This is a genomic window from Streptomyces sp. AK010, from assembly GCF_014207295.1.
Taxonomy (GTDB): Bacteria; Actinomycetota; Actinomycetes; order Streptomycetales; family Streptomycetaceae; genus Streptomyces; species Streptomyces massasporeus.
Genome location: NZ_JACHCX010000016.1, coordinates 1 through 204584, shown reverse-complemented (window position 1 = coordinate 204584; position 204584 = coordinate 1). Strand labels below are relative to the sequence as shown.

At 72.5% G+C, this 204584-nt stretch carries 199 protein-coding genes, 14 pseudogenes and 1 riboswitch; of the genes and pseudogenes, 118 read left to right on the top strand and 95 right to left on the bottom strand.

Features of this window, described 5'->3' with window-relative positions:
• Positions 1–461 precede the first annotated feature (461 nt).
• The 4 genes and pseudogenes from HDC93_RS38795 to HDC93_RS27930 form a co-directional block, all read left to right on the top strand.
• Positions 462–674, top strand: a pseudogene (locus HDC93_RS38795) (transposase); the annotation flags it as partial.
• 346 nt (positions 675–1020) lie between these two features.
• The gene (locus tag HDC93_RS38790) at positions 1021–1512 is read left to right on the top strand and encodes an IS110 family transposase (protein WP_311774636.1); all 492 of its coding nucleotides are present in this window, start codon (positions 1021–1023) and stop codon (positions 1510–1512) included.
• Positions 1513–1558: 46 nt separating this feature from the next.
• A complete protein-coding gene (locus tag HDC93_RS39790; protein WP_221517256.1) occupies positions 1559–1747 on the top strand; it encodes a DDE-type integrase/transposase/recombinase in 189 nt (62 codons plus the stop codon).
• Positions 1748–1816: 69 nt separating this feature from the next.
• A protein-coding gene (locus HDC93_RS27930; protein ID WP_398986707.1) for an IS3 family transposase occupies positions 1817–3009 on the top strand; the annotation gives its coding sequence in 2 pieces (ribosomal slippage) (positions 1817–2081 and positions 2081–3009; 1194 coding nt in all).
• Positions 3010–3162: 153 nt separating this feature from the next.
• Here HDC93_RS27930 and HDC93_RS27925 read toward each other — a convergent pair.
• From HDC93_RS27925 to HDC93_RS27915, 3 genes are all read right to left on the bottom strand, one after another.
• Entirely contained in the window at positions 3163–3576 is a 414-nt protein-coding gene (locus HDC93_RS27925) for a hypothetical protein (RefSeq protein ID WP_185013597.1), read from the bottom strand.
• Positions 3577–3710: 134 nt separating this feature from the next.
• Positions 3711–5234: a recombinase family protein gene (locus tag HDC93_RS27920; RefSeq protein WP_260419794.1), complete on the bottom strand. Its 1524-nt coding sequence runs from the start codon at positions 5232–5234 to the stop codon at positions 3711–3713.
• Positions 5235–5318: 84 nt separating this feature from the next.
• A complete protein-coding gene (locus tag HDC93_RS27915; protein WP_185013593.1) occupies positions 5319–5741 on the bottom strand; it encodes a YjbQ family protein in 423 nt (140 codons plus the stop codon).
• A 122-nt stretch (positions 5742–5863) separates the two neighbouring features.
• Between HDC93_RS27915 and HDC93_RS39785 the strand changes: the two genes are divergently transcribed.
• From HDC93_RS39785 to HDC93_RS27900, 4 genes and pseudogenes are all read left to right on the top strand, one after another.
• Positions 5864–5947, top strand: coding sequence for a putative leader peptide (locus tag HDC93_RS39785; RefSeq protein WP_350234457.1), 84 nt, complete (start codon positions 5864–5866; stop codon positions 5945–5947).
• Positions 5948–6154: 207 nt separating this feature from the next.
• Positions 6155–6787 (top strand): annotated as a pseudogene (locus HDC93_RS27910) (ABC transporter substrate-binding protein); the annotation flags it as partial.
• A gap of 140 nt (positions 6788–6927) precedes the next feature.
• Positions 6928–7319 (top strand): annotated as a pseudogene (locus HDC93_RS38785) (serine hydrolase domain-containing protein); the annotation flags it as partial.
• Between the two features lie 118 nt (positions 7320–7437).
• On the top strand, positions 7438–8514 hold the full coding sequence (locus HDC93_RS27900) for an NAD(P)-binding domain-containing protein (protein ID WP_185013591.1): 1077 nt from the start codon (positions 7438–7440) through the stop codon (positions 8512–8514).
• 24 nt (positions 8515–8538) lie between these two features.
• On the opposite strand, the gene mltG is transcribed toward HDC93_RS27900, so the two are convergent.
• Positions 8539–9387 carry an endolytic transglycosylase MltG gene (mltG, locus tag HDC93_RS27895; RefSeq protein WP_185013589.1) on the bottom strand — a complete coding sequence of 283 codons (849 nt, stop codon included), beginning with the start codon at positions 9385–9387 and terminating at the stop codon, positions 8539–8541.
• Positions 9388–9430: 43 nt separating this feature from the next.
• The gene (locus HDC93_RS27890) at positions 9431–11233 is read right to left on the bottom strand and encodes an ABC transporter ATP-binding protein (protein ID WP_185013587.1); all 1803 of its coding nucleotides are present in this window, start codon (positions 11231–11233) and stop codon (positions 9431–9433) included.
• A gap of 85 nt (positions 11234–11318) precedes the next feature.
• Here HDC93_RS27890 and HDC93_RS27885 point away from each other — a divergent pair, with 85 nt between their 5' ends.
• Positions 11319–11768, top strand: coding sequence for a MarR family winged helix-turn-helix transcriptional regulator (locus HDC93_RS27885; RefSeq protein ID WP_185013586.1), 450 nt, complete (start codon positions 11319–11321; stop codon positions 11766–11768).
• Positions 11769–11844: 76 nt separating this feature from the next.
• On the opposite strand, the gene HDC93_RS27880 is transcribed toward HDC93_RS27885, so the two are convergent.
• From HDC93_RS27880 to HDC93_RS27870, 3 genes and pseudogenes are all read right to left on the bottom strand, one after another.
• Entirely contained in the window at positions 11845–13338 is a 1494-nt protein-coding gene (locus HDC93_RS27880) for a cation:dicarboxylate symporter family transporter (RefSeq protein WP_185013585.1), read from the bottom strand.
• Between the two features lie 176 nt (positions 13339–13514).
• Positions 13515–13766: pseudogene (locus tag HDC93_RS27875) on the bottom strand (peptide-N4-asparagine amidase); the annotation flags it as partial.
• A gap of 519 nt (positions 13767–14285) precedes the next feature.
• Entirely contained in the window at positions 14286–15017 is a 732-nt protein-coding gene (locus HDC93_RS27870; protein WP_185013584.1) for a L,D-transpeptidase family protein, read from the bottom strand.
• A 473-nt stretch (positions 15018–15490) separates the two neighbouring features.
• On the opposite strand from HDC93_RS27870, the gene HDC93_RS27865 reads away from it, so the two are divergent.
• The 4 genes from HDC93_RS27865 to HDC93_RS27850 all read left to right on the top strand — a co-directional run bounded on the left by HDC93_RS27865 (position 15491) and on the right by HDC93_RS27850 (position 20040).
• Positions 15491–17296, top strand: a complete 1806-nt coding sequence (locus HDC93_RS27865; RefSeq protein WP_185013582.1) for an ABC transporter ATP-binding protein — start codon at positions 15491–15493, stop codon at positions 17294–17296.
• Positions 17293–19074 carry an ABC transporter ATP-binding protein gene (locus HDC93_RS27860; RefSeq protein WP_185013581.1) on the top strand — a complete coding sequence of 594 codons (1782 nt, stop codon included), beginning with the start codon at positions 17293–17295 and terminating at the stop codon, positions 19072–19074. Before HDC93_RS27865 ends, HDC93_RS27860 begins: the two co-directional genes overlap by 4 nt.
• A 214-nt stretch (positions 19075–19288) precedes the next feature.
• Positions 19289–19759: a DUF5709 domain-containing protein gene (locus HDC93_RS27855; RefSeq protein WP_185013579.1), complete on the top strand. Its 471-nt coding sequence runs from the start codon at positions 19289–19291 to the stop codon at positions 19757–19759.
• A 35-nt stretch (positions 19760–19794) separates the two neighbouring features.
• A complete protein-coding gene (locus HDC93_RS27850) occupies positions 19795–20040 on the top strand; it encodes a type B 50S ribosomal protein L31 (protein ID WP_097215271.1) in 246 nt (81 codons plus the stop codon).
• 119 nt (positions 20041–20159) lie between these two features.
• On the opposite strand, the gene HDC93_RS27845 is transcribed toward HDC93_RS27850, so the two are convergent.
• Positions 20160–20954, bottom strand: a complete 795-nt coding sequence (locus HDC93_RS27845) for a metal-dependent hydrolase (RefSeq protein WP_185013578.1) — start codon at positions 20952–20954, stop codon at positions 20160–20162.
• Positions 20955–21098: 144 nt separating this feature from the next.
• Between HDC93_RS27845 and HDC93_RS27840 the strand changes: the two genes are divergently transcribed.
• The 3 genes from HDC93_RS27840 to HDC93_RS27830 all read left to right on the top strand — a co-directional run bounded on the left by HDC93_RS27840 (position 21099) and on the right by HDC93_RS27830 (position 25548).
• Positions 21099–23612 carry an RNA helicase gene (locus HDC93_RS27840; RefSeq protein WP_185013576.1) on the top strand — a complete coding sequence of 838 codons (2514 nt, stop codon included), beginning with the start codon at positions 21099–21101 and terminating at the stop codon, positions 23610–23612.
• A gap of 37 nt (positions 23613–23649) precedes the next feature.
• Complete coding sequence (locus HDC93_RS27835; RefSeq protein WP_185013574.1) at positions 23650–24522, top strand: acyl-CoA thioesterase II; 873 nt, start codon at positions 23650–23652, stop codon at positions 24520–24522.
• A gap of 72 nt (positions 24523–24594) precedes the next feature.
• Positions 24595–25548 (top strand): DMT family transporter, encoded by a 954-nt coding sequence (locus HDC93_RS27830; RefSeq protein WP_260419793.1) that lies wholly within the window; start codon positions 24595–24597, stop codon positions 25546–25548.
• 387 nt (positions 25549–25935) lie between these two features.
• Here the strand turns inward: HDC93_RS27830 and HDC93_RS27825 are convergent, their stop codons facing one another.
• The 3 genes from HDC93_RS27825 to HDC93_RS27815 all read right to left on the bottom strand — a co-directional run bounded on the left by HDC93_RS27825 (position 25936) and on the right by HDC93_RS27815 (position 27728).
• A complete protein-coding gene (locus HDC93_RS27825; protein ID WP_398986692.1) occupies positions 25936–26370 on the bottom strand; it encodes a hypothetical protein in 435 nt (144 codons plus the stop codon).
• On the bottom strand, positions 26367–27188 hold the full coding sequence (locus tag HDC93_RS27820) for a DUF6397 family protein (protein ID WP_185013573.1): 822 nt from the start codon (positions 27186–27188) through the stop codon (positions 26367–26369). The genes HDC93_RS27825 and HDC93_RS27820 overlap by 4 nt, the downstream gene beginning before the upstream one ends.
• Positions 27189–27314: 126 nt before the next feature.
• Positions 27315–27728 (bottom strand): roadblock/LC7 domain-containing protein, encoded by a 414-nt coding sequence (locus HDC93_RS27815; RefSeq protein WP_185013571.1) that lies wholly within the window; start codon positions 27726–27728, stop codon positions 27315–27317.
• 104 nt (positions 27729–27832) lie between these two features.
• On the opposite strand from HDC93_RS27815, the gene HDC93_RS27810 reads away from it, so the two are divergent.
• Positions 27833–28261, top strand: a complete 429-nt coding sequence (locus HDC93_RS27810) for a PPOX class F420-dependent oxidoreductase (protein ID WP_185013570.1) — start codon at positions 27833–27835, stop codon at positions 28259–28261.
• Positions 28262–28304: 43 nt separating this feature from the next.
• Here the strand turns inward: HDC93_RS27810 and HDC93_RS27805 are convergent, their stop codons facing one another.
• The 5 genes from HDC93_RS27805 to HDC93_RS27785 form a co-directional block, all read right to left on the bottom strand.
• Entirely contained in the window at positions 28305–28910 is a 606-nt protein-coding gene (locus HDC93_RS27805; RefSeq protein WP_031107029.1) for an ATP/GTP-binding protein, read from the bottom strand.
• Between the two features lie 177 nt (positions 28911–29087).
• The gene (locus HDC93_RS27800) at positions 29088–29498 is read right to left on the bottom strand and encodes a DUF742 domain-containing protein (RefSeq protein WP_185013568.1); all 411 of its coding nucleotides are present in this window, start codon (positions 29496–29498) and stop codon (positions 29088–29090) included.
• Between the two features lie 22 nt (positions 29499–29520).
• Positions 29521–29958: a roadblock/LC7 domain-containing protein gene (locus HDC93_RS27795; protein ID WP_185013566.1), complete on the bottom strand. Its 438-nt coding sequence runs from the start codon at positions 29956–29958 to the stop codon at positions 29521–29523.
• Entirely contained in the window at positions 29955–32549 is a 2595-nt protein-coding gene (locus HDC93_RS27790; RefSeq protein WP_185013565.1) for a nitrate- and nitrite sensing domain-containing protein, read from the bottom strand. Before HDC93_RS27790 ends, HDC93_RS27795 begins: the two co-directional genes overlap by 4 nt.
• 104 nt (positions 32550–32653) lie before the next feature.
• Positions 32654–33427, bottom strand: coding sequence for an MHYT domain-containing protein (locus HDC93_RS27785; RefSeq protein WP_185013564.1), 774 nt, complete (start codon positions 33425–33427; stop codon positions 32654–32656).
• A 192-nt stretch (positions 33428–33619) separates the two neighbouring features.
• Here HDC93_RS27785 and HDC93_RS27780 point away from each other — a divergent pair, with 192 nt between their 5' ends.
• Positions 33620–34219 carry a class I SAM-dependent methyltransferase gene (locus HDC93_RS27780; RefSeq protein WP_185013562.1) on the top strand — a complete coding sequence of 200 codons (600 nt, stop codon included), beginning with the start codon at positions 33620–33622 and terminating at the stop codon, positions 34217–34219.
• A 9-nt stretch (positions 34220–34228) separates the two neighbouring features.
• Here HDC93_RS27780 and HDC93_RS27775 read toward each other — a convergent pair whose 3' ends face one another.
• On the bottom strand, positions 34229–35128 hold the full coding sequence (locus HDC93_RS27775) for an oxygenase MpaB family protein (protein WP_185013561.1): 900 nt from the start codon (positions 35126–35128) through the stop codon (positions 34229–34231).
• Positions 35129–35230: 102 nt separating this feature from the next.
• Here HDC93_RS27775 and HDC93_RS27770 point away from each other — a divergent pair, with 102 nt between their 5' ends.
• Positions 35231–35527 carry a hypothetical protein gene (locus tag HDC93_RS27770; RefSeq protein ID WP_185013560.1) on the top strand — a complete coding sequence of 99 codons (297 nt, stop codon included), beginning with the start codon at positions 35231–35233 and terminating at the stop codon, positions 35525–35527.
• A gap of 137 nt (positions 35528–35664) precedes the next feature.
• Positions 35665–36537 carry a hypothetical protein gene (locus HDC93_RS27765; RefSeq protein ID WP_185013559.1) on the top strand — a complete coding sequence of 291 codons (873 nt, stop codon included), beginning with the start codon at positions 35665–35667 and terminating at the stop codon, positions 36535–36537.
• Positions 36538–36814: 277 nt separating this feature from the next.
• Here HDC93_RS27765 and HDC93_RS27760 read toward each other — a convergent pair whose 3' ends face one another.
• The gene (locus HDC93_RS27760) at positions 36815–36997 is read right to left on the bottom strand and encodes a hypothetical protein (RefSeq protein ID WP_185013557.1); all 183 of its coding nucleotides are present in this window, start codon (positions 36995–36997) and stop codon (positions 36815–36817) included.
• Between the two features lie 278 nt (positions 36998–37275).
• Here HDC93_RS27760 and HDC93_RS27755 point away from each other — a divergent pair, with 278 nt between their 5' ends.
• Together HDC93_RS27755 and HDC93_RS27750 are read left to right on the top strand one after the other, a co-directional pair.
• On the top strand, positions 37276–40101 hold the full coding sequence (locus tag HDC93_RS27755; protein WP_260419792.1) for a DEAD/DEAH box helicase: 2826 nt from the start codon (positions 37276–37278) through the stop codon (positions 40099–40101).
• A complete protein-coding gene (locus tag HDC93_RS27750; RefSeq protein ID WP_185013554.1) occupies positions 40098–41375 on the top strand; it encodes an SWF or SNF family helicase in 1278 nt (425 codons plus the stop codon). Before HDC93_RS27755 ends, HDC93_RS27750 begins: the two co-directional genes overlap by 4 nt.
• Positions 41376–41458: 83 nt before the next feature.
• Here the strand turns inward: HDC93_RS27750 and HDC93_RS27745 are convergent, their stop codons facing one another.
• Together HDC93_RS27745 and xylA are read right to left on the bottom strand one after the other, a co-directional pair.
• Positions 41459–41797, bottom strand: a complete 339-nt coding sequence (locus tag HDC93_RS27745) for a hypothetical protein (RefSeq protein ID WP_185013552.1) — start codon at positions 41795–41797, stop codon at positions 41459–41461.
• A 208-nt stretch (positions 41798–42005) separates the two neighbouring features.
• On the bottom strand, positions 42006–43172 hold the full coding sequence (gene xylA / locus HDC93_RS27740) for a xylose isomerase (protein WP_185013551.1): 1167 nt from the start codon (positions 43170–43172) through the stop codon (positions 42006–42008).
• A gap of 141 nt (positions 43173–43313) precedes the next feature.
• On the opposite strand from xylA, the gene xylB reads away from it, so the two are divergent.
• From xylB to HDC93_RS27710, 6 genes are all read left to right on the top strand, one after another.
• On the top strand, positions 43314–44759 hold the full coding sequence (xylB, locus tag HDC93_RS27735; protein WP_185013549.1) for a xylulokinase: 1446 nt from the start codon (positions 43314–43316) through the stop codon (positions 44757–44759).
• 15 nt (positions 44760–44774) lie between these two features.
• Positions 44775–45983, top strand: a complete 1209-nt coding sequence (locus HDC93_RS27730; protein WP_185013548.1) for an ROK family transcriptional regulator — start codon at positions 44775–44777, stop codon at positions 45981–45983.
• A 225-nt stretch (positions 45984–46208) separates the two neighbouring features.
• Positions 46209–46808: an N-acetylmuramoyl-L-alanine amidase gene (locus HDC93_RS27725; RefSeq protein ID WP_185013547.1), complete on the top strand. Its 600-nt coding sequence runs from the start codon at positions 46209–46211 to the stop codon at positions 46806–46808.
• 93 nt (positions 46809–46901) lie between these two features.
• Positions 46902–47300 (top strand): luciferase family protein, encoded by a 399-nt coding sequence (locus tag HDC93_RS27720; protein WP_185013545.1) that lies wholly within the window; start codon positions 46902–46904, stop codon positions 47298–47300.
• 3 nt (positions 47301–47303) lie between these two features.
• Complete coding sequence (locus HDC93_RS27715; RefSeq protein ID WP_185013543.1) at positions 47304–48476, top strand: NUDIX domain-containing protein; 1173 nt, start codon at positions 47304–47306, stop codon at positions 48474–48476.
• A 129-nt stretch (positions 48477–48605) separates the two neighbouring features.
• Positions 48606–49862 (top strand): phosphodiester glycosidase family protein, encoded by a 1257-nt coding sequence (locus tag HDC93_RS27710; RefSeq protein WP_185013541.1) that lies wholly within the window; start codon positions 48606–48608, stop codon positions 49860–49862.
• On the opposite strand, the gene HDC93_RS27705 is transcribed toward HDC93_RS27710, so the two are convergent.
• From HDC93_RS27705 to HDC93_RS27680, 6 genes are all read right to left on the bottom strand, one after another.
• Positions 49843–50037: a hypothetical protein gene (locus HDC93_RS27705; RefSeq protein WP_185013539.1), complete on the bottom strand. Its 195-nt coding sequence runs from the start codon at positions 50035–50037 to the stop codon at positions 49843–49845. The two genes, HDC93_RS27710 and HDC93_RS27705, sit on opposite strands and share 20 nt — an antisense overlap.
• A 287-nt stretch (positions 50038–50324) precedes the next feature.
• Positions 50325–51209: a phosphatidylinositol-specific phospholipase C/glycerophosphodiester phosphodiesterase family protein gene (locus HDC93_RS27700; RefSeq protein WP_185013537.1), complete on the bottom strand. Its 885-nt coding sequence runs from the start codon at positions 51207–51209 to the stop codon at positions 50325–50327.
• Between the two features lie 393 nt (positions 51210–51602).
• Positions 51603–52676 (bottom strand): acyl-CoA dehydrogenase family protein, encoded by a 1074-nt coding sequence (locus HDC93_RS27695; protein WP_185013535.1) that lies wholly within the window; start codon positions 52674–52676, stop codon positions 51603–51605.
• Positions 52673–53890: an acyl-CoA dehydrogenase family protein gene (locus tag HDC93_RS27690; RefSeq protein ID WP_185013534.1), complete on the bottom strand. Its 1218-nt coding sequence runs from the start codon at positions 53888–53890 to the stop codon at positions 52673–52675. Before HDC93_RS27690 ends, HDC93_RS27695 begins: the two co-directional genes overlap by 4 nt.
• Positions 53887–54852: an NADPH:quinone oxidoreductase family protein gene (locus tag HDC93_RS27685; protein ID WP_185013532.1), complete on the bottom strand. Its 966-nt coding sequence runs from the start codon at positions 54850–54852 to the stop codon at positions 53887–53889. The genes HDC93_RS27690 and HDC93_RS27685 overlap by 4 nt, the downstream gene beginning before the upstream one ends.
• A 117-nt stretch (positions 54853–54969) precedes the next feature.
• The gene (locus HDC93_RS27680; protein ID WP_185013530.1) at positions 54970–55542 is read right to left on the bottom strand and encodes a helix-turn-helix domain-containing protein; all 573 of its coding nucleotides are present in this window, start codon (positions 55540–55542) and stop codon (positions 54970–54972) included.
• Positions 55543–55619: 77 nt separating this feature from the next.
• On the opposite strand from HDC93_RS27680, the gene HDC93_RS27675 reads away from it, so the two are divergent.
• The 5 genes from HDC93_RS27675 (at position 55620) to HDC93_RS27655 (ending at position 60440) form a co-directional block, all read left to right on the top strand.
• A complete protein-coding gene (locus tag HDC93_RS27675; RefSeq protein ID WP_185013528.1) occupies positions 55620–56693 on the top strand; it encodes an NAD(P)/FAD-dependent oxidoreductase in 1074 nt (357 codons plus the stop codon).
• Between the two features lie 29 nt (positions 56694–56722).
• Complete coding sequence (locus tag HDC93_RS27670; protein ID WP_185013527.1) at positions 56723–58261, top strand: ATP-dependent DNA ligase; 1539 nt, start codon at positions 56723–56725, stop codon at positions 58259–58261.
• On the top strand, positions 58258–58716 hold the full coding sequence (locus HDC93_RS27665; protein WP_185013526.1) for an NUDIX domain-containing protein: 459 nt from the start codon (positions 58258–58260) through the stop codon (positions 58714–58716). The genes HDC93_RS27670 and HDC93_RS27665 overlap by 4 nt, the downstream gene beginning before the upstream one ends.
• A gap of 76 nt (positions 58717–58792) precedes the next feature.
• The gene (locus HDC93_RS27660) at positions 58793–60178 is read left to right on the top strand and encodes an NADP-dependent succinic semialdehyde dehydrogenase (protein WP_185013525.1); all 1386 of its coding nucleotides are present in this window, start codon (positions 58793–58795) and stop codon (positions 60176–60178) included.
• Positions 60179–60203: 25 nt separating this feature from the next.
• Entirely contained in the window at positions 60204–60440 is a 237-nt protein-coding gene (locus tag HDC93_RS27655; protein ID WP_030835344.1) for a DUF6213 family protein, read from the top strand.
• Here HDC93_RS27655 and HDC93_RS27650 read toward each other — a convergent pair whose 3' ends face one another.
• Positions 60441–61106: a transcriptional regulator gene (locus HDC93_RS27650; protein WP_185013524.1), complete on the bottom strand. Its 666-nt coding sequence runs from the start codon at positions 61104–61106 to the stop codon at positions 60441–60443.
• A gap of 174 nt (positions 61107–61280) precedes the next feature.
• On the opposite strand from HDC93_RS27650, the pseudogene HDC93_RS27645 reads away from it, so the two are divergent.
• Positions 61281–62150, top strand: a pseudogene (locus tag HDC93_RS27645) (type III polyketide synthase); the annotation flags it as partial.
• On the opposite strand, the gene HDC93_RS27640 reads toward HDC93_RS27645, so the two are convergent.
• Complete coding sequence (locus HDC93_RS27640) at positions 62151–63377, bottom strand: acyl-CoA dehydrogenase family protein (RefSeq protein WP_185013523.1); 1227 nt, start codon at positions 63375–63377, stop codon at positions 62151–62153.
• Positions 63378–63549: 172 nt separating this feature from the next.
• Here HDC93_RS27640 and HDC93_RS27635 point away from each other — a divergent pair, with 172 nt between their 5' ends.
• Complete coding sequence (locus HDC93_RS27635) at positions 63550–64194, top strand: TetR family transcriptional regulator (RefSeq protein ID WP_053674268.1); 645 nt, start codon at positions 63550–63552, stop codon at positions 64192–64194.
• 120 nt (positions 64195–64314) lie between these two features.
• Here the strand turns inward: HDC93_RS27635 and def are convergent, their stop codons facing one another.
• Complete coding sequence (def, locus tag HDC93_RS27630) at positions 64315–64854, bottom strand: peptide deformylase (protein ID WP_185013522.1); 540 nt, start codon at positions 64852–64854, stop codon at positions 64315–64317.
• Between the two features lie 158 nt (positions 64855–65012).
• Between def and HDC93_RS27625 the strand changes: the two genes are divergently transcribed.
• From HDC93_RS27625 to HDC93_RS27605, 5 genes are all read left to right on the top strand, one after another.
• A complete protein-coding gene (locus tag HDC93_RS27625; RefSeq protein WP_185013520.1) occupies positions 65013–66251 on the top strand; it encodes a MurT ligase domain-containing protein in 1239 nt (412 codons plus the stop codon).
• A gap of 24 nt (positions 66252–66275) precedes the next feature.
• Entirely contained in the window at positions 66276–67004 is a 729-nt protein-coding gene (locus HDC93_RS27620) for a type 1 glutamine amidotransferase (RefSeq protein WP_185013518.1), read from the top strand.
• 203 nt (positions 67005–67207) lie between these two features.
• Positions 67208–68233, top strand: a complete 1026-nt coding sequence (locus HDC93_RS27615) for a 6-phosphofructokinase (RefSeq protein ID WP_185013517.1) — start codon at positions 67208–67210, stop codon at positions 68231–68233.
• A 124-nt stretch (positions 68234–68357) separates the two neighbouring features.
• Positions 68358–69308: a cytochrome c oxidase assembly protein gene (locus HDC93_RS27610; RefSeq protein ID WP_185013515.1), complete on the top strand. Its 951-nt coding sequence runs from the start codon at positions 68358–68360 to the stop codon at positions 69306–69308.
• A 79-nt stretch (positions 69309–69387) separates the two neighbouring features.
• A complete protein-coding gene (locus HDC93_RS27605; protein ID WP_030835374.1) occupies positions 69388–69567 on the top strand; it encodes a hypothetical protein in 180 nt (59 codons plus the stop codon).
• A gap of 58 nt (positions 69568–69625) precedes the next feature.
• Here the strand turns inward: HDC93_RS27605 and HDC93_RS27600 are convergent, their stop codons facing one another.
• Genes HDC93_RS27600 through HDC93_RS27585 form a run of 4 tightly spaced genes read right to left on the bottom strand, consistent with a single transcriptional unit; the run spans position 69626 to position 73677 of the window.
• Positions 69626–70840, bottom strand: coding sequence for a sensor histidine kinase (locus HDC93_RS27600; protein ID WP_185013513.1), 1215 nt, complete (start codon positions 70838–70840; stop codon positions 69626–69628).
• The gene (locus HDC93_RS27595; RefSeq protein WP_185013512.1) at positions 70837–72552 is read right to left on the bottom strand and encodes a cation acetate symporter; all 1716 of its coding nucleotides are present in this window, start codon (positions 72550–72552) and stop codon (positions 70837–70839) included. Before HDC93_RS27595 ends, HDC93_RS27600 begins: the two co-directional genes overlap by 4 nt.
• Before the next feature lie 10 nt (positions 72553–72562).
• Positions 72563–72925: a hypothetical protein gene (locus HDC93_RS27590; RefSeq protein ID WP_185013613.1), complete on the bottom strand. Its 363-nt coding sequence runs from the start codon at positions 72923–72925 to the stop codon at positions 72563–72565.
• Positions 72926–72927: 2 nt separating this feature from the next.
• On the bottom strand, positions 72928–73677 hold the full coding sequence (locus HDC93_RS27585) for a LytTR family DNA-binding domain-containing protein (RefSeq protein ID WP_185013510.1): 750 nt from the start codon (positions 73675–73677) through the stop codon (positions 72928–72930).
• Between the two features lie 120 nt (positions 73678–73797).
• Between HDC93_RS27585 and HDC93_RS27580 the strand changes: the two genes are divergently transcribed.
• The 5 genes from HDC93_RS27580 (at position 73798) to HDC93_RS27560 (ending at position 80542) form a co-directional block, all read left to right on the top strand.
• A complete protein-coding gene (locus HDC93_RS27580; protein ID WP_185013508.1) occupies positions 73798–74292 on the top strand; it encodes an Lrp/AsnC family transcriptional regulator in 495 nt (164 codons plus the stop codon).
• A gap of 147 nt (positions 74293–74439) precedes the next feature.
• Complete coding sequence (gene ddaH, locus HDC93_RS27575) at positions 74440–75261, top strand: dimethylargininase (protein WP_185013507.1); 822 nt, start codon at positions 74440–74442, stop codon at positions 75259–75261.
• Positions 75258–76511 (top strand): ornithine--oxo-acid transaminase, encoded by a 1254-nt coding sequence (rocD, locus tag HDC93_RS27570; protein ID WP_260419791.1) that lies wholly within the window; start codon positions 75258–75260, stop codon positions 76509–76511. Before ddaH ends, rocD begins: the two co-directional genes overlap by 4 nt.
• A 266-nt stretch (positions 76512–76777) precedes the next feature.
• Positions 76778–79237: a SpoIIE family protein phosphatase gene (locus tag HDC93_RS27565; protein ID WP_185013505.1), complete on the top strand. Its 2460-nt coding sequence runs from the start codon at positions 76778–76780 to the stop codon at positions 79235–79237.
• A gap of 66 nt (positions 79238–79303) precedes the next feature.
• Entirely contained in the window at positions 79304–80542 is a 1239-nt protein-coding gene (locus HDC93_RS27560; RefSeq protein WP_185013504.1) for a PP2C family protein-serine/threonine phosphatase, read from the top strand.
• On the opposite strand, the gene HDC93_RS27555 is transcribed toward HDC93_RS27560, so the two are convergent.
• Positions 80543–80998 carry an RpiB/LacA/LacB family sugar-phosphate isomerase gene (locus HDC93_RS27555; protein ID WP_185013502.1) on the bottom strand — a complete coding sequence of 152 codons (456 nt, stop codon included), beginning with the start codon at positions 80996–80998 and terminating at the stop codon, positions 80543–80545.
• 352 nt (positions 80999–81350) lie between these two features.
• On the opposite strand from HDC93_RS27555, the gene HDC93_RS27550 reads away from it, so the two are divergent.
• On the top strand, positions 81351–82070 hold the full coding sequence (locus tag HDC93_RS27550; RefSeq protein ID WP_185013501.1) for a 1-acyl-sn-glycerol-3-phosphate acyltransferase: 720 nt from the start codon (positions 81351–81353) through the stop codon (positions 82068–82070).
• 58 nt (positions 82071–82128) lie between these two features.
• Positions 82129–83163 (top strand): NAD(P)-dependent oxidoreductase, encoded by a 1035-nt coding sequence (locus HDC93_RS27545; protein ID WP_185013500.1) that lies wholly within the window; start codon positions 82129–82131, stop codon positions 83161–83163.
• A 54-nt stretch (positions 83164–83217) separates the two neighbouring features.
• On the opposite strand, the gene HDC93_RS27540 is transcribed toward HDC93_RS27545, so the two are convergent.
• From HDC93_RS27540 to HDC93_RS39780, 8 genes are all read right to left on the bottom strand, one after another.
• Positions 83218–84819, bottom strand: coding sequence for an alpha/beta hydrolase (locus HDC93_RS27540; protein ID WP_185013499.1), 1602 nt, complete (start codon positions 84817–84819; stop codon positions 83218–83220).
• A gap of 130 nt (positions 84820–84949) precedes the next feature.
• Positions 84950–85723 (bottom strand): urease accessory protein UreD, encoded by a 774-nt coding sequence (locus HDC93_RS27535; RefSeq protein WP_311774633.1) that lies wholly within the window; start codon positions 85721–85723, stop codon positions 84950–84952.
• Complete coding sequence (gene ureG, locus HDC93_RS27530) at positions 85720–86397, bottom strand: urease accessory protein UreG (RefSeq protein WP_185013497.1); 678 nt, start codon at positions 86395–86397, stop codon at positions 85720–85722. Before ureG ends, HDC93_RS27535 begins: the two co-directional genes overlap by 4 nt.
• Before the next feature lie 170 nt (positions 86398–86567).
• Positions 86568–87242: an urease accessory protein UreF gene (locus HDC93_RS27525; protein WP_185013496.1), complete on the bottom strand. Its 675-nt coding sequence runs from the start codon at positions 87240–87242 to the stop codon at positions 86568–86570.
• 10 nt (positions 87243–87252) lie between these two features.
• Positions 87253–88974: an urease subunit alpha gene (locus tag HDC93_RS27520; RefSeq protein ID WP_185013495.1), complete on the bottom strand. Its 1722-nt coding sequence runs from the start codon at positions 88972–88974 to the stop codon at positions 87253–87255.
• Complete coding sequence (locus tag HDC93_RS27515; RefSeq protein ID WP_185013494.1) at positions 88967–89278, bottom strand: urease subunit beta; 312 nt, start codon at positions 89276–89278, stop codon at positions 88967–88969. Before HDC93_RS27515 ends, HDC93_RS27520 begins: the two co-directional genes overlap by 8 nt.
• 12 nt (positions 89279–89290) lie before the next feature.
• Positions 89291–89593, bottom strand: coding sequence for an urease subunit gamma (locus tag HDC93_RS27510; RefSeq protein WP_185013493.1), 303 nt, complete (start codon positions 89591–89593; stop codon positions 89291–89293).
• A gap of 113 nt (positions 89594–89706) precedes the next feature.
• The gene (locus HDC93_RS39780) at positions 89707–90003 is read right to left on the bottom strand and encodes a hypothetical protein (RefSeq protein ID WP_398986651.1); all 297 of its coding nucleotides are present in this window, start codon (positions 90001–90003) and stop codon (positions 89707–89709) included.
• An 82-nt stretch (positions 90004–90085) separates the two neighbouring features.
• Between HDC93_RS39780 and HDC93_RS27500 the strand changes: the two genes are divergently transcribed.
• The 5 genes and pseudogenes from HDC93_RS27500 to HDC93_RS37875 all read left to right on the top strand — a co-directional run bounded on the left by HDC93_RS27500 (position 90086) and on the right by HDC93_RS37875 (position 92951).
• Positions 90086–90712, top strand: coding sequence for an ATP-dependent Clp protease proteolytic subunit (locus HDC93_RS27500; protein WP_398986648.1), 627 nt, complete (start codon positions 90086–90088; stop codon positions 90710–90712).
• Between the two features lie 6 nt (positions 90713–90718).
• Positions 90719–91027 carry a hypothetical protein gene (locus HDC93_RS27495; protein WP_031108881.1) on the top strand — a complete coding sequence of 103 codons (309 nt, stop codon included), beginning with the start codon at positions 90719–90721 and terminating at the stop codon, positions 91025–91027.
• Positions 91028–91363: 336 nt separating this feature from the next.
• Positions 91364–91576, top strand: a riboswitch (cyclic di-AMP (ydaO/yuaA leader).
• A 3-nt stretch (positions 91577–91579) separates the two neighbouring features.
• Positions 91580–92053, top strand: coding sequence for a C40 family peptidase (locus HDC93_RS27490; protein WP_185013491.1), 474 nt, complete (start codon positions 91580–91582; stop codon positions 92051–92053).
• A 74-nt stretch (positions 92054–92127) separates the two neighbouring features.
• Positions 92128–92214, top strand: a pseudogene (locus HDC93_RS39775) (hypothetical protein); the annotation flags it as partial.
• 29 nt (positions 92215–92243) lie between these two features.
• Entirely contained in the window at positions 92244–92951 is a 708-nt protein-coding gene (locus HDC93_RS37875; protein WP_398986644.1) for a DUF6328 family protein, read from the top strand.
• Here the strand turns inward: HDC93_RS37875 and HDC93_RS27485 are convergent.
• A complete protein-coding gene (locus HDC93_RS27485; RefSeq protein ID WP_185013490.1) occupies positions 92948–93406 on the bottom strand; it encodes an ATP-binding protein in 459 nt (152 codons plus the stop codon). The two genes, HDC93_RS37875 and HDC93_RS27485, sit on opposite strands and share 4 nt — an antisense overlap.
• A 213-nt stretch (positions 93407–93619) precedes the next feature.
• Here HDC93_RS27485 and HDC93_RS27480 point away from each other — a divergent pair, with 213 nt between their 5' ends.
• Both HDC93_RS27480 and HDC93_RS27475 read left to right on the top strand, forming a co-directional pair.
• Positions 93620–94480: a helix-turn-helix transcriptional regulator gene (locus HDC93_RS27480; protein WP_185013489.1), complete on the top strand. Its 861-nt coding sequence runs from the start codon at positions 93620–93622 to the stop codon at positions 94478–94480.
• Positions 94481–94489: 9 nt separating this feature from the next.
• Entirely contained in the window at positions 94490–94720 is a 231-nt protein-coding gene (locus tag HDC93_RS27475; protein ID WP_185013488.1) for a DUF397 domain-containing protein, read from the top strand.
• A gap of 110 nt (positions 94721–94830) precedes the next feature.
• Here HDC93_RS27475 and HDC93_RS27470 read toward each other — a convergent pair whose 3' ends face one another.
• On the bottom strand, positions 94831–95958 hold the full coding sequence (locus HDC93_RS27470; protein WP_185013487.1) for an 8-amino-7-oxononanoate synthase: 1128 nt from the start codon (positions 95956–95958) through the stop codon (positions 94831–94833).
• Positions 95959–96108: 150 nt separating this feature from the next.
• On the opposite strand from HDC93_RS27470, the gene bioB reads away from it, so the two are divergent.
• The 6 genes from bioB (at position 96109) to HDC93_RS27440 (ending at position 101215) form a co-directional block, all read left to right on the top strand.
• Positions 96109–97284 carry a biotin synthase BioB gene (gene bioB / locus HDC93_RS27465; protein ID WP_185013486.1) on the top strand — a complete coding sequence of 392 codons (1176 nt, stop codon included), beginning with the start codon at positions 96109–96111 and terminating at the stop codon, positions 97282–97284.
• The gene (locus HDC93_RS27460) at positions 97277–98611 is read left to right on the top strand and encodes an adenosylmethionine--8-amino-7-oxononanoate transaminase (protein WP_185013485.1); all 1335 of its coding nucleotides are present in this window, start codon (positions 97277–97279) and stop codon (positions 98609–98611) included. The genes bioB and HDC93_RS27460 overlap by 8 nt, the downstream gene beginning before the upstream one ends.
• A gap of 1 nt (position 98612) precedes the next feature.
• Positions 98613–99338, top strand: a complete 726-nt coding sequence (bioD, locus tag HDC93_RS27455; RefSeq protein WP_185013484.1) for a dethiobiotin synthase — start codon at positions 98613–98615, stop codon at positions 99336–99338.
• 60 nt (positions 99339–99398) lie between these two features.
• Positions 99399–100322 (top strand): class A beta-lactamase, encoded by a 924-nt coding sequence (bla, locus tag HDC93_RS27450; RefSeq protein ID WP_185013483.1) that lies wholly within the window; start codon positions 99399–99401, stop codon positions 100320–100322.
• 1 nt (position 100323) lies between these two features.
• Positions 100324–100464 (top strand): hypothetical protein, encoded by a 141-nt coding sequence (locus HDC93_RS27445; protein WP_185013482.1) that lies wholly within the window; start codon positions 100324–100326, stop codon positions 100462–100464.
• Between the two features lie 76 nt (positions 100465–100540).
• Positions 100541–101215, top strand: a complete 675-nt coding sequence (locus HDC93_RS27440) for a class I SAM-dependent methyltransferase (RefSeq protein WP_185013481.1) — start codon at positions 100541–100543, stop codon at positions 101213–101215.
• 12 nt (positions 101216–101227) lie between these two features.
• Here HDC93_RS27440 and HDC93_RS27435 read toward each other — a convergent pair whose 3' ends face one another.
• Positions 101228–101602 carry a fic family toxin-antitoxin system, toxin component gene (locus HDC93_RS27435; protein WP_185013610.1) on the bottom strand — a complete coding sequence of 125 codons (375 nt, stop codon included), beginning with the start codon at positions 101600–101602 and terminating at the stop codon, positions 101228–101230.
• 4 nt (positions 101603–101606) lie between these two features.
• Positions 101607–101882: a toxin-antitoxin system HicB family antitoxin gene (locus tag HDC93_RS27430; protein ID WP_185013480.1), complete on the bottom strand. Its 276-nt coding sequence runs from the start codon at positions 101880–101882 to the stop codon at positions 101607–101609.
• A 135-nt stretch (positions 101883–102017) separates the two neighbouring features.
• Here HDC93_RS27430 and HDC93_RS27425 point away from each other — a divergent pair, with 135 nt between their 5' ends.
• The 3 genes from HDC93_RS27425 to HDC93_RS27415 are packed head-to-tail and all read left to right on the top strand — an operon-like array spanning position 102018 to position 105886.
• A complete protein-coding gene (locus HDC93_RS27425; RefSeq protein WP_185013479.1) occupies positions 102018–102833 on the top strand; it encodes an ABC transporter ATP-binding protein in 816 nt (271 codons plus the stop codon).
• A gap of 4 nt (positions 102834–102837) precedes the next feature.
• Positions 102838–105405: an FtsX-like permease family protein gene (locus tag HDC93_RS27420; protein WP_185013478.1), complete on the top strand. Its 2568-nt coding sequence runs from the start codon at positions 102838–102840 to the stop codon at positions 105403–105405.
• A gap of 55 nt (positions 105406–105460) precedes the next feature.
• Positions 105461–105886 carry a GNAT family N-acetyltransferase gene (locus HDC93_RS27415; protein ID WP_185013477.1) on the top strand — a complete coding sequence of 142 codons (426 nt, stop codon included), beginning with the start codon at positions 105461–105463 and terminating at the stop codon, positions 105884–105886.
• On the opposite strand, the pseudogene HDC93_RS27410 reads toward HDC93_RS27415, so the two are convergent.
• Positions 105835–106128 (bottom strand): annotated as a pseudogene (locus HDC93_RS27410) (TetR-like C-terminal domain-containing protein); the annotation flags it as partial. The gene HDC93_RS27415 and the pseudogene HDC93_RS27410 overlap by 52 nt on opposite strands.
• Here HDC93_RS27410 and HDC93_RS38775 point away from each other — a divergent pair.
• From HDC93_RS38775 to mug, 6 genes and pseudogenes are all read left to right on the top strand, one after another.
• Positions 106128–106229: pseudogene (locus HDC93_RS38775) on the top strand (MBL fold metallo-hydrolase); the annotation flags it as partial. The pseudogenes HDC93_RS27410 and HDC93_RS38775 sit on opposite strands and share 1 nt — an antisense overlap.
• Before the next feature lie 166 nt (positions 106230–106395).
• Positions 106396–107736, top strand: coding sequence for a hemolysin family protein (locus HDC93_RS27405; RefSeq protein ID WP_185013476.1), 1341 nt, complete (start codon positions 106396–106398; stop codon positions 107734–107736).
• Positions 107733–108746: a hemolysin family protein gene (locus HDC93_RS27400; RefSeq protein ID WP_185013475.1), complete on the top strand. Its 1014-nt coding sequence runs from the start codon at positions 107733–107735 to the stop codon at positions 108744–108746. Before HDC93_RS27405 ends, HDC93_RS27400 begins: the two co-directional genes overlap by 4 nt.
• Before the next feature lie 213 nt (positions 108747–108959).
• Positions 108960–109739: an SGNH/GDSL hydrolase family protein gene (locus HDC93_RS27395; RefSeq protein ID WP_185013474.1), complete on the top strand. Its 780-nt coding sequence runs from the start codon at positions 108960–108962 to the stop codon at positions 109737–109739.
• Between the two features lie 92 nt (positions 109740–109831).
• Positions 109832–111274: an adenylosuccinate lyase gene (purB, locus tag HDC93_RS27390; RefSeq protein ID WP_185013473.1), complete on the top strand. Its 1443-nt coding sequence runs from the start codon at positions 109832–109834 to the stop codon at positions 111272–111274.
• Positions 111275–111287: 13 nt separating this feature from the next.
• Positions 111288–111833: a G/U mismatch-specific DNA glycosylase gene (gene mug, locus HDC93_RS27385; protein ID WP_185013472.1), complete on the top strand. Its 546-nt coding sequence runs from the start codon at positions 111288–111290 to the stop codon at positions 111831–111833.
• A 4-nt stretch (positions 111834–111837) separates the two neighbouring features.
• On the opposite strand, the gene HDC93_RS27380 is transcribed toward mug, so the two are convergent.
• On the bottom strand, positions 111838–112269 hold the full coding sequence (locus HDC93_RS27380; protein WP_185013471.1) for a hypothetical protein: 432 nt from the start codon (positions 112267–112269) through the stop codon (positions 111838–111840).
• 55 nt (positions 112270–112324) lie between these two features.
• Positions 112325–112513, bottom strand: a complete 189-nt coding sequence (locus HDC93_RS39770; RefSeq protein WP_398770997.1) for a hypothetical protein — start codon at positions 112511–112513, stop codon at positions 112325–112327.
• On the opposite strand from HDC93_RS39770, the gene HDC93_RS27370 reads away from it, so the two are divergent.
• Both HDC93_RS27370 and HDC93_RS27365 read left to right on the top strand, forming a co-directional pair.
• Positions 112488–112937 carry a response regulator transcription factor gene (locus tag HDC93_RS27370; protein ID WP_398986628.1) on the top strand — a complete coding sequence of 150 codons (450 nt, stop codon included), beginning with the start codon at positions 112488–112490 and terminating at the stop codon, positions 112935–112937. The genes HDC93_RS39770 and HDC93_RS27370 overlap by 26 nt on opposite strands.
• 89 nt (positions 112938–113026) lie before the next feature.
• Positions 113027–114175 (top strand): ROK family transcriptional regulator, encoded by a 1149-nt coding sequence (locus HDC93_RS27365; RefSeq protein WP_185013470.1) that lies wholly within the window; start codon positions 113027–113029, stop codon positions 114173–114175.
• 31 nt (positions 114176–114206) lie between these two features.
• Here HDC93_RS27365 and HDC93_RS27360 read toward each other — a convergent pair whose 3' ends face one another.
• Together HDC93_RS27360 and HDC93_RS27355 are read right to left on the bottom strand one after the other, a co-directional pair.
• Complete coding sequence (locus HDC93_RS27360; protein WP_185013469.1) at positions 114207–114968, bottom strand: GntR family transcriptional regulator; 762 nt, start codon at positions 114966–114968, stop codon at positions 114207–114209.
• A 167-nt stretch (positions 114969–115135) separates the two neighbouring features.
• Positions 115136–116020 carry an RNA polymerase sigma-70 factor gene (locus HDC93_RS27355; RefSeq protein ID WP_185013468.1) on the bottom strand — a complete coding sequence of 295 codons (885 nt, stop codon included), beginning with the start codon at positions 116018–116020 and terminating at the stop codon, positions 115136–115138.
• Between the two features lie 109 nt (positions 116021–116129).
• On the opposite strand from HDC93_RS27355, the gene HDC93_RS27350 reads away from it, so the two are divergent.
• The 5 genes from HDC93_RS27350 to HDC93_RS27330 all read left to right on the top strand — a co-directional run bounded on the left by HDC93_RS27350 (position 116130) and on the right by HDC93_RS27330 (position 122282).
• The gene (locus HDC93_RS27350; protein WP_185013608.1) at positions 116130–116783 is read left to right on the top strand and encodes an NADPH-dependent F420 reductase; all 654 of its coding nucleotides are present in this window, start codon (positions 116130–116132) and stop codon (positions 116781–116783) included.
• Between the two features lie 107 nt (positions 116784–116890).
• The gene (locus HDC93_RS27345) at positions 116891–117721 is read left to right on the top strand and encodes an alpha/beta fold hydrolase (protein ID WP_185013467.1); all 831 of its coding nucleotides are present in this window, start codon (positions 116891–116893) and stop codon (positions 117719–117721) included.
• Positions 117722–117787: 66 nt separating this feature from the next.
• On the top strand, positions 117788–119227 hold the full coding sequence (locus HDC93_RS27340; protein ID WP_185013466.1) for a PLP-dependent aminotransferase family protein: 1440 nt from the start codon (positions 117788–117790) through the stop codon (positions 119225–119227).
• A 127-nt stretch (positions 119228–119354) separates the two neighbouring features.
• On the top strand, positions 119355–120917 hold the full coding sequence (locus HDC93_RS27335) for an alkaline phosphatase (RefSeq protein ID WP_185013465.1): 1563 nt from the start codon (positions 119355–119357) through the stop codon (positions 120915–120917).
• Positions 120918–121025: 108 nt separating this feature from the next.
• Positions 121026–122282, top strand: a complete 1257-nt coding sequence (locus HDC93_RS27330) for a GNAT family N-acetyltransferase (RefSeq protein WP_185013464.1) — start codon at positions 121026–121028, stop codon at positions 122280–122282.
• Between the two features lie 9 nt (positions 122283–122291).
• Here the strand turns inward: HDC93_RS27330 and HDC93_RS27325 are convergent, their stop codons facing one another.
• On the bottom strand, positions 122292–123509 hold the full coding sequence (locus HDC93_RS27325) for a PLP-dependent aspartate aminotransferase family protein (protein ID WP_185013606.1): 1218 nt from the start codon (positions 123507–123509) through the stop codon (positions 122292–122294).
• Between the two features lie 67 nt (positions 123510–123576).
• Between HDC93_RS27325 and HDC93_RS27320 the strand changes: the two genes are divergently transcribed.
• Together HDC93_RS27320 and HDC93_RS27315 are read left to right on the top strand one after the other, a co-directional pair.
• Positions 123577–124068, top strand: coding sequence for an Lrp/AsnC family transcriptional regulator (locus tag HDC93_RS27320; RefSeq protein ID WP_030835643.1), 492 nt, complete (start codon positions 123577–123579; stop codon positions 124066–124068).
• Positions 124069–124099: 31 nt separating this feature from the next.
• A complete protein-coding gene (locus HDC93_RS27315; RefSeq protein ID WP_185013463.1) occupies positions 124100–125791 on the top strand; it encodes a DUF885 domain-containing protein in 1692 nt (563 codons plus the stop codon).
• A 101-nt stretch (positions 125792–125892) separates the two neighbouring features.
• Here HDC93_RS27315 and HDC93_RS27310 read toward each other — a convergent pair whose 3' ends face one another.
• The gene (locus HDC93_RS27310; protein ID WP_185013462.1) at positions 125893–126411 is read right to left on the bottom strand and encodes an immunity 21 family protein; all 519 of its coding nucleotides are present in this window, start codon (positions 126409–126411) and stop codon (positions 125893–125895) included.
• 45 nt (positions 126412–126456) lie between these two features.
• Positions 126457–126930, bottom strand: a complete 474-nt coding sequence (locus HDC93_RS27305; RefSeq protein WP_185013461.1) for a rhodanese-like domain-containing protein — start codon at positions 126928–126930, stop codon at positions 126457–126459.
• Positions 126931–127023: 93 nt separating this feature from the next.
• Here HDC93_RS27305 and HDC93_RS27300 point away from each other — a divergent pair, with 93 nt between their 5' ends.
• A complete protein-coding gene (locus tag HDC93_RS27300; protein WP_142165198.1) occupies positions 127024–127470 on the top strand; it encodes an Lrp/AsnC family transcriptional regulator in 447 nt (148 codons plus the stop codon).
• Positions 127471–127472: 2 nt separating this feature from the next.
• Here HDC93_RS27300 and HDC93_RS27295 read toward each other — a convergent pair whose 3' ends face one another.
• The 3 genes from HDC93_RS27295 to asnB all read right to left on the bottom strand — a co-directional run bounded on the left by HDC93_RS27295 (position 127473) and on the right by asnB (position 133684).
• Complete coding sequence (locus tag HDC93_RS27295; RefSeq protein WP_185013460.1) at positions 127473–130469, bottom strand: AAA family ATPase; 2997 nt, start codon at positions 130467–130469, stop codon at positions 127473–127475.
• Positions 130466–131629 (bottom strand): exonuclease SbcCD subunit D, encoded by a 1164-nt coding sequence (locus HDC93_RS27290; RefSeq protein WP_185013459.1) that lies wholly within the window; start codon positions 131627–131629, stop codon positions 130466–130468. The genes HDC93_RS27295 and HDC93_RS27290 overlap by 4 nt, the downstream gene beginning before the upstream one ends.
• 183 nt (positions 131630–131812) lie before the next feature.
• On the bottom strand, positions 131813–133684 hold the full coding sequence (asnB, locus tag HDC93_RS27285; RefSeq protein WP_185013458.1) for an asparagine synthase (glutamine-hydrolyzing): 1872 nt from the start codon (positions 133682–133684) through the stop codon (positions 131813–131815).
• A 742-nt stretch (positions 133685–134426) separates the two neighbouring features.
• On the opposite strand from asnB, the gene HDC93_RS27280 reads away from it, so the two are divergent.
• The 10 genes from HDC93_RS27280 to HDC93_RS27235 all read left to right on the top strand — a co-directional run bounded on the left by HDC93_RS27280 (position 134427) and on the right by HDC93_RS27235 (position 145670).
• Complete coding sequence (locus HDC93_RS27280; protein ID WP_311774631.1) at positions 134427–135557, top strand: phenylacetate--CoA ligase family protein; 1131 nt, start codon at positions 134427–134429, stop codon at positions 135555–135557.
• Entirely contained in the window at positions 135554–137377 is a 1824-nt protein-coding gene (locus tag HDC93_RS27275; protein WP_185013456.1) for a prenyltransferase/squalene oxidase repeat-containing protein, read from the top strand. Before HDC93_RS27280 ends, HDC93_RS27275 begins: the two co-directional genes overlap by 4 nt.
• 20 nt (positions 137378–137397) lie before the next feature.
• Positions 137398–137826 (top strand): hypothetical protein, encoded by a 429-nt coding sequence (locus HDC93_RS27270; RefSeq protein ID WP_185013455.1) that lies wholly within the window; start codon positions 137398–137400, stop codon positions 137824–137826.
• 175 nt (positions 137827–138001) lie between these two features.
• Entirely contained in the window at positions 138002–138301 is a 300-nt protein-coding gene (locus tag HDC93_RS27265; RefSeq protein ID WP_185013454.1) for an acyl carrier protein, read from the top strand.
• 2 nt (positions 138302–138303) lie between these two features.
• Complete coding sequence (locus tag HDC93_RS27260) at positions 138304–139356, top strand: acyl--CoA ligase (RefSeq protein WP_185013453.1); 1053 nt, start codon at positions 138304–138306, stop codon at positions 139354–139356.
• Entirely contained in the window at positions 139349–140746 is a 1398-nt protein-coding gene (locus HDC93_RS27255) for an amidase (protein ID WP_185013452.1), read from the top strand. Before HDC93_RS27260 ends, HDC93_RS27255 begins: the two co-directional genes overlap by 8 nt.
• Positions 140747–140779: 33 nt before the next feature.
• Positions 140780–142480, top strand: coding sequence for an aromatic amino acid ammonia-lyase (locus HDC93_RS27250; RefSeq protein ID WP_185013451.1), 1701 nt, complete (start codon positions 140780–140782; stop codon positions 142478–142480).
• Between the two features lie 42 nt (positions 142481–142522).
• Entirely contained in the window at positions 142523–143710 is a 1188-nt protein-coding gene (locus HDC93_RS27245; protein WP_185013450.1) for a 3-deoxy-7-phosphoheptulonate synthase, read from the top strand.
• A 100-nt stretch (positions 143711–143810) separates the two neighbouring features.
• Positions 143811–144803, top strand: coding sequence for an aldo/keto reductase family protein (locus tag HDC93_RS27240; protein WP_185013449.1), 993 nt, complete (start codon positions 143811–143813; stop codon positions 144801–144803).
• 51 nt (positions 144804–144854) lie between these two features.
• The gene (locus tag HDC93_RS27235) at positions 144855–145670 is read left to right on the top strand and encodes an SDR family oxidoreductase (protein WP_311774630.1); all 816 of its coding nucleotides are present in this window, start codon (positions 144855–144857) and stop codon (positions 145668–145670) included.
• 64 nt (positions 145671–145734) lie between these two features.
• Here the strand turns inward: HDC93_RS27235 and HDC93_RS27230 are convergent, their stop codons facing one another.
• Entirely contained in the window at positions 145735–146337 is a 603-nt protein-coding gene (locus HDC93_RS27230) for a MarR family winged helix-turn-helix transcriptional regulator (RefSeq protein WP_185013448.1), read from the bottom strand.
• A gap of 71 nt (positions 146338–146408) precedes the next feature.
• Between HDC93_RS27230 and HDC93_RS27225 the strand changes: the two genes are divergently transcribed.
• The gene (locus tag HDC93_RS27225; RefSeq protein ID WP_260419790.1) at positions 146409–147950 is read left to right on the top strand and encodes an MFS transporter; all 1542 of its coding nucleotides are present in this window, start codon (positions 146409–146411) and stop codon (positions 147948–147950) included.
• A 111-nt stretch (positions 147951–148061) separates the two neighbouring features.
• Here HDC93_RS27225 and HDC93_RS27220 read toward each other — a convergent pair whose 3' ends face one another.
• From HDC93_RS27220 to HDC93_RS27195, 6 genes are all read right to left on the bottom strand, one after another.
• On the bottom strand, positions 148062–148688 hold the full coding sequence (locus HDC93_RS27220; RefSeq protein WP_185013447.1) for a YigZ family protein: 627 nt from the start codon (positions 148686–148688) through the stop codon (positions 148062–148064).
• Between the two features lie 27 nt (positions 148689–148715).
• Positions 148716–149258, bottom strand: a complete 543-nt coding sequence (locus HDC93_RS27215; protein ID WP_185013446.1) for a histidine phosphatase family protein — start codon at positions 149256–149258, stop codon at positions 148716–148718.
• Entirely contained in the window at positions 149255–149971 is a 717-nt protein-coding gene (locus HDC93_RS27210) for a hypothetical protein (protein WP_185013445.1), read from the bottom strand. The genes HDC93_RS27215 and HDC93_RS27210 overlap by 4 nt, the downstream gene beginning before the upstream one ends.
• A 102-nt stretch (positions 149972–150073) precedes the next feature.
• The gene (locus HDC93_RS27205; RefSeq protein WP_260419789.1) at positions 150074–150907 is read right to left on the bottom strand and encodes an ABC transporter ATP-binding protein; all 834 of its coding nucleotides are present in this window, start codon (positions 150905–150907) and stop codon (positions 150074–150076) included.
• Positions 150904–151956 carry an iron chelate uptake ABC transporter family permease subunit gene (locus HDC93_RS27200; protein WP_185013444.1) on the bottom strand — a complete coding sequence of 351 codons (1053 nt, stop codon included), beginning with the start codon at positions 151954–151956 and terminating at the stop codon, positions 150904–150906. Before HDC93_RS27200 ends, HDC93_RS27205 begins: the two co-directional genes overlap by 4 nt.
• Positions 151953–152972, bottom strand: a complete 1020-nt coding sequence (locus HDC93_RS27195; protein WP_185013443.1) for an ABC transporter substrate-binding protein — start codon at positions 152970–152972, stop codon at positions 151953–151955. The genes HDC93_RS27200 and HDC93_RS27195 overlap by 4 nt, the downstream gene beginning before the upstream one ends.
• On the opposite strand from HDC93_RS27195, the pseudogene HDC93_RS27190 reads away from it, so the two are divergent.
• A pseudogene (locus tag HDC93_RS27190) lies at positions 152952–153240 on the top strand (FAD-dependent monooxygenase); the annotation flags it as partial. The gene HDC93_RS27195 and the pseudogene HDC93_RS27190 sit on opposite strands and share 21 nt — an antisense overlap.
• Positions 153241–153251: 11 nt before the next feature.
• Here HDC93_RS27190 and HDC93_RS27185 read toward each other — a convergent pair.
• Positions 153252–153611, bottom strand: coding sequence for a metalloregulator ArsR/SmtB family transcription factor (locus HDC93_RS27185; RefSeq protein ID WP_185013442.1), 360 nt, complete (start codon positions 153609–153611; stop codon positions 153252–153254).
• A 318-nt stretch (positions 153612–153929) separates the two neighbouring features.
• On the opposite strand from HDC93_RS27185, the gene HDC93_RS27180 reads away from it, so the two are divergent.
• Positions 153930–154898, top strand: coding sequence for a cation diffusion facilitator family transporter (locus HDC93_RS27180; RefSeq protein WP_260419798.1), 969 nt, complete (start codon positions 153930–153932; stop codon positions 154896–154898).
• Between the two features lie 60 nt (positions 154899–154958).
• Here the strand turns inward: HDC93_RS27180 and HDC93_RS27175 are convergent, their stop codons facing one another.
• A complete protein-coding gene (locus HDC93_RS27175; RefSeq protein WP_185013440.1) occupies positions 154959–155516 on the bottom strand; it encodes a YbaK/EbsC family protein in 558 nt (185 codons plus the stop codon).
• Between the two features lie 43 nt (positions 155517–155559).
• Positions 155560–156132, bottom strand: coding sequence for an XRE family transcriptional regulator (locus HDC93_RS27170; RefSeq protein ID WP_185013439.1), 573 nt, complete (start codon positions 156130–156132; stop codon positions 155560–155562).
• Positions 156133–156229: 97 nt separating this feature from the next.
• On the opposite strand from HDC93_RS27170, the pseudogene HDC93_RS27165 reads away from it, so the two are divergent.
• Positions 156230–157088 (top strand): annotated as a pseudogene (locus tag HDC93_RS27165) (EamA family transporter).
• A gap of 163 nt (positions 157089–157251) precedes the next feature.
• On the opposite strand, the gene HDC93_RS27160 reads toward HDC93_RS27165, so the two are convergent.
• Positions 157252–158049 (bottom strand): acyltransferase, encoded by a 798-nt coding sequence (locus HDC93_RS27160; protein WP_185013438.1) that lies wholly within the window; start codon positions 158047–158049, stop codon positions 157252–157254.
• A 112-nt stretch (positions 158050–158161) separates the two neighbouring features.
• Between HDC93_RS27160 and HDC93_RS27155 the strand changes: the two genes are divergently transcribed.
• A complete protein-coding gene (locus HDC93_RS27155) occupies positions 158162–158689 on the top strand; it encodes a gamma carbonic anhydrase family protein (protein ID WP_031107055.1) in 528 nt (175 codons plus the stop codon).
• A 12-nt stretch (positions 158690–158701) separates the two neighbouring features.
• On the opposite strand, the gene HDC93_RS27150 is transcribed toward HDC93_RS27155, so the two are convergent.
• The 3 genes from HDC93_RS27150 to HDC93_RS27140 all read right to left on the bottom strand — a co-directional run bounded on the left by HDC93_RS27150 (position 158702) and on the right by HDC93_RS27140 (position 163896).
• Positions 158702–159343: a DedA family protein gene (locus HDC93_RS27150; RefSeq protein WP_185013437.1), complete on the bottom strand. Its 642-nt coding sequence runs from the start codon at positions 159341–159343 to the stop codon at positions 158702–158704.
• Positions 159344–159425: 82 nt separating this feature from the next.
• The gene (locus tag HDC93_RS27145) at positions 159426–161810 is read right to left on the bottom strand and encodes a phosphoketolase (RefSeq protein WP_185013436.1); all 2385 of its coding nucleotides are present in this window, start codon (positions 161808–161810) and stop codon (positions 159426–159428) included.
• Positions 161811–162030: 220 nt separating this feature from the next.
• Positions 162031–163896 (bottom strand): RICIN domain-containing protein, encoded by a 1866-nt coding sequence (locus tag HDC93_RS27140; RefSeq protein ID WP_185013435.1) that lies wholly within the window; start codon positions 163894–163896, stop codon positions 162031–162033.
• 351 nt (positions 163897–164247) lie between these two features.
• Between HDC93_RS27140 and galU the strand changes: the two genes are divergently transcribed.
• A complete protein-coding gene (galU, locus tag HDC93_RS27135) occupies positions 164248–165195 on the top strand; it encodes a UTP--glucose-1-phosphate uridylyltransferase GalU (protein ID WP_185013434.1) in 948 nt (315 codons plus the stop codon).
• A gap of 164 nt (positions 165196–165359) precedes the next feature.
• Here galU and HDC93_RS27130 read toward each other — a convergent pair whose 3' ends face one another.
• Complete coding sequence (locus HDC93_RS27130; RefSeq protein ID WP_031107979.1) at positions 165360–165797, bottom strand: DUF4442 domain-containing protein; 438 nt, start codon at positions 165795–165797, stop codon at positions 165360–165362.
• Positions 165798–165971: 174 nt separating this feature from the next.
• Here HDC93_RS27130 and HDC93_RS27125 point away from each other — a divergent pair, with 174 nt between their 5' ends.
• Together HDC93_RS27125 and HDC93_RS27120 are read left to right on the top strand one after the other, a co-directional pair.
• A complete protein-coding gene (locus HDC93_RS27125; RefSeq protein WP_185013433.1) occupies positions 165972–166982 on the top strand; it encodes a hypothetical protein in 1011 nt (336 codons plus the stop codon).
• A 151-nt stretch (positions 166983–167133) separates the two neighbouring features.
• A pseudogene (locus HDC93_RS27120) lies at positions 167134–167580 on the top strand (MFS transporter); the annotation flags it as partial.
• Here the strand turns inward: HDC93_RS27120 and HDC93_RS27115 are convergent.
• Together HDC93_RS27115 and tuf are read right to left on the bottom strand one after the other, a co-directional pair.
• Positions 167542–168387 (bottom strand): spermidine synthase, encoded by an 846-nt coding sequence (locus HDC93_RS27115; protein ID WP_185013432.1) that lies wholly within the window; start codon positions 168385–168387, stop codon positions 167542–167544. The pseudogene HDC93_RS27120 and the gene HDC93_RS27115 sit on opposite strands and share 39 nt — an antisense overlap.
• A 112-nt stretch (positions 168388–168499) precedes the next feature.
• Positions 168500–169669: an elongation factor Tu gene (gene tuf, locus HDC93_RS27110; protein ID WP_185013431.1), complete on the bottom strand. Its 1170-nt coding sequence runs from the start codon at positions 169667–169669 to the stop codon at positions 168500–168502.
• Positions 169670–170009: 340 nt separating this feature from the next.
• On the opposite strand from tuf, the gene HDC93_RS27105 reads away from it, so the two are divergent.
• Entirely contained in the window at positions 170010–170801 is a 792-nt protein-coding gene (locus tag HDC93_RS27105; protein WP_185013430.1) for a TVP38/TMEM64 family protein, read from the top strand.
• Between the two features lie 22 nt (positions 170802–170823).
• On the opposite strand, the gene HDC93_RS27100 is transcribed toward HDC93_RS27105, so the two are convergent.
• Entirely contained in the window at positions 170824–171993 is a 1170-nt protein-coding gene (locus tag HDC93_RS27100; protein WP_185013429.1) for a thiolase family protein, read from the bottom strand.
• Between the two features lie 93 nt (positions 171994–172086).
• Between HDC93_RS27100 and HDC93_RS27095 the strand changes: the two genes are divergently transcribed.
• The 3 genes from HDC93_RS27095 (at position 172087) to HDC93_RS27085 (ending at position 173975) form a co-directional block, all read left to right on the top strand.
• Positions 172087–172557, top strand: coding sequence for a helix-turn-helix domain-containing protein (locus HDC93_RS27095; protein WP_185013428.1), 471 nt, complete (start codon positions 172087–172089; stop codon positions 172555–172557).
• 159 nt (positions 172558–172716) lie between these two features.
• Complete coding sequence (locus tag HDC93_RS27090; RefSeq protein ID WP_185013427.1) at positions 172717–173592, top strand: undecaprenyl-diphosphate phosphatase; 876 nt, start codon at positions 172717–172719, stop codon at positions 173590–173592.
• A 149-nt stretch (positions 173593–173741) separates the two neighbouring features.
• Positions 173742–173975, top strand: a complete 234-nt coding sequence (locus HDC93_RS27085; protein ID WP_260419788.1) for a hypothetical protein — start codon at positions 173742–173744, stop codon at positions 173973–173975.
• 85 nt (positions 173976–174060) lie between these two features.
• On the opposite strand, the gene HDC93_RS27080 is transcribed toward HDC93_RS27085, so the two are convergent.
• Entirely contained in the window at positions 174061–174627 is a 567-nt protein-coding gene (locus HDC93_RS27080) for a Uma2 family endonuclease (protein WP_260419787.1), read from the bottom strand.
• 227 nt (positions 174628–174854) lie between these two features.
• Between HDC93_RS27080 and HDC93_RS38770 the strand changes: the two genes are divergently transcribed.
• Entirely contained in the window at positions 174855–174983 is a 129-nt protein-coding gene (locus HDC93_RS38770; RefSeq protein WP_260419786.1) for a hypothetical protein, read from the top strand.
• 243 nt (positions 174984–175226) lie between these two features.
• Positions 175227–175406, top strand: coding sequence for a hypothetical protein (locus HDC93_RS27070; protein WP_030835735.1), 180 nt, complete (start codon positions 175227–175229; stop codon positions 175404–175406).
• Between the two features lie 41 nt (positions 175407–175447).
• Here the strand turns inward: HDC93_RS27070 and HDC93_RS27065 are convergent, their stop codons facing one another.
• Positions 175448–176050: a DUF4291 domain-containing protein gene (locus HDC93_RS27065; RefSeq protein WP_185013425.1), complete on the bottom strand. Its 603-nt coding sequence runs from the start codon at positions 176048–176050 to the stop codon at positions 175448–175450.
• A gap of 96 nt (positions 176051–176146) precedes the next feature.
• Here HDC93_RS27065 and HDC93_RS27060 point away from each other — a divergent pair, with 96 nt between their 5' ends.
• Together HDC93_RS27060 and lnt are read left to right on the top strand one after the other, a co-directional pair.
• Positions 176147–176617: a nuclear transport factor 2 family protein gene (locus HDC93_RS27060; protein ID WP_185013424.1), complete on the top strand. Its 471-nt coding sequence runs from the start codon at positions 176147–176149 to the stop codon at positions 176615–176617.
• A gap of 128 nt (positions 176618–176745) precedes the next feature.
• Positions 176746–178311: an apolipoprotein N-acyltransferase gene (gene lnt / locus HDC93_RS27055; RefSeq protein ID WP_185013423.1), complete on the top strand. Its 1566-nt coding sequence runs from the start codon at positions 176746–176748 to the stop codon at positions 178309–178311.
• Here lnt and HDC93_RS27050 read toward each other — a convergent pair.
• Positions 178235–179140 (bottom strand): Gfo/Idh/MocA family oxidoreductase, encoded by a 906-nt coding sequence (locus HDC93_RS27050; RefSeq protein WP_311774635.1) that lies wholly within the window; start codon positions 179138–179140, stop codon positions 178235–178237. The two genes, lnt and HDC93_RS27050, sit on opposite strands and share 77 nt — an antisense overlap.
• Before the next feature lie 459 nt (positions 179141–179599).
• Between HDC93_RS27050 and HDC93_RS27045 the strand changes: the two are divergent.
• The 3 genes and pseudogenes from HDC93_RS27045 to HDC93_RS27035 all read left to right on the top strand — a co-directional run bounded on the left by HDC93_RS27045 (position 179600) and on the right by HDC93_RS27035 (position 181381).
• Positions 179600–180179: pseudogene (locus tag HDC93_RS27045) on the top strand (TetR/AcrR family transcriptional regulator).
• A 43-nt stretch (positions 180180–180222) separates the two neighbouring features.
• Positions 180223–180735: a DinB family protein gene (locus HDC93_RS27040; protein ID WP_185013421.1), complete on the top strand. Its 513-nt coding sequence runs from the start codon at positions 180223–180225 to the stop codon at positions 180733–180735.
• A gap of 124 nt (positions 180736–180859) precedes the next feature.
• Positions 180860–181381, top strand: a complete 522-nt coding sequence (locus HDC93_RS27035) for a hypothetical protein (RefSeq protein ID WP_185013420.1) — start codon at positions 180860–180862, stop codon at positions 181379–181381.
• A gap of 18 nt (positions 181382–181399) precedes the next feature.
• Here HDC93_RS27035 and HDC93_RS27030 read toward each other — a convergent pair whose 3' ends face one another.
• From HDC93_RS27030 to fabG, 5 genes are all read right to left on the bottom strand, one after another.
• Complete coding sequence (locus tag HDC93_RS27030; protein WP_185013419.1) at positions 181400–181900, bottom strand: hypothetical protein; 501 nt, start codon at positions 181898–181900, stop codon at positions 181400–181402.
• A 121-nt stretch (positions 181901–182021) separates the two neighbouring features.
• A complete protein-coding gene (gene ung / locus HDC93_RS27025) occupies positions 182022–182705 on the bottom strand; it encodes a uracil-DNA glycosylase (protein WP_185013418.1) in 684 nt (227 codons plus the stop codon).
• A gap of 93 nt (positions 182706–182798) precedes the next feature.
• Positions 182799–184385, bottom strand: coding sequence for an ABC transporter substrate-binding protein (locus tag HDC93_RS27020; protein ID WP_185013417.1), 1587 nt, complete (start codon positions 184383–184385; stop codon positions 182799–182801).
• Between the two features lie 198 nt (positions 184386–184583).
• On the bottom strand, positions 184584–185342 hold the full coding sequence (locus tag HDC93_RS27015) for an SDR family oxidoreductase (RefSeq protein WP_097215410.1): 759 nt from the start codon (positions 185340–185342) through the stop codon (positions 184584–184586).
• 12 nt (positions 185343–185354) lie between these two features.
• Entirely contained in the window at positions 185355–186116 is a 762-nt protein-coding gene (gene fabG / locus HDC93_RS27010) for a 3-oxoacyl-ACP reductase FabG (protein WP_097215411.1), read from the bottom strand.
• 231 nt (positions 186117–186347) lie between these two features.
• Here fabG and HDC93_RS27005 point away from each other — a divergent pair, with 231 nt between their 5' ends.
• Positions 186348–186815, top strand: a complete 468-nt coding sequence (locus HDC93_RS27005; RefSeq protein WP_185013416.1) for an excalibur calcium-binding protein — start codon at positions 186348–186350, stop codon at positions 186813–186815.
• A gap of 76 nt (positions 186816–186891) precedes the next feature.
• On the opposite strand, the gene HDC93_RS27000 is transcribed toward HDC93_RS27005, so the two are convergent.
• Both HDC93_RS27000 and HDC93_RS26995 read right to left on the bottom strand, forming a co-directional pair.
• Positions 186892–187305 (bottom strand): DUF3037 domain-containing protein, encoded by a 414-nt coding sequence (locus tag HDC93_RS27000; RefSeq protein ID WP_185013415.1) that lies wholly within the window; start codon positions 187303–187305, stop codon positions 186892–186894.
• Positions 187302–188057: a HipA family kinase gene (locus HDC93_RS26995; RefSeq protein WP_185013414.1), complete on the bottom strand. Its 756-nt coding sequence runs from the start codon at positions 188055–188057 to the stop codon at positions 187302–187304. The genes HDC93_RS27000 and HDC93_RS26995 overlap by 4 nt, the downstream gene beginning before the upstream one ends.
• Positions 188058–188255: 198 nt before the next feature.
• Here HDC93_RS26995 and HDC93_RS26990 point away from each other — a divergent pair, with 198 nt between their 5' ends.
• Positions 188256–188744 carry a Rieske (2Fe-2S) protein gene (locus HDC93_RS26990; protein WP_185013413.1) on the top strand — a complete coding sequence of 163 codons (489 nt, stop codon included), beginning with the start codon at positions 188256–188258 and terminating at the stop codon, positions 188742–188744.
• Here HDC93_RS26990 and HDC93_RS26985 read toward each other — a convergent pair.
• The gene (locus HDC93_RS26985; protein ID WP_185013412.1) at positions 188731–189381 is read right to left on the bottom strand and encodes a cysteine hydrolase; all 651 of its coding nucleotides are present in this window, start codon (positions 189379–189381) and stop codon (positions 188731–188733) included. The genes HDC93_RS26990 and HDC93_RS26985 overlap by 14 nt on opposite strands.
• A 134-nt stretch (positions 189382–189515) precedes the next feature.
• Here HDC93_RS26985 and HDC93_RS26980 point away from each other — a divergent pair, with 134 nt between their 5' ends.
• Positions 189516–189986, top strand: a complete 471-nt coding sequence (locus HDC93_RS26980; RefSeq protein ID WP_030835784.1) for a pyridoxamine 5'-phosphate oxidase family protein — start codon at positions 189516–189518, stop codon at positions 189984–189986.
• A gap of 565 nt (positions 189987–190551) precedes the next feature.
• Here the strand turns inward: HDC93_RS26980 and HDC93_RS26975 are convergent.
• On the bottom strand, positions 190552–191454 hold the full coding sequence (locus HDC93_RS26975) for a LysR family transcriptional regulator (RefSeq protein ID WP_185013411.1): 903 nt from the start codon (positions 191452–191454) through the stop codon (positions 190552–190554).
• 75 nt (positions 191455–191529) lie between these two features.
• Here HDC93_RS26975 and HDC93_RS26970 point away from each other — a divergent pair, with 75 nt between their 5' ends.
• The gene (locus HDC93_RS26970; protein ID WP_185013410.1) at positions 191530–192483 is read left to right on the top strand and encodes a DMT family transporter; all 954 of its coding nucleotides are present in this window, start codon (positions 191530–191532) and stop codon (positions 192481–192483) included.
• 78 nt (positions 192484–192561) lie between these two features.
• On the opposite strand, the gene HDC93_RS26965 is transcribed toward HDC93_RS26970, so the two are convergent.
• Positions 192562–193893 carry an aminotransferase class I/II-fold pyridoxal phosphate-dependent enzyme gene (locus tag HDC93_RS26965; RefSeq protein WP_185013409.1) on the bottom strand — a complete coding sequence of 444 codons (1332 nt, stop codon included), beginning with the start codon at positions 193891–193893 and terminating at the stop codon, positions 192562–192564.
• A 35-nt stretch (positions 193894–193928) separates the two neighbouring features.
• On the opposite strand from HDC93_RS26965, the gene HDC93_RS26960 reads away from it, so the two are divergent.
• From HDC93_RS26960 to HDC93_RS26950, 3 genes and pseudogenes are all read left to right on the top strand, one after another.
• On the top strand, positions 193929–194615 hold the full coding sequence (locus HDC93_RS26960; RefSeq protein WP_185013408.1) for a pyridoxamine 5'-phosphate oxidase family protein: 687 nt from the start codon (positions 193929–193931) through the stop codon (positions 194613–194615).
• Positions 194615–194925 (top strand): annotated as a pseudogene (locus HDC93_RS26955) (FMN-binding negative transcriptional regulator); the annotation flags it as partial. The gene HDC93_RS26960 and the pseudogene HDC93_RS26955, both read left to right, overlap by 1 nt.
• Before the next feature lie 167 nt (positions 194926–195092).
• Positions 195093–195410 (top strand): annotated as a pseudogene (locus HDC93_RS26950) (FMN-binding negative transcriptional regulator); the annotation flags it as partial.
• A gap of 102 nt (positions 195411–195512) precedes the next feature.
• On the opposite strand, the gene HDC93_RS26945 reads toward HDC93_RS26950, so the two are convergent.
• The 3 genes from HDC93_RS26945 to HDC93_RS26935 all read right to left on the bottom strand — a co-directional run bounded on the left by HDC93_RS26945 (position 195513) and on the right by HDC93_RS26935 (position 198325).
• A complete protein-coding gene (locus tag HDC93_RS26945) occupies positions 195513–196463 on the bottom strand; it encodes a DMT family transporter (RefSeq protein ID WP_185013407.1) in 951 nt (316 codons plus the stop codon).
• A 223-nt stretch (positions 196464–196686) separates the two neighbouring features.
• Positions 196687–197691 (bottom strand): DMT family transporter, encoded by a 1005-nt coding sequence (locus HDC93_RS26940; RefSeq protein ID WP_185013599.1) that lies wholly within the window; start codon positions 197689–197691, stop codon positions 196687–196689.
• An 85-nt stretch (positions 197692–197776) separates the two neighbouring features.
• Positions 197777–198325 (bottom strand): Clp protease N-terminal domain-containing protein, encoded by a 549-nt coding sequence (locus tag HDC93_RS26935; protein WP_311774629.1) that lies wholly within the window; start codon positions 198323–198325, stop codon positions 197777–197779.
• A gap of 223 nt (positions 198326–198548) precedes the next feature.
• Here HDC93_RS26935 and HDC93_RS26930 point away from each other — a divergent pair, with 223 nt between their 5' ends.
• Positions 198549–198977, top strand: a complete 429-nt coding sequence (locus HDC93_RS26930) for an SRPBCC family protein (RefSeq protein WP_185013405.1) — start codon at positions 198549–198551, stop codon at positions 198975–198977.
• 91 nt (positions 198978–199068) lie between these two features.
• Here HDC93_RS26930 and HDC93_RS26925 read toward each other — a convergent pair whose 3' ends face one another.
• Positions 199069–199704, bottom strand: a complete 636-nt coding sequence (locus HDC93_RS26925; RefSeq protein WP_185013404.1) for a PadR family transcriptional regulator — start codon at positions 199702–199704, stop codon at positions 199069–199071.
• Positions 199705–199869: 165 nt separating this feature from the next.
• Between HDC93_RS26925 and HDC93_RS26920 the strand changes: the two genes are divergently transcribed.
• Complete coding sequence (locus HDC93_RS26920; RefSeq protein ID WP_185013403.1) at positions 199870–200688, top strand: PhzF family phenazine biosynthesis protein; 819 nt, start codon at positions 199870–199872, stop codon at positions 200686–200688.
• Positions 200689–200738: 50 nt separating this feature from the next.
• Here HDC93_RS26920 and HDC93_RS26915 read toward each other — a convergent pair whose 3' ends face one another.
• On the bottom strand, positions 200739–201539 hold the full coding sequence (locus tag HDC93_RS26915; protein ID WP_185013598.1) for a CPBP family intramembrane glutamic endopeptidase: 801 nt from the start codon (positions 201537–201539) through the stop codon (positions 200739–200741).
• A 68-nt stretch (positions 201540–201607) separates the two neighbouring features.
• Positions 201608–203125 carry a glutamate-cysteine ligase family protein gene (locus HDC93_RS26910; protein WP_185013402.1) on the bottom strand — a complete coding sequence of 506 codons (1518 nt, stop codon included), beginning with the start codon at positions 203123–203125 and terminating at the stop codon, positions 201608–201610.
• Between the two features lie 545 nt (positions 203126–203670).
• Between HDC93_RS26910 and HDC93_RS26905 the strand changes: the two genes are divergently transcribed.
• On the top strand, positions 203671–204255 hold the full coding sequence (locus HDC93_RS26905) for a hypothetical protein (protein ID WP_185013401.1): 585 nt from the start codon (positions 203671–203673) through the stop codon (positions 204253–204255).
• The last annotated feature ends 329 nt before the right edge of the window (positions 204256–204584 follow it).

Below are 204584 nucleotides of genomic sequence, written 5' to 3'. Positions count from 1 at the left end.
GGCACTTTCGCACCCTGCAAGCCCCTGCAGCCCTATGACCTGCACGTTCAGCCCGGCCGGACCTCTAGACCCCCCGAATTACGTCGAACCCGGGCTGGTGGGGTGCTGTCCGGGCAGACGTCGGTTGCGCTTGGTATCCACGAGTCCGGGGAAAAGTATGACGCTGGGGCTTGAGGGATTGTCGACTGCTGCTGCGAGCGCGAATCTCAGACTCTTTGGATCAGTAGGCCCCTTCCGGGCGGCACGTTGATCGGTGCTGTCGCGGAGGAGGCCGGGATGCAGGTGCTGTTCGAGCGGTGCGCCGGACTGGACGTGCACCGGGACACGGTGGTGGCGACGGTCCGTTCTCCGGGGCAGCGGCTGGGCTCGCGGGCGGCGGAGACCCGGACGTTCAGGACCTCCATGCGGGCGCTGGCCGAGCTGGGTGACTGGCTGGCCTGCGAAGAGGTGGAGCTGTCGGTATGGAGGCGACCGGGGTGTACTGGAAGCCCGTCTTCGCCTCTTTGGAGGGGCGGTTCACCTGCTGGCTGGTCAACGCGGCGCATCTGCGCAACGTGCCCGGCCGCAAGACCGATGTCGGCGACTCGGTGTGGATCGCCCGGATCCTTGAGTGCGGGCTGGTGCGCCCGTCCTTCGTGCCGGTGCAGGTGTTTCGTGAGCTGCGGGATCTGACCCGGGCGCGGACGGCGGTGTCCCAGGAGCGGGTCCGGGTGATCCAGCGGCTGGAGAAGGTGCAGCAGGGCGCCGGGATCAAGCTGACCTCGGTGGCCTCGCAGGTGTGGTCGAAGACCTCGCGGGCGGTGCTGGAGGCATTGCTGGACGGGGTGACCTCGCCGGTGGAGCTGGCCGCGTTGGCCAAGGGACGGCTCCGCTCGAAACGCGAAGCCCTGGAGGAGGCCCTCGAGCACCGCTTCCGCGTCGAGCAGCATGGTGTCATCGTGCGTGGTCTCCTTGCCCAAATCGACGGGCTGGAGCAGCGGCTCGTCGCCTATGACGCGCTGATCTCCGCACGGCGCGGTCCTGGAACTGATCCAGACCATCCCCGGGGTCGGGACGAAGGTCGCCCAGGTGCTGGTCGCCGAGATCGGTCTGGACATGTCGGCCTTCCCCACCTCGGCCCACCTCGCCTCTTGGGCGGGGGTGTGTCCGGGCAATCATGCTTCGGGCGGCAAGCGGAAGGGCGGCCGCAGCCGGCCCGGCCCGAAGTGGTTGAAGGTCGTACTCACCGAGGCGGCGTGGGGCGCGGTGAAGGCCAAGGGCACCTACCTGTCCGCGCATCACATGCAGATCAAGGGCCGGGCCGGTGGCTACAAGGCGCTCGGTGCGACCCGACACGACATCGTCGTCGCCTACTGGCACATCGTCCACGATCATGTGCCCTACCGGGAGTTGGGCCCGGACTGGGCCACCCGCCGGTTCAGTCCCGCTCGGCGCGCCAAACGCCTGACCGCCCAGCTCGAAACACTCGGCTTCGAGGTCAGCATCGAACCCGCCCCGACGCAACCCGCCTGACCCGGACCCGGGACCAGCACGGCCTCCCCACGAGGCCGAAGCGACGCTGCCCACAGGACCCCGGATCTGGTATCACGCCTACGTCATCATCGACATCTTCAGCCGCTACATCGTCGGCCACACCGTCGAGGCGGCCGAATCGGCCCAGCGGGCCGAGGAGTTGATACGCGAGACCATCGTCCGCAACCAGATCGTGCCCGAGACCGTGCACGCGGACCGCGGCACCTCGATGTGAGCTGCACCCCGTTTCATGGAGTCCCTGAAGCCAGGCTTATAATCCTGGTCAGAAGGAGAACCACGAGCTGTGCCAGCACCACGTAAGTATCCGGACGAGCTCCGCGAGCGGGCCGTCCGAGAGGTCCGCACCGCCGGCCGCCCGGTCGCGCATGTCGCCCGGGACCTCGGCATCCACAAAGAAGCCCTGCGGCAGTGGGTGCGCCAGGCCGAGGCTGACACCGGCGAACGCGACGACCGGCTGACCACCGCCGAACGCGACGAGCTGAAGCAACTCCGCAAAGAGAACGCGGAGTTGAAGCGGGCGAACGAGATCCTGAAAGCCGCCAGCGTGTTTTTTGCCCAGGAGATCGACCGTCCCCGGACGAGGCCGAGCAAGTGATCGACCACCTGCGCGAACGCGGCCTCGGGGTCGATCCCGTCTGCCGGGTGCTGGACCTGTCGCCGTCGACGTACTTCGCCCGCAAGAAGCGTCCGAAGTCCGCCCGCCGGCTCCGCGACGAGCAGCTCATGCCGCTGATCGAGGAGATCCACGCGGAGTCCGGGGCCACCTATGGGGCCCGGCGGATCACCCGCGCCCTGCGGCGCAAGGGCATCGACGTGGCCCGGTGCACCATCGAGCGGCTGATGCGTGAGCTGGGCATCGAGGGCGTCATCCGCGGTCAGCGGCGCCGCACCACGGTGCCCGAGCCGTCGGCGCCCCGCCCGCCGGACCTGGTCGACCGCGATTTCACCGCCTCGCGCCCGGACCAGTTGTGGGTGGCGGACATGACGTATGTCCGCACCTGGTCGGGCTGGGCGTACGTGGCGTTCGTCCTGGACGTGTACTCGCGGATGACCGTCGGCTGGCAGGTCGCGAACCACATGCGGACCGAACTCCCAATGGACGCACTGGAGATGGCCCTGTGGAGACGGAGGATCAAGAAGGACTCCGGCCTCATTCACCACAGCGACCGCGGGTCGCAATACGTATCAATTCGGTACACCGACCGGCTCGCCGACATCGGCGCCTCGGCGTCGGTCGGATCCGTCGCGGACAGCTATGACAACGCGATGGCCGAGGCCCTGAACGGCACATTCAAGGCCGAGCTGATCGAGATGCAGGGCCCCTGGAAGGACGCCGACCAGGTCGAGCGGGCCATCTTCCGGTGGGTCACGTGGTACAACGAAGAACGCCTGCACTCCGCGCTCGACTACGTACCGCCCGCCGAGTACGAGGAAGCCTTCTGGCAGAGCCGGGAGCAAACCCCGCAGTCCGCCTGAAACAAGATCACCGGACTCTACGAAACTCGGGGCAGCTCACCATCTGCACTGGTCCAGCAGTTCGCTCGACCTTGTGAGTCACCGATTCCAACGATTCGTAGAACTGCCATGCCGACGACCGAAACGAGAACTCACCCAGACCCGGAGCTGCCGCTAGGCAGAAGACCAGACGAGCATCAGGCCTTGGTCCGGCCCCAGACCGCGCGGCCTCCCTGCGTTCAAAGGGGTCAACGGGGCACCCGCATCGTCCAGCATCGGGTGAAGGTACCTCAAACCGTCGCAGGCGTGGACGAGGCCCCGTTCGTTTTCCAGAGCAAGCCGAGGCCTCACATTGGCCACACCGGCGACAATCACCGCGATGCCTTCTGCGTGGAGCTTCCGGGCATAGAGGTCACCTCCGGAAGCTGCACACACTACTTCTCCCTGATACAGCTCGGAAACGCGCTCCGCGGCCTCCTCGCTCTTGGTGGTCAAAAGCCAGGAGCGACGTCCTGCCGGTCGCCCGGTCCTCCACTCCTCCGCCGTGATCTGACCGACGAGTTTTTCACGCCCGTGCATCTGGGCCATGCCAGAACTCCCACTCTCGGAATTTCGAGGATCCCAGGGTCCACAAGTTCTGGAGTTTGGCTGCGCCGGTCTTCTCATGTAGCGCGAGGCCCACGAAAGCCCTCGCATCACATGCGATGAAGGCCCGCCAGACTTCATGCGACGCCCGCTGGATCCCGTTCAGGTCCATGCACTACGCCTGCCACCCATCGCACCGGTGCTGTCTTCGGGTAGAGAGTGACCCGGACACCGAAGTCCATGAGGATCTCCTTACGGGCCTGGACATCCAACGCTTTGGTCCAGCGGTCCTGCACGGTCTCTCCCGTCGGCCGCCGGACCATACCCGGCAGGCGTTCCGGCTCCAGTTCAAGTTCGGCCAGTTCTTGTCCCATCGCCGCATACTTCTCCCGGAACCACGCGGCGTCATCTGGCGCGTCATAGAGCCCGGCCTCGCGGTCAGCGCGCAGACGCTCCCGGCTGGCCCGGAGTTCGGCCATGCGTTCCGCCACGCCGTTCCCCTCGTCGTAGGCCGTCTCGAAGATCATTCCGTCGCCGAACCTCTGCAGGAACCACTCCTCGACATACGCGTCCAGCAACTGCATCCGTACCAGCGGCGCAGGCTGACAGTCCTTAGCGCTCCGCCATCCCTTGTTCCGGACAGTGCACACGTATCGAGGCGGCTGATCGTGGGAGGTCTGCGTGTACAGCCGGTTGTGGCACTGGCCGCACTGCGCCAGCTCCGTGAGCATGTAATCCCGGTTTGTGCGACGGCCGATCCAGGGCGTCCGCCGGGGAGCCAGCGCCTTCTTCAATGCCTCGTGAGTCGGTCGGTCCCACAAGCCCTCGCAGAGCCGCACGGGGTTTCCGTCTCGCCCGATCACCGGTTTACCCTGGTGCATCAAGTAGCCCAAGGCCGCCTCAGACAGAAGGATGTTCTTCAGACTTGTCGGCTGCCAGGGACGACCGCCTGCCGGCTTGCCGTACATGACGGCCAAGTGGTCAGCGGGTGAGGGCTCTCCGGCCCGGCTCAGGCGAGCTGCCTCACTGCTGGGTGTGACGTTCTCGGGATCAGCCAGGATGCGACGGGCGACAGTACGGATGACAGTCGAGGCGTGCGGATGCAGGACGACGTGATCGATCTTGCCGCCCATGACGGTCCGCACGTACTGGAACCCGTAGGAAGGCTTCCCCTTCGGGCGTCCCGCTGCCCGCGTCTTCTCCGTAGCGCTGCGGTTTCGGCGCTGGATGGCCCGCAGTTCCATCTGCGCGCCCCAGGCCTCCATGGTGAAGCGGTTCTCGTCAACCTGGTCATCCAGATCCCACGGACCGTCATGCCCGTAGGTGACGAGCAGCTTCCCCTCGTCACGCATTTTGTAGCCGGTGTTCAGGCAGTCCACGACGTTGCGGCCGAGCCGGTCCACTGCTGCGGCCACCAACCCGTCGTACGGACCTCTCTCATCGCGGAGCCACGGGCCCAGTTTCGGCCGGGTCATCGGGTCGGTGGCGCCCGACACCTCCCAATCGTCGGCCCAGCCGATGATGTGGCCCCCGACAGACGCGGCGGCGGTCAGCACGTCCTCGCGTTGCCGCTCCGGCGACGACGTGGCGAGTTTCATCCGCGACAGCCGTCGCGCGCCGAGCAGGCACTTCCCGCATCCGTCGTAGGGGCGTTCGATCATGTTCAGGTCCGTACCACGCAAGACTTCTCCGTTTCGAACACGCAAGGTACGGAGATTTGGCGGCCGCGCCCAGGACGATCTTGCTCAGCCCAGGAAGCTCAGTCGAACCTGACGGTTGACATTGTCTCTATTGGTGTCCACCAGGCACACCGACTGCCAGGTGCCGAGCTCCAGCCGCCCGCCCACCACCGGCAGGGTCGCGTGGGGCGGCACGAGGGCGGGCAGGACGTGGTCGCGGCCGTGGCCGGGGCTGCCGTGCCGGTGCTGCCAGCGGTCGTCGGCGGGCAGCAGGGTGTGCAGCGCGGCCAGGAGGTCGTCATCGCTGCCGGCACCGGTCTCCAGAACGGCGATGCCGGCCGTGGCGTGCGGGACGAAGACGTTGAGGAGGCCGTCGCCGCCGCCCGCCACCTCGCGCAGGAAGGACTCGCAGTCACCGGTGATGTCGAGGACCTTCTCCGCGGCACCGGTGCTGACGTCGAGAACTCGGGTGGTGAAGACATCTGACATGCCCCCATCCTGACGCACACGCCGGACTCCTCCGAGGCACGCCGGGCCGGGTGGCGATACGGACGTCCCACTGATCGAGACGCCGTTGACCGTGCGCATGCCAGCTGGCTAGGTTCGGCTGCATGTCGCGTTCAGCCCTGCTCACCACGCGCGGTCACATCGACCTGCTGCGGGTGGCTTCCGCCGCGTGTCGCCGCGGCTGCTGACGCCCTTCCTCCCCCATCTCGAGGCTTCCCCGCCTTCGTTCCGCCTGCCCGGCGATCGCTCCGAATCGGTCCCGATCCGCTTCTGACTCGCCTCTGATTCGCGTCTGATCGCGTCGGCACGGCGGTGGCGAGGCATGCCTCCCCGGCCCGCACTCTCCCCCTGTGGAGCCCCCATGAGCATCAGCCATGCCCCACCCGTGTCCGAAGAACCCCGAGCGGCTGAAGGGCCGTTCGGTCGCCGTCGCCCAGGGGTCCTCCGCCCACTTCCAACTGGTCGCGTCCCTGAAGAAGGCCGGGCTGAAGCTGAGCGACGTCAAGGTCAAGTACCTCCAGCCGGCCGACGCGCTCGCCGCGTTCACCTCCGGCAAGGTCGACGCGTGGGCGGTGTGGGACCCGTACACCTCCCAGATCCTCCGGGGCGGGCAGGGGCGGGTACTGACCGACGGCGACGGCGTGACCAACGGGCACACCTTCCAGGTCGCGGCCCCGGCCACGCTGAAGGACAAGAAGAAGTCGGCCGCCCTCAAGGACTATCTGGAGCGGCTGCGGCGCGCCTACACCTGGGTGTACGACCACCAGGAGGAGTGGGCGAAGGTCTGGGCCGAGGACACCGGGCTCCCCGAGGACGTGGCGCTGGCGGCGGTGAAGCGCACCTACACGACCCGGATCGCGGTCGCCGTCGACAAGCCGCTGATCGCCTCCGAGCAGGAGATCGCCGACACCTTCACGTCGTTGAAGCTCATCCCGCGCAAGGTGGACTTCGCCGAGTTCACCGACACCCGGTTCAACGGCGACCTGCCCCCGTCGACGACCCCGGCGCGCCCTTCCACCGGGTCGTGAGGCTGCGGCAGGGCCCTCGCTGACGGGCGGGGGCCTCGCTGACGGGCGGGGGGCCTCGCGCGTCACGGCCTGGTGACGACCGAGCCGTCATAGACGTTGTCGGTGTCGGGGGTCGCGACCGCGGTGATCGCCCGGGCGACGACCTGCTGGACGCCCCGGAGCGGTACTTCAACCCCCGCGAGGTCCTCACCTAGGGTTCCGGCACGCGAACACCTTCGGGCCGGGCGCGGACTTCCAGTACTCCAACAGCAGTCTCGTCCTGCTGGGCCTGGTGATCGAGAAGGTCACCGGGCGCAAGCTCGCCGACGTCCTGCACGAGCGGGTGCTCCGCCCGGCCGGTCTGCGCCACACCCTCTTCCCGCAGGACGACGAGTCCCCCGAGCCGCACCCGCGCGGCTACACCGACCAGACGCTCAGCGGCGAGGTCGAGGACGTCACCGACTGGAACCCCAGCTGGGCCTGGGCGGCCGGAGCGATGATCTCGGACCTGCCCGACCTGCGCCGCTGGGCGAAGGTCGTCGCCACCCGCACCGGTGGCGGGGACCGCCCTGCGGCTCGGGCGGGGCGGAGTCCACTCGTTCGGATCCACGCCCTCCGCCGGGAAGATCCACCGTGGGAAGATCCACGACCCCGCCCCGGTTAGTAGAAGTGTGAACAACACGGGCGAGGTCGAGGTAGTCGTCATCGGCGCTGGTCAGGCCGGTCTGGCAGGCGCCTATCACCTGCGGCGGTCCGGTTACGAGCCGGGCCGCGACTTCCTGGTGCTGGACCACTCCCCCGGCCCCGGGGGCGCCTGGCAGTTCCGCTGGCCGTCGCTGACGTACGGCAAGGTGCACGGGATGCACGCCCTGCCGGGCATGGAGCTCACGGACGCGGACCCGGAGCGACCGTCCGCCGAGGTGATCCACGAGTACTTCGACCGCTACGAGCGCACCTTCGACCTGCGGGTCAGGCGCCCGGTGGATGTACGGGCCGTGCGCGAGGGGGCCGGCGGGCGGCTGCTCGTGGAGACCTCGGAGGGTGTGTGGTCGACCCGGGCGCTGATCAACGCGACCGGCACCTGGGACCGGCCGTTCTGGCCGCGCTACCCGGGCCAGGAGACCTTCCGGGGAAGGCAGGTGCACACCGCGCAGTACCCCGGGCCCGAGGAGTTCGCCGGGCAGCGGGTCGTGGTCGTGGGCGGCGGCGCCTCGGGCACCCAGCACCTGCTGGAGATCGCCTCGTACGCGGCGGCCACCACCTGGGTGACGCGGCGCCCGCCGGTCTTCCGCGAGGGCCCCTTCGACGAGGACGCCGGCCGGACGGCGGTGGCGCTCGTCGAGGAACGGGTGCGGCAGGGGCTGCCGCCCCGCAGTGTCGTCTCGGTCACCGGGCTGCCGCTCAACGACGCGATCCGGCAGGGCATCGAGGACGGGGTGCTCGACCGGCAGCCGATGTTCGACCGGATCACGCCCACGGGAGTGGACTGGCAGGACGGCCGCCACATCGACGCCGACGTCATCCTCTGGGCCACCGGTTTCCGCGCCGCCATCGACCACCTCGCGCCACTGCGGCTGCGCGCCCCGGGCGGCGGCATCCGCATGGAAGGCACGCACGCGGCCGCGGACCCCCGGATCCATCTGGTCGGCTACGGACCGTCGGCCAGCACCATCGGAGCCAATCGCGCCGGCCGCGCGGCTGTGCGGGACATCCGGCGGTTGCTGGAGCGGGAGCCGGCCGCGGCGTGACACGGGGCCGGGCCCACCAGGGCCTCACCCGGCCGCCGGCGCCCCGCTCCTCTTCTTCGCCTGCGCGTTGAACTCCGCGACGTTGCGCTGGTGTTCCTGGTAGTCCGCGGTGAAGCGGGTGTCGCCCGGGCGGACCGTGACGAAGTACAGCCAGTTGCCCGGGGGCGGATTGATGGCCGCGCGCATCGCCTCCTCGCCGGGGTTGGCGATGGGCGTGGGCGGCAGGCCCATGCGCTGGTACGAGTTGTAGGGGCTCTCGATCCGGGTGTCGCTCTCCGTCGTACGCAGGGTGGAGCGGTTGAGGGCGTAGTTGATGGTGGAGTCCATCTGCAGCGGCATGCCGCGCTCGAGGCGGTTGAAGATCACCCGGGCCACCTTGCCCATGTCGGCCCTGGTGGCCGCCTCCGCCTGGACGATGCTCGCGATGGTGACGGCCTGGTACACGTTCATGGCGTTGCGCTGCGCCCCGGCGGCGATGGGCGCGCCGTTGAACTTGTCGTTCGCGGTGTCGACCATCAGCGCGAGGAGCTTGTCCGGCGTGACCTTCTCCTGGAGCGGATAGGTGGCCGGGAAGAGGTAGCCCTCCGGATTGCCCTCGGCGTCGTTCGGCAGTTTCAGGGCGGCCTTGTCCAGGGACTTCTTCGTGCTGCCTGCGGGCAGGGCGAGGGCCTTGTCGACGGCCGTGTACACCTGGCTCGCGCGCCATCCCTCGGGGATCGCCAGGGTCGTGGGGCGGCTCTCCTCCTCGGTCCCCAGGGTCAGCAGCGGCACCGCCACGGCGGTACCGACCACGACGGCTCCGGTCGCGACGAGGGCGATGCGGCCCCTGCGCGTCAGTCGAATCGTGCTCCGTGGCGGAGTGTTCTTCTGCATGCGGGCACGGTAACCCGCATATCGCCACAAACCCGGCATATTTTCAGCTTGTCGGTTCCAGTTGAGCGTCCCGGCGTACCAGCGCCGCGTACCGGCCGCCCTCCTCCAGGAGCTCCTCGTGCGTGCCGCGTTCGACCGCGCGGCCCGAGTCGAGGACCACGATCTGGTCGGCGGCGCGCACGGTGGACAGCCGGTGGGCGATGGTGAGGGTGGTGCGGTTGGCCGACAGGGCGTCGATGGCGTCCTGGACGGCGGCCTCGGTCCGGGTGTCCAGCGCGCTGGTGGCCTCGTCGAGGATGAGCACCGGCGGGTCGCGCAGGATGGTGCGGGCGATGGCCAGGCGCTGCTTCTCCCCGCCGGAGAAACGGTGGCCGCGCTCGCCGACGACGGTGTCGTAACCGTCGGGCAGGGCCGCGATGTGGTCGTGGATCTGGGCGGCCTTCGCCGCCTGGTGCAGTTCCTCGTCGGTGGCGTCGGGCTTGGCGAAGCGCAGGTTCTCGGCGACCGAGGCGTGGAAGAGGTACGTCTCCTGCGAGACGACGCCGACCGCGCGCGCCAGGGTGTCGAAGTCCAGGTCGCGGACGTCTGTCCCGTCGAGGGTGACGCGGCCGCCGGTGACGTCGTAGAGACGGGGCACCAGATAGCCCAGCGTGGACTTGCCGGCGCCGGTGGAGCCGACGAGGGCGAGGCTGCTGCCCGCCGGGACGGTGAGGTCGATGCCGTCGAGGACCGGGCCGCCCTTGTCGTCGTAGCCGAAGGAGACATTCTCGAAGCGGACCTCGCCCTTGATCCGGTCGAGTCGCACCGGGTCGGGACGCTCGGTGATGTCGATCGGCAGGTCGAGGTACTCGAAGATGCGCTGGAAGAGGGCGAGCGAGGTCTGGATCTGCACACCGGTCGACAGCAGGCTCACGGCCGGACGGAAGAGGCCCTGCTGGAGCGAGACGAAGGCGACGATCGTGCCGATGGAGACCTCCGGGCCACCCAGTTGGAGGGCCATGCCGGCGGTCCAGTAGATGACGGCGGGCAGGGCCGCCATGACGATCGTGATGACGGCCATGCGCCACCGGCCTGCCATGTTCGAACGCACCTCCAGATCGACGAGCTCCTCGGACTCGTCGGAGAAGGACTTCGTCAGCGAGTCGGAGCGGCCCATCGTGCGGCCCAGCAGGATGCCGCTGACGGAGAGCGACTCGGTGACGGTGGCGGCCATGGCGGCCATCTGCTTCTGGCGCTGGGTGGTGATCTTGCGGCGTTCGTTGCCGACGCGGCGGCTGATCCACACGAACACCGGCAGCAACAGCAGGGAGACGACCGTCAGGCGCCAGTCGAGGGCGATCATCGCGACGATGGTGGCGACCACGCTGGTGACGTTGGAGACCAGGGAGGTCGCGGTGGAGGTGACGGTGGCCTGCATGCCGCCGATGTCGTTGGCGATGCGGGACTGCACCTCGCCCGTGCGGGTGCGCGTGAAGAAGGCGAGGGACATGCGCTGGAGCCGGCCGTAGACGGCGGTGCGCAGGTCGTGCATGACGCGCTGGCCGACGGTCGTGGAGATCAGGGTCTGGAGGACTCCGAAGACGCTGGTCAGGACGGCGCTGAGGATCATGCCCAGGGCGAGGAGGCTGAGCAGGCCCGTGCGCCCCTCGGGGATCGCGACGTCGAGGATCTCCTTCAGCAGGAAGGGCGTGGCGACCGAGACCAGCGACGCGGCACCGACCAGCAGGCCGACGATCGCGAGGCGGCCCCGGTAGGGGCGGAAGAGGCCGAGGATGCGGCGGACCTGCCGGGGCTGCTCCTTCGAGTCGGCCGGCGGGGTCCAGGGGGCTTCACGGTCGGGATGCATGGGCTCCTACGAGGGATGCGGCGGATCGGATCACGCTCATTGTTACCTATGCTCACAATGAACTGCATCCTGATATTGTTCCCGCATGACCACGCCCGACGCCGACGGCCTGCTCGCCGAGCAGTTGCTGCGGCTCACCCGCCGGGTGCACCGCATCCAGAAACGCCATCTGGAGCACCGCAACCTCGGCATCACTCCGGCCCAGTCCCGGCTGTTGCGCACGCTGGCGCACTGGGGCTCGCCGCCGCGCATGGCCGACCTGGCCGAGCGCCTCGAGGTGGTGCCGCGGGCCGTGACGACGCTGGTCGACGGTCTGGAGGCGAGCGGCAAGGTGCGGCGGGTCCCGGACCCGGCGAACCGGCGGGTGATCCGCATCGAGCTCACGGACGACGGCCGGGGCGCGCTGCGCGAGCTGCGGGCGGCGCGCAGATCGGCCGCGGAGGAGATCCTCGCGCCGCTGACGGGGGATCAGCGGGAGGCGCTCGGCGGGTTGTTGAACACCTTGATCGACGGAACGCCGACGGGGCCATGCTGACGGACCGGGACGCGACAGCGGGCCGCGGCCTCCGCTCGTCCTGACGGAGCGGAGGCCGCGGCCCACTCGATTCCTGTCAACCGGCCTCGGGAGCGGGTTCCTTGAGCTCCTTGAGATCCTTGGGCTCCTTGAGATCGTTGGGCTTCTGGGCCGGTATGCCGGGCGCCTGCGCCTCGGTGCCGGTCTCAGCGCCGAGGCCCTTCTCGGCACCGGCGCCCTTCTCGGCGCCGAGGGCCTTCTCAGCGCCCACGTCCTTCTCGCCGTCGTCCGGCGTGGAGGTGTCCTCCCCGGCGAGCACCTTCTTCGCCCGGTCCGCGTCCAGGGCCCCCTCCCAGCGGGACACCGCGAAGACGGCGACGCAGTTGCCGAGCAGGTTCGTGACGACGCGCATCGAGTCCATGATGCGGTCCACGCCGAGCAGCAGCGCGACCGCACCGGCCGGGATCGCTCCCAGGGACGAGGCGGTCGCGGACAGGGCGAGGAACGCCGAACCGGGGATGCCCGCCATGCCCTTGCTGGTCAGCATCAGCACCAGGACGACGGTGATCTGCTGGCCGAGGTTCAGATCCACACCCACCGCCTGGGCGATGAACAGCGTGCCGATGGACAGGTAGAGCGAGGCGCCGTCGAGGTTGAAGGAGTAGCCGGTGGGAAGCACCAGCCCCACGGCGTCGTCGCGGGCGCCGGCCCGGCGCAGCTTCTGCATCACACGCGGCATGACCGACTCGGTGGACGCCGTGCCGAGCGCGAGCAGCATCTCCTCGCGGATGTACCGCAGGAACTTCCAGAGACTGAGGCCGGTCACCAGCTTCAGCGCGACGGCCAGCAGCACGATGAACAGCGCCGCGGCCACGTAGCAGAGCACGATGAGTTTGGCGTACGTCCGGATCACGCCCAGGCCGTAGTTGCCGACCAGGTGGGCCATCGCGCCGAACACCGCGAGCGGGGCCAGCCGCATGATGAAGCCGACGACCGCGAAGATGATGTCCTGGGCCTGCTCGATCGCGGGGAGGACCTTCGGCACCCTGGTGTGCCCGAGGTGCAGCAGAGCGGCGCCCACCAGGCAGGCCAGGATGAGGACTTGGAGCAGCTCGTTCTCTGCGAAGGCTCCGACGAAGCTCTGTGGCAGCGCGTTCAGGACGAACTCGGTCGTCGTGGGCAGATGACCTCCGCCCGTGGTCTCCTCCACCGCCGCGGCGTCGAGCGAGGAGGGGTCGACGTTCATGCCCTTGCCCGGGCCGACGACGTTGGCGGCGACGAGGCCGATGACCAGGGCGGCCGTCGAGGCGATCTCGAACCAGATGAGGGCCTTGACCCCGATCCGGCCGAACGCCTTCAGGTCACCGGCCTTGGCGATGCCGACGACGACCACGCAGAACACCAGTGGCGAGATCACCGTCTTGATGAGCCGGGTGAAACCGTCGCCGAGCGGCTGGAGAGCCGTGGCCGTGTCCGGCCACAGCTTTCCGACGACGATTCCGAGGACGAGCGCGCAGGTAACCTGCGCGAAAAGCGAGGTACGTAGAGTGCCTGCGACGCGTCGCGGGAGGGACGGTACGGACGGGGGCACGAAGCCTCCTAGGGGGGACGGGGCGCACAAAAGCCGGAGGGGACTTCTGTGATGCGGAAAGCGGCTTCCGTTTCCGAACACTCTGGAGGCCGCCTTGATCGCACACAAGACCACAACGTTTCAGCCAGGTAAAAGCGTCATAAGTGACACACGTCACACGCACCCCACCGCTCACCTCAGCACCGGCTGCGGTCCTCCGTGAGCACCCCCTGCACGGTGGTCGGGGTCCGGTCGTGGCAACCGCGTGAGCCGTACAGCCGGTAGCGCTCACTCGTGGTGCCGACCGCGTGGTGCTGGTCGCGCGGCACGTTCGCCGTGTACGTCGCATCGCCCGTGGAGGAGTCGTCGAGCCGCGACCACGCGGTGCGTCGCCCGCCGTGCGTGCCGACGACCGTGGCGCGGTCGCCGAGGGTCAGCACGGTGCGCTCCTTCGACATCAAACCCATCACCTACGACCTCACCCCTTCGCCGGGATCCTCAACGACGGCCGCCCGCACCGCGTCGAGGTCTTGGTCGTCGGCGTACCCGAGGGGCAGACCGGCTGGAGCACACCCGTGAACGTCCTCGTCTGGCTGGTACCGGTACTCCTCGCAGCCGCCGCCGGAGCCGGTCGCGTACACCTCGGCGACTTCACTGGCTGCGGGGTCGACGTCCGGAGGATCTCGACCCCGCCGACGCGGAGGTAGCCGAGCCGGTCGTACTACGGCATCGCCGCCCCGTTCCCGACGGTGTGGACCGTAGGCTGGTCCAACCCGTTCCTCTGGCACGTGATCCCGGGCCCGCGCGTCGGGGACGCCGGCCGCCGGGGCCGGGACGTCCGCCGCCCCGGCGGGTCCGGTGCCGAGGAGGGTGCTTGCCAGGAGGGTCGCTCCGGCAAGCATGGACATGCCGATCCGCCTCTTCATGGACGGTGTTCTACGGGGAGTCGGCCACCCGCGCAATGAGGACTATGCCGCCAGGTCCGCCCTGTCCCCCATCACCACCACGGGACGCTGTCGCGGGTCGAGCGTGCGCAGGAGATACCTCATCGCCCGCTCGGGCACGCTGACACAGGCCGACGTGCCGCTGCCGTGGTCCATGTGCAGCCAGATCCCGCCACCCTTCTTCTCACCCTCGGGGCGGGTCTGGTCGTTCGGCGGGGTGCCCTTGACGCGGTTGTAGTCGATGGCGATGACGTAGTCGAAGTCGTGCCAGTGCGACTTGGCCCACCAGCGCGGGGCGGCGAAGGCCGCGGAGCGGGTGTACGGCAGTCCGGAGCCCGGGTCCGGCAGCACGCCGCCCGCGTCGCTGAGGGTGAACACGCCCACGGGGCTGCGGTCGTCGTCCTCGTGGTGGTCGGTGGTCCAGCCCTTCTTGCCGTTGTGCCCGGCCCAGCCGCGCTCACGCTGCCAGGTCGAGCCGTGCTTCGTGTACAGGACGACCGTGGAGTCGGCGGAGTCCTTCCCGTCGCCGTAGACCGCGACGACCTGGCGGGAGCCGGACGGGATCCGCCGATGGAGCCGGCCGCCGACGCCGGGGACGCTCGTCGGGGCGGCCGTGGCCGCAGGGGTGCCTGCCGCCCGGCCCGCGGCTCGTGTCGCCCCACTGCCTTCCGCGCCGCCGCAGGCGGACAGAGCGGTCAGGAATGAGGCGAGGACCGCCGTCGCGGTCACGGCTCGTCGTACGCCACCACTGTGCATCGGTCCATGGTCGCACCGCGTTCCGGGCGGCGGGCCGAGGCCCGGAGAGTCGGTGCGCGAGGGGTGTCGGCCCGGCGCCGCCCGACGGCGTCCGGCTGTCGGCCGAGCGCCCGGAGGGCGGCCGAATTCCGCCGGCCGAGCGCCCGGAGGACGGCCGGATTCCGCAGGTCTCGGCCGAGCGCCCGGAGGACGGCCTGTTCCGCAGGTTGTGTCGACCGTGCGCCCGGAGGACGGCCGAATTCCGCCGGTCGTCGGCCGAGCCGCCCGGAGGACGGCCTGTTCCGCCGGTTGTGTCGACCGTGGGCCTGGAGGACGCCTGTTCCGCCGGTTGCCGGCCGGTGGCGCACGGCGGACGGCCGGTTCCGTTCGGTGGGCGGAAAACCTGTTGCCCGCCACCTCGCGACAGGGCGAACCTGTCACGGTTTGCTGCCTTCGGCCGGCCTCCACCCCCTGACACGAGCCACTGGGACGTCATGCAGATTCAAGACCTTCCGTACCCCGACCCAGGCGTGCCGGACGCGCGTTCGGGGCCCCGATTCCTGTGGTGGCTCTTCCGCAATCAGCTGGGCGGTCAGCTCAAGTCGCTGGCCTGGGGACTGCTGCACTTCGCCTCCGTCGCCGCTCTGCCGTTCTGCGTCGGGGTCGCCGTGCAGGCCGTCGTCGACCGCTCCGGCACCGGGCTCGCCCTGGCGGGCGGCCTGCTGGCGCTGGCCTGCGTCGGCAACGCGGTCGGCGACACCTTCCTGCACCGCACCGCGATCACCAACTGGATCACGGCGGCCGCCCGCGTCCAGCAACTGCTCGCCCGCAAGGCCGCCCATCTGGGCTCGGCGCTGACGCGGCGCGTCGCGGCCGGTGAAGTGGTGGCGGTCTCGACCGGCGACGTCGAGAAGATCGGCTGGTTCGTCGAGGCCCTGTCCCGCTTCACCGCGGCTCTGGTCACGATCGTGCTGGTCTGCGTGGGCCTGCTCCTCTACCAGCCGGCGCTCGGCGTGGTCGTCGCCGTCGGTCTGCCCGCGCTGGCGCTCGCCGTGCTGCCGTTGCTGCCCCGCGCCACCCGGCGTGCCGACACCCAGCGCGAGAAGGCCGGACGCGCCACGGAACTCGCCTCGGACACCGTCGCCGGCCTGCGCGTGCTGCGCGGCATCGGCGGCGAGGAACTGTTCCTCGACCGCTACCGCAGCGCCTCCCAGGAGGTACGCCACGCGGCCGTGCGCAGCGCCCGGATGTGGTCCCTGATCTCCGCCATCCAGGTCCTGCTGCCGGGACTGCTGCTCATCGCGGTCGTCTGGTACGGCGTGGGGCTGGCGCGCGAGGGCCGGATCACCGTCGGCGAACTGGTCACCGTCTACAGCTCGGTCATGGTCCTCACCTACCCGCTGCGGCACTTCGAGGAGATCGCCATGGCGTACTCCTTCTCCCGGCCCTCCGCCAAGCGGGCCGCGGGAGTGCTGTCACTGCAACGGCCCACCGACACCGCCGGATCGCGCGCGGCCGACGTCCCCTCCGGCGACCTGTACGACCCGCAGACCGGGCTGCTCGTGCCCGCCGGCCGTCTCACGGCGGTGGTGTGCGGCGATCCGGACGCGGCGGGTCTGCTGGCGGAACGGCTGGGCGGGCACGCGTCCCAGGAGGGCACCTCGGTACTGCTGGGCGGAGTGCCGCTCGACGAACTGCCGTTGGACAGCGCCCGTACGGCCGTCCTCGTCCAGGACAAGGACCCGGTGCTGCTGTCCGGCACGCTGCGCGAGCTGCTCGACGTGCCCGCGTCGGGCGTCGTCCGGCCGGAAGCGGCGCTGGCGGCCGCGCAGTGCGACGACGTGCTGGCGGCGCTGGTGCAGGGCTCACTGGACGCCACCGACCCCATGGACGCCCGGATCACCGAGCGCGGCCGGTCCCTGTCCGGCGGTCAGCGCCAGCGGCTCGCGCTCGCCCGGTCGCTGATCACGGACCCGGAGGCGCTCGTCCTGGACGAGCCGACCTCGGCCGTCGACTCGCACACCGAGGCGCGGATCGCGCAGGGCGTGCGGGAGTTGCGCGCCGGGCGCACGACCGTGGTGTTCACCTCCTCGCCGCTGCTGCTGGACCGCGCCGACCGGGTCGTGTTCCTGCACGACGGCGAGGCCGTGGCGGTCGGCGCCCACCGCGAACTGGTGCGTACCGAGCCCCGCTACCGGGCGGTGGTCACCCGCGAGACGGACGACGAGGCCACGCTGGACGGCTCCGTCGCCGTGAACGACGTCCTGCAGGAACTGGAAGAGATCGAGGAGAAGGCATGATCGGCGTCGCGCCACCGGCGTACGACCCGGCGGCCCCGACGACGGCGAACACCCTGCCGGTCGGCGCCCCCGAGACCGTCCGCACCTACGTGACCGAACTGCTGCGCCGGCACCGGCGGGCGTTCCTGCTGCTGGTCGCCGTCAACACCGCCGCCGTGATCGCCTCGATGGCCGGTCCCTGGCTGCTGGGCGGACTGGTGGAGCGGGTGTCCGACGGGGCGCGGGACCTGCGGCTGGAACTCACCGCCGGGCTCTTCGTGGCCGCGCTGGCCGTCCAGGCCGTGTTCGTCCGTCAGGTACGGCTGCGCGGCGCGATGCTGGGCGAGCGGATGCTGGCCGATCTACGCGAGGACTTCCTCGTCCGGTCGGTCCGGCTGCCGCCCGGGGTGCTGGAGCGGGCCGGGACCGGCGACCTGTTGTCGCGCATCACGACGGACATCGACCGCCTCGGCAACGCCATGCGCGAGGCCGTGCCCCAGCTGTCGATCGGCGTGGTGTGGGTGTTCCTGCTGATGGGCGGCCTCGTGATCACGGCGCCGCCGTTGGCGCTCGCCGTGCTGCTGGCCCTGCCGCTGCTGGTCGTCGGCTGCCGCTGGTACTTCCGGCGGGCGCCCTCCGCCTACCGTTCCGAGGCCGCCGGGTACGCCGCCGTCGCCGCCGCGCTCGCCGAGACAGTGGACGCCGGGCACACCGTCGAGGCCCACCGCCTGGGCGAACGCCGCGTCGGGCTGTCCGAGCAGCGGATCCGGGAGTGGACGGCCTGGGAGCGGTACACGCTCTGGCTGCGGTCGGTGCTCTTCCCGGTCATCAACACCACCCACGTGACCGTGCTCGCCTCGGTCCTGATGATCGGCGGTGTGTTCGCCCTCCACGGGTGGATCGACGTCGGCCAGCTGACCACCGGCGCGCTGATCGCCCAGATGCTGGTCGACCCGGTGGGCATGATCCTGCGCTGGTACGACGAGCTGCAGGTGGCCCAGGTGTCGCTGGCCCGGCTCGTCGGGGTCCGGGACATCGAGCCGGACGCCGGGGATCCGTCGGTGGCCCCCGAGGGACGCCACGTGCACGCCGACCGGGTGCACTTCGGCTACCTGGAGGGCGTGGACGTCCTGCGCAAGGTGTCCCTGGAGGTCTCCCCCGGCACCCGGCTGGCCCTGGTCGGCCCCTCGGGTGCGGGCAAGTCCACGCTGGGCCGGCTGCTCGCCGGGATCTACGCGCCCCGGGACGGCCGGATCACCCTGGGCAGCGCCGAGCTGTCCCGGATGCCCGCCGAACGCGTCCGCTCCCATGTGGCCCTGGTCAACCAGGAGCACCACGTCTTCGTGGGCTCCCTGCGCGACAACCTGCGGCTCGCGCGGACCGGTGCCGTCGATGCCGAGCTGTGGGCGGCGCTGGGCGCGGTCGACGCGGACGGCTGGGCCCGTGCACTGCAGGAGGGCCTGGACACCGAGGTCGGCTCGGGCGGGCTGGCGCTCACCCCGGCCCAGGCCCAGCAGATCGCGCTGGCCCGCCTGGTGCTGGCCGACCCGCACACGCTGGTCCTGGACGAGGCGACGTCCCTGCTCGACCCGCGCGCCGCCCGCAATCTGGAACGGTCCCTGGCCCGGGTCCTGGACGGCCGCACCGTCGTCGCCATCGCCCACCGACTGCACACGGCCCACGACGCGGACGTCATCGCCGTCGTCGAAAGCGGCCGCATCAGCGAGCTGGGCAGCCATGAGCAGCTGGTCGCGGCGGACGGGGCGTATGCGGCGCTGTGGAGGTCGTGGCACGGCTGAGCACCTCGTCGTACGACACGGCCGCCCGCCTCCCGGAGGGGCGGCCGTGTCTTTGGCGTTGCGGGGTCCCGAGCCGGGGTGGAAGGCTGGAATCAGGCACCGGCTCGGGGAACGCCCGGGAAGCAGTGGCTCGGGCGGCGTCTGTGCTCCGTGCGGCGGCGGCCCGGAGCGGGTCCCGTGACAACGGGCTCGTCCCCACCCCCTGGAGGTAGTCGTGAACAGCTCCGACGGCTGGGGAGACGACGTCTACCAGCCGGACCAAGACGAGCAGAGGGAGGACACGGGGCTGCTCGACGCCGAGGACACCCTGGAGAACGACGGCGTCGACGATCCCCTGGACCGGGGCTGGTCCCCTCCCGAACGGCCCTGGGCCGTCGAGCACCTCGGCGTGACGGCCGCCGAGCGGCAGCGGGGCGAGACGCTGGACCAGCGGCTCTCCGAGGAACTGCCGGACCCCGCCGTCCCGGACGGTGACGGCCTCGGGGACTGCGCGGGCTCCGACGGGGAACTCCTGGACAACGAGGTCGGCGCCGCGCGCTCCGGCCGGCTCGTGGCACCCGACGAGGGCGCCCACGAGGACGAGGAGGAGGCGCTGGTCGCCATGGACGTGGGCATCGACGGCGCCGCGGCGTCGGCCGAGGAGGCCGCGGTGCACATCGTCGACGAGGACACCCTGTCCGGCTGATCGCAAGCCCGTCCCGAGCCGTTCGAGGAGCATCCATGCAGCAGGACAAGCACCCCGACTACCACTCCGTCGTCTTCCGCGACCGCGCCGCCGGGTACGCGTTCCTCACCCGTTCCACAGCGACCAGCGACCAGACCATCGAATGGGACGACGGCGAGACCTACCCGGTCGTGGACGTGGAGATCTCCTCCGAGAGCCACCCCTTCTACACGGGCAAGGCCCGCACAGTGGACTCCGAGGGGCGGGTCGCCGCGTTCGAGCGGCGCTACGGCGGCGGATGAGTCCTGCGGCGGGGCGGGGCTGGGGCGGCTGCGCTCCTGGGGGCCTGCGCTCCTGGGGGCCTGCGGGGCAAGGCTCCTGAGGCGGCTGAGTTCCTGGTAGCGGCGGAGCTCCGCGGGGGTCAGATGAAGTTGAGCGCCGCCGCGCAGCCCACCCCGCCCAGCAGCATGAACACCGGCATCAGCACCTTGAGCTCGACCCAGCTGCCCGCCCGGAACCGCATGGCCTTGGGCGGCCCGATCGGGTACCAGCGCTTACGCCCGACCGGGATGGGCCACAGGATCGGGCAGCCGGACACGGTCAGCGCGTCCCCGATGTCGTGCACGATCGCGCCCAGCACCACCGGCAGACCCAGCCACAGGTACTCCTGCCCCGGCGCCGTGAACAGCCAGTCCGCGCCGTTGCCCGGCTTGTCCAGGACCCCCGCCAGGATCCACGCGGTGGTCGCGGCCAGCAGCCACACCAGGACATCGCTGCTGGAGCCGCGTGCCGCCCGCCACAGCAGGCCCTCGATGGCCAGGACCAGGTGCACGAAGAGGACCGCGAGCACGCCCCAGCGGTCACTGGTGATCGCCACGACCGAGGTGCCCGCACCGATCAGGACCGCCCACAGCCAGGTGTGCGTCAGCGTGCGGTGCCCGCCGGAGCGGCGCGGGTCGCCCTGCTTCCTGGTGGCCTTGTAGACGGCGTACGACAGCTTGTCGACGATCTCGCACAGCCAGCGCGACAGCGGTCCGAAGGACCGGGAGATGGTGGCCGCCTTGTGGTCGAGATCCGGGGCGAGAGCGGCTCCGGCGCAGATCAGAGCGCCGACGAGGAGGACCGGCCAGGGCATCGGGTGCCCGGCCGCCGCGGCGGCCGCGCCGACGCCCAGCCAGGCGGCGGCTCCCGACAGTGAGTGTGCTGGTCCCATCATGGCGCTGCCCGCCCCATTCCTCGTGTGCCGCTGTCCAGTTGACCGGGCGCGCTGACGTCCCGTCGGCGCCCCAGCGTAGCGTTCGTGATCTTCGGGCCCGCAGCCGATTCCCGCATCGGGCATCGGGCCAGGCAAGATGGGGGCGTGACCCTCATCGATCAGCTGCCGCGGACCCCCGACCCCGATGCCTTGTACGAAGCCTTCGAGTCGTGGGCCGGCGAGCGGGGTCTCACGCTCTACCCCCACCAGGAGGAGGCGCTGATCGAGGTGGTCTCCGGCGCGAACGTGATCGTGTCGACGCCCACCGGCTCCGGAAAGAGCATGATCGCGGCCGGTGCGCACTTCGCCGCGCTGGCCCGGGACGAGGTCACCTTCTACACCGCCCCGATCAAGGCGCTGGTGTCGGAGAAGTTCTTCGAGCTGTGCAAGATCTTCGGCACCGAGAACGTCGGCATGCTCACCGGCGACGCGTCCGTCAACGCCGACGCCCCCGTCATCTGCTGCACCGCCGAGGTGCTCGCGTCGATCGCTCTCCGCGACGGCAGGCACGCCGACGTCGGCCAGGTGGTGATGGACGAGTTCCACTTCTACGCCGAGGGCGACCGCGGCTGGGCCTGGCAGATCCCCATCCTGGAGCTGCCGCAGGCACAGTTCGTGCTGATGTCGGCGACGCTCGGCGACGTCTCCTTCTTCGAGAAGGACCTCACCCGCCGCACGGGCCGCCCGACCGCGGTGGTCCGCTCGGCGACCCGCCCGGTGCCGCTGTCCTACGCGTACCGGTACACCCCTCTCACCGAGACGCTCACCGATCTGCTCTCCGCCCGGCAGGCGCCCGTCTACATCGTGCACTTCACCCAGGCGCAGGCCGTGGAGCGGGCGCAGGCGCTGATGAGCATCAACATGTGCTCGAAGGAGGAGAAGGATCAGATCGCCGATCTGATCGGCAACTTCCGCTTCACCACCAAGTTCGGCCGCAACCTCTCCCGTTACGTCCGGCACGGCATCGGAGTGCACCACGCCGGCATGCTGCCCAAGTACCGCCGCCTGGTGGAGAAGCTCGCGCAGGCCGGTCTGCTGAAGGTCATCTGCGGCACGGACACGCTCGGCGTCGGTGTCAACGTCCCCATCCGCACCGTGCTGTTCACGGCCCTCACCAAGTACGACGGCACCCGGGTACGCACCCTGCGGGCCCGGGAGTTCCACCAGATCGCCGGCCGGGCCGGGCGGGCCGGCTACGACACGGAGGGCTTCGTCGTCGCGCAGGCGCCCGAGCACGTCGTCGAGAACGAAAAGGCCCTCGCCAAGGCGGGCGACGACCCGAAGAAGCGCCGCAAGGTCGTCCGCAAGAAGGCCCCGGAGGGCTTCGTCGCGTGGTCGGAGCAGACCTTCGAGAAGCTCATCGGCTCCGAACCGGAACCGCTGACTTCCCGGTTCCGGGTCACGCACACCATGCTGCTGTCGGTGATCGCCCGCCCCGGCAACGCCTTCGAAGCGATGCGCCGCATGCTGGAGGACAACCACGAGCCGCGCAAGCAGCAGTTGCGGCACATCCGCCGGGCCATCGCGATCTACCGTTCGCTGCTGGACGGCGGCATCGTCGAGAAGCTCGACCAGCCGGACGCCGAGGGGCGCGTCGTCCGTCTCACGGTCGATCTCCAGCAGGACTTCGCCCTCAACCAGCCGCTGTCCACGTTCGCGCTCGCCGCGTTCGAACTGCTCGACCCCGAGTCGCCGTCGTACGCGCTCGACATGGTGTCCGTGGTGGAGTCGACGCTGGACGACCCGCGGCAGATCCTCGCCGCCCAGCAGAACAAGGCGCGCGGCGAGGCCGTGGCCCAGATGAAGGCGGACGGGGTCGAGTACGAGGAGCGCATGGAGCGGCTCCAGGACATCACCTACCCCAAGCCCCTGGAGGAGCTGCTCTTCCGCGCGTACAACACGTACCGCAAGAGCCACCCCTGGGTCGGCGACCATCCGCTGTCGCCGAAGTCGGTCATCCGCGACATGTACGAACGGGCGATGTCCTTCACCGAGTTGGTGTCCCACTACGAGCTGGCCCGCACCGAGGGCATCGTGCTGCGCTACCTCGCCAGCGCCTACAAGGCCCTCGATCACACCGTCCCCGACGACCTCAAGTCCGAGGACCTCCAGGACCTGATCGCCTGGCTGGGCGAGATGGTGCGACAGGTCGACTCCAGCCTGCTGGACGAGTGGGAGCAGCTGGCCAACCCGGCGGAGATGACCGCCGAGGAGGCCCAGGAGAAGGCCGACGAGGTCAAGCCGGTCACCGCCAACGCGCGCGCCTTCCGTGTCCTGGTCCGCAACGCCATGTTCCGCCGGGTGGAACTGGCCGCCCTCGACCAGGTCGGTGAGCTGGGCGAGATGGACGGGGAGTCCGGCTGGGACGCCGACGCGTGGGGCGAGGCGATGGACAAGTACTGGGACGAGTACGAGGATCTCGGCACCGGACCCGACGCCCGCGGCCCCAAGCTGCTGCTCATCGAGGAGGAGCCGGAGAACGCCCTGTGGCGGGTCCGGCAGATCTTCCACGACCCGAACGGCGACCACGACTGGGGCATCAGCGCGGAGGTCGACCTCACGGCCTCGGACGCGGAGGGCCGCGCGATCGTCCGCGTGACCGACGTCGGCCAGCTGTGACGGGCCGGGCAGCAGCGAGCACAGGAGAATCCCACCCATGACGACGAACCCGGCCGAGAGCCTCGTCGACCTGCTCGACCTGGAGCAGATCGAGGTCAACATCTTCCGCGGCCGCAGCCCGCAGGAGTCCCTGCAGCGGGTCTTCGGCGGGCAGGTGGCGGGGCAGGCGCTGGTCGCCGCCGGGCGCACCACGGAGGGCGACCGCCCGGTGCACTCGCTGCACGCGTACTTCCTGCGCCCCGGCCGGCCGGGCGTGCCGATCGTCTACCAGGTCGAGCATGTGCGCGACGGGCGGTCGTTCACCACCCGCCGCGTCACGGCCGTGCAGCAGGGCCGCACGATCTTCAACCTCACCGCCTCCTTCCACAAGCCGGAGGAGGGCAGCTTCGAGCACCAGCTGCCACCGGCCCGCGAGGTCCCGGACCCGGAGTCACTGCCCACCGTCACCGACGAGATCCGGGAGCACCTGGGCGCGCTGCCCGAGCAGCTGGAGCGGATGGCCCGGCGCCAGCCCTTCGACATCCGCTACGTGGACCGGCTGCGCTGGACCGCCGAGGAGGTCGAGGACGCCGAGCCGCGCAGCGCCGTGTGGATGCGCGCGGTCGGGCCGCTCGGCGACGACCCGCTCGTGCACACCTGCGCCCTCACCTACGCCAGCGACATGACCCTCCTGGACGCCGTCCGCATCCCGGTCGAGCCGCTGTGGGGCCCGCGCGGCTTCGACCTTGCGTCGCTGGACCACGCGATGTGGTTCCACCGTCCGTTCCGCGCGGACGACTGGCTCCTCTACGACCAGGAGTCGCCGATCGCGGTCGGGGGCCGCGGTCTGGCCCGGGGGCGGATCTACGACCGTGAGGGCCGGCTGGTCGTGTCCGTGGTGCAGGAGGGGCTCTTCCGGAAGCTGGGCTGACCCGGCCCTTCGCCGGTCGCAACCCCGCGCGCGCCGGGGTTCCGATCGCGCCCCCGAACGGATCCGGCGACCATGGCAGGAGCAGGCACCGCCGACGTCACACGCCCGCCGATCCGGGAGGTGGCCACGCTGCACACCGTGCTCCCCGTCGTGTTCGCGATCTGCGCCGCCTTCAGCAACGCCGTCGCGACCGTGCTGCAACGCAAGGCCGCACTCACCGTGCCCGCCTCCCAAGGGTTGCGGGCCGGGCTGATCGCCGATCTGCTGCGCCGGCCGGTGTGGCTGGCCGGGATCCTCGCGGTGATCGGCGCCGCCGTCTGCCAGGCGCTGGCGCTGGCCACCGGCCCGCTGACGATCGTGCAGCCGCTGTTCGTGCTGGAGCTGCCGCTCACCCTCATCGTCGCGTCGCTGCTGATGCACCGGCGGCTGCCAGGCGCCGGCTGGCTGGCGGTGACGGTGGTGGTGGTCGGTCTCGCGGTCGCGCTCGCCGCCGCCTCCCCCGCCGGCAACCGTACCCATGTGGCGCTGGACCGCTGGATTCCCGCGCTCGCCGTGTGCGCGGGGGCGGTCGTCGCCCTCGCCGTCGCGGCCCTCCGGCGCCCGCAGGGCCGGGCCCGGGCGGCCTGCCTGGGCGCCGCGACGGCGATCAGCTACGCGGTGACCGCGGCGCTGATGAAGGCCGCCATGCACATCCTCGACGAGCAGGGCCTCGTGGGCTTCCTCACCGCCTGGCAGACCTACGCCTTCGCCGCCACAGGCGTGTGCGCGCTGTTCCTGCTGGAGAACGCCATGCAGGCCGGTCCGCTGGTCGCCTCGCAGCCCGCCCTAACCCTGGGCGACGCCCTGGTGAGCCTCGCGCTGGGCATCACCCTGTACGAGGAGACCATCCGCTCCGGGTGGTGGCTCCTGCCGCAGCTGTTCGGCGTCGCGCTGATCGCCGCGGGGGTGCTCGCGCTGGCGCGGATTCCGTTCACGCAGTCGCTGGTGGCTCCGGACGAGGAGCGCGAGACCGCGGCGGCACCCTGAGCGAAGCAGGTCGATGATGGGACGCCTCAGCGAGCGGGGGGCGATCGTCACCGGGGCCGGAGGCATCGGAAGCGCGGTGGCTCGCGCTCGCTCGGCCGAGGGGCCTCCGTCGTGATCGCCGACATCCGGGACGCCGAGGGAACGGACGTCGCCGCCGACCTCGGCGGCCGGGCCGCCGTCGCTGCGACGAGGACCGCGGCTGCCCTGTCCGGCCGCCCATACTGTCTCGCCCTGCCCTGCCCGGCGCTGCTTTGCCCAGGTCATCCGTCAGGCCGGCACTGCGGGCACCACACCGTGCCCCGTCAGCCCATCCGGGACCTGCGCAGGCCGGTGCCGCAGCGCGGGCACCGCGGGTCCCGGCCGTCCCGGTGGCCGGTGAGCCAGGAGTCACGCGGTGGCACGCAGCCGGCGCTGACGGACGAGCGCAAGGTGCGGCGCATGGCGTCGTACAGCCGGCGGCGGTCCTCCCGGCTCAGGTCGCGCGCCCCTGCGATCGGGACGCAGCCGGGCCCGCCACCGGATCTCGTCGGCGAGCAGATTGCCGAGGCCGGCGAGAACGGACTGGTCGGTCAGGGCTGTCTTGAGATGCCCGCGGCGCGACGACAGCACCTCCTCGAACTGCGCACGGTCCACCTCCAGTGCGTCGGGCCCCTGCCGCCGCAGCAGCCCCTCGACGTCGGACTCGTCGTGTGCCAGCCAGAGTCCCTGCAGTTTGCGCTGGTCACGGAAGCGCAACTGGCGGCCGCCGCCCAAAGTGAACAGGACGCGGTCATGCGCTTCGACCGGGTCCTCGGCATGCCCGCAGACCAGACGCCCGGTCATACCGAAGTGCAGGGCGAGGGTGGGGCCGCCGGTGCGGGAGCCGCCACGGGGTGGTGCCGTCGAGCCGTTTCCATCGTGTGCGCCAGGTCCGCGCGGAACCAGGCCACTTCGTCCGGCTCGCTCGCCGTCATCAGTGTCTCGGCCAGCTCGGAGGTGGGGGAACCGGGGGTGCCCTGGGCCGGGAGCCAGGGCTGGCAGCGGGCCAGGCGGGTGCGCTCGCGGGGATCCCGCACGACGTCCGCCACATCGGCCGGATCCAAGAGGCAGGCGACCGCCGCCGCTCGTGCCCAGGGGTCGTCCCCCGCCTGGCGTGTCAGGAATCCGACGTGCCGCCCCCGCCAGTTGCGGGGCCGCCGGTCCGTTCCGGCCTTCATTCCTTCCCGGATCTCCATGGGTGTGCGGCGGGCGGTCAGCAGCCGGGCGTGGCTCCCCTCGGCCGCGAACTGCCGTAGCTCCTCGGCCAGATACAGCCAGACGACCGTCCGGTAGCGGTTCAGGTAGAACTTGACCGGGATCAGCAGGCCGTAGCGCGCGAGGCTCGTGAACCTGGTGGGCGTCACGTCCATGAGCTCGGCGCCCGCTGTGGTGCCGACGGTCGCGACGCGTCCGCGCAGCGCGTCCGGGAAGCCCTCCCCGGAGCGCAGGCGGTCGAGCTCGGCCAAGGCCACGCGCAGGCCCCCGCCCCCTTCGTCGGGCATGGCCCGGATGAGCCCCAGGTTCACCGCGAGGTCGAAGTCGCCTCGCTTGAGGCCCAGTTCGCGGGCGGCCCGGCTCGGGGCGCAGGTAAGGCGGTCGGACGTCGTGCCGGTGCGTGACATGGTCGGTCTCCCCCGTGGAGTCGGCGGCTCACGCCGTGTGCGGTCGCCGTGCAAAAAACCGTAGCCGCTGCGGCGAATCTCGTGGCGAGCCTGTGGATAACTCCGCGGAGGTGACGAACGTGCAGGTCAGAGGTCTGTGATCGGTTTTGGCTCGGGCTGGCGCGCATCCACGTCGAGGTGCTCCCCGACCCGGTTGACCAGCAGTGTCATCTCGTAGGCGATCCGGCCTATGTCGGCCTCCGCGGCGCTGAGGACGCAGAGACAGCTGCCCGTTCCGGCCGCGGTGACGAAGAGCACCGCGTCATCGAACTCGATCATCGTCTGGCGTACGCTGCCCGCGCCGAAATGCCGGCCGGAGCCCTTGGCCAGGCTGTGCAGCCCGGACGACACGGCCGCGAGGTGCTCCGCGTCCTCGCGGCGCAGTCCGGTGCTCGCGCCGGTCACCAGGCCGTCGTTGGACAGCACCAGTGCGTGCCGCACCTCGTGGACTCGCTCGGTCAGGTCGTCCAGCAGCCAGTCGAGTCCCTGGTTCTGCACCATCTTCCGTTCTCCCCGTTTTCTCCCCGTGCGATTCCCCTCCTGGCCGGAGGATCTCCATCTCAGCCTTCCCCACGACCGCTGCCGGGGCAAGGAGGATGGGAGCCATGGCAGAGAAGATGACCGACGCGCAATGGCGGGAGTTCGTCTCCGACGGCACCCGCACCGCAAAGCTCTCCACTGTCCGGGCCGACGGCAGCCCGCACGTGGCTCCGATCTGGTTCCTGCTGGACGGGGACGAGGTGGTGTTCAACACCGGCAAGAAGACCGTGAAGGGGCGCAACATCGTCCGGGACGGCCGGATCGCCCTGTGTGTGGACGACGACCGGCCGCCGTACTCCTTCGTGGTGCTGCAGGGGCGCGCACGTGTCTCGGAAGACCTGGACGAGGTGCGGCACTGGGCCACCCGGATCGGCGCCCGGTACATGGGCGAAGAGCGCGCCGAAGAGTTCGGCGCGCGCAACGGCGTCCCCGGCGAACTCCTCGTCCGTGTCACCGTCGACAGGGTGCTGGCGGAGCGGGACATCGCGGACTGACCGCGGGGAAGGCCCTGTCGGACTCCGGCAAAGCCCGTCCCCGTCAGCCGACCGAGTCGAGCAGCCGGGCGGTGTGCATCCGCCCGGCGTACTCGACGAGCCGGATCAGCACCTCCTTTCCCGAATCGCGGTCGCGGGCGTCGCACAGCACCACGGGCGTGCCCCTGTCGAGGTCGAGGGCGCGCGAGACGTCCGGGGCGCCGTGCCGTCGGGCGCCCGCGAAGCAGTTGACGGCCACGACGAACGGGATGCGCCGGTGCTCGAAGTAGTCGACCGCGGGGAAGCAGTCCTCCAGGCGACGGGTGTCCGCGAGGACGACCGCGCCGAGCGCTCCCTGCGACAACTCGTCCCACAGGAACCAGAACCGGTCTTGGCCCGGCGTGCCGAACAGGTACAGGGAGAGGCCGGAGCGGATGGTGATGCGTCCGAAGTCCATGGCGACGGTCGTGGTGGTCTTGTGGTCCACGCCGTCGGTGTCGTCCACCGACTGGCCCGCTTCGCTGAGGAGTTCCTCGGTGCGCAGTGGCCGGATCTCGCTGACGGCGCCCACCAGCGTGGTCTTGCCCACGCCGAATCCGCCGGCGACCAGGATCTTCAGCGCCAGTGCGGCGGTGTCGCCGCCCGAGGCGTCGGAGTGCTCGGAGACCATTGATCACTTCTCTCGGGAGTGCCGGGTGTCGGGCAGGCGTAAGTGGTGTGGGTGTCGTGGGCGGTGTGGGTGTCGTGGGCGGTGTGGGTGTCGTGGGCGGTGTGGGTGTCGTGGGCGGTGTGGGGCTGGATGCCGACAGACGGGTGACCAGCCGGTGCGGTGGCGTGGCATGGCGGGCTACAGCGCTCTCAGGCCCTCGATCACCTCGCGCAGGATGCGTTCGTCGGGCAGTTGCGCCGGTGGTACGGGGCGGCTGACGGTGACGCAGCCGAGTTCCAGGAGGTCGCCGAGGAGGACCCTCACCACGCCCACGGGCAGGTCCGCCCCGGCGGCGAGTTCGGCGACCGACTGGGTCTCGGGTCGGCACAGGTCGAGGAGGTTGCGGTGTTCCGGGCCGAGCGGGGCGTCGTCCACGCCCGGTGCGCCCGGGTCCAGCGTGACCAGGGCGATCAGGTCGAACCGTACGCCGCTGGGGCCGGGCCGGGTGCGTCCGCCCGTCATGGCGTAGGGGCGGACGAGCGGGCCGGCCTCGTTGTCGTACCACTGGCTGCCCTGCTCGTGCGGGGCGTCCGTCATGTCCTCGGTCATCTGCGCGGACCGTTCTCCCGGTTCATCCGGCTGCGGGTGGCTGCGCGGCCACCCGGGGTGCCGTGCCGAGGTGCTCGCCGACGCGTTTGACCAGACGGGCCGTCTCGTAGGCCACGAGGCCGATGTCGGCGGTGACGGCGGTGAGGAGGGCGAGGCAGGAGCCGTCGCCCGCGGCGGCCACGAACAGGAAGGCCTCGTCCATCTCCACCATGGTCTGGCGGACCCCTCCGGCTCCGAAGTGCCGACCCGCGCCCTTGGCGAGGCTGTTGAAGCCCGAGGCGACCGCGGCGAGGTGCTCGGCGTCCTCTCGGCGCAGTCCGGTCGACGCGCCCACGGCGAGGCCGTCGTTGGACAGCACCACGGCGTGCCGGATGTCGCTCACACGGAGCACCAGATCGTCCAGCAGCCAGTCGAGTTCGCCGGAGCGCCGGGCGGACTGGGTGCTCGGGTCCTGGATCATGCGGGGTCTCCTTCGCTGCTGTGGCTTCCGGTCGCGGGGCCGGGAGTGGTGCCGCGGCCGGGTCGCCTGCCGCCGCCGCGCGCCCAGCCGTCGCGGTAGGCGGCCATGCGGTCCCGGACGAGTTCGGGGGTGCGCTCGTCGTCCCGGGGAGCGGGCGCCGACGGCTGCTCCTCGGGACGCTTTTCACGCAGTTGAGGAGCGAGGCTTGCCTGCCGCACGCGGCGCGGAAGGTCGTCGGAGTCTTGAGGCGGCTGCGGTGGGCGGTGCAGTCGCAAGGTGGCGACCCCTGGGGGTGGGGTCTGGCTCGGGGTCTCCAGGTGGCGCGGACTGTCCGCGTGACGCGAGGTCTCCGCATGGCGCGAGGTCTCCGCGTGATGCGAGGACTCGGGCTCCGCGGCGGCCGGCACGGGCGCCACGAGGGCACGCCGGTCGGCCTGGGCCGGGACGGCGTCCTGGAGGAAGGTGTCGTCGGGCACGCGCGCGTAGGCGCGTTCGTCCGGATGCCGCGCGGGGTCCGCCGCCTCCGGGGATCTTTCGGCCGCCCCGGTGTGGAGCAGGGCGGTGGGCAGCAGGACGACCGCGGTGGTACCGCCGTACGGGGATGTCCGCAGGTGGACCTTGACGTCGTGCCGGGCGGCGAGCCTGCTGACCACGAAGAGGCCGAGCCTGTCGCTGTCGAACAGGTCGAGCGCCTCGGACTGGGCGATGCGGCGGTTGGCCTCGGCGAGGGTCTCCTTGCCCATGCCGAGGCCGCGGTCCTCGACCTCGACGGCGTAGCCGTTGCCGACGGGTTCGCCGGTGACGCGCACGCGCGTGTGGGGCGGGGAGAACTGGGCGGCGTTCTCGATGATCTCGGCCAGCAGGTGCGTGAGGTCGGCGACGGCCGCGCCGACGACGGCCGCCTCGGGGAGCTGCCGCACCTCCACGCGCGCGTAGTCCTCCACTTCGGAGACGGCCGCGCGGACCACGTTCGTCAGGGACACCGGCATGCGCCAGGCGCGGCCGGGGGCGGCCCCGGAGAGGATGATCAGGCTCTCGGCGTGGCGCCGCATGCGGGTGGTGAGGTGGTCGAGACGGAAGAGGTCGCTCAGCTCGTTCGGATCGTCGGAGCGGCGTTCCATGCTGTCGAGGAGGGCCAGTTGGCGGTGGACGAGGATCTGACTGCGGCGGGCGAGGTTGACGAAGACGCCGGAGATGCCGCTGGCGAGCTCGGCGCGTTCCACCGCGGCCCGCAGCGCGGCGCGGTGCACGGTGGTGAGGGCCTCGGCGACCTGCCCGGTCTCGTCCTCGGCGGGCGCTTTCGGTGGGGCCTCGGCGCGGATGTCGATCTCTTCGCCCGCCCGTAGTTTCCGCATGGCGTCGGGGAGTTTGCGGCGGGCGATCTCCAGGGCGCTGTTGCGCAGGCTGACCAGTTCCACCACGAGGCCGCGTCCGATGCGTACGGAGATGACGAGCGAGGCGGCTACGGCGGCGAGGCCGAGCAGGACGGCGGCGCCGGCCGGGGTGAGCAGTCCCCGGGTGAACGGGTCGGCCCGCTCCGCGACTCCGCGTGCCGCGTCGTCCTCGATGGTGCGCATGCCGTTCTGCACCCGCTCGTACGGCGTGTTCCAGGTGCTCTCGGGTGCCGCTTCGACCGCCTTCGCGCCCGGCCCGCGGGCCAGCACCCCGTCCTCGACCTCGCCGAGGCCGGTGTAGGCGCCGCCGGCGGCGAGGGCGTCCCATGCGAAGCGTTCGGTGCCGCTCAGGTCCGCGACGGCCGACTCGGTGAGCGTGCGGCGCAGATCGACGGCGCCGGTGAAGAGCCGGAGCCGCTCCCCCGTCAGAGTGCCGTCCAGGCGGGCGCTCGCCAGCACCGCGTCCTCCTGGGCCAGCGCCTCGCCCGCAAGGGCGAATTCGAGCAGCACGCGCGCGTCGGATCCGAGGTCGGCGTCCCGGATGCCGGTGAGTGCCCCTCCGACCTCGAACGCGGCCGAGATGGTCCCGGTGTAGCGGTCGTACGTCTCGGCCCAGCCCGCGTGCCCGTCCCGCACGGCGGTGCGCAGCGGCCGCAGTTGCTCGGCGCCGGAGACGAACGCCTCCAGCCGCTGGGCGACTCCGGCGGGCAGTTCCCCGGTGTCGGCGACGGTGGTGCCGTTGCCGAGGCGTAGTTTCGCGACGGCCCGGTCGGTGCGCCGGGCGAGTTCGTCCAGTTCGCCGGGGCGGACGGCGGACGGGTCGGTGGCGTGGCGTACGGCGGCCGCCCGTTCGGCCTGGAGGGCGGCGACGGCCGCGGAGACGGGGGCGCGGACCGTGGCGTCGACGCGTTGGACCTGGCGGAGCCGGGAGACGTCCTGGGCGGTGGTGACCGTGGCGTAGGCCCACAGGGCCAGGAGGGAGACGACCGGCACCATCAGCAGGCAGATGATCTTGGCGCGCACGGTGCGGGGGCGTATGTGCCAGCGCTCCGCGCGCGTGGGCGCCACCTCCGGCGCGGCGTCCGAGGGTGTGTCGGGGCCTTCGTCGGCCGGTGGTCCGGCGTGCGCTCGGCGGCCGCGCACGGGAGAGGGCGGCGCGTCGGCGCCGGCCGTGGGGGTCCTACGGGGTGTTCGCATGGACTCCTCGCTCGGGAGTGGTTCGGGGCGTACGGGCCGAGGCCCTGGCCGGAGCGGCCCTCGTGGCTTACCGGCCCTGCGAGGCACGGCCGGCGTCTGCCCGGCTAGGGGGCGACGCTCTGGACCGGCCGCTGGGCCGAGGCGGACGCCGCACGCTCCCCCGCTGTCGGCGAGAGCGCGACGAAGGCCGAGGTCAGGAAGAGATAGGAGCCGAGGCCGACGGCGAGGGGGAAGATGAACTGCATCGCCGTCGCCCCCGGCAGGGCCTCCCCGGAGGGCGTCACGCGCACACCCACCGCGAACATGCCGGTGTAGTGCATGCTGCTGACGGCCGCGCCCATGATCAGGGAGGCGATGGTGACCGCCACGGGCGACTTGATGTTGAGGGCCGCCCACAGGGCGGCCGTCGCGGCGACGACGGCGATCAGGACGGAGAGTCCGACGAGCAGCGGGTCGTAGGTCACGTCGCCGTGCAACCGGACGGCCGCCATGCCCAGGTAGTGCATGCTCGCGACGCCGAGGCCGGTGGTGAGCCCGCCGACGAGCAGGGCCCTGCCGCGGTCCTTGCCGTAGCCGACGGCGAAGACGCCGGCGCACACGACGACCATGGCGACGAGGAGACTCAGGAGGGTGAGCGGCACGTCGTAGCGGATGTCGGTGCCGGTGACGCCGAACCCCAGCATGGCCACGAAGTGCATGGTCCAGATGCCGGTGCCGATCGCCGAGGCCGCGGTGACGAGCCAGTTGCGGCGCGAGCGCCCGGTGGTGGCGAGCGCGCGGACGGTGCAGCGCAGACCGAGCGCGGCGCCTATGCAGGCCATCACGTACGACAGTGCGGGGGTCAGCCACCCCAGGGCTGCGTGGTCCAGGTGTCCCATGGCCCCGGGACGCTAGACCCGGCAGGGGCGCGCGAAGAGGGCGCAGTTCGAAAGGTGTTGGAATATGACCCAAGGGTGTACCGGAGCGATCGGGTCACGCTCGAACGTGTGCGCCGAGACGTCCTTCGTGCCTGTGCGGCGTCATCCGTGGCGGTGAGGCGTCATCCGTACCGGTGAGGAATCATGCGGTACATGAGCGACGAGCAGACGCGTGTTCAGGAGTTCTTCACAGCCCGCGCCGCCGACTGGGACAGCCGGTTCCCGGACGACGGCCCTGCCTATGCGGCCGCGGTCGCCGAGCTCGGGCTGCGGACGGGCGACCGGGTGCTCGACGCGGGGTGCGGCACCGGCCGCGCCCTGCCGCCGCTGCGAGCCGCGGTGGGGGCCTCCGGGGTGGTCCTCGGGGCCGATCTGACCCCGGCCATGCTGCGGGAGGCCGTACGGGCCGGACGGGACCATGACGGGCAGCTGCTCCTCGCGGATGTCGCCGCGCTGCCCCTGCGCTCGCGGTCGCTGGACGCCGTGTTCGGGGCGGGCCTCATCTCGCACCTCGAAAACCCGGCCGAGAACCTGCGGGAGCTGGCGCGCGTGGTGCGCCCGGGCGGGGTGCTGGCGCTGTTCCACCCGATCGGCAGGGCGGCTCTCGCGGCTCGCCACGGTCGCCCGCTCACCCCGGAGGACCTGCGCGCCGAGCCCAGCCTCCGCCCTCTGCTGGCCGGTTCCGGGTGGCGCCTGACGTCGTACGTCGACGAGGACTCCCGTTTCCTCGCGCTCGCCGTGCGCGAGGACTGAGCCGCCGCGTCACCCGGCCTCGGCGTCCGGCGCCCCGTGCCGCACGGGACAGCCCCGCAGGCCCGGTACCGGGCGGGTGCCCAGGTCGGCGATCCGGTAGCCGTACGGGTAGCCCTTGATCTCCCGGTTCTGGCGGGCGAAGTGCGGGGCGCGCCGGGGCGGCAGCAGGCGGACGGCACGGCCCCGGAGCCGGACGGCGCGACGCACCCACGCGCGCGTGGCGGCACTCGGCGGGGTGTAGCGGAAGGCGCGCAGCAGCGAGTCGTCGAGCAGCGCGAGGGTCGTGGTGCGCAGCAGGGGCGCGAGCGGGCCGGGGTACCAGGAGGCCATCAGGTCGAGTGTGGCGTCCGAGACGCGCCGGGCGTCGGCGTCCCAGGCGAAGTGGGCGGCCTCGTAGGAGTCGAGGCAGGTCTCGAACTCCTCGTAGGTCTCGGGGATGTCCTTGATGCCCATGTGCCGGCCCAGGGTGCGGTAGTGGACGACACTGGCGACGGTCTCGTGGCGTGACATCCTGCGCCAGCCGTAGGCGTCGATCCACCGTTTCGGCATCACGACGAACGTGCAGAGCACGTAGCGCATGTCGTCGTCGCTGATGTCGTAGCTGCGGTGCATCTGGTTGATGCGGCGGATCGCGGTCCGGCCCTGGTCGCTGCCGAAGCCGTGCTCGACGATGGCGTCCAGGAGCAGCGAGGTGTCGTCGTAGCGCTTCTGCGCCCGGTCCGTGAGCTCCGCGGTGCGCGCGAGCAGCCGGGCGATGCCGGGGACGGCGTACGTGCGGTACAGGGCCAGCTCCAGGGCGCGCGTGAAGTCCCAGGGGAACTCGTACGCCACGCTGAGCCGGTAGATCTCTGTAGCCTCCTCGTACGGGTCCATACTCCGGATCTGTTCGAGCCGCGAATAGCGCTTCACCGTGCTGTCCCCCTTCTGCCACAGCTTCCCCAACTCTACGTTGGTGAGCAGGAGATGGATGACCGGGCACAGCAGGAGCGCGGGGGGGGGAAGGTGGTCGGTATGTGGGGCAGGTTCCGCAATGCCGGGGGAAGGGTCGCGGATGCCATGCGCACGGAACCGAAGGCCGACGGGGACAAGCGTCCGCACAACCTCTTCGAGGCCGCGGCGACCTACGTGACGGCCGGCGCGCAGCACGACCAGGAGCGGGCCTACGAGGCGGCCGGCTGGGTGTCGCCGGAGGCGCTGTCGTTCGGCGTGAACGAGCTGGCCTGCCGGGCCGTGGTCGCACTGGCCCGGGAGCGCGGTGAGTCGCCGGAGACCGTGGCGCGCGAGCTGCTGGGGCTGCCGGCGGCATGATGCGCCGGCGGGGCGGACGGCCGGTTCGCCCCGTCCGCCGGAAAACTGCAGCTCGGCCTGCACATGCGAGGCCGTGACAAGGGGCTTCCTGGCGCACTAGGGTGCGCGCCGGTGGACGAACCGATGGGGAGGCTGGGATGGCCGGGACGGACGAGGAAGCCGTCGCCGCCGCGGACGATGCGCTCTATGTGCTCACGGCGGTGCTGCTGACGCCGGCGAAGTTCCCGAGTGTGCTGGGCGACGACTACCCCGAGGCATGCGCGGCGCTCGGTCTCGCGCCGCTCGCGGACGGGTACGGGCTGGTGCTCGGGCAGGACGGCGAGGGCGCCCGGTGGACGGTGGCCATCGACGACGTCTCCCTGGTGGCCGTCGCCATCGCGTCCTGGGACTGCGGCATGGAGTACGAGCTGTCGCCCGACGAGCGCACGGTCGTCGCGGCCCTGCCCGGCTGGCCCCTCGCGGTCGCCGTCGCGGCCCCTGGGGTGCCCGCGCCGCACGACCCGGGTCCGGAGGCGGACGACCGGCCACCGCTGGCTCCGCCGGACACCGGCGTCTGGGGGCCGGCCCAGCGGCGCCTGGGCGCGGACGAGATCGCGCTCCAGTGGGCGGTGTGGCGGGAGCAGGTCGACGACACGGAGTTCCCGACGCCCGCGCCCTTGGGAGCGTCCGGTGACAAGGGCGGGCCGGACGGCGAGCAGGAGCACGAGCCGGACGGGAGCGGGGAGAACGGGCGGAAGGGGGGCCGCAGCGGCATCCGGCGCGTCCTCGCGGAGGCCCGCACGTACCTCGACTCGCCACCGCCGCTGGGCCGGGTGCGGTCGTCCTTCGCGTCGGGTGACGCCCGGACCCTGCGGGCCGACGGTCCGGGCTGGTCGCTCGTCGCCAGGACCGACGACATCGCCTTCGTGCTGCTCGACGAGGAACCCGGCGAGGTCCTGCCAGTGGGCCGGGGGCCGGAGCTGCCGGCTCTCCTCGACGCGCTGGACAAGATCGCCGTACGGCCGAACTGAGCCGGTCGGGCCGGGCTGAGCCGATTCAGCCGGGCCTGGCCGACACGGCCGGACCGACCCGGTACAGCCGGACCGACCCGGTACAGCCGGACCGACCCGGTACAGCCGGACCGACCCGGTACAGCCGGACCGACCCGGTACAGCCGGACCGATGGGTACCTGGACCGATCCGCTACGGCCGGGTCGGCCCGGCACGGCCACCTCGAGTCGCTCAGCCACCTCGAGGCGGTTCGGCCCGGCCGCCGCCGTACACGTGAGGCCGCGCCGCTTCAGCGCCTCAGCGGCCGAGCTCCTTGCGTGTGGTGCGGCGCAGCCTGCGCCGCTGGGATGGATCCAGCGTGAGGTACGCGGCGGCCGGGACCCCCAGGATGATCAGGAGCGCTGCCCACCAGGGCAGCCAGATCAGCAGGATGAGCCCGACCGCCACACCGCCCGCGGCGATCTTGGCGTTCTTCGACATGACTGTCGCCTCCTTCGCGGCCACTGCCGCTCTCTGTCTCGAAAACGGACCCACCTTCACGGCGGTTCCGGACCGCGACCCTGAGACATCCCTGAGGTGCGACCCCGACGCACCCCTGAGACCTCCATGGTGACCCAGCTCACAGCTCAGCCATACCCATGTGCACCGGAAGTGCTGTACTCTCGGCGACTCCGCCCTCACTAGTCAAATTTGAGGAATCAGCCATAGCCGAGCATCCGTCTCTCCCGGCACCCTCCTCCGACCTCTCCGACCTGGCCATGTGCCGCTCCGTGTTCCTGCCCGGCGACCCCGCGCGCAACGGCAGTGTCGCCTTCTGGCGGCCCGACGGCGTCGCCCCTCCGGTCGTGGCCGCCGCGTCCGTCACCGACCTGACCGTCCTACTGCCCCGTGACGGCGGGATCGAGGCGGCCCGGGTCCCCGCCGTCCTGCTCCCGGTGCGCTCGGGCCTGCCGGTCCTCACGCGTGCGCGGGCCGTCGGGCAGGGGCACCGGTCCACCGTCTTCTGGGGCGCGGCCGCCCTGCACGCCCTGCACCTCGTGGCGCGCGGACTGCTGCTGCCCGGACTGTCCCCCGGCGACCACGACGCCTGGCGCATCGGCCCGCTGCGCGCCCAGGACATCGAGGCCGTACGCCGCCTGGCCGCGGCGATGCCGCCCGAGGCGCACGCCACGCCCCTGGAAGGCACCGGGCCGCTGCTGCTGCCCGACCCGGAACAGCTCCTGCGCGCCTTCCTCGACGCGGTCGCCGACACCCTGCCCCGCTCCCCCGCGGCGCCCCTGGTGACGGGCGGCCCCGCCTACGCCGGGCCGGAACCGGTGCGACTGCCCGAGCAGCGCGCCTGGGCCGCCGATGTCGCGGCGGGCCACGACGCGGGCGTGCGGCTGTCGCTGCGGATCGAGGCGGACGGTCTGACGAACGCGGCGGACTGGGCGGAGGAGGCGGACGAGGCGGACGTGAGGTTCCGGGCCGTGCTGCAGGTGCACAGCGTCAGCGATCCGGCGCTCGTCGCGGACGCCGCGGACGTCTGGGCCGGCGCCGCGGGCGAGGCCTTCGGTCCGCGCGCGCGGATGGACGCGCTGCTGGCGCTGCGCAGGGCGGCCCGGGCCTGGGCCCCGCTGACGCCACTGCTGTCGGCTGCCGTGCCGGACGCGGCCGAGCTCGCCGACGAGGAGGTCACCGACCTTCTCGGCGCGGGTGCCCGCGCGCTGGGGACGGCCGGGGTCTACGTGCATTGGCCGAAGGGGCTGTCCCGTGAGCTCAGCACGCACGCGGAGGTGGGGCCTTCCGACGGCGAGTCGGAGTCCGGCAGGGAACGCGCCGCCCTGCCGTCGTTCCTGTCCGCCGACGCGCTGCTCGCCTTCACATGGTCGTTCTCCGTGGGTGACAGGCGGCTGGACCGTGATGAGCTGGACCGTCTCGCCGAAGCGAAGCGCCCGCTGGTGCGGCTGCGCGACCAGTGGGTCCTGATCGACCCCCGGGAGGCGCACCTGGCCCGCTCCGGGCAGGACCGCAAGGTCACACCGGTGGACGCCCTCGGGGCGGCCCTGACGGGCTGGGCGGAGGTGGAGGGCCGCCGGGTCGAGGTGCGGCCGACCGGCTGGCTGGCGACGCTGCGGGAGCGGCTCGCGGACCCCGAGGCGCAGCAGCCCGTGGAGCAGCCTGCCGCCCTTGCCGCCACCCTGCGGGACTACCAGCGGCGGGGTCTGAACTGGCTCGCGGGTATGACGTCCCTCGGCCTGGGCTGCTGCCTCGCCGACGACATGGGGCTGGGCAAGACGATCACGCTGATCGCCCTCCACCTGCACCGGCAGTCCGACGCCGGGTCCGCCGGACCGACCCTGGTGGTCTGCCCGACGTCCCTGATGGGCAATTGGCAGCGGGAGATCGAACGGTTTGCGCCCGGTACACCGGTGCGCCGCTTCCACGGTGCGCGGCGCGGCCTGGACGGGCTGGCCGACGGGGAGATCGTGCTCACCACGTACGGCACGATGCGCCTGGACGCGCCCCGGCTGGCCGACGTGCCGTGGGGCATGCTCGTGGCGGACGAGGCCCAGCACGTGAAGAACCCGTACTCGTCCACCGCCCGGGAGTTGCGTTCCATCGGTGCACGCGCGCGTGTGGCGCTCACCGGCACCCCGGTGGAGAACAACCTGTCGGAGCTGTGGGCGATCCTCGACTGGACGACTCCGGGGCTGCTGGGCCGGCTCGGCACGTTCCGCCTGCGGTACGCGGAGGCCGTCGAGGGCGGTCAGGACCCGGCCGCGGCCGACCGGCTGGCCCGTCTCGTACGGCCCTTCCTGCTACGCCGCCGCAAGTCGGACCCCGGCATCGCGCCCGAGCTGCCGCCGAAGACGGAGACCGATCACGCGGTGTCGCTCACCCGGGAGCAGGCCGCGCTGTACGAAGCCGTCGTGCGCGAGGCCCTCGCGGAGATCTCCGGCGCCGGCAGCATGGCCCGGCGGGGTCTGATCGTGAAGCTGCTGACCGGCCTCAAGCAGATCTGCAACCACCCGGCGCAGTACCTCAAGGAGGAGCGGCCGGTGATCTCCGGGCGGTCCGGGAAGCTGGAGCTGCTGGAGGAGTTGCTCGACACGATCCTCGCCGAGGGGGCGGGCGTGCTGGTGTTCACCCAGTACGTGCAGATGGCCCGCCTCCTCGAACGGCACCTGGCAGCCCGCGGCACGCCCTCGCAGTTCCTGCACGGAGGGACACCCGTCGCCGAGCGTGAGGCCATGGTGCGCCGCTTCCAGGACGGCGAGGTGCCGGTGTTCCTGCTGTCGCTGAAGGCCGCGGGCACCGGGCTGAATCTGACCCGTGCCGAGCACGTCGTGCACTACGACCGCTGGTGGAACCCGGCCGTCGAGGCTCAGGCCACCGACCGCGCGTACCGCATCGGCCAGCTGCGGCCCGTGCAGGTGCACCGGATCATCGCGGAGGGAACGATAGAGGACCGCATCGCCGAACTGCTGCTGCGCAAGCGGAAACTGGCGGACTCGGTCCTGAGCGCCGGTGAGGCGGCACTCACGGAGCTGACGGACGCGGAACTGGCGGATCTGGTCGCACTGCGAGGGGGCCTGCGATGACTCGGCACGTTGACGGCGACATGGAACGCACCTTCGCGGCGCTGCCGCCCGCGCGCGGGAAGGGCTTCGCGCAGACCTGGTGGGGCCAGGCCTGGCTGACGGCCCTGGAGGGCACGGCGCTGGACTCGGCGCAGCTGAAGGCGGGCCGCCGGCTGGCCCGCGCGGGTGCGGTCGGGGCGGTGTCGGTGCGCCCCGGGCGGCTCACGGCCGTCGTGCTGGACCGCGACCGTACGGCGCACCGGGCCGACGTCCTGCTGGAGGAGCTCTCGCCCGAGCAGTGGGACCGCTTTCTGGACATGACGGTGGAGCGGGCCGGTCATGTGGCGGCGCTGCTGGACCGGGAGATGCCGCCGCACCTGGTCGAGGACGCGGCGGACGCGGGCGTGGAACTGCTGCCGGGCCTGGGCGACCTGGAACCGGAGTGCGACTGCGAGGCATGGGACCACTGCGGGCACACGGCGGCGCTCTGCTACCAGGTGGCCCGGCTGCTCGATCAGGACCCGTTCGTGCTGCTGATGATGCGGGGTCGCGCCGAGGGTTCGGTGCTGGACGATCTCCAGAGCCGCAGTGGTGCGTCCGCGGCGGAGGCCTCGGCCCCCGAAGGTGTGGACGCCGCAGAGGCCTACGCGGCCGGTGGCATCCTGCCCCCGCTGCCGCCCCTGCCCGGGCTCCCCGTCGAGCCGGGCGTGCCGCCGTCCCTCGGCACCGAGACGCCACCGGCATCCGGCATCGACCCGGCCGCGCTGGAGTTCCTGGCCGCGCAGACCGCCGTACGGGCCCACGGCCTGCTCCGAGGAGCACTCCAGGCGGGGCCCCAGGTGGAGTTGACGTCGGGTCAGGACGCGGTACGGCTGGCCGCGGGTGGTCCCGGCCCGGAGATGACCGACCGGCTCGCCGCCGGGTCGGGACGCGGCAGGGAGGGGCTGGCGACGGCCGTGCACGCCTGGCGTCACGGCGGTACGGAGGCGCTGTCCGTCCTGGACGAGGAGTGGCAGCCGCAGGACGAGACGCTCGCACGGGCGCGTGCCGCCCTGGACTCGGCCTGGGAGACCGGTGAGCGGCCGGAGTTGCGTGCCCGGGCCAACCGCTGGACGGTCGACGGCGCGCCGGTCCAGCTGCGCCTCGGGCGGGACGGCCGCTGGTGGCCCTACCGCAAGGAGCGCGGCCGCTGGCAGCCCGCCGGAGGCGCCGCCCAGGATCCGGCGACGGCCCTGGCCTCGGTGACGGCTCCAGCGCCGGCGGACCTGGCCCCCGAGGAAGGGAACTCCCTCTGACGATGGAGCGGCCCGTACCGGGTGAGGAGACGGACAGGGCGGTGTTCGTCGCCCAGCCGGCCCGCGACTTCGAGGCGCAGGTGTCAGGGCACCAGCTCGCCGGGGTCGAGGGAGGGCAGAAGTGATTCGAGGTCGCTGGGCAGGCCGCTCGGCAGCTTGGTCGGGAAGCCCGACGGCAGCCGGGTCGGCAGCTCGCTCGGCAGCCTCGTGGGGAGCTGGGTGGGGATGCGGAAGGACGGGCCGGGAGTGGCGCTCGTGCTCTCGCCGGACGGCTCCTTGTCCGACGAGTCGCCCCTGTCCGAGGCCATCAGCACCACGAGGGACACGGCGGCGACGGCCACGAACACGACGAGCGGGAGGAACAGCGGGTTCCGGCGCCGGGGAGGCCCGGGCGGGTGCGGCGGTACGGGCGGCATGGCCATACCGACCAGAGTCGCCGCGCACCCCTCGGGCCGGGAGGGGCGCACGGAAGCTGATACGGACTCATGGCGTGGACCGCATGATTCCGGAGCGTGACGGGCCCGTCGGCGCGGCCGGAGGGGCCGGCCGACGGGCCGCACGGACCGCCGGCGCGGCCGAGGCCCTCTTCCTCGCCGGCGCCCCGGGCTCCGCCGCTCAGTGCGCGCGGACTCAGCCCCGCGCCCCCAGCAGATGGTCCATCGCCAGCTGGTCCAGGTGCTCGAAGGCCATGCCGCGCGCGGCAGCCGCCTCCACGTCGAACGCCTCGAACGCCGTCCGGTCGGTGAGCAGCGCCTGGAGGCCGTCCGCGGCGGTGGGCTGGGCCAGCTCGTCCAGCCGGGCCGCGCGCAGGGCCTCCTGGACCTCCGGGTCGGCGCGGAAGGCGGCGGCGCGCTCCCTGAGGATGAGGTAGTTGCGCATGCAGCCGGCCGCCGAGGCCCACACGCCGTCGAGGTCCTCGGTCCGCGGCGGCTTGAAGTCGAAGTGCCGTGGACCGGTGTATCCGGCCGACTCCAGCAGGTCGACCAGCCAGAACGCGGCACGCAGGTCACCGGCGCCGAAGCGCAGGTCCTGGTCGTACTTGATGCCGGACTGGCCGTTGAGGTCGATGTGGAACAGCTTGCCCGCCCACAGCGCCTGCGCGATGCCGTGCGGGAAGTTCAGGCCGGCCATCTGCTCGTGCCCGACCTCGGGGTTGACGCCGTACAGCTCCGGCCGCTCCAGGCGCTCGATGAACGCCAGGGCGTGGCCCACGGTCGGCAGCAGGATGTCGCCGCGCGGCTCGTTCGGCTTGGGCTCGATCGCGAAGCGCAGGTCGTAGCCCTGGGAGGTGACGTACTCGCCGAGCAGGTCGAAGGCCTCCTTCATCCGGTCCAGGGCCGCGCGGACGTCCTTGGCCGCGCCCGACTCGGCACCCTCACGGCCGCCCCAGGCCACGTACACCTGGGCGCCGAGCTCGGCGGCGAGGTCGATGTTGCGGATGGTCTTGCGCAGGGCGTAGCGGCGCACGTCGCGGTCGTTGGCGGTGAACGCGCCGTCCTTGAAGACGGGGTGGGTGAAGAGGTTGGTGGTGGCCATCGGGACCTTCATGCCCGTGGCGTCCAGCGCCTGACGGAAGCGCTTGATGTGCGCCTCGCGCTCGGTGTCGTTCGAGCCGAACGGGATCAGGTCGTCGTCGTGGAAGGTCACGCCGTGGGCGCCCAGCCCGGCCAGGCGCTGCACCGTCTCGACGGGGTCCAGGGCACGCCGCGTGGCGTCGCCGAAGGGATCCCGTCCCTGCCAGCCGACGGTCCACAGGCCGAAGGTGAACCTGTCCTCGGGGGTGGGCTGGTAGCTCATGCCGCGGCTCCTTGCTCGCTGAGGCCTCGCTGAGGCTATTTCGTCATGCCGATTTACAAATTAGTATGCAGGCACCTCTCTGGGAAGAGACAAGGTGGCTCCGAACGGAGACACGTGCCGCGCGCAGTAGGGAGAAGCCCGATGTCAGCAGCCGAGGGTCCGCTCGTCGTCGGTGTGGATTCGTCCACCCAGTCCACCAAGGCCCTGGTCGTCGACGCGTCCACCGGCCGGGTGGTCGCGAGCGGCCAGGCGCCGCACACGGTCTCCTCGGGGTCCGGGCGGGAGACCGACCCGCGCCAGTGGTGGGACGCGCTGTGCGAGGCCCTGCACCAGTGCGGTGAGGCGGCGCACGAGGCCGCCGCGGTGTCGGTCGGCGGGCAGCAGCACGGTCTCGTCACGCTGGACGGCCTGGGCGAGCCGGTGCGGCCCGCCCTGCTGTGGAACGACGTGCGCTCGGCGCCGCAGGCCCGCCGGCTGACGGAGGAGCTGGGCGGAGCGAAGTTCTGGGCCGAGCGCACCGGAAGCGTGCCCGCCGCCTCGTTCACGGTCACCAAGTGGGCCTGGCTGGCCGAGCACGAGCCGGAGGCGGTGCGCGCCACGAAGGCCGTGCGCCTCCCCCACGACTACCTCACCGAGCGGCTCACCGGGCAGGGCACGACCGACCGCGGCGACGTCTCCGGGACCGGCTGGTGGGCGTCCGGGACGGAGGCGTACGACGAGGGGATCCTGGCGCACGTAGGACTCGACCCGGCCCTGCTGCCCCGCGTGGTCCGGCCCGGCGAGGTCGCGGGCACGGTGCGCGACGGCCACGACCTGCCGTTCTCCCGGGGCACTCTGGTCGCGCCCGGCACGGGTGACAACGCCGCCGCCGCGCTGGGCCTCGGGGCGCGGCCGGGTGTGCCGGTGATGAGCCTCGGCACCTCGGGCACGGTGTACGCCGTGTCCCGGCACCGGCCCGCCGACCCGAGCGGCACCGTGGCGGGTTTCGCCGACGCCCGTGGCGACTGGCTGCCGCTGGCCTGCACCCTGAACTGCACGCTCGCCGTCGACCGTGTCGCGGCGCTGCTGGGCCTGGACCGCGAGTCCGTGGAGCCCGGCACGGCGGTGACCTTGCTGCCCTACCTGGACGGCGAACGCACCCCGAACCTGCCGAACGCCTCGGGCCTGCTGCACGGCCTGCGCCACGACACGACCGGCGGCCAGCTCCTCCAGGCCGCCTACGACGGTGCCGTGCACTCCCTGCTCGGCGCGCTCGACCTCGTCCTCGACGAGGACGCGGACCGTTCCGAACCCCTACTGCTGATCGGCGGCGGAGCCCGGGGCACGGCCTGGCAGCAGACCGTGCGGAGGCTCTCCGGACGTCCCGTGCAGGTGCCCGAGGCCAGGGAACTGGTCGCGCTCGGCGCCGCCGCGCAGGCGGCCGGGCTGCTGACCGGGGAGGATCCGGCGGCTGTCGCGCGGCGCTGGGACACGGCGGCCGGGCCGGTGCTCGACGCCGTCGAGCGGGACGAGGAGACGCTGGCCAGGATCGCCGGGGTACTCTCCGACGCGGCTCCGCTGCTGGAGCGGCCCACGAACACCCACTGAGGACTGGCGCCAGGCATGACCGCACCGCTGCACGAGGCCCGTCCCGCCGGACCGGGACGCGCCCTGCCCGACACCCAGCAGGGCATGCGCCGCCGCAACCTCGCCCGGGTCCTGCACACCGTCCGCGACGGGGGTCCGCTGTCCAGGGCCGCCGTCGCCTCACGGATCGGTCTGACCCGGGCGGCGGTCTCGACACTCGTCGACGAGCTCATCCGCTCGGGGCTCCTCGAAGAACTGGGGCCCGAGCGGCCCGGCCGGGTGGGACGGCCCGGTTCCGCGCTCGCCGTCAGCGGTCGCGGCCCGGCCGGGATCGGCGCGGAGGTCGGCGTCGACCACCTCGCGGTCTGCGCCGTCGACCTGCGCGGCGCGACCCGGTCGCGGGCGCTACGGCAGGGAGCCAACCGCGGCCGCTCCCCCGGGCCCGTGCTCGCGGAGCTCACCGAGCTGATCCGGCAGGTCGTCGCCGAGGCGGACGATGAGGGCCTGTGGCCGGCCGGACTCGCGGTCGCCGTGCCGGGCCTGGTGGCGCGCGACGCCCGGACCGTCGTGCGCGCCCCCAACCTCGGCTGGCACGACACGGACCTCGGCTCACTGCTGCCGGCGGACCTCCCGCTGACGGTGGACAACGAGGCCAACTTCGGCGCCCTGGCCGAACTCTGGCTGGGTGACGGCACACCCCGCGACTTCCTGCACGTCTCGGCGGAGATCGGTATCGGTGCCGCGGTCGTCGTGGACGGCGGGCTGCTGCGCGGAACCCGCGGTTTCGCGGGCGAGTTGGGGCACGTGCCGGTCCAGCCGGACGGTCCGGAGTGCGCCTGCGGCGGGCGGGGCTGTCTGGAGCAGTACGCGGGTGAGGAGGCGGTGCTGCGTGCGGCCGGTCTGGAACCCGGTGAGGACCGGGTCGGGCTGCTCGCGGGGCGCGCAGCAGAGGGCGACGAGTCGGTACGGCGAGCCCTGCGCGACGCGGGTACGGCGCTCGGTGTGGCCCTGACGGGGGCGGTCAATCTGCTCGACCCTCAGAGTGTGGTCCTGGGCGGGGAACTGTCCGGCCTCGCTCCCTGGCTGCTGCCCTCACTGCGGGACGAACTGGCGCGGCGCACGGCGGGGCCGGCCTGCCCCGTGTCCGTGTCCGGGCTGGGCCCTCAGGGACCTCTGCTGGGGGCCGCGCACTCGGTGGTCCGGGCGGTGCTGGACGATCCCGCGGCCGTCGCCGGACAGGCCTGAGACGGGCCGTCGACCCCGTTCGCCGGCCTGTCCGGGCTCTTCCAATCACCCGACCGGGTGAGATAGTTGTCCACATCCGAGAGCCCGTCCACCGATTCGCACCGCATCCTCCCGACCGACCGGCAGGCGCCGTAACTTGATCACGGCGGGCCGCGACCGCAACGGCCGCAGCTCCGCGCAGTTGAGCAAGAGACCCCTCCCGTCGAGCCCGGAAGGCACACACCCATGCAACGGACCACCCCTCTCCCCAGCAGGCGAGGCATCCTCGCGAGCGCCGCCCTCACCGCTCTCCCGGCGGCCCTGCTGCACAGCACTCGGGCGGACGCCGGGCCCCAGACCGTCGACCACCCCGGAGCGGCATGGCGGCCGGCGAGCCGCGGCAACTACACGCCGTCGAACCGGCCTCGTGCCCATCCACTGCACTACGTGGTCCTCCACGTGGCGCAGACGACCTACTCCGGCACCCTGAACGTCTTCCGGAACCCGGAGAAGAAGGTGTCCGCGCACTACGTGGTGCGCTCCTCCGACGGACGCGTGGCGCAGTGCGTGCGCGAGGCCGACATCGCCTGGCACGCGGGGAACTGGGACTACAACACCCGCAGCATCGGCATCGAGCACGAAGGCTGGGTGGACCGGCCCGGGTACTTCACCGACGTCATGTACGAGCGGTCGGCCCGGCTCACCGCCGCGATCTGCGAGAGGTACGGCATCCCGAGGAACCGCGCGCACATCATCGGCCATCACGAGGTACCGGGCAGCGACCACACCGACCCGGGCCGGCACTGGGACTGGAAGCGCTATCTCAGACTCGTCAAGTCCGCCTGAACACCTGGTCAATACCCCGCGATCCACCTCACGTCCCGGTTACAAATCGCTCAACCCCTGGTTGCGGGCCGGTGAGCAGGCGACGATGGGGTCATGACTCTGGCCCAGCGCGCCATGGAGCGCCTGCAGGCCTGGCCCGACCTGATGGCGGGCCCGGCGAGTTGCGGTACCGGACGGGCACTCCGTTCCGTCCGTGACGAGATCGTCCACTTCCACTCCGCACGGGACGTGGACCTCCACCTCACCCGCCGGGCCATCCAGCGCTTCCACTACGACCTCGCCGGTTCGAGTGCCATCCATCTGCTGCCCGGATCATGCTGGGTGACGGTCCACCTCGACTGCGAGGCGGACGTCGACCTGCTGCTGAGCCTGGTGAGCATCGCCCTCAAGGCCCATCAGACCCCGCCCGCCGACGACGGCGAGCCGCGGCTCGCCGGGTGCAACTTCCACCGGGTCACGGTGCTGCCGCGTGACGCCGTGGCGGGCGGCTGAGCCTTGGCGGACGAACCGGAGGCGGTCAACGCCCAGGCCTGGGACGCGTACGGGGCGCACCATGTGCGACGGGGCACGGTGTTGTCCGAGGCGGCCCGGATCGACTGGGGATTCGAGGGCGGCGGGCCGGGCAGCGAGGCGCTCGGGGAGCTGACCGGCCGGCGGGTGCTGGACCTCGGCTGCGGCCCGGCCCGGCACGCGGCCCATCTGGTCCGGGACCACCGTGCGCTGGTGGACGCGGTCGACGCCTCGGCCGGGCAGTACGAGCGGGCCCGCGCCCGCTACGGCTCGCTGCCCGGGCTGCGGCTGGTTCTGGGCGACGCGGTGGACCATCTGCGCTCGGCCGAGCCGTACGACGTCGTCTACTCCGTCAACGGCGTCCCGTACATCGATCCGCACCGGCTGCTGCCCGCTCTCACCGGGGCGCTGCGGCCGGGCGGCAGGCTCTGCTTCACGGTCCTGCACACGAACAGTCGTGGTGACGGGCCGTCGGACCGGGTGGTCGCCCGGCCCGAGATCCTGCGGCTGGCGGGCGGCGGTGAGGTCACCGTCCGCATGTGGATTCTCACCCCGGAGCTCTGGACGGCGTTGCTCACCGAATCCGGGCTGCGTGTGGAGGGGATCGACGTCCTCGACGCCCCGGAGGAAGGCAACCAGGCCTCCTACCGGCTCTTCCGGGTGACCCGGCCGGTCCGGGTCACCTCCCGGCCGCGCGTCGGCAAGCCGCCGCCCGCGCACGCCGCGCTCGGGGTGGGTGCCATCCTGTACGGGCCTCGCGGACTGCTGTTGGGCCGGCACCGGCGCGGGACGTGGGAGCTGCCCGGCGGGACGGTGGAACCCGGGGAGTCGTTGCAGGAGACGGTCGTGCGCGAGCTCGGCGAGGAGACGGGGATCGCGGCCCGGCCCGAGGACGTCCGGCTGCTCGGGACGCTGCTGGACGACGCGGGCGGTGTCGTCCGCATGACCGTGGCCGCCCGAGTCACCTCCTGGCGGGGCGAGCCGTCGGACCAGCCCGGGGAGAGCGTGGGCCGCTGGCGCTGGTTCGCCCTGGACCGGCTGCCGGAGCAGCTGTTCGTGTGCAGCGCACAGGCCCTCACCGCCTGGCGGCCCGGCCTGCCGATCGACCACACGCCCGCGCACCACACGCCGTACGCCACCGGCACGGGCGACAGCTGAAGCACCCGGAGGGGTGCTTCCTTTTCAGCCGTTCCCGCGTAGTCCGCGTTCAGCCACCCTGCCGGACCCCCGCGGTCTGGTGCACTGCCCCTGAGGATCCCGACAGTTGACGAGGCATCAGGGGGCACGGTGGCAGGTCGTCGCAGGCGATGGGGAGCAGGCAGAGCGGCACTGGCGTGTGTCACGGCGTTCGCCGCACTGACCGGTGCGGCCCTGGCGGGGGCGGCTCCGGCCGGCGCCGTCCAGAAGGGCGGACGCGTAGCGCCGGGGGTGACGTACGAGGAGTTCGACATCGAGGCGGCCCAGGGGGTGACGCACGCACATCTGCTGAGGGTCGACCTCGGCAATCCGCGAGTACGGGTCGATCTGCTGTACCCGGGGGCCGTGGCCTCACGCGCGCAGGTCTCGGCGATGGCGAACACCCAGGGCGCGGTCGCCGGCGTCAACGGTGACTTCTTCAACATCAGCGAGACGCAGCACCCGGGCGTCGAGGCGACCGGAGCGAGCGTGGGTCCGGCGATCGCGGCCGGGCGGACGCTCAAGGCGGCGGTCCCGAAGGGCCAGCGTTTCGGGCCGGCGCTGCCGCCCGGCACCACCACCGAGGACGTCTTCGGCGTCGGCACCGACGGGCGGGCGCGACTGGACCGGCTCGCACTCGCCGGTTCGGTCCGTACGGCCGAGGCGCAGCTGCCTCTGGGCGGGCTCAACCAGTACGCGCTGCCGGTGGGTTCCGTCGGCGCGTTCACCTCCCAGTGGGGCAGCATCTCCCGGGTGCGTGCCACATGCGGCACGGACACGGACCGGGCCGCTCCGTGCAGCACGGACACCTACGAGGTGACGGTCCGCGACGGCAAGGTCGTCTCCGCCGCCGACGCCCCGGGCAGCGGTCCCATCGCCGCGGGGACGACCGTGCTGGTCGGCCGGGAGGCGGGCGCCCAGCAGCTGCGCAAGTTCTCCACCGGTGAATCGGTCGAGGTCGAGCACAGCCTCGTGGCGGCCACGGGCGGCGTCGCGTACCGGCTCGCCCTCGGCGGCTACCCGGTGCTGTCGGGAGGGCAGCCGCTGCCGGGGCTCGACGACACGACGTCGGCCGTCCGTACGGCCGTGGGGATCGCCGACGGCGGACGGCGCGTGCTGCTGCTCGCACTGGACGGCGCCGCCGCCTACCGCAGCGGTCTGACGATCGCCGAAGTCGCCCGTGCCATGCGGAAGCTGGGCTCGGAGGACGCCTTCAGCCTGGACGGCGGCGGGTCGTCGACCCTGGTCGCGCGGAAGGCGGGCGCGAGCACCGTCTCCGTACGCAACCACCCCAGCGGCGGCGCCGAACGTCTCGTGCCGAACGGCATCGGCGTGTTCTCGGGGCGACTCAGGGACGCAGACCGCTGACGATGTCCGCCGTCGCCGTGAGGCCGCTGTGGATGGTGGGGGCGATGCTGGTGCTGGCCAGGTAGAAGCCGAGCAGCAGACAGACCAGCGCATGGGAGACCTTCAGCCCGCCGTTGCGGAGGAAGATCACCGCAAGGATCACGAGCAGCAGCACCACAGAGATGGAAATGGCCATCGTCAACTCCTCCGCCACGCCGCCATGTCCGGTTCACGGCGTTCGGGCGCAAGTGTGGCGTAGCGGAGGGTTCGTCCGGGCGGCTGACCTGTCCGCCGAACGTGTGGTGTTCTTCTGTGCGCCTAAGGGGTCCTTTCACTATGCCCGTCCGGGTCGCGCGGTCTGGCACCGCACCTCGCCGCGTTGCCGAAAAGCCCTAGTAGCTCCGCTACGAGGGCTTCCCGGCGCCTTGCGACGCACGGCACCAGACCACGCGCCCTGATCGGACGCTCATAGTGAAAGGACCCCTAAGCCGTCCGGCGGGCGTCGAGGAACGCCTCCAGTCCCGCGAGGTCGTCGGTGTTGAGGTGGTCGACGCCCGCGGCGAGCAGTTCGGCCCAGAGCGCGTCGCGGGCGGGTCCGGCCAGGTCCGGGGTCGCCCAGAAGCGCACCTTCTGCCCGCGGTGGTGGGCGGCCTTCATGATGTTCCGCAGCTTCTGCCGCTCGGCGTCCGGGAAGGCGCCGACGCCCTGCCAGGTGAAGTTGAGTGCCCAGTTGTCGCTGATCAGCGGGATGAAGGAGGCCGGCGCCGGGCCGCCGAGGTCGGCGAGGCGGCCGTCGTAGAAGGCGCGCCGGACGGTCTGGGCCTCCATGGGGGCGCGGGCCGCGCGGTCACCCGAGATCACGGCGGTGACCGGCCCGCGGTGCACGCGACCGCGGGCGTAGGCGGTGAACAGGTGGCGGTAGCGCCGGAGATGGCGGTCGAGTTCGAGGTAGGTCGAGGAGCCCTCGGTCTTGATGTCGATGAGCAGTTGCAGCGAACCGCGGTACCCCCGGTACACCGAGCCGCGGTGGGCGCGCACGCGGGCGGCGAGCGGATCGAGGTAGAGGGACTCGAGGGTGCGGGTCGGGTCGAGGTCCTCCGGGTCGTGGGCGACGAGGAGTTGGCCGTCGACGAGGTAGATGTCGGCCTCGACGCTGCCGAAGCGGTGGTCGAGGGCGTCGAGCAGCGGGCGCGGGTGCTCGTAGTCGTTGTGGGAGTGGGCGCGCCACAACGGGCGGCGCCCGGGCGTGTGTTCGCCCGCCGCCGCGGGGGCGGCGGGGAGGGCGATCGAGCCCGCGAGGGCTCCGCCGAGGGTGGTGAGGGCCGTGCGACGGGTGGTGAGGGCCGTGCGACGGGTGGTGAGGGCCATGTTCTGCCTCCCTTGAGGTGCCGTACGGGAACCCTGTGAGTATGGGTCCCGGCAGGCCCAAGGAGCAGGCCCGCGCATGGAGTTGGCCGGGCTGCCGCCACGCGTTCACTTCGAGGGAGGGGCGCGCGAGAGAACCCGCCCCTCGTGGCCGAGACGCGCGAAAGAACCCCGCCCCCCGTGGCCGAGACGCACACGCGGGGTCTCACGCCCCGCGCCGCACCCCGCGCCTCGTCGGGCGGCTCCCGGTCCTGAAAGAACCCCTCCCCTCGTGGCCGAGGCGCACGAGAGCCCCTCCCCCCCGTGGCCGAGACGCACGGAAGGGCCCGCCCCTGGGGGACGGGCCCTTCCGTGCGCTTCCCGGGTGGATTCTTCCCGGCGTCGAGGAGACGGACCTCAGGGAGCCTGGAGGTCGACCAGTGCGGCCAGTGCCTCGCGGTGGGCTCCCGGCGTGCCGTAGGCGATCGAGTCGGCCTTGGCGCGCTTGAGGTACAGATGCGCGGGGTGCTCCCACGTCATGCCGATGCCACCGTGCAGTTGAACGGCCTCCTCGGCGGCGTGCACGGCCACGGGCGCCGCGTAGGCCTGGGCGACGGTGACGGCCACGTCCACGTCCTCGCCGTTCGACAGCGCGTCGGCGGCGTTGCGGGCGGCCGCGCGGGTGTTGACGACCTCCAGCCACAGCTGGGCCAGCCGGTGCTTGATCGACTGGAAGCCGCCGACGGGCCGGTTGAACTGCTTGCGTTCCTTCAGGTAGCGGACCGTCTCCGTCAGCGTCCACTCGGCCAGCCCGAGCTGCTCGGAGGCGAGCAGCCCGGCGCCGGCGCGCAGGGCTCGGCGTACGGCGGGTTCGGCGTCGCCCAGCAGCCGGCCCGGCACTCCGTCGAGGGTGACGGTCGCGAGCGGCCGCGTCAGGTCCAGGGAGGTCCGGGGCGTGACGGTCGCGGCGGTGGCGTCGACCGCGTACAGACCGCCGTCGTCGGCCGGCACGAGCAGCACGTGCGCGACGGCGGCGTCCGCGATACCGGTGAGTTCGCCGTGCAGCAGCCCGTCCTCGTGCCGGACGACCCGGTAGGCGGCGCCCGGCGCGACGTTCAGGGCGACCGCGAGGGCGCCGATCGTCGTGCCGGCCGCGAGGTCGCGCAGCAGGTCGTCGGTGCCGCAGGCCAGCAGCGCCTCGGTGGCGACGATCGCGCTCGTCAGATACGGCACGGGCGCGACCGCGCGGCCCAGCTCCTCCAGCACCACGGCGGCTTCGCGGTGCGTGGCGCCCTGGCCGTCGAGTTCCTCGGGCACCAGCAGGCCGGCGAGGCCCATGCCCTCGGTGAGGGCCTTCCACAGGGCCAGGTGGTGGGGGCTGTCCGACTCGGTGCGGGCGATGACGCCGGGTGCGTCGCAGTGGTCGTCGAGCAGGTCGCGGACCGCGGCGCGCAGCGCGTCTTCCTCTTCCGAGTACAACAGGTCGCTCATCGGGCGAGGTCCTTCCAGGCGACGTCCTTGTCGGTGCGCGGCTCGGCGGGCAGGCCGAGGACCCGCTCGGCGACGATGTTCAGCAGGACCTCGCTGGTCCCGCCCTCGATGCTGTTGCCCTTGGAGCGCAGGTAGCGGTAGCCGGCGTCGCGGCCGGTGAAGTCGACCAGCTCGGGGCGCCGCATGGCCCAGTCGTCGTACAGCAGGCCCTCCTCGCCGAGGAGTTCCACCTCCAGGCCGCTGATCTCCTGGTTGAGGCGGGCGAAGGCCAGCTTCATGCCGGCGCCCTCGGGGCCGGGCTGGCCCGCGACGAGCTGCTGGCGCAGCCGCTCCGCGGTGAGGCGGGAGACCTCGGACTCCACCCACAGCTTCAGCAGCCGCTGGTGCAGATCGTGGGTGCGCAGCTCGGGCCGCTCGCGCCAGGTCTTCGAGATCGGGCCGATCATGCCGCCCTCGCGGGGCAGCCTCATGCCGCCGATGGCCACGCGCTCGTTGTTCAGCGTGGTCTGCGCGACCTTCCAGCCCTCGCCGACGGCGCCGAGGCGCCGCGCGTCCGGGATGCGGACGTCGGTGAGGAACACCTCGTTGAACTCGGCCTCGCCGGTGATCTGCCGCAGCGGCCGCACCTCGACACCCGGGTCGGTCATGTCGCAGACGAAGTACGTGATGCCCCGGTGCTTGGCCACGTCCGGGTCGGTGCGGGCGATGAGGATCGCCCAGCGGGCTACGTGGGCGCTGGACGTCCATACCTTCTGCCCGTTGACGACCCAGTCTCCCCCACTCTCGCCTTCGCTCGAGCGGGAGGGGCCCCCATCCTCGCGCACGGCCCGGGTGCCCAGCGCGGCGAGGTCGGACCCGGCTCCCGGCTCGCTGAAGAGCTGGCACCAGACCTCCTCGCCGGTCCACAGGGGCCTGAGGAAGCGCCGCTTCTGCTCCTCGGTGCCGTAGTGAAGAATCGTCGGCGCGGCCATCCCGAGGCCGATACCGATGCGCCGCGGGTCGTTGTCGGGCGCCCCGGCGGCCTCCAGCTCGGCGTCCACGGCGGCTTGGAGGGAGCGGGGAGCGCCGAGCCCGCCGAGGCCCTCCGGGTAGTGCACCCAGGCGAGTCCGGCGTCGAAGCGGGCCCGCAGGAAGTCCAGTCGGTCGGTGGAGGCCGGCGGGTGGGCGGCCAGCAACTCCTTGGTGCGGTTGCGCAGTTCCTCGGCGTCGGTCATGCCGCCTCCTCCAGGACGACCGCGATGCGGCCGGTGGTCAGGCCGTCCGCCACCTTCTGCAAGGCGGCGGCCGCTCCGCCGAGCGGTACGCGCTCGCTCACCAGGGGCTTGATCGCGCCCCGGGAGGCCAGCTCGGTGAGCTGCTCGTGGCAGTGCTGGACCAGCTTGGGGTTCTTGGTGTTGTACAGGCCCCAGTGCAGGCCGAGGATCGAGTAGTTCTTCACCAGGGCGTGGTTCAGGCCCGGGCTGGGGATCGTGCCGCTGGCGAAGCCGACGACCACGATGCGCCCCTCGAAGGCGACGGCCTTGGCGGACTGGGTGTAGGCCTCGCCGCCGACCGGGTCGTAGATCACGTCGGCGCCCCGGCCGCCGGTGGCCTCCTTGACGGCGGCGACGACGTCCTCGGAACGCCTGTCGATCACGACGTCGCAGCCCAGCTCCCGGGCGACGGCCGCCTTCCCGGAGCCGCCGACGACACCGATGACGGTGGCGCCGGCGGCCTTCCCGAGCTGCACGGCCGCGCTGCCGACCCCTCCAGCGGCAGCGTGGACGAGCAGGGTCTCGCCGGCCTCCAGACCGGCCCGGCGGTGCAGACCGAACCAGCCGGTCTGGTAGCCGATGTGCAGGGCCGCGGCCTCGGCGTCGTCGAGGGCGTCCGGCGCGGGCAGGAGCGCGGCGGCGTCCGCGACGGCGTACTCGGCGAAGCCGCCGTGGGGCAGCGCCGGGTTGGCGATCACCCGGCGGCCGTCCTCGGTCTCGCCGCAGATCTCCACGCCCGGGGTGAACGGCAGCGGCGGCCTGACCTGGTACTGGCCGCGGCACAGCAGGGCGTCCGGGAAGTTGATGTTGGCCGCCCGTACCTTCAGCAGGACCTGGCCGTCACCGGGCGTGGGCTGCTGAACGTCCTCGAGCCGCATCACCTCGCCCGGCTCGCCGTTCTCGTGCACTTGCCATGCCTGCATGCGGGGCCTCCACGGGGGACTGCTTCGTCTGACCGGGGTCGCTTCGCATACTAAGCGGTCGCTTGCCCATCAGGGAACAGTCTCCGGGCAAAGTCACGCGCAGAGGGTCCCCGTACGTCACGCGCCCTTCGGCCGGGCCCGCACATGCATCCGCTCACCCTGCGGTCCGAACAGGCTGAGGAACTCCACGGGCCCCTCCCCCGTCGACCCGAACCAGTGGGGCACCCGGGTGTCGAACTCGGCCGCCTCCCCCGCCGTGAGCACCACGTCGTGCTCGCCCAACACCAGGCGCAGCTTCCCGGACAGCACGTACAGCCACTCGTAGCCCTCGTGCGTGCGCGGATCCGGCTCCTGCCTGCGCTTGGGTTCGAGGACCTTGTAGGCCTGCAGGCCGCCGGGCTGGCGGGTGAGGGGCCAGTGGGTGCGGCCGCCCATGACGATCGGCTTCGATCGCACGCGCGGATCGCCGGCGGGCGGGGTGCCGACCAGTTCGTCCAGCGCCACCTGGTGGGCGCGCGCGATGGGCAGCAGCAGTTCCAGACTGGGTTTACGCAGGCCGGACTCCAGCCGCGAGAGGGTGCTGACGGAGATGCCGGTGGTCTCGGAGAGCGCCGCCAAAGTCACCTCCCGCTCCTTGCGCATCTGCCGCAGCCGGGGGCCCACGCCCGCGAGTACCTCGTCCGTCGTCATGGTCGTATTGCAGGTTCGGCAAAGTTGTTTGTCAATCCCGCAGGGCCGGAGCGACGCTCGGCAGCGGAGGTGGTCACATGACCGAGAACTACGCAGTGGTCGTCATCGGCGGGGGTGCGGCGGGTCTGTCCGCGGCGCTGGTGCTGGGGCGGGCCCGGCACCGCACGCTGGTGGTCGACGCGGGCGAGCCGCGCAACGCGCCCGCCGCGCACATGCAGGGCTACCTGACGCGGGACGGCATGCCACCCACCGAGTTCCTGGCGCTCGGCCGGGCGGAGATCGCGCGCTACGGCGTGGAGCTCGCGCGGGACAGGGTGGTGGAAGTGACGCGGGCCGAGAACCTCGGCGGGGTGCGGGGGAAGAACTTCACCGAGGTGCAGGGCAGGGCCTTCACCGAGGCTCAGGGCGAGGACCCCACCAGGGCGCCGAGCGAGGACCCCACCGGGGCGCCGAGCGAGGGATTCGCCGGGACGCCGGGCGAGGAATTCACCGTGGTGCTGGCCGGCGGCCGGACCGTACAGGCCCGGCGGCTGGTCGTCGCGACCGGGCTGAAGGACGAGCTGCCCGCCGTCGCCGGGGTCGCCGAGCGGTTCGGCCGGGACGTGCTGCACTGCCCGTTCTGTCACGGCTGGGAGGTGCGCGACCAGCCGTTCGGGGTGCTGGCGTCGAGCCCGGCGAGTGTGCACCAGGCGCTGATGGTGTCCCAGTGGTCGAAGGACGTGCGGTTCTTCCTGCACACGGTGGCCGAGGAGGAGCTGTCCGACGAGGATCTGCGCCGGCTCGCCGCGGCCGGGGTGGAGGTGGTGCCCGGCGAGGTCGCGGGGCTGGTGGTCGAGGACGACCGGCTCACCGGCATCCGGCTCGCGGACGGTACGGAGCACGCGCGCTCGGTGCTGTTCCTCGCGCCCCGGGCCGTTCCGCAGACCGGCCTGCTGGAAGGGCTCGGCGCCGAGCTGCACGACACGCCGTTCGGCGCGTACCCGGTGGTCGACGCGACCGGCCTGACGACCGTGCCGGGCGTGTGGGCCGCGGGCAACGCGATCGGCTTCGCCGAGCAGGTCGTGCACGCGGCCAGCGGCGGATACCGGGCGGCGTCGGCGATCGTCGGGGATCTGCTGATGACCGACCTCGACGCGGCCGCCCAGGTGTAGAGGCATCGCCTCCGGTGCACCATGGCTGCATGCTGCTGCACCGGCTGGCCCGAGTGTCCCAGGAGGTCGCCGCCACTTCGGCGCGGTCCCGCAAGACGGCCCTGCTCGCGGAGCTCTTCCGGGACGCGGAGGCCGACGACGTGCCGATCGTCATCCCGTATCTGGCAGGACGGCTGCCGCAAGGGCGGATCGGCGTCGGCTGGAAGGTGCTGAGCCGCCCGGTCGAGCCGGCGGCGGAGCCGGGCCTGACCGTGCGGGACGTGGACGCCCGGCTGGCCGAGCTCGCCAAGGTGTCGGGCCCCGGCTCCCAGGCGGAACGGGCCCGGCTGGTCGGGGAGTTGATGGGCGCCGCCACCGAGGACGAGCAGCGGTTCCTGCTCGGGCTGCTCACCGGCGAGGTGCGGCAGGGCGCCCTGGACGCCGTGGCGGTGGAAGGTCTCGCCCAGGCGACCGGGGCGCCGCCCGCGGACGTACGGCGGGCCGTGATGCTCGCGGGCTCTCTCCAGACGGTCGCGCAGGCCCTGCTCGCGGACGGCCCCGCCGCTCTCGACCGGTTCCGTCTCACCGTCGGCCGTCCGGTCTGGCCGATGCTCGCGCACAGCGCCTCCTCGGTGGGCGAGGCGGTGGACAAGCTCGGCGCCTGCGCGGTCGAGGAGAAGCTGGACGGCATCCGCGTCCAGCTGCACCGGGACGGCGACACCGTGCGGCTCTACACCCGCACCCTCGACGACATCACCGACCGGCTGCCCGAAGTGACGGCCGCCGCGCTCCGGTTGCGGGGCGAGCGGTTCATCCTGGACGGCGAGGTGATCTCCCTCGGCGAGGCCGGGCGCCCCCGCTCGTTCCAGGAGACCGCCGGCCGCGTCGGCTCGCGCACGGACGTGGCGACCGCCGCCCGCGCGGTGCCGGTCTCCCCCGTCTTCTTCGACGCGCTGTCCGTCGACGGCCACGACCTGCTCGACCTGCCCTTCGCCGAGCGGCACGCCGAGCTGGCCCGGCTGGTGCCGGAGCCGATGCGGGTGCGGCGCACCCTGGTGTCCGGGCCGGACGACACGCCCGCCGCGGAGGCGTTCCTCGCAGAGACTCTGAAACGCGGCCACGAGGGCGTCGTCGCCAAGGCGCTCGACGCCCCCTACAGCGCGGGCCGGCGCGGGGCCTCCTGGCTGAAGGTCAAGCCCGTCCACACCCTCGACCTGGTCGTCCTGGCCGCCGAATGGGGCCACGGCCGCCGCACCGGCAAGCTCTCCAACCTCCACCTCGGCGCCCGCACCGCCGACGGCGGCCTCGCCATGCTCGGCAAGACGTTCAAGGGCATGACCGACGCGATGCTTTCCTGGCAGACCGAACGCCTCCAGCAGCTCGCCGTCGAGACCGACGACCACGTGGTGCGAGTCCGCCCCGAACTCGTCGTCGAGATCGCCTACGACGGGCTGCAGCGCTCCACCCGCTATCCGGCCGGCGTCACCCTCCGCTTCGCCCGCGTCGTCCGCTACCGGGAGGACAAGCGCCCCGAGGACGCCGACACGGTCGAGACGCTGCTCGCCGCGCACCCGGAGGTGACGCCGTGAAGCGCAGCGCCGGCCTGCTGCTCTTCCACCCCGGCGACGACGGCCTCGAGGTGCTGCTCGGCCACATGGGCGGCCCGTTCTTCGCCCGGCGCGACGCCGGGGCGTGGACCGTGATCAAGGGCGAGTACGAGCCGGACGAGCCCGCCTGGGGTGCCGCCCGCCGCGAGTTCCAGGAGGAGCTGGGGCTGCCCCCGCCCGACGGTGACGCCATCGACCTCGGCGAGGTCCGGCAGACAGGCGGCAAGGTCGTCACGGCCTGGGCGATCCGGGCGGACCTCGACCCGGCGACCATCACGCCCGGCACCTTCCGGATGGAGTGGCCGCCGAAGTCCGGACGGCTCCAGGAGTTCCCCGAGCTGGACCGGGTGGCCTGGTTCGGCCTCGACCGGGCCCGTTCGGTGATCGTCAAGGCCCAGACGGCGTTTCTCGACCGGCTGGCGGAGCACTCGCCCTGAGGAGACGCTCCCGCGTTGCGGTCCCCTCCGCCGCGCGGGAAGGTCGAGACACAGCCCGCTCCGAGGGAGGTCAGCCATGCCCATCGCAACGGTGAACCCGGCGAACGGCGAGACGCTCAAGACGTACGAGGCCATGGACGAGCAGGAGATCGAGCGCCGGCTCCAGCTCGCGGAGGCCACGTTCCGCACGTACCGGACGACGGCCTTCGACGAGCGCGCCCGGCTGCTGCACCGGGCCGCCGACCTCCTCGAAGAGGACCAGCAGGACATCGCCCGCGTGATGACCACCGAGATGGGCAAGCCGATCCAGCAGGCCCGGGCCGAGGCGGCGAAGTGCGCCAAGGCGATGCGCTGGTACGCCGACCACGCCGAGGAACTCCTCGCCGACGAGGAACCCGCCGACTCCGACGTGAAGGACTCCGGCGCCTCACGCGTCCGGGTCCGCTACCGGCCGATCGGTCCGGTGCTCGCGGTGATGCCGTGGAACTTCCCGCTGTGGCAGGTGATCCGCTTCGCCGCGCCCGCGCTGATGGCGGGCAACGTGGGCCTGCTCAAGCACGCCTCGAACGTCCCGCAGACCGCCCTCTACCTGGAGGACCTCTTCCACCGGGCGGGCTTCACCGAGGGCACCTTCCAAACCCTGCTGATCGGCTCCGGGGCGGTCGACGAGATCCTGCGCGACGAGCGGGTCAAGGCCGCCACGCTCACCGGCAGCGAGCCGGCGGGCCGCGCCGTCGCCTCCACCGCCGGAGAGATGATCAAGAAGACGGTGCTGGAGCTGGGCGGCAGCGACCCGTTCGTCGTCATGCCCTCCGCCGACATCGACCGGGCCGCCAAGGTCGCGGTGACCGCGCGGGTGCAGAACAACGGGCAGTCCTGCATCGCCGCGAAGCGGTTCATCGTGCACACGGACGTCTATGACGCCTTCGCCGAGCGGTTCGCCGCGGGCATGAAGGCGCTGAAGGTCGGCGACCCCATGGCCGACGACACCGAGGTCGGCCCGCTCGCCAGCGAGCAGGGGCTGCGCGACGTGGAGGAACTCGTCGACGACGCGGTACGCAGTGGAGCGCGGGTGCTGTGCGGTGGCGAGCGGCCGGACGGCCCCGGCTGGTACTACACGCCGTCGGTCCTCGCCGGCATCACCCGCGAGATGCGGATCCACCGGGAGGAGGCGTTCGGGCCGGTCGCGACGCTGTATCGGGCGGCCGACCTGGACGAGGCCGTGCTGATCGCGAACGACTCTCCGTTCGGGCTGAGTTCGAACGTCTGGACGCGGGACGAGGAGGAGGTCGACCGGTTCGTACGGGACCTGGAGGCCGGCGGGGTGTTCTTCAACGGCATGACCGCGTCCCATCCGGCGTTCCCGTTCGGCGGTGTGAAGCGGTCCGGGTACGGGCGTGAGCTGTCCGGGCACGGAATCCGCGAGTTCTGCAACATCACCACTGTTTGGCATGGTGCGTGAGTGTTGCGGGGCTACGATCCCGTCTGTGAACCGCGAAGTGACTTTGCCTCTGATCGTCGACGACCGCGGGACCTTGCAGGTGTCTGCGGCGGATGTCAGCAAGCTCTTGCGGACGGTGGGGGGTCGGTGGGTGCGGCTCGTGGAGGGCGGGGAGTCCGGGCTGGACGAGGACACGGTGGCCGAGCTGGCCATCGAGCTGGCGAAACTGGCCGATCGCATCGATGTGGCGTGCATCGCCCACAGCAGTGGGACCGCGACGTAGTCAGGGCATTGGAGTCAACGCGTTCCAGAACATCGCCTCGTAGGTCTGCAGGAGGCGGCCGTACGTGTGTGCCCGCTCTTCGTCGAGGCGTCCGGTGTCCAGGGCCTCCTGCACCGCCGCCACCGCCAGCCGGTCCAGCTCCGGTGCCGGCTGCGCGAAGAAGTCGAAGAAGGCGCAGGCCTCGTCGGTGAAGCCGTACCGCTCCCGCAGCGCGGTCGCGATCGTCGCGCAATAGCCGCCCCACGCCGAGAAGTTGGCCGTCAGCGCCAGGACCACGTCCGCCGGTGAGGCGTTCAGGGCCAGCCAGGCCACATATGCGGGGTAGGCCTGGCAGCCGGGCAAGGGCGCGTACGACGCCTCCCCCGGCTCGTCCACGCCGCAGGCTCGGGTGAACGCCGTCAGTCGCTCACCCGCCAGTGCCTCGCCCTCGGCCAGCGCGGTGAAGTAGGCCGCGGCCCGCGGGTCGGTCGCTTCGCCGCGCGCCGCCAGGAACTCGAACGCCCCGCGGTCCGCGGGAATCACCCAGGTCTGTTCCAGGGCGAGCGCGGCGAGGGTGGTGAGGGGAGCCGTGCCGTCGGCGATCCGGGGGACCAGCGCATTGGCCTGCGGATCGGGGGCGAGGGTGGCGGTGGTCGTCTCCAGCAGAGCCCGGGCCGGGTGCGTCATCGCGTCCTCCGTCGTCGCAGTGTCGGGACGAGCCTGGCACGGCATTGCTGATACGGAGTAGTTCGGCGCGAAGTCGGCGAACGGGCGGGTGATCGTGGGTGGACCACCCTTGAGGTGAACTACCTTCTGACCGGGGCCGAAGGGCCTTCCACGAGGCGAAAGCAGGCACCGTTCATGGCGACTTTGTGCAGACCCTCGGTGTCCGTTCCAGAGCACGTGATCACGATGGAGGAGATGCTGGAGCTGGCGCGTGAGCGCCATGCCGGCCACCCCCAACTGCCGCTGGCCCTCCGGTTGATAGAGAACACCGGTGTGCGCACGCGGCACATCGTGCAGCCCATCGAGGAAACGCTGAAGCACCCCGGGTTCGAGGACCGCAACAAGCTCTACGAGGCCGAGGCGAAGGCCCGGGTGCCGGCGGTCGTGCAGCGGGCGCTGGACGACGCGGAGCTGCTCACCGCCGAGGTGGACCTGATCATCTACGTGTCGTGCACGGGCTTCATGATGCCCTCGCTCACGGCTTGGCTGATCAACGAGATCGGCTTCGATCCGACCACCCGTCAGCTGCCGGTGGCCCAGCTGGGTTGCGCGGTCGGCGGCGCGGCGATCAACCGCGCCCACGACTTCTGCACGGCGTACCCCGAGGCCAACGTGCTGATCGTGGCCTGCGAGTTCTGCTCGCTGTGCTACCAGCCGACCGACATCGGCGTCGGCTCGCTGCTGTCGAACGGCCTGTTCGGTGACGGCATCGCCGCCGCCGTGGTCCGAGGCCGGGGCAGCGAGGGCATCCGCCTGGAACGCAACGGTTCGTACCTGATCCCCAAGACCGACGACTGGATCATGTACGACGTGAAGGCGACGGGCTTCCACTTCCTGCTGGACAAGCGGGTCCCCTCGACCATGGAGCCGCTCGCGCCGGCGCTGAAGGACCTGGCGGGTGACCACGGCTGGGACGCCTCCGGTCTGGACTTCTACATCGTCCACGCGGGTGGGCCCCGCATCCTCGACGACCTCAGCACCTTCCCGCACGTCGACCCGCATGCCTTAGCGGATCGGCACACCGGCGAGGGTGCGGGCGATGACCAGGCGCTGGATCTCGCTCGTGCCCTCGAAGATGGTGTAGATGGCCGCGTCGCGGTGCATCCGCTCGACGGGGTACTCCCGGGTGTAGCCGTTGCCGCCGAGTATCTGGATCGCCTGGCCCGTGACCTTCTTGGCCGTCTCGCTCGCGAACAGCTTGGACATCGAGCCTTCGGCCGCCGTGAACGGCTTGCCGTTGACCGCCATCCAGGACGCGCGCCACACCAGCAGCCGGGCCGCGTCGATCTGCGTCCGCATGTCGGCGAGCTCGAAGGCGACACCCTGGTTGTCGATGATCGGCCGGCCGAACTGCTCACGCGTCTTCGCGTAGTCGAGGGCGACCTCGTACGCGGCACGGGCGGTACCGACGGCCATCGCGCCGACAGCCGGGCGCGAGGCCTCGAACGTGGCCATCGCCGCGTTCTTCACCCGCTCGCCGCCCGCCTTGGCCCGCTCCCGGGCCCGGGCCAGCCGCTCGTCCAGCTTCTCCTTGCCGCCGAGGAGGCAGGAGCCGGGAACGCGCACGTTGTCGAGGATGACCTCGGCGGTGTGGGAGGCGCGGATGCCGTGCTTCTTGAACTTCTGCCCCTGGGCCAGGCCCGGCGTCCCGGGCGGGACGATGAAGGAGGCGTGCCCCTTGGAGCCGAGGTCGGCGTCGACGACCGCGACGACGACGTGGACGTTGGCGATGCCACCGTTGGTCGCCCAGGTCTTGGTGCCGTTGAGCACCCACTCGTCCTTGGCCTCGTCGTACACGGCCCGGGTGCGCATGGAGGCCACGTCGGAGCCTGCGTCGGGCTCGGAGGAGCAGAACGCGGCGACCTTGACGTCGCCCGCGTCGCCGTACATCTGGGGGATCCAGGTGCCGATCTGCTCCTCGGTGCCGTTGGCGAGGACGCCCACGGCGGCGAGGCCGGTGCCGACGATCGACAGGGCGATGCCCGCGTCGCCCCAGAACAGCTCCTCCATCGCCATGGGGATGCCGAGGCCGGTCGGGTCGAAGTACTGCTGGGCGTAGAAGTCCAGGGAGTAGATGCCGACCTTGGCGGCTTCCTGGATGACCGGCCAGGGAGTCTCCTCACGCTCGTCCCATTCGGCGGCCGCGGGGCGGATCACATCGGCCGCGAAGCCGTGCAGCCAGTCCCGGACCTCCTTCTGTTCGTCGTTGAGCTCCATGGTGAACTCGGCCATGTCGTCCCCTCCAGCGGCACACGTGCATGTTACTTGCGGTAACAGCAGTCTGTTACCGGCGGGTAGTCGAAGTCAACTCCTACCGACCGGTCGGCACCCGTTCGGTGTCCTGGGCATGCTTCAGTGTTAGTTTGCGCAGGCGTCATCGAAACAGCACGGGTGGGGAGAGATCATGGACACCACGCAGCGGACCGATCAGCAACGGTCCGCCGACCGCCGCCGGCGTGAGCTGCTGGAGGCCGCCGACCGAGTGGTGCTGCGCGACGGCCCGCAGGCCTCGATGAACGCGATCGCGGCGGAAGCCGGCATCACCAAGCCGATTCTGTACCGGCACTTCGGTGACAAGGGCGGACTTTACGCGGCCCTTGCCATGCGGCACACCGACGCGCTGCTGGACTCGCTGCGGGCGGCGCTGGACGCGCCGGCGGACCGACGGGAGCGGGTCGAGGCGACGTTGGACACGTACCTCACGGCGATCGAGCTGCGGCCCCAGGTGTACCGGTTCCTGATGCACCCCGCGGAGGGGGGCCAGCCCGGGGACGCGGGGTTCGATGTCGGCAAGCACAGCGCGCCGTTGCTGCGGCGGATGGGCGAGGAGCTGGCGCAGGTCATCGAGGAGCGGCTGGATCTCGGGCCCGGCGGGCAGCAGCTGGCGCGGGTGTGGGGGCACGGGATCGTCGGCATGATGCATGCGGCCGGGGACTGGTGGCTGGGGGAACGGCCTTGCTCTCGTGCTGAGCTGGTGCGGAGTCTGGCTGATCTGCTGTGGGGGCGGCTTGCGGCGGCCGGGGACCGGGTGGGGGGGCCGGGGTTCTGAGCGTCGCGGTTCGGCTGACCGCCGGTGGGGGTTGTTCGCGCAGTTCCCCGCGCCCTTGAGGCGTTGCCGCCCGGGCGCGGCAAGAGCCCGGGCGCCCCGGCCCCCCTGAGGCGATGGCGCTCAGGCGTTCCAAGAGGCCCGGGCCACTTGTCGCATCAGTCTGCGATGGCGCCAGCCGCTCAGGTGGTCCGCGTAGATCAGGCCCTCCAAGTGGTCGCACTCGTGCTGGAGGCAGCGGGCGAAGAAGCCCGTGCCGTGGATTGTGACGGGGTCGCCGGTCATCGTGAAGCCCTCGACGACCGCGTGGTCGTGGCGTTCCGTGCCCGCTTCCAGGCCCGGCAGGGACAGGCAGCCCTCCGGGCCCCGGATCACCACGCCGTCCTTTTCGGCCAGGCGGGGGTTGATCACATGGCCCACGTGGCGGACGTCCTCGTCGTCGGGGCAGTCGTAGACGAAGACCCGCAAGGCCTCGCCGACCTGGTTGGCGGCGAGGCCGACACCCTGGGCCGCGTACATGGTCGCGTACAAGTCCTCGACGAGCCGGGCCAGTTCGGGGCCGAAGTCGGTTACCTCCGCGCAGGGGGTGTGCAGGACCGGATCGCCGTGCAGGGTGAGGGGTCTCACGCGGCCGTGGGCGCCGGGGATGGAGCTCTGTCGCATGGCGGCAAGAGTAAGGTCCTGTCGGTCCGCGTCTCCCACACGAGTTCGCCACAGTGCCGCGGTTCGGGAGTGCGAATGGATCTCGATAGGCTGAGGTCCACACCACGTGGCCGTCAGGCTTCAAGGCGCGGCGCGTACGCAAGGAGGATCGAGAACTGATGGCAGGCAACTCGGACCCGCTCTCGCCGCGGGCCAAGCTGGCCGTGACCGCGGGCAAGGCGGTCGCGGCGGCATCACGCGCCGCAGGGCGCGGCAGCGGTTCGGTGATCGGCGGCCGGGTCGCGCTGAAACTCGACCCCGACCTCCTCGCCCGGCTCGCCCAGAACCTGGACGTGATCCTGGTCTCCGCGACGAACGGCAAGACCACCACCACCCGGCTCATCGCCGAGGCACTGCGCGCGGCGGGCCCCGTCGTCTCCAACGCGCTCGGCGCCAACATGCCGGCCGGCATCACCTCGGCCCTCGCCGGCAGCTCAGACGCCCGCTACGGCGTCGTCGAGGTCGACGAGAAGTACCTCGCAGGCGTCGCCCGGGACACCGCCCCGAAGTGCATCGCCCTGCTCAACCTCTCGCGCGACCAGCTCGACCGGGCCGCAGAGACGCGCATGCTCGCCGAGAACTGGCGGGAGGGGCTCGCGGGTTCCAAGGCCGTGGTCGTGGCCAACTGCGACGACCCGCTGGTGGTGTGGGCGGCATCGTCCTCCCCCAATGTGATCTGGGTCGCAGCCGGGCAGATGTGGAAGGACGACGCCTGGTCCTGCCCGTCGTGCGGTGGCGTCATGCAGCGCCCGGGCGACGACTGGTTCTGCGGCGAGTGCGGCTTCCGCCGTCCCATGCCGAGCTGGGCGCTCTCGGGCGACCACGTCCTCGACCCGCACGGCTCGGCCTGGCCGATCCACCTCCAGCTGCCCGGCCGCGCCAACAAGGCCAACGCCGCCTCCTCGGCCGCCGTCGCCGCCGTGTTCGGGGTGCCGCCGCAGGTCGCGCTGGAGCGCATGTACCAGGTGCAGGCAGTGGCCGGGCGTTACGACATCGTCCAGTTCCAGGGCCGTGACCTGCGACTCCTGCTCGCGAAGAACCCGGCCGGCTGGCTGGAGACGTTCTCCCTGATCGACCCGCCGCCCACGCCGGTCATCCTCTCCGTGAACGCGCGCGGCGCCGACGGCACCGACACCTCCTGGCTGTGGGACGTGGACTACACGCGCCTGACCGGCCACCCGATCTGCGTCGTCGGCGACCGGCGACTGGACCTGGCGGTGCGCCTGGAGGTCGCCGACCAGCACTTCCAGGTCTACGAGAACCTCGACCAGGCCGTGGCGGCGTGCCCGCCAGGGCGTATCGAGGTCATCGCCAACTACACGGCGTTCCAGGACCTGCGCCGGCGCGTCGGCAACTGAGCACGAGACGTCAGGGGACTTTTTGTGAGCGACAACCAACTGCGGGTCGTCTGGATCTATCCCGACCTGCTCAGCACCTACGGCGACCAGGGCAACGTCCTCGTCGTGGAGCGCCGGGCGCGGCAGCGCCGCCTGGACGTGGCCCGGCTGGACGTGCGCAGCGACCAGCCGATCCCGACCTCCGGCGACATCTACCTGATCGGCGGCGGCGAGGACCGGCCGCAGCGGCTCGCCGCCGAGCGGCTGCGCCGGGACGGCGGACTGCAGCGGGCCGTGGAGAACGGCGCCATCGTGTTCTCCGTGTGCGCCGGCTACCAGATCCTCGGCCACGAGTTCATCAACGACCTCGGCCAGCGCGAGCCCGGCCTCGGTCTGCTGGACGTGGTGTCGACGCGCGGCGAGGGCGCGCGGTGCGTCGGTGACGTGCTGGGCGACATCGACTCCCGCCTCGGCCTGCCCCCGCTGACCGGCTTCGAGAACCACCAGGGCGTCACCCACCTCGGCCCCACCGCCCGCCCGCTCGCCCAGGTGCGCTTCGGCAACGGCAACGGCACGGGCGACGGCACGGAGGGCGCGTACAACGACACCGTCTTCGGCACGTACATGCACGGGCCGGTGCTCGCGCGCAACCCGCTGATCGCCGACCTGCTGCTGAAGCTGGCCCTCGACGTCAACGCGCTGCCGCCGACCGACGACCAGTGGTATGAGGCCCTTCGCAACGAGCGCATCGCGGCTGCTCAGCAGCCTGCCTGAGCGCGTCCGGGCAGCGTGCGGGGAGAACGCGTCAACCTGCTGGTCAACAGCCCGTCTGTCGGCCCATCCGCACAGGTGAGCGGGGTCGTCCAGCAGGCGGACGCGTGCTTCGGTCCGGCCCCTCGATGCCGCTAGGGTGGCGGGGATTCCAGCCGGACAACGTGGTCCGGTCCCCGGCCCACGTTGAGAAGGTAATTCGGGCTATGCGCATTGGTGTCCTCACGTCCGGCGGCGACTGCCCCGGCCTGAACGCCGTCATCCGGTCCGTCGTGCACCGTGCCGTCGTCGACCACGGCGACGAGGTCATCGGCTTCCGGGACGGCTGGAAGGGCCTCCTGGAGTGCGACTACCTCAAGCTCGACCTCGACGCGGTGGGTGGCATCCTCGCCCGCGGCGGCACGATTCTCGGGTCCTCCCGGGTCCAGCCCTCCCATCTGCGGGACGGCGTGGAGCGGGCGAAGGGCCATGTCGAGGAGCTCGGCCTCGACGCGATCATCCCCATCGGCGGCGAGGGCACGCTCAAGGCCGCCCGGCTGATGTCGGACAGCGGTCTGCCCGTCGTGGGCGTGCCGAAGACGATCGACAACGACATCGCGGTCACGGACGTCACCTTCGGCTTCGACACGGCCGTGGGTGTGGCGACCGAGGCCCTGGACCGGCTGAAGACCACCGCCGAGTCCCACCAGCGGGTCCTGGTCGTCGAGGTCATGGGCCGGCACACCGGCTGGATCGCGCTGCACTCCGGAATGGCCGCCGGCGCGCACGCCATCGTGGTGCCCGAGCGGCCCTTCGACACAGAGGAGCTGACCCGTCGGGTCGGCGAGCGGTTCGAGGCGGGCAAGCGCTTCGCGATCGTGGTGGCGGCGGAGGGGGCCAAGCCCCGCGCCGGGAGCATGGAGTTCGACGAGGGCGGCAAGGACATCTACGGGCACGAGCGGTTCGCCGGGATCGCCCGGCAGCTGTCCGTGGAGCTGGAGGGACGGCTGGGGAAGGAAGCCCGGCCGGTGATCCTCGGGCATGTGCAGCGGGGCGGTACGCCGACCGCCTACGACCGGGTGCTGGCCACGCGGTTCGGGTGGCATGCGGTGGAGGCCGTGCACCGGGGTGAGTTCGGGCAGATGACCGCGCTGCGGGGCACCGACATAGTGATGGTGTCGTTGGCCGAGGCCGTGAAGACGCTGAAGACCGTGCCGGATGAGCGGTACGACGAGGCGGAGACCGTACTCTGAGGCCGAGTTCCCGCGCCCCTGAGGGACGACGGACCCGCCCCCGGTCGTCACCACGACCGGGGGCGGTCCTACTCTTGTGGGCGGACAACTTGCTGCACACCCCCACGAAACAGGAGCCGGCGGAATGGATCACAGCGGGCACGGCATGACCATGGATCTGCCGCCGTTCACGCTGGGGCGAGGGCTGGAGTGGTCCACGGACCCGTTCTTTCTCGTCGCCTGCCTGGCCGGGCTCGCGCTGTACGGGTGGGGTGTCGTGCGGCTCGTCCGACGCGGGGACAAGTGGCCCGTGGGGCGGACGGTCGCCTTCACCATCGGCGTGCTGAGCATCGTGCTCATGATGTGCACCCGGCTGAACGACTACGGCATGGTCATGTTCAGCGTGCACATGGTGCAGCACATGGTCATCAGCATGGTGTCGCCCATCCTCCTCCTGCTCGGCGCGCCGATCACCCTGGCGCTGCGGGCGCTGCCGCCGGCCGGGCGGGGTCACAAGGGGCCGCGTGAGCTGCTGCTGATGTTCCTGCACAGCCGGTACATGCGGATCGTCACGCACCCGGCGTTCACGATCCCGCTGTTCATCGCGAGCCTGTACGGGCTGTACTTCACGCCCCTCTTCGACACCCTGATGGGCTCCGGGGCGGGCCACATCGCGATGATGGTGCACTTCCTCGCCGTCGGCCTGGTGTTCTTCTGGCCGATCATGGGCGTGGACCCGGGCCCGCACCGCCCGGGCTACCTGATGCGGATGCTGGAGCTGTTCGCGGGCATGCCGTTCCACGCGTTCTTCGGGATCGCGCTGATGATGGCGTCCGAGCCGATGGTCCAGACGTTCAAGAACCCGCCCGGCTCGCTGGGCATCGAGGCGCTGTCCGATCAGAACGCGGCGGGCGGCATCGCCTGGGCGTTCAGCGAGATCCCCTCCGTGCTGGTGCTGGTGGCCCTGCTGTTCCAGTGGTACGCCTCGGACCAGCGGCAGGCCAAGCGCACGGACCGGGCCGCCGACCGCGACGGGGACAAGGAACTGGAGGCGTACAACGCCTATCTCGCCTCGCTGAACACACAGGGGCGCTGAAGACCTCTTCGGTACGGGCCGTGCGCGCCGGGCGTCCGCCGGGCACCATGGAGGAACCGAGCCCGAGGAGGGTGTTGCGATGCCCGGTTCCACGAACGGTTCCAACTCCACGAAGACCATGGGAGCGCTCACGCTGGGCGGGCTGGTCGTGGTGACTGCCTACACGGTGGCGCTCGGCAGCAACGGCTGGCTGTGGTTCGGCTGGGTCGTGCTGGGTCTGATCACGCTGGGACTGGTGGTCACCACGCGCAGCACCTGAGGGCTCGCCGCCCGGTCGGCCGGTGGGGCTCACTCCCCGGCCTCGCCGGTGGGGCGGATCACTCCCTGGTCAGCCGCCCCGCCGAGTGCACGCCCGGCTGGTACTTCGGTAGCCGGACGGTGATCTTCATGCCGGCTCCCGCGGCGGTCTCGATGACCAGCCCGTGGTCGTCGCCGTACACCTGGCGGAGCCGGTCGTCGACGTTGGAGAGGCCGATGCCGCCCGAGGGGCTGGCCTCGCGGGCGAGGATGCGGCGGAGCAGGCCGGGGTCCATGCCGGCGCCGTCGTCCTCGATGACGACGAGGGCCTCGGCGCCCGCGTCCTGGGCGGTGATCTGGATGTGGCACTTGCCGGAGGGCACGGCCTTGCCCTCCAGACCGTGTTTGACGGCGTTCTCGACGAGCGGCTGCAGGCACAGGAACGGCAGGGTCACCGGCAGCACCTCCGGCGCTATCTGGAGGGTCACGGACAGGCGGTCGCCGAAGCGTGCCCGCACGAGCGCCAGGTAGTGGTCGATGGCGTGCAGTTCCTCGGCGAGGGTGGTGAAGTCGCCGTGCCGGCGGAACGAGTAGCGGGTGAAGTCGGCGAATTCGAGGAGCAGCTCGCGGGCGCGCTCGGGGTCGGTGCGGACGAACGAGGCGATCACCGCGAGCGAGTTGAAGATGAAGTGCGGGGAGATCTGGGCCCGCAGCGCCTTGATCTCGGCCTCGATGAGGCGGGTGCGGGACTGGTCGAGATCGGCCAGTTCCAGCTGGACCGAGACCCAGCGGGCGACCTCTCCGGCGGCACGGACGAGCACCGCCGACTCGCGGGGCGCGCAGGCGACGAGGGCGCCGTGCACCCGGTCGTCGACGGTGAGCGGGGCGACGACCGCCCAGCGCACCGAGCAGTCGAGGCTGTCGCAGGTGAGCCGGAAGGCCTCGCCGCGGCCGGTCTCCAGGGAGTCCGCGAGGCGTTCCATGATCTCGGTGCGGTGGTGGGCGCCGTCGCCGTCCCAGACCAGGACCTGCCGCAGGTCGGTGAGGCAGAGGGCGTCCGTGCCGAGCAGGGAGCGCAGTTTGCGGGCGGACTTGCGGGCGGTCTCCTCCGTCAGGCCGGACCGCAGCGGGGGCGCGGCGAGGGAGGCCGTGTGCAGGGTCTCGAAGGTGGCGTGCTCGACGGGGGTGCCGAGGCCGGCGAGGCTCTTGGCCCGGGCGGTGCGGCGGCCGAGCCAGACGCCCAGGGCGAGCACCGGGAGGATGGCGACGCACACGCCCGCCAGGAACCCGCTCATGCCGGCACCTCCGTGCGCAGTTCCTCGGGCAGGTGGAACCGGGCCAGGACCGCCGCGGTGCCGGGCGGGACCCGGCCGGGGGTGGCCAGGGACACCAGGATCATGGTGAGGAAGCCCAGCGGCACCGACCACAGCGCGGGCCAGGCGAGCAGGGCGTGCAGGGCGGCGCCCTCGCCCGGGTAGCCGGCCATGGTCGCGGCGACGGCGAGCAGGGCGGAGCCGCCGCCGACGAGCATCCCGGCGGCGGCTCCGGGCGGGGTCAGCCGCCGCCACCAGATGCCGAGGACGAGCAGCGGGCAGAACGAGGACGCCGAGACGGCGAAGGCGAGCCCGACGGCGTCGGCGACCGGCAGTCCGCCGACCAGGACGCTGGCCGCGAGGGGCACGGCCATGGCGAGGACCGTCCCGAGCCGGAAGTGCCGTACGCCCCGGGAGGGCAGGACGTCCTGGGTGAGGACGCCCGCGACCGCCATGGTCAGGCCGGAGGCCGTGGACAGGAACGCGGCGAAGGCGCCGCCCGCGACCAGTGCGCCCAGCAGGTCGCCGCCCACTCCCCCGATCATGCGGTCGGGCAGCAGGAGGACGGCGGCGTCCGGATCGCCGGTGAGGGTGAGTTCGGGGGCGTAGAGGCGGCCGAGTGCCCCGTAGAGGGGTGGCAGGAGGTAGAAGGCGCCGATCAGGCCGAGGACCGCGACGGTGGTGCGGCGGGCGGCGACGCCGTGCGGGCTGGTGTAGAAGCGGACCACGACGTGCGGCAGGCCCATGGTGCCGAGGAACGTGGCGAGGACCAGGCCGTACGTGGCGTACAGCGGGCGTTCCTCGCCGCTCTCGGCCTGGGACGGGGAGAGGTCGCCGCCGCCGCTGCGCTCGGCCCTGGGGACGGGGGCGCCCGCGGGGAAGGTGAGGCGGGTGCCGCTGTCGATGCGATGGGTGCCGGCGGCAAGCTCCAGGCGGGTGCCGGTGTGCGTCCGGCCGTCGACGGTGCCGGTGACCGTGACGGTCAGGGGCCGGTCGAGGGTGAGGTCGACGGTGTCATCGACGCGGACGGCGCGCTGCTCGCGGAAGGTGGCCGGTTCGTCGAAGGCGTGCCGGGGTGCTCCGTCGCTCTGCCAGGTGAGGACCAGGAACAGGGCGGGGACGAGCAGGGCGGTGAGCTTCAGCCAGTACTGGAAGGCCTGTACGAAGGTGATGCTGCGCATGCCGCCGGCGGCGACGGTGGCGGTGACGACGACGGCGACGATCACTCCGCCGAGCCAGTCGGGCGCCCCGGTCAGCACGGTCAGGGTCAGTCCGGCGCCCTGGAGCTGGGGCAGCAGGTAGAGCCAGCCGACCCCGACGACGAAGGCACCGGCCAGCCGCCGCACGGCCTGGGAGGCGAGGCGGGCCTCGGCGAAGTCGGGGAGAGTGTAGGCGCCGGAGCGGCGCAGCGGGGCGGCGACGAAGAGCAGCAGGACCAGGTAGCCGGCGGTGTAGCCGACCGGGTACCAGAGCATGTCGGGGCCCTGGACGAGGACGAGTCCGGCTATGCCCAGGAAGGAGGCGGCGGAGAGGTACTCGCCGCTGATGGCGGCGGCGTTGAGGCGGGGGCCGACGGTGCGGGAGGCGACGTAGAAGTCGGAGGTGGTGCGGGAGATGCGCAGGCCGAAGGCGCCGACGAGGACCGTCGCGACGACGACGAGGGCGACGGCCGGGATGGCGTAGCTGGAGTTCATCGGTGGGGCTTCAGCGGTCTTCCACGAGGCGTATGAAGTCGCGCTCGTTGCGCTCGGCGCGGCGGACGTACCAGCGGGCGAGCAGGACGAGGGGGGCGTAGAGGCCGAAGCCGAGGACGGCCCATTCCAGGCGGCGGGCGTCGGGCATCGCCGCGAACAGCAGCGGGAGCGGTCCGACGAGCAGGCCGAGGATGGCGAACACCGTGAGAGCGGCGCGCAGTTGGGTGCGCATCAGGGAGCGGACGTAGGTGTGGCCGAGGGTGGTCTGCTCGTCGATCTCGGTGCGCGGGCGGTAGTAGCCGGAGGAGGCCCGGCCGCTCTGCCGGGGCGGGCCGGTGACGACGACGCGGCGTTCGGTGTGGTCCGGGGGCACGGTCACGGCCTCCTCATCAGCAGGTCACGCAGTTCGCGGGTGTGGCGCCGGCTGACCTGGAGCTCCTCGGAGCCGACGAGGACGCTGACGGTCCCCGCGTCGAGGCGGAGTTCGCCGATGTGGCGCAGGGCGACGAGGTGGCGGCGGTGGATGCGGACGAAGCCGCGGGTGCGCCAGCGCTCCTCCAGGGTGGACAGCGGAATGCGGACCAGGTGGCTGCCCTTGACGGTGTGCAGGCGGGCGTAGTCGCCCTGCGCCTCGACATGGGTGATGTCCTCGACCGCGACGAAGCGGGTCACGCCGCCGAGTTCGACGGGGAGGTGGTCCGGGTCGGGTTCGTGCACGGGGATGCGCGGGGCGGCGCCGCGCAGTTCCGCGGCCCGGCGGACGGCCTCGGCGAGGCGTTCCTTGCGGACCGGTTTGAGGACGTAGTCGATGGCCTTGAGGTCGAAGGCCTGCACGGCGAAGTCCTCGTGGGCGGTGACGAACACGACGAGCGGCGGCCGGGCGAAGCCGGTGAGGAGCCGGGCGAGGTCGAGGCCGTCGAGGCCGGGCATCTGGATGTCGAGGAAGACGACGTCGATGGCTTCGGGCCCGCCGGGGCCGGACTCCAGGGCGCGGTTCATGCGGCGCAGCGCCTCGGTGGCGTCGCCGGCGCCCTCCGCGCTGCCGATGCGGGGGTCGGCGTGCAGGAGGTAGAGCAGTTCCTCCAGGGAGGGGCGTTCGTCGTCGACAGCCAGGGCGCGCAGCATGACCCGGAGTGTAGGGGTGATCCGTACGTCTGGACATGTGCCGGGTGTGGACGTATCCGCTGGACACGGTGCCCGCGCCGGGCGGGCGCGGGCGGGGGTGCCGGTGGATACAGTGCCCGCATGAGCAGCAGGTCCATGGCGTTCGACGAGCTCGACCGGAAGATCATCACGGCGTTGATGGCGAACGCGAGGACATCGTTCGCGGAGATCGGCACGGCGATCGGGCTGTCGGCCACGGCGGTCAAGCGGCGGGTCGACCGGTTGCGCGAGACCGGTGTGATCACCGGGTTCTCGGCGACGGTGAAGCCGTCGGCGCTGGGCTGGCGCACGGAGGCCTACGTCGAGGTGTACTGCGAGGGCGCGGCCCCGCCGCGGCGGCTGGCGGAGGTCGTGCGCGACTACCCGGAGATCGCGGCGGCTATGACGGTGACGGGCGGCGCGGACGCGTTGCTGCACGTGCGGGCGCGGGACGTGGAGCACTTCGAGGAGGTGCTGGAGCGGATCCGGCAGGAGCCCTTCATCCGGAAGACGATCAGCGTGATGGTGCTGTCCCATCTGCTGCCGGAGAGTCCGGAGGCCGGGGCGAGTCAGCCGGCTCCGGAGGGGGGCGCGTAGGGCGCAGCAGACGTGCGCCGAGCGGCCGCAGGACGCAGCGTTCCTGCGTGAACGCGCAATCTTTGTTTCTTGTCGGGCACCACCGTCAGTTCCTACCGTTGTGTCAACCCCCAGTCACACACCGTGAGGAAGCGGAGGGACCCCTCTGTGCCCGATTCCCGTGTGCCGCGCCGGCGGCGCTACCTCGTCTGCGAACCCAGACATTTCGCCGTGCAGTACGCGATCAACCCGTGGATGCATCCCGACGAACCCGTCGACGTCCTCCGCGCCCTGGACCAGTGGCAGGCGCTGGTCGACACCTACCGTGTCCACGGCCATACCGTGGACAGTGTGAAACCAGTCCCCGGCCTGCCCGACATGGTGTTCGCCGCGAACGCGGCGGTCGTCGTTGACGGCCGTGTCTTCGGCTCGCTCTTCCACGCGCCCCAGCGCCGTCCCGAGTCCGTGCCCTTCGAGGCGTGGTTCAAGGCGGAGGGCTACGAGGTGTATCACCCCGAGTCGGTGTGCGAGGGCGAGGGCGACCTGGTCCTGGCCGGCCGCTGGATCCTGGCCGGGACGGGCTTCCGTACGACCCGGGAGGCCCACAGCGAGGTGCAGGAGTACTTCGGGACGCCGGTGATCAGCCTGACGCTGGTGGATCCGTACTTCTATCACCTGGACACGGCGCTGTTCGTCCTCGACGAGCACAACATCGCCTACTACCCCGAGGCGTTCTCGCCGGGCAGTCGTGAGGTGCTGGCCCGGCTGTACCCGGACGCGGTGCTCGCCACCCGCGAGGACGCGATGGCGTTCGGGCTCAACTCTGTCTCCGACGGGCGCCACGTGTTCATCTCACCGGGAGCGACGGCCCTGGCCGGGCAGCTTTCCGACCGAGGCTATGTCCCCGTCCCCGTCGACCTGTCCGAATTCCAGAAGGCCGGTGGCGGCATCAAGTGCTGCACCCAGGAGATCCGGGAGATCCGCTCATGACCGCACCCGTCCGCACCGAGGACTCGCAGGGGGACCGTGGCTCGCGGGAGACCCGCGGCTCGCAGGAGCTGATCCGCGCGGAGGAGCCGGTCCTCGCGCACAACTACCACCCGCTGCCGGTGGTCGTCGCCCGCGCCGAGGGCACCTGGGTGGAGGACGTGGAGGGGCGGCGCTACCTCGACATGCTCGCCGGGTACTCGGCCCTCAACTTCGGTCACCGGCACCCTGCGCTGATCGAGGCGGCCCATCGTCAGCTCGACCGGCTGACCCTCACCTCGCGTGCCTTCCACAACGACCGGCTCGCCGAGTTCGCGGAGCGGCTGGCCGCGCTGACCGGCATGGACATGGTTCTGCCCATGAACACCGGCGCGGAGGCGGTGGAGAGCGGCGTGAAGGTGGCCCGCAAGTGGGCCTACGACGTGAAGGGCGTGCCGGCCGACCGGGCGACGATCGTGGTCGCGGCGGACAACTTCCACGGGCGCACGACGACGATCGTCAGCTTCTCCACGGACGAGACGGCCCGGGCGGGCTTCGGGCCGTTCACGCCCGGTTTCCGGGTGGTGCCGTACAACGACCTGGCCGCGATGGAGGCGGCGGTCGACGAGACGACGGCTGCGGTGCTGATCGAGCCGATCCAGGGCGAGGCGGGGGTGATCATTCCCGACGACGGCTACCTGGCCGGCGTGCGGGAGCTGACCCGCCGCAAGGGCTGTCTGTTCATCGCGGACGAGATCCAGTCCGGGCTCGGCCGCACGGGCCGCACGCTGGCGGTCGAACACGAGCCGGTGGTGCCGGACGTGCTGCTGCTGGGCAAGGCGCTGGGCGGGGGCATCGTGCCGGTGTCGGCGGTGGTCGGCCGCCGGGAGGTGCTCGGCGTGCTGCACCCGGGTGAGCACGGCTCGACCTTCGGCGGCAATCCGCTGGCCGCCGCGGTCGGTACGGCGGTGGTGGAACTGCTGGAGACGGGCGAGTTCCAGCGCCGGGCGACCGAGCTGGGCGTGATCCTGCGCGACGGCCTGACGGGGCTGGTCGGCAAGGGCGTCGTCGGGTTCCGCTCGCGCGGCCTGTGGGCGGGCGTCGACATCGACCCCGCGCTCGGCACCGGCCGCGAGATCAGCGAACGCCTCATGCGGGAGGGAGTCCTGGCGAAGGACACCCACGGCTCCACGATCCGCCTGGCCCCACCGCTCACCATCACGAGCGAGGAACTGACGGGGGCGCTCGCGGCGCTGGAGAAGGCGCTGGGGTAGAGGGGGCGCCCGGGATACGGGGACAGGGGCGGAGGGCTCGACACGGGCCGGCCGCCCCTGCCCCACGCGGCCCTCCCGGGTCCTGGACCAGGAAGGGCCGCCGGGCCCGTCGAGTCTCCCCCTTCAACTTCCGGCTCGGAAACGGAACGGTGCCTCAAGCGCCTCCCTCGCCCCGACCGGCCGTCCACAAGCCGCCCCTCGATGCCAGAAGGGTGAAGATTGGGGCAAGAGGTGGTAGACCACTCTCAGCGACAGAGAGGTCGGCCGTGGGCGCAGACGAGGTGTACGGCGTTGCCCGGCAGCGGTTCGACGTGGCCGACGCGGCGCCCCTGTTGCTCGATCCACAGGGCGTGGTGACGGGCTGGACCAGCGGTGCCCGGCGGCTGCTCGCGTACCCGGCGTCCGAGGCGGTCGGCAGGAAGCTGGCCGACCTGCTGGCCGCCGAGGACGCGGAGCGCGTGCCGGACCTGGTCGAGCGCTGCCGCAGGGACGGCGGCTGGACGGGGCTGCTCACGGCCCGCCGCCGGGACGGGCATCCCGTGAAGGTCGCGGCGCGGATCACCTCGGCCGAGGAGGCGCACGGCGGCTCGCGCTGGCTGATGCTCCTGTCGGAGCTGGCGGACGCCCCCGGCTGGGACATGAGCCGCACGGTCCTGGAGCAGATGGCGGCGGGCGCCCCGGTCGGTATCGCCATCGTGGACACGGACCTGCGCTTCGTGTGGTCGAACGCCGCCCTGGAACAGTTCGGCGGCGGCCCGGCGGCACGACGGCTCGGACTGCGCTTCGCGGACGTCCAGCCCGGCATGGACGGGCAGGCGGTCGAGGCACAAATGCGGCACGTGCTGGAGACCGGCGAGACGGTGGTCGGCTACGAGCACGTGGGCCACGTGCGCTCGGCCCCGTTGCGCGAGACGGCGCACATGCTGTCGTTCACCCGGCTCGAGGACGACCGGGGCCATCCGATCGGCGTGTACTACACGGTCGTGGACATGACCGACCGGCACCGTGCGCGGCAGCGGCTGGCGCTGCTCGACCGGGCCGGTGAGTGCATCGGCCGCAGCCTGGACCTCACGCGCACCGCGCAGGAACTCGCGGACGTGGCCGTGCCGGGGCTGGCCGACTTCGTCACCGTGGACCTGCTGGAGTCGGTGCTGCGGGGCGCCGAGCCGGCCCCCGGCCCGCTCGCGGACTCAAAGGAGCCGGTGGAGCTGCGCCGTGCCGGCTACCGGTCCGTGCAGGACCTCGCTGAAGCCGTCATCGAGATCGGCGAGGTGGTGGCCTTCCGGGCCGGAACGCCGCCCTTCCGCTGTCTGGCCACGGGCCGGTCCTGGCACGCGGATCGGCTCGACCCGCTGACCCGGGACTGGACCACGGAAGACACCCCGAGCGGCCGCCGGGCCACGTTCCTGGAGCTGGGGCTGCACAGCGTGATGACCGTGCCCATCCGTTCGCGCGGCATCACCCTGGGCATCACGACGTTCTACCGGCGCCACGACCGGGAGTTCTTCGACGAGGAGGACCTGCGGCTGGCGGAGGATCTCGTCGCCCGCGCGGCCGTCTGCGTGGACAACGCCCGCCGCTACACCCGTGAGCGGGACGCCGCGCTCGTCCTGCAGCGCAGTCTGCTCCCCCACCGGCTGCCCGAGCAGGACGCCGTCGAGGTGGCGGCCTGCTACCGGCCGGCCGACGAGCTGACCGGTCTCGGCGGCGACTGGTACGACCTCATCCCGCTGTCCGGGGCGCGCGTCGCGCTGGTCGTGGGCGAGGTGCCCGGTCACGGCATCGACGCCGCGGCGGCCATGGGACAGCTGCGGACCGCCGTACGGACCCTGGCGGCTCTGGATCTGCCGCCCGAGGAGGTGCTGGCGCACCTCGACGACCTGGTGGCGCGGTCGGCGCGGGAGGAGGGTGCGGATACCGGGACGGCGGGCTCCGCGGGCACGCCGGGCGTGGGCTCCGGGTGCCTGTACGTCGTCTACGACCCGGTCGACGGCGGGTGTTCGATGGCCGCGGCGGGCCATCCGGCCCCGGCCGTGGTGATGCCCGACCGCTCGGTCGTGTTCGTCGACCTGCCGCAGGGGCCGCCGCTCGGCGTGGGCGGCCCGCCGTTCGAGGCGGCCGAGCTGCCCCTGGAAGAGGGCAGCACGCTCGCGCTGCACACCGACGGCCTGCTGGCCCGGGGCGAGACCTGGGCCGTCGACGCGGGCCGGGAGCGGCTGCGCCGGGCGCTGGAGCGGTCGGGCCCGCTCGAGTCGTACTGCAGGGCCGTGGTCGACGCGCTGGTCCCGGCCCGCCCCTATGACGACGTGGCCCTGCTGATGGCCCGGACGAAACGTCTCGGCAGCGGGCAGGTCGCGGCCTGGGAGCTGCCCTCGGACCCGGCCGTGGTCGCCGAAGCCCGCCGCACGGCCACCCGGCAGCTTGCGCGCTGGGGCCTGGACGAGCTGGCCTTCACCACGGAGCTGGTGGTGAGCGAGCTGGTCACCAACGCCATGCGGTACGCCACCGGGTCCATCCGGCTCCGGCTGATCCGGGAGCGCGCCCTGGTCTGCGAGGTGTTCGACGACGGCGCCACCGCTCCTCATCTGCGCCATCCCCGTACGACGGACGAGGGCGGGCGCGGGCTCCTGCTGGTCTCCCAGCTCACGCAGCGGTGGGGCACACGCTTCGTGCCCGAGGGGAAGGTCATCTGGGCCGAGCAGGCCCTGACGGAGCTCCCGGAATGAAGCCGGTTGAGGTTCGCCTATACCGTGCGAAACTGGTGTAATCCCGGCAGCGGTGAGGCGGCGGCCATGGCGGAGACTGCGATCGACTACGGTGCGGTGTTCCGGGCCCTGCCCGGCATGGTGGCGCTCCTGACACCCGAGCTCGTGTACGCGGACGTCAACGAGGAGTTCGTCCGCGTCTCCGGCCGCTCGCGCGAGCAGCTCATCGGCAAGTACCTGTTCGACGTCTTCCCGGACAACCCGAACGACCCGGCCGCGACGGGCATGCGCAATCTGGAGGCCTCGCTGTACCGCGTCCTGGTCACCAGGGAGCGCGACACCATGGCCCTGCAGCGCTACGACGTCGAGGACCCGGAGCGGCCCGGTGAGTGGTCGAAGCGGTACTGGAGCCCGGTGAACGCGCCGCTGCTCGGCTCGGACGGCAAGGTCGTGCTGATCCTGCACCGCGTGGAGGAGGTCACGGAGCTGATCCGGGCCCGGGGCGGTTCTCCGGGGGGCCGGAACAGCCGGGCCCGGGTGCTGGAGGCCGAGCTGTACACCCGCGCCCGTGAGCTGCAGGAGCTCAACGAGCGGCTGCGCCAGGCGCACTCCCGGGAGCGGGAGGTGGCGCTGGCGTTGCAGGAGGCGATGCTGCCCGCGCCGCGGCAGGTCCGCAATCACCCGGCCGCCGTCCGGTACCGGCCCGCCGTCGGGGCGCTCAACGTGTGCGGCGACTGGTACGACCTGGTCGACCTGGTGGGCGGCGACCGGATCGGCGTCTCGGTCGGCGACGTGGTGGGGCACGGGCTGGAGGCGGCCGGGGTGATGGGCCAGTTGCGCAGTGCGCTCAGCGCGGCCTCCCGGGTGGCCGAGGGGCCGGCCCAGGCCCTGGACGTGCTGGGACGCTACGCCCACGTGATCGACGGAGCCGAGTCGGCGACCGCCGTGACGACCTTCATCGACTGCGACCGTCACGTCATCACGTACAGCAGCGCCGGCCATCCCCCACCCGTGCTCGTCCACGCCGACGGGCGCACGGAGTTCCTCGACCAGGCCACGGACACGCCGCTGGACGCCCGACCGGACCCGATCCCGCGGCCCCAGGCCGAGACCACGTTCACGCCGGGCGCCACGCTCGTGCTGTACACCGACGGTCTGATCGAACGGCGTCGCGAGGACATCGACAAGGGTCTGGAACGGCTCGCCGACGCCCTGCGCGACCATCGGGACCAGGATCCCGAGACCCTCGCCGACACCGTCCTGCTGGAGTTGCTGCCACCCGGCGGCTCCACCGACGACACCGCGCTGATCATCGTGCGGCTGTGACTACATGCGGGTCTTTCCGTGGTCGAGCAGCCGGACGCGGTCGACGTTCTGCCGGTCCTCGGCGTCCGTGCTGGGCGCACCGGCGAACCACGCGTCGAGGATCTCCGTCAGCAGCGGCTCCGACGTCAGCCGCAGACTGAGCGCGAGCACGTTGGCGTCGTTCCAGCGGCGCGCCCCGTCGGCCGTGTAGGCGTCCGTGCACAGGGCGGCCCGCACACCGGGCACCTTGTTCGCGGCGATCGAGGCACCCGTGCCGGTCCAGCAGCACACCACCGCCTGATCGGCCGTGCCGTCGGCGACCTCGCGGGCCGCGGCCTCGGAGCACACCGCCCACTGCGGGTCGCCGTCCGGGCGCAGCGCGCCGTGCGGGCGCACCTCGTGCCCCCGCTCGCGCAGGGCGGCAACGAGGGAGCGGGCGACCGGTTCGTCCATGTCGGAGGAGACAGAGATCCGCATGCCTGGCAGGTTACTCGTCGCCGCGGCCGGGGCCACCGCCCACAGCAGCCGTCCGCCGGCAAGAACCACCGGCCCGCCACGCACCCCCGCTATCGCGCCACGCCCCCCGTTCGGCTTGCCCGTCACCCGGGTGGCGCAGCACGCTGGTCGCGTGGTCCTCCCCAGCCGCATGCGCACCACCGGACGCCGACGCCTGACTGACCCTCAGCCGTTTGGCGAAGGATCTGTGCGGTCCGCCCGCACGAGGTGCCCGGTGGCCGCACCTGCACCTAGACTGGCACCCCACGACATGCCGGTTGACCTGCTGGAACGCGGCGGTTGAGTCCACCGCGAGAGTCGAGGAGCGCCCGCTTTGTTCTACTACCTGTTGAAATACGTACTGCTGGGCCCGCTGCTGAGACTGGTCTTCCGGCCTCGGATCGAGGGCCTGGAGCACGTTCCCTCGGAGGGCGCCGCCATCGTCGCCGGGAACCACCTGTCGTTCTCGGACCACTTCCTGATGCCCGCGATCCTCAAACGGCGCATCACCTTCCTCGCGAAGGCCGAGTACTTCACGGGCCCGGGCCTCAAGGGCCGCCTGACGGCGTTCTTCTTCCGCAGCGCGGGGCAGATCCCGGTCGACCGCTCCGGCAAGGACGCGGGCCAGGCCGCGATCCGCGAGGGCCTCGGCGTGCTGAGCAAGGACGAGTTGCTCGGCATCTACCCCGAGGGCACCCGCTCGCACGACGGCCGGCTCTACAAGGGCAAGGTGGGCGTGGCGGTGATGGCCCTCAAGGCCGGCGTCCCGGTGATCCCCTGCGCGATGATCGGCACCTTCGAGGCCCAGCCGCCCGGCAAGCTCATCCCCAACATCCACCCCGTCGTGATCCGCTTCGGCAAGCCCCTGGATTTCTCCCGCTACGAGGGCATGGAGAACGAGAAGGCCATCCTGCGCGCCATCACCGATGAGATCATGTACGCCATCCTCTCCCTGTCGGAGCAGGAGTACGTGGACCGGTACGCGGCCGTGGTGAAGGCCGAGGAGGCCGCCGCCCCCAAGGAGCGGAAGTTCCGGCGCATGCCCCTCGGTTGAGCTCTGCTGTCGGCAGAGTCAGGTTCCCCGGCCGCCCCCGGCGATCTACGGTCGCGGCATGAGACGTGCTGTGGTGATCGGGGCGGGCGGGCAGATCGGGAGGCCGGCGGTGGAGGCGCTGGCGCGGGACGGCTGGGAGGTGACGGCCGCCTCGCGCGGCGGCGCCCGGCACGAGAACTGGCCCGGCGGGGTGCGGACACGGCGGCTGGACCGCGACGACGACGCGGCGCTCGGCGCGCTCATCGGTGACGGCTGCGACCTCGTGGTCGACATGGTCGCCTACGGGGCCCGGCACGCACGGCAGTTGACGGGCCTGGCCGACCGGATCGGCGCGGCCGTGGTGGTGTCGTCCGTGTCGGTGTACGAGGACGGCAAGGGCCGCGGCTTCGACACCATGGGCGAGCCGGACGGACTCCCGCAGTACCCCGTACCGATCGCGGAGGACCAGGTCACGGTCCCGCCGGGGGACGCCACGTACAGCACCCGCAAGACGGCCCTGGAGCGTGAACTGCGCGCGGTGGGCGACCGGTTGCCCACCACCGTGCTGCGCCCGGGCGCGATCCACGGGCCGTACAGCCCGCTCCCCCGCGAGCTGTACTTCGTCAAACGCAACCTCGACGGCCGGCGCAGGCGGGTGCTCGCCTTCCGGGGCGAGAGCCTCTTCCACACGTCGGCGGCACGCAACATCGCCGAACTGATCCGGCTGGCCGCGGCCCGGCCGGGCTCCCGGGTGCTCAACGCCTGCGATCCGCTGCCACCGGCCGTGTCTAAGATCGGGGCCGCCGTGGACGCGGTCATGGGGGTGGAGACGCAGACCGTTCTGCTCGACGGCCCGGCGCGGGGGTCCGTGGGCGGTTCCCCCTGGTCGGTGGAGCTGCCGGTGGTGTGTGACATGTCGGCCGCGGAACGGGAGCCGGGGTACCGGCCGGTCGTGTCCTACCCGGAGAGCCTGCCGGAGACGGTCGAGTGGCTCGTCCGCCGGCTGTCCGGCCAGGACTGGCGGGAGGCGTTCCCCACCCTCGCCCGCGCCTACCCGGACCTCTTCGACTACGCGGCGGAGGACGCCTGGTTCGCGGCCCGGCCGGCATGGTGAAGGGGCGGCCGGGATCCCGGCCGCCCCTTCACCACCGAACCGAGTCGGTGACGACTACGGCTTCGGCGTGGCGTGCGGCGCGCAGGTCACGTCGGCGCCGTCCAGCTTGCCGGTGAGCAGGTAGCTGTCCACGCGGGGGTTGATGCACGGGTTGACCAGGCCGGTGACGCCGTGGGAGCCCGCGTCCTTCTCCGTGATCAGGCGGGAGCCCTTGAACCGCTTGTGCAGCTCCACGGCGCCCTCGTACGGGGTGGCCGCGTCCCGCTCGGACTGGACGATGAGCACGCCGGGCAGGCCCTTGCCGGTCTTGACGTCGACCGGCGTCTGCTGCTTGGCCGGCCAGGTGGCGCACGGCAGGTTCATCCAGGCGTTGGCCCAGGTCATGAAGGGGTGGTCCTTGTGGAGCCGCGTGTTGTCGCGGTCCCACTTGCGCCAGCTGGTCGGCCACTTGGCGTCGGCGCACTCCACGGCCGTGTAGACGGCGTTGCCGTTCTCCGAGGAGGCGTTGCCGGCCGTGTCGGACAGGTCGGGGGCGGCGGCGTCGACAAGCGCCTGGGTGTCGCCGGCGGCGTACTTGCTGAAGACCGAGGCGGTCGACGCCCAGGCGGAGTCGTAGTACGGGGCGCTCTGGAAGAAGGAGATGAGCTCGGCCGGGCCGACGACCCCGCCGAGGGGGTTCTCCTTCGCGGTGGCGCGCAGCTCCAGCCACTTCGCCTGGACGGCGGCGCGGGTGGTGCCGAGGTGGTAGGTCGCGTCGTTCGCGGCGACCCAGTCCTGCCAGTCCTTCCAGCGGCCCTCGAACGCGACGTCCTGGTCCAGGTTGGCCTGGTACCAGATCTTGTCGCGGGAGGGGTTGACGACGCTGTCGACGACCATGCGGCGCACGTGGCCCGGGAAGAGCGTGCCGTAGACGGCGCCCAGGTAGGTGCCGTAGGAGACGCCGAGGAAGTTGAGCTTCTTCTCGCCGAGGGCGGCGCGGATGACGTCGAGGTCGCGCGCGGTGTTCGGCGTGGTCATGTGCGGCAGCATCGCGCCGCTGCGCTCCTGGCAGCCCTCGGCGTACTCGCGGGCCAGCTTGCGCTGGGCGAGCTTGTCGGCCTCGGAGTCGGGCACCGGGTCGGCCTTGGGCGCCTTGACGAACTCCTGCGGGTCGACGCAGGAGATGGGCGTCGACTTGCCGACGCCGCGCGGGTCGAAGCCCACGAAGTCATAGGCCTTGGCCGTGTTGGCCCAGACGGCGTTCTTGTTGGTGACCCGGGTCGGGAAGCGCAGCCCGGAGCCGCCGGGGCCGCCGGGGTTGTAGACGAGCGCGCCCTGCCGCTCGGCCTTGGTGCCCGTGTTGCCGATGCGGTCGACGGCGAGCTTGATCTGCTTGCCGTAGGGCTTGGCGTAGTCGAGCGGCACGGTGACGTATCCGCACTGGATCGGCTTGGCCAGGTTCCAGTCGGCGGGGCAGTCCTGCCAGTCGATGCCGGCCTTCGCGGCCCGGGCGGCGGCGATCGCGGCGCCGCGGGCCTCGCGGTCCTGGCCGTGACCGCTGCCCGCGCTCGCGCTCGCGGTGGGCGCCGCGACGGCGCCGGCTATCAGCGTGGCCGTGACGAGCGCGCCGGCCGCACCGAGCGCCGCCACCCGCTTCTTCGGTCTAGAACCCCTCAAGGGGGACCTCCCCGTACCTCGTTGCGAACAGTACGGAGGATCCTTCCTGTTGTGAGGTCCCTGACAACAGGGCCGGACACCCTTCTTTGCCAATCCGATAAACGGAGAGGCCGTGCTGCTCTACGGACGCCTACGTCCGCGGGAGCGACGCGAACGCCTCGTCGAGCAGTCGCCGCAGTCTGAGGGCGTCCGGCGCCACCGCGGTCACCAGCGCGGCGGGTCCGGCGAGCGGTACGACCGAGGCCCCCTCCCCCAGCACCGTCGCGGCCACCGGCTCGACGGCGAACTCCGGGCGGACGACGACCAGTTGCCCGACAGCCCGATGCCCCGCCAGGACGGCGGGCCCGTCCCAGCCGCCCGGCGCACCGAGCCCGCAGGCCAGTTCCTGGTCGAGCACGGCCTGCCCGGCGACCCGCACGGTCAGACGGCTCGTGAGGCGCCCCGGTTCCTCACCGACGCGTCCGAGCACCTGCTCCTCGCGCAGCACGAGCCGGGCGGCGGGCGCGAGCTCGACGCGGGTGGTGACGTACAGGTCGCTGCCCTGAGCTGAGATCAACTGCTCCGGCAGCCAGTGCAGTTCGCCGTGATCGGCGACGTCGAGCCGGACGTCGTAGCGGGCCTCGCCCTTCGCCTGCCCGGGCAGCGCGATGGTGGCGGCGGCCGACCCGACGGACAGCCGCGCCTCCTCCTCCACCCGCCCCTCCACGGTGAAGTGGTCACCGCCGAGCGGCCCGCTCATCGCGCCGACCAGCATGACCCGAGCCTCGGAGCCGGTGGCCCGGGTGCGCCGCAGGGCCAGGGGTCCGTCGCTGTCCAGCACGGGCAGCGAGGTCCCGCCGCGCCCGTCGTCCCGGGCGACGATCCGCGCGAGGGACCGCACCCCGGCCCCGGTACGCACGTTCACGCGGTCCACGCGGCGAGCTGCGCACGCACCCATGCGGCGACGTCCGCCACCCCGGCCTCGCTCCGCAACGACTGGAAGACGACCGGCAGTTCGGCGCGCTGCGCCTTGGCGTCGGCGGCCATCCGGGCGAGGTCGGAGCCGACGTACGGGGCGAGGTCGGTCTTGTTGACGACGAGCAGGTCGGCGGTGGTCACGCCCGGTCCGCCCTTGCGCGGGATGTCGTCGCCCCCGGCGACGTCGATCACGAAGATCTGCGCGTCGACGAGCCCCTTGGAGAAGGTCGCGGTGAGATTGTCCCCGCCGGACTCCACGAGCACCAGGTCCAGCGGCCCGACCGCGTCCTCCAGGTCCTCCACCGCTTCCAGGTTCGCGGAGATGTCGTCGCGGATCGCGGTGTGCGGGCAGGCGCCCGTCTCCACGGCGGTGATCCGCTCGGGCGGCAGCACGGCCTCGCGGAGCAGGAACTCGGCGTCCTCGCGCGTGTAGATGTCGTTGGTGACGACGGCGAGCGCCAGCTCGTCCCGGAGCGCCCGGCAGAGCGCGGCGACGGTGGCGGTCTTCCCGGATCCGACGGGGCCGCCGAGTCCGATGCGGAGCGCCCTAAGGGTGCCGTCGGGACGGTGGGCGTCCGCGCTGAGGGCGGTGGGGGTGTCGTGGGCGTGATCGAGGTGCATGTGCGGCTCCTGGTGGGACGGGCCCGGGTTCGCGGGCGATGCGGGATGGCGGGTTCCGGCGTCGGGGGGCGGGTGAGTGGGAGGCTGGGCGCGCTCACGCGGCGGAGCGGCACATCGAGCACAGCCCCGCGCCCCTGGGCGGTCGGTCTGCGCGGCGTTTCTCGAAGCAGCTACGAGGCGAACAGGCGTACCGGCCACGCCGCGTGCACCTCCGCCCCGATCTCCAGCAGCGGTGCCGACCCCGCCGGCAGGGCGTCGAACCCGTCGTCGACCACCTTCCGGGCCGCCTCCACCGCCCGGTCCGCGACCCGGTCCACCTCCGGGGCCAGCCGGGCCAGCACCCGCGTCGCGTCGAAGGGGTCCAGACTCAGCAACCGCACGGTCGCCGACGCGGGTCCGCTCACGCTCTCGTACGCCGCGCAGTACGCTGCGTCCACCGGCCCCAGCCCCGCCGCCCGGGCCGCCAGCCCGAGCACCACCGGCTGATGCGCCCCCTTGGGGAACTCCCTTCCGAGCGCGTCCAGTTCGGCGGACGGCCAGGTCGCCCGGGCGGCCCGCAGCAGTTGCCGTCCCAGCTTCCGCGCGGCGACGCGCAGCGCGGGCGACGGCGTGCGCGCGTCCGCGGCACGGTCCAGCGCGACGGGGTCGATCCCGAGCGCCGCGGCCGCGGACAGTCCCGCCGCCGTCAGCCCCGCCGTGTGCAACCGCCCCCGGCAGAACTCCCCCAGGCTCGCCGCCCCACTGATCCGACCGGCCTTGACCGCCGCCTCGGCACCGCCGGAGTGCGCGTGCCCCCCGGCGGGAAACCGCCCGTCGGCCAGGACGAGAAGCGCTGCACGCGACATCAGACCACCCTCAGAACAGGAAGTACCGCTGGGCCATGGGGAGTTCGGCCGCGGGCGCCGCCTCGACCAGTTCCCCGTCGATGTGCACGGCGAAGCTGTCGGGATCGACCCGCACCTCCGGCCGGGCGTCGTTCTCTCGCATGTCGGCCTTGGTGACACCGCGGGTCGACTCGATCGCCGCGAACCGCTTGCCGAGCCCCAGCCGTTCCGGCAACCCGGCTTCGACGGCCAAGGGGGCGACGAAGTTGAGGGAATTGGAGGCCGGCGCCCGCCCGATCGCCCCGTACATGGGGCGCGGCAGGATCGGCTGCGGGGTGGGGATCGAGGCGTTCGCGTCGCCCATCTGCGCGTAGGCGATCTGCCCGCCCTTGATGACGAGCTGCGGCTTGACGCCGAAGAACGCCGGTTCCCACAGCACCAGGTCGGCCAGCTTGCCGCTCTCCACCGATCCGATCTCCCGGGCCAGCCCCTGGGCGAGCGCGGGGTTGATCGTGTACTTGGCGACATAGCGACGTACGCGGCGGTTGTCGGCGCGTCCGTCCCCGGGCAGGGCGCCCCGCCGCCGCTTCATCACATGGGCGGTCTGCCAGGTGCGCATGACGACCTCACCGACACGCCCCATGGCCTGGGAGTCGGAGGAGATGATCGAGATCGCGCCCAGGTCGTGCAGCACGTCCTCCGCGCCGATCGTGGAGGGGCGGATCCGGGACTCGGCGAAGGCCAGGTCCTCCGGCACCGCCGGGTTGAGGTGGTGGCAGACCATCAGCATGTCGAGGTGTTCCTCGGCGGTGTTGACGGTGAACGGCCTGGTCGGGTTGGTGGAGCTGGGCAGCACGTACGACTCGGAGACCACCGTCATGATGTCCGGCGCGTGCCCGCCGCCCGCACCCTCGGTGTGGTACGCGTGGATGCCCCGGCCGGCGATGGCGGCCAGGGTGTCGCCCACGAATCCGGCCTCGTTGAGGGTGTCGGAGTGGATGGCGACCTGGATGCCGGTCTGTTCGGCGACGGTCAGCGAGGCGTCGATGACGGCCGGGGTGGAGCCCCAGTCCTCGTGCAGCTTCAGGCCGAGGGCGCCGCCGCGGATCTGGGACAGCATCGCCTCGTGGGAGACGGTGTTGCCCTTGCCGAGCAGGCCGATGTTGAGCGGGAAGGCCTCCATCGCCTCCAGCATCCGGGCGAGGTGCCAGGGTCCGGGGGTCACGGTGGTGGCCTTGGAGCCCTCCGCGGGGCCCGTGCCGCCGCCGACGAGGGTCGTGATGCCGCAGGAGAGGGCCTCGTCGGCGATCTGCGGGCAGATGAAGTGGACGTGCGCGTCGATCGCGCCCGCCGTGAGGATCCGCCCGTTGCCGGCGATGATCTCGGTCTCCGGGCCGATGACCAGGTCCGGGTGGACGCCGTCCATGGTGTCGGGGTTGCCGGCCTTGCCGATGCCGGTGATCCGGCCGTCGCGGATGCCGACGTCGGCCTTGACGATCCCCCAGTGGTCGATGATCACCGCACCGGTGATCACGGTGTCCGGCGTGCCCTCCGCGCGGGTGGCCCGCGCCTGACCCATGGACTCACGGATGACCTTGCCACCGCCGAAGACGGCCTCGTCACCGGCGAGACCGGGGCCGCCGGAGCGGTCCTCCTCGATCTCGACCAGCAGGTCGGTGTCGGCGAGGCGGATCCGGTCACCGGTCGTCGGGCCGAACAGGTCGGCGTACGCGGCACGCGAGATCTCAGGCATCGAGGGCACCTCCGGTCTCCCCGCGCAGGCCGGGCACCACACGGGCGCCGGCCAGCGGCACGAGTTCGACGTCGACGGGGATCCCGGGCTCGAAGCGCACGGCCGTGCCGGCGGCGACGTTGAGCCGCCTGCCGCGCGCCGCGGCGCGGTCGAACTCCAGGCCGGGGTTGGCCTCGGCGAAGTGGTAGTGGGAGCCGACCTGGACGGGCCGGTCGGCGGCGTTGAGGACGGTGAGGCGGACGACGCCACGGCCCTCGTTGTAGGCAATCGGCCCGTCGGCGAAGAGGATCTCTCCGGGAATCACGGCGGCTCCCCGTCAGACGATCGGGTCGTGGACGGTGACGAGCTTGGTACCGTCCGGGAAGGTGGCTTCGACCTGCACGTCGTGGATCATCTCCGGGATGCCCACCATGACGTCGTCCCTGGTCAGGAGTTTGCGTCCGGAGGACATGAGTTCGGCGACGGTGCGACCGTCCCGGGCGCCCTCGAGGAGGTGCGAGGTGATGAGCGCGACCGCCTCGGGGTGGTTGAGCTTGAGCCCGCGGGCCCGGCGCTTCTCGGCCACGTCGGCCGCCACGTGGATCAGCAGCCGTTCTTGCTCGTGCGGGGTCAGTTGCACGTCCCACCTCACAGTCGTCGCTCCGGGCCGTGCGGGGCCCGGTTGCCGCGGCCACGGGGCAAAGTGCCAGGTGGCGTGGATCGGCAGGCTAATTGGACTGCGTTTCGGGCACGTTAACCGAGCTGTGATCCACCCGGGTCCCCGCCGCGCATGCTCATCAGGGCCCGCAGACCGTCCCGGAGCACCTCGACCGGGGCGGGGCCGAAGAGGGACCGCAGGGACTGCTGGGCGATGAACCCGAGCACGGAGGCGATCATCGTGCGGGCCACGTGGTCCGGCGCGACGTCCGCCCGCATCATGCCGGCCTCCTGATAGCCCTCGACGATCCTCCCCCGGGCCGCGCGGACCGAGCCGTAGCCCTCCCCCAGGACAACCGCGAGCTCCTCGTTGCGCAGGGTCTCGCCCCACACCTGGACGACGACCCGCGGAAAGGCGGGCCGGCCGTCGACGACCAGGGACGCGCGGGCGGCGAGCGTCCTTCCGAGGACCGGGGTGACGAGTTCGTCCGGCGGCAGGGCGGACTCTGCCGCGCCGCCTCCCCGAAGGCCTCGCGGACGGAACCGAGCGTTACGGCGGCGCCGAGGTCTCGTCCACCGGTGCCCCGAGGAGGACGAGACCTCGGCGAACGACGTGATGGCCCAGTTCATGCACCTGGAGCACCAGGCCCCGGAGCGCGACATCTCGCTCTACATCAACTCCCCCGGCGGCACCTTCCACGCGATGACGGCGCTCTACGACACGATGCGGTACCTCTCCTGCGACGTGGAGACCATCTGCCTGGGCCAGGCCGGTGCCGCGGCCTCGGTGCTGCTGGCGGCGGGCACGCCCGGCAAGCGATTCGCGCTGCCCGACGCCCGCCTGGTGATCCATCAGCCCGCCCTGCCCGAGCCGGTCCGGGGGCAGGCCAGTGATCTGGCCATCCAGGCCGACGAGTTGACGCGCATCCGGAGCCGAATGGAGGAGATGCTCGCGCTGCACACGGGCCGCACCCGGGAGCAGGTGAGCGCGGACATCGAGCGGGACAAGATCCTCACCGCCCAGGAGGCGGTGGAGTACGGCCTGATCGACGGGATCATCCCCGGCCGCAAGGCCACCCTGGCCCCGCCGACCGGTCGGTGAGGCCAGGTGCTCCCGCCCGAACTGCCGCCCCTGCCCGCCCTGACGCGCGCCGAGGCGGAACTGATCGACCGTTACCTCGAGGTCGTCGACCTGCTCGGCCGTATCAACCCGGCCCAGGACGGCGACACCTACCGCGGACTGCGCGCCGCCCAGGCCCTGGTCGGCAAGGCGACCGCGCTGCGTGACGCGCTGGCCCTGATGCACCGGCGGGGCGAGACGGAACTGCACGCCGGCACCCTGGCCCGGGCCCTGCGGGTGCTGGACGGCGAGCGGCGCACCGCCCGGCTCACCCTGCCTCCGGAGTCCGTCAGTTGACGTGGAACCGTCGGTCCGGACGCACGCGCCGTCCGCGATGCGTCCGGAGCTGAGTTGAAACGGACCAAAAGACGTACCTCTGTTCGGAGTAGGCGGGAGACGAGTTTCGGGACCGTTCCGGTTGCGCAACGCGCGTAGCCGGCGGACGCAATGGGGCATTCCATCCCTGGTCCGGAGCTCCGCGAACCCGTGGACAGCGGCTCGAACGCACACGTGTCCACCCGAACGGGTGAGTGGTGAGTAACAACACAAATCCCCGGTTCCGTTGGGAAATCCGGACACGCATGCGCCAAGATCCCTGTTTGACGACAAGCCCCCGCCGCTGTGGCGGGGCGATCCGGGCGGACGCCGAGTCCTGCCGCCGCCCGGATGACCGGTCGACAGGAGTGGATCGGCAGGAGTGGAGGACCCGAGCACGACGGGTCGCCGGGACGGTCACGCCATGACCGGAGCCGAGCAGCCCTTGGGGTGAAGCCGCGTCAGCGGCCGGGCAACTTTGTCAGCCCGAATCCGACAGGTCATCCTTCACAGGCGGCTGACGAAGGGTTGCGCATGACTGCGCTCAATCGTGTCCCGTCGCTCATGGCCCGGGCCGGCACGGCCTCGGCGCTCACCATCGCCGCGGTGGGCGGCTCCATCGTGGCGCCCGGCTTCGCATCCGAGGCGGCGGCGGCCACACCGGCGACCAAGGCGCTCCAGATCGCGGCCTCCAAGAAGGGTGCTCCCTACAGGTACGGGGCCACCGGTCCGCACCGGTTCGACTGCTCCGGGCTCACGCTCTACTCGTTCAAGAAAGCCGGCAAGAAGCTTCCCCGCACGGCTGCCCAGCAGTACAACAAGACGCACCACATCTCCGCCAAGAACCGCAAGGCGGGCGACCTGGTGTTCTTCCACTCGGGCAGCAACGTGTACCACGTCGGTATCTACGCGGGTAAGAACAAGCTCTGGCACTCCCCGAAGAGCGGGGACGTGGTGCGACTGCAGAAGATCTGGACCAAGAGTGTCTGGTACGGACGCGTGAAGTGATCCGCCCGGCGTGCGGCGGCGTCCTTGACGCGCCGCCGCACGCCGGAGCGTGACACGGGCTCATCTGGACACCTGTGACCCCATGGCCGAGCACCGCCCCTGCACCGCGCGCAACGAGACGCCGGCTACAACGCGCCGACCGCACCTTCGTCGAGCTGCTCCAGGAACTCCGCGTCACCCAGACGGGTGTGTGCAGTTCCTCTTCGCCTTCCTGCTGTCGCCGGCCTTCACCTCGCGCTTCGAGGACCTCGGCACGGTCCAGCGCATCACCTACGTCGTCGCACTGCTGCTGGCCGTCCTCGCCGCCGCTCTCTTCACCGCTTCGGCCGCGCTGACCGCTCCCTCTTCCAGCAGGGCGTCAAGCCCCGCATCGTGCAGGTCTCCTCGCGCCTGGCCACCATCGGCCCTGTGCGTGCTGGTGTTCGCGTTCAGCGGTTCCGTGCTGCTGGTGGCCGGCGTGACCACGGGCCGGACCGGCGGTGCCGCCGCGGGCGCCGCGGCTTTCCTGGTCTGCGTCGGCCTGTGGGGCTGCTCCCGCGGCTGGTGCGGCGGGCGGGGCTGCGTGCGGAGGCGGACGGCACCGGAAGGACCACCGAGGAGGAAACGGCCGGGGGCGACGTCGGGATCTCCGCACCGCTGTGGCACACCGTCGGTCAGCCGTCAGGGCTCCGAGGGGCGGCGGCGCACCGGGAGGCGTCGGCACGGCACCGGTGACGGCTGCGGGCTCCGACGGGGCGCGAGGCGCGGAGCGGGCGTCATGGCCGCGGGGGTGGCCCGGATGTGGGTCGCGCGGGCCGGGGTGCGCGGAGGGCACCCGCTGGACATGCCTTTCGGGTCCTGCTCTGGGCCGGCAGGGCTCCTGCCGCGGGTGAACAGGGTTCCTGCGGTGTGTGCCTAGAGCTCCTGCTGCACCACGGTCGTCACCGGCTGGGCCGGGACGACCCAGGGGAGTTCGATCGAGATGGTCTTGCCGCCCTCGCGAGTGGGGCGGATACGGAGTCTGCCGCCGCATTCCGCGGTCAGCCAGCGAATGATGACCAGGCCGCGGCCGTTGTCCTGCTGGACGGCGGCCGGCAGGCGTCTGGGGAACCGCGGATGGCTGTCCGTGACCCCGATCCGCAGGTGCTCGTCACGGTCCAGTGCGACATCCACGGTGAACGTGGGTGACTGACCGAAGGTGTGCTGGACGGCGTTGGTGGCGAGTTCGGAGATGATGAGCCGGACGGTGTCGGACACTTCCGTGTCCGCCGGCAGCCCCCACTCCGCCAGCGTTCCCACCACATAGGCACGCGCTGCGGAGACCGAGGCGGGATCGCTCGGCAGAGTGACGGATGCTTCCAGATGGTCTGCCATGGCGACCTCGTCCCTTTCCCACGGGACCACAGCCCGACACGGAGCGGATGGTTCGAGTACGGTCCCGGACTGGTGCTTCGTCGCCAGACTGCCACCAGAACACCCCTGAAGGACGGCGATCCACCAAGATATGCATATATCTGTCGCTCAAAGCGGTGAACTCTGCGACGCGAGACCGTATTTGGGTGGCTCGGAAGGAGTAAGGAGGAGCCCATGCAGCACGGTCCCGCGGTGCGCCGCCGGAAACTGGGCGCCGAACTGCGTGCGCTGCGCACCTCTGCGGGGCTCACGAGCGGTGAGGCGGCCCGGCTGGTGGGCTGGCACCAGTCCAAGGTCAGCCGGATCGAGACGGGCACGAGCGGGGTGAAACCCGCCGATGTGCGGTTACTTCTCGATGCCTACGGTGTGGCGGACTCCCAACTTCGCGAACTGCTCATGATGTTGGCGGGGTCCGACGAGAGCGGCGGCCGGCACCACTGGTGGCACGCCTACCGCGGGGTACTGCCGCCGACCTACCGGGACTTCATCAGCCTGGAGTCGCAGGCCGGCGCGATGCGCACGCTGGAGACCAGCGTCGTCCCGGGCCTGCTCCAGACGCCCGAGTACGCGCGGGCGGTGACCAGGGCCGCGGTGGAGGGACTTCCGGAGGACCGGCTCGACACGCTGGTCGAGGTGCGGCTGGCCAGGCAGGACGTGCTGCGCGCGGCTCCCCCGCTGAAACTCAGTGCCGTCCTGGACGAGGCGGTGCTGCGGCGCGAGGTGGGCGGACCCGGGGTCATGGCCCGCCAGCTGGCACGACTGGTCGAGGCTGCCCGGCTGCCCCAAGTGCGCCTGCAAGTGCTGCCGTTCAATGCCGGGGCGCACATCGGCGTCACCGGCCCTTTCGTAATCTTCTCATTTTCGAGCACTTCTGATCTGGATGTGGTTGTTCTCGACCACTTGACGAGTAGCCTCTACCTCGAACGGAAAGAAGACCTCCAGGCCTACACGGAGGCCTTCAACGCCCTTCAGATCCACGCCCTTTCGCCCGAGGACTCGTTGGATTTCATCGCCGGGACAGCCGCCGGCGCGTAAGGAGGCACCATGCGTGCACTGCCTCGTCACGTCCCCTCAAGCATCGAACTGCACGGTGTGCGGTGGCTGCGCAGCAGCTACAGCACCGGCGCGAACAACTGCGTCGAGACCGCGTGTCCGGATGCCCCGCCCTGGGCCGGACTGCTCGCCGTGCGCGACTCCAAGGCCCCGGCCGGACCCGCGCTGCTCTTCTCACCGAGGAGCTGGGCAACGTTCACGGCCGCGGTCGACCGCATCTGATCGTTTCTGATCAGTTCGCCATCGTCAGTCCGTCGTCGTTCAGTCCGTCGTCGTTCAGTCCGTCATCGTTCAGTCCGTCATCGTGCGACGCACGGCCGTGTCACGCCGACTCATGGCCGCGTCTCGCCGATCAGCCGTACAGCGCGTTCGATCTGCTGAGTGGTCAGGTCCGCGCGTGCGGTCAGCCTGAGCCGTGAGATGCCGTCCGGCACGGAAGGGGGCCGGAAGCACCCCACGGCCAGGCCCGCCGCGCGGCACTGCGCCGCCCAGCGCACGGCGTCCTCGGGAGAGGGCGCCCGCACCGAGACCACCGCGGCGTCCGGACGCACCGCTTCCAGACCCGCGGCGGTCAGGCGTGCGTGCAGTTCGCCCGCCACCGCCCGGGCCCGCTCAGCCCGCTCCGGCTCCCGGCGCAGCAGCCGCAGGGCCGACAGGGCCGCACCGGCCGCCGCCGGGGCGAGTCCCGTGTCGAAGATGAACGTCCGAGCGGCGTTGACCAGGTGCTCGACGACCCTGGCCGGGCCGAGGACTGCTCCGCCCTGGCTGCCGAGCGACTTGGACAGCGTGACCGTCGCGACGACGTCGTCCGCGCCCGCGAGCCCCACCGCCTGCGGGGCGCCGCGGCCTCCGTCGCCGAGAACGCCCAGCCCGTGGGCGTCGTCGACGACCAGCCCCGCGCCGTGCTCCCGGCAGGCCTCGGCCAGGGCGGCGAGGGGGGCCGCGTCGCCGTCGACCGAGAAGACCGTGTCGGACACGGCGATGGCCGTGCCCTCGTGGGTGGCCAGCGCCTTGCGCGCGGCGTCCGGCTCGGCGTGCGCCACGACCTGGGTGGTACCGCGGGCGAGCCGGCAGCCGTCGATGAGCGAGGCGTGGTTGCCCGCGTCGGAGACGATCAGAGAGCCGTGCGGGGCCAGCGCGGTGACCGCCGCGAGGTTGGCGGCGTACCCGGAGGAGAAGACGAGAGCCGCCTCGAAACCGCAGAAATCGGCCAGTTCCCGTTCGAGTTCGGCATGCAGTTCGGTCGTGCCGGTCACAAGCCGGGAGCCGGTCGCGCCGCCGCCCCAGGTCCGCGCGGCCCGGGCAGCGCCCTCGGTGACCTCGGGGTGGCGGGCCAGCCCGAGGTAGTCGTTGCTCGCCAGGTCCAGGAGCGGCGAATCGGCCGGACGGGGGCGCAGAGTCCGTACGAGTCCGGCGCGGGCGCGCAGCTCCGCCTGCTCGTCGATCCAGCCGAACGCCATGGGTGGTCCTCCGGGGAATTTGTAGGCAGTGCACAGACACTAGCGGGACCACCAGCAGGTCAGTGTGTGGCAATACCCACACCTCGAAGCGACTCTGTTGTGCGAACTCTCCTTTGCCCCGGGCACCTCCTTAGGACAGGATCGGCTTCCATGGACCTGCTGAACACGCTGGTGGACAAGGGGCTTCGGCGCGAGCTGCCGACCCGCGACGAGGCTCTGGCCGTCCTTGCGACGTCCGACGACGACCTGCTCGATGTGGTGGCCGCGGCCGGAAGGGTGCGCCGGCACTGGTTCGGACGGCGGGTGAAACTGAACTATCTGGTCAACCTCAAGTCCGGCCTGTGCCCCGAGGACTGCTCGTACTGTTCGCAGCGGCTCGGCTCGACGGCCGGGATCCTGAAGTACACCTGGCTGAAGCCCGACCAGGCGTCCGACGCGGCGGCGGCCGGTGTGGCCGGAGGGGCCAAGCGGGTGTGCCTGGTGGCGAGCGGGCGCGGCCCGACCGACCGGGACGTGGACCGGGTCTCCGAGACGATTCGGACGATCAAGGACAACAACGAGGGCGTCGAGGTCTGCGCCTGCCTGGGGCTGCTCTCCGACGGCCAGGCCGAGCGGCTGCGCGAGGCGGGCGCCGACGCCTACAACCACAACCTCAACACGTCCGAGGCGACGTACGGGGAGATCACCACCACGCACACCTACGAGGACCGGGTCGACACCGTGCAGAAGGCGCACGCGGCCGGTCTGTCCGCCTGCTCCGGGCTGATCGCCGGCATGGGCGAGACGGACGAGGACCTGGTGGACGTCGTCTTCTCCCTGCGTGAGCTGGACCCGGACTCGGTTCCGGTCAACTTCCTGATCCCGTTCGAGGGCACCCCCCTCGGCAAGGAGTGGAACCTGACCCCGCAGCGGTGCCTCAGGATCCTGGCGATGACGCGGTTCGTCTGCCCGGACGTCGAGGTGCGGATCGCGGGCGGGCGCGAGGTCCATCTGCGCACGATGCAGCCGCTCGCGCTGCACCTGGCCAACTCGATCTTCCTCGGCGACTACCTCACCAGTGAGGGCCAGGCCGGCAAGGCCGACCTGGAGATGATCGCGGACGCGGGCTTCGAGGTGGAGGGCACCGGCCAGGTGACGCTGCCGGAGCACCGGGCCGCCGGAGGCTGCCACGACGGTGGCGGCGTCTGCGGTTCCGGGGGTGACGGAGCCTGCGGCTCGGACGCCGCGCCGGAGGCCTCCGAGCCCCGTACGGCCGCCGATGCCCGTACCGATCTGGTCTCCGTTCGCCGCCGGGGCGCCGGAACGGACCTCGCGCCCAATGCCTGAGCTGACGGTGCCCGAGCTGCTGGAGCTCGACCGGCGGCATGTGTGGCATCCGTACGGTCCGATGCCCGGACGGCAGGAACCGCTCGTCGTGGAGTCGGCGAGCGGGGTACGGCTGCGGCTCGCCGACGGCTCGGGGGTGCCGGGCGGCTCGGGAGTCGCGGACGGTCCGGGCGGGCCGGACGGTCCGCTAGAGCTGGTCGACGGGATGTCGTCCTGGTGGTCGGCGATCCACGGCTACAACCACCCGGTGCTCAACGAGGCCGCGCGCGGCCAGTTGGAGCGGATGAGCCATGTGATGTTCGGCGGGCTCACCCACGAGCCCGCCGTACGCCTGGCGAAGCTCCTTGTCGACATGTCGCCCGAGGGCCTGGAGCATGTCTTCCTCGCCGACTCCGGTTCGGTGTCGGTCGAGGTCGCGGTCAAGATGTGCCTGCAGTACTGGCGTTCGCTGGGCCGGCGCGGCAAGCAGCGGCTGCTGACCTGGCGCGGTGGCTACCACGGCGACACCTGGCAGCCCATGTCGGTGTGCGACCCGAAGGGCGGGATGCACGACCTGTGGACCGGGGTGCTGCAGCGTCAGGTGTTCGCCGACCCGCCCCCGGCGGAGTACGACGAGGCGTACGCCGAGCAGTTGCGGTCGCTGATCGAGCGGCACGCCGATGAGCTGGCCGCGGTCATCGTCGAACCGGTGGTGCAGGGCGCGGGCGGGATGCGGTTCCACTCCCCCGCGTATCTGCGGGTGCTGCGCGAGGCGTGCGACGCGCACGACGTGCTGCTGGTGTTCGACGAGATCGCCACCGGGTTCGGCCGTACGGGTGCGATGTTCGCGGCGGAGCACGCGGCTGTGACACCGGACGTGATGTGCCTGGGCAAGGCGCTGACCGGCGGCTACATGACGATGGCGGCGACCCTGTGCACCGCGCGGGTGGCGGACGGCATCTCGCAGGGCGAGGTACCGGTGCTCGCGCACGGCCCGACGTTCATGGGCAATCCGCTGGCGGCGGCGGTGGCCTGCGCCTCGATCGAGCTGCTGCTCGGTCAGGACTGGCTCGCCGAGGTGAAGCGGATCGAGGCGGGGCTGCGGGACGGGCTCTCGGCTGCCTCGGACCTGCCGGGCGTGAGGGACGTGCGGGTGCTCGGCGCCATCGGCGTGGTGCAACTGGACCACGCGGTGGACATGGAGGCGGCGACGGCGGCGGCCGTGCGCGAGGGCGTGTGGCTGCGGCCGTTCCGCGATCTGATCTACACCATGCCGCCGTACGTGACGGGCGAGGAGGACCTGGCCCGGATCGCGCGGGCCGTGTGCGCGGCCGCGCGGGAGGGATGACATGCCGGTACTGGTGATCACGGGCACGGGCACGGAGGTCGGAAAGACGGTCGTGACCGCCGCCGTGGCAGCGACGGCGGTCGCCGCCGGCCGCTCCGTGGCCGTGCTGAAGGCCGCGCAGACGGGCGTCGGGCCGGACGAGCCCGGGGACGCCGCCGAGGTGGCACGCCTCGCGGGCCCGGTGACGACGGCCGAACTCGCCCGGTTTCCCGAGCCGTTGGCGCCGGCCACGGCGGCGCGCCGGGCCGGGCGGACCCCGGTCCATCCGCACGAGGTCGCGGAGGCCGCCGCCAAGCTGGCCACCGAGCACGACCTGGTGCTGGTCGAAGGAGCCGGTGGCCTGCTCGTCCGGTTCGACGCGGCCGGTGGCACCCTCGCCGACGCGGCCCGGCTGCTGTCGGCGCCGGTGCTGGTCGTGACCCCTGCGGGGCTCGGCACCCTGAACACGACGGAGCTGACGGCGCGTGAACTGCGGGCCCGGGGGCTGGACCTGGCCGGGATCGTGATCGGCAGCTGGCCCGCGGCGCCCGATCTCGCCGCGCGCTGCAATCTCGCGGATCTGCCGGAGGTGGCCGAAGCCCCCCTGCTGGGCTCGGTTCCGGCCGGCTCGGGCGCCCTCTCCCCCGCCGCTTTCCAGGCGGGGGCGCCGCACTGGCTGGCGCCCCGACTGGACGGCTCGTGGGACGCGGAGGCGTTCCGGATCCGGGAGGCACCCGAGGCGTTCTGAGGGACCGGGACGCTCGCGGTGAAACCGAGGCTGGGCGTGATTGCGTGGTGAACTTCGTACGTGATCACCTCCGAAGGGACCATCTTGTACTCGAACGGATCACGCCCGTCCCGCCGTACGGCCCTCGTGCTGGGCACGGCCGTCGCTCTCTCACTGGGCGGCGGCACGGCCCACGCCCTGTCCGGCACCGGCGGCGTCACCGCGCGGCTGCGGGAACTGGAGCAGGAGCACACCGCCCGGCTGGGCGTGTACGGCCGCAACCTGCGCACCGGCCGGACGGTGGTGTACCGGGCCGACGAACGCTTCCCGATGGCCTCGGTGTTCAAGACGCTCGCCGCCGCGGCCGTCCTGCGCGACCTCGACCGCGACGGCGAGTTCCTGGCCCGGCGTATCCAGTACACCCAGGAGTACGTCACCAAGTCGGGCTACTCCCCCATCACCAAGGACCACGTCGCGACCGGCATGACCGTCGGCGAACTGTGCGACGCCACCATCCGCTTCAGCGACAACACCGCGGGCAACCTGCTCCTGAAGGAGCTGGGCGGGCCGACCGCCGTCACGCGCTTCGCCCGCTCGGTCGGTGACCGGGTCACCCGGCTCGACCGCTGGGAGCCCGAGCTCAACTCCGCGGAGCCGTGGCGCGTGACCGACACGACGACTGCGCGCGCCATCGGCCTGACCTACGCCCGGCTCGTGCTCGGCACCGCGCTGGAGCCCCGGGACCGGGCTCGGCTCACGGACTGGCTGCTGCGCAACACCACCAGCACCGAGAAGTTCCGCAAGGCCCTGCCCGCCGACTGGCTGATCGCCGACAAGACCGGCGGCGGACGCTACGGCGGCAACAACGACGTCGGCATCACATGGCCGCCGGACGGCCCGCCGATCGTGATGTCCGTCCTGACCACCCAGCCGGAGGAGGACGCCCCGGCCGACAATCCGCTGGTGGCCGGCGCTGCCGCCCTGCTGGCGGCGGAACTCGCCTAGCGTGGCCGCCGGCGGCAGGTCGTCGTGGGACCCCTGGCTGGTGACCGGCGCGCTCGGCGCCGCCGGTCTGCTCGCCCTGTCGGCACGGGAGGAGACCGGGAGCGACCACCTTCCCGTGCTGGGCCGGGTAATCCTTCGGTAGCGGACAGGGGTGCGACGGGCCCGTCCGGGGGACAATCGCTCTGAGGCGCAAGGCCAGCCTCGTCTGGGAGGTCCCCATGCCGCTCCGCTCCGGCAAGGTGCCACGGGACGCCGTGCACCATCCGCTGTTCGCCCGCTGCTACGCCCGGGTCAGTGTCGCCGCCGAGACCCGGATGGGCATGGGCCGGATCCGCGGGAGACTGCTCGACGGGCTGTCGGGGCGGGTGATCGAGATCGGCGCGGGCAACGGGCTGAACTTCGCGCACTACCCGCGTGCCGTCGCGGAGGTCGTGGCGATCGAACCGGAGCGGCGGCTGCGGCACCTGGCCGTGGCGGCCGCGCTGCGCGCCGAGGTGCCGGTGGACGTGGTGCCGGGAGCGGCCGAGGCGCTGCCGGTCAAGAGCGAGGGCTTCGACGCGGCCGTGGTGTCGCTGGTGCTGTGCAGTGTGCGGGACGTGCCCCGGGCGCTCGGGGAGCTGCGGCGGGTGCTCCGGCCGGGCGGCGAGGTGCGCTTCTTCGAACACGGCCGGGGCGGTGGCCGGGCGATGACCTTCACTCAGCACGCCCTGGACCGGACGGTGTGGCCGGTGCTGAGCGGGGGCTGCCACGTGGCACGGGAGCCGGTGCGGGCCCTGCGGGACGCCGGGTTCGAACTCGGCCCCTACCGGCAGGTCCTGATGCCCGAGGAGGGGCCGCGGCTGCCCAGCTCGTACTGCGTGCTGGGCACGGCGTGGCGTCCGGTCAGCGGGTAGTGCGGCCGGTGGTCACAGGCTCCACTGGCGCAGCTCCTGCTCGATGTCCCGTACGGACGCCTCACCGTTCTTGACCAGCCGGGCTAGGTCGCGGACCTGCTCGGGCGAGGTGATGACCTTGACACCGCTGGCGACGAGATAGGCGTAGGCCACGGCGGAGGCGAACAGGGCGTTGGAGCGCTCCAGCGCGGGCACGTGGAGCAGGAGCTGGAGCAGCGCGGCGGCGCGGGCGTGCGGGCTGTCGTAGACGGGGACGTCGAATATGGCGGCCTGGTGGCGGGCGACGGCGGCGACGAGGGCTCCCCAGTCGGTGACCTGGGGGTCTCCGGGGGTGTGGTGCTCGGCGAGCATCAGCAGCCAGGCGAGGTCGATGTCGAGGTTGTTCAACGGTTCAGCGGCGACCTTCGCGCGTGCCCTCACGGCCCTTCCCCACTCTCGGCTTCGCTCGAGCGGGGGCACCCCCATCGAACTCCTCGGCGAAGACGGACTCGTACTGCTTCATGAAGTCGGCGGCGGCCTCCACGAAGGTGTGGCCGACCTCGCCGGTGTCCTGTCTGACCAGTTCCTCGATGTAGCGGTTGACGCTCATGCCGCGGGAGAGGGCGCGTTCGCGGGCGGCGCGGGCGGTGCCCTCGTCGACGCGCACGTTCAGCTGGGTCTTCGCCATACCTCGAAGCTAGCGCGAGGGTGCTAGCACCGGCAAGGGCGGTGTCCGACCCGCGGAGGATACCGAGTGTGGGCCGGGTCACATTACCCTCGTGCAGGGCCAGGAGGTCCTGACGTCCACCCAGAGGAGGCGGCCTTGTCCACACCTGCTGCGGAGCACGCTCCCGGCCTCGCGCCGGCCGACGGGATCGCGGCCCGCGCCCGCGGTCTCACCAAGGCGTACGGCTCGGGCGAGACGGCCGTGCTCGCACTCGACTCGGTGGACGTGGACGTCGTCCGGGGCCGGTTCACCGCCGTGATGGGCCCGTCGGGCTCCGGGAAGTCCACCCTGATGCACTGTCTGGCGGGGCTCGACACCGTTTCGGCCGGTCAGGTGTGGCTCGGCGACACCGAGATCACGGGGCTGAGGGAGCGCGAGCTGACACGGCTGCGCCGCGACCGGATCGGGTTCATGTTCCAGTCGTTCAACCTCATCCCGACCCTGAACGCGCTGGAGAACATCACCCTGCCGATGGACATCGCGGGCAGGAAACCGGACGAGAAGTGGCTGGACCAGGTGATCGACACCCTGGGCCTGCGGGACCGGCTCGGGCACCGGCCGTCGCAGCTGTCCGGCGGGCAGCAGCAGCGCGTGGCCTGCGCGCGGGCGCTGGCCTCCCGGCCCGAGCTGATCTTCGCGGACGAGCCGACCGGCAACCTCGACTCGCGGGCCGGCCTGGAGGTGCTCGGCTTCCTGCGCGAGGCGGTCGACCAACTGGGGCAGACCGTCGTCATGGTCACCCACGACCCCGGCGCCGCCGCCCACGCGGACCTGGTGCTCTTCCTCGGGGACGGCCAGATCGTCGACGAGATGCAGCGCCCCACGGCGGAGGCGGTCCTGGAGCGGATGAAGCGGTTCGACGTGATCCGCACCCGGTACGAAAACGCCCCCGCGTCCCCCGAGGAGAACTGAGCCCGTGCTCAAGGCGACCCTGCGGAGCTTCCTGGCGCACAAGGGGCGGCTGCTGCTCTCCGCGCTCGCCGTCCTGCTGTCCGTCGCGTTCGTCACGGGGAGCCTGATCTTCTCGGACACCGTCAGCCGTACGTTCGACCGGCTGTTCGCCTCCACCGCGGCCGATGTCACGGTCAGCCCGAAGGAGGACCTCGACGAGGCGGTGCCCTCCGGCCGGACGGCCACCCTGCCGGCCGCGCTCGCCGAACGGGTCCGGCAGGTCGACGGGGTCGCGGCGGCCCGCGCGGACGTCAAGGTGAACGGCCTCACGGTCGTCGACGAGGACAACCGGCCGGTGGGCCCGACCGCCGGGGCACCGACGCTCGGCTACGCCTGGAACCCGAGCGAGCGCAGCCCGGTCGAGCTGACCTCGGGCCACGCCCCGCGCGGCCCCGCCCAGGCGCTGCTCGACTCCGAGACCGCCGACCGCAGGAACGTGCGCATCGGCGACCCCCTCACCGTCATCGCGCCCCCCGGGTCGTTCAAGGTGCGGGTCGTCGGCATCGTCACGTTCACGACGACGAACCCCGGTTCCGCGCTGTTCTACTTCGACACGCCGACGGCTCAGACGAAGCTGCTGGGCCGGCCGGGGACGGCGACCGGCATCTCGGTCGACGCGGCGGCGGGCGTCGGCGACGCTCAGCTCAAGCAGCGCGTGGCCGCCGCGCTCGGCGCGCACACCTACGACTTCAGGACGGCCGGCGAACAGGCCAAGTCGGACGTCGAGCAACTGGGCGGGTTCCTCGACGTCATCAAGTACGTGATGCTCGGCTTCGCCGGGATCGCCGTGCTGGTCGGCGTGTTCCTGATCGTCAACACCTTCTCCATGCTCATCGCCCAGCGCACCCGCGAACTCGGTCTGCTGCGCGCCCTCGGTGCCGACCGGCGCCAGGTCCGCGGCTCGGTGCTCACCGAGGCCCTGCTGCTCGGCCTGGTCGGCTCCACGCTGGGACTCGCCGCGGGCATCGGGCTCGCGGCCGGGCTGATCGGTCTGATGGGCCTGCTCGGCATGAACATCGACGCCGACGAGATGGAGATCGGCTGGGTGACCCCGGTGGCGGCGTACGTCGTCGGACTCGGTGTCACCTTCGTCGCCGCCTATCTCCCGGCGCGGCGGGCCGCGAGTGTCTCGCCGATGGCCGCGCTCTCGGACGCCGAGGTCGCCGGGGTGGGCCGGCCGCTGCGGATGCGCGCGGTGGCGGGCGGGATCGTCGGGGCGGCCGGTGCGGCGGCGCTCGCGGGGTGCGCGGTGTCGCGGCAGACCTCGTCGGCGGCGTCCCTGCTGGGCCTCGGCGTGGTGCTCACCCTGATCGCGACCGTGGTCGCCGGACCGCTGCTGGTGCGTCCGGTGATCCGGGTGCTGGGCGCGGCCTTCCCGGCGCTGTTCGGGTCGATCGGGCGGATGAGCCAGCGCAACGCCCTGCGCAATCCCCGCCGTACCGGAGCCACGGCTGCGGCCCTGATGGTGGGGATCGCCCTGGTGGGCGGGATGTCGGTGGCGAGCGAGTCGATGACGGCGTCGTTCGACCGGCAGATCGACACGACGCTGGGCGCCGACTTCGTGATCCAGAACGCCAACTTCCAGCCGTTCCCGCAGGAGGTCACCGGCAAGGTGCGCGGCACCGACGGGGTGGGCCTGGTCGTGCGCGGGCGGTTCACCCCGGTCGCGGTGCGGCTCCCGGACGGCGACCGCGTGGAGACCACCGCCGCGGGCTACGGTCCGCGGCTCGACGACGTCGCCAACATCACCTACGTGCAAGGGGACTCCGCGTCCGCGCTCGCGCCCGGGCGGCTCGCCATGGACCGGGACTTCGCACGCGACCACGGCGTGCGGGCGGGCAGCACCCTCCCGGTGGAGTTCCCGGGCGGACGCTCGGCCGAGCTGACGGTCGGCGCGCTCACCGACCAGGACTCCGCCGAGGGATTCGGCACCCAGGGCGGGCTGTTCTTCGGGCTGGGCACCCTGGAGCGGTACGCGCCGGGCGGGCAGGATTCCGCGCTTTACGTCAACGCCGCCGCCGGCACGGGTGACGACGAGCTGCGCGCGAACCTGGAGGAGACGCTGGAACCGTACCCGCAGGTGCGGGTGCGGGACCTGGCCGACTACAAACGGCTGGTCCACGACCAGATCGCCGTCCTGCTGTACCTCGTGTACGCGCTGCTCGGGCTGGCGATCATCATCGCGGTGCTGGGCGTGGTCAACACCCTCGCGCTGTCGGTGGTCGAACGCACCCGGGAGATCGGCCTGTTGCGGGCGATCGGGCTGGCCCGGCGTCAGCTGCGGCGGATGATCCGGCTGGAGTCGGTGGTGATCGCGGTGTTCGGCGCGGTCCTCGGGCTGGTGCTGGGGCTGGTGTGGGGGGTGTGCATGCAGCAGGTGCTGGCGCTCCAGGGCATGACGGCGCTGGCGATCCCATGGGTCACGATCGTGCTGGTGGTGGTCGGCTCGGCGGTGGTCGGGGTCGTGGCGGCGCTGTTGCCGGCGTTGCGTGCCTCCCGGATGAACGTACTGGCGGCCATCGCGCAGGAGTGACGTCCGTATGGTGAAACGGTCTGACGGGGCTCGACGCGGGTGATGTGATCCTGGGATGACCGACGTGCGCATCCGGCCCGCGACGCCCGAGGACCTCGACGCCGTGCCGGCCTTCTGGAAGGTGGCCGCCGAGGGCACGAGCATCAGCGACGACCGCGGTGGTGTGGAGCGGCTCGTCGCCCGTGATCCCGAGGCGCTGATCCTCGCCGAGAGCGGCGGCGACCTGGTGGGCACGGTGATCGCCGGGTTCGACGGCTGGCGCTGCCATCTGTACCGGCTGGCCGTGCACCCGGACCGCCGCCGCCAGGGCATCGCGTCCGCGCTGCTCGGCGCCGCGGAGGAGCGGTTCGTACGGCTCGGGGGGCGCCGCGCGGACGCGATGGTGCTCACCCGCAACGAGATCGCGCACGGGGCGTGGGACGCCGCCGGTTACGAGCCCGAGGAGCAGTGGCGGCGCTGGGTCAAGCCTTTGACCGACTGAGCCCGTGCCGGGGGCGTGGACGCCGGCACTGCCCGCGACCGCTTCTGGACGCCGCGCAGGACTCCGGCCACGAGCCGCCGGGCGTAGGCGGCGTCGAGGCCGTCCGGGCGGAACAGGATGCGGTACATCATGGGCGCGACGACCCGGTCGATGACCGACTCGGCGTCGGGGGTCCGCTCCCCGCGCCGGGTCGCGCGGGTGAGGATGACGTCGATCTGCTCGGCGGCGTAGGCAGAACGTCGGCACGGACACCCTCCTCCTGGGCACTCACTTCGCACCGCCCACCGCGGGGCGGGTCGTCACTCACGGGGGCGCCTACCGGCTCTCGCCCGCCGGTGCCTGACCGGCCACGCCCGGGCGACTTTGAGGGCTTTGCCCATCCTTTACCCTTGATTGGCCACTCGGTCCTGCATGAAAGGTTGTGAGCGTCCGCCCATGGGCGAGCGTCCCCGTGCGCGACACCGCGCGTTCCGCCCCGTCCTGGAGAACCATGGAACGGGGGTGAACCGATGACCGAAGTGCTCCTCCTCCTGGCGGCGATCCTGCTCTCGCTCGCCTGCGGCGCCTTCGTGGCGGCCGAGTTCTCCCTCACCACGGTCGAGCGCGCCGAGCTGGAGCGGGCCGTCGAGCGCGGTGAGCGCGGTGCACAGGGCGCGCTGAAGGCCGTACGGAGTCTGACGTTCCAGCTCTCCGGTGCGCAGCTCGGCATCACCGTCACGAACCTGGTGGTCGGCATGCTCGCCGAGCCGTCGATCGCCGCCATGATCGCCGGGCCGCTGGAGGATCTCGGCATCTCGCGCTCGGCGTCGCACAGCATCGCGCTGGTGATCGGCACCGCCTTGTCCACGGTGTTCCTGATGGTCGTCGGCGAGCTGGTGCCGAAGAACTGGGCGATCTCCTCGCCGCTGGCCGTCGCCAAGACCGTGGGCAACGCGCAGCGATGGTTCAGTGCGGCGTTCCGGCCGTTCATCCGGCACCTCAACAACACGGCGAACCGGGTCGTGCGGCGGATCGGCGTCGAGCCCGCCGAGGAGCTCGCCTCGGCGCGCGGGCCCCAGGAGCTGGCGGCCCTCGCCCGGCACTCCGCGAAGGAGGGCGTCCTGGAGCCCGACACCGCCGAGCTGTTCGTGCGGACCCTGAACCTCGCCGACCTGACCGCGGAGAACGTGATGACGCCCCGGGTGCAGGTCGTCGCGCTGGAGGTGCAGGCGACCCTGGAGGACGTCGCGAACGCGACCCGGGCGACCGGCCTGTCCCGGTTCCCCGTCTACCGCGGGACGCTCGACTCGGTCGTCGGAACGGCCCACGTCAAGGACGTGCTGGCGGTGCCGGCCGAGCGCCGCACGCGGATCTACGTCTCCGAGCTGATGCGCGAACCGCTGCTGGTCCCGGAGACGCTCACCGTCGACCGGCTCCTGGACCGGCTCTCCGGCAAACGCACGATGGCCGTCGTGATCGACGAGTACGGCGGCACGGCGGGCGTGGCCACGCTGGAGGACATCGTCGAGGAGGTCGTCGGCGAGGTGCGCGACGAGCACGATCCGCACGAGACCCCGGACCTGGCCTCGGCCGGCACGGACGAGTCCGGGCACGCGCTGTACTCGGCCGACGGCTCCGCCCGCGTGGACCACCTGGAACGCGTCGGGCTGCGCGCTCCGGAGGGGCCCTACGAGACGCTCGCCGGACTGGTGGCCACGGTGCTCGGCCGGATACCGGCCGCCGGGGACACCCTCGAGATCGCCGGCTGGCACCTGGAGGTCCTGGACGCGACGGGGCGCAGGGCCGCCCGTGTCCGGCTGCGTGCCCCACTCGACGACCACGGGACCGACGAGAAGGGGGTGGAGCTGTGACCGCCGTCCAGCTGCTGATCGGACTGGCGACGCTCGTCGTCAACGCCTTCTTCGTCGGCGCCGAGTTCGCGCTGATCTCGGTGCGCCGCAGCCAGATCGAGCCCTACGCCGACCAGGGTGACCGGCGCGCGAAGAGTGTGCTGTGGGGCCTGGAGCACGTGTCCGCGCTGATGGCCGCCGCACAGCTCGGCATCACGCTGTGCACGCTGGTGCTGGGCGTGGTGGCCGAGCCGGCGATCGCGCATCTGCTGGAGCCGGTGTTCCACGCGGTGGGCGTGCCCGCGGGCGCGGGGCACGCGGTGTCCTTCGTGATCGCGCTGTCCCTCGCGACCTATCTGCACATGCTGCTCGGCGAGATGGTGCCGAAGAACATCGCGCTCGCCGAGCCGGTGCGCAGCGCGCTGGCGCTCGGGCCGCCCCTGGTGGCGCTGTCCCGGGCGCTGCGCCCGGTGATCTTCACGGTGAACGCGTTCGCGAACGCCCTGCTGAAGCTGCTGCGGGTCGAGGCCCGGGAGGAGGTCGCCGCCTCCTACTCGGACGCGGAGATAGCGCAGATCGTGAAGGACTCCAGCGAGGCCGGCCTGATCGACGACCGGGCCCAGGAGCGGCTGCGGGACGCGCTGGAGCTGGGCCGCCGCCCGGTGCGGGACGTGGTGATGCCGCTGGAGGACGTGGTGTACGCGAGCGTCGGCATCACGCCGGAGGAGCTGGAGCGGCTGTCGGCGGAGTCCGGGTTCTCGCGTTTCCCGGTGGTGGACGAGGGGCGGAGGATCGTGGGCTACCTGCACGTGAAGGACGCCCTGGACGCCGTCGGGCGGGACACGCCGTTCCGGCTGCGGGACATGCGCCCCATCGCACGCGTGCGGGAGCACACGCCACTGGACGACGTCCTCACGGCCATGCGAGGCAGCCGCACACACCTCGCGGCCGTCCTCGGGGCGGACGGGCGGATGGCCGGGCTGGTGACCATGGAGGACGTACTGCGGGAGCTGTTCGGGCAGCGGACGTGAGACGCGGGGCGGGGCGGCGAGGCCGGCGTGCGGGATGTCCGAGGGTGGTCCGTGGGGACCGGCGTGCGGGATGTCCGGGGGGGGGCCGTGACGGTCGGCGTGCGGGATGTCCGGGTGGTGGTCCGTGAGGGCCGGCGTGCGGGATCTCGGGGCGGGAGTCCATGGAGGCCGACCGACTGATGGGTATGTGCACGGGATACCATTTCCGTCGCCATGCAGACGAACCCTACCTACAGCAGCCTGGTCGCCCTCGGCGACTCCTTCACCGAGGGCATGTCGGACCTGATGCCCGACGGCACCTACCGGGGCTGGGCCGACCTCCTCGCCGCGCGGATGGCGGCCCGGACGCCCGGCTTCCGGTACGCCAACCTGGCCGTGCGCGGCAAGCTGATCCAGCAGATCGTCGACGAGCAGGTCGACGTCGCGGCAGCCATGGGTGCCGACGTGATCACCCTGGTCGGCGGGCTCAACGACACGCTGCGGCCCAAGTGCGACATGGGCCGGGTCCGCGGGCTCCTGGAGGAGGCCGTGGAGAAGCTGGCCCCCGCCTGCCGGCAGCTCGTCCTGATGCGCAGCCCGGGCCGCCAGGGCCCCGTCCTGCAGCGGTTCCGGCCTCGCATGGAGGAGCTGTTCGCCTGCGTCGACGAGCTGGCCGACCGGCACGGCGCGATCGTCGTCGACCTGTACGGCGCGCCGTCCCTGAGCGACCCGCGGATGTGGGACGTGGACCGGCTGCACCTGACGGCCGAGGGCCACCGCCGGGTCGCGGAGGCGGTGTGGCAGACGCTGGGCCACGACCCCGAGGACGCCGAGTGGCACACGCCGATGCCGGCGACACTGCCGCCGGGCTGGGTCCTGCGACGGGTCGCGGACGCCCGGTTCGCCCGGCAGCACCTGCTGCCGTGGATAGGCCGCCGTCTGACGGGCCGCTCCTCGGGCGACGGACTGCCCCCGAAGAGGCCCGAGCTGCTGCCGTACGAGGACCGGGCGTAGCCCCAGGTGGAGAGGGCCCCGGTGCTCTCGTAGGTTCCGACAAGGACACCCGCGGCGCTGGCCTGCACGAATCGCCAGTAGAATCCGTGCACGTGACTTCCGCTCCCGCCAAGCCCCGCATCCCGAACGTCCTCGCCGGACGCTACGCCTCCACCGAGCTCGCCACGCTCTGGTCGCCCGAGCAGAAGGTGAAGCTGGAGCGCCGGCTCTGGCTCGCCGTGCTGCGGGCCCAGAAGGACCTCGGGATCGAGGTGCCGGACGCGGCGCTCGCCGACTACGAGCGTGTCCTCGACACCGTCGACCTGGCCTCGATCGCCGAGCGCGAGAAGGTCACGCGGCACGACGTGAAGGCGCGGATCGAGGAGTTCAACGACCTCGCCGGGCACGAGCACGTGCACAAGGGCATGACCTCCCGCGACCTCACCGAGAACGTCGAGCAGCTCCAGATCCGCCTCTCGCTGGAGCTGGTGCGCGACCGCACGGTCGCCGTCCTGGCCCGGCTCGGCAAGCTGTCCGGCGAGTACGGTGAGCTGGTCATGGCCGGCCGCTCCCACAACGTCGCCGCGCAGGCCACCACCCTCGGCAAGCGCTTCGCCACCGCCACCGACGAACTGCTCGTCGCGTACGGCCGGGTCGAGGAGCTGCTGGGCCGCTACCCGCTGCGCGGCATCAAGGGCCCGGTCGGCACCGCGCAGGACATGCTGGACCTGCTGGGCGGGGACGCCGGGAAGCTCGCGGACCTGGAGCAGCGGATCGCCACGCACCTGGGCTTCTCCCAGGCGTTCACCTCGGTCGGCCAGGTCTACCCGCGCTCACTGGACTACGAGGTCGTCACCGCGCTGGTGCAGCTGGCGGCGGCCCCGTCGTCGCTGGCCAAGACGATCCGGCTGATGGCCGGGCACGAGCTGGTCACCGAGGGCTTCAAGCCCGGCCAGGTCGGCTCCTCGGCGATGCCGCACAAAATGAACACCCGCTCCTGCGAGCGCGTCAACGGCCTGATGGTGATCCTGCGCGGCTACGCCTCGATGACCGGCGAGCTGGCGGGCGACCAGTGGAACGAGGGCGACGTGTCCTGCTCGGTGGTGCGCCGGGTCGCCCTGCCTGACGCGTTCTTCGCCCTGGACGGTCTGCTCGAGACGTTCCTGACGGTGCTCGACGAGTTCGGCGCGTTCCCGGCGGTCGTCGCCCGTGAGCTGGACCGCTACCTGCCGTTCCTCGCCACCACCAAGGTCCTCATGGGCGCCGTGCGCGCGGGCGTCGGCCGGGAGCTCGCGCACGAGGCGATCAAGGAGAACGCCGTCGCCTCCGCACTCGCCATGCGCGAGCAGGGCGCCGAGCGCAACGAGCTGCTCGACAAGCTGGCCGCCGACGCGCGCATCCCGCTGGACCGGGACCAGCTGGACGCGCTGATGGCCGACAAGCTGTCCTTCACCGGTGCCGCGGGCGACCAGGTCGCCGCCGTCGTCGCCCGGGTCGAGGAGATCGTGAAGCAGCACCCCCAGGCCGCTGGCTACACGCCCGGCGCGATCCTCTGACGCGCCTTCCCTGATGGCGCGATTCACGCCCGAGGAGCTGGAGGCCGCCCGCGACCGCGTCGTGCCCGACGTGGTCGCGGAGGGTCTGCACGTCCTGTTCTGCGGCATCAACCCGGGCCTGATGACCGCCGCGACGGGCCATCACTTCGCCCGCCCGGGCAACCGCTTCTGGCCGGTGCTGCACCGGTCCGGTTTCACGCCGCGGCTGCTGAAGCCGTCCGAGCAGCGGGAGTTGCCGTCGTACGGGCTCGGCATCACCAACGTCGTGGCGCGGGCCTCCGCGCGGGCCGACGAGCTGAGCGCCGAGGAGTACCGGGAGGGCGGGCGGCTGCTCGCGGCGAAGGTGCAAGGGCTGCGGCCGCGTTGGCTGGCCGTGGTGGGGGTGACCGCGTACCGCGCTGCCTTCGACGACCGCAAGGCGCAGGTGGGGCCGCAGGCGCGGACGATCGGGGACACGCGCGTGTGGGTGCTGCCGAATCCGAGCGGGCTGAACGCGCACTGGACGCTCGACACGATGGCCGAGGAGTTCGGACGGCTGCGGGAAGCCGCCGGAAGCTGACCGCCTACGGGGGGTCCGTCTCCGTGACCAGGGCCAGCAGTTGGACCTCCCGCGAGGGGTCCCGGTCCGCGACCGCCACGGCGACCCAGCGGCCCGTGCCCTCCACCTGCCACAGGTGCGCGACGCCCGCCCGCGCGCTCAACTCCGCCCATGGCACGGGGACCTCCTCCCGCTCGGTGCGCAACAGGACGGTCCGCAGGTTGTACGGAAGGGTGTCGCCCCAGCGGGAGGCGAGGAGCTCGTAGACGGCGTCGCGGTCCTTCTCGAACTGGTCGATCGTCACCGCCCTGGCCGCCGGGTCGTCGTCGGTCGCGGCCTCTAACACCGCGATGTGGTGACCGGGCCCCGAGGCACCGACGTCCGACGGGCCGTGCTCCGCCGGAAAGGGGCGGTAGCACAGCTCGTCGATGAGGGCGATGTGCTGTGCGATGTTCATGGGTCCAGTAAACCCGCCGCCACTGACACTTGGCGGGGCATCGACCGGCTCGCCCTCACGCGTCCCTGCGGCGCACGCTCCAGGCTCCCGCGAGCAGGGCGGCGGCCGTCCACAGCGCGGTCACCGCGAGCCCCGACCACGGCCCGAGCGTGCCGTCGTACGTCTCCCGGAGGACCAACTGCCCGGCCTTGTCGGGCAGGAAGTCGGCGACGGTGCCCGTGGCGTCGCCGATCACGAACGACACGACGAGGATGAACGGCACCAGCAGGGAGAGGGTGGCCACGCCGCTGCGGAGCAGGGCCGCGACACCCGCGGCGAACAGGGCCGTCAGCATGAGGTACACGCCGCACGCGGTGCGGCTGATCGCGGAGGGCGAGTCACTGCTGTTCCCGGCATGGGTGCGCCAGCTCGCCGCCGAGTACGGCGACACCGGCGGGAACCGTGCGGCCCGGGCCGTGCTGGAGCGGGCCCAGCTGACCGAACGCGAGGCCGAGGTGCTGCGGCTGATGGCGCGGGGCCTGTCGAACGCGGAGATCGCCGCCCGGCTCGTCGTCGGAACCGAGACGGTGAAGTCGCATGTCAGCGCGGTGCTGTCGAAGCTGGGGGCGCGGGACCGCACCCAGGCGGTGATCGCGGCCTACGAGTCGGGCTTCGTGGCGCCGGGCTGATCACCGAGGTCCGGTGCCCGCCCCTCGCCGGGGTGTGCCCTGCCGAAGTACGATCCGGCCAACACGCGCACGACCTGGGAGGACGGACGGTGGGGCGGCTGACCGGCGGGGATCCCTCGCTGCTGCGAAGGATCAACTCCGCGGTGGTGCTGCACGCGCTGCGCGCCGCGGACTGCGCGACGCTGACCGAGATCACCCGGGTGACGGGGCTGTCCCGGCCGACCGTGGAGGGCGTCGTCGAAGGGCTCATCGAGGCCGGGCTCGTCGTCGAGCAGGCCGCCGAGGAGGGCGCCGCCCGACGGCAGGGGCGTCCGGCGCGGCGGTTCCGGTTCCGGGCGGAGGCCGGGCATCTGCTCGGGCTGGAGATCGGGGCGCACCGGGTGTCCGCGCTGCTGTCCGACCTGGACGGCCGTGTGATCGGCGCCCAGGCCAAGGAAGTGCCGGAGACGGCGGGGGCCGACGAGCGGCTGGAGCGGCTGCGCGGGGCCGTCGCCGAGCTGCTGCGGCGGGCCGGGGTCGCGCGCGGCTCGCTGCGGGCCGTGGGTGTGGCGACGCCCGGGATCGTCGAGGCCGACGGCACGGTCCGGCTGGGCACGGCGCTGCCGGGGTGGACGGGTCTGCGGCTGGGCGAGCGGCTTGGCCGGTCGTTCAAGTGCCCGGTCCTGGTGGAGAACGACGCCAACGCCGCGGCCGTCGCCGAGCACTGGAAGGGCTCGGCCACCGAGTCGGACGACGTGGTGTTCGTGCTGGCGGGGCTCAGCCCGGGGGCCGGTTCCCTGATCGGGGGCCGGCTGCACCGGGGCTACGGCGGGGCGGCCGGCGAGATCGGCGCGCTGCATCTGCTGGGCCGGGGGGTGACGCCCGAGACGCTCCTGTCCACCACGGACGAACCTCTCCACCCGCTCGACGAGCAGGCCGTCGCCGGGGTCTTCGCGCAGGCCCGCGAGGGCGACCAGCGGGCCCGCGCGGCCGTCGAACGCTTCATCCAGCGCCTGGTCCACGACGTGGCGGCCCTGGTCCTCGCCCTGGACCCCGAGCTGGTCGTCATCGGCGGCTGGGCGGCGGGCCTGGACGGTGTCCTGGCCCCCCTCCGCGAGGAACTCGCCCGCTACTGCCTGCGCCCCCCGGCGGTGACCCTCTCCGCCCTGGGAGACGCGGCCGTGGCAACCGGTGCCCTGCGCCTGGCCCTGGACCATGTGGAGGAGCAGCTGTTCGCGGTGGAACAACGCCCCCTTTAGCGGCGCGGGGCTGCCCCCCGGTATCGAACGGTCAGGACGCCTTCTGCCGAGGCCCGGCGTGAATCTCCACGCCACCCGAGTCACCGAAGGTCAACCGGCACGTGTCAGCCCGGTACGTCGCCACCGACAACGCGGACGTACGCCCCCCGGCCACGAACCGAGTGGTCACCACCAGCACGGGCGCCCCCGGCAGCCGGTCCAGCTCCTTCGCCTCCTCGGCCCCGGCGGAACCGAGCTCCACCGCGCTCTCCTGCCGCTCCAGCGCCGGCCGCTGCAGCTCCCGCAGCACCGCACGCGCGCGTGCCGCTCCGGACGGCGCGTCGATGCCGGAGAGCTCGGGCACCGAGGGCTGCGGAATGTACAGCAGTTCCGCGGCGACCGGCCGGCCGTGCGAGACGCGGGAGCGCCGCACGATGTGCACGGGTTCCTCGCGGCCGGTCTCCAGCGCGTCGGCGACGGCCGCCGGAGGCACGGCCGTGGTGCAGTCGACGGGCTGCCAGTCGTCCTCGGGGCCGCCCGGCCAGGTGTGCGGGCCGGTGCCGAGGGAGACGCCCATGCGGGGCGGCGCGACGGTCGTACCGACACCGCGGCGGCGCTGCAGCCTGCCTTCGAGTTCGAGCTGCTCCAGCGCCTGGCGCAGCGTGGCGCGGGCGACGCCGAAGCGTGCCGCCAGGTCGCGCTCGTTGGGCAGGATCTCGCCCACCGCGAACTCCGAGTCGAGCGCTTCACTGAGCACCGTCTTGAGATGCCAGTACTTCGGTTCCTGCACCGATTCCAGCTGCGTGGTCCCCACCCTGTCCTCCGCAATCGCCGTGGTCGGCGGCGTTTTAGCGCCCTTGTTTATTAAAGGTTGTTGCACTTCTCTGCGACCATAGGGCGGCCCTGATCCTTGGTCAAGACCAATGGCCGGGAACGTTCACGGCCCTGTACGAGGGGCCGCTGACCGGCTCGGCGGCGTGTCTAGCCGGCGGCCAGCGACCGCAGCTTGTCGGGGTTGCGGATGATGTAGACCGCCTGCACGCGGCCGTCGGCCACGTCGAGCTGGAAGACGGAGTCGGGCTTGCCGCCGGACAGGATCAGCGCGGCCGGGCCGCCGTTGAGCTCCAGGAACCGCACGGACAGGCCCGGGAGGCTCTTCTGTGCGACGCCGACGAGGAAGCGGCCCACCTTGTCGGCGCTCTGCAGGACCCGCAGCGGCGCCTGCGACTTGCCGCCGCTGTCGCCGACGAGCCGGACCTCCGGGGCGAGCAGCGCCATCAGACCTTCGAGGTCGCCGTCGGCCGCGGCGGCGAGGAACCGCTCGGTGAAGTCGCGGCGCTGGGCGGGGTCGACCTCGTAGCGGGGGCGCCGCTCCTCGACGTGCTTGCGGGCCCGCCCGGCCAGCTGACGCACCGCCGGTTCGCCGCGGTCGAGCATGGCGGCGATGTCGGCGTAGGGGAAGGCGAAGGCCTCGCGCAGCACGAACACGGCCCGCTCCAGCGGTGACAGCGACTCCAGCACGACGAGGACGGCGACGGAGACGGAGTCGGCGAGCACGGCCCGCTCAGCGGTGTCGGGCACGGTGTCGCCGAAGTCGGTGACGTACGGCTCGGGCAGCCAGGGTCCGACGTACGTCTCGCCGCGTGCCTTGATCTGGCGCAGGCGGTCGATGGCGAGCCGGGTGGTGATCCGCACGAGGTAGCCGCGCGGTTCGCGCACGTCCGCGCGGGGTGCGCCGGACCAGCGCAGCCAGGCTTCCTGGACCATGTCCTCCGCGTCGGCGACGCGGCCCAGCATGCGGTACGCGACACCCAGCAGGACGGGACGGTGGGTTTCGAAGACGTCGGTCGCGGTCTCGGTGGTCACGGCTCCATCCCAGCCCACCGATGGTGCCCTGTCCAGGCGGAACCACCCCTTCCCGGACAGAATGGCCGACAGGACGCCGGTGATCGGCGGCACGGCTGCGGAGGTGGCGATGCGGTACGCGGTGCTGGGCACGGGGCAGGTCGGGCGCACGCTCGGCGGACGGCTGGTGGAGCTGGGTCACGAGGTGCGGCTCGGCTCGCGCACACGGGACAACACGGCCGCCGTGCAGTGGGCCGCTTCAGTCGGCCCGAGCGCGGGCGCGGGGACGTTCGCCGAGGCGGCGGAGTTCGGTGAGGTCGTGGTGAACGCGGTCGGCGGGCGGGTGGCGCTCGCCGCGCTGGAGGCGGCCGGGGCGGAGAACGTCGACGGGAAGGTCGTCGTGGACGTGTCCAACCCGCTGGCCTTCGAGGAGGGCGAGCTGCGGCTGTCCCCGGTCGGCTCGGACAGTGTGGGCGAGCAGATCCAGCGGGCGTTTCCGCACGCGCGCGTGGTGAAGTCGCTCAACACGGTCAACTGCCGGGTGATGGTGGATCCGGCCAGTGTGCCGGGCGAGCACAACGTCTTCGTCTGCGGGGACGACCCGGGCGCCAGGGAGCAGGTGACGGCGCTGCTCGGGGAGTTCGGCTGGCCCGCGGAGCGCGTCCTCGACCTGGGCGGCATCCGGGCGGCTCGCGCCGTGGAGATGTGGCTGCCCCTGTGGGTCGGCCTGTTCCAGAAGTTCGGGCACGCCGAGTTCAACCTGGAGGTGCGGCGGGCCCGTTGAGCGGTCCGGCGCCGTGAAGCCGGCGCCCCCATGGGGCTACCCGCGGGTAGCAATTGCTGACAAGCTGTCTACGGCGTCCGTCAGCGAGTACAGCCGAGGAGCACCCCATGTCCGCCACCGTCTCCTTCAAAGTCGCCTCCGCGCAGGGCGAGCAGAGCGTGACCCTGTCCTACACACGCCGGGGCAGCGGTGAACCGCTGCTCCTGCTGCACGGCATCGGCCACCACCGGCAGGCGTGGGAACCGGTGATCCCCGCGCTCGCGGCCGAACGCGACGTGATCGCCGTGGACCTGCCCGGTTGCGGCGATTCACCGGCGCTCCCGGACGGCATGGCGCACGACCTGCCGACGATGAGCACGGTCCTGAAGGCGCTCTTCGGGGCGCTGGAGATCGAACGGCCGCACGTGGCGGGCAACTCGCTCGGCGGCCTGCTGGCGCTGGACCTGGCGCGGGCCCGGCTCGTCCGCTCGGTGACCGCCCTGTCCCCCGCCGGGTTCTGGAACGAGGCCGAGCGCCGCTACGCCTTCACCGTGCTGTCGACGATGCGGCAGATCGCCCGCCGCCTGCCGCCGCCGGTGGTCGAGCGGCTGGCCCGGCCGGCCCTCGGCCGAACCCTGCTGACCAGCACCATCTACGCCCGCCCGGGCCGCCGCTCACCCGAGGCCGTGGTAGCGGAGACGCTCGCGCTGGCGAACGCCCAGGGCTTCTCCGAGACACTGCGCTCCGGGCGGACCGTGCAGTTCACCGACGACATCGTGGGCACGCCGGTCACCGTGGCGTGGGGCAGCCGGGACCGGCTGCTCATCCCCCGCCAGGGCGTGCGCGCCAAGGGCGTGATCCCGCAGGCCAGGCTGGTGCGGCTGCCCGGCTGCGGCCACGTCCCGATGAACGACGACCCGGCGCTGGTGGCCCGGGTGGTCCTCGACGGCAGCCGCTGACCCGCCCCGGGTACGGCGAGCCTCAGCGGTCTCCCCTGCCTTGGGAACCCTCTAAGGTCTCCCCTCATGGGACCAGTGCAGCGGGATCCGGGCGACGGTACGGCGTCCGCCGCCTGGGAGCTGCTGCTCCCCGCCGTCTCGGCTCCGGCACGCACGCGTGGCCGGTCCCTGCGGGCGGCACTGCGCGAGGCGGTCCGCTCGGGCCGGCTCGCGCCGGGCACGCGGCTGCCGTCGAGCCGGGACCTCGCGGCGGACCTGGGGGTCTCGCGCGGGCTGGTGACGGAGGCGTACGAGCAGTTGACGGCCGAGGGGTATCTGCGCAGCGGCCGGGGCGCCGGGACCTGGGTGGGCGCGGCCGTCCGGGCCGCGCGGCCGCGGGCGCACGACCTGGCTCCGCGCGTCCCCGGCGCCCGCGCGGACTTCGTGCCCGGGACGCCGGACCTGGCCCTGTTCCCGCGTGCGGCGTGGGCCGCCGCGCAGCGCGGCGTGCTGACGGACCTCCCGCACCAGGAGCTGGGCTACCCCGATCCGCGCGGGCTGCCGAGGCTGCGCACCGCGCTGGCCGAACTGCTCGCCCGGCGGCGGGGCGTGGTCGCCGACCCGGAGCGGATCGTGGTCGTCTCCGGGGTGGCCCAGGCGACGGCGCTGCTCGGTTTCGCGCTGCACGCGCGCGGGGTGCGCACCGTCGGTGTGGAGGACCCGGGCAGTCCCCAGCACGAAGCGCTGTACGCCTCGGCCGGCGTCACCGCCGTGGCGCTGCCGCTGGACGACGAGGGGGTCGCCCTGGAGCCGCTGCGGTCCTCGGGCGTGCGGGCTGTGGTGACGACTCCGGCCCACCAGTTCCCCACCGGCCTCGCCTACTCGGCCCGGCGGCGAGCGGAACTGCTGAACTGGGCGCGGTCGGTGGACGGCATCGTCCTGGAGGACGACTACGACGGCGACTTCCGTTACGACCGTGCTCCCGTCGGCGCGCTCCAGGGCCTCGACCCGGACCACGTGGCGTACACGGGCTCGGTCAGCAAGTCCCTCGCGCCGGGCCTGCGGCTGGGCTGGCTGCTGGTGCCGGACTCCTGGACGGAGGAGGTCGTCGAACGCAAGCGCACGATGGATCTCGGCCACCCGGCCCTCGACCAGGCCCTGTTCGCCCGGTTCCTGGAGCGCGGCGACTACGACCGCCAGTTGCGCCGCTGCCAGCGCGCCTACCGCGACCGGCGCGACGCGCTGGTCGCCGCCCTGGACGCGCACTTCCCCGGATCGGAGGTGTCCGGGATCGCCGCAGGCCTGCACGTGATCGCCACACTGCCGCAGGAGTACGGGCCCGAGGCGCGGTTCCTCGCGCGGGCGGCGGAGGCGGGGGTCGCGGTGCGCCCGCTCTCGGCCTACGCCCACGCGCCGGCCGGGCCCGAGGGGGACAAGGAGATCCGGCTCGTCCTGGGCTACGCCCATGTGCCGCCCGCCCGGATCGCCGAGGGCGTGCGTCTGATGGCCGAGGCGGCGACCGGGTGAGCCGACCGGTTCGAGCGTTCCCTCACCCTGCGGTCAGTTGTTCACTTGGGGTTCGTGTGGGCGCTGCGGCGTGCCAGTAGTTGTGGCTCTGCACACTTGGCCGGATCCCGTCCCTGGAGGCGCATCCATGTCCCACCGTCCGTTGCCCGGGCGCCGTAGCGTCCTGCGTGGCTCCCTCGCCGCGTCGGCGGCCCTGTCCCTGCCCACCGCTCTCGGAGCGGCGCCCGCCTTCGCCCGCTCCGGGCGCCCGACGGCGGGGTGGGGTGTGCAGGCGGGTGACGTGACCTGCGACTCCGGGCTGGTGTGGGTGCGCTCCGACCGGCCGGCCCGGATGATCGTCGAGACGTCGGCGACCGAGTCGTTCCGCAACCCCCGCAGATGGCACGGGCCGCTGCTGGGCCCCGGCACCGACTTCACCGGCACGACCCGGCTGCACGGCCTGCCGTCCGGCGAGCAGATCCACTACCGCGTGCTGCTCGCCGACCCGGACGACCCGCGCCGCGCCGGCGAGCCGGTCACGGGCACCTTCCGCACCGCATCCGCCAAGCGCCGTGACGGCGTGCGGTTCGTCTGGTCCGGCGACCTGGCCGGGCAGGGCTGGGGCATCAACCCGGAGCTCGGCGGCTACCGCATCTACGACGCGATGGGCGCCCTCGACCCCGACTTCTTCCTCTGCAGCGGCGACAACATCTACGCCGACGGCCCGATCACCGGCACCGTGGCCCTGCCCGACGGCCGGACCTGGCGGAACATCACCACCGAGGAGAAGGCGAAGGTCGCCGAGACGCTCGCGGAGTTCCGCGGCAACTTCCGCTACAACCTCCTGGACGAGAATCTGCGGGCCTTCAACGCGCGGGTCCCGTCCATCGTCCAGTGGGACGACCACGAGGTCCTCAACAACTGGTACCCGGGCGAGATCATCACCGACACCCGGTACACCGAGAAGAACGTCGACGTGCTCGCCGCCCGCGCCCGCAGGGCCTTCTCCGAGTACTTCCCGATCTCCACGCTGCGCCGCCCCGACGGCCGGGTCTACCGCGCGCAGCACCACGGCCCGCTGCTGGACGTGTTCGTCCTGGACATGCGCACCTACCGCAACGCCAACTCGCCGGGCGACCAGCCGGTCGACCCGCAGGGAATCCTCGGCCGGGAGCAGCTGGAGTGGCTCAAGCGCGAGCTGTCCCGCTCCCGGGCGGTGTGGAAGGTGATCGCCGCCGACATGCCGGTCGGCCTCGTCGTCCCGGACGCGCCGAACATCGAGGCCGTCGCGCAGGGCGACCCCGGCAAGCCGCTCGGGCGCGAGCTGCAGATCGCCGAACTGCTGCGGTTCGTCAAGCACCGCCGGATCACGGGCACGGTGTGGCTCACCGCCGATGTGCACCACACCTCGGCGCAGCACTACCAGCCGTCCAAGGCCGCCTTCACCGACTTCGAGCCGTTCTGGGAGTTCGTCTCGGGTCCGCTCAACGCCGGTGCCTTCCCCGCGAGCGCGCTCGACGCCACCTTCGGCCCGGACCGCGTGTTCGTGAAGGCGCCGACGACCGCCAACGTCTCCCCCGCCGGCGGTTACCAGTTCTTCGGCGAGGTCGACATCGACGGCCACAGCGGGGAGCTGACGGTGCGTCTGCGGGAGCAGGACGGCGCCGTGCTGTTCACCCAGACCCTCCAGCCGGGCCTGGTCGGCCAGTAGCACGCAGCGCAACGTTTGAAGCGTTGACAAAGAGGGCAAAAGGCCCCCTTTACCCGCCGGTCACAATGCGTTCGCGATCACGCAACACCGTTCCGTCACAGTGGGTGCATGACGCGAGACGTAGCTCGAGTGACGCACCCTGACGACAACTGCCGCCCCGCCACCTCGTGGCAGCGGGCCACGGCGGCGTTCCACGCCTGGCGGACACGTCGCCAGGAACACGCACCGCCGACGAGTGATACCGGGTCCCCGGCACCGGAGCCGGTGCCGGGGGCGAACACCCTGTGGCGGATGCGGACCACGGTTCAGGACGAACCGGGGTCCCTGGCCGCGCTGTGCGGTGCCCTGGCCGGGCGGCGCGTCGACATCCTGAGCCTGCAGACGCACCCGCTGGCCACGGGCACGGTCGACGAGTTCCTGCTGCGGGGCCCGGCCGGTCTGCCGGCGTCCGAGGTCACCACGGCCGTCGAGTCGGCCGGTGGCACCGACACCTGGATCGAGCGGGCCGACGCCCACGACCTGGTGGACGCGCCGACCCGGGTCCTCGGACTCGCCGCCCGCACGGCCCTGGACGCGGCGGAACTGCCGCTGGCCCTGAGGCAGTTGCTCGGCCGGTGCACGATCCGGTCCCGTCCCGCTCCGGCCGGCGGCGGCCGGGCCACGGAAGGCGTTCCCGTGGAGGGCGCCCTCGACGACACCGTGATGCGGCTGCGCGGCCCGGAAGGCGGCGTGATCACCGTCGAGCGGCCGTATCTGCCCTTCACCCCCACCGAGTTCGCCCGGGCCAGGGCCCTGGTGGAACTCGACGCCCGGCTCGGACCGCGTCTGCCGCACGGCCGGGACGTGCTCACGCTCGCCGAGGGCAGCGACATCACCGTGCGGCGGGCCGACACCCGTGACCTCGAAGCGGCCAGGGCGATGCACGAGCGCTGCTCTGCGAGCACGCTGAGGCTGCGCTATCACGGGCCCGTCGGTGACGCCGACCGCTACCTCAACCACCTGCTCAGTCCGCGCTACGGCCGCACCCTCGCCGTGCAGACGGCCTCCGGGCGGGTCGTCGGGCTCGGTCACCTCCTGTGGGACGGGGACGAGACGGAGGTCGCGCTGCTCGTCGAGGACGCGTGGCAGCGGCGGGGTGTCGGGGCGCAGTTGCTGTCGCGGCTCGTGGCCATGGCCGTCGAGGCGGGGTGCTCCAGTGTGTACGCCGTGACACAGGCGTCCAACACGGGGATGGTCGCCGCCATGCGGGGGCTGGGGCTGCCTCTCGACTACCAGGTCGAGGAGGGGACGCTGGTGATCACGGCGCGGCTGGGTGAGGCGATCGCGACGAGTGCGGAGGAACTGGGGAGCGCCTCCGCGTCCTAGGGGCGTTCGTCAGTGGGCGGGCACGGGTTCGGCGTGGCTTGTCGCGCAGTTCCCCGCGCCCCTTCCGGGGCGCCCCAGCGACCGGTCGAGATCCGACCAGAGGTCCTCCACGTCCTCCAGCCCCACCGACATGCGCAGGAGCCGGTCGCTCACGCCGGCTCCCCTGCGGTCGTCCGCGTCGACGATGCGGTGGCTGATGGAGGCCGGGTGCTGGATGAGGGAGTCCACGCTGCCGAGGCTCACCGCCGGGGTGATCAGGCGGACCGCGCCGATCACCTCGTGCGGGTCGCCGTACACCTCGAAGGCGACCATCGCGCCGCCTGTGCGCGGGTAGTGGACGCGGGCGACGCGCGGGTCGGCGGCGAGGCGGCGGACGAGTTCGGCCGCCGTGGCGGAGGCCGCCCGGACCCGGACGGGAAGGGTGGACAGGCCGCGCAGCAGCAGGTAGCCGGCCAGCGGGTGCAGAACGCCGCCCGTGGCGAAGCGCACCTGCCGCAGCCGGCCCGCGAACTCCTCGTCGCAGGCGACCACGCCCGCGAGGACGTCGCCGTGCCCGCCGAGGTACTTGGTGGCGCTGTGCAGGATAAGCCGGGCCCCGTGCTCGGCGGGGCGCTGGAGGACCGGCGTGGCGAAGGTGTTGTCGACGAGCAGCGGCACCGAGCCGCAGGCGTGCGCGAGGGCCCGCAGGTCGACCTCGGCGAGCGTGGGGTTGGCCGGGGACTCGACCAGGACGAGTCCGGTGTCCGGGCGCAGGGCGTCGGCGACACCGGCCGGGTCGGTCCAGGTCACCTCCGAGCCCAGCAGCCCGGCCGTCAGCAGGTGGTCGCTGCAGCCGTACAGGGGGCGTACGGCGACGACATGCCGCAGGCCCACGGAGCCGCGCACGAGCAGGACGGCGCTGAGCGCGGCCATGCCGCTCGCGAACGCCACGGCCGCCTCGGTGCCCTCCAGGCGGGCCAGGGCGGTCTCGAAGCGGGCGACGGTCGGGTTGCCCAGCCTTCCGTAGACGGGCGGGCCGTCCGGCTCCGCGCCGGTGGTGGCGAACGCGTCGATCCGGGCCGCCTCGCCGCGGCTGTCGTACGACGGGTAGGTGGTGGACAGGTCGATGGGCGGGGCGTGCAGACCCTGCCGGGCGAGGTCGTCCCGCCCGGCGTGCACGGCCTCGGTGGCGAGGGCTCGCGGTGCGGGGCGTATGTCGTCGTGGGCGCGCGTGCTCGTTGTGTCCATGTCCATGGTGGGCAAGGGTGAACATCGGCCGGGCTGCCGGGTGCGGCTCCCGTGCTACGTTCGGCCGATGGCTGAATCTGTCGTACTCGATCCGGTGGATCTCCATCTGTTGCGGCTGTTGCAGAACGACGCCCGGGCGACCTACCGGGATCTGGCCGCGCAGGTCGGGGTGGCGCCGTCGACGTGTCTGGACCGGGTCACGCGGCTGCGCCGGTCGGGCGTCATCCTCGGGCACCGGCTGGAGCTGGATCCGGCCAAGCTGGGACGGGGACTGGAAGCCCTGCTGTCGGTGCAGGTCAGGCCGCACCGCCGGGAGCTGGTGGGACCGTTCGTGGAGCGGATCCGGGTCCTGCCGGAGTCGCGGACGGTCTTCCACCTGACCGGTCCCGACGACTATCTGGTCCATGTCGCCGTCGCCGACATGGCCGACCTGCAGCGGCTGGTGCTGGACGAGTTCACGTCGCAGCGGGAGGTGGCACGGGTGGAGACCCGGCTGATCTTCCAGCAGTGGGAGTGCGGGCCGCTGCTGCCGCCTTCGCCCTCGGCTCAATCGGCGTGACGTGCGTGGTCCGTCGTACGAGGATGGCGGCATGTCTGAGATCAAGAGCCCGCTGCCCCGAGAGGTCGCCGACGCCTACGTCGACGAGCTCGTCGCCCTCGACCCGATCACCGGCACGTTCCTCGGCGACAAGGAGAGTTCGAGCAGGCTGCCCGACACCTCGCCCGCCGGGCAGGAGGCGCTCGCGGAGCTGGCGCGGCGGACGCTGGCCCGGCTGGACGAGGCCGAGCGGCTGCCCGGCGCGGACAGCGACATCGAACGCCGGTGCGCGCGGCTGCTGCGCGAGCGGCTGGGCGCCGAACTCGCGGTGCACGAGGCCGACGAGAGCCTTCGTTCCGTCAGCAACCTGAGCTCCATCGCGCACGCGGTGCGGCAGGTGTTCACCGTGACGCCCGCGCAGACGGAGCAGGACTGGGCGGCGATCGCCGAGCGGCTGCGCGGCGTCCCGGCCGCGCTGGAGGGCTACCGGGAGTCCCTGGCGCTCGGTCTGGAGCGGAAGCTGTACGCCGGTCCCCGCGCCACCGCCACCTTCGTGACGCAGCTCGGTGAGTGGGCCGACGCGGACGGCGAGGGGCACGGCTGGTTCGAGCAGTACGCGGCGGCCGGCCCCGAGGCCCTGCGGTCCGAGCTGGACACCGCCGCCCGCTCGGCCACCGAGGCGGTCGTGCGGCTGCGCGACTGGATGCGGGACGTGTACGCGCCGACGATCGAGGGCGCGCCGGACGTGGTGGGCCGGGAGCGGTACGCGCGCTGGGTGCGCTACTTCAACGGCACGGACCTCGACCTGGACGAGGCGTACGCCTACGGCTGGTCCGAGTACCACCGGCTGCTCGGCGAGATGAAGAGCGAGGCCGAGAAGATCCTTCCGGGCGCCGGCACGCCGTGGGAGGCGCTGGCCCACCTCGACGCGCAGGGCACGCACATCGAGGGCGTCGACGAGGTCCGCGACTGGCTGCAGAGCCTCATGGACGAGGCGATGGACGCGCTCGACGGCACCCACTTCGACCTGGCCGAGCGGGTGCGCCGGGTGGAGTCGCGCATCGCCCCTCCGGGCAGCGCCGCGGCCCCCTACTACACGCCGCCGTCGGACGACTTCTCCCGGCCGGGCTGCACCTGGCTGCCGACCATGGGCGAGACGCGCTTCCCGGTCTACGACCTGGTGTCGACCTGGTACCACGAGGGCGTGCCCGGCCATCACCTCCAGCTGGCCCAGTGGAAGCACGTGGCGCAGGACCTCTCCCGCTACCAGGCGAGCGTCGGCATGGTGAGCGCCAACGCCGAGGGCTGGGCGCTGTACGCGGAGCGGCTGATGGACGAACTGGGCTTCCTGACCGACCCGGAGCGCCGGCTCGGCTATCTGGACGCCCAGATGATGCGCGCGGTGCGCGTCATCATCGACATCGGCATGCACCTGGAGCTGACGATCCCGGGCGACTCGCCCTTCCACCCCGGCGAGCGCTGGACGGCCGAGCTGGCGCAGGAGTTCTTCGGCTCGCACAGCAGCCGGCCGGCGGACTTCGTGGAGAGCGAGCTGACCCGCTACCTGTCCATGCCGGGTCAGGCCATCGGCTACAAGCTCGGCGAGCGGGCCTGGCTGCTGGGCCGTGAGAACGCCCGCGCCCGCCACGGCGACGCCTTCGACCCGAAGGCCTGGCACATGGCCGCGCTGTCCCAGGGGTCGCTCGGTCTGGACGACCTGGTGGACGAACTGTCGCAGTTGTAGGCGCGTCCGTGGGGCCGCGCTGTCGCGGACCCCGGGTGTAGGCGCGTCGGCTGGGCGTCGCCTGCGCGGAGCCAGCGTGTAGCCGCGACGGCGGGGCGTCGCTACCGCGGCGCCAACAGGCGCAGTTCGATCAGGTCCAGCCAGGTCTCCGGGCCCGGCTGGACCCTCGCCGCGCGGACCGCGTATCTGCCGGGTTCCAGGGCCACCCGGACCTGGTCGGTGTCCGCGAGGCCCGTCCCGGGCCAGGCCGCGTCGAAGAGGCGGACGGGCCCGGGCACCTTCCAGGTCGTCTCCGGTCCCCACTCCGCCGTGGCGGTCGCCGGCGGGACGCTCGCCGGCAGTTCGTGCTCGGAGTCGCCGGCGCACCACCGGACGAACATGCCCCGGTCGGGCAGGTAGGCGGTCGAGGCGGGCTCGTCGCCCAGGACCAGGGCGGTGGAGTCGCCGACCGGGATGAGGCCGACGTGGCCGGTCACCTCGCAGGCCCGGTCGTAGTCCGAGGCCGTCTCCTCGCCGTCGGCACCCGCCCAGAACGGCAGGACGGTCTCCGGCACCGCTATCAGCGGTCCGCCGCCCGACTCCACCCATTCCACTGCGCCCGGCTCCGCGTATCGCACCATGGCGCAAGAACCTACAGGGTCAACTCGCGGCAAAGGATCGGGGGTTCAGCAGCCGCAGTCGCCGGCGTCCACGGGCGCCGTCAAGGGGTCCGGGGCCCTGCGCTCGCGCCCCTGCCAGGTCTCGAGGGCCAAGCCCTCGCGCACCCAGTACTCAAAACCGCCGAGCATCTCCTTGACCCCGTAGCCGAGTTCGGCGAGGGCCAGGGCGGCGCGGGCGGCGCCGTTGCAGCCGGGACCCCAGCAGTACGTGACGACCGGCACCGACCGGTCGAGGAGCCGCCCGGCCTGCCCGGGGACGAGCGCGGTCGGCAGATGGAGCGCGCCGGGGATGTGGCCCTGGTCCCACGCCTCGGTGGAGCGGGAGTCGACGAGGACGAAGCCGGGGTCACCGCCGGCGTCGAGTGCTGCGGCCACGTCGGACACGTCGGTGTGGAAGGCGAGACCCGCGCGGAAGTGGGCGGCGGCCTCGGCCGGAGCGGCGGGGGCCACGCGCAGGACGGGGTTCACGGTGGTGGTCATGCGGCAAAACTATGGCCGCCGGTGCCGTCTTTGAAGTGACGATCCCCGGCGCTCTGCTTGATCCGCCGGGGATTCCCCTGCTATCCCTCGGGCATGACCGAGTATTCCCCGGACGCCACCGACTGGCGCATTCTGGACGTCCTCCAGCGGGAGGGCCGGGCCAGTTTCGCCGAGCTGGCCCGCGCCGTCTCCATGTCCGCGAGCGCGGTCACCGACCGGGTGCGCCGCATGGAGGAGGCCGGGGTCATCCGCGGCTACGCGGCGGTGGTGGACCCCGAGCGGCTGGGCCTGCCAATCCTGGCGTTCGTGCGCCTGAGGTATCCGAACGGCAACTACAAGCCCTTCCACGACCTGGTCGCCGTCACGCCCGAGATCCTGGAGGCGCACCACGTCACGGGGGACGACTGCTTCGTCATCAAGGTCACGGCCCGCTCGATGCGCCACCTGGAGGAGGTGTCCGGGAAGATCGGGGCACTGGGCTCGGTGACCACGAGCGTGGTGTACTCCTCGCCCCTCCCCGGGCGTCCCCTGGGGCGCTGACGTCAGCCGGTGCCGCGCTGGCGCAGTGTCGAGCCGGACCGGCCCTTGACCACTTCGAGCTGGGCGTGGATCCGCCGCCGCAGGTCGGCGACGTGGCTGACGATGCCGACGCTCCGGTCGCGTTCGCGCAGGGAGTCGAGGACGTCGAGGACCTCGTCGAGGGTCTGGTCGTCGAGGCTGCCGAAGCCCTCGTCGATGAAGAGGGTGTCCAGCCGCACCCCGCCCGCCTCGTCCGTGACGACGTCCGCGAGGCCGAGGGCCAGGGCGAGCGAGGCGAAGAACGTCTCGCCGCCGGACAAGGTCGCGGTGTCACGTTCGCGGCCGGTCCAGGCGTCGACGACATGCAGTCCGAGTCCGCTGCGGCCGCGTCCGGTGCGGTCGTCGGAGTGGACGAGGGTGTAGCGGCCGGAGGACATGCGGCGCAGCCGGACGGTCGCGGCGGCGGCGACCTGCTCCAGCCGGGCCGCCAGGACGTACGACTCCAGGCGCATGCGGCGTTCGTTGTCAGCCGAGGTGCCCGCGGCGAGGCCGGCCATGCGGGCGACGCGGTCGTACTCCTCGCGCAGCGGCGCCAGCCGGCGCACGGAAGCGGTCGCCCGGGCGGAGAGCCGGTCGAGTTCGGCGCAGCGCCGGCCGACGGCGTCGTGGGCGGAGGCGGCGTCGCGCAGCCGCCGGGCCGCCTCGTCGGCGGCCCGCTGGGCCGATTCCAGGTCGGCCTGCGGCTCGCGGGCCGCCGCGGCCGTGTCGGCCTCGGCGAGAACGGCCCGTACGGCGGCGTCCTCGTGCTGCCAGGCGTCCAGACGGCGTTGCAGTTCGCGGTGGGCGGCGTTGTCGAGGAGGGCGGCGGCCGCGGCCTGCGGGGTCTCGAAGCCGGCGCGGAAGGCGGCGTCGGCGAGCCGGGCGTCGGCGTCCTTGAGCCGCTGGGCGGTGTCCTCGGCGACGCGGGCGGTGTCGGCGGCGTCCGTGAGCAACGCGGTGCGCCGCTCCAGCTGTGCGGCCCGCGCGGCGACGCTGTCCAGGGAGCCGCGCGCCCGGTCCAGCTCCGTTTCCAGCAAAGCCCGTTCATGGTCCAGTCGCTCCCGGTGACCGGCCCGGGAGGCGGTCCGCACGGCGGTCTCCTGCCGGGCGGCGAGGCGCCGTTCGTGCTCCTGCCCGGCCTGCCGCAGCCGTTCCTGCGCGGCGTGCAGCTCGGCCGCGGCACTGCGGGCCTGCGCATACCGCTCCTCCAACTCCGCTGCTTCCCGCGCGAGTTGTTCGGTGGGGCTGTCACCGGCCTCCGCGGTGGCCGCGGCGAGGGCCTCCCGTACGACGGCGAGACGCCGTTCGTCCTCGGCGCGCTGCTCGTCGGCGCGCTGGTAGGCGGTGAGGGCGTGCTCCTCCGCCTCGCGGTCGACGTGCCCGGCCACCTTGCGGGCTGGGTCGGGGTGTTCGGTGGCGCCGCAGACGGCGCAGGGCGCGCCGTCGGTGAGGTGTGCGGCCAGTTCGGCGGCGATGCCGTTCAGGCGCTGTTCCTTGAGGTCGAGCCAGTGCTGCTTGGCCCGCAAAGTCTCGTCCTGCGCGGTGCGGACCCGTTGCACCGCCCGGTCCGTGTCCTGGGCGAGCTGGTCGCGCATGCGGGCCGCGCGGAGCCGCTGCTGTGCGGGCTCGCGCCGCTCGGCGAGCTGCTCGGCGAAGGCGGCGGCCTGCTGCGCGGTGTCGACCCGGCTGTGGAGTGCGGTGCGCCTCTCCTCCCAGCCGTCGAGCCAGGCCTCCGCCTCGTGCAGGAGGTCCGCGTCGGCGCGCTCCTGGCGGTCCAGGCCGGCGCGCTCGTCGAGGAGTTCGGCCAGGCGCCGTTCGGCCCGGCGGGCCGAGTCGAGCCCGCCCAGCTCCTCGGCGGCCCGGCGTGCGGCGGCGGCCAGACCGGCCGCGCCCGCGTCGGCGAAGGTGTCCGGGAGCAGGGCACGCGCGCGTGCCTCGGCGGCGGCCGCCCGGCGGTGTTCGGCTTCGGAGGACTCCCGCAGGTCCAGGGCGGGCGCGACCGCTTCGGCCTTGCGGGCCCGCTCCATGAGCGCCAGGGCCTCCCGGTGGGCCTCGGCTCCCTGCTCCAGACGCGCCGCCCGCTCCCGCGCCTGGGCGAACCGCCGTTGGAGCCGGACGAGTTCGCGTACGTCGTCCAGGGCGCGGCCGGCGGCGGCCTGCGCGGACTCGGCGGCGGTGAGCGTGCAGGCGGCGACGGTGAGCTGCTCGCGGGCGGTGCTGCGGGCGACGGCGGCCGCGTTCAGTACGGCCTCGGCGAGTCCCGGTTCGCCCGGGGCCAGCTCGGGCAGCTCCATGGCGTCGCCCGCGGCCTGCTGCATGCGGTGGGCGTCGGCCAGCAGCTCCGCGTCCCCGTCCCGCACCTGGGTCTCGGTGGTGCGGCGCCGCTCGGCGAGGCGCTTCTCGACGTCGGCGAAGCGGCGGGTGTCGAACAGGCGGCCCAGCAGTTTGCCGCGGGCCTCGGCGTCGGCGCGCAGGAACCGGGCGAAGTCGCCTTGCGGCAGCAGCACGACCTGGCAGAACTGCTCCCGGCTCATACCGAGCAGCTGGGTGATCTCCTCGCCGATCTCCTGGTGGGAGCGGCTGAGGTCCTTCCAGGTCCCGGCCGGCGCGTGGTACTCGCGCAGCCATGTCTGGGCCTTGTCCAGTGTGGTGCCGGTGCCGCGCTTCTTGGGGCGCTCCCTGGGCGGCTGGCGGGTGACCTCCAGGCGGCGTCCGGCGACGGTGAGGTCGAGGGTGACCTCGGTGCGGGTCGCGGATGCGGCGTGGTCGCTGCGCAGGGCCGTGCCCTGTCCGCCGCCCTGCCGGGCGCCCGGCACCGAGCCGTAGAGGGCGTAGCAGACGGCGTCGAGGACGGATGTCTTGCCCGCGCCGGTGGGGCCGTGCAGCAGGAACAGCCCGGCCGTCGACAGGTCGTCGAAGTCGACGGTCTGGCTGCCTCCGAAGGGACCGAAGGCGGTGAGGGTGAGCCGGTGCAGCCTCACCGGGCCACCTCCCGTACGGTCTCGTCGGCCCGGACCGCGTCGAACGCGTCCCGCAGCACGCCCTGTTCGTGCGGGTCGGGTGCGGCGCCGCGGACATGGGCGACGAAGTCCTCGGCGATCTGCTGGTCGCTGCGGCCGGTGAGGCGCCGGGCGTACGACACCTCGGACTCGGCGTCGTCGCGGTCGGGGTCGAAGACGAGGCTGAGGGTGTGCGGGAAGCGCTCGGTGAGCCGGGCCATCGGGTCGGCCGGGCGGAGGGGGTCGGTCAGGGTCGCCTCGACCCACGCCTCCTCGTGCCGGGCCAGGTCCGGGTCGGCGAGCAGGTCCTCCAGGGTGCCCCGGATCCGGGCCAGGGGGCGGGGCACCGGGCAGTCGACGCGCTCGGCGTCGACGGAGCCGTCCGCGGCCAGGTCGACCAGCCACATGCTCTTGCGGTGGGCGGCCTCGGAGAAGGAGTAGGGCAGCGGGGAGCCGGAGTAGCGGACGCGGTCGGTGAGGGTCTGGCAGCCGTGCAGGTGCCCGAGCGCCACGTAGTCGACGCCGTCGAACACCCCGGCCGGCACCGCGGCGACACCGCCGACGGTGATGTCCCGCTCGCTGTCGCTGGGTTCGCCGCCGGTGACGAAGGCGTGGGCGAGGACGACGGAGCGGGTGCCGGGGGCACGGGCGGCGAGGTCGGCGCGGACCCGGTCCATGGCGGCGGCGAGCACGGCCTCGTGCCCGGCCTTCTCCACTGCGAACTCGTCCTTCACCAGGGCCGGTTCGAGATAGGGCAGCCCGTAGAAGGCGACGTCACCGTCGCCGTCGGCGAGCACCACCGGGGTGCCGGACGCGGACGGCTCGGTCCGCAGGTGGATGCCGGCCCGCCCGATCAGCCCGGCCCCGACGCCGAGCCGGCGGGCCGAGTCGTGGTTCCCGGAGATCATCACCGTGGGCACGCCGAGAGCGGCGAGGCGGTGCAGGGCGTCGTCGAACAGCTCGACCGCGGCGAGCGGCGGCACGGCGCGGTCGTAGACGTCTCCCGACACGACCACCGCGTCCACGGCGCGCTCCCGCACGGTGGTGACGAGGTGACCGATGAACTCGGCCTGGGCGCCGAGCATGTTCACCCGGTGGAAGGCGCGGCCGAGGTGCCAGTCGGAGGTGTGCAGCAGCCTCAAGACGCCGCTCCGACCTGCATGTCTCCCCCTGCTGTCCGCTTCGGCCGCCGCGAGCCGGTCCGGCTCGCCGTCAGACCCACCACGCTAACGCGTGTGGGCACCTGGTCCACCACGAACCCCGGAGCGCCACGCCCCTCCGGGGGCAATTCTGGGGAAATGTCCACAACTGCGCTGTGAAGCAGGTCATTCCGGCGCGATGCCGTACTCCCGCATCCACCGGTCGAGATAGAGAGCGGTCTCCAGTCCGTTGCGGCGCAGCTGCGTGTCGAAGTGGCCCTGCGGGTGTTCGAGCAGCCGGGCGAGTTCGCGGGCGTCGACGACGTCGAAGGCGGGCGAGGACCGGTCGGCGAGCAGCGTCTGGGTCCGGGCGCGCAGGTCCTTCTCGTAGAGCTGGTCGGCGGTGGTCGGGTAGGGGCTCTTGCGGCGCTCCAGCACGGAGCGGGGGACGATGTCGCGGGTGGCCCGCTTGAGCAGGCCTTTGGGGTCGCCACCGGGTGTCTTGAGGCCCCAGGGCGTGTTGTGCACGTACTCGACCAGCCGGTGGTCGCAGAAGGGCACCCGCACCTCCAGCCCGGCGGCCATGCTGAGCCGGTCCTTGCGGTCGAGCAGGGCGGGCAGCCAGCGGGTGAGGTGAAGGTGGCCGATCTCCCGCATGCGGCGTTCGGACGGGGAGTCGCCGGGCAGGTGCTCGACCTCGCGGAGGGCCTGCGCGTAGCGGTCCGCGCGGTACTCCTCGAAGCGCGTGGCCGCCCGGAAGGCCGGGGCGAGCAGCTCCGGGGTGATCAGCTGCATCCGGCTGAGCCAGGGGAACCGCGCCGCGCGGACGGCCGCCGGGTCGTGGAACCAGGCGTATCCGCCGAACACCTCGTCGGCCGACTCCCCCGACAGGGCGACCGTGGAGTGCTCGCGTATCCCGCGGAACAGCAGGTGCAGCGAGGTGTCGACATCGCCGAAGGTGTACGGCAGGTCGTGGGCGCGCAGGACCGCGTCACGGTGGGCGTCCCGGGTGAGCTCCCCGGCGGAGAGTTCGATGAGCCGGTGGTCGGTGCCGATGTGCCGGGCGGCTTCCAGGGCGTAGGGCGAGTCGCGTTCGGGCCGGAAGTCGCTGGCCCTGAAGTCGGCTTCGCTGCCGGTGAAGTCCACGGCGAAGGAGCGCACCGGGGGTTCACCGGCCCGGGCCTGCACCCGGGCGGCCAGGGCGGTGAGGACGGTGGAGTCCAGTCCGCCGGAGAGCAGGGTGCACAGCGGCACGTCGGTGACCATCTGGCGGGTGACCGTGTCCTCCAGCAGGGCCCGCACGGTGCCGGCCGTGGCCTCGGCGTCGTCCTCGTGCGGGTGCCGCCCGAGGCTCCAGTACCGGTCGGTCCGCAGCCCGTGGCGGTCGTAGACCGCGACGCAGCCCGGTGGGACCTCCTCGATGTCCCGGTACGGCGTGACGCCCGGCGTCTTCGCCAGGCCGAGGAGGTCGGCGAGGCCCTGGCTGTCGATCCGGGCCCGGAAGCCGGGGTGGGCCAGGATCGCCTTGGGTTCGGAGCCGAACAGGACACCGCTCGCGAGCCGCGCCACGTAGAGGGGCTTGATGCCGAGGCGGTCGCGGACCAGGAGGAGGCGCTGGTCGCGCTCGTCCCACAGGGCGAAGGCGAACATGCCGTTGAGGCGCCTGACGAAGTCCTGGCCCCACTGGAGATAGGCGTGCAGGACGACCTCGGTGTCCGAGCGGGTACGGAAGGTGTGGCCGAATCCGCGGAGTTCCTCGCGGAGTTCGCGGAAGTTGTAGACCTCGCCGCTGTAACTGAGCACGACGGCGGGCCGCTCGCCCTCCCCGGGCCCGGCGGAGGTGGCCGCATCCGGGCGCATGGGGGCGCTCATGGGCTGCCTGCCGCCGTCGAGGTCGATGATCGCCAGCCGGCGGTGACCGAGGACCGCGTGCGCACCGGCGTGGATCCCGGCGGCGTCCGGGCCGCGGCAGGCCATGGTCCGCACCATGGGTTCGACGCCGTCCACCTCCCGGGTGAGATCGAGACCGACGTCGGCCCAGCCTGCGATTCCGCACATGAAAAGGCTCCAAGCGAAGGGGTGAGGGGGACGGACGGATGTGTCCGGATGAAAGGTGGGGGTGTTACCGGTAATTCGGCGCGGAGACAGGGGATCCAGCAGGTCGGGAAACCCGCTGTTCGCACGCGCTTGACCGCGACTTCAAAACACTTCTGGTTCCGCGTTGATCGACCGCGTGCGCACTCCGCACGCCCGGTCCGAGGCCTTGGGAAGCCCCGCCGGCACTGCCCGAGACTAGGGCGGAAAAGCAACTCGGGCAACGTACCGATCAGTAGGCGCTTTCCCTCGGTGCGGAGGTCGTCGATTTTCGGTCGCACATGGCCAGTTGAGGATCCCGGGGCCGGTTGCATGGCCGACCTTTAGTGCTATACGTTCGCTGTGGGTCGGGCTCCTGGTCCCTCCGGCACGCCCTGAACTGAGGCTTCCCGACCCCCGCAGGGCAACCCGTCGAGCCACCGACGCCACGGGCGCGCACAGCCCTCCCGCTTCCCGGTTGTGCGTAAGCGATCAGCGATAAACGAGCGAGGTGCGTGTGATACTGCACACCGACAAACGCCAGGCATTACTCCGTGAGGCACAGACCGAGATACGGGAAAATCACGGACGCGTCCCGGACGCGGACTTCTACACGAGAAAACTGTCAGCGGCCTGGGAACGCGCACGCGGAAGCGAGGCCTACGGTCCGAATGAAGACCGGGGCGACATCGGCGAGTTCTCCCTCGACCGTTTTCTGGATCTCCCCGTGACACCCCGTGAGTCGCTGAAGGCGCAGCCCCTGCGCTATGCGGCCGCCACCCCCACCGAGGCCTCGAAGTACTACGAGACCACCGGCACGACCGGGCAGCCCACGCCCACCCCGCGCCTGGCCGAGGACACCATCTGGAACACCGTCTCGGTGGCCGAGGCGTGGCGTCCGCTGCTCGGAGCCGACGAGCGCGTGGTGATCCTGCTGCCGTCCGACATCGTCCCTGTGGCCGATCTGATCTCCGGGGTCTGCGAGTACCTGGACCTCGCCCACGTCCGGGCCTATCCGTTCGCCACCGGCATCTCCGGCTGGGACCGGCTGGAGTCGATGTGGCGGACCTTCCGCCCCACCACGGTCTTCGTCGCCCCCGGCGTCGCCCTGCAGTTCACCCGGCTGCTGGCGCAACGCGGGGAGCTCGGCGACCTCAGCTCCTCGGTGGACCGGCTGATGCTGCTCGGCGAGGTCAACACCGCGCCCTTCCGCGACCGGCTGGGCCGGTGGTGGAACGCACAGGCATACGACGCCAGTTACGGCAGCACGGAGACCGGCACGCTCGCCGCGGCCTGCCCGCGCGGCGGCCAGCATCTGCTGCCCGCCGCCACCTACTTCGAACTCGCCACGCCCGACGGGGTCGTCCCGCTGCACGACCGGGGCGAGCACCGGGAGGGACGGCTCGTCGTCACCCCGCTCAACGCCCACGCCAGGCCCCTCCTCCGGCTCGACACCGGCGACGAGGTCTCCATCGAAACCGACTGCCCGTGCGGCAGCGCCGCACCCCGGATCACCGTCCACGGCCGCTCCGCCGACGCCCTGCGGGTGCGCGGCGCCCCGCTGTCGGTACGTGCCGTCGAGGAGGTCGTCTACGGCGTCACCGACGCCACCGGCTATCTGCTGGAGGTGGACGGCGAGGCCGGCTACGCCCGGCTGCTCCTGGAACGCGGGGTCGGCGCGGGGCGCGACGGCGAGCCCGAGGAGCGCCGACGCGTCCAGGACCGGTCCGAGGAAGTGCTCGGACTGCGCTGGGACGACGTGGTGCACGTCAACTCCCTGCCCGCCAACACCAAGAGCGGCGCATCGCAGAAGAGCTGGAAGCGGTCCAACGTCCGGGAAGTGGAGGTCGCCCGATGACCACCACCGCGACGACCGCTCCGCGCGCTCCGCAGGGCACCGGCGTGTCCGGCGGCGAACCCGACCTGTGGTGCACCTACGCCGCCGTGCGGACCCTGGCCTGGCTGGAGCGCACCGACAGCGTCACCGACGCGGACGGCACGGCCGCCTATCTCACCGGCCGGCGCAACGCCGACGGCGGCTACGCCTGGAGCCGGGGCATGCTCTCCGACGCCTGGGCCACCTTCTACTGCACCCAGGGACTGCGCGACCTCGGCCGCCCGGTTCCCGGCCTGGACGCCACGTCCCGCTGGCTGGACAGCACCTGGTCCGGCGACGCCTACGCGATGCTGCCGGGGCAGGCCCCCGACGTGTGGGCCACCCATTTCTCCACCCGCTCGGCCGCGGAACTGTGCGGCGGCCGGGTGCCCGACCCGGATCGCCTGCTGGACTGGCTGAGCCGGCTCCAGTGCGCCGACGGAGGGCTGAGCTGGTCCCCCGAGGACGCACGCCGCGGCAAGGCCGACGTACGGGCCTGCTACTACGGGGTGATGGCCTGGCGCGCCGCCACCGGGCAGGCCTTTGATGCGACATCGCCCTGGGACGTCCCGGCGCTCACCGACTGGCTGCGCGCCCGGCAGGCCACGAGCGGCGGCTTCCACTTCGCCCCCGCCGCTCAGGTGCCGTGCCTGTGGGCCACCTACCGGGCCGTCGGCGCCCTTGGAGCCCTCGGCGAGACGCCGCGTGACCCGGACGCCTGCCGGGACTGGGTCATGGGCCTGCGCGGCCCCACCGGCGCCTTCGTCCGCTGGGAGGGTTACGACGTCGAGGACGTGTGGGCGTCCTTCTGCGCGGTGGGCACCCTGAAGGCGCTCGGCGCACCGCTCGCCCCCGTCGCCGACGCCGTCACCGCCCGCATCTGCGAGCTGGGCTGCGCGGGCGGCGGGTACACCTACCGGGAGCCGCCGGCCGCCGCGGACGCCCTGAGCACCGCCGCCGCCGTGCTCTCGGCAGACCCGGGATCTCCGCGGCCGGAAGGGGTGCGCTGGCTGGAGGGCTGCCAACTGCCCAACGAAGGCGGCGTGATGTACATGCCGGGCCGGGGCAGCGAGGTGCGCTGCACGCTGTGGGCGCTGGCGGCCGGGGCGTTCGCCGAGGATCCGGCGGCCCGGAGGCGGATCGCCGGCTGGCTGGCCGGACTGCAGAACGCCGACGGCGGGTTCGGCTACTGGGAGGGCCGCGGGTCCGACATGGTGTCCACCGCCGCGGCCGTGGAGACGGCGGCCCTCCTCGGCGGACCGGACGGGCTCGGCCTGGACCTCCAGGGCGTCCGGGCCTTCATCGACTCCTGTCGCGTGTCGCCCGACTCGCACGATGCGCACGGTGCGCGGCTCTCGGGTGTCTCGGACGCGTCGCGGGGGGAGCCGTACGCGCACGGCAACGTGCCGGGCGGCGAGCCGGGGCTGCGCCCGGCGCTCCAGGCCCAGCGGGTCCGCATGCTCCTCGGCCCCGGCTTCGCCGAGCCCGCTGAAGCGAGCGAGGCCGTCCGCGCCCTGCTCGCCCGCCATCGCGTCCGCGGCGGCGGCTACGCGGGCGAGGGGCACCGGGTCCCCGACCTGCTGTCCACCTACGAGGCCGTGCTGGCCGCCGACCGGGCCGGACTCGGGCTCGACACCGCGCACCTGCGCGCGTTCACCGACCGGGTGCGCGACGCCGGAGGCACCGCCTGGAGCCCCCTCGCCCCCGGCAGCGGAGGCCCGCTCGCCGACTGCCTCGGCACCCTGCTCGCCCGGCGCCTGACGGCCGGCCCCGGTGTGCTGCCGGCGCTCGCCCTGTCCTGAACCGCCGAACCGGAGGCCTTGTGCCCACGATCACCATCCGTACCCCCGAACTCCCCGTCCCCCGGCGCCGGGCCGTCGCCCTGCGTGTCACCCGCTGGCTCACCGCCCAGGGTGTCCAGGCCGGTCACGTCGTCGTGCGCTTCGAGCCCACTGAGGAGAGCACCGTCTTCTCCGGCGGCATGCCCGTCGAGGCGCTGCCGCACGAGACGCCGGACGCCACCGGCGTGCACCACGCGTCGGTGACCTGCTGTGTGGGCCCCGACCGCGACGACGCCTTCCGCGACGGACTCGCCCGCTGCGTCACCGAGGCACTCGGCGCGGACGCCACGACTCCGTTCTGCTACCTGGAGTTCCGTCCCACCTCGCCCTCCGACGTCTACCTCGGCGCCGGCGAAGGGCTGCGCCGGGCCGACGGCACCGCCGTGCGCCCCGCGCCTGCCGCCGTCTGACCGGCGTCTCACCGCCGTCTGACCGCCGTCTGACCGGCGTCTGACCGGCGCCCAGGCCGATGCCTGGCGTGCAGCGTCCCCGCCGCGGTCCCGCTTCCCCCTGATCGCCATCGCCACAACCTGATCCACCACAACTCGATCCACCGCAACCTGATCCACCGCAAGGAGTACGACCATGACCACGACCGTCCCCTCCCCCGAGCAGATCCACGACCGCACCCGGTCCGTCCTCGCCGCCCGCATCGGCGACGCCTTCGCCGCCGTACCCTCCGACGCCGACCTCCAGCAGGCACTCGGTGAGCGCTACGACAGCCTCACCGCCATGGAGTGCATTTCGGCCGTCGAGAGCGAGTTCGGCATCGAGGTGGACTTCGTCGCGGACGACGTCCGCCACTGGTTCTCCAGCGTCGAGCGGATGGTGCGCTTCACCCACGAACGCCTGGAGGACACGGTTGCCCTCGGCCTGAGGAGCTGACCGTGCCGGACGTCGCCTTCGCCACCTCCGGCAGCACCGGCCCGCCGGTGACCTGGCTGCGCACCGAGGCGCAGCTGCGCACCGAGGCGGCCCTGGTCCGCGAGGAGGTACTGGGCCCCGCCCGGTTCGGCCGCATCGTGTCCTACGCACCCCCCGAGCACCTCTACGGCCGGCTCTACAGCCGCGAACTGCCCCGCATCGAGGGCGTCCCGGTGACCGGTCTGTGGGACCAGCCGCTCGCCCTGCCGCCGCTCGACGACGGCGTGCCCACCCTGCTGGTCTGCCTGCCCGCCACCTGGCAGCTGCTCGCCCGGCACCTGCCCGCCCTGGCGCGGCACGGCCGGGTGACCGCCCTGCACAGCACCGGCCCCACCACCCCTGCGGCCCATCAGGTCACCTCACACCTCACCGGCACCGGCTTCCGGGCGTTCGAGCTGCTCGGCTCCACCGAGACCGGCGCCGTCGCCCACCGCCCCGTCGCCGCCGGGCAGCACGACGCCCTCCCCTGGACCCTGCTGCCCGACGTGGAGGTCCTGCACGACGTGGAGCCGCCACCCGGCGCGGCCACGGACGGCGATCCCACGGGCTGCGACGGCGCGGCCCGGCGGCTGCGGGTCGCCGGCCCGCGGCTGGCCCGCCGGGACGGCGCCGAAACTCCTCCGGACGACTGGGAGTTGCCCGACCTCGTCGCGCCGGTGGGCCCGCGCACCTTCCATCACCTGGGGCGGGCGTCCCGGCTGATCAAGGTGAACGGGCTGCGCTGCGACCTGGCCCGCGTGGAGGAGCTGGCCCGCGCCCGCTGCCCCGGCGTCGACCTGGTCTGCGCCCCCGTCGGCGACCCGGTGCGCGGAGAGCACTACGAGATGTTCTACGCCGGACCCCGGCCGGCCGACCCCGCGGACCTGCGCCGGATGCTGGGCCGGCTCCCCTCCGGCCTGCCCGCGCCGCGCGCCGTGCACCGCGTCGCCCGCATCCCCCGCAGCGCCACCGGCAAGGTCCTCACCGCCGAGCTCACCGCCGCCCGACCCCCCGCCGAGGAGCCCGAGCATGTCTGACACCCCCACAGCCCAGGACGCGATCACCGCCTATGCGCGGCAGGCGCGTTGGACGACCCCGGCGTCGCGGCCCTCGGTCCCCGGCACCCCGGTACGGATGTCGTTGCCGGAGAGGGTGACGGCCCGCTCCCGATGCACCCTGACCGCCGAGGAGTGGCGCACCGCCGAGGCCGCCTGGTCCGACGAGGCCGATGCCCGCTACCGCGCCTGTGTCCAGCGCGCCCCGCTCGGCCCGGACGCCCCGCCGGTGCGCGTCGGTGTTAAGGACACCGTGGACGTGGCCGGCTTCCCCACCCGGCTCGGACTGCGCGGCCACCGCCACCACGCCCGCCTCTCGACCCCCGCGATCTCCGCCCTGCCGCCCGAACTCGCCTCCGTGACGGCCAAGGTGGTCACCACCGAGCTGAACATCGGGGTCGGGTCGGAGTGCGTCAACCCCTACGTCCCGCACATCGACCCCGGCGGCTCCAGCACCGGCACGGCCGTGTCGGTGGCCGCCGGCATCTGCGACCTCGCCCTCGGCACGGACGTCCTCGGCTCGGTGCGCTGGCCCGCCGGCCAGTGCGGGACGGTGGGCCTGCGGATGACCCACCGCAGCTCGCTGCTGGAGGGTGTCTTCCCGCTGTCCCCGCCCATGGACGCACTGGGCTGGGCCGCCCGCAGCGCCGCGGACCTGGCCTACCTGTGGCCGCTCCTCGGACTCGACCGGCTCGGCGCCCAGCGCCCGCCCGGTGAGGGCCCGTACCGGATCGGAGTCGTGGCCAACACCGAGGGGCCCGAGGGCACGTGCGGTCCCGTCATGCGCGGGGCGCTGGAAACGGCCTGCGGGCACCTCGAAGCGAGCGGCCACCTGCTCGACGCCGTGCGCGTCGACGACCTGTGGGCGCTGCGCGGACCCGCCTGGGAGCTGTGCGCGCGCCAGGCGTGGGACGCGTACCAGGTGTGGCGGCCCTGGGTGCCCGCCGACCTGCACGAGACCACTCGCGGTGCGCTGGAGGTCGGGGCGAAGGTCCAGGACGACCGCTACGCCTGGATCCTGGAGCGCCTGGCGCACACCCGCGCCACGGTCGAGGGCGACTTCGACGCCGCGGGCGTGGACGCCTGGCTGCTGCCCCTGGACCCGGCCGCGCCGCCGGACCTCGCGACCGCCGGCGCCCGGGTGTCGACCATCCCGGCCCCGCAGGACCCCGACTACGACGTGCGCGTGGCCTACACCCCGCTCGCCAGTTTCGCCGGCCTGCCCGCGCTCACCATGCCGGTCGCCCGGGACGAGCGCGGGGCACCGCTGTGCGTGCAGCTCATCGCGCGCCGCGACCACGAACCGCTGCTGATCCGGCTGGCCGCGCTGCTGGAGGAGGCGGTCGGGCCGCTCGGCCTCCGGCCGAGCTGAAGCGACCGCCCGCCCGGACGACGGAAGGCAGCCATGCCCCTCCCCCACCCCTCCTCCGACCCCCGGTCGCCCGACACACTGGTAAGTGACCTGCTGGACCGCAGCACCGAACCCCTGGAACCGACCGCGGTCGACCAGGCCCGGATGGCGGCGGCCCACCGCGCCCTGACCGGCCTCGACGGCTCCCGACGCGTCTACGGGGTCACCCACGGCTTCGGACCGCTGGTGGACCATCCCGCCGACCCGGACCCGGCCCGTCAGGGGCTCGGCCTGATCTCCCATCTGGCGACCGGGCAGGGCGAACCACTGCCGCCGGAGGTCACCCGCACCATGGTCTGGCTCCGGCTGCGCGGCATGACCCTGGGGCACTCCGCCGTCGCCCCGAAGACCTGGCAGCGACTCACCGACCTGCTGAACGCCGGTTTCGTCCCGGTGGTACCCAGCGAGGGCAGCCTCAGCGCGAGCGGCGACCTCGTCCCCCTGGCCCACGCGGCGCTGGCGTTCGCGGCGGCCGGGTCGGGCGACGACGGTGGGGCCGCCGATGAGGCCGGCAGCGCCGACGACACCACCTCCCCGGCCTGGAGCCCGGCCCCCCGGCCTCCCCGGGCCGGGACCGCGGCCCTCGAGTCTCCCCGCCCCCCGACCCCGCCCCTGGACTCTCCCGCCCCTCAAGCCTGGTGCCGCGACGCCGGAGGCGCGTGGCGGCGGGCGGACGCCTCGGCCGTGCTGGAGGGACTGGGCCTGCCTCCCGTCATCTGGGACGCGCGGTCCGCGCTCGCCTTCGTCAACGGCAGCAGCGCCTGTCTGGCCCGCGCCCTGCACACCCACCGGGAGCTCGGCGCGCTCACCCGGGCCGCCGCGGCCCTCACCGGCCGGACCGCCGCGCTGCTCGGTGCCTCGGGCGAGCCCTACGAGGACGCGCTCCAACGGGTGCGCAACCAGCCCGGGCAGCGGACGGTCGCCTCGTGGATCCGGGCCGAACGCACCGCCTCGGGCGCCACGCCCGACCCGGCGCCCGGCCCGGACCGCCCGCTCCAGGAGCGCTACTCCCTGCGGTGCGCCCCCCAGGTGCTGGGCGCCGTCCTGGACCAGCTGGACCTCCAGGGCTCGGTCCTGGCCGACGAGGCGGAGGGGTGCAGCGACAACCCCGTGCTCGTCGACGGCGACCTGCTGCACGGCGGCAACTTCCACGCCGCCCCCGTGGCCTTCGCCTCGGAGACGCACGCCTCCTGCGCGCACCAGGTGGCCTACCTGATGGAGCGCCAGCTCGCCCTGGTGCTGGACCCGGCGGCCAACGGCGGACTGCCCCCGCTGCTGACGCCCCGGCCCGGCGCCGGGAGCGGCTTCGCCGGGGTGCAGATCGCGGCGAGCTCCCATCTGGGCCGGCTGCGCCAGCTGGGCCATCCGGCGTCGTTCACCGCCGTGCCGACCAATCTCCACAACCAGGACCAGGTGCCGCTCGCCCTCAACAGCGCCAACACCGTGGCCCAGATGACCGAACGGGCCTGGTGGATCCTCGGCTCGCTGCTTCTCGCGGTGAACCAGCTCGCCCATCTGACCGGACACCGGGACGGCGAGGAGGCACGGCTGTGGCGGGAGCTGCGGGAGGAGTTCCCGCCCCTGGACCGGGACCGTCCGCTGGCCGGGGAGATCACCCGGGCGGCCGCGCTGGCCCGGGCCCGCCACCTGCCTCTCCCCACCACCGACCCGGACGCCACGACCGCGGCGGTGTGACGCCGTGCCTCTCCCCCACGACCAGCCCACGGAGGAAGAACCATGACCGCCACGCGCCTGCTGCTGCCGGCCCGCGCCCAGCAGCAGCCCGAATGGGCCTCGCTCGACGAACTCAAGGACGTCCTGCTCTCCCTGGAACGCAAACCTCCCCTGGTGGACGCCACCGCCTGCGCCGACCTCGCGACCGAGCTCGGGCGGGCCGCCCGCGGTGAGGCCTTCGTGCTGCAGGCCGGGGAGTGCGCCGAGCGGTTCGCCGACGCCACCCCCGACGCCGTGCTCGCCAAGGCGGACGAACTGCACGCCCTGGCCGACGAGTTCACCGCGGCCGGCGGCCCGCCCACGGTCCGGATGGGCCGGATCGCCGGGCAGTACGCCAAACCGCGCTCGAACCCGACCGAGACCCTGCCCGACGGCACCGAACTGCCCGTCTACCGCGGCGACGCGGTCAACGCCCCCGAGCCCACCGCGGCGGCCCGTACCGCCCTCCCGTCCCGGCTGCTGCTGGCGTACCGGCACGCCGGCACCACGCTGAGCACCCTGCTGGAACGGGACCTGGGCCTGGTCGGCCGGGCCGCGCCCCAGCGCACGTACGCCGGGCACGAGGCGCTGCTCCTGGAGTACGAGCAGGCACTGGTCCGCCCGGGCACGGACGGCAGGGGCTACGGCTCCTCCGGCCACTTCCTGTGGATCGGTGACCGTACCCGCCAACCGGATCACCAGCACGTGCAGTTCGCCGCCTCGATCGCCAACCCGGTGGGCGTCAAGATCGGCCCCTCGGCCTCCCCCGAGGACGTCCGCACGCTGGTGCGGATGCTCGACGCCCGGCGGCGCCCCGGCCGGCTCTCCCTGATCGTGCGCATGGGCCGGGACCGGATCGTCCCGAAGCTGACGTCCGTACTGCGGGCGCTCGGCGACGAGGCGTCCGACGTGGCGTGGATCTGCGATCCCATGCACGGCAACACCCGGGTCAACGGCGCCGGGCAGAAGAGCCGCGCCGTCGAGGACGTCACCCGGGAGATCGAGGGTTTCGTGACAGCCTTGCACGCCCACGGGCTGCACCCCGCCGGTCTGATGCTGGAGACCGCCCACCACCCGGTCACCGAGTGCGTCGGCTCGGCGGCGGAGCTGGCCTCGGCCACGCCGCTGCCCCGCTACGAGTCGGCCTGCGACCCGCGGCTGAGCCCGCGCCAGGCCCGTGAGGTCGTCGCCTTCACGGCGGCCCTGCTGTGAGCCGGCCGGCCGGACCCGCCCGGGCGCCCCCTGCGTCGGCCGCCCCGGACCACCGGTACGAACCGGACTCAGAACCAGAGAAGGAAGAGGCGACACACCCATGGAGTTCCGCCGGCTCGGCAACAGCGGCCTCGTGATCAGCGAGCTCGCGTTCGGCAACTGGATCACCCACGGTGCCCAGATCGACGAGGAGACGGCCCAGGCCTGCGTCCGGGCCGCGCTCGACGCGGGCATCACCACCTTCGACACCGCCGATGTGTACTCCGAGACCCGCGCCGAGACCGTGCTGGGCAAGGCGCTCGCCGGTCAGCGACGTGAGGGCCTCGTGCTCTCCACCAAGGTCTGCCACCCGGTGGGCCCCGGCCCCAACGACCGCGGCCTGTCCCGCAAGCACGTCGTCGAGGGCTGCGAGGCGTCGCTGCGCCGCCTCGGCACCGACTACGTCGACGTCTACTACGCGCACCGCTACGACCCCGCGGTACCGCTCGAAGAGACCATGCTGGCCTTCGCGGACCTGGTCCGCTCCGGCAAGGTGCTCTACGTCGGGGTGAGCGAGTGGACCGCCGAGCAGATCAGCCGCGCCGCCGCTCTCGCCCGGGAGCTGCGCGTCCCGCTGGTCGCGAGCCAGCCGCAGTACTCCATGCTGTGGCGGGTCATCGAGTCGCAGGTGGTGCCCGCGTGCGAGCGGGAGGGTCTGGGCCAGGTCGTCTGGTCGCCTCTCGCGCAGGGCATCCTCAGCGGCAAGTACCGTCCCGGCGCCGCCGCGCCGTCGGATTCACGGGCGGGCGGCGACGCGGGCAAGGGCTTCGTCGACATGCTGGTCGGCCACTGGATGAACGACGAGGGCGCTCTGCGGGCCGTCCAGGAGCTGGGCCCGGTCGCAGCGGACCTGGGTCTGACGATGAGCCAGCTCGCCCTCGCCTGGGTCCTGCAGAACCCCTCCGTCTCGGCGGCGATCATCGGCGCGAGCCGTCCGGAGCAGGTCAAGGAGAACGTCGCGGCCTCGGGCGTGCGCCTGGAGCAGGACGTGCTGGACCGCATCGACGGGATCCTCGGGGAGTACGTGGTGCGGGACCCGGCGCGGACGGGCTGATCCCCGCGGCCGGGGAGGGGTGTCAGGAAAGACGAGAGGAGCGGGGACCGAGTGGCTGACACGGACGTCATGGACGGCGTACGGGAGGTGGGCCGGTCGCGGGCGGAACGCAGGGCGGTGATCGTGACCGGCGGGAGCCGGGGCCTCGGCCGGGCGACCACGCTCCGGCTCGCCGCGCAGGGCTGCGACATCGCCGTGTGCGGCCGGGACGCCGACTCGCTGAAGGCGGTGGCCGGGGAGGTGCGGGCCCTGCACGGGCGCGTCCTGCGCACCGAGCGGCTGGACGTGCTCGACGAGGACGCCCTCGCGGCGTTCGTACGGGACTCCGCCGCCGAACTCGGCCGGGTGGACGGCCTGGTGACCGTGGCGGGCGGTGCGCACGGCACGGACCTGCGTGCCACGGAACCGTCCGACTGGGACCGGACGTGCCGCCTGAACGTCACCCATCCGGCGATCGCCCTGCGCGAGGCCGCCGGACCGCTGGCCGAGACCGGGGGCAGCGCCGTACTGGTCTCCTCCGTCTCCGGCTGGAAGCCCGCACCGCCGGCTCAGTACGCGGCGGCCAAGGCCGCGCAGATCCACCTGGCCGCCTCCCTGGCCCGCGAGCTCGGGCCCCGGGGCGTCCGGGTCAACTGCGTCTCGCCCGGCTCGATGCTGATCGAGGGCAAGGGCTGGGCGAGGCTGCGGGACGAGGACCCGGAGGCCTACCACCGGTTCGAGCGGGAGTTCCCCGGCGGCCGGCTGGTCGATCCGCGGGATGTCGCCGAGGTGATCGCCTTCCTGCTCTCGGACGCGGCGCGGGCGGTCAACGGCGCGAACATCCCCGTGGACGGCGGACAGAACGCACCGAGCGCCCACGGCTACTGAGCCGCTCCGGCGGCGCCCCAGGGGCACGAGGGCCGTCGGGCCCGTGACGGCCGGAGCGAGTGGATCAGCCCTGCTCCGGGTGGCCGAGGCCCTCGTGCCCCACGTGGGAGACGCCCCGCACGTTGAGCTGTTCCTGCACGTCGCCGAGCAGCTCACGCAGCAGTTCGGCGAGCGCCTCCTGCCGCTCCGCGCCCAGGCCTTCGAGGAGCTCGGCCTCGCGCGCGAGCACCCGGTCCACCGTGCGCTCGACCAACTCGTGCCCGGCCGTGGTCAGTTCCACCAGCACCGCGCGGCTGCGGCCGGGGGCGGGGCGGCGGGTGACCAGGTGCTCGCGTTCGGCGCGTGCGACCCGCTGCGAGATGGCACCCGCGGTGACCAGGGAGTGCCCGGCGAGGTCCCGGGTGCTCATCGTGTAGGGAGGCCCGCTGCGGCGCAGCACGCTCAGCAGGTCCAGGGTGGCCGGGTCGACCCCCGCCTCGGCCAGGACGCGTCGGCGGTCGTCGCCGAAGTGCTTGGCGAGCTGCCAGATCCTCGTGACCACGCCGATGGAGTCCACCGGGGTCTGGGGGCGCTCGCGGCTCCACGCGGCCGCGATGGCGTCCGCGGGGTCGTCTCCTGTCGGGCTCGCGGCGGCCGGCCGGCGATCGCTTCGTTCCGGCGTCCTCATGGGGATTCCCTTCCACCTGCTACATTTAGATCTGAATTTAGCGCTAAACGTATGCGACGACGAGTGGTGATATGCGCACTGTGACACGGAATGCGAGTCCGAAGGCCACGGCCGGGGCCTCCACCACCGGCCCTCCTCGAGCCACCGGACGGGACTGGGCGGGACTCACCGTGGTCCTGCTGGCGATGTTCATGAGCCAGATCGACATGTTCATCGTGAACGTCGCCGCTCCGGGGATCCAGGCGGACCTGAACGCCGGGTTCGGCCAGCTCCAGTTCGTGATCGACGGGTACGTGATCGCTTACGCAGCGGGCATGGTAACCGGCGGCCGTCTGGGCGACCGGATCGGCCGCAAGCGCACCTTCCAGTACGGCGTGGCCGCCTTCACTCTGACGTCCCTGCTGTGCGCGCTCGCGCCCGGCCCGGGCACGCTCATCGCGGCGCGGGTGCTGCAGGGCCTGTCGGCCGCGGTGATGACGCCGCAGGTGCTCTCCCTCATCCGGGCCGTCTTCGTGCACGAGCGCGACCGCGCCCGGGCCGTCGGTGCCTACGGCGCCTCCATCGGCGCGGGCGTCATCGCCGGCCTCGTGGGCGGCGGCCTGCTGCTGGACCTGGACGTGGCGGGTCTGGGCTGGCGCATGATCTTCCTGATCAACGTGCCGATCGGCGCGGCGATCCTGTGCGCGGCCGTGCCCGCCGTCAGCGAGAGCCGCAGCGCGGACCGGCCGCGCCTGGACATCGCCGGGGCGGCCTTCACCGCCGTGCTGCTGCCGCTCGTCCTGATCCCGCTGATCCTCGGCGGTGAGCACGGCTGGCCCTGGTGGACGTACCCGTGCTTCGTCCTCGGCGCCGTCGGCACCCTGGCGTTCCTGCGCTGGGAGCGCCGGACGGAGGCCGCCGGGAACGACCCGCTGCTGCCGGCCCGGCTGCTGCGGGCCAAGGGGTTCCCGCTGAGCATGGGCACGGTGCTGATGTTCTTCTCGGGCAACGCCGGGCTGTTCCTGGTGCTCACCTATCACCTCCAGTCGGGCCTGAGGCAGAGCCCGCTGGCCGCGAGCCTGGTCTTCGTGCCGCTCGGCCTCGGGTTCATCGTCGCCTCGGCCGCGTGCCGCAGGCTCGCCGCCCGGTTCGGTATCGGGGTGTCGGTGGCGGGCGGCCTGGTCATGGCGGCCGGTCTCGTCGCCGTGCCCGCCGTCACCGGCCTCGACGGCTCGGACCAGGCGGTCGCGCTCGCCGCCGTGATGGGCGTGTCCGGGCTGGGGCAGGGCCTGGTCGTCGCGCCCCTGGTGGACACCGTTCTCACCCGGGTCCACCCGGACGACGCGGGCGCCGGGTCCGGTGTGCTCAACACCGTCACCCAGGCGGGGATGGCCTTCGGGGTAGCTGTCATCGGGGCCCTGTACCGCGGCTTTCTGGGTACCAATCCCCAGTCGCCGGGCCCGGACACGGACCTGGCCGACTTCGCGGCGGCCTTCGACCGCACCGCGTACGTCCTCGCGGCCCTCGCCGTCGGCACGGCGCTGCTCGGGTTCCGGCTGGGCCGCGTCCCGGCGGGGGCGGCGGTCGAGGACGGGGAGGGAGCCGAGGGCCGGACCGGAGCCGGTCCCCGCTGACCTCGGCGGGCCGACCGCCCGCTGACCTCGGCGGGCCGACCGCCCGCTGGCCTCGGCGGGCCGACCGGACCCCGCGCGTGCCGCGCCGCCGTGTGCGAGGCGGGGCCGCCGTCAGGCGTCCCCGTACGCCTCCCCGCCCGCCTCGAAGCGGGCCGTGCCGGCGGTGGCGTCGGCGAGCCAGGAGCGGAAGGCGGGCACATCGGCGTCCGGGAGGGCGATCTCGAGGGTGACGGCCTCCCCGTAGCGCACGTCCCGGACTTCGCGCCCGCCGGTGCGCAGGTCGTTCTCGAGCTTGCCGGCGCGCTGGTGGTCGACGGTGACCGTAGCCAGCCGGTACCTGCGGCGGGTGCGGGTGCCGAGGGTGTCCAGGGCCTCGCCGACCGCTCCGCCGTACGCCCGGATGAGCCCGCCGGCGCCGAGTTTGACCCCGCCGAAGTAGCGGGTGACGACGGCGACGACGTACCGCATGTCGCGGCGCAGCAGCATCTGGAGCATGGGGACGCCGGCGGTGCCGCCGGGTTCGCCGTCGTCGCTCGCCTTCTGGACGGAGGCGTCGGCGCCGATGACGTAGGCCCAGCAGTTGTGGGAGGCGTCGGCGTGCTCCTTGCGGACGGCGGCGATGAAGTCCTGGGCCTCCTGCTCGGTGGCCGCCGGGGCGAGGGCGCACAGGAAGCGTGAGCGGTTGACCTCGGTCTCGTGCACGCCGGCGCCGGCGACCGTGCGGTATTCGTCGGGCATCCGGCCAGCCTATGCGCGGGCCCGGGGCTACTTCTTCGCGCCCCGGGGCACGGTCACGGAGGTGAGCAGCGCGGTGCCGGGGGCGAGGTCCCGCCAGGCCGTGCCGCGCCAGGACAGCACGGCGATCGCCGACGTGGGGAACTTCGTGCGGACCTGCTCCAGGGTGTCGTCGAGGCCGTCACCGGCGAGGGCCAGGACCAGGTCCTCCAGGCCCGGGTTGTGCCCGATCAGCAGCAGCGTCTCCACCGCGGCGGGTACCTCGTGCACCACGGCCAGCAGGCCGGAGGGTCCGGCGGCGTACAGCCGCCGGTCGTGCCGGACCGGCGGCGGAGTGCCCCACTCGGCGGCGGCGAGGTCCCAGGTCCGCCGGGCGCGGACGGCGGTGGAGCACAGCGCCAGGTCCGGCAGGAGGTCGGCGTCGGCCAGGGCCCGCCCGGCCGCGGGGGCGTCCCGGCGGCCGCGCGGGGCGAGGGGGCGTTCGTGGTCGACGACGTCCAGGGGCCAGGCGGACTTGGCGTGCCGCAGCACGATCAGGCGGCGCAGCGGGCCCGCTCCGGAGCGTTCGATCATGACGGGGATCCCAGGTCGCGGGTGAGGTCGAGGCCGAGGAGCCGGTCGGCGTAGGCGTAGGTCTCGAAGCGGGCGCCGTCCGCCAGTTCCGGCTCGGTCTCGACCTGGCGCAGGACGTCCAGCACCCGTGGCACGTCCAGGTCGTCGTCCCAGGCGCCACGCAGCCGGCCCCGTACGTCGTCGGGGACCGGCCGCGAGGGCTGCCGCGCCCAGCGGGCGACCGCGCCGCGCCAGCGGGCGAGGGTGGCGTGGGCGTCGTCGAGTCCGGCCGCCTCCAGCCGGACGGGGGTGCCGTGGTGCCGGCCTATCAGGGCGAGGCGCAGGACGGCGGGGTCACAGGGGTGCGGCGGACCCGGCTCCGCGGGCGCGACGGCGATCCGCACTCCGTCGGGTGCCGCCCCGTCCTCGGTGGTGACGTGGACGACCTGGGACTCGCCCAGACCGGCACCGACGTCGGGGCTGTCCTCGAAGGGGCGGACGCCGAGCGTCGCGGCGTGCGCGCGCAGCTCCGCCTGCCGGTGGCCGCCGGTCAGCAGCGCCCACACCGGCGTGCCGCCGAGCTCCAGGGTCCGCACCAGAAGGTCCCCGACGAGCAGGACCCGCAGGTTCGTCGTGTCGGAGCCGGGTGCGTGCACCTCGACACGGGTCAGGCCCCGGCGGGCCGGGGCGGCGTCGACCGGCTCACGGGTTCGGGCGTCGATGATGCGCAGCACGAGGCGAGCGTAGGCGGGTGGGCGGGCACACGCAGGCAGGTTCGGCGTTTTCCGGCCGCCGTGGCGCGATCGCCCCGCCCATGGCGTGTCCGTCCGCTCCCGTCAGGCCAGCGTGCCCAGGAACCGCACATGAGGCCGCCCCTCGGGCCCTTCGCGGCTGACGGCGGCCCGCACGCCGTAGACGTCGGCGACGAGCTCGGCCGTGAGGACGTCGCCCGGAGTGCCCGCTGCCACGACCCGCCCCGCGGACAGCACGACGACCCGATCGCAGTACATCGCCGCGAGGTTGAGGTCGTGCAGGGCGACGACGGTGGTGACCGGCAGGCCCGTGACCAGCGTGAGCAGGTCGAGCTGGTGGTGGATGTCGAGGTGGTTGGTTGGCTCGTCGAGGAGGAGTTCCCGGGGCTCCTGGGCGAGCGCGCGGGCGATCTGCACCCGCTGGCGTTCGCCGCCCGAGAGGGTGTGCCACAGCTGCCGGGCCCGGCCGTCGAGGCCGGTGCGCTCCAGGGCGGCACGCACCGCCCGTTCGTCGTCCGCGGAGGCGGGCGTCCAGGCCCGGCGGTGCGGGACGCGGCCCAGCCGTACGACGTCCCCGACCGTCAACTCGACCTGGGTGTCGCACTGTTGCTCGACCACGGCGAGGCGCCGGGCGACCGTGCGGCGGGGCAGGTCGCCCAGCGGTGTGCCGTCGAGGGTGACCACTCCGGAGGTCGGCGTGAGCAGCCCGGCCAGCAGCCGCAGCAGCGTGGACTTGCCGGAGCCGTTGGGGCCGAGGACGCCGACCGTGGAGCCGGTCTCGGGCGCGAGGGCGACGCCGTCCAGGATGAGACGCCCGTCGGCGCGGCGGCCGACCCGCTCGGCCCGCAGCCCCGCCGCCGATGCCCCTGCGCCGCTCACCGCGCCCGGTGCCGCCACCGATGTCTCCGCGTCGCTCATCGCGCCCTCCTCGTCCGGTACAGCACCGCCACGAACGCGGGCACCCCGATCAGCGACGTCACGACCCCCACCGGGACCTCCTGCGGATCGAGGACGGTCCGGGCCAGGGTGTCCACCCACACGAGGAACACCGCTCCCGCGAGGGCGGTGACCGGCAGCAGCCGCGCGTGCCCGGGGCCGGTCAGGGCCCGGGCGGCGTGCGGCAGGACCAGTCCGACGAAGCCGATCGCACCGGCCGAGCTGACCAGCGCGGCCGTGAGCAGGGCCGTGACGCACAGCAGCACCAGGCGGGTCCGGGCGAGGGACACCCCGAGCGCGGCCGCCGCGTCCTGCCCGAAGGCGAAGGCGTCGAGGGTACGGGCGTAGGAGAGGCAGACCACCAGGGCCACGGCCAGTACGGCCAGGCACAGCCACACGTCGGTCCAGCCGGCGCCGCCGAGCGAGCCGAGGAGCCAGAACAGCACGCCCCGGGTCGTCTCGGCGTCCGCGGAGGTCATCACGACGAAGGACGTGAGGGCGGAGAAGAGCTGCATGGCGGCGACGCCCGCGAGGACGACCCGGTCGGTGGTGCCGCCGAGGGTGTGGCTGAGCAGCAGCACCAGCGCGAACGACAGCAGGGCGCCGAGGAACGCGCCCGCGGACACCGATATGGCCCCGCCGCCCACGCCGAGCACGACCACGAGGACCGCTCCGGTGGAGGAGCCCGAGGACACCCCGAGCACGAAGGGGTCGGCCAGCGGGTTGCGCAGCAGGGACTGCATCACCGCCCCGCACACGGCGAGTCCGGCCCCGCACACGGCCGCGAGCAGGGTGCGCGGCAGCCGCAGCTGCCAGACGATCCCGTCCCGGATCGGCGTCAGCCCTGAGCTGCCGAGGCCGAGATGGGCGGCCACGACGGACCACACGTCGCCGACGCGGATGTCGGCGGGGCCGACGGTGATGGCCGCGGCGAGGGAGGCGACGAGCGCGACGCTCCCGGCCGCGCCCAGCGCGAGTCCTGCCCGGCGCCGGGGCCTGGTCCCGGCGGCCGGCAGCCCCTGGGCGGTCACTTCACCAGCCCGAACCGGCGCAGCCCGGCGGCCACCTGCTCCACACCCTCGACGGTGCGGATGGTCGGGTTCATGGCCTGTCCGCTGAGCAGCACGTACCGCTTGTGCCGGACGGCGTCCATGTTCCTGGTGACGGGGTTGGACTCCAGGAAGGCGATCTTCTTCGTGGCGGACTCGGCGGTCTGGGACTTGCGGGTCAGGTCGCCGATGACGAGGACGTCGGGGTCTCGGTCGGCGACGGTCTCCCAGTTGACCTGCGGCCACTCCTGGTGCGTGTCGTCGAAGACGTTCTTCGCGCCCAGGGCCCGGGTGATGATGCCGGGCGCCCCACAACAGCCCGCCAGGTAGGGCGACTCGGAGTTCGCGAACCAGTAGAGGAGGGTGACGCCGGAGGCGTCGATGCCGGCCGTGGCCTTCTTCATGCGCTGTCGGAGTGAGGCCACGAGGGCGTCGCCACGCTTCTTCACCCCGAACACGGTCGCGAGGTCCCGGACTTCGCCGTAGACGGTGTCGATGGCCAGGGCCTTGTCGCGGGCGCCGTCGCCGCCGCCCGAGTTGTCCTTGCCGGCGCAGTCGGACGGGGAGACGTAGGTGGGGACGCCGAGCTTCGCGAACTGCTCGCGGGTGGCGACGCCGCCCTTGCCGAGGGTGGAGACGAAGGACGCGGCGACGAAGTCGGGCTCGGTGTCCAGGACACGTTCGAAGGACGGGTTGTTCTCGGCGAGGCGCGGCACCGTCGCGTCGGCCTTCTCCAGCCCCTTCATCACGGGGTCGGTCCAGGTGGCCGTGCCCGCGAGGCGGTCGGCGAGGCCCAGGGCGAGCAGGATCTCGGTGGTGCCCTGGTTGAGGGACACCGCGTGCTGCGGCGGGGCGGCGACGCGGACCTTCTGCCCGCAGTTGGTGAGGGTGACGGCGGCCTTGGCGTCGGTGGACGCGGTGTCGTCGCCGCAGCCGGTCAGGAGCAGGGAGCCGGCCGCGAGCAGGGCGGCGGCACGGGCGTGAACCTCGCCCTGCACGACGCCTTCCTGCTCGGCGACGCCCTGGTCGCGCGGCTCACCACCGGTGACGACAGCGGCCTCGACAGCTACGCGCAGGCGTGCCTGCGGCGCGTGTGGGACTACCAGGAGTTCTTGCAGTGGCTGTCCGAGGTGTACCACGGCACGGCGGCGGGCGACCCGTTCCGCGCGGGCACCGCGCTCGCCCGGCTGCGCCGTCTGTTCACCACGCCCACGGCGGCCGCCGCCTTCCGCCGAGCAGTACCTCGGGACGGCGGCGCGCTACTGAGCGAGCCGCGCTCAGTCGTGCGGGGGCCGGTCGCTGAGCCGGTGGTCGGCCACGTTCAGTGCCTCGTCGACGAGCCTGCGCAGATGACCGTCGCGCAGTGAGTAGATCACCCGGCGGCCCTCCTTGCGCGTGTCCACCAGGCCCGCGAGGCGCAGTCGCGCCAGGTGCTGGCTGACGGCCGGCCGGGCCGCCCCGCACGCCTCCGTGAGCGTCGTGACGTCGGCCTCTCCCCCGGTCAGCGCATGCAGCAGGGCGAGCCGGGTCCGGTCCCCGAGCAGGGCCAGCAGTTCGGCGGCGAGCGCGAACTGTTCCTCGCCGGGACTGCGCGGATGCTCATCATGCGCAGATGACAGGTGCATGCGTGCGCTCATACGCACATAATGGCCCCACGGCACGGGTACGTCCACTCTCGCGCGCACCGGAAGGGGATCCACGTGAGCGACCGGCACGAGCAGTCCCACCCTCATGAGCACCACGGGCACGATCACGGGAACCGGCACGATCACGGGAACGCGCCGGGGCACGAGCACCGGCACGGCCACGGGCGCTCACCCGGCCACGAGCACCTCCACGACCACAGGCACTCGCCCGGCCACGAGCACCTCCACGACCACAGGCACTCACCCGCCCACGAGCACCGCCACGGCCCGGGGCACGACCACGACCACCGGCACGGTCTGCGCCACCGGATGGCCCACCTCCTCGCCCCGCACTCCCACGAGACGGCCGACAAGGTCGACTCCGCCCTGGAGTCCTCGGCCCGCGGGGTGCGGGCCCTCTGGGTCTCGCTCGTCGTCCTCGGCGTGACGGCGCTGGCCCAGGCGGTCGTGGTGGTGGTCTCCGGGTCGGTGGCGCTGCTCGGCGACACGGTGCACAACACCGCGGACGCGCTGACCGCCGTCCCGCTCGGGATCGCCTTCGTGCTGGGCCGGCGCGCGGCCACGCGCCGCTTCACCTACGGCTACGGGCGGGCCGAGGACCTGGCCGGGCTCGTGATCGTGCTGACGATCGCCGCGTCCGCGGCCTTCGCGGGCTGGACGGCCGTGGACCGGCTGATGGATCCGCGCCCGGTCCAGCACGTCCCGGCGGTTGCCGTGGCCGCCCTAGTCGGCTTCGCCGGCAACGAGTGGGTAGCGCGCTACCGCATCCGTGTCGGCCGCTCGATCGGCTCGGCCGCACTGGTCGCCGACGGGCTGCACGCCCGCACCGACGGCTTCACCTCGCTGGCCGTGCTGCTGGGCGCCGCAGGCTCGGCCCTGGGATGGCACCTGGCCGACCCCGTCGTCGGGCTGGCGATCACCGCGGCGATCGCGCTGGTGCTGCGGGACGCGGCCAGGGAGGTGTTCCGCCGGGTGATGGACGCCGTCGACCCGGCCCTGGTGGACCGCGCCGAGCGGGCCCTGACCGAGGTGTCCGGGGTGCGCGGGGTGGGTGAGCTGCGGCTGCGCTGGATCGGCCACCGGCTGCGCGCCGAGGTGGCGGTCGTGGTGGACGGCGGCGCGACGGTGCGCGAGGCCCATCGCATCGCCGTGGACGCCGAGCACGCGCTGCTGCACGCGGTACCCCGGCTGACCGCGGCCCTGGTGCACGCCGACCCCGAGCCGGCCCCGGGCGAGAGCGACCCCCATCTGCCGCTGGCCCACCACATCGCGGCGTAGGCCGGAAGACCCCGAAGCCGCCGCCGGATCCACCGCCGGCCGGTTCGTCGCGGCGTCGGGTCAGGAGACCCCGAGCCCCTCCAGCACCACGGCGTGCGGCAGTTCGGCGAAGGCCTTGCCCGGGACCAGCGGTTTGCCGCGCCGCCGCCCGCTGCCGACCAGCACGTACGGCAGGTCGACGACGGCCGCGTCCACCAGGAGGGGCCAGCCGTCCGGCAGCCCGAGCGGGGTGATGCCGCCGTACTCCATGCCGGTCTCGCCGGTCGCCGTGTCCATCGAGGCGAAGGAGGCCTTGCGGGCACCGAGCCGACGGCGCACGACCCCGTTCATGTCGACCCGGGTGGTGGACAGCACGACGCATGCGGCGAGCGTGGACTCACCGCCCCGCTTGCCCGAGACCACCACGCAGTTCGCCGACCGTTCCAGCAGATCCTGCCCGTAGTGCTCCACGAAGGTGGCGGTGTCGGCCCGCTCCGGGTCGGTGTCGACGTAGACGATCTGCTCGGCGGGGACGCTGCCCCGCCAGTGGCGTACGGCGTCGGCGACAGGGCCGGTGAGTTCGTCGAGGCAGGCGGGGGCCGGCCGGGCGTCGTCGAAGTGTCCGATGGGTGCGCGCATGGCCGCACGCCAACAACAGCGGCCCGGCGGCGGTCCGGGCGTCTCAGGTCACGGGCGGCACCGAGACGGCCATGACCATCTCCATGGGCGCGTCGCCGGTGTTGCCGTAGGTGTGCGGGACGTTGGCCTCGAAGTGGACGCTGGCGCCGGCGGTCACGCGGTGCTCGACGCCGTCGACGGTGAGGGTGAGTTCGCCCGCCGTGACGTGGAGCAGTTCGGTCGTGCCGGCGGGGTGCGGGTCCGACGGGCTGCTCTCACCGGGCATGAGCCGCCAGTCCCACATCTCCAGCGGGCCGGGCGCCTCGGTGCCCGCGAGGAGCCGGTTATAGCTGCCGGCGTCGGTGTGCCAGAGCCGTACGGCCTGGTCGGCCGGGATGACGCGCACGTTCGGGCCCTGCTCGTAGTCGAGCAGGGTCGTGATGCTGACGCCGAGCGCGTCGCCGATCTTGACGACGGTGCCGAGGCTGGGGTTCGTGCGTGCCTGCTCGATCTGGATCAGCATGCCGCGGCTGACGCCCGCCCGGGCCGCGAGCACGTCCAGAGTGAAGCCGCGCACCGCGCGCCAGTGCTTGACGCTCCGCGCCAGGGACTGGGTCAGCAGGTCGAGGTCCGACACATTCCGTCCAATATTCTGTACGCCACAGTGCAACGTGCTGCACTATGGTGAGGTTCACCTGATCGTTCACTGAACTGTACTGCGAGGTATCCGTCCCATGACAGCGCTCTTCGTCCTGGCCACCAGCCTGCTGTGGGGGCTGGCCGACCTCGGCGGCGGTCTGCTGACCCGGCGCACGCCCGCGCTCACGGTGGTGGTGGTCTCGCAGTCGATCGCGGTCGTGGTGCTCGGCGCGGTCGTGGTGGCGACCGGCGGCTGGAGCGAGGCGGGGCCGCAGCTGTGGTTCGCCGTGGCGGCCGGGCTGGTCGGTCCGGTGGCGATGCTCGCCTTCTACAAGGCGCTCGCGCTGGGCCCCATGGGCGTGGTCTCGCCGCTGGGGTCGATCGGCGTGGCGGTGCCGGTCGGGGTGGGTCTGATGCTGGGCGAGCGCCCCGGCCTGCTGCAGTTCACCGGCATCCTGGTGGCCGTCGCGGGTGTGTGCCTCGCCGGCGGTCCCCAGTTCCGCGGCGCTCCCGTCCAGCGGCAGGCCATCGTCCTGACCCTGCTCGCGGCGTTCGGCTTCGGCGCGGTGATGGCCCTGATCGCCGAGGCGTCGACGACGCTGACCGGCCTGTTCCTCGCCCTGTTCGTGCAGCGGGTGACGAACGTCGCCGCGGGCGGGCTTCGCGCTGTTCGTGTCGGTGCGGCGCGGGGCGCCCGCCCTTCCGGCGGACGGCTTCCCCTGGCGCACCCTGCCCGCCCTCGCCTTCGTCGGCCTCGCGGACGTCGCCGCCAACGGCACGTACTCGATCGCGGCACAGCACGGCCCGGTGACGGTCGCGGCCGTGCTGGCCTCCCTGTACCCGGTGGTGACGGCCGCGGCGGCACGGGGCTTCCTGCGCGAACGGCTGCGGGCGGTGCAGGCCGCGGGCGCGGGCCTGGCCCTGGTGGGGACGGTCCTGCTGGCGTCGGGCTGAACACGGCCGCGGCTCCGAGGGTGTTGTGACACCGGGTTGAACCCGCTGCGGCCGCGAGGTCTCGTGGCGGCGGGCGAGCGCTGTTGCGGCGCAGAGGTCTGGTGTCGTCGGGCGAACCCGCCTGCGGCTGCGACGTCTCGTGGCATCGGGCGAACCCGGTGGTTCAGGCCCCCGGCTCCAGCTCCGCGAGTCCCGTCGCCGTCTCCTCGTCCAGCTCCGCCAGCCGGGCCGCCGCCTCCTCGTCCAGGTCCGACAGGGCACGGAGCTGCTCGGGGGTGACGCCCTCCGGTATCGGCACCGGCGCCGGGGTGCGCAGCGGCGGCTGCCAGCCCTCGGCGGCGGTCCAACGCCGTACGACCCGGGCGGGCGCGCCCGCGACCACGGCGTGGTCGGGCACCGTGCCCCGTACGACCGCACCCGCCGCCACCACCACGTTCCGCCCGATCCGGGCGCCCGGCAGGATCACCGCTCCCGTGCCGATCCAGCAGCCGGGCCCGATCTCCACGGGCTCCATCCGCGGCCACTGCTTGCCGATCGGCTCGTGCGGATCGTCGTAGGAGTGGTTCGTGGACGTGACGTAGACGTACGGGCCGAAGTAGCAGTCGCTGCCGATCGTGACCGTCGTGTCGGCGATGACGTGGCTGCCGCGGCCCAGGACGACGCCGTCGCCGAGGCGCAGGATCGGGTCCGGGCCGAGGTCGAGGTCGGGCATCAGGCCCGCGGTGAGGGTGACCTGCTCGCCGATGATGCAGTGGGAGCCGAGATGGATCCAGGGCTCACCGAAGACCGTGCCGAGCGGGAAGGCGAGTCTGGTACCTGTTCCCATCGCGCCGAAGCGGTACCGGCCGGGGTGCTCTGCGGTGACGGAGGCCGTCCGCTGCAACCAGGCCCAGCCCGCGTGGACGGCGCGCTGCGTGAGGCTCCGCCGCCAGGATGAGAACGTGTTCTTGCGCTTCGGCACGAGCTCACGGTACTCAGCGGTAGCTCCGCCCGCGGCGCCGGCGGCCTGTGATCTTCACCCCACCGGGTGGCGTACGGTGTGCGCGTTGTCTACGACGTTTGGGGAGGCGGACATGGCACAGCGGGCGATGATCACCGGGATCGGCGGCAGAGAGCCGGAGATCGACGCGACGGCGTTCGTGGCGCCGACGGCGTCGGTGATCGGGGGCGTGACGCTGGGGGCGGGGGCGAGCGTCTGGTACGGAGCCGTGGTGCGCGGCGACGTCGAGACGATCTCGGTCGGGGCGAGCAGCAACGTCCAGGACAACTGCACGCTCCACGCCGACCCGGGATTCCCGGTGAACGTCGGGGAGCGGGTGAGCATCGGGCACAACGCCGTGGTGCACGGGGCGACGGTCGAGGACGACTGTCTGATCGGGATGGGCGCGACCGTGTTGAACGGGGCGGTGATCGGGGCGGGCTCACTCGTCGCCGCGCAGGCGCTGGTGCCGCAGGGGATGGTCGTGCCGCCCGGGTCACTGGTGGCGGGGGTTCCCGCGAAGGTGCGGCGGGAGCTGTCGGAGGAGGAGCGGCAGGGCGTCACCCTCAACGGCACGATGTACGCCGAGTTGGCGAAGGCGCATCGCGAGGTACACGCGTAGCGGGAGGGCGCCCTACTCCGCGGCGGCCACGGGCTGGGCCTGCTGGGTCTCCTGTGCCTTCTTCGCCTTGCGCTTGATCACCAGCATGGACGTGAGGCCCACCAGGACCGCCGCCACCAGACCCAGCCACGAGAAGCGCTTCAGCCAGGACTCCGCGACGATGCCGACGTAGTAGATGACCGCGGTCGTGCCGCCCGCCCAGACGATGCCGCCGAGGATGTTGGCGATGAGGAACTTCCAGTACGGCATGCGCAGCACGCCGGCGAGGGGGCCCGCGAAGATCCGGAGCAGGGCGACGAACCGGCCGAAGAAGACGGCCCACATGCCCCACTTCTCGAACGAGCGCTCGGCGGTGGCGATGTGGCCCTCGCTGAAGTGCTTGGGGAACCTGTTGCCCAGCCGGGCCAGCAGGGGCCGTCCGCCCTTGCGGCCGATGGCGTAGCCGATCGAGTCGCCGATGATGGCGCCGGCGGTGGCGCTGGCGCCGAGGACGACGGGGTCGATCTCGCCGTGCTGGGACGCCAGCAGGGCGGAGGAGACGAGGATGATCTCGCCCGGCAGCGGGATGCCCAGGCTCTCCAGGCCGATGACCAGCCCCACCAGTGCGTATACGGCGACGGCGGGTACGGTTTCGAGCCACTCCTGGACGTGCAACGCCGGTTCCTTTCCCTGGGCTTCCTGCGAGCTTCCCTGCGTGCACGGGAAGCCTACCGGCTCCTAGGACGTCCCCTGCGGCTCAGGCGTTCCAGCTCCACTCGGCGACTTCCGGCAGGTCGGTTCCGTGCTCGCGGATCCAGGCGTGGTGGCGGGTGCGGGCGTCGGCCATCCGCTGGCGTACGGCCGTGGCGCGGACCGCGAGGCCGGGGACGCGGTCGATGACGTCCATGACCAGGCGGTAGCGGTCGAGGTCGTTGCGGACGACCATGTCGAACGGCGTGGTCGTGGTGCCGGCCTCCTTGTAGCCCCGCACGTGCAGGTTCTGGTGGCCGGTGCGGCGGTAGGCCAGGCGGTGGATCAGCCAGGGATAGCCGTGGTACGCGAAGATCACCGGCTTGTCGGTGGTGAACAGACCGTCGTACTCGAAGTCGCTCATGCCGTGCGGGTGCTCCTCCTGGGGCAGCAGCCGGGCGAGGTCGACGACGTTCACGACCCGGACGGACAGCTCGGGCAGGTACCGGCGGAGCAGGTGCGCGGCGGCCAGGGTCTCCTGGGTCGGGACGTCACCGGCGCAGGCCAGTACGACGTCGGGCTCGGCGCCGTCCTCGGTGCCCGCCCACTCCCAGATGCCCGCACCGCGGGCGCAGTGAACCCGGGCCTCGTCCATCGACAGCCAGTCGAAGCAGGGCTGCTTCCCGGCGACGATCACGTTCACGTGGTCGCGACTGCGCAGGGCGTGGTCCGCGACGGACAGCAGGGTGTTGGCGTCCGGCGGGAGGTAGACCCGGACGACCTCGGGGCTCTTGTTGAGGACGTGGTCGACGAAGCCGGGGTCCTGGTGGGAGAAGCCGTTGTGGTCCTGCCGCCACACATGCGAGGTCAGCAGGTAGTTGAGGGAGGCGATGGGGGCCCGCCAGGGCAGCCTGCGCGAGGTGCGCAGCCACTTGATGTGCTGGTTGACCATGGAGTCGACGATGTGCACGAACGCCTCGTAGCAGGAGAACAGCCCGTGCCGGCCGGTGAGGAGGTAGCCCTCCAGCCAGCCCTGGCAGAGGTGTTCGGAGAGGATCTCCATCACCCGCCCGTGCCGGTCGAGGTGCTCGTCCACGGGCAGGGTCCCGGCCTGCCATGCCTTGCCGCTGGCGGCGTAGACGGCCTGGAGCCGGTTGGAGGCGGTCTCGTCCGGGCCGACGAGGCGGAAGTCACGGCGGTCGGCGGTGTCGCGCATGACCCGGGCGAGGAGGTCGCCGAGGACCCGGGTCGGCTCGTGCATGGTCGTGCCGGGTTTGTCGACGGGGACGGCGAACTCGTCCAGGGGCGGGACCGGCAGGTCGCGGACGAGCAGTCCGCCGTTGGCGTGCGGGGTGGCGCCGAGGCGCCTGGTGCCGTCGGGGACGCAGGCGAGGACGTCCGCGACCGGGCGACCCTCGGCGTCGAACAGCTCCTCGGGGCGGTAGGAGCGCAGCCAGGACTCCAGCTGCCGCAGGTGGTCGGGGTTGTCGCGGACGCCGGACAGCGGCACCTGGTGGGCGCGCCAGGTGCCCTCGACCGGTTCGCCGTCGACCTCGGCCGGGCCGGTCCAGCCCTTGGGGGTGCGCAGCACGATCACCGGCCAGTGCGGGCGCTCGGTCACGCCGTCCTCGCGGGCGGCGCGCTGTGCGGCGGCGATGCGGTCGAGCGCGGTGTCCATGGCCTCGGCCATGGCGCGGTGGACGGTGGCCGGATCGTCGCCGGCGACGTGGATCGGCTCGTGGCCGTAGCCGCGCAGCAGCGCGTCGAGCTCCTCCTCGGGGAGGCGGGACAGCACGGTCGGGTTGGCGATCTTGTAGCCGTTGAGGTGCAGGATCGGCAGGACGGCGCCGTCGTGGACGGGGTCGAGGAACTTGTTGGCGTGCCAGGACCCGGCGAGCGGGCCGGTCTCCGCCTCGCCGTCGCCGATCACGCAGGTCACCAGCAGGTCCGGGTTGTCGAGTGCGGCGCCGTAGGCGTGGGCGAGGGAGTAGCCGAGTTCGCCGCCCTCGTGGATCGAGCCGGGCACCTCCGGGGCGACATGGCTGGGCACGCCGCCGGGGAAGGAGAACTGGCGCATGAGCAGTTCCATGCCCTGCGCGTCCCGCGAGGCGTCCGGGTACTTCTCGCTGTAGCTGCCCTCCAGCCAGGAGTTGGCGAGGACCGACGGCCCGCCGTGGCCCGGGCCCCAGATGCACAGGGCGTCGAGCTCGCGTGCCCTGATCACCCGGTTGAGGTGGGTGTGGACGAGGTTCAGCCCGGGTGAGGTGCCCCAGTGGCCCAGCAGCCGCGGCTTGATGTGCTCGGGCCGCAGCGGCTCGGTGAGCAGGGGGTTCGCCAGCAGGTAGATCTGACCGGCCGCCAGGTAGTTGGCGGCCCGCCAGTGGGCGTCCAGCGTGCGCAGTTCCTCGTCGGTCGGCGCGGTCCTGCTGTCCCGGCGCGGGGCCTCGGGCATGAGTGACTCCCTGGGTTCTGCGGGCGGACTCAGGAGGAGTACCAGTTTGTTCCGGTTCGATGCCAGGCGCCTCTCGGCCACACATCGCTGCCCGTGCGGTCCCGGCCGGCCGCCCGCGCGTGCGGTCCCGGCCGCAGATCCCGTGACGACGGGGTCGCCCACCCGGGCGACCCCGTAATTGTTCTAATCCGTCTACTCCGTCTACTCCGTCTACTCCGTTCTACGGCAGTGCGACGGAGTGCACCGCCGTCACGGCGTCGGCCGGCCGTGTGCCGGAGTGCACCGTCCTCACGTCGTCGGCCACGGTCGCGGTCGCCGGACCGAGGACGTCGGGGCCGGGCACCGTGGCCGCTCCGTAGGCGCCGGGCTCGGCGTCCTCGCAGCAGCCGACCTGCGCGAACCTCGTCTCGTAGCGCTCCTGGGGCAGATCCCGGGACCCGGTGTCCGACGGCCCGGGCGGGGCGTCGTCGTGCGGTCGCCGCGTGCGCTGTCCACGGCTCTCGCGCGGGGTGTCCTCGGCCCGCTTCTCCCGGGACTCCCCCGGGCCTCCCGGCGCGGCGGCCGGTTCCAGAGCCCAGCGTTGCGCCTCGGACCCGTCCCGGCCGGTGACGATCACGTCCCGGCCCTTGCCGGGGGCGACGGCCAGACCCTTGCCGCCACGGGGCAGGAGTTCGCCGCGCACGGTCAGGTCGTAGCGGACGACTCCGGCGCGCACGAGGCAGCCGGCCAGGACGACCGAGCCCCCGGCCGTGTCCGAGTCCAGGCACAGGGTGGGGTCGGCGGCGCTGCGCAGGACCCCGTCGTCCTGGTACGACCACAGCTGGGACCCGCCCGCAGAGCAGGCGGCCAGCACGATGCGGGCGTCCGCCCGGATCCGCCCGCCCAGGACGTCGAGGCACCGAGTGTCGTCGAGGTTGCGCAGTCGCCCCCGGGCCACTTCGGCCGGGCTGCCGACGGAGTCCGCCGACGGGGAGACGGCGGACGAGGACCGTGTGGAGTCCGGTTCCACGGACGAGGGGCCCGCGCTGTCGGTGTCGACGGAGTGGCCGCTGACCGCGCCCCAGGTGGCCTGCGGGTCGGCGGTGCCGCTCTCCTCCGTCCAGCCCCGGGCGGCGAGCAGGGTCGCGAGCAGCACGAGGGAGGTCACCCCGATCGCGGCGGCCAGCGCCTTGGTGTGCCGCCTCGGCGGCCCGGGCCGGCCGGTCGCCGGCAGGTCACGGGGCCGGTGGCGGTGGCGTCCGCCGACGGGCAGGGCGCGCCGGCCCTCGTCGCGGCCCGGCCGTGATTCCAGGTAGCGGCGGGCGCCCCAGCCGAGCACCGTCTCGACGAGCAGGTCTTCGAGACCGCCCTCGAAATGACTGAGTTGTTCGGCGGCGTTACGGCAGTAGCGGCAGACCATGAGATGCCGCTGCACGTCCGGCAGCAACGCCCCGCCGCGACGCATGGGAACGTCCAACAGGCGGTTGTAGTAGCGGCATTCCTGCGTCGGTGCGAGTTCCCGGTGCGCGCGTACGCACCCGGTCCGGAATTGCTCGCGCGCCTGATCCAGGGCGGCCGACGCGGTGGCGGCGTCCACCCCGAGCAGACCGGCCGGTACGGATATGGTCTCGGCCTCGACCTCCGTGTGCCAGAGCAGGCATTGGGAAGCCCCCGGAAGGCCCCGGAAAGCGCGCTCCGCGAGGCGCCGCCTTTCGGCTGTCCCCGGTCGGGCGGCACGCAGCCCCCGGGCGCCGACGGTTTTGCGGAGTTCCGGCAGCACGGTGGAAATGCCGTCGTCGGCGGCCCACTCCCCGACCGTCTCCCGGACGGCGGTGAGCAGCCGCGGACGCAGGGCGCCGCCGCCCGGCCGGGCCAGTTCCCTGCGGAAGGCGGCGGCCGCCGCCATGGACGCGGAGTCCTCCGAGGCCGCGAGGCAGATCACGGCGTACTCGTAGACCGCGCGCCAGTGCCGCGCCAGCAACAGCGCGACGGCGCGCGGCCCTTCGGCGGGTTCGCCGACCCTGGCGAGAAGATTGCGATCGGACTCCGCGGGACCCGCTCCGGGTCGTGGCGGGTACGGCGGGCGTGGGGGGTAGGGGGATTGCACGGAACCATTTCCTTCCAGCCGCGGAACGGCATGCGAATTGCGCGTCCGTCGGAAAGCAGGTGGGTGATTGGTGCATACCTATGCCGCGTCAGCTGCGGACTCGGCTGTGAGGCGGCTCACTTTCGCACATGCGACTGACAGGCAACAAGGAGTTCGGATGACCCAGGTTCAAAACGAGGGGAATTCAGATATGTTACCGGCGGTATCCGCACCGGCTTTCGAGAGGGCGGCCGCCGAGGGCGGCAAGTTGTGTGCACACAAAGGCGGTTGGTCCACGAAATCTCCAACTCCACAGCGTGCTCCCATGCGGCTCTCGGCCCGCTCTCAGCTCCGCGCGCCAGCATGAGCCGCATGATCGCCCCCCACCCTTCCACCCCGGCCGCCCCGGCCCGCAGCGTCCGCAAAGCGGTCGTCCCGGCCGCCGGTCTCGGCACCCGCTTCCTGCCCGCCACGAAGGCGACGCCCAAGGAGATGCTGCCGGTCGTCGACAAGCCCGCCATCCAGTACGTCGTCGAGGAGGCGGCAGCGGCGGGGCTCGACGACCTCCTGATGATCACCGGCCGGCACAAGCGGGCCATCGAGGACCACTTCGACCACGCCTTCGAACTGGAACAGACCCTCGCGGCCAAGGGCGACACCGTACGGCTGGACGCGGTGCGCGACCCGGCGCGGCTGGCGAGCATCCACCACATCCGCCAGGGCGACCCGCTCGGCCTCGGCCACGCCGTCCTCTGCGCCCGCCGCCACGTCGGCGACCAGCCCTTCGCGGTCCTCCTGGGCGACGACCTGATCGACCCGCGCGAGAGCCTGCTGCGCCGGATGCTCGACGTCCGCGACCGCCGACTGGGCAGCGTTATCGCCCTGATGGAGGTCCCGCCGGAGCAGATCCACCTCTACGGCTGCGCCGCCGTCGAACCGACCGGCGAGGAGGACGTCGTCCGTGTCACCGGCCTGGTGGAGAAGCCGGCCCGGGAGCACGCGCCGAGCCGCTACGCCGTCATCGGCCGCTATGTCCTCGACCCTGCCGTCTTCCCCGTACTGGAGCGCATCCCGCCGGGCCGGGGCGGCGAGATCCAGCTGACGGACGCCCTGCAGGAGCTGGCCGCGAGCGGCACGGTGCACGGGGTCGTCTTCAAGGGCCTGCGCTACGACACCGGCGACAAGGCCGACTATCTGCGCACCGTCGTCAGGCTGGCGTGCGAACGGCCCGACCTGGGGCCTGAGTTCGTCGCGTGGCTCAGGGAGTTCCTCGGGAAGCTGGACGGAGCGCGCCCCGGGCACCGGGACGTGGCGGCCTGACATGCGAAAGCCCCGGCACCCGGCCGGGGTTACGCACACGCGGCCCTCTGATCAGCCGTCGGGCCGCAGAGTACGGGCGGCCACCTCTCCGGCCGTCGGGTCGCAGAGCATGGGCGGCCACCTCTCCGGCCGTCGGGCCGGTCGGATCCCACGCGAGGGCCTGATCAGCCGTTCGGCCGCAGGGTCCACACCACGGTCATCTCGCCGGTCACGGCACCGTCGGCCCGCTGGATGGCGATGGTCACCGGGAACTCGGGGCGCTCACCGGCGTCCAGCTGCGCGACGACCTCGGTGGCCGGGCGGCCCAGGGTGGCCGTGGCGGTGACGGCGCCCATCGCCAGCTTCTTGTAGGAGATCTCGGCGCTGACGGCGAGCGGTACGGCGCGCGAGAGCTGGTCCCCGAACGCGGCCAGCACGATCGCCCCGCTGGCGGACTCGCCGAGCGTGAACATCGCACCGGCATGCGGGCCGCCCACGTGGTTGTGGTACTCGCCCTGGTCGGGCAGCGACACCACGGCCCGCTCCGGCGAGGTCTCGAGGAACTCGAGGTTCAGGGTGCGGGCCATGGGCACCGTGGCGGCGAGCATCTCGCCGATGGACATCTGGTCTGCGCTCATGGCCGCATGTTACTCATGAGTAGAGACGGCTGGCCAGGCAGGTGTGACGACCGCCGCATCGGCCCTCACGACATCCACACCACCCTGTCCCCGGGCTGCTACGTCTCCGTCCACGGGCAGTGACCGAAACGTGTCGGAGCGCGGCTAGGGTGGCTGCCCATGTGGCCAGGACAGCAGCCGCCCGGGGGCGAGCAGAACCCGCAAGCGAACAACCCGTACCAGCAGCCGGGGTACCAGCAGCCGAATCCGTACCAGCAGCCTGGGTACCAGCAGCAGCCCAACCCGTATGGGCAGCAGCAGTGGGGCACCCCCGCGCCGGCCGGCGCACCGCAGTCCCCGCAGGGCGGGGGCGGCGGCGGCCGGACGAAGCTGGTCGCGATCATCGCCGCCACGGCGGTGGTCGTGGCGGCCGGTGTCACCGGCTTCCTGGTGCTGGGCGGCGACAAGGACGACACGGCGGACGGCGGCAAGAACGACAAGGGCGGCACGACGTCGTCGAGCCCGTCGGCCGAGGAGCCCAGCGCCCCCGCCACGGGCGACAACCCCCGCGGCGGCGAGGACGCCAAGCCCACGGTCAAGGGCTGGAAGGTCGTCATCAACCCCAAGTGGGGCACGGCCTTCGACGTCCCGGCCGACTGGGAGGTGGCATCCCCCACGTCGTCCGTCTTCTTCGAGGACGAGAAGTCCGACGACGGCAAGCCGCTGATCACCATGTCGGCACCGGCGTTCTACAAGTCCAAGTGGTGCACGAGCGACGACAACAAGGACGGCAGGACCGAGACCGAGTCCCTGGCCGGGGCGGGCACCAAGGGCGCCGACGGAGCCAAGGACACGAACGAGGTCGCGGTCAACCAGGTGGCCTGGTGGGTGTACGGCGGCTACACCCAGCCGGACAAGAAGAGCGTCAAGACCGACGACAAGGGCAAGCCGTACACCACCGCCTCGGGCGTGAAGGGCAGCGTCGCCTGGGCGCACTCGGAGAACACGCCGGACACGGGCAAGTGCGCGAGCGACGGCAAGGCGATCACGTTCGGCTTCAAGAACTCCGCCGGTGACTTCGTCGCCTGGAGCTTCTTCGGCGCCAAGGGCGTCAAGGGCGAGGTGCCCGAGAAGACCGTCATGAAGATCCTCAGCACGGTCCGGCTGCACGGCGAGCCGACCGGCGGCTGATCCGGAAAGCGGAACGGGCCCGCCCCTGTCGAGGGGCGGGCCCGGCTCTGTGGAGCGTCGTGACGGGCGTCAGCCCTTCGGGTACTCGCGGTGGACCCAGCGGCCCGAGATGGGTCCTCTCCACGCGGCGGCTGCCGATGCAGACCCAGGGAAGCCCCGCCGTCTCCTCCTCGCCGGGACCCTCTGCGTGTTCCCCCTGGCCCTGCCCTCCGCCGCGCTCGCCGTGCCGGTGCCGATCGGTGTCCTGTTCGGGGTGATGTTCGTCGCCGGCGCGACGGTGGAGGTGTTCGGCGTCTCCTGGATGACGGCACTGCACCAGGAGATCCCCGAGCACAAGCTCTCCCGCGTCTCGGCGTACGACTGGTTCGGCTCCGTCGCACTGGTCCCTCTCGCCACGGCCGCGGCCGGCCCGGCGGAGGATGCCTTCGGCCGCACGGCGGCCCTGTGGGGCTGCGCGGGCCTGGTCGTCCTGGTCACGGCGGCCGTGCTGTGCGTACCGGACGTCCGCAATCTGCGCCGCCGGACCGCACCGGTGGCCCGGGGCGGCAGCGAGCGCGCGTCAGCCGATGCCGAACGCCCCGTCGGGGGGCTCGGGTGACGGCACGGCGTCCTCGTCCCGCACCGCCCGCGCGCCCCCGATGAACTCCCGCAGCCCGTTGCCGTGTTCGACCCGGGCCGGGAAGACGTCGGCGGCGGTGAGCCGGGCCAGGGCGGCGATGTCGATCGGCTGATGCCCGGCGACGAGCACGGCGTTCCCGAACCGCCGCCCCCGCAGCACCCCCGGCTCGGCGATCAGCACCAGTTCCGCGAAGGCGGTGGCGAGCGTGGCGAGTTGCGACCGCAGGAAGGCGAAGGGCGCGGCGTCGGGGAGATTCGCGAGATACACCCCGCTCCCCCGCAGCACCCGCGCGGCCTCACGGACGTAGGCGACGGAGGTGAGGTGCGCCGGCACCCGCGACCCGCTGAAGACGTCCGCGAGGAGAACGTCCGCCGAGTCCTCGGGAGCGTGCTCCAGCCAGACCCGGGCGTCCGCCGCGTGCAGGGCGATGTCCGAGCCCTCCGGCAACGGCAGATGCTCGGACACCAGCTCCAGCAGCCCCCGGTCGGCCTCGACGACGTCCTGCCGCGAGCCCGGCCGGGTCACGGCCACGTACCGGGGCAAGGTGAGCGCCCCTCCCCCGAGATGCACCACGTCCAGCGCCCGCCCCGGCTCGGCCACGACATCCAGCACATGCCCGAGCCGCCGTGTGTACTCGAACTCCAGGTGCGCGGGCTCGTCGAGATCGACGTAGGACTGCGGCGCCCCGTCGACGGTGAGCAGCCAGGCCCGTTCCCGGTCGACGTCGGGCATCAGCTTGGCAAACCCGTGGTCGACGGACCGGGCGACGGGTACAGGCTCGTTCACCCCTGCATTGTGCCTGTGCGGCAACGCCCGCAAGGGGCGCGGGACTGGTCCGACATGCGGCTCCGCCGCGTGGGCGCGACCAGCCCCGCACGGCCCGCAGTTCCCCTCGACCTCAACCCACCACGGTCACGGTCCCCGCCCCCACAGTCCTGCCACCCTCACGGATGGCGAACCCGAGGCCTGGCTCCAACGGCACGTCCCGCCCCAGTTCCACGGTCATGGCGACGGTGTCGCCGGGCCGGGCCACCGCCACCTCACCGAGGTCGACCACCCCGACCACATCCGCGGTCCGGATGTAGAACTGCGGCCGGTACCCGGAGGAGACGGGCGTCGTCCGCCCGCCCTCACGGGCCGACAGGACGTACACCCGCGCCGAGAAGAGCCGCCGCGGCTTCACACTCCCCGGCGCCGCGACCACATGCCCCCGCCGCACGGCGTCCCGCGGCACCCCGCGCAACAGCAACGCCACGTTGTCCCCGGCCTGCGCCTCCTCCATCGGCTTCCCGAAGGTCTCCAGGCCCGTGACCACCGACTCGACGAAGGCCCCGAGCACCTCGACCCGGTCGCCGACGCGCACCACACCCCGCTCGACCGCCCCGGTCACCACGGTCCCCCGCCCGGTGATGGTCAGCACGTTCTCCACCGGCAGCAGGAACGGCGCGTCCAGATACCGCTCCGGCATCGGCACATACGTGTCCACCGCGTCGAGCAGCGCCTCGACCGACGCCGTCCAGCGCGGGTCCCCCTCCAGCGCCTTCAGACCAGAGACGCGTACGACGGGTACGGAGTCGCCGCCGTAGCCGTGCGCGGTGAGCAGGTCGCGGACCTCCAGCTCGACCAGGTCGGTCAGCTCCCCGTCGCCCGCGTCGGCCTTGTTGAGGGCGACCACGACGTGGTCGACGCCCACCTGCCGGGCGAGCAGGACGTGTTCGGCGGTCTGCGGCATGATCCCGTCGAGCGCGGAGACGACGAGGATCGCTCCGTCGAGCTGGGCGGCGCCGGTGACCATGTTCTTGACGTAGTCTGCATGGCCCGGCATGTCGACGTGCGCGTAGTGCCGGGTGTCGGTCTCGTACTCCACGTGCGCGATGTTGATGGTGATGCCGCGCGCCGCCTCCTCGGGCGCGCGGTCGATCCGGTCGAACGGCACGAACGCGCCGCTGCCGCGGTCGGCGAGGACCTTGGTGATGGCGGCGGTCAGCGTGGTCTTGCCGTGGTCGACATGACCCATCGTGCCGATGTTGAGATGCGGTTTCGTGCGGACATAAGCCGTTTTGGACATGGCTGTACCTCGAAGCGTCTGGTCAGCGAAGAAGAAGTGGGACCCCGAGGACCTGCCCGACCCTCCCCTTGCGGGGTCCGCCGGACGAACCGGAGAGGGTCAGCTTCGGGCGCCGTCCATGACGGCCGTGAGATCGACGACGGCAGCCTTCGGGGCATCCGTGACCACGGATGCTGCGAGGGTGAAGGCGTGCCGGAACATGTCGTCGATCATTGCCGACGCCTTACCGCACGTCGAATGGTTTTCGGTTGCCCGCGCACGGGGTTGGGCACCGCCGGCTGTGACGCTCGTGAGACGAACCATACGGCGATCACACACATGTGTCGGTTAGTGTCACCGGATGCTCGATGCCACCACCCGCTCTGGGGGCACCGCCACGGCCTCTCCCCGGGCCACCGCCGCGGAGCTCGCCGTGGCCGTTTCCCCGGCAACGACCGTCTCGCCCGCCGTACCGACCCATTTCGCCGCTCGCTGCACGAGAGTTCTGCTCTCCCCCTGGTCGCGGCTGTCCCTGCTCGTCGTGCTGCTCGCCGCCGGCGCCTGCGGGGTGCTGCTGTTCGAGCCTCAGCGGCTGCTGACGGAGGGCTGGCCGCCCCAGCTCAGTGGCGCCGCTGCGGCGGCGGTGTTCACGGTGGCCTACGGCGTGTGCACCGTGGCGTTCGTGCCGAGGCCGCTGCTGAACCTGGCGGCCGGCGCCCTGTTCGGTTCACAGCTCGGACTCGGCGTGGCCCTGACGGGCACGGTGCTCGGCGCCGGGATCGCCTTCTGCCTGGGCCGGGCGCTGGGCCAGGAAGCCCTGCGGCCCCTGCTGCGAGGGCGCTGGCTGAAGGCCGCGGACGGCCAGCTCAGCCGGCACGGCTTCCGGTCGATGCTGATGGTGCGCCTGTTCCCGGGTGTGCCGTTCTGGGCCGCGAACTACTGCGCTTCCGTCTCCCGTATGGGCCTGCTGCCGTTCCTGCTGGCCACGGGCCTCGGCTCGATCCCGAACACCGCCGCCTACGCCGTCGCGGGCGCCCGTGCCTCCACCCCGACCTCTCCCGTCTTCCTGATCGCCATGGCGTGCATCGCCCTGCCCGCGCTGGGGGGCGTGGTGGTGGCCTGGCGCAAGCGGCACCAGTTGCGCCGCCTCTGACGCGCCGTCACGCCCGGCCGGGTCAGACCCGTTCCAGGACCATGGCGTTGGCGAGTCCGCCCGCCTCGCACATGGTCTGGAGCGCGTACCGGGCGCCCCGTTCCCGCATCGCGTGCACCAGCGTCGTCGTGAGCCGGGTGCCGCTCGCGCCGAGGGGATGCCCGAGCGCGATGGCCCCGCCGTGGACGTTGACCCGGGCCAGGTCGGCGCCCGTCTCCTGCCGCCAGGCCAGTACGACGCTGGAGAAGGCCTCGTTGACCTCGAACAGGTCGATGTCGTCGAGGGTCAGCGAGGCCCTGCGCAGCACCTTCTCGGTCGCCGGGATCACGCCCGTAAGCATCAGCAGCGGGTCGGAGCCGGTGACGGCGAAGCTGTGCAGCCGGGCGAGCGGGCGCAGTCCGAGCCGGGCCGCGGTCTCGCTCGACGTGATGAGCACCGCCGAGGCCCCGTCGTTGATCGGGCTGGCGTTGCCCGCCGTGACGTTCCACTCGATCTGCGGGAAGCGCTCGGCGAAGCCGGGGTCGTGGTAGGCGGGCTTGAGACCGGCGAGGATCTCGGGGGTGGTGCCGGGCCGTACGCACTCATCGCGCGTGACGCCCTCCAGCGGCGCGACCTCGGCGTCGAAGAGCCCGCCCTCCCAGGCCGCCGCGGCCTTCTGGTGGGAGGAGACCGCGAAGGCGTCCAGCTGCTCGCGGCCGATCGACCACTTCGCGGCGATCAGCTCGGCGCTCACACCCTGCGGAACGAGCCCCTCCGGGTAGCGCCCGGCGACCCCGGGTCCGAAGGGGTCCTTGTCCGCCGGCACGTTCGACCACATCGGCACCCGGCTCATCGACTCGACCCCGCACGCCACGACCAGGTCGTAGGCGCCCGAGAGCACCCCCTGCGCCGCGAAGTGCACGGCCTGCTGGGACGAGCCGCACTGGCGGTCCACGGTGGTCGCCGGCACCGACTCCGGGAAGCCCGCGGAGAGCACGGCGTAGCGGGTGGTGTTCATGGCCTGCTCGCCGACCTGGTCCACGGTGCCGCCGATGACGTCGTCGATGAGCGCCGGGTCGACCCCGGAGCGCTCGACGAGGGTGCGCAGGGTGTGGGCGAGGAGCTCCACGGGATGGACGTGTGCGAGGGCGCCGTTCGGCTTGCCCTTGCCGATCGGGGTGCGTACGGCTTCGACGATGACTGCGTCACGCATGTGAGGGCCTCCACGACTACCGGTGAGTAGGAAATCCGAACTCACCGTAGCCCGCAGAGTTGGAAATTCCAACCCTCTTCTAGACTGAGCGCCATGGCCGCCAGCAAAGACCCGCGTCCCTGCTCCATCGCCGACACCCTCGCGCTCGTCGGCGAGAAGTACTCCCTGCTCGTGCTGCGGGAGGTGTGCCTGGGCAACGGCCGGTTCGACCAGCTGGTGCGCAACATCGGCGCCCCGCGCGACATCCTGGCCACCCGGCTGCGCCGGCTCGTCGACGCCGGGATCCTGGCCAGGCACCTCTACAGCGAGCGCCCGCAGCGCTTCGAGTACCGGCCGACCCCGGCGGGTCTGGAGCTGGAGCCGGTGCTGATGACCCTCATGGCGTGGGGCGACCGCCATCTCCGGGCGGACGGCGACCGGCCGATGGTCCTGGAGCACTCCTGCGGCCGTCCCCTCGCCCCGGCCGTCACCTGCCGGGCCTGCGGCGGAGAGGTGCGCCACGAGGACCTCACGGCCCGCCCCCAGGCACCGGGCTGGACGGTGACCGGACCCACCGCCGCCTGATCGCCCTGGTCAACGGCGGCTTCCAAACCCCTGTGTCCTGGCGGCCTTCCGGGGACGCTACGCTTCCCCCTCGGCGCACATGATCCCCCGTTCCTGGCAGCGGCGGCCCGGTGCGCCCGTCGTCCGTTCCCACGATCGGCACTTGGACTCCGCTACCTCATGTCTTGGTTCGAATCACTCATCCTCGGACTCGTCCAGGGGCTGACCGAGTTCCTCCCCGTCTCCTCCAGCGCCCACCTGCGGCTGACGGCTGCCTTCTCGGGCTGGGAGGACCCGGGCGCGGCCTTCACGGCGATCACGCAGATCGGCACCGAGGCAGCCGTGCTGATCTACTTCCGCAAGGACATCGGGCGGATCATCTCGGCGTGGACGCGCTCACTGACGAACAAGGCGCTGCGCAGCGACCCGGACGCCCGGATGGGCTGGCTGGTCATCGTCGGCTCGATCCCGATCGGTGTGCTCGGCGTGACGCTGAAGGACCAGATCGAGGGGCCGTTCCGCGATCTGCGGATCACCGCGACGATGCTGATCGGCATGGGCATCGTCCTGGGCGTCGCCGACCGGCTCGCGGCCCGCGACGAGAGCGGCGGCAAGCACCGCGCGCCCAAGCAGCGCAAGGCCCTGGAGGACCTGGGCGTCCGGGACGGCCTGATCTACGGCGTCTGCCAGGCCATGGCGCTCGTCCCGGGCGTCTCCCGCTCCGGCGCCACCATCAGCGGCGGCCTGTTCATGGGCTACAAGCGCGAGGCCGCGGCCCGCTACTCCTTCCTGCTCGCCATCCCCGCGGTGCTCGCCTCGGGCGTGTTCGAGCTGAAGGACGCCACGGAGGGCGGTCATGTGTCGTGGGGTCCGACGATCTTCGCGACGATCATCGCCTTCGGCGTCGGGTACGCGGTGATCGCATGGTTCATGAAGTTCATCTCGACCAAGAGCTTCATGCCCTTCGTCTACTACCGCATCGCCCTCGGCATCGTCATCATTGTGCTGGTCAGCATGGGTGTGCTGAGCCCGCACGCGGCCGAGTCGGCGGGGTGAACCAGGGCCGCAAGTAGCGCTATCAGGACGTGTGCGTCCGCAAAGTGGGGGATGACACGGAAGGGCCCGCACGGCAGTGCGGGCCCTTCCGTCCAGAGGGTGGAGCGGGTCAGCGGAGGTTCATGCCCGGCCCAGGTGATCGGGGCCGCATGCAGGCGTCCGCGCCCGTGCTGGACACGCTCGCCAGGGTGCTCCACCTCGACGACGACGAACGCGGCTACCTCTTCCAGCCCGCCGGCAAGATCACCACCCGCACCCGCAGCCGGGGCCGGCAGAGGGTCCAGCCGCAGCTGCAACGCGTGACCTGCCCGAGGGCCGGCTGCCGCCGCCCCGGTAGCGCGGCGGCCGGGTGCCCGACCCGGATCGCCTGCTGGACTGGCTGAGCCGGCTAACGCGCCGGGGCACGAGCACCGGCACGGCCACGGGGGCCGGGGAACCGTGCAGGATCAAGGCCGGGAAAAAATGGCTTCAGCGGATCTTCTTGAAGTCGGTGCGCACTGTCACCGCAACTCCCGCGAGGGAAAATTCGATCTCCTCACCGAACTGGTAGGGCACCGCCGAGGTGTACTCGTCGCCCTTCGGCGCCTGGTAGAGCACACACTCCCCGGTCAACACATCGACGATCAGATACGTGGGAATCCCGCGCGCCGCATACTGGTTGAGCTTGCGCCCATAGTCCTGCCCGACCGTCGAGCGGGACACGCTCTCGGCCACGAAGTGAACATGCTTCTGGTCGACGAAGGCATCACCCGGACCAAGCGCACCTGCGTCGACCACCAACACATCGGGCTCGGGCGTGTAACCGTCCCGCTCCGGCAGTACGCCCTTGTCCCGCGTGACGTGCAGACCGGACTCCCCTCCCAACTGCTCCGCCAACTGCAACCGGATCGAATCATCCGCCTCGCTGTGCGCCTCCGTCACCGGCGACATATACAGGCGCCCCTGGTCGAACAGCAGCTTGACCGCCTTGGGCAGCTTCATCGAGCTGCGCACCTGGCGCAGCCACTGCGCATACTCCGGATACATCGCGGTCATCGCGCCTCCCTGCTCATCCCGAGACACCGCCATCGTACGGGCCGGGCACCACGAACCAAGCGGATGTTGACATAGGGCTCCGGGGCACGCTGGGAGTCACGGCCAACCGGTCGTCGCCCCAAGCGCCCATCTCCCCGACCAGCTTCTCGCCGTATGTGTCCACGCCGACACCTGCTGGAAACGCACCGGGTCACAGCTACCTGGTTGTGTTCACCTCCTGGCACCAGATGAAGCCCGAGGACATCGACCGAATCAACCGGCTGCACCACGCCAAGGTGACGATGCTGTTCACGTACTCAGGCATCGACAACAAGGACATCGAGCCGTACCCGTCAGACGTGGAGCGGAGTCGCTGAAGCTCATGAGTGCACCGCGGGAGCGTCAGTACCGCTGTTCTCTGGCGGCGTGGCCGGGAAGCACCAGCCACGTCGACGGCTCCCCTCTCTCGTCCGGTCGTCGGCGCCCGCACGCGGCCGAGTCGGCGGGGTGACGCGGGGCCGGATCCCGGGCCGTGTGACCCCGCTCTCGTGACCAACCGCATAGCGATCGGGTAGCCGTCCGGTAGCGCTCTGTCAGTGGCTGCCCCTAGGCTTGTCCGCATGTCCCCCGATTTCGTGACCCCTGGTTCCGTGCGGTCCGCTGCCGAGGTCAACGACGAGATCCGTGCGCTGTGGCAGCGCACGGGCGGCACCCTGTCGGCCGAGGAGCGCGCGGAGTACGAGCTGCTCGTCGTCGAGTGGGCGGCCGCGATCCGTGGTGGCGTCGTCAGGGCGGCCTGAGCCGCCCCCGTGGTCGCCTTTCCGCCCCGTCCCTTCCCTCTCTAGGCGCGCAGCCGCGCCAGCACCTCGTCGTCGAGGTCCAGGGGCCGCTCCTCGGGCAACAGCCCAGCGGCCGACTCCAGTTGACCCGCCCGCACCAGCCCGTGGATCTCCGTGGCGAGCGGCGTGACGTCCTCGATCCCCACGATCCACTCGTCCGCGTAGCGCGCGGCGGCCTCCCCGGCGAGCCCCAGCTGAAGCGACCGGTGCGGCAGAGGGTCGAGGTGCAGGTTCCGTTCCGGATCCCACTGCACCCGCGCGGGCGCCTGCCCCGACTGCCGCTTCCAGGAGGCCTGGTCGCCGTGCAGGGCGGGGACGTGATGGGACAGGCAGGCGTTGCGCAGCGCCCAGAGGAAGCCCTCGCGGTCGATCTCGATCGCCAGGACGGTCTCCTGGCCCTCCTTGGAGCCCCAGCCGCAGCGGTACATCATCCACAGGAACGACGGCTTGATCCATGTCATGCGCTCCCGCTTCCACGCGGCCGGGAAGCGGCCATGGCGGGCGGCGGGGCCGCCGATCTCCGGCCGGTAGGCCTGGTAGACGGTGATCGTGGACCCGGTGTGGCGGGCGCGCACCTGGAACTTCGGTTCGTGTCGTTCGTTCACGAAGGCCAGACTGGGCCCGGCCGCCGGTCGGCGGCCACCGAATATCGCTCACGCACACCTCTTGGCCCGGCCCCCGCCATGCCCAACACTGATCCGATGACGCAGCGCGTGGAGCTCGCCACCGTGAGAGACCAGCTGGCCGTGGACGGGCTGATCACCGACTACGCGGTGGCGGTCGACGACGGCGACTGGGAGGCGTACCGACAACTGTTCGCCCCTCGCGGGCGGGCGGACTACCGCTCGGCCGGCGGCATCGAGGGAGAAGCCCGGGCGGTCGCCGCGTGGCTCGCGGAGAGCCTGCGGCGGTTCCCGATGCGGCAGCACCTGATCGTCAACCGGCGGGTGCGCTTCGGGATCTGGGAGCAGGACACCGGCGACACCGCCGAGGTCCAGGCCGACTACGTCAATCCCATGGCCACCGCCGGGCCCGCCCCGGACTTCGTGTGCGGCGGCCGGTACGCCTTCGCGGCCCTGCGCACGGACGACGGCTGGCGGCTGAGCGAGGTGGTCGTACGGGAGAAGTGGCGGCGCCTTCCCGAGCCGGAGAGCGCACCTGTGGCCACCTGACGGGGCGCGGGTGAAGCGGCGGCGCCTTCCCGAGCCGGAGAAAGCGGCTGTGGTCAACTGACGGGCGTCCTGTGTCCTAGATCCTCCGCAGGGCGCACACTGGAGGCACCCGCGGGTAGGAGGCGCCTATGAAGACGCTCGGCCACTGGCTCGCCTCCCCCTGGCGCCGCTCGGCCGCCGCGGCGGTCGCGGGCGCCCTCCCCGTCCTCGCCTTCCCCGCGCCGTCGCTGTGGTGGTGCGCGTACGCCGCCCTGGTCCCCTGGATCCTGCTGCTGCGCACCGCGCCGACCGGGAAGCGGGCCGCTCTCGACGGCTGGTGCGGCGGCCTCGGCTTCATGCTGGCCATGCACCACTGGCTGCTGCCCAGCCTGCACGTGTTCACGATCGTCCTCGCCGCCCTCCTCGGCGCCCTGTGGGCCCCGTGGGGCTGGCTGGTGCGCCGTCTCCTCGGCGGCCTCCCCTCCCCCGGTCGGGTCGCGGTGGCGCTCGTGGTGCTGCCGTCGGGCTGGCTGGCCGTCGAGCTGGTCCGCTCCTGGCAGGGGCTCGGCGGCCCCTGGGGCATGCTCGGCAGCAGCCAGTGGCAGGCGGCGCCCGCGCTGCGCCTTGCCTCGGTCGGCGGGGTGTGGCTGCTCAGCTACCTGCTCGTGGCCGTCAACGTCGCGGTCGCCGTCCTGGTCGCGGTCCGCCGGGCCCGGGTGCCCGCCGTGGCCGGTCTGGTCATAACGGCCGCCGCCACCTCGGCCGCCTGGGCCTTCTCGCCCCGCCCCGCCGTCGACGGCCAGGTCAGGATCGCCGTCGTGCAGCCGGGCGTCATCGTCGGCCCGGACGCCCGGTTCGCCCGCGAGGAGCAGCTCACCCGCCGGCTCGCCGGGCAGGACGTCGACCTGATCGTCTGGGGCGAGAGCAGCGTCGGCTTCGACCTCGGGGACCGGCCCGGCCTCGCCCGGCGACTGGCGGACCTGTCGCGCGCGACGGGCGCCGGCATCCTGGTCAACGTGGACGCCCGGCGTTCCGACAAGCCCGGCATCTACAAGAGTTCGGTGCTGGCCGGGCCCGACGGACTGACGGGCGAGCGCTACGACAAGATGCGGCTCGTGCCGTTCGGCGAGTACATCCCGGCCCGGTCCCTGTTCGGCTGGGCCACCTCCGTCGGCAAGGCCGCGGGCGAGGACCGCAGGCGCGGCTCGCAGCCGACCGTGATGAACGTCGGGGACGACCTGCGCGTGGGCCCGCTGGTGTGCTTCGAGACCGCGTTCCCCGACATGACCCGCCATCTCACGCGGGAGGGCGCCGACGTGCTGATCGGCCAGTCGTCGACCTCCACGTTCCAGCACAGCTGGGCGCCCGGGCAGCACGCGTCGCTGGCCGCGCTGCGCGCCGCCGAGACCGGCCGCCCCATGGTGCACGCGACCCTGACGGGCGTCTCCGCCGTCTACGGCCCGGATGGTCAGCGCATCGGTTCATGGCTCGGTACGGACGCCTCGGCCGCGCGGATCTACGACGTCCCCCTCGCCCACGGCACCACGCCCTACGTCCGCCACGGCGACTGGACGGTGCACGCGGCGATGGTGATCCTCGCCCTGTGGGCCGTCGGCGAGGGCGCACGGACCCTGCGGCTCAGGCGGTCCGCTCCTGAACCGCGCGTACCACCCGCTCGCACAGTTCATGGGTCTCCAGCGCGTCCCGGGCGCTGAGCACCTCGCCGGCCCGGACCGCGTCGAGGAACGCGAGCACCGCCTGCTCGATCCCGCGCTGGCGGGCCACCGGCACCCAGTCCCCGCGCCGCCGCACGGTCGGCTGCCCCTTGTGGTCGATCACCTGGGCGAGATTGACCACCTGCCGCTTGGTGTCCTGCCCGGACACCTCGAGGATCTCCTCGGCGGAACCGCTGAGCCGGTTCATCACGCCGAGCGCGGTGAAGCCGTCCCCGGCGAGCTGGAGCACCAGGTGGTGCAGCAGCCCGTCCCGGACCCGGGCGCGCACCGACACGTCGTCGATCTCGCCGGGCACCAGGAACCGCAGGGTGTCGACGACGTGGATGAAGTCGTCGAGGATCATCGAACGGGGTTCCTCCGGCAGCCCGATGCGGTTCTTCTGCATCAGGATCAGCTCGCGCGGATGGTCCGCGCACTGCGTGTAGCCGGGGGCGAAGCGCCGGTTGAAGCCGACGGCGAGGCTCACGTCCCGCTCCTCCGCGAGCGCCACCAGCCGCGCGGAGTCGTCGAGTTCGTAGGCGAGCGGCTTGTCGACGTAGGTCGGTACGCCGGCCTCCAGCAGCCGCGTCACGATCTCCGGGTGCACGAGCGTGGGCGCGTGCACGAAGGCCGCGTCGAGGCCCGCCGTGAGCAGGGAGTCGAGGGTGGTGTGCCGCCGCTCTTGCGGGAGGTGCAGGCCCTCCGCGACCCGGTCGAGCGTGGCGGGCGTACGGGTCTGCAGGTGCAGCTCGACCCCGGGCTGGAAGGCGAGGACCGGGAGGTAGGCCTTCTGTGCGATGTCACCGAGTCCGATGCAGCCGACCTTCACGGGGTGATCTCCTCCAACGGTTGCCTGCCGGGGTCTGCCCGGAAGCATACGGCCGCTGCGGGGCGCCCAGTCGGCGATGCCGTCGAAGCTGTGCGGGAACAGGGCGGGCCCGGCCTTCGACAGTGCGGCGACGGCCGTGTCGCGTACGGCGATGCCGGCCCGGCTGCTCATGAGGCTGAGCCGGGCCGCCTTCACGGCCTGGTGTGCGATCACGGTCGTGCGCGGCAGCCGGGCGGCGGTGTAGCCGGCGGGGTCGTCGCAGTGGTGGGCGAGCACGACGGCGTCCTCGATCGCCTGGTTGCCGCCCTGGCCGAGGCGCGGGGGCATGGCGTGTGCGGCGTCGCCGAGCAGGGCGGTCCGGCCGTGGTGGTAGGCGGGCAGGGGTTCGGCGATGTGGTGCACGTCGTGGCGCAGGACGTCTTCGGGCCGGGCGGCGGCGAGCACGGCTGGGATCGGGTCGTGTGCCAGTCGCCCAGCCGCTCCGACCTCGTCGCCGACACCGCCCTCGCCCTGCTCGCCGAGCGCGGGATGCGCGGCCTCACGCACCGGGCGGTCGACGAGGTGGCCGCACTCCCAGGGCTCCACGTCGAATCTCGCCCGGACCCGGCAGGCCCTGCTGGAACTGGCGGTGCGGCGGCTGGCCGACCGTGAGGCGCGGGTGCCGGCCCTGCACGAGATGCCGGACCCGGCGGCCGGGACCGGCTCGCTGGTGGACGCGCTGGCCCTGGCGGCCCACCGGGCCCTGACGAACAACCGCGCGCTGACCCTCGCCCGGTTCGAACTGGCCCTGGAGGCGACGCGCCGCCCCGAGCTGCGGGCGTTCTTCGACGCCACGGGCGCCCGCTTCCGGGACCAGCTGACCGCCCTGGTCACCGGCATGGGTTCGACGGACCCGGCGCGGCACACCCTGTCGCTGACCGCCTGGGCGGACGGGCTGATGTTCAGCTGCGTGGCGGGGTCGTCCGGCGCGGACACACCGAGCCTGGAGGAGGTCCGGGCCGGACTGCGGGAACTGCTGGAGGGGATGCTCGGGGGCTGAAAATCTTGTGGTGCCGCGGAGGCGGCTCGGAAAGGATGCGTCCATGACGAACGAACGCCGAGAACCCGCCACCACCGCCGACGAGCGCACGATGCTGGAGGGCTGGCTGGACTACCACCGACAGACCCTCGCCTGGAAGTGCGAGGGCCTGACCGACGCCCAGCTGCGCACCGCCGCGGTGGAGCCGTCCGAGCTGAGCCTGATGGGGCTGGTGCGGCACATGGCGGAGGTCGAGCGGGGCTGGTTCCGCAAGGTGCTCACGGACGAGGACGCCGGCCCGATCTACTACACCGAGGAGGATCCGGACGGCGAGTTCCATCTGTCCGAGTCCGACACATGGGAGGAGGCGTACGCCACCTGGCAGTCCGAGATCGAGACCGCCCGGCGCAACGCGGCCCGCTTCGGCCTGGACGACATCACCGAGGGCAAGCACCGCCGCACCGGCGAGCGGTTCAACCTGCGGTGGCTCTACACGCACATGATCGAGGAGTACGCGCGGCACAACGGCCACGCCGACCTGCTCCGCGAGCGCGTCGACGGCGCGACCGGCGACTGACGCCGCCCCTGCCGTCACCCCTGTCACACCGGCGCCCTCCGTACGGGGCGGGAGATCACCCGTGCGGGGCATCCTCCGCCTGACCGCCGCCCCACCGCGGGCCGGACGCACCAGAGTTGCCCGGGTGCATCGAACGACGACCACAGCGACGCTCCTGGTGACCGTGGCGGTCTCGGCCCTCTCCGGCTGTACGACGGTCCCGCGCCCCTCCGCGCCGGCGCCCTCGGCGGCCCCGTCCCGGCCGTCGGCGCCTCAGCCGGAGGGCGAGGCGGAGACACAGATCGTGCAGGCCCCGGCCCGGGAAGCCCTGCAACTCATCGAAGAGGCGTCCCACCGCCCGAAGCCGGCCGCGTCGGCGCCCCGCCCCGCCACCACGCCCGCGGCCGACGCGCCGGAGCACGGGACCTCCCTGCCCGGCCGCCACGACGCCCGCCCGCACCCCACCCGTCCGGAACGCCCCGACCCCGCCCCGCGCAGCCCCCTGCGGTCGCACCCCCGCCCTGCGGACGTGTCGGAGTCGGTACGGCAGGACGTCCACGGGAGCGTCCCGGACAGCTCGGACGTGTGCGCGCTGGGCAGGCGGTACGGGGGATGGCGGGCGGACAGCCCGGAGGCGACGATCTGCCGCGACACCTACGGGCGTTGACCCGCGGCGCCCGCCGCCTCAGGGACGCTGCCGAGGCGGCGTCCACGCCCCCGGGCCGTCCTCCCCCAACCGGGACTCCAGCCGTCCGATGGCCGCCCACACACCCTCGCCGTAGCCGTCGTCGGCGAGGGCCAGGGCGGCTTCCCGGGCCCACCGCAGGTGCGTGCGCGCGGCGTCGCGGCGATCGAGCCTGAGGTAGTCGTCGGCCAGGTTCAGGTGCAGGGAGGGGTAGAGCGCGATCACCGCGGTCACCGCGAGCGCCTCCTGCCTCGCCTCCTCGGCCGCCGTCAACGCGCGCAGATCCCAGGCCAGTTCGTCCGCAGGGTCGTCCTGGGTGTCGGCCAGGTAGTGGGCGAGGGTGCAGCGGTGCAGCGGGTCGCCGTGCTCGCCGAGCTCCGCCCACAGGCCGAGGAGCCGGTGCCGGGCCTCCTCCCGGTCCCCGGCGTGGTGCAGCATGACGACCTGCCCGATCCGGGTGAGCACGGCATCCGGCGCCGTCTGCTCCTGCCGCTCCGCCACGACGTCCTCCGCGCACTCGCCGGCTGTTGCTGCCGACGCTAACCGCAGGCGGGGGCGATCCGGCTCAGGCGGCTCCGGACGGCGCCGGGCCCGTGACGGCACGGCCGTACGGCCGCGGGCCTCAGCCCAGGTTCGGGATCGTCCAGTCGATCGGCGTGTGTCCCTGCGCCGCCACCGCCTCGTCGATCTGCGTGAAGGGGCGCGAGCCGAAGAACTTCTTCGCCGACAGGGGCGAGGGGTGCGCGCCCTTGACCACGACGTGCCGCGACTCGTCGATCAGGGGCAGCTTCTTCTGCGCGTAGTTGCCCCAGAGCACGAAGACGGCCGGGTCGGGGCGCTCGGCCACGGCCCGGATCACCGCGTCGGTGAACTTCTCCCAGCCGCGGCCCTTGTGCGAGTTGGCCTCGCCCGCGCGGACCGTGAGCACCGCGTTGAGCAGCAGGACGCCCTGCTCGGCCCACGGCATCAGATAGCCGTTGTCCGGGATCGGCGTGCCCAGTTCCTGGTGCATCTCCTTGTAGATGTTGCGCAGGGACGGCGGGACCCGCACACCCGGCCGGACCGAGAAGCACAGCCCGTGCCCCTGCCCCTCGCCGTGGTACGGGTCCTGACCGAGAATCAGGACCTTGACCCGTTCGTACGGCGTGGCGTCCAGCGCCGCGAAGACCTCCTCGCGCGGCGGATAGACGGGACCCTTCGCCCGCTCCTCCTCGACGAACTCCGTCAGCTCCTTGAACCAGGGCTGCTGCAGTTCGTCGCCCAGAACCCCGCGCCAGGACTCGGGCAGCATGGCGATGTCGGTCACGTCAACGTCCTCACCATTTGCGGTCACTTCCAGGCCACAGAACCTACAGGCGACCACTGACAACGCGCCCGGGAAAGCCCGGTGCCGGACCGCCTACCAGGCGGTCTTGCGGTGCAGCTCCCACAGCATCATGATCGTCGACGGGTCCAGGGCCCGCTCGGCGCCCGAGACGTCCCGGCTGGCCGCCACGTACTGCCGGCCCTGCCACAGCGGCAGCAGCCGCGCGTCGTCCACGAGGATCCGCTGGGCCTCCTCGAACTCCTTCTCCACGTTCGCGCGGTCACTCTCCCGGCGCGAGCGGGGCAGCAGATCGCCGGTGATCTCGGGGGCCGGGTAGGGCGTGCCGAGGGCGTTCTGGTCGCCGACGAACGGCGCGATGAAGTTCTCGGCGTCCGGGAAGTCGGGGAACCAGCCGCGCCCGAACACCGGGTACTCGCCCTTCTGGTAGCCCTCGACGTAGGTCTTCCAGGGGCGGCTCTTCAGACTGATCGAGAACAGGCCGGAAGCCTCGAGCTGGCGCTTCAGCTCCTTGAACTCCCCGGCGGTCTCGGAGCCGTAGCGGTCGCTCGTGTACCAGAAGGTGAGCGGGACGCGCTGGTTGATGCCCGCCTCGGTGAGGATCTTGCGGGCCTTGGCGACGTCGGGGTCGCCGTAGTCGTCGAAGAACCCCGTGGTGTGGCCGGTGAGGCCCTTGGGGACCATGGAGTACAGCGGGTCGACGGTGTCCTTGTAGACCTTGTGGGCGATCGCCGCCCGGTCGACGACCTGCGCGATGGCCTGGCGCACGGCCTTCTTGTTCGCCCAGGAGTCCTTCGGGTTGAACACCAGGTAGTTGATGTCGGTGCCGGTGCCCTCGACGAGCTGGATCTCCTCGTCCTTGGAGGACTTGCTCTGGAGCTCGACGACATCGCCCGCGGCCAGACCGCGGTAGGTCACGTCGATCTTCTCGTCCCGCAGGGCCTTCACCATGGTGGCGGAGTCCTGGAAGTAGCGGACGGTCACCGCGTCGTTCCGGCGCTCCGCGTAGCCCTTGTAGGAGTCGTTGCGCACGAGGACGGCTTCCTCGCCGTCGGAATACGAGTCGAGGGTGTACGGCCCGGACCCGACCACGTCACTGCCCTCGCGCAGGCTGTTCTCCGGGTAGGCCTCCGGGGACACGATCGACATGGCGGGGGTGGCGAGCACGAACGGGAAGGTGGCGTCCGGCTTGTTGAGGTGGAAGATCACCTCGCGGTCGTTCGGCGCCTGGACCCGCTCGAGGCTGCCCAGCAGACCCGCGGGACCGCCGTTGACATTGATCTTGCGAATCCGGTCGAACGAGTACTTCACCGCCCGGGCGTCGAGCGCGTCTCCGTTGGAGAACTTCAGGCCCTCGCGCAGCTCACAGCGGAAGACCTGGTTCGAGGCGTCGCTGAAGCCGCACTTCTCGGCGGCGTCCGGCTGGGGCGTGCTCGCACCCGTCGGATAGCTCAGGAGCGTCTGGTAGATGTTGCGGAACAGCTCCCAGGAGCTGTCCCACGACGCGGCAGGGTCGAGCGTGCTGGGGGCACTGGTGGTGCCCAGGACAATCGGTCCTTCGTCCTCCGGGGTGTCGGACGACAGCACGCCGCACCCGGCGAGCAGGGACGATATGGACGCGATGGCCGCCACCCGCCACAGGCACCGGTTCCGCTTGAACACGCGCACGCTCCTCGATCTGCCATACCAAGGGTCGGCAGACCATACCGCAGTGCCGGGCCCGCTGACCCTCCCCGTCCATGACCTCTTGATCGATAAACCTTTGACGACGTTGTCATCGTGCTTTGCGGTGCTTTTACGCCGACACGGGCGCCGTTTGTGTCAACGGGCGCCCGTGCCGGTTCGCGTACGCGGTCCTCGTCAGCCGGTTCCGGCGTTGAGGAAGATTCCGCCGTCCACCACGAGTGTCTGGCCGGTGACCCAGTCGGACTGCTCGGAGGTGAGGAACGCGGCAGCGCCCCCGATGTCGGAGGGCACGCCCAGCCGGCCCAGCGGGTAGGCCGCCGCGGCCTCCTCCTCCCGTCCCTCGTACAGGGCCTGGGCGAACTTGGTCTTCACGACCGCCGGGGCGATCGCGTTGACCCGCACCTTGGGCGCGAACTCGTGCGCGAGCTGCACGGTCAGGTTGATCATCGCGGCCTTGCTGACGCCGTACGCGCCGATGAACGGCGAGGGCGACAGGCCCGCGACGGAGGCGATGTTGACGATCGCGCCGCCGTTGTCCTTCTGCCAGGCGTGCCAGGTCCGCTGGGCGAAGCCGAGCGCCGAGACGACGTTGGTCTCGAAGACCTTGCGGGCCACGTTCAGGTCGAGGTCGGCGATCGGCCCGAACACGGGGTTCGTGCCCGCGTTGTTGACCAGGTAGTCGACGCGGCCGAATGCCTCCATCGTGCGCTCGACGGCGACGGCCTGGTGGGCCTCGTCGTGCGCCTTGCCCGCCACGTAGACCGCGCGGTCGGCGCCGAGCTGCTCGACGGCCTCCTTGAGGGCGTCCTCGTTGCGGCCGGTGATGCACACGCGGTCGCCGCGCGCGATCAGGGCCTCGGCGACGCCGTAGCCGATGCCGCGGCTGGCGCCCGTGACGAGGGCGACCTTGCCGGAGAGTTCCACGGAAGTCATGTCTGTTCGTCCTTAGTCGAGCGGTCCGCCGGCCACGTACAGCACCTGGCCGGAGACGAATCCGGCCGCCTCGCCGGTGAAGAAGGCGATGGCGTTGGCGATGTCCTCCGGCTCACCGACCCGGGCCACCGGGATCTGGGTGGCGGCGGCGGCCTTGAAGTCCTCGAAGCCCATGCCGACGCGGTCGGCGGTGGCCTTGGTCATCTCGGTCGCGATGAAGCCGGGGGCGACGGAGTTGGCGGTGACGCCGAACTTGCCGAGCTCCTTGGCGAGGGTCTTGGTGAAGCCCTGCAGACCCGCCTTGGCGGCCGAGTAGTTCACCTGGCCGCGATTGCCGAGGGCGGACGACGACGACAGGTTGACGATCCGGCCGAAGCCCGCGTCCACCATGTGCTTCTGGCAGGCCTTGGACATCAGGAAGGCGCCGCGCAGGTGCACGTTCATGACGGTGTCCCAGTCGGAGACGCTCATCTTGAACAGCAGGTTGTCGCGCAGCACGCCCGCGTTGTTGACCAGGATCGTCGGCGCGCCCAGCTCCTCGGCGATCCGCGCGACGGCCGCCTCGACCTGCGCCTCGTCCGAGACGTCGCACCCGACCGCGATGGCCTTGCCGCCGGCGGCGGTGATCTTCTCGACGGTGTCCTTGCAGGCCGCCTCGTCGAGGTCGAGCACGGCGACCGCGCGGCCCTCGGCGGCCAGTCGTACGGCGGTGGCGGCACCGATACCGCGCGCGGCACCGGTCACGACGGCAACCCGCTGGTCAGTGGTGGACATGACTGCTACTCCTCAGGTGAGCGACCGCTTAGTACCTTCAGTGGGTGTGACGCTAGAAGCCCTGGCACGCGGTGTCAACGGCCCAGGGCGGCATGTGATCCATCACCCCGGCCCCACCCTGCCCGGCAGCCTCCTCCGGGACACCCGACCGGCCTACGGCCACGCGCCGCCACACCTCTTCGCGCCCAGCGTCGGAGCGCGAGCCACCCGTGGTCGGAAGGGAGGCGCTCCATGCGCCGTCGCACCGGTGCCATCGGCACGCTGTTCGCGGTCGCCGCGATCGTGCCCCTGGCCGACCCCGCTCATGCCCGGCAGGACCTGGACTGCCGTGACTTCGCCTTCCAGGAGGACGCGCAGGCCGTCTTCGACGCGGATCCGGGCGATCCCGACAGGCTGGACGAGGACCAGGGCCGCGACGACGGTGTCGCGTGCGAGGCGCTGGCCCGCCGCGGGATCATCGACCCCACGACGTCGCCCCCCTCGTCCCATCCCTCCGCCAGTCCGTCCGTGAGTCCCTCGGGCAGCCCCTCCGCTCCCGTGACCGCCACTCCCACCGGCGCTCCGAGCCAGGGTGTGCGAGGTGGGCTCGGGGGCGCGGTGGCCTCGGGACCGAGCGACTGGGACATCGCCGTCGGTCTGGCCTTCGCGGCGGGTGCAGCCGTCGCCGCCGGCTGCGTGGTGAAGCGCCGCCGGCGCTGACGGCCGGAGGGGGCGGCTGTTGGAGCGGCCGTTGGGGCGGCGGCTCCCGAGAAACGGCTGTCACCTCACCAGCGGGTCACCTCACCAGCAGGTCCAGCAACCGACCGGTCTCCGCCGCCGGGTCCGTGGTCAGGCCGGTGTGCACCGGGCCGGGCTGGACGATCGTGGAGCGGGGGGCGACGAGCCAGCGGAAGCGGCGGCCCGGGTCGTCGGCCGCCGCCTGGCCCGCCGTCGGGCCGCCCGCGCACAGCCCCTCCACCGCCCGCAGGGCGGCGCGGACCCCGGCCACGTCGGCGCGGGGGTCGAGGGCCAGCAGCCGTGTCTCGTCGAGGTGGGTGCGGGCACCGACGTAGGACGCGGCGCGGCAGTAGACGAGGACGCCGGCGTTGATGCACTCGCCGCGTTCGACACGCGGGACGACGCGCAGGAGGGCGTACTCGTAGACGTGGCGGTCCCGGGGCCCGCCCTTGATGATGTGCCGGTCGTTCACTTCAGCCCCTGGATGCGGTCGTGGATGTCGGCGGCCCGTGCCAGCAGCGGGTGCGCGTAGGCCTGCCGGAGGTCGTCCGGCGTGGCGAAGCCGGGTTCGTCCAGGAGCCAGGTGTCCGGGATCTGCGCGGTGACGTCGGCGAGGAGTTCCTCGGTGACCAGGGGCGCCAACTCGGCCGCGGCGGCGGTGACATCGGGCGCGAAGGACGCCAGCGCGTGGTCGGAGGCGTCGTAGGGGCGGGCGGCGGAGGCCTGGACGCCGGGCCAGTTGTGGTGCCAGATCATCGTCGCGCCGTGGTCGACGAGCCACAACTCGCCCCGCCACCTCAGCAGATTGGGGTTGCGCCAGGACCGGTCGACGTTGTTGATCAGGGCGTCGAACCAGACGACCCGGCCGGCCTCCTCGGAGCTCACCGGGAACGCGAGCGGGTCGAAGCCGAGCGCGCCGGAGAGGAAGTCCATGCCGAGGTTGGTGCCGCCGCTGGACCTGAGCAGGCTCTGCACCTGCTCGTCCGGTTCGCCGAGGCCCAGCTCGGCGTCGAGTTCGACGGTGACCAGGCGCGGCATCCGCAGCCCCAGCCGACGGGCGAGTTCCCCGCAGACCACCTCGGCGACGAGTGTCTTGCGGCCTTGTCCGGCGCCGGTGAACTTCAGTACGTAGGTGCCGAAGTCGTCGGCCTCGACCAGGCCGGGCAGCGAACCGCCCTCGCGCAGGGGCGCGATGAAACGGGTCGCGATCACTTCCTTGAGCATCGCCCCAGGTTACTGACGCACGCGCCGGCCGCGGTGACGGCCTCGCGGCGGGGCGGGCCGGAACCCGACAGCGAACCGACAGCTCCGCTTTACCCGTGTCCTTCCCGGATCGGGTCAGGATTTCGACATGGTCTGAACAGCCGGTCCGCAAGGGCCGTACCTCTCCGCAGTTCACGAATCCCCGGAAGGAACGTCAGCATGACCAGCGAATCAGTTCAGCCGATGTCGGGACCGAGCCGCCGTACCGTCGTGGCGGCGGTCGGCGCGGCGGGGCTCACCGTGGCGCTGACGGCGTGCGGGTCGGAGGACAAGGCGTCCGACCCGTCCACCGAACAGGGCGCCGCCGGCGGCGGCGCGACGAACGACGGAGGCGGCTCGTCCGGCGGAGCGGGGGCCGGTGGCGCGGCGCTCGCGAAGACCGCCGACATCCCCGAGGGCAGCGGCAAGATCTTCAAGGACGAGAAGGTGGTGGTCTCTCAGCCGGCCGCGGGCGACTACAAGGCTTTCTCGACGATCTGCACCCACCAGAAGTGTCCGATGGTGGACCTCAAGGACGACATCATCTCCTGCGCCTGCCACGGCAGTCAGTTCTCCGTCTTCGACGGCAGCGTGAAGAAGGGGCCGGCGGTCCAGCCGCTGGAGGCGAAGCAGATCAGTGTGAACGGCGACTCCATCACGCTCGCCTGACCCCGCGCGGACGCTCCAGGCACGCCAGCACCTCGTCCGTGGTCGCGACCGTGGCGACCAGCGCGAGGGTGTGGCGGATCATCGCGGGGGTGTAGTCGGACGGCACTCCCGCGATGGCGTCCGCCGGGACGACGACGGTGTAGCCGCGGTTCACGGCGTCGAACACGGCATTGGGGACGGCCACGTTGGCCGAGACCCCGGTGACGATCAGCGTGCGGCAGCCGAGGTTGCGCAGCAGCGGGTCGACGTCGGTGCCCTGCACGGGTGACAGCCCGTGCAGGCGCCGTACGACGAGGTCCTCCTCGGCGACCTCGATCGGGGCGGCCACCCGCACCGCCGGTGTGCCGGCCAGCTGCTGGACGGGCAGCCGTGCGGCGGCGCGGAACAGACGGGCGTTGCTGTTGGCGCCGCGGCCGTCGGGGCGGCGCTCGGCGACGGCGTGGACGACCTGGACGCCGCCGTCGTGGGCGGCCGCCACCAGACGGGCGACGTTGGCCAGGGCACCGCCGTCGCGTGCCTGTTCGGCGAGTTCGGGCAGGGCGCTGTCCTCCCCGACGACGCCCTCCTGGCACTCGACGGTGAGCAGCACGGTGGTGCGCGGGTCGAGGAGCTCGCTGAGCGCTTCGTACGAGGGCACGGCTTTCCCCCTGTCACCGGCGGCCGGGCGGGCGAGCGTAACCACCATTGCGCACGGACGGAAGAGCACTCATCCTTTTCTGACGTGATGTCAGAGGATCTCCTCTGGCACGACGTGGGAGAAAGAGGGGGCGCATGACCGTCACGCAGCAGCGCAGAGGCCGGAAGATCATGATGACGCCGGGCGAGCTGGACGACTTCCTGACCACCCAGCGCACCTGCCGGGTCGCCACGGTGTCGGCCGACGGGGCGCCGCACGTGAGCACGCTGTGGTTCGCCTGGGACGGCGCCTCGATGTGGCTCTACTCGGTCGTCCGCAGCAAGCGGTGGACCGACCTGCGGCGCGACCCGCGGGTGGCGATCGTGGTCGACACCGGCGAGGACTACGACGAGCTGCGCGGCGCCGAGCTGTCGGGCACCGTCGAGTTCGTGGGCGAGATACCGCGCACGGGTGAGCTGCGCGCCGAACTTGACGTGCCGGAGACGTTGTTCGCGCGGAAGAACTTCGGTCTGGAGGAGATGCCGCACGACGGCCGGCACGCCTGGATCCGTCTGACCCCGGAAAAGATCGTCTCCTGGGACTTCCGCAAGCTGGCCGGGCAGTAGCCGACTCGGGACTCCGGCCGTGGCACGGGCGGCAGCCGCGGCCAGGAACTCCGGCTGCGGGCCGGGCTGCGGCCGCTCCCCGGGACACGACAGCCACGCGGCCGAGGCGGTGCCGGCCGTTCAAGCGGGACCACACTCGTGGCCCGGGCGGCCGCACCCCCGAAACGACAACCACGCGGCCCGGGCGGCGCAAGCCGTTCACCCAGCACCACCGCCGCGGACCCGGGCGGCGGCCGCACCCCCGAAACGACAACCACGCGGCCCAGGCGGCGCAAGCCGTTCACCCAGCACCACCGCCGCGGACCCGGGCGGCGGCCGCACCCCCGAAACGACAACCACGCGGCCCGGGCAGAGCAGCCACTCCCCGGCAACCACACCCGCGGCCCGGGCAGAGCAGCCACTCCCCGGCAACCACACCCGCGGCCCGGGCCGGGGCGGCGGGGGGGGGGGGGGCTGCCATCCACTCCCAGCCACACACACCCGCGGGCCGGGGCGGGCCCCCCCCCCCCCCCCCCCCCCCCCGAAACGACAACCACGCGGCCGGGGCCGCAGCCGCTCCCGGGCCTCAGCCGACGCTCTCCCCCGCCGCCCGCAGGGCCTTCACCGCCGCCCGGATCGACGGGCGGCGGTCCGCGTCCGCGCGCCAGACGACGTACACGTGCCGCCGGACCCGCTGCCGGAGGGGGACGGTCACGACCCCGGCGGGCACGGGGTGGCGGCCGAGGATGGGGGCGATGCACACACCGAGGCCCGCGGCGACCAGCGCGAGCTGGGTGTGGTTCTCGGCGGCGCGGTGGCCGACGACCGGCTCGACGCCCTTGGAGCGCAGCGTGAACATCAGCCACTCGTGGCAGAACTCGCCCTCGCCCCAGGTGATCCACTCGTCGTCGGCGAACTCGGCGAGGTCCACCTCCGCGCGCTCCGCGAGCCGGTGGCCCACCGGCATGGCGACCTCGGCCGGGTCGTCCAGGATCGACGCCTTGACCAGCCCGTCGGGCAGCGCCATCGGCTTGTTGTACCAATCCAGCACCACGGCGAGGTCGAGGTCGCCGCGCACGACCCCGGCGATGCCCTGCTCCGGTTCGAGTTCGCAGGAGCGCAGCCGGAGCGCGGGGTGCTGCCGGCGCAAGGCGGCCAGCGCGTGCGGGAACAGCCCCCGTGCGGCCGTCGGGAACGCCGACAGCCTGAGCTCGCCGACGACCTGCCCGCGCTGCGCCTCCAGGTCGGACTGGGCCAGTTCCACCAGGGACAGGATGCGCCCGGCGTGCTCGGCGAGCAGCCGACCCGCGTCGGTGAGCCGCACCCCGCGGCCGTTCTTGGCGAGGAGCTGCTGGCCGACCTCCCGCTCGAGCTTGGACAGCTGCTGCGAGACGGCGGACGTCGTGATGTGCAGCCCCTGGGCCGCGCCGCTCACCGATCCGTGCCGGGCGAGGGCGTCGAGGGTGCGCAGGCGCTCCAGGTTCAACACGTAAGCAATGCTACGCGATACCGGGTGCGAAATCTCGATTGTGCTACGAGGTTTCGGTACCGCATCGTGGCTGGCATGAGCACCGTCACCACCCCGGCCGACCGGGTCACCACCGCCCCATCCGCACCGCACCGCCGCCGCCTCGACTGGCGCCTCCGCTTCGCCGCCCTGTCCCTGATCTGGGGTTTCAGCTTCCTCCTCATCAAGGTGGGCACCGAGGGGTACGCGCCGTTCCAGGTGACGCTCGGCCGGCTGGTGTTCGGCACGGCGGTGCTGGCCGCCGCGATGGCGGTGCGGCGCGAACGGCTGCCGCGCGGGGCGCGTACCTGGGGGCATCTGGCGGTCGCCGCGTTCCTGCTCAACGCCCTGCCGTTCTCCCTGTTCGCGTACGCCGAGCTGACCATCCCGTCCACGCTGGCGGGCATCTGCAACGCGACCTCGCCGCTGTGGGCCATGGCGCTGTCGCTGGTCGCCCTGTCGGAGGACCGGCCGACCCGGGTGCGGGTCGCGGGGCTCGGTCTCGGCTTCCTCGGCGTGCTCACCGTGCTCGGCGCCTGGCAGGGCTTCCACGGCCTGGACGCCACCGGGACGGCACTGGCCCTGCTCGCCTCCCTCAGCTACCCGATCGGATGGATCTACGTCCGCCGCACCCTGGCCGGCACCGGCCACTCGCACCTGTCGATGACCGGCGCCCAGCTGCTGCTCGCGACGGTCCAGCTCGCCGTCGTCACGCCACTGTTCACGACCCTGCCCACCCGCGTGTCCGTCGTGCCGCTGCTGGCGATCGCCGCCTTGGGCGCGCTGGGGACGGGCCTCGCGGTCCTCCTCCAGTACGGCCTGGTAGCGGAGGTCGGCCCGACGACCGCGCAGATGGTCACGTACTTCATCCCGGTCATCGCCACGGCCGCGGGCGTCGCCCTCCTCGGTGAGGCGCTCGCCTGGTCGACGCCGGTGGGGGCGGTGATCGTGCTGACGGGAGCGGCGCTCACGCAGGCGCGGCCCAAGCCCCGGAAGGTGGCTCAGTCGTAGCTCCGCGAACCCGAGAAACCCGGCCGGCGCCCCCTCAGCCACAGCTCCGCGAACCCGAGAATCCCGGCCGGCGCCTCCTCAGTCGTAGCTCCGCGCCGGGGCGGGTCCGAGGGCCGCGGCGATCGCGTCGGCCAGCTCCTCGATCTCGCCCCGGGCAAGCGTGGAGACGGTGACCCGGATGCCGGGCGGTGCGCTCAGCCGGAAGCGGGCGCCGGGGGCCACGGCCCAGCCCGCGTGCAGCAGCCGGGCGACGGCGCCGGTCTCGTCCGGTACCGGCACCCACACGTTCATGCCGCTGCGCCCGTACGCTGCCACACCCCGCCGTTCGAGCGCGCCGATCAGCGCGTCCCGCCGTCGCCCGTACGACGCCGCCACCTCGGCGGTGTCCACCGCGCCGTCGGCCCACAGCCGCACCAGGGCCCGCTGCATCAGCCGGCTGACCCAGCCGGGCCCGAGCCGGTGCCGCCCGCCGACCCGGTCTACGGTGACGGCGTCCCCGGTGAGCACGGCGAGGCGCAGATCAGGGCCGTAGGCCTTGGCGGCGGAGCGTACGAACGCCCAGTGCCGGGTGACTCCGGCCAGCGGGTGCAGGGGCACGTCGACGATGCCGTGGCCGTGGTCGTCCTCGATCAGCAGGACCTCCGGGTGCTCGCGGAGCACGGCGCGCAGGGCACGCGCGCGGGCGGCGCTCACCGCGGCGCCGGTCGGGTTCTGCGCGCGGTCGGTGACGATCAGAGCCCGCGCCCCGGCCTCCAGCGCGCCGCGCACGTCCTGCGCGCGAGGCCCCTCGTCGTCGACGCCGACGGGGACGGTCCGCAGCCCGAGGGCGGGCACGAGATCGAGGGTGCGGCCCCAGCCGGGGTCCTCGACGGCGACGGTGTCACCGGGCTTGAGGTGGGCCGCCAGCACCCGTTCGACGCCGTCGAGGGCCCCGGAGACCACGGCGAGCGGCCCGTCCGGCACGCCGTCGGCGTCGAGTCCGGCCCGCGCGATCCTGGCCAGCTCCGGCTCCAGAGGGGTGTCCCCGTAGAGCACGGGCGCCCGGTCGCCCTCCTCCGCCGCCGCGGCGAACGCGCCCGCGAGGGGCGGCAGCAGCGCCGGGTCCGGATTGCCCTGCGCCACGTCCCGCACGCCCTCGGGGACCTCCACCCGGAAGTGCTCCCGCCCGGTCGTCGCCGGCGTGGGCCGCACCCGGCTGCCGCGCCGGCCCGCGGTCTCGATGACCCCGCGCTCGCGCAGCGTGCGGTACGCGGCCGCGACCGTGTTGGGATTCACCCCCAGCCGCTCCGCCAACTCCCGCATGGGAGGCAGCAGTTGACCGGGCCGCAGCTCACCGGCCCCCACCGCTCGCTCGATGCTCGCGGAAATGTCCGCTGCGCGACGTCCACTGATCGGATACTCTCCTAGCACAAAGCCAATTATGCACTAGTGCAATGGAGAGCGCCATGCAGGGGACCACGCAGACGCCGTCCCAGCCCGACACCGCCTACACCCCGTCCGACCGCACCGTCCCCACCCGCTCCCCGGACCGGGCCTCGTACGACAGGCACCTGGTGCACGCGATACTCGACGAGGCCTACGTCTGCCATCTCGGGTTCGTCCGCGACGGGGCGCCGGTCGTGCTGCCCACGCTGTACGCCCGCGTCGGCGAGCGGCTGTACGTGCACGGATCGACGGGCTCGCGTCCGCTGCGGGCGGCCGGTCAGGCCGACCCGGGTCTTCCGGTCTGCCTGACGGTCACGCACGTGGACGGTCTGGTCCTGGCCCGCTCGGCCTTCCACCACTCGATCAACTACCGCTCCGTGGTGGTGCACGGCGTCGCCCACGACGTGACGGACCCCGAGGAGAAGCGGCAGGCCCTGGACGCGCTGGTCGACCACGTCGTGCCCGGCCGCTCCGCGGACTCGCGCCCCGCCAACAAGAAGGAGCTGGCCGCCACCGCCGTGATCCGCCTGGACCTGGACGAGGTCTCCGCGAAGCTGCGCACCGGCGGCGTGAACGACGAACCGGAGGACCTCGCTCTCCCGCACTGGGCCGGCGTCGTCCCGGTGCGGCGCACCTACGGCACGCCGGACGCCGACCCCGGCCTGGTCCCCGGCACCGAACTGCCCGGCTACCTCGCAGCCTTCTGATGCTGATCCACCCCTGGGACGCGCCCCGCGACGACACCGAATGGCAACGGTGGCTGGCCGAGCACGACTTCGGCCGGCTCGCCGTCAACGGCCTGCCGGGCGAACCGCCCCACGTCCAGCCCCCGCACTTCGTCTACGACGCCGGACGCGGCGAGGTCGTCACCCATCTCGCCTGCCCGAACCCGCTCTGGCCCGCGCTGGAGGCCGGCCCGGACGTCCTGCTGAGCGTGGTCGACGACTACGTGTTCGTGCCCGGCCCTGGCAGGCCGCCCGGACGTCCCGCCCGAGCACGGCACCCCGACGAGCTTCTAAGGGGTCCTTTCACTATGCCCGTCCGGGTCGCGCGGCCTGGCACCGCACCTCGCCGCGTTGCCGAAAAGCCCTAGTAGCTCCGCTACGAGGGCTTCCCGGCGCCTTGCGACGCACGGCACCAGACCACGCGCCCTGATCGGACGCTCATAGTGAAAGGACCCCTAAGCGGCCGTGCAGCTGCGTTGCCGCGCCCATGTCGTGGACGACCCGGCGGAGAAGGCCGCGCTCCTCAACCGCCAGGTCGACCACTTCCAGCCGCGGGGCGGCTCCGCACGGGCGGCGGTGGGCGAGGCCCCGTACGGCAGAATGCTGGCCGGCATCCGCGGCCTGCGCCTCGAAGTGACGGACGTGCGCGCCACGTTCAAGTACGCGAACCACAGGCCCGCCGAGGTCCGGGACCGGATCGCCGCGGGCCTGGCGGACCGCAGCGGTCCGGGCGACTCCAGGGCGCGCGCCCATCTCCTGCGGAGGCAGGAGGCCTGAGGCCTAGGTGTTCTGTCCGAGGAGGTTGTGGACGGGTGAGCCAGGTCTCGGCTGAGAGATCTTGAACAGGTGAGGGCCTTCCATGCCGGCCCGGGCGGCACCTCACACGGCCGGCACCGGCTCCTCGGCCGTCCGCGCGCCCCGGGCCTCCCCCACCGCGAGGCCGGCCACCGAGCCCAGCATCAGCAGGGTCCCTGCCAGCGTCGCCGCCGTGAGGTGTTCGCCGAGCAGGACGACGGCGAGCACCGCCGCGCTCACCGGTTCCAGCAGCATGATCACCGAGACGGTGGCGGACCGTACGACGGCCGCGCCCGCGAAGTAGAGGCCGTAGGCCAGCGCGGTGGGGACGGCGGCGACGTACAGCAGCAGGAGCAGGAGCCGGCCGGGCTCCTCGGTGTGCGGCAGCAGTCCCTCCGCCAGGGCGAACGGCAACAGGCACAGGCTCGTGACGGCGAAGGCCCCGGCGGTCGTCCGGGTGGCGTCGCCCTCGCCGTCGCGGCCCCACCGGCGGGTGAGCAGCGTCATCACGCAGTACCCGGCCGCGGACAGCAGCGCGAGCAGCACCCCCGCGGGACGTACGGTCGTACCCCCGCCCCCGAGGACGAGCACCACGAGCCCGGCGAGGGCGCCCAGCACCGCGACGGCACCGCCCCGCCCCAGGCGTTCGGACAGGGTCAGCCGGGCGCCCAGCGCGATGAGGACGGGGCCCGCGCCCAGGGTGACGACGGTGGCCACGGCGAGGCCCGTGGCGGAGACGGCCGCGAAGTACGCGGTCTGGAAGACGGCGAGGCCGAGCCCGGTGACCCCGGTCCGCAGGACACGGCGGCCGAGCGGTTCACGCACGGGGGCCGCGGCGCGCGGGCGCACCAGACGGACGGCGAGCAGCAGCACGAGTCCTGCGGCACAGCGCCAGAAGGAAAGGGCGACGGGCCCCATGTCGGCGGCCCGGTAGACCAGGGAGGCGGCCGCGCCCGCGGTGCCCCAGGCGACACCGGCGACGATCAGATAGAGGAGGCCTCGCCCGACGGGCAGGCCGGAGGTGGTGTTCGACACGTGTTCTCTCCGCAGTCGCGCACGGCGCGCCGCACGCGACGAGCGGCGGCGGGTGCGCGGAAGTTCGGGAAGGGCCCCGGATCAGTGGGGATCAGGGGTCCACGGACTTCGTCTGCGGGCAGCACCGTTCTGCGCGGCGGCGCATCGCCGGGCGCGGTTTCCGGAGGGCCCGCCTCAGGCGGCCGGAGGCGGAAGAACGCGTGCGGAAGGCATGATCGGCACCTTAGGCGCTGGTCCCGCGCCGGGACAATTCCCTTTCCGGGCCACCGCTCGCCACCGGCTGTTCGGAACCCTTCGCGGGCGTCGAGGACTGCGCGATGAAAGCGCCCACCAGCACGATGGCCCCACCGGCGATCTGCGGCGCCGAGAGGTGCTCGCCGAGCAGGACCCAGGCCAGGACGGTGGCGATGACCGCCTCGAGACAGGCGACGACCCCCGCGACCTGCGGGGAGAGCCGCCGCACGGAGACCACACCGGTGACGTAGGCGACGACCGTGGCGACGAGGACGATCCACGCCAGCAGCACGACGGCGGCGACGGGCCTGCCGTCCATGCTCGCGGTGCCCTGGAGCACCGACCAGTCCATGGTCCAGGGCCGGGCGACGACGGTCAGCACGGCCGCGCCGACGAGCAGCCCGTAGGCGATGACGCCGAGCGGGTCGGGCGCCTCGTCCCCCGCGTCGCTGCCCTGGTCGGACAGGACGAAGTAGCCGACCTGGCAGCAGGCCGCGCCGAGCGCGAGCAGCAGTCCGAGGGCGTCGAAGCCGAGGCCCGACCAGACCTCGACGACACAGGCCAGTCCGCCGACCGCGAGGACGACACCGACGGCCGCGGCCCGCGTCACCGGCCGCTTCTGCACGAACCGCACCCAGCCCAGCACGAGCGCGGGCGCCAGGTACTCGATGAGCAGCGCGACCCCGACGGGGATCCGGGAGAGCGAGGCGAAGTAGCAGGCCTGGACACCGGCGACGGCCAGCAGTCCGAACCCGGCGAGCAGCCCGGGACGCCGGCGCAGCAGCGCGCGATGGCGTACGGCGAGCGGCAGCATCACCAGGGCCGCCCCGGCCACCCTCAGCCACACCACGTGCAGCGGGTCCAGACCTGCCTCGATCAGCGGCTTGGCCGCGACACCGGATCCACCGAAGGCCACCGCGGACAGGAGCGCGAGGCCGAGCCCCACACCCCTGCCGCGCCCGCTCACGCTGCTGTCAGAGGTACGCACCGGCACATGATGGCAGGCCATGACAGGAGCGTCATCCCCTATGGCACCTGTCTCACAGCCTGGACGGAGCGATCGGCCGGCGCCGTGCCGCTCAGCAGGTGGCTTCCCCGCACTCCTCGGTGAGGCCGGACCAGCCGTCGAGCCGGGCGATCACCTCGTGCGGGTCGATGCCGGCTCGTTCGAGCACCTCGACCGCGCGCGCCTGCGGGTCGACGACGATCGCCGCGAGCAGGTCGGTGCCGCGGGCCGGTCCACCGCGCCCGGCGGCGCGCTCGCAGGCGTACTCCATGCACCCGGCGGCGAGCGGGGAGAAGCCCGCCGTCCCCGTCACCACGGGTACGGCGCCGGAGTCCTCGACACCGCTCTGCCAGCGCAGGCCGTAGCCGATGCTGCGCTGGACGAGATAGCCGAGCAGCCGCGCGATCTGCGACCCCTCGCCGAAGACGGCACGCGTCTCGGGGTCGGATTCCAGCAGCGAGTGGAGCAGATGGGCGGTGTCGACCTGCCGGTCCCCGTCCCGGACGGCCCGGCGCCGGGCACCGCCGACCACCGACGCCAGCTCGTCACTGAGCCTGGCATCGTTGTCCACGCGCTGAATGCCGTGCTCATGGGCCGACTGCCGGGGGATACGAGGTTGCACATCCTCTACCCCATCAGTCCCGCGCACCCGGGTCATCCCCGGCGGGGAGCATTTTCGCGTCCCACGGGAAGTGGACTCCAGCGAGCGGAATCTCCTCCTTACGGAGGAGATCAGGCAGATTCAGGCGGAGACCGCCACACGGCTGACGGTTCGTCAGTATTGAACACTGCGGCCGCCACGGCTACGTTCCGCGACACCCAGCCCGAGACGAAGAGGTGGTCGCATGGCCGAAGTCAGCGCGGAGGCACGCATCGGGGCGCCGGCCGAGAAGGTGTGGGCGAGGCTCACGGACTGGTCCGCGTACGGCGAGTGGAACGCGACCCACACGAGTTTCCCGGCGGGCGGTCCGGGGCCCCTGGAGGTGGGCGCGACGTTCCAGGAGAACATGCGGCTGATGAACTTCCCGGCCGAGGTGGCGTGGACCGTCGAGGAGCTGGAACCAGCCCGCGTGCTCGCCATCCGCGGCAAGGGCCCGATGGCGGTGACCGTGGCGACGCGCTACACCCTCACACCCGACGGCGACGCCACGACGGTCCGCATCGACGGCGAGTTCACGGGCGCGACGGTGTCCCTGATGGCGGGCAAGCTCAAGGACTCGGCCACGGCGGCCCTGCACGAGTCGCTGCGCAAGCTTGACGGGCTGGTGACCTGACACCCCCGGCACGACGGGCTGGTGACCTGACACCCCCGGCACGCCGAAGCGCCCCCGGACCACTCCGGGGGCGCTTCGTCACCTGCGCGGTTCAGTCCTCGTCGGCGAGGATCAGATACAGCTTCTTGCGGGCCTCGTTGATGACGCCGACCGCCTTCTCCCGCTGCTCCTTGCTGCCGGTCTTCCAGACCTGGCCGAAGGCCTCCATCAGACCGAAGCCGGCCTGACGGATCTCGCCGAGGGCCTCCCAGTCGACTCCGCGGGAAGCCTCTTCCCAGGGCGCCTCGGGCCCCTCCTCGGCGGCCTCGCGGCCCGCATCGGTGAGCGAGAACAGCTTCTTGCCGCCCTCGGACGCACTGACGATCAGCCCCTCGTCCTCCAGCAGCTGGAGGGTGGGGTACACCGAACCGGGGCTGGGCTTCCACGCCCCGCCGCTGCGCTCGGCGATCTCCTGGATCATCTCGTAGCCGTGCATCGGCCGGTCCTTCAGCAGGGCCAGGATCGAGGCGCGTACGTCACCGCGCCGCGCCCTCCCCCGTGGTCCCCCGCGCCCTCGTCCACCCCAGGGGCCCGGGCCGAAGCCCGGTCCACCGGGCCCGCCCCAGCCGGGGCCACCCGGCCCGCCCGGCCCGAAGGGACCGAAGGCCGCACGCAGCCCTTCGAAGCCACCCCGGCCGCGGTGCGGGCCCCCGTGTCCATGTCCACGCTCGAATCCGTGGGTACGCATCGCAGCCACTCTCCATTCCATCGTTGACCTGTCGCGATGCTTCAACGATATATCGGTGACACTCGACTGACAAGGCTCTGCCCGCACGCCCCGGCCGACGAAACCGGGCCAGGACTCGCGAATTGGCCTTGGCCTGCGGCTTGGTGGGAGCCCTAGCGTCGGGGCATGAGGATCCGAATCGTCGACGCCTTCACCGATCGTCCCTTCTCCGGCAACCCGGCCGGGGTCCTGCTCCTGCCCGGCGCGGACGCCTTCCCGGACGACACCTGGCTGCAGAACGTCGCCCTGGAGGTCAACCACGCCGAGACGGCCTTCGTCCACCCGCTCCCCGGGGGCCCAGAGGCGGACTGGGCGCTGCGCTGGTTCACACCGGCCACCGAGGTCGCGATGTGCGGCCACGCGACCCTCGCCACCGCCCACGTCCTGTACACGACCGGCGCACACACGGGCCCGGTGCGGTTCGCCACCCGCAGCGGCGTCCTCGTCGCCACGCCCGTCGCGGACGGCTCCGTCACCCTCGACTTCCCGACGGCCCCGCTCACCCGGACCGACCCGCCCCGCGGCCTCGCCGAGGCGCTGGGTGCCGAGCCGCTCACGGTCCTCGACACCGGTCCTAACATCGGCGACCTGCTCGTCGAGGTAGCCGACGAGAAGACGGTGCACGGCCTCCGTCCCGACCTGAGGGCCCTCGCGGACCACTCCGAGCGCGGCGTCATCGCCACCGCCCGCGCCGAGGACCCGGCCCGGGGCTACGACTTCGTCTCGCGCTGCTTCTTCCCGAACGTCGGCATCGACGAGGACCCGGTCACGGGCAGTGCCCACACGGCGCTCGCCCCGTTCTGGTCCGAGCGTCTGGGCCGCCCCGGCCTCACCGGTCTGCAGGCCTCAGCCCGGTCCGGCCGCGTCCGCACGGAGTTGCGCGGCGACCGCACCCTGCTGACCGGCACGGCGGTCACCGTCATCGAGGGCGACCTGGTGGCCTGAGACGAACGAAGGGGCGTACGACACCGTCGTACGCCCCTGCCCGTGTCACGTCAGGCCGTCGGCAGCCAGCCCACCTTGCCCGCCAGCAGCGCGTAGCCGACGAACGCCCCGATGTCGAGCAGCGAGTGGGCCACCACGAGCGGGCCGACCCGCCCCCAGCGGCGGTAGAGCCAGACGAAGACGACGCCCATGACCATGTTCCCGACGAAGCCGCCGATGCCCTGGTAGAGGTGGTACGAGCCGCGCAGAACGGAGCTGCCGACCAGGGCCGCCGTCGGGGTCCACCCCAGCTGGCCCATGCGGCGCAGCAGGTAGCCGACGACGATCACTTCCTCCAGCACGGCGTTCTGGATCGCCGAGAGGATCAGCACGGGGTACTTCCACCACACCTCCGGAAGTGCCTCGGGCACCACGGTGAGGTTGAAGCCGAGGCCGCGGGCCGCGAGGTAGAAGGCGATGCCGGTGCTGCCGATGACCGCCGCGATCGCCGCCCCGCGTCCGAGGTCGGGCCAGGGGCGGGTGCGGTCGAAGCCGATCGTGCGCAGGCTCGCGCCCTCGCGCAGCAGGAAGTGCGCGACGAGCGCGACGGGCACGAGCGCCGTGGTGATTCCGAAGAGCTGCCAGGCAAGGTCGAGCCAGGGCCGCCCGGGCGCCGCCGAGGCGTTCAGCGTGGCCGCCTGGTCCCTGAGGCCGCCCGGCTTGGTGACCGACCCGATGAAGCTGATCAGCGCGGACACTCCGCTCGCGCCGAGTGACAGCGCGAGGACCAGCAGCGTCTCGTTGCGGAGCATCCGCCGTGAGAGCTCCTGCTGGGGAATGGAATCGCCCACCGGGCTCGCCTCCGCCTGCACACCTGCCTCCACTTCACCGACCTGTCGGATCAGTATGGCGGCAGCGGGATCCCGTCCCGGCGGCGGAGTCAGCCCAGCGACACCGGCTCGGGCAGTCCCACCGGCCAGGTGTGCACCGGGTCGCCCTCGTGCATCAGCTCGCGGTAGCGCCGGGTGGTGGCGGCCAGCGCGTCGTCCCGGGAGAGGCCGGCGTCCAGTGCCGTGTGGAACGTGGCGGCCTGCCAGCTCGCTCCGTTCACCCGGCGCCGGCACCGCTCCTCGATCACGCCCAGGTACAGATCGCGGTCGGCCGGCTCGACTCCCCAGGCGTCCAGCCCGGCCTCGGCGAGCGGCAGCAACTCGTCGCGGATCAGGTTCACCGCGTCGACCTCGGCCATGCCGCCGTACCGGCCCCGCCGGGGCCAGGTGAAGCGGGCGTCGATGCCGTCCTTGCACGCGGCGTCGAAGTTGGCGGCGGCCGCCTCGAACGGCAGCCGGGTCCACACCGGCCTGGACTCCTCGGCCAGGGCCCGGACGACCCCGTAGAAGAAGGCCGCGTTCGCGATGACGTCGATGACGGTGGGTCCGGCCGGCAGGACGCGGTTCTCCACACGCAGGTGCGGGACGCCGTCGGCGATGCCGTAGACCGGGCGGTTCCAGCGGTAGATCGTGCCGTTGTGCAGGACGAGTTCGGCGAGCGACGGTGTGCCGCCCTGGTCGAGGACCTTCAGCGGGTCCTCGTCGTCGCAGATCGGCAGCAGGGCCGGGTAGTAGCGCAGGTTCTCCTCGAAGAGGTCGTACGCCGAGCTGACCCAGCGCTCGCCGAACCAGGTGCGCGGCCGGACGCCCTGGGCCTGGAGCTCGGGCGGGCGGGTGTCGGTGGACTGCTGGAACAGCGGGGGCCGCGACTCGCGCCACAGCTCGCGGCCGAAGAGGAAGGGCGAGTTGGCGCCGACGGCGATCTGCGCGGCGGTGACCGCCTGGGCCGCGTTCCACACGTCGGCGAAGCGGGCCGGGGTGACCTGGAGGTGCAGCTGCACCGAGGTGCAGGCGGCCTCCGGCGCAATGGACTTCGAGGTGCAGCTCAGGTGCTCCACGCCGTCGATGTCGAGGGTGAACTCCTCGCCGCGGGCGGCCACGATCTGGTCGTTGAGGAGGGTGTACCGGTCGACGTCGGAGAGGTTCGACGACACCAGGTCGTCACGGTCGAGAGTCGGCAGAATACCGATCATCACAATTCCCGCGTCGACCTCGCCGGCTTTTCGGTCGGCATATGCCAGTGACGTACGGAGTTCCTCCGCGAGACGGTCGAAAACCCGGCCCCCCAGACGGTGTGGGGGGATGTTCACTTCCAGGTTGAACATGGCGAGTTCTGTTTGGAAGTCGCGGCTCGCGATGCGTTCGAGGACTTGCCCGTTCAACATTTTCGGCATGCCGTCGGCACCCGCGAGATTCAATTCGATCTCCAGCCCCATGAGGTTCTTGGGGCGATCGAACCGCTGCTCCGCCAGGAGTCGCTCCAAGCCCGTCAGACACTGACGCAGCTTGTCGCGGTAGCGCTGGCGATCGGACAGGTCGAACCGGCCTGCCGCGACCTTCTCCCCCATCGAAGCGTCCCTTCTCGGTGATGCGGGCCGGGATCCGGCTGCCTGGGTCCCGGTCAGGTGGAGGATGCCCAGTGAAAGCGATCGATAACGTCCCGGGCGGACCCGTCGGCCGCTACGCTGGTCATGTGTGACCGATGGCACATTCACTCGGCAAGTCACACAGGACGGGTAACGGCCCCCGGGAACTCGTGAAAAACGCCGACGAGAATGGGCCGACCGGTTCGCGGACATGCGCCGAGGTCATCGCAGTGCACCCCCGCCTGGAATCGGGATAATTCTCGCGTAACGCCGACCGAATGTACTCTTGTTCTACTCACCGGAAACGGCTAGACGAAACACAGTCTGAACCCGTGTCGTATAAACTCCGCGAACAAGGCAGAAGGTTGGCGCCCACGGTCGATGGGTCCTGCCGCCGAGGCGACGCGGACCCCACCCCCCTCTCGTTCACATGACCCCGGCCCCTGCCTCTCTGACCCCCGTGAGCTGACAGCGCCGTCCGCCCCCGCCCTCGCGCCACCGTGCCTTTGAATGAGAGGCGACCCACCATGCCGCTGCATGTCCCTCCGGCTCCCGCGCCCGCACTCCGTTCCGTCCTCTCTGCGCTCTCCTCACCCACCGCGGTCCGCGAAGCCCGAACTCCCTCCCTGCTCGGCACCCAGGGACCCGCCACACCCGAGCTCCCCCTGCCCGTGCACGTCCTCGACCACGTCACGGCCGAGGGCGTGTCCGCGACCCGGCTGGCCGGGTGGCGCTTCCTGATCCGCTGCGGCGACCGCGCCGTGGCCGCGGCGGAGACCATGCTGACTCCCGACGGCTGGACCTTCTCCCACTTCTTCGAAGGCCCGTACATCACCTCCACCGAGCGCGCCCTGCGCCAGGCCGAGACGATGCCGCAGCCGTACCAGCCCCGCCTGCTGTCGGTGCCCGGCCTGTACATGCTGACGCTCTGGCTGCACGAGGACTGCACCGCGGACGGTGCCACCGGCCATCCCGCCGCCACCGATCTGCTCGTCCCGCTGACGCCGGCGCCTCCCGGCATCGCGGCCCACCGCCCGCACCGCGTCGCCGACCTTCTCCCGGTGCTGACCCACCGGGCGGCCCCCACCAGACTCCTCGGCTCGCCCGCCTGAAGCACCACGCGGTTCTCCGCACCCCGTCGCCGAATTCCCGGCGGCGGGGTGCTTCATGTACCGCGCGTTCGACCACGAACCGCTCACACGATCGCTTTACCGCTCACACGATCGCTCGTACGAGCGTTCATTGGCTCCTACGAGCCGGAAAGGGAGCCGACCCGAGCGGACTAGCCCCAAGGCCGTTCAGTTTGCGGTTGGGGGAGGTTGTCAAGGGCCTGCGGGTGCGAGGATTTCGATGCCGGTGGTGGCTTTGTAGCTGGTCCGGTCGATGTGGGGGCCTCGGGCCTGGTACTTGGAGATGGCGCGTTTGACGATGCGGGGGCTGA

What these genes read in the sequence shown, in the direction of transcription:
- HDC93_RS27415 (WP_185013477.1), top strand. Translation starts at nt 105,461, where the DNA reads ATGACCGACGTGCGCATCCGGCCCGCGACGCCCGAGGACCTCGACGCC.
- HDC93_RS27865 (WP_185013582.1), top strand. Translation starts at nt 15,491, where the DNA reads ATGCAGATTCAAGACCTTCCGTACCCCGACCCAGGCGTGCCGGACGCG.
- HDC93_RS27640 (WP_185013523.1), bottom strand. Translation starts at nt 63,377, where the DNA reads ATGGCCGAGTTCACCATGGAGCTCAACGACGAACAGAAGGAGGTCCGG.
- HDC93_RS27340 (WP_185013466.1), top strand. Translation starts at nt 117,788, where the DNA reads ATGGGACCAGTGCAGCGGGATCCGGGCGACGGTACGGCGTCCGCCGCC.
- mltG (WP_185013589.1), bottom strand. Translation starts at nt 9,387, where the DNA reads ATGCAGAAGAACACTCCGCCACGGAGCACGATTCGACTGACGCGCAGG.
- HDC93_RS27095 (WP_185013428.1), top strand. Translation starts at nt 172,087, where the DNA reads ATGGCCGCCAGCAAAGACCCGCGTCCCTGCTCCATCGCCGACACCCTC.
- HDC93_RS27395 (WP_185013474.1), top strand. Translation starts at nt 108,960, where the DNA reads ATGCAGACGAACCCTACCTACAGCAGCCTGGTCGCCCTCGGCGACTCC.
- HDC93_RS27610 (WP_185013515.1), top strand. Translation starts at nt 68,358, where the DNA reads ATGGATCACAGCGGGCACGGCATGACCATGGATCTGCCGCCGTTCACG.
- HDC93_RS27595 (WP_185013512.1), bottom strand. Translation starts at nt 72,552, where the DNA reads ATGAACTCCAGCTACGCCATCCCGGCCGTCGCCCTCGTCGTCGTCGCG.
- HDC93_RS27125 (WP_185013433.1), top strand. Translation starts at nt 165,972, where the DNA reads ATGTGGCCAGGACAGCAGCCGCCCGGGGGCGAGCAGAACCCGCAAGCG.
- HDC93_RS27070 (WP_030835735.1), top strand. Translation starts at nt 175,227, where the DNA reads ATGTCCCCCGATTTCGTGACCCCTGGTTCCGTGCGGTCCGCTGCCGAG.
- HDC93_RS26905 (WP_185013401.1), top strand. Translation starts at nt 203,671, where the DNA reads ATGCCGCTGCATGTCCCTCCGGCTCCCGCGCCCGCACTCCGTTCCGTC.
- HDC93_RS27525 (WP_185013496.1), bottom strand. Translation starts at nt 87,242, where the DNA reads ATGTCGCGTGCAGCGCTTCTCGTCCTGGCCGACGGGCGGTTTCCCGCC.
- HDC93_RS27305 (WP_185013461.1), bottom strand. Translation starts at nt 126,930, where the DNA reads ATGACCACCACCGTGAACCCCGTCCTGCGCGTGGCCCCCGCCGCTCCG.
- HDC93_RS27605 (WP_030835374.1), top strand. Translation starts at nt 69,388, where the DNA reads ATGCCCGGTTCCACGAACGGTTCCAACTCCACGAAGACCATGGGAGCG.
- HDC93_RS27580 (WP_185013508.1), top strand. Translation starts at nt 73,798, where the DNA reads ATGAGCAGCAGGTCCATGGCGTTCGACGAGCTCGACCGGAAGATCATC.
- HDC93_RS27005 (WP_185013416.1), top strand. Translation starts at nt 186,348, where the DNA reads ATGCGCCGTCGCACCGGTGCCATCGGCACGCTGTTCGCGGTCGCCGCG.
- HDC93_RS27275 (WP_185013456.1), top strand. Translation starts at nt 135,554, where the DNA reads ATGACCACCACCGCGACGACCGCTCCGCGCGCTCCGCAGGGCACCGGC.
- HDC93_RS27730 (WP_185013548.1), top strand. Translation starts at nt 44,775, where the DNA reads ATGACCGCACCGCTGCACGAGGCCCGTCCCGCCGGACCGGGACGCGCC.
- def (WP_185013522.1), bottom strand. Translation starts at nt 64,854, where the DNA reads ATGCGACAGAGCTCCATCCCCGGCGCCCACGGCCGCGTGAGACCCCTC.
- HDC93_RS27185 (WP_185013442.1), bottom strand. Translation starts at nt 153,611, where the DNA reads ATGAGCGCACGCATGCACCTGTCATCTGCGCATGATGAGCATCCGCGC.
- HDC93_RS38770 (WP_260419786.1), top strand. Translation starts at nt 174,855, where the DNA reads ATGAAGCCCGAGGACATCGACCGAATCAACCGGCTGCACCACGCCAAG.
- HDC93_RS27755 (WP_260419792.1), top strand. Translation starts at nt 37,276, where the DNA reads ATGTGCCGCTCCGTGTTCCTGCCCGGCGACCCCGCGCGCAACGGCAGT.
- HDC93_RS27475 (WP_185013488.1), top strand. Translation starts at nt 94,490, where the DNA reads ATGCGTGCACTGCCTCGTCACGTCCCCTCAAGCATCGAACTGCACGGT.
- HDC93_RS27265 (WP_185013454.1), top strand. Translation starts at nt 138,002, where the DNA reads ATGACCACGACCGTCCCCTCCCCCGAGCAGATCCACGACCGCACCCGG.
- HDC93_RS27405 (WP_185013476.1), top strand. Translation starts at nt 106,396, where the DNA reads ATGACCGAAGTGCTCCTCCTCCTGGCGGCGATCCTGCTCTCGCTCGCC.
- HDC93_RS27805 (WP_031107029.1), bottom strand. Translation starts at nt 28,910, where the DNA reads ATGGTCTCCGAGCACTCCGACGCCTCGGGCGGCGACACCGCCGCACTG.
- HDC93_RS27240 (WP_185013449.1), top strand. Translation starts at nt 143,811, where the DNA reads ATGGAGTTCCGCCGGCTCGGCAACAGCGGCCTCGTGATCAGCGAGCTC.
- HDC93_RS27670 (WP_185013527.1), top strand. Translation starts at nt 56,723, where the DNA reads ATGCTGCTGCACCGGCTGGCCCGAGTGTCCCAGGAGGTCGCCGCCACT.
- HDC93_RS27145 (WP_185013436.1), bottom strand. Translation starts at nt 161,810, where the DNA reads ATGCCCGAGGCCCCGCGCCGGGACAGCAGGACCGCGCCGACCGACGAG.
- HDC93_RS27585 (WP_185013510.1), bottom strand. Translation starts at nt 73,677, where the DNA reads ATGCTGCGCGCCCTGGCTGTCGACGACGAACGCCCCTCCCTGGAGGAA.
- HDC93_RS27470 (WP_185013487.1), bottom strand. Translation starts at nt 95,958, where the DNA reads ATGGCGTTCGGCTGGATCGACGAGCAGGCGGAGCTGCGCGCCCGCGCC.
- HDC93_RS27725 (WP_185013547.1), top strand. Translation starts at nt 46,209, where the DNA reads ATGCAACGGACCACCCCTCTCCCCAGCAGGCGAGGCATCCTCGCGAGC.
- HDC93_RS27225 (WP_260419790.1), top strand. Translation starts at nt 146,409, where the DNA reads ATGCGCACTGTGACACGGAATGCGAGTCCGAAGGCCACGGCCGGGGCC.
- HDC93_RS27790 (WP_185013565.1), bottom strand. Translation starts at nt 32,549, where the DNA reads ATGCGAACACCCCGTAGGACCCCCACGGCCGGCGCCGACGCGCCGCCC.
- HDC93_RS27015 (WP_097215410.1), bottom strand. Translation starts at nt 185,342, where the DNA reads ATGACTTCCGTGGAACTCTCCGGCAAGGTCGCCCTCGTCACGGGCGCC.
- HDC93_RS27920 (WP_260419794.1), bottom strand. Translation starts at nt 5,234, where the DNA reads ATGATCGAACGCCCCTACGACGGATGCGGGAAGTGCCTGCTCGGCGCG.
- HDC93_RS26980 (WP_030835784.1), top strand. Translation starts at nt 189,516, where the DNA reads ATGACCGTCACGCAGCAGCGCAGAGGCCGGAAGATCATGATGACGCCG.
- HDC93_RS27080 (WP_260419787.1), bottom strand. Translation starts at nt 174,627, where the DNA reads ATGACCGCGATGTATCCGGAGTATGCGCAGTGGCTGCGCCAGGTGCGC.
- HDC93_RS27825 (WP_398986692.1), bottom strand. Translation starts at nt 26,370, where the DNA reads ATGACCGGGCGTCTGGTCTGCGGGCATGCCGAGGACCCGGTCGAAGCG.
- HDC93_RS27345 (WP_185013467.1), top strand. Translation starts at nt 116,891, where the DNA reads ATGTCCGCCACCGTCTCCTTCAAAGTCGCCTCCGCGCAGGGCGAGCAG.
- HDC93_RS26930 (WP_185013405.1), top strand. Translation starts at nt 198,549, where the DNA reads ATGGCCGAAGTCAGCGCGGAGGCACGCATCGGGGCGCCGGCCGAGAAG.
- HDC93_RS27675 (WP_185013528.1), top strand. Translation starts at nt 55,620, where the DNA reads ATGACCGAGAACTACGCAGTGGTCGTCATCGGCGGGGGTGCGGCGGGT.
- HDC93_RS27795 (WP_185013566.1), bottom strand. Translation starts at nt 29,958, where the DNA reads ATGATCCAGGACCCGAGCACCCAGTCCGCCCGGCGCTCCGGCGAACTC.
- HDC93_RS27815 (WP_185013571.1), bottom strand. Translation starts at nt 27,728, where the DNA reads ATGGTGCAGAACCAGGGACTCGACTGGCTGCTGGACGACCTGACCGAG.
- HDC93_RS27040 (WP_185013421.1), top strand. Translation starts at nt 180,223, where the DNA reads ATGACGAACGAACGCCGAGAACCCGCCACCACCGCCGACGAGCGCACG.
- fabG (WP_097215411.1), bottom strand. Translation starts at nt 186,116, where the DNA reads ATGTCCACCACTGACCAGCGGGTTGCCGTCGTGACCGGTGCCGCGCGC.
- HDC93_RS27560 (WP_185013504.1), top strand. Translation starts at nt 79,304, where the DNA reads ATGGCGGAGACTGCGATCGACTACGGTGCGGTGTTCCGGGCCCTGCCC.
- HDC93_RS26920 (WP_185013403.1), top strand. Translation starts at nt 199,870, where the DNA reads ATGAGGATCCGAATCGTCGACGCCTTCACCGATCGTCCCTTCTCCGGC.
- asnB (WP_185013458.1), bottom strand. Translation starts at nt 133,684, where the DNA reads ATGTGCGGAATCGCAGGCTGGGCCGACGTCGGTCTCGATCTCACCCGG.
- HDC93_RS27555 (WP_185013502.1), bottom strand. Translation starts at nt 80,998, where the DNA reads ATGCGGATCTCTGTCTCCTCCGACATGGACGAACCGGTCGCCCGCTCC.
- HDC93_RS26990 (WP_185013413.1), top strand. Translation starts at nt 188,256, where the DNA reads ATGACCAGCGAATCAGTTCAGCCGATGTCGGGACCGAGCCGCCGTACC.
- HDC93_RS27870 (WP_185013584.1), bottom strand. Translation starts at nt 15,017, where the DNA reads ATGCACAGTGGTGGCGTACGACGAGCCGTGACCGCGACGGCGGTCCTC.
- HDC93_RS27310 (WP_185013462.1), bottom strand. Translation starts at nt 126,411, where the DNA reads ATGGTGCGATACGCGGAGCCGGGCGCAGTGGAATGGGTGGAGTCGGGC.
- HDC93_RS26995 (WP_185013414.1), bottom strand. Translation starts at nt 188,057, where the DNA reads ATGCTCAAGGAAGTGATCGCGACCCGTTTCATCGCGCCCCTGCGCGAG.
- tuf (WP_185013431.1), bottom strand. Translation starts at nt 169,669, where the DNA reads ATGTCCAAAACGGCTTATGTCCGCACGAAACCGCATCTCAACATCGGC.
- HDC93_RS27780 (WP_185013562.1), top strand. Translation starts at nt 33,620, where the DNA reads ATGAGCGACGAGCAGACGCGTGTTCAGGAGTTCTTCACAGCCCGCGCC.
- HDC93_RS27845 (WP_185013578.1), bottom strand. Translation starts at nt 20,954, where the DNA reads ATGATGGGACCAGCACACTCACTGTCGGGAGCCGCCGCCTGGCTGGGC.
- HDC93_RS27060 (WP_185013424.1), top strand. Translation starts at nt 176,147, where the DNA reads ATGACGCAGCGCGTGGAGCTCGCCACCGTGAGAGACCAGCTGGCCGTG.
- HDC93_RS27685 (WP_185013532.1), bottom strand. Translation starts at nt 54,852, where the DNA reads ATGCAGGCATGGCAAGTGCACGAGAACGGCGAGCCGGGCGAGGTGATG.
- lnt (WP_185013423.1), top strand. Translation starts at nt 176,746, where the DNA reads ATGAAGACGCTCGGCCACTGGCTCGCCTCCCCCTGGCGCCGCTCGGCC.
- HDC93_RS27810 (WP_185013570.1), top strand. Translation starts at nt 27,833, where the DNA reads ATGGCAGAGAAGATGACCGACGCGCAATGGCGGGAGTTCGTCTCCGAC.
- HDC93_RS27720 (WP_185013545.1), top strand. Translation starts at nt 46,902, where the DNA reads ATGACTCTGGCCCAGCGCGCCATGGAGCGCCTGCAGGCCTGGCCCGAC.
- HDC93_RS27885 (WP_185013586.1), top strand. Translation starts at nt 11,319, where the DNA reads ATGACCACGCCCGACGCCGACGGCCTGCTCGCCGAGCAGTTGCTGCGG.
- HDC93_RS27100 (WP_185013429.1), bottom strand. Translation starts at nt 171,993, where the DNA reads ATGCGTGACGCAGTCATCGTCGAAGCCGTACGCACCCCGATCGGCAAG.
- HDC93_RS27380 (WP_185013471.1), bottom strand. Translation starts at nt 112,269, where the DNA reads ATGAACATCGCACAGCACATCGCCCTCATCGACGAGCTGTGCTACCGC.
- HDC93_RS27615 (WP_185013517.1), top strand. Translation starts at nt 67,208, where the DNA reads ATGCGCATTGGTGTCCTCACGTCCGGCGGCGACTGCCCCGGCCTGAAC.
- HDC93_RS27915 (WP_185013593.1), bottom strand. Translation starts at nt 5,741, where the DNA reads ATGTCAGATGTCTTCACCACCCGAGTTCTCGACGTCAGCACCGGTGCC.
- HDC93_RS27695 (WP_185013535.1), bottom strand. Translation starts at nt 52,676, where the DNA reads ATGAGCGACCTGTTGTACTCGGAAGAGGAAGACGCGCTGCGCGCCGCG.
- HDC93_RS27205 (WP_260419789.1), bottom strand. Translation starts at nt 150,907, where the DNA reads ATGAGCGACGCGGAGACATCGGTGGCGGCACCGGGCGCGGTGAGCGGC.
- HDC93_RS27635 (WP_053674268.1), top strand. Translation starts at nt 63,550, where the DNA reads ATGGACACCACGCAGCGGACCGATCAGCAACGGTCCGCCGACCGCCGC.
- HDC93_RS27835 (WP_185013574.1), top strand. Translation starts at nt 23,650, where the DNA reads ATGACGACGAACCCGGCCGAGAGCCTCGTCGACCTGCTCGACCTGGAG.
- HDC93_RS27430 (WP_185013480.1), bottom strand. Translation starts at nt 101,882, where the DNA reads ATGGCGAAGACCCAGCTGAACGTGCGCGTCGACGAGGGCACCGCCCGC.
- HDC93_RS39785 (WP_350234457.1), top strand. Translation starts at nt 5,864, where the DNA reads ATGTCGCGTTCAGCCCTGCTCACCACGCGCGGTCACATCGACCTGCTG.
- HDC93_RS26910 (WP_185013402.1), bottom strand. Translation starts at nt 203,125, where the DNA reads ATGGGGGAGAAGGTCGCGGCAGGCCGGTTCGACCTGTCCGATCGCCAG.
- HDC93_RS27760 (WP_185013557.1), bottom strand. Translation starts at nt 36,997, where the DNA reads ATGTCGAAGAACGCCAAGATCGCCGCGGGCGGTGTGGCGGTCGGGCTC.
- HDC93_RS27480 (WP_185013489.1), top strand. Translation starts at nt 93,620, where the DNA reads ATGCAGCACGGTCCCGCGGTGCGCCGCCGGAAACTGGGCGCCGAACTG.
- galU (WP_185013434.1), top strand. Translation starts at nt 164,248, where the DNA reads ATGATCGCCCCCCACCCTTCCACCCCGGCCGCCCCGGCCCGCAGCGTC.
- HDC93_RS27300 (WP_142165198.1), top strand. Translation starts at nt 127,024, where the DNA reads ATGACCGAGTATTCCCCGGACGCCACCGACTGGCGCATTCTGGACGTC.
- HDC93_RS27680 (WP_185013530.1), bottom strand. Translation starts at nt 55,542, where the DNA reads ATGACGACGGACGAGGTACTCGCGGGCGTGGGCCCCCGGCTGCGGCAG.
- HDC93_RS27545 (WP_185013500.1), top strand. Translation starts at nt 82,129, where the DNA reads ATGAGACGTGCTGTGGTGATCGGGGCGGGCGGGCAGATCGGGAGGCCG.
- HDC93_RS27090 (WP_185013427.1), top strand. Translation starts at nt 172,717, where the DNA reads ATGTCTTGGTTCGAATCACTCATCCTCGGACTCGTCCAGGGGCTGACC.
- HDC93_RS27180 (WP_260419798.1), top strand. Translation starts at nt 153,930, where the DNA reads ATGGCCCACCTCCTCGCCCCGCACTCCCACGAGACGGCCGACAAGGTC.
- HDC93_RS27660 (WP_185013525.1), top strand. Translation starts at nt 58,793, where the DNA reads ATGCCCATCGCAACGGTGAACCCGGCGAACGGCGAGACGCTCAAGACG.
- HDC93_RS27705 (WP_185013539.1), bottom strand. Translation starts at nt 50,037, where the DNA reads ATGGCCATTTCCATCTCTGTGGTGCTGCTGCTCGTGATCCTTGCGGTG.
- HDC93_RS27325 (WP_185013606.1), bottom strand. Translation starts at nt 123,509, where the DNA reads ATGGACACAACGAGCACGCGCGCCCACGACGACATACGCCCCGCACCG.
- HDC93_RS27490 (WP_185013491.1), top strand. Translation starts at nt 91,580, where the DNA reads ATGACTGCGCTCAATCGTGTCCCGTCGCTCATGGCCCGGGCCGGCACG.
- HDC93_RS27230 (WP_185013448.1), bottom strand. Translation starts at nt 146,337, where the DNA reads ATGAGGACGCCGGAACGAAGCGATCGCCGGCCGGCCGCCGCGAGCCCG.
- HDC93_RS26925 (WP_185013404.1), bottom strand. Translation starts at nt 199,704, where the DNA reads ATGCGTACCCACGGATTCGAGCGTGGACATGGACACGGGGGCCCGCAC.
- mug (WP_185013472.1), top strand. Translation starts at nt 111,288, where the DNA reads ATGGCGCGATTCACGCCCGAGGAGCTGGAGGCCGCCCGCGACCGCGTC.
- bioB (WP_185013486.1), top strand. Translation starts at nt 96,109, where the DNA reads ATGGACCTGCTGAACACGCTGGTGGACAAGGGGCTTCGGCGCGAGCTG.
- HDC93_RS27315 (WP_185013463.1), top strand. Translation starts at nt 124,100, where the DNA reads ATGTCTGAGATCAAGAGCCCGCTGCCCCGAGAGGTCGCCGACGCCTAC.
- HDC93_RS27320 (WP_030835643.1), top strand. Translation starts at nt 123,577, where the DNA reads ATGGCTGAATCTGTCGTACTCGATCCGGTGGATCTCCATCTGTTGCGG.
- HDC93_RS27820 (WP_185013573.1), bottom strand. Translation starts at nt 27,188, where the DNA reads ATGTCACGCACCGGCACGACGTCCGACCGCCTTACCTGCGCCCCGAGC.
- HDC93_RS26960 (WP_185013408.1), top strand. Translation starts at nt 193,929, where the DNA reads ATGCAGGGGACCACGCAGACGCCGTCCCAGCCCGACACCGCCTACACC.
- HDC93_RS27330 (WP_185013464.1), top strand. Translation starts at nt 121,026, where the DNA reads ATGACGCGAGACGTAGCTCGAGTGACGCACCCTGACGACAACTGCCGC.
- ureG (WP_185013497.1), bottom strand. Translation starts at nt 86,397, where the DNA reads ATGCACCTCGATCACGCCCACGACACCCCCACCGCCCTCAGCGCGGAC.
- HDC93_RS27850 (WP_097215271.1), top strand. Translation starts at nt 19,795, where the DNA reads ATGCAGCAGGACAAGCACCCCGACTACCACTCCGTCGTCTTCCGCGAC.
- HDC93_RS27830 (WP_260419793.1), top strand. Translation starts at nt 24,595, where the DNA reads ATGGCAGGAGCAGGCACCGCCGACGTCACACGCCCGCCGATCCGGGAG.
- HDC93_RS27600 (WP_185013513.1), bottom strand. Translation starts at nt 70,840, where the DNA reads ATGAGCGGGTTCCTGGCGGGCGTGTGCGTCGCCATCCTCCCGGTGCTC.
- HDC93_RS26970 (WP_185013410.1), top strand. Translation starts at nt 191,530, where the DNA reads ATGAGCACCGTCACCACCCCGGCCGACCGGGTCACCACCGCCCCATCC.
- HDC93_RS27220 (WP_185013447.1), bottom strand. Translation starts at nt 148,688, where the DNA reads ATGCCCGACGAATACCGCACGGTCGCCGGCGCCGGCGTGCACGAGACC.
- HDC93_RS27485 (WP_185013490.1), bottom strand. Translation starts at nt 93,406, where the DNA reads ATGGCAGACCATCTGGAAGCATCCGTCACTCTGCCGAGCGATCCCGCC.
- HDC93_RS27770 (WP_185013560.1), top strand. Translation starts at nt 35,231, where the DNA reads ATGTGGGGCAGGTTCCGCAATGCCGGGGGAAGGGTCGCGGATGCCATG.
- HDC93_RS27745 (WP_185013552.1), bottom strand. Translation starts at nt 41,797, where the DNA reads ATGGCCATGCCGCCCGTACCGCCGCACCCGCCCGGGCCTCCCCGGCGC.
- HDC93_RS27890 (WP_185013587.1), bottom strand. Translation starts at nt 11,233, where the DNA reads ATGCATCCCGACCGTGAAGCCCCCTGGACCCCGCCGGCCGACTCGAAG.
- HDC93_RS27085 (WP_260419788.1), top strand. Translation starts at nt 173,742, where the DNA reads ATGCAGGCGTCCGCGCCCGTGCTGGACACGCTCGCCAGGGTGCTCCAC.
- rocD (WP_260419791.1), top strand. Translation starts at nt 75,258, where the DNA reads ATGACCGCACCCGTCCGCACCGAGGACTCGCAGGGGGACCGTGGCTCG.
- HDC93_RS27520 (WP_185013495.1), bottom strand. Translation starts at nt 88,974, where the DNA reads ATGCCTGAGATCTCGCGTGCCGCGTACGCCGACCTGTTCGGCCCGACG.
- HDC93_RS27130 (WP_031107979.1), bottom strand. Translation starts at nt 165,797, where the DNA reads ATGTCCATCGGCGAGATGCTCGCCGCCACGGTGCCCATGGCCCGCACC.
- HDC93_RS27650 (WP_185013524.1), bottom strand. Translation starts at nt 61,106, where the DNA reads ATGACGCACCCGGCCCGGGCTCTGCTGGAGACGACCACCGCCACCCTC.
- HDC93_RS27690 (WP_185013534.1), bottom strand. Translation starts at nt 53,890, where the DNA reads ATGACCGACGCCGAGGAACTGCGCAACCGCACCAAGGAGTTGCTGGCC.
- HDC93_RS27460 (WP_185013485.1), top strand. Translation starts at nt 97,277, where the DNA reads ATGCCTGAGCTGACGGTGCCCGAGCTGCTGGAGCTCGACCGGCGGCAT.
- HDC93_RS27255 (WP_185013452.1), top strand. Translation starts at nt 139,349, where the DNA reads ATGTCTGACACCCCCACAGCCCAGGACGCGATCACCGCCTATGCGCGG.
- HDC93_RS27245 (WP_185013450.1), top strand. Translation starts at nt 142,523, where the DNA reads ATGACCGCCACGCGCCTGCTGCTGCCGGCCCGCGCCCAGCAGCAGCCC.
- HDC93_RS27700 (WP_185013537.1), bottom strand. Translation starts at nt 51,209, where the DNA reads ATGGCCCTCACCACCCGTCGCACGGCCCTCACCACCCGTCGCACGGCC.
- bioD (WP_185013484.1), top strand. Translation starts at nt 98,613, where the DNA reads ATGCCGGTACTGGTGATCACGGGCACGGGCACGGAGGTCGGAAAGACG.
- HDC93_RS27925 (WP_185013597.1), bottom strand. Translation starts at nt 3,576, where the DNA reads ATGGCCCAGATGCACGGGCGTGAAAAACTCGTCGGTCAGATCACGGCG.
- xylB (WP_185013549.1), top strand. Translation starts at nt 43,314, where the DNA reads ATGTCAGCAGCCGAGGGTCCGCTCGTCGTCGGTGTGGATTCGTCCACC.
- HDC93_RS27800 (WP_185013568.1), bottom strand. Translation starts at nt 29,498, where the DNA reads ATGACCGAGGACATGACGGACGCCCCGCACGAGCAGGGCAGCCAGTGG.
- xylA (WP_185013551.1), bottom strand. Translation starts at nt 43,172, where the DNA reads ATGAGCTACCAGCCCACCCCCGAGGACAGGTTCACCTTCGGCCTGTGG.
- HDC93_RS27155 (WP_031107055.1), top strand. Translation starts at nt 158,162, where the DNA reads ATGGCACAGCGGGCGATGATCACCGGGATCGGCGGCAGAGAGCCGGAG.
- HDC93_RS27750 (WP_185013554.1), top strand. Translation starts at nt 40,098, where the DNA reads ATGACTCGGCACGTTGACGGCGACATGGAACGCACCTTCGCGGCGCTG.
- HDC93_RS27335 (WP_185013465.1), top strand. Translation starts at nt 119,355, where the DNA reads ATGTCCCACCGTCCGTTGCCCGGGCGCCGTAGCGTCCTGCGTGGCTCC.
- HDC93_RS27765 (WP_185013559.1), top strand. Translation starts at nt 35,665, where the DNA reads ATGGCCGGGACGGACGAGGAAGCCGTCGCCGCCGCGGACGATGCGCTC.
- HDC93_RS27105 (WP_185013430.1), top strand. Translation starts at nt 170,010, where the DNA reads ATGCTCGATGCCACCACCCGCTCTGGGGGCACCGCCACGGCCTCTCCC.
- HDC93_RS27175 (WP_185013440.1), bottom strand. Translation starts at nt 155,516, where the DNA reads ATGCGCGCACCCATCGGACACTTCGACGACGCCCGGCCGGCCCCCGCC.
- HDC93_RS27785 (WP_185013564.1), bottom strand. Translation starts at nt 33,427, where the DNA reads ATGGGACACCTGGACCACGCAGCCCTGGGGTGGCTGACCCCCGCACTG.
- HDC93_RS27860 (WP_185013581.1), top strand. Translation starts at nt 17,293, where the DNA reads ATGATCGGCGTCGCGCCACCGGCGTACGACCCGGCGGCCCCGACGACG.
- HDC93_RS27440 (WP_185013481.1), top strand. Translation starts at nt 100,541, where the DNA reads ATGCCGCTCCGCTCCGGCAAGGTGCCACGGGACGCCGTGCACCATCCG.
- HDC93_RS27250 (WP_185013451.1), top strand. Translation starts at nt 140,780, where the DNA reads ATGCCCCTCCCCCACCCCTCCTCCGACCCCCGGTCGCCCGACACACTG.
- HDC93_RS27625 (WP_185013520.1), top strand. Translation starts at nt 65,013, where the DNA reads ATGGCAGGCAACTCGGACCCGCTCTCGCCGCGGGCCAAGCTGGCCGTG.
- HDC93_RS27215 (WP_185013446.1), bottom strand. Translation starts at nt 149,258, where the DNA reads ATGATCGAACGCTCCGGAGCGGGCCCGCTGCGCCGCCTGATCGTGCTG.
- HDC93_RS27350 (WP_185013608.1), top strand. Translation starts at nt 116,130, where the DNA reads ATGCGGTACGCGGTGCTGGGCACGGGGCAGGTCGGGCGCACGCTCGGC.